Source organism: Mitsuaria chitosanitabida ATCC BAA-476 = NBRC 102408, from assembly GCF_001598255.1.
In the GTDB taxonomy this organism is placed as follows: domain Bacteria; phylum Pseudomonadota; class Gammaproteobacteria; order Burkholderiales; family Burkholderiaceae_C; genus Roseateles; species Roseateles chitosanitabidus.
The window spans coordinates 1-177,617 of record NZ_BCYP01000027.1 but is presented as its reverse complement, the minus strand read 5'-3'; the positions used below and the strand labels follow the sequence as shown (position 1 = coordinate 177,617).

Here is a 177,617-nt window from a genome sequence, read left to right as displayed (position 1 = left end):
TCTGCGGTGACCGCCAGGGAGGCACCCTCGCTCGCCGCCTTGCGAGTCACGCTGCAAGCCGCGACCCGTCGGCATCGCGCGCCGCCCCTGCCGCCCACGCTGGACGAGGCTCGGGAAGGCGATACGTGGACCGCGCTGGCCTGTGTGATCGAGCGGGCACGTCAGGCCGTGGAGTGCCGCACGCCCCCCGCCCCCGAGGAGGCGGCGCTCTTCACCGACGCCCTGCTCCATCTGATTCGCGCGGCCCTGCGACCTGAACGCGGCGATCCGTCCTTCCAGGCGATGGTGCTGCGCCATCATGAGCCGCGCGTGCGGGAGTACGCATCGCTGTCAGCGCATGCCGATCAGGACCGGCGGCGGGTGGTGTCGCTGGTGAACGCGATGGCGCATCCGGCCAAGCTGGAACGTCGTCCGCCAGGGCCTCTCCGCGCGAAGCTGAGCGCGTTGCGCGAGGCGGCGGCACGCGGCGCCTGGCTGGAAGTGAAGGCGATCATCGGCCCGATCTCGACGACACCAGCCGCCACCAGTGACGACGCCTCGACGCTCGCCGGCTTGACCACGTTGCGCGACGAGCCGTCGTTGGCGAAGCTCATCCGATGGGACGAGCTGGGGAGCGATGCGCTCGTGCTGCGCTATCGCGCGCTGATCCAGCAGCAGGGCCCCACGGCAGGCAGCGAAGCGGCCGCCGATCGGGGCGCCCGGGCCCAATGGCGCGGTGCCACGGTGGAAGCGGCCGTCGCGGAGGCGATGTCCGGGCTGGCGGGGCGCCTCAACGAGGACGCTGCCTCCGCGGCGGAGGCCGAGGTGCCGCCTCGCGGGCGTGACGCAGCGGCACCATGGCCTAGCGCAGCGGCACCATGGCCTAGCGCAGCGGCACCGCGGCCTAGCGCGGCGACACGGTGGTGTAGCGCAGCCTCGCTGCGTGTTCCCGGCACCTTGGTCGGCGACATGCAAGGCGCCAAGGTCGAATGGGACGTGGCCCTGCTGCGGCGAGCCTCGGACACCGCCTGGGATCTGGTGCTTCTCATCGAGGCGAAGGCGTCGGCCGAAGCGGCCTCGACCGACCTGCCCCGCCTCGTGCGCGGCCTGCGACTGTTGCGCGCCGCGGATGCCGCGACGGTCTACCCGTTCCAGACCCACGACGGCGAGCTGCGCCTGACCGGCGCATCGCTCGCGGCACTCGACGTGGAGGCGCCGGACTTCGGCGGGCAGGTGCTCTACTGCTGCGATGGCGACGAGGATCAGCGCCCTCGCCTGCTCAGCGCCGCGAGCCGGATGCAGCTGCTCTCGGCAGCCGCGAGCCTCGATGTCGCGGCACGCCTCGAGCGCGGCGAGACCGTCGAGCCCTCGGCGCTCGAACCGGTGTGGCATCAGCTGCTCTCGGCGCCGCAGTTCGTGGGCGTGCTCCACCAGTACCCCTCCTTGCAGCGCGTGCGCGAGGTGATGCTCCACCCCGACGACCTCGCCTCGGCTGTCGACGCGCTCAGCTAGCCACCCACTCGCCCGCTCTGGCAGTCGCGGTCGCGGTCGTGGTCGCCCTGTCGCCGCCGAAAGCCCCCGCATCAACCCTGAGTTGACGACCTCATTTACAGCTGTAATCATTCAACGATTACAGACGTAAACGAATCATCGCCACCCCACATGAAGCCAGCGCTCCCCCCGATCACCGAGGCCGAAGCCGAGGTCATGGAAGTCCTGTGGCGGTCCTCGCCGCTGTCGGCCGAGGACATCGCCGCCGCGCTCGCCGAGCGTCAGGACTGGCAGCTCGCCACGGTGAAGACTCTGTTGAACCGGCTGCTGAAGAAGGACGCCCTGGTCGCTGAGCGCGACGGCCGCCGCTTCCTCTATGCGCCGCGCTTCCCGCGCGCCGAATGGGCCCACAACGAGAGCCTGTCCCTGCTCGACCGCCTCTTCGGCGGCAGCCTCGCGCCGCTGGTGTCGCACTTCTCCTCGCAGCGCAAGCTCAAGGCCAGCGACGTCAAGGCGCTCAAGCAGCTGATCGAGGACTACGAGACCCGCGGCGGCAAGGGAGATCGTCGCAATGACTGAGCTCCTGCTCCACACGCCGCTGCAGGACCTGCTCCACGCCCTGCTGCGGCAGACGGTGCTGCTGTCGCTGGTCGCCGTCGTGCTGCTCGTGCTGCGGCGGCCGATCGCGCGCGGCTTCGGGCCAGGTCTTGCCTATGCGAGCTGGGCGGCCCTGCCTCTGCTGCTGGTCGTCTCGCTGATGCCGACGAACCGCCCCGTCGCGCAGATCGCCACCGCGATCGTCCAGCAGATCGCTCCCGCGTTCACGCTGGCGCAGACGCCGGCACTCCCGGTGCCCCGGCTCCCGGCCGGATCGGTCGCGGCACTGGTCCTGACACTCTGGGCGCTCGGCGCGCTCGCCATCGGCGCCCGCATGGTCTGGCTGCAACGGCGCTTCGGCGCCTCGCTCGCGCGCGCCGATGGCGGCACGCATTGGGTCGGCGCGCAAGGGCCGGCGCTGGTGGGCCTGTGGCCCGCGCGCCTGGTGCTGCCGCCCGACTTCGAGCAGCGCTTCGACGCGCGACAGAGGCCGCTGGTCCTCGCCCACGAGGAGGTCCACCGCCGCCGCCTCGACAACCATTGGAGCGCGCTCGCCGCCGCGCTCTGCGCGCTGCACTGGTTCAACCCGCTGGCCTGGCTGGCGTTGCGCGCGATGCGGGCCGATCAGGAACTGTCCTGCGATCACGCCGTGATGCGCGCCCACCCCGGCCAGGAAGCCGACTACAGCCGCGCGCTGATGCGCGCCCAGGAATCCCCGTCCCCGCTCCAGCCGTGGTCCGGCTGGCGCTCCTCCCACCCATTGATCGAAAGAGTTGCCATGCTGGCTGTCCGCCCCCGCTCCCGTTCGCGCCGACTGATGGGCGCCCTCTCCCTCTGCGCCTTGGCGCTCGGTGCTGCCGGCGCGGTGCACGCGGTCAACGCGGCGGCGCCAGACGATGCCAAGGGCGAACTGATCGGCCTGGAGATGTCGATGCAGTTCAATCACCGCGTCGAAGGCGTGATTCGCGACCAGCGCATGATTCCGAAGCTCCGTGTCGCGATGCACGACGGCCGCGACGGGATGGTCTTCATGAGCGGAGGTCAGAAGCCGCAGGCCGGTGCAGGGGCAGCCTCGGCCCCGTCGTCGCCGCCTCCGCGTCCCTCCAACAACCCCGCGGACGATGCCCCGGACCAGGTCCGCATCGAATTCACCCCGACACGCGTCGACCCGACCCACGTGCGGATCGCCTACCGCGTCACCGAAGGCGGCAAGCCGCGGCTCAACAGTGCGGTGCTGGTCGAAGACGGGAAGGAGGCCGGCCTGAGCACGACGGCGGACGACGGAACCACCGAGGTGGTCTTGCGTGTACGCACGCTGCCCGCCGCCGAGTCCTCCGCGATCCTGGCGGAGATCATGGCGCGCAAGCCGGCAGCGAGCGACACCCGCCGAGTTCAATAACCCAGCGCCAATCCCGTGTTCCGGCGCGGATCGTTCGCGCCGTAGAAGCGGTTGTTGCCCACCGGCGTCCCGTTCAGCGACGGGGCGCCGATGATGATGGCGGCCAGGTGATTGGCCTCCTGCGGCTTGCCGAACCGGTGGCCCATCGCCTCCAGCATCCGGCGCGTGTCCGGCGACAGCGCGTGGCGCTCGACATTGGTCGCCTCCGGCTGCCATTGCTGATGGAAGCGCGGCGCGTCCACCGCTTCCTGCACGTTCATGTCGTAGTCGATCGCGTTGATCATGGTCAGCAGCACCGCCGTGATGATGCGGCTGCCGCCGGGCGTGCCCACCACCATCACCGGCTTGCCGTCCTTGGTCACGATGGTCGGGCTCATCGACGACAGCGGCCGCTTCCCGGGCGCGATCGCGTTGGCCTCGCCCTGCACCAGGCCGTACATGTTGGGCACGCCGACCTTGGACGTGAAGTCGTCCATCTCGTTGTTCAGCAGCACACCGGTCCTGGCCGCCGTGACCTTGGCACCGAACCAGTCGTTCAGCGTGTAGGTCACCGACACCGCGTTGCCCCACTTGTCCGCGATCGAGTAGTGCGTCGTGTTGCTGCCCTCATGCGGCGCGACGCCGGGCTTGAGCTCGGCCGACACGGCCGCCTTCCTCGGATCGATGGCGGCGCGGATCTTCTCCGCGTAGGCCGGGTCGAGCAGGCGCTGGATCGGGTTCTTCACGAAGTCCGGGTCGCCCAGCTGGCTGTTGCGATCCACGTAGGCATGGCGCATCGCCTCGATCTGGTAGTGCACGCCCTGCGCCGAGCCCCAGCCCAGCTCCCGCAGCGGATAGCCCGAGAGGATGTTCAGCATCTCGCAGATGACGACGCCGCCTGAACTGGGAGGGGGCGCGGACACCACGTGATAGCCGCGATAGTCGCATTCGACCGGGGCCAGCTCGCGCGTCTTGTACTGGTCCAGGTCGGCCTGCGTGATGATCCCTTTGCCGGCCTGGCTGGACGCCACGATGGCCTGCGCCACCCAGCCCTTGTAGAAGCCGTCCGTGCCCTTGACGCTGATCTCGCGCAGCGTGCGCGCCAGGTCCTTCTGCACCAGCTTGTCGCCGGCCTCGAAGCGCTTGCCCTTGTTCAGGAAGATCGCGCCGGAGGCCGGGTCGGCCTCGAAGTCCTTGGTGGCGGTGTGGAACATGTCCACGTCGCCCTGCTGCAGCGCGAAGCCGCGATCCGCCAGCGCGATCGCCGGCGCGATCAGCGCGGTGCGCTTCATGGTCCCGTACTTCTCGCGCGCGTACTCGAGGCCCGAGACCGTGCCGGGCACGCCCACCGCCAGGTGGCCGTGGGTGCTCGCGCCCTTGACGACGTTGCCGTCCTTGTCGAGGTACATGTCGGCCTTGGCGGCCAGCGGGGCCTTCTCGCGGAAGTCGAGGAAGGTCTTGCGGCCGTCGGCGAGCTGAATCGTCATGAAGCCGCCGCCGCCCAGGTTGCCGGCCGCCGGATAGACGACCGCCAGCGCGTAGCCGACCGCGACCGCGGCGTCGACCGCGTTGCCGCCGTCCTTCAGGACGTCCACGCCCACGCGCGTGGCCAGGTGCTGCGCGGTGACCACCATGCCGTTGGGCGCCATCACGGGGGCGACGGACGCCGCGAGGACCGACTCCGCGGGCGCGAACGCCAGTGACGCGCCGGCCGCGGCCGCGCAGACGAGCAAACGGAATGCCTTCATGAACCTGTTCTCCTTGCGATGTGAGACCGCCCGATTCGACACCTTGCGGCGCCTCCACGGCAATCCCATCAAGGGGTCAGGTTGTTACTGGAGCGGGTCCTTCAGCGCGTCGGGCACCGGCAGCGCCACGACGTCGATGCCTTCATCGGCCAGTTCTCGCGCCTCGTCGGGCGTGGCGCGGCCGCGGATGCCGCGTTGCTCGGTCTCGCCGTAATGGATGCGGCGGGCCTCGGTGGCGAAGCGGTCGCCGACGTCCTCGGTGTTGGCGATCATCGTGCGCACGGCCTGCAGGACCTGGCGTTGAAGCTCGATCGCCAGCGGCGGCAACTCGCCGTTCGCGTCGACCGGCGCGGTCGCGGGCAGTGGCGCGGGAGACGTCCGCGGCGTGTCGCCGCGCGGCGATTGGGAGGTGGCGCCGGCACGGGACTCACCCGACGGGCCCGCCGGACTCGCCGGGCCGGACTGGCCGGACCGGGCCGCGCCCTGCGTCGCGCGCAGGTTCAGACGCGGCGCGCTCGGCATGCGCCGCACCTGCGCGCTGTTGCACAGCGGGCAGCTCAGCAGGCCGCGCTGCTGCTGGGAATCGAAATCGGACGAGGACCCGAACCAGCCCTCGAAGCTGTGTCCGGCCTCGCAGGCGAGGTTGAGCACCAACATGATCGGTCGATGCTAGCGGGTCGCGGCCTCGTCCGCCGTCATCCACTGCAAAGGCCATGCGCCGGCCCGCCAGCGCTGCAGCCACTGCAGGCAGACCAGGGACTTGGCGTCGCTGAGCTCGCCGTGCAAGGCCATGCGGTCGAGCTCTGCCTCGGACAGCTCGACCAGGTCGAGGAACTCGCCCTCGTCCAGCCGGCGCTCGCCGGCCCGCAGGCCGCGGGCGAAGAAGATCTCGATGCGCTCGTCGGAGTAGGCGATCGCGTTGTGCATCACGCCGGCATAGGCCCACTCGCGCGCGGTGTAGCCGGTCTCCTCGAGCAGCTCCCGCATCGCGCAGCGCAGCGGCGGCTCCTGCGGATCCAGCTTGCCGGCGGGGAACTCGGTCACCACGCGGCCCAGCGGGTAGCGGTACTGGCGCTCCAGCAGCACGCGGCCGTCGTCCAGCAGCGGGACGATCACGGCGGCGCCGGGATGCCGGATGTACTCGCGCGACGCCTCCCGGCCGTCGGGCAGCGCGACGCGGTCGCGCTTCACCTGAAGAAAATTACCCCGCAGGATCCAGTCGGATGCAAGCGGGGTCTCGCGCAGATGCTCGTCGGAGCCGGCTGCCGGCGGGATGCCGATCACGCCGTCGTCGTTCAGGGGGCTGGCGTCAGGCAGTCTCTTCGTCATCGAACTCGCGTACCTTGGATCGGGAGCGGCGCAGGTAGCGCCACACGAAGCCGGGGAAGCCCAGCGTCACGAACAAGGCCAGCGATGCGGCGTAGAACTCCCAGCCCTGCGCCGATCGCTGGCTCAGCCGGGACTCGAGTCCAAAGCCGATGGCCAGCGTGATCAGGGCCAGGAGCACCACCTCCAGCACGCGCCAGCCGGCGGCCTTGGGATCGCGGCGCGGCCCGACCAGCAGGATGCGGGGGCTCAGATACGGGAGGTTGGCCGCGACCAGCGCGACCACCAGCACCGTCCAGATCGACGCGCCTTGATCCATGTTGCCTGCGGCTCCGGAAGAACCGGATCAGTGCGCCAGCGCGCGCGTCACGGCCTGGCTGCACAGGGCCAGCAGGCCACCGGGCAGCAGACCGAAGACCAGCACGGCGATGCCGTTCAGCGACATCACGACGCGGGCGTCGGCCGGCGCGCTCAGCGGGCTGCGATCGGTCGGCTCGTCGAAGAACATGACCTTCACCACGCGCAGGTAGTAGAAGGCGCCGATCAGCGACAGGATCACCGCGACCACGGCCAGACCGATGTACAGCGACTGGCCGGTCGTGACCATGGCCTGCAGCACGGCCAGCTTGCCGTAGAAGCCCACCGTCGGCGGGATGCCGGTCAGCGAGAACATGTAGATGGCCATCACGAACGCATACCAGGGGCTGCGCTTGAACAGGCCGGCCAGGTCGCTGATCTGCTCGGACTCGAAGCCCTGGCGCGCCAGCAGCATCACCAGGCCGAAGCTGCCCAGCGTGGTCAGCACGTAGGTGATCGCGTAGAACATGGCCGAGCTGTAGGCGTTCAGCGCATGGTTGTCCGGCTGACCGTTGACCACGCCCGAGGCCAGGCCCAGCACGACGAAGCCCATCTGCGAGATCGTCGAGTAGGCCAGCATGCGCTTCAGGTTGGTCTGCGCGATCGCGGCCAGGTTGCCCACGACCAGCGAGGCCACGGCCATCACCAGCATCATCTGCTGCCAGTCGTTGGCCAGTCCCAGCATGCCTTCCACCAGCAGACGCAGGGTGATGCCCAGCGCGGCCAGCTTGGGAGCGGCGCCGATCAGCAGCGTCGCGGCGGTCGGAGCGCCCTGGTAGACGTCGGGCACCCACATGTGGAACGGGGCGGCACCGAGCTTGAAGCCCAGGCCGGCGACCACGAAGACGACGCCCAGGATCATGACGGCCTTGTTGGGCACGCCGGTGGAGATCACCTCGAACACGCGCGGGATCGACAGCGAACCCGTGGCGCCGTACATCATCGACAGGCCGTAGAGCAGGAAGCCCGAGGCCAGCGCGCCCAGCACGAAGTACTTCATCGCGGCCTCGGTCGAGACCGTGTGGTCACGACGCAGCGCCGTCAGCGCGTACAGCGACAGGCTCATCAACTCCAGGCCCAGGTAGACCATCAGGAAGTTGTTGGAGGCCACCATCACCGACACGCCCAGCAGCGACAGCAGGCTCAGCGTGAACAGCTCGCCCTTGAGCATGTCGCGGGACTCGGCGTACGGACGCGCGTAAACCAGCGTGACGATCAGGGCGATGCAGCTGACGCCGCTCAGCAGGTGGCTCAGCGGGTCGACGACCAGCATGCCCTGCATCGCGTCGACGGACGCGTTGCCCATCGCGCAGAAGTGCATCGCACCGACGACGACCAGGCTCAACTGCGTGAGCCAGTACGTCGGCGTGCGACGCGGGTCGGTGACGAACAGGTCCACCAGCGCGACCACGCAGGCCAGCACCAGCAACAGGATTTCGGGATAGACCGCGACCCAGTTCATGTCGTTCATTGTGTTGGGTCCTTATTGGAGCTTGGAGACCGCGACGTGCTTGAGCAGCGCGTCGACGGACTGGTGCATCACGTCGGTGAACGGCTTCGGATACACGCCCATGTACAGCGTGGCCGCGGCCAGCACGCCCAGCATCAGGAACTCGCGACCGTTGATGTCGGTCAGGTTGCGGACGTTGTCGTTGGTCACCGGACCGAAGTACACGCGCTTGATCATCCACAGCGTGTAGGCCGCGCCGAAGATCAGCGCCGTGGCCGCCAGCAGGCCGATCCAGAAGTTGTGCGCCACCGAGCCCAGGATCACCATCCACTCGCCCACGAAGCCCGCCGTCGCCGGCAGACCGCAGTTGGCCATGCCGAAGAAGACCGCCAGCGCCGCGAACTTGGGCATGGTGTTCACCACGCCGCCGTAGTCGGCGATCTCACGCGAGTGCACGCGGTCGTACAGCACGCCGATGCACAGGAACATCGCGCCCGACACGAAGCCGTGCGAGATCATCTGCACCAGGCCGCCGGAGATGCCCAGCTCGTTGAAGATGAAGAAGCCCAGGGTCACGAAGCCCATGTGGGCGACCGACGAGTAGGCCACCAGCTTCTTCATGTCGCGCTGGACCATGGCCACCAGGCCGATGTAGATCACCGCGATCAGCGACAGGCCGATGATGAACCAGTCGTAGTGACGGGCCGCGTCAGGGGCGATGGGCAGCGAGAAGCGCAGGAAGCCGTACGCGCCCAGCTTCAGCATGATGGCCGCCAGGACCACCGAGCCGCCCGTCGGGGCTTCCACGTGGGCGTCCGGCAACCACGTGTGCACCGGCCACATCGGCACCTTGACCGCGAAGGCCGCGAAGAAGGCGAAGAACAGCAAGGTCTGCGCCGGCATGGCCAGCGGCAGCTTGTGCCACTCGAGGATCTCGAAGCTGCCCGACTGGCTGTACAGGTACAGCAGCGCGATCAGCATCAGCAGCGAGCCGGCCAGCGTGTACAGGAAGAACTTGAAGGCCGCGTACACGCGACGAGGACCGCCCCACACGCCGATGATGATGTACATCGGGATCAGCGTGGCCTCGAAGAACACGTAGAACAGCATGCCGTCGAGCGCGCAGAACACGCCGATCATCAAGCCGCTCAGGATCAGGAAGGCGCCCAGGTACTGGTGCACGCGCGTCTCGATGACTTCCCACGCCGCGATCACCACGATGATCGAGATGAAGGCCGTCAGCGGGACGAACCACATCGAGATGCCATCCACGCCCAGGTGGTAGTGGATGTTGAAGCGCTCGATCCACGACGCGTTCTCGACGAACTGCATCGCCGCGGTCGAGGTGTCGAAGCCGCCGATCAGCGGCAGCGTGACCAGGAAGGACACGATGGAGCCGACCAGCGCGAACCAGCGCACCGCGCCGGCGTTGTTGTCGCGACCGATCGCGAGCAGCAGACCACCGAGGACGATGGGCAGCCAGATGGACAGACTTAGCAACATTCTTATTCTCCGCCCGCGTCAGAGGCCGAACAGGGCCTTGAATTGGGGCCCCATGTAAGGCCACAGCTGCCAGGTCATCAGACCCACGACACCCAGGATCATCACCAGCGCGTACCAGTACAGGTGGCCGGTCTGGATCAGGCGCACCAGGCCGGCGATGCCGCCCACCGTGCGCGCCGAGCCGTTGATCAGCACGCCGTCGATGACGCCCTGATCGCCGCCCTTCCACAGGCCGGTACCGATCATGCGGGCGCCACGCGCCAGCACGTTCTCGTTGAACCAGTCCATGTAGTACTTGTTCTCCAGGATCGTCACGATCGGACGGAAGGTCCGGGCGATCGCGGCCGGGATGGCCGGGCTGATCATGTAGAACCAGTAGGACACCGCGACACCGGCGATCGCCAGCCACAGCGGCAGCGTCTTCAGGCTGTGGATCGCCATCGCCACCGGACCGTGGAACTCCTCGGCCAGCTCGCTCATCGCGTGGTGGATCGCGTGGTTGATGAAGATCGAATCCTTGAAGAACTCGCCATGCAGCATCGGCTGGATGGTGAAGTAGCCGATGACGACCGACGGGATGGCCAGCAGGATCAGGGGGACCGTCACCACCCACGGGGATTCATGCGGGGTGTGGTCATGGCCGTGGCCATGATCGTCGTGATGGTCGTGCTCGCCCGGGAACGGCTTGTGGTGGAAGTGTTCCTTGCCGTGGAAGACCAGGAAATACATCCGGAAGCTGTAGAAGGCCGTCACGAAGACGCCGGCCACCACCGCGAAGTACGCGAAGCCCGCGCCCGGCAGGTGCGACGCGGCCACCGCCTCGATGATCGAGTCCTTCGAGTAGAAGCCCGAGAAGAACGGGGTGCCGATCAGCGCCAGCGAACCCAGCAGCGAGGTGATCCAGGTGATGGGCATGTACTTGCGCAGGCCGCCCATGTTGCGGATGTCCTGGTCATGGTGCATGCCGATGATCACCGAGCCCGCGCCCAGGAACAGCAGCGCCTTGAAGAACGCGTGCGTCATCAGGTGGAACACGGCGACCGAGTAGGCCGAGGCGCCCAGCGCCACCGTCATGTAGCCCAGCTGCGACAGCGTGGAGTACGCGACCACGCGCTTGATGTCGTTCTGGATGATGCCCAGGAAGCCCATGAACAGCGCGGTGATGGCGCCGATGATCATGACGAAGTTCAGCGCGGTGTCCGACAGCTCGAACAGCGGGCTGAAGCGCGACACCATGAAGATGCCGGCGGTCACCATGGTGGCCGCGTGGATCAGCGCCGAGATCGGGGTCGGGCCTTCCATCGAGTCCGGCAGCCAGACGTGCAGCGGGAACTGCGCCGACTTGCCCATCGCGCCGATGAACAGGCAGATGCAGGCCACGCTCAGCATCATCCAGTTGTCGCCGCCGAAGGGGTTGGCGAAGCCGATCTTGGCCAGCTCGGCGGACTTCGCGAAAGTCTCGGTGTAGTTCAGCGAACCACCGTAGGCGACCAGCAGGCCGATGCCCAGGATGAAGCCGAAGTCGCCGACCCGGTTCACCAGGAAGGCCTTCATGTTGGCGAAGATCGCCGTCGGCTTGGTGTACCAGAAGCCGATCAGCAGGTACGACACCAGGCCCACCGCTTCCCAGCCGAAGAACAGCTGCAGCATGTTGTTGGACATCACCAGCATCAGCATGCTGAAGGTGAACAACGAGATGTAGCTGAAGAAGCGCTGGTAGCCGGGGTCCTCTTCCATGTAGCCGATGGTGTAGATATGCACCATCAGCGACACGAAGGTCACCACGCACATCATCATCGCGGACAGGCCGTCGATCATGAAGCCGACTTCCATCTTCAGGCCGCCCAGCACCATCCATTCGTAGACGGTCTGGTTGAAGCGCGCGCCGTCGAGCACGGCGCTGAGCGTCATGGCCGACAGGATGAACGCGATCAGGACGCCCAGGATGGTCACCGTGTGGGCGCCGCGGCGCCCCACCTGCTTGCCGAACAGGCCCGCCACGATGGCGCCCACCAGCGGCGCCATCGGCACCGCCAGCAGCATGTTCTGAGAGAGTGTTGCAGACATTGTTTTTCTCGCTTCCTGACGCTCGTCAGCCCTTCAGGGTGTCCAGCTCTTCCACGTTGATGCTGCTGCGGTTGCGGAACAGCACGACGAGGATCGCCAGGCCGATCGCCGATTCGGCGGCCGCCACGGTGAGGATGAAGAACACGAAGACCTGCCCCGCCATGTCGCCCAGGTAGTGGGAGAACGCGACGAAGTTGAGGTTGACCGCCAGCAGCATCAGCTCGATGGCCATCAGCAGCACGATCAGGTTCTTGCGGTTCAGGAAGATGCCGATCACCGACAGCGCGAACAGGATCGCGCCCAGCGTCAGGAAGTGCCCCAGCGTGAGGCTCGTAGCGACTGCGCCCATCATGCGGCCCCTTCGTTCTTCTCGACCGGAGCGGCCGTTTGTTCCACCGTCGCGGCGACCTTCACGATCTTCAGGCGCTGGGCCTTGGTGACCTTGACCTGTTGCGACGGGTCCTGGTGACGCGAGTCCTTGCGACCGCGCAGCGTCAGCGCGATGGCGGCGATGATGGCCACCAGCAGCAGCACGGCGGCGATCTGCAGCGGGAACAGGTAGTTCGTGTAGATCTGCACGCCCAGCAGCTTGGCGTTGCCCATCTCGGCCATGCCCGGGATCGCGGGGGCGTCGCTCACGCGGAAGCCGCCCATCAGGATCGCGGCCATCTCCAGCGCGATCAGCGCGCCGACCAGGCCGGCCAGCGGCATGTGCTTCCAGATGCTCTCACGCACCTGGGTGGACTCGAAGTCCAGCATCATGACCACGAACAGGAACAGCACCATGACGGCGCCGATGTAGACCAGCACCAGGGTGATGGCCAGGAATTCCGCCTTCAGCAGCATCCACACGCAGGACGCGTTGAAGAAGGCCAGGATCAGGAACAGGGCCGAGTGCACCGTGCTCTTCGCCGTGATGACACGGAACGAGGAGCCCAGCAGCACGGCCGAGAAAACGTAGAACAGCGCGGTAGTGATATCCATGCGGGTTCCTGCAAGCAGGCCGCCGGTCGCGGCGCCCTCCCCTCGCCTGCGCGAGGGGGTGGACGCCGGTGGACCGGTCAGCGGTACTTGGCGTCGGCCTCCTTGGTGGCTGCGATTTGCGTCTCATAGCGATCACCCACCGCCAGGAGCATGTCCTTGGTGAAGTAGAGGTCGCCACGCTTCTCGCCGTGGTACTCGAAGATGTCGGTCTCGACGATCGAGTCCACCGGGCAGCTTTCCTCGCAGAAGCCGCAGAAGATGCACTTGGTCAGGTCGATGTCGTAGCGGGTCGTGCGGCGCGAGCCGTCGGCGCGCACGTCCGATTCGATCGTGATCGCCATGGCGGGGCAGACGGCCTCGCACAGCTTGCAGGCGATGCAGCGCTCTTCGCCGTTCTCATAGCGTCGCAGCGCATGCAGACCGCGGAAGCGAGGAGACAGCGGGGTCTTCTCTTCCGGGAACTGCACCGTGATGTTCTTCGACAGGAAATGCCGGCCGGTCAGGGCCATGCCCTTGAACAGCTCGGTGAGCATGAAGCTCTTGATTAGGTCCTTGATGGAGCTCACAGCGGACACCTCGGATTACTTCCAGATATTGAACGGGGACTGGATCCACAGACCCACGATCACCAGCCAGATCAGCGTGATCGGGATGAAGATCTTCCAGCCCAGACGCATGATCTGGTCATAGCGGTAGCGCGGGAACGTGGCGCGCACCCACAGGAAGCAGGTCACGACCAGGAAGGTCTTGAAGAACAGCCAGAACCAGTTCCAGAACGCCATCGTGTGCTGGATGAGGGACGGGGTGTCCATGCCCAGCGCGGACCAGGTGATCGGTGCCGACCAGCCGCCCAGGAACATGACCACGGCCAGGGCCGACACGAGGATCATGTTGGCGTACTCGGCCAGGAAGAACATCGCGAACGACATGCCCGAGTACTCGATCATGTGACCGGCCACGATTTCCGATTCGCCTTCGACGACGTCGAACGGGTGGCGGTTCGTCTCGGCCAGGCCGGAGATGAAGTACACGACGAAGATCGGGAGCAGCGGCAGCCAGTTCCAGGACAGGAAGTTCACGCCGTGCGACGCGAAGGTGCCCCGCTCCTGGCTCAGCACGATCTCGCTCATGTTCATCGAGCCGGTGACCATCAGCACGATGACCAGGCAGAAGCCCATGGCGATCTCGTACGAGACCATCTGCGCCGAGGCGCGCAGCGCGCCCAGGAAGGCGTACTTCGAGTTCGACGCCCAGCCGGCGATGATCACGCCGTAGACCTCGAGCGAGGTGATCGCCATCAGGAACAGCAGACCGGCGTTGACGTCCGCGATCGCTGCGCCAGGACCGAACGGGACCACCGCCCAGGCCGCCAGCGCCGGCATGATCGTCATGATCGGGCCGAGGAAGAACAGGCTCTTGTTCGCGGCGGCGGGGACGATGATCTCCTTGAAGATCAGCTTCACCGCGTCGGCGATGGGGGTCAGCAGGCCGAAGGGACCGACACGGTTCGGGCCCGGACGGATCTGCGACCAGCCGATGGCCTTGCGCTCCCAGAGCGTCAGATAGGCGACGCAGCCCAGCAGGGGCAGCATCACGGCGATGATCTTGAGCAGGCTCCAGACCACCGGCCACAGCATGCCCAGCGCCGAGGCGCCGGCGTTGTAGAAGTTATCCATCGTCGTCTCGTCCTCAGGCCTTGGTCACGGCGATCGCGCCGCTCAGAGCGCCCAGCGACGCGGTCTCGACCACGCCGGCGGGAATGCGCACCACGGTCGCGGGCAGCGACGCGTCCAGCACCGCGGCCAGCACGGCCTCGCCGCCATCCTGCGTCACGCGCACCTGCGCGCCCTTCTCGGCCAGGCCGAGCGAGTCCCACAGCGCCTGCGGCAGCGCGGCGGCCGCGGCGTCGCGACCGTCGCGGGTCAGCTGCAGCGAGGTCGAGCGGCGCACCAGCGCGTCGGTCGCGTAGATCGGGACCGAGCTCAGGCGCTCCAGGCCTTGCACCGGAGCGGCGGCGGCGGATTGAGCGCCGATCGCGTTGCCCAGATGCGCGCCCAGATCCAGCGAGGAGCCCAGCGCCGCGGCGCGGACCTGCTCGGAGCTGTCGAACTCGAAGCCCTGCAGGCCCAGCATCGTGCCCAGCACGCGCAGCACCTTCCAGGCCGGACGCGACTCGCCGCGGGCCTTGGCCACGCCGACGAAGCTCTGCAGACGGCCTTCCGCGTTGACGAAGCTGCCCGAGGTTTCCGTGAACGGAGCGATCGGCAGCAGCACGTCGGCGAACTCGACCACCGGGCCGGTCTTGAACGGGCTCATCACCACGACCATCTCGGCCGCGTTGATCGCCTTCTTGGCGGCGGCGGCGTTGGCGCCGTCCAGCACCGGGTCGGTGTTCAGCAGCACCAGGGCCTTGGCCGGCTGGTCGTTCAGCAGCTGAGCTGCGCTGCGACCGCCCTGCCCCGGCTGGGCCTTGACCAGTTGGGCGCCGACGGTGTTCGCGGCGGCCGACAGCACGCCGACGCTGGCGCCGGTCTGCTCGGCGATCCAGGTGGCCAGCGACAGCAGCGTCGCGGCTTGCGGGTGCTGCACGGCGGCGTTGCCCAGCAGCACGGCCTTGCGTTCGCCCGACAGCAGCGCGTCGGCGATGGCCTTGGCAGCGTCGGTGGCCTGGCCTTGCGCCGGGGCGCTCACGCCCTTGGACGCGGCGATCGCGGTGGCGACATTGGCCAGCTCGGCGACCCAGGTCGAGGGCGCCGCGGTGATGCGCGCGGCGACGGGCATCAGCCAGTCGTCGGCGGCACCGCCCAGGGCCACGACTTGCGCGCCACGACGGGCGGCTTGACGCAGGCGTTGCGCGAACAACGGGTGGTCCTTGCGCAGGAACGAGCCCACGACGAAGGCGCGGTCGAGCTGCGACAGCGACGCGATCGGGGTGCCCAGCCAGAAGGCCTTGCCGTCGGCGGTGCGCAGCGCGGGGTCGGTCACACGCAGACGCGTGTCGATGTTCTCGCTGCCCAGGCCGCGGACCAGTTGGGCCAGCAGGTGCAGTTCCTCGACGGTGCTGTGCTCGGAGCCCAGCGCGGCGATCGATGCGGCGCCCTTCTCCGCCTTGACCTGCTTCAGGCCGTTGGCGACGTACTCCAGCGCGGTGGTCCAGTCGACGGACTTCCACTCGCCGCCCTGCTTCAGCATGGGCGTGGTCAGACGCTCGTCGCCGTTCAGCGCTTCATACGAGAAGCGGTCGCGGTCGGCGATCCAGCATTCGTTGACGGCTTCGTTCTCCAGCGGGACGACGCGCAGCACTTCGTTGTTCTTGACCTGGACGATCAGGTTCGCGCCGGTCGAGTCATGCGGGCTGACGCTCTTGCGACGCGACAGCTCCCAGGTGCGGGCGCTGTAGCGGAAGGGCTTGCTGGTCAGCGCGCCGACCGGGCAGATGTCGATCATGTTGCCCGACAGCTCCGAGTCCACGGTGCGGCCGACGAAGGTCTGGATCTCGCTGTGCTCGCCGCGATGCGCCATGCCCAGCTCCATCTGGCCAGCGATCTCCTGGCCGAAGCGGACGCAGCGCGTGCAGTGGATGCAGCGGCTCATCTCTTCCATCGAGATCAGCGGGCCGACGTTCTTGTGGAACACCACGCGCTTCTCTTCCGAGTAGCGCGAGGAGCCGGCGCCGTAACCGACGGCCAGATCCTGCAGCTGGCATTCGCCGCCCTGGTCGCAGATGGGGCAGTCCAGCGGGTGATTGATCAGCAGGAACTCCATCACGCCCTGCTGGGCCTTGATGGCTTTCTCGCTCTTGGTGCGGACGATCATGCCTTGCGTGACCGGGGTCGCGCAGGCGGGCAGCGGCTTGGGCGCCTTCTCCACCTCGACCAGGCACATGCGGCAGTTGGCCGCGATGCTCAGCTTCTTGTGGTAGCAGAAGTGGGGGATGTACGTCCCGGCCTTCTCGGCGGCATGCATCACCATGCTGCCTTCGGGCACTTCGACCTTCTGGCCGTCGAGTTCGATTTCAACCATAGTTCTTCTCAGCGGCTCCGATCAGGCGTGCGCCGGCGACTTCGCCGTCGACGAGGAGGAGTTGCTCTTCTGGGCCTGCTCGATCATCGCGATGAACTCGCCCTTGAAGTGCTTGAGCATCGCGCGCACCGGCATCGCCGCGGCGTCGCCCAGGGCGCAGATGGTGCGGCCCTGGATGTTGTCGGCCACGGAGTTGAGCAGGTCGATGTCCTCGACGCGGCCCTTGCCGTGGGCGATGCGCTCGATCACACGGTGCATCCAGCCCGTGCCTTCGCGGCAGGGCGTGCACTGGCCGCAGGACTCGTGCGCGTAGAAATAGGACAGGCGCAGCAGGCTCGTGACCATGCAGCGCGTCTCGTCCATCACGATGACGGCGCCCGAGCCCAGCATGGAGCCGGCCTTGGCGATGGAGTCATAGTCCATCGTGCACTGCATCATGACGTCGGCCGGCAGCACTGGCGCCGACGAGCCGCCGGGGATGACGGCCTTGAGCTTGCGGCCGCCGCGCACGCCGCCGGCGAGCTCGAGCAGCTTCTCGAACGAGGTGCCCAGCGGGATCTCGTAGTTGCCCGGACGCTCGACGTCGCCGGAGATCGAGAAGATCTTGGTGCCGCCGTTGTTGGGCTTGCCGACCTCGAGATAGGCCTGGCCGCCGTTGCGGATGATCCAGGGCACCGCCGCGAAGGTCTCGGTGTTGTTGATGGTCGTGGGCTTGCCGTACAGGCCGAACGAGGCCGGGAACGGGGGCTTGAAGCGGGGCTGGCCCTTCTTGCCTTCCAGCGATTCCAGCAGCGCGGTTTCCTCGCCGCAGATGTAGGCGCCGAAGCCATGGTGGCCATGCAGCTGGAAGCTGAAGTTGCTGCCCAGGATGTTGTCACCCAGCAGGCCGGCCGCGCGGGCCTCTTCCAGGGCCGCCTCGAAGCGCTCGTAGACCTCGAAGATCTCGCCGTGGATGTAGTTGTAGCCGACCTTGATGCCCATGGCATACGCCGCGATCGCCATCCCTTCGATGACGATGTGCGGGTTGTACATGAGGATGTCGCGGTCCTTGCAGGTGCCCGGCTCGCCCTCGTCGCTGTTGCAGACAAGGTACTTCGCGCCCGGGAACTGGCGCGGCATGAAGCTCCACTTCAGTCCGGTCGGGAAGCCGGCGCCGCCGCGGCCGCGCAGGCCCGAGGCCTTCACCTCGGCGATGACCTGGTCCGAGGTCATGCCCTGACCCTCGCCCTGGGCGAGGATCTTGCGCAGCGCCTGGTAGCCGCCGCGCGCTTCATAGTCCTTCAGCGACCAGTTCTTGCCATCGAGGCCCGCGTAGATCTGCGGGGTGATGTTGCGGTCGTGGAAGCAGGTCTCGACGCCGGTCGCCTGCCACTTGGAGAGATCGATGTGCTGCATCGTCGCGTTCCCTCAGTTCTTGTTGGCGGCATGGTGGGCGCGCAGGGCCTCCACCAGCTCGTCCAGACGCTCGGCGCTCATGAAGCTCAGCATCTGGCGATCGTTGACCAGCATCACCGGCGAGTCGGCGCAGGCGCCCAGGCACTCGCTCTGCTGCACGGTGAAGAGACCGTCGCTCGTCGTGCCACCGGCCTCGACGCCCAGCTTCGTGCACAGGTGGTCCAGCGCCTTCTGGCCGTCCCGCAGCTGGCAAGGGAGGTTGGTGCAGACGTTCAGCTTGAACACGCCCAGCTTGCGCTGGTTGTACATGTTGTAGAAGGTCGTGACCTCGTAGACGGCGATCGCCGGCATGCCCAGGTAGTCCGCGATCGCGTCCTCGGCCTCGCGGGACACGAAGCCCTGCTCCTGCTGGACGATCGACAGACAGGCCATCACGGCCGATTGCGCCTGCTCCGCCGGGTACTTGGCGACCTCGCGGGCGAAGCGGGCCGCGGTGGCCTCGCTCAAGACAAATTCAGTGCTGCTCATCGCTTCACCACTCAACGGTCAATCTCACCGAACACGATGTCCATCGTGCCGATCACGGCCACGGCGTCGGCGATCATGTGACCGCGCGCCATCTCGTCCAGCGCCGCCAGGTGCGAATAGCCCGGGGCGCGGATCTTCAGCCGGTACGGCTTGTTGGCGCCGTCGCTGATCATGTAGATGCCGAACTCGCCCTTCGGGTGCTCGACCGACGCGTAGGCCTCGCCCTCGGGGACGCGGAAGCCTTCGGTGAACAGCTTGAAGTGGTGGATCAGCTCTTCCATGCTGGTCTTCATCGCCACGCGGCTGGGAGGGGCCACCTTGTGGTTGTCGGTGATGACCGGACCCGGATTGGCCTTGAGCCACTTCACGCACTGCTCGACGATGCGGCAGGACTGGCGCATCTCTTCGACGCGCACGACGTAGCGGTCATACGTATCGCCGTTGGTGCCGACCGGGATGTCGAAGTCCATGCGGCCGTACACGTCGTAGGGCTGGGTCTTGCGGGTGTCCCAGGCGATGCCCGAGCCGCGCAGCATCGGGCCGGTCAGACCCAGGTTCAGCGCGCGCTCCGGCGTCACGACGCCGATGCCCACGGTGCGCTGCTTCCAGATGCGGTTGTCGGTCAGCAGCGTCTCGTAGTCGTCGACGTTGGCCGGGAAGCGCTTGCAGAAGTCCTCGATGAAATCGAGCAGCGAGCCCTGACGGTTCTCGTTGAGCTTGTCGATCGCCTTCTGGTTCTTGATCTTGCTGACCTTGTACTGCGGCATCGTGTCCGGCAGGTCGCGATAGACGCCGCCCGGACGGAAGTAGGCCGCATGCATGCGCGCGCCCGAGACCGCCTCGTACATGTCGAAGATGTCCTCACGCTCGCGGAAGCAGTAGATGAGGATGTTCATCGCGCCGCAGTCGATGCCGTGCGCGCCCAGCCAGAGCAGGTGGTTCAGGATGCGGGTCAGCTCGCCGAACATCACGCGGATGTACTGCGCGCGCTCGGGGACCTCGATGCCCAGCATCTTCTCGATGGCCAGGCAGTACGCGTGCTCGTTAGACATCATCGACACGTAGTCGAGGCGGTCCATGTACGGGAGCGACTGGATGAAGGTCTTGGTCTCGGCGAGCTTCTCGGTCGCGCGGTGCAGCAGGCCGATGTGCGGGTCGGCGCGCTGGATGACTTCGCCGTCCAGCTCGAGCACCAGGCGCAGCACGCCGTGGGCGGCCGGATGCTGCGGGCCGAAGTTCAGGGTGTAGTTCTTGATTTCGGCCATGGTTTACAGCCCGCCGTAGTTGTCTTCGCGGATGACGCGCGGGGTGATCTCGCGCGGCTCGATGGTCACCGGCTGGTAGATGACGCGCTTCTGCTCGGGGTCGTAGCGCATCTCGACATGGCCCGACACCGGGAAGTCCTTGCGCATCGGATGGCCGATGAAGCCGTAATCGGTCAGGATGCGACGCAGGTCCTCGTGACCTTCGAAGATGATCCCGTACATGTCGAACGCTTCGCGCTCGAACCAGTTGGCGGCGTTCCAGATCGGCGTCACCGCGGCCACGGCCGGGAAGTCGTCATCCGGCGCGAACACCTTCAGGCGCAGACGCCAGTTCTTGTTGATCGACAGCAGGTGCGACACCACGCAGAATCGCGCGCCTTCGTAGGCACCGTCCTTGTAGGCCGAGTAGTCCACGCCGCACAGGTCGATCAGCTGCTCGAAGCGCAGCTCCGAATGGTCGCGCAGCAGCTTGGCGACGCTCAGGTAGTCCTTGGCCGCGACGGTGATGGTGATTTCGCCCAGCTCGCGCTTGAGCGCGACGATCTGGCCGCCCAGGACGGATTCCAGCGCCGCCTGCAGGGTGTCGAGTTTGATGGTCATGAGCTTCCTGCCTGACTCGGCTTAGCGCGCGATGGTGTTTTCGCGGCGGATCTTGGCCTGCAGCTGCAGGATGCCGTAGAGCAGCGCCTCGGCGGTCGGCGGACAGCCCGGGACATAGACGTCGACCGGGACGATGCGGTCACAGCCGCGCACGACCGAATAGCTGTAGTGGTAGTAGCCGCCGCCGTTGGCGCAGCTGCCCATCGAGAGCACCCAGCGCGGCTCGGCCATCTGGTCGTAGACCTTGCGCAGGGCCGGCGCCATCTTGTTGCACAGCGTGCCGGCCACGATCATGAGGTCGGACTGGCGCGGGCTGGGACGGAACAGCATGCCGAAGCGGTCGATGTCGTAGCGGGCGGCGCCCGCGTGCATCATCTCGACCGCGCAGCAGGCGAGACCGAAGGTCATCGGCCACAACGAACCGGTCTTGGACCAGTTCACCAGCTTGTCCAGCTGGGTGGTCATGAAGCCTTCCTTCAAAACGCCTTCGTTACCCATATCGATTCCAATCTTTCGAGATCCGGGGGTCAGGTCTTCACGCGGTGTTGACGCGAGCGCCCTTCCCTAACGGACACGCGCCCGAAACGGGCGCCGTGTCCTGAAGCATTCACAGGCCGCCGGGCCTGTCATTCCCAGTCCAGCGCGCCCTTCTTCCACTCGTAGGCGAAGCCCACGACGAGGATGCCCAGGAAGATCATCATCGCCCAGAAGCCCGCCGGACCGATCTCGCGCAGCGAGACAGCCCAGGGGAACAGGAAGGCGATTTCCAGGTCGAAGAGGATGAAGAGGATGGCGACGAGGTAGTACCGCACGTCGAATTTCATGCGGGCGTCCTCGAAGGCCTCGAAGCCGCACTCGTAGGGGCTGTTCTTCGCCGCGTCAGGGCGACGCGGGCCGGCCAGGAAGCCCAGCACTTGCGGGGCGATACCCACTCCGCAACCGACAAGGATGAAAAGGATGACGGGCAGGTATTGTTCCAGGCTCACGACTTGCTTTCGTTGGATGCCAGGAATCCGAGTTTGCCGCTTTCGAGTGACAAATTCGATTCCCAGTGTGTCGCCGAACTTTGGCCGAGCCGACCAACGATTCGGCAAAAGCAACGGGCGCGCCGCCAGCGATTATCAAACCGCTCACGGACCGCGCCCGCCTAGTTCTCCGGAAGATCGCACACGTGTTGCGCATGCGGTTTCCAGAGCACTTCGTCCTGCTTGATCTCGATCGATCCGGCTTTCCGGCTAGATCGCGAAGACCATGGCAGGCCGATTTATTCTGGTGCCGACGGCGAGACTCGAACTCGCACAGCTTTCGCCACTACCCCCTCAAGATAGCGTGTCTACCAATTTCACCACGTCGGCTTGTCGCCACCTTTCAGTGACCTTGTCTTGACGGCTCGCGTTTCAGACAGCCTCGAATTCTATACTGGTTTTTTTGACTCAATAGAGATCCGAGACGATTTTGTCGAGGAGCTTACGCCAGCCGCCCACACCTGTCAGTTCGAAGCAGCGGATGCGGGAGCAGCCGGAGCAATCGAGGCACCCGGCAGCGCGGCCGCGGAGGCCGGCGCCGAGGCGGCTTCGGCCGCGCGCTGCAGCAACTGCTCGCCGGCGGACGCGCCACCACCGATGCCGCCATCACGATGGCTGCCCATGTAGGCCAGCGCCAGCGTGGCGACGAAGAAGATCGTCGCCGCGACCGCGGTCGAGCGCGACAGGAAGTTGGCGCTGCCGGTGGCACCGAACAGCGAGCCCGAGGCGCCGCTGCCGAAGGACGCGCCCATGTCGGCGCCCTTGCCGTGCTGCACCAGCACCAGGCCGATCATCGCCAGCGCCGCCACCAGTTGCAGCACCAGCACCAGATTCATCATCACTTGCATTGCTTGTTTCTCCAGGAACCCCAAACGCCGGCGATCAGCCGGCGGCGCGGCAGATCGCCGCGAAATCTGCCGCCTTCAGCGCGGCGCCTCCGATGAGGCCGCCATCGATGTCAGGCTGCGTGAACAGTTGCGTGGCGTTGTCGGGCTTGACGCTGCCGCCATAGAGGATCTGCATCTGATCCGCCTTCTGCGTGGCCGCGCGCAGTTGCTGGCGCAGCAGCGCGTGCACATGCTGCGCCTGCTCTGGCGTGGCAGTCAGGCCGGTGCCGATCGCCCACACCGGCTCGTAGGCCACCACGATCTCGCCGATGCAATGCGTCAGCGTGTGGATGACCGCGGCCAGCTGACGCTTGACCACCTCTTCCGTGCGACCCGCCTCGCGCTCCACCAGCGTCTCGCCGACGCAGACGATGGGCGTGACGCCATGGGCCAGCGCGGCCTTGGCCTTGTCGGCGACCAGTTGGTCGCTTTCGGCGTGGTAGGCGCGGCGCTCCGAGTGACCCACGATCACAAAGCGGCAGCCGAGATCGGCCAGCATCGCCGACGAGACCTCGCCGGTGAAGGCGCCCTGCTCATGCGCCGAGCAATCCTGCGCGCCGTACGCGACCTGCATGCCGGTGAGCGCGAGCGCCGTCTCGGTGATGTAGGGGAACGGCACGCAGACCGCCACCTGGGCATTCCACGGTCCGGCTTCCTTCAGGCCCGCCAGCAGCACGGCATTGGCCGCACGGCTGCCGTGCATCTTCCAGTTGCCGACCACCAGTTTCTTGCGCATCAGATCAACTCCCTTGAATCCGAATATTCCGAGCTCCGACGACCCCGAAGGATCACCAGCTCAGCACGATCTTGCCGACGTGCTCGCCCGATTCCATCAGCGCATGCGCCGCGGCGGCTTCCGACGCGGGCAGCTGCTTGTAGACCACCGGCACGATCGCGCGCGAGGCCAGCAGCGGCCACACACGCTCACGCAGCGCGCGGGCAATGCCCGCCTTGAACTCGATCGGCCGAGGACGCAGCGTGGATCCCGTGATCGTCAGCCGGCGGCGCAAGACCTGACCCGCGTCGAACTCGGCCTTCACACCGCCCTGCACCGCGATGATCACGGCGCGACCGTCATCGGCCAGACACTGCACGTTGCGCGCGACGTAACTGCCGGCGACCATGTCCAGGATCACGTCGACGCCGCGGCCATCCGTCGCGGCCTTCGCCTCCTCGACGAAGTCCTGTTCGCGATAGTTGATCGCGACATCGGCGCCGAGCGCCAGACAGGCCTTGGCCTTGTCGGCGTTGCCGACGGTCACCAGCACCTTCGAGCCCAGCGCCTTGGCGATCTGGATCGCCGTGACGCCGATGCCGCTGCTCCCGCCGTGCACCAGCAGCGTCTCGCCCGGTTGCAGGCGAGCGCGCTCGAACACATTGCTCCAGACGGTGAAGAAGGTCTCGGGCAGGCTCGCCGCCTCGACCATGCTCCAGCCGTCCGGCACCGGCAGGCACTGGGCCACCGGCGCGACACAGCGCTCCGCATAACCGCCACCAGCCACCAGCGCGCACACCGCGTCGCCGACCTTCAGGCCGACGGCCGCGAGCGCCTGGGCGTCACCCGCCTCGACGATGCCGGCGACTTCCAGACCCGGAAGATCGCTGGCACCCGCCGGGGCCGGATAGGCGCCCTTGCGCTGCAGCACGTCCGGCCGGTTGATGCCGTAGGCCTGCACGCGGATCAGACATTCCCCGACCCCGGCGACGGGATCGGGACGCTCGATCAGCTGCAGGACCTCCGGTCCGCCGGGCTGGGTGATGGCGATCGCCTTCATGACGCGCTCGGTGACCTGGGGCCGATTACTCGGCCGAGCCTTCGTCGTGGCGAGGCGCTTGAGCCGGGGCCGCGTCGCGGTCCAGCAGCGCCTTCATCGACAGCTTGATGCGGCCCTTCTCGTCGGTCTCGAGCACCTTGACCTTGACGATCTGACCTTCGCTCAGGAAGTCGGTGACCTTCTCCACGCGCTGGTGGGCGATCTGGCTGATGTGCAGCAGACCGTCCTTGCCCGGCAGGATGTTGATCAGCGCGCCGAAGTCCAGGATCTTGGTGACCGGGCCCTCGTAGACCTTGCCGATCTCGGCCTCGGCCGTGATCTGCTCGATGCGCTTCTTGGCCAGCTCGGCCTTGTCGCCGTCGGTCGACGCGATGGTGATCGTGCCGTCCTCGGCGATGTCGATCTGCGTGCCGGTCTCTTCGGTCAGCGCGCGGATGGTGGCGCCGCCCTTGCCGATCACGTCACGGATCTTCTCCGGATTGATCTTCATCGTGTACAGGCGCGGCGCGAACTGCGAGATCTCTGCATTGGCCGAACCCATCGCCTCGACCATCTTCTCCAGGATGTGCAGACGCGCTTCCTTGGCCTGGGCCAGCGCGACCTGCATGATTTCCTTGGTGATGCCCTGGATCTTGATGTCCATCTGCAGGGCGGTGATGCCAGCGGTCGTGCCGGCCACCTTGAAGTCCATGTCACCCAGGTGATCTTCATCGCCCAGGATGTCGGTCAGCACGGCGAAGCGGTTGGCGTCCTTGATCAGACCCATGGCGATGCCGGCGACGTGCGCCTTCAGGGGCACGCCAGCGTCCAGCAGCGACAGGCAGCCACCGCAGACCGACGCCATCGACGAGGAGCCGTTGGACTCGGTGATCTCCGAGACCACGCGGATCGAGTACGGGAAGTCTTCCTTGGTCGGCAGCACGGCGACCAGCGCGCGCTTGGCCAGGCGACCGTGGCCGATTTCGCGGCGCTTGGGGCTGCCCACGCGACCGGTTTCGCCGGTGGCGAACGGGGGCATGTTGTAGTGCAGCATGAAGCGCTCGGAGTACTCGCCGGCCAGCGCGTCGATGACTTGCGCGTCGCGGTCGGTACCCAGGGTCGCGGCGACCAGGGCCTGCGTCTCACCACGGGTGAACAGGGCCGAGCCGTGAGCGCGCGGCAGCACGCTGTTGCGGATCTCGATGGCGCGCACGGTGCGCGTGTCGCGGCCGTCGATGCGGGGCTCGCCGGCCAGGATCTGGCCGCGCACGATGCGGGCTTCGATCTCGAACAGCAGACCGTCGACTTCCACGCCGTCGAACGCGACGCCTTCGGCGGTCAGGGCTTCCTTGACCTTCGAGTAGGCGGTGCGGCAGGCCTCGGTACGGGCTTGCTTCGAACGGATCTGGTAAGCGGCGCGCAGGCTCTCTTCAGCCAGGGCGGTGACCTTGGCGATGAAGGCCTCGTCCTTGGCGGGGGCGGTCCAGTTCCAGGACGGCTTGCCGGCTTCGCGGACCAGGTCGTTGATCGCGGCGATCGCGATCTTGCCCTGGTCGTGACCGTAGGTCACGGCGCCCAGCATGATGTCTTCGCTCAGCTGATCGGCTTCCGACTCGACCATCAGCACGGCGGCTTCGGTGCCGGCGACGACCAGGTCCAGCTTGGAGTCCAGCAGCGCGGTCTTGCCCGGGTTCAGCACGTACTCGCCGTTGACGTAGCCCACGCGGGCGGCGCCGATCGGGCCGTTGAACGGGATGCCGGAGATGGCCAGCGCGGCGCTGGTGGCGATCAGGGCGGCGATGTCGGCCTGGACTTCAGGATTCAGCGACACCGTGTGCACCACGACCTGGACTTCGTTGAAGAAGCCTTCGGGGAACAGCGGGCGGATCGGGCGGTCGATCAGGCGCGAGGTCAGGGTCTCGAGTTCGCTCGGACGGCCTTCACGCTTGAAGAAGCTGCCGGGGATCTTGCCGGCGGCGTAGGTCTTCTCGATGTAGTCGACGGTCAGGGGGAAGAAGTCCTGGCCGGCCTTGGGGGCGGACTTGGCGACGACGGTGGCCAGCACCACGGTGTCCTCGATGTTCACCAGCACGGCGCCGGACGATTGACGGGCGATCTCGCCGGTCTCCATCACGACCTGATGCTCGCCCCATTGGAACGTCTTGACGACCTTGTTGAACATGCTCATTCGTGTTCTCCACAGTTGAACGGCCGCTTGCGGCGCGGCTCGGGACCGGGAGTGAAGCTGGGTTTGGCGGGATGCCATTCCAGAGCGCCTGCCCTGCCGGGACACCCGGCAAGCGCGTTGGAATGACACAGCAGCGCCACGTCAGCCCGACTCCGTTTGTTTTGAGAACCGGCGAGTCGACCGGTTCAAGCCTGTTTCCTGGCCGCCCCGCTCAGCAAAAAGCGGGGCCGCGCAGAAACGACAAAGAGCCTGTTGGAATCAGACCAATCAGGCTCTTTGCATTCATGCGCCGATTACTTGCGCAGACCCAGCTTCTGGATCAGGGCGGTGTAGCGGTCAGCGTCCTTGTTCTTCAGGTAGGCCAGCAGGCTCTTGCGCTGGTTGACCATCTTCAGCAGACCGCGACGGCCGTGGTGGTCCTTGGCGTGCAGCTTGAAGTGGGGGGTCAGCTCGTTGATGCGGGCGGTCAGCAGGGCGACCTGGACTTCCGGAGAGCCGGTGTCGTTGGCGCTGCGGGCGTTGGCCTTGACGATCTCTGCCTTGGCTTGGTCGAAATTGGTGGACATGTGCGTTCCTTGTTCCGGAATGATTCGGAAGGTCCGCCGGCATGGCCCAAGGGGCGTCAAGTGCGCAGACGGTTTCCGAGGTTGGACTTGCGGTCACAGGTGAAACCGACCCGTGCCGTGCTCGTTGTTCCTTGCCTGCCCCGGGGAGGTGCGGGCGAAAAACTCTCGGAGTATATCCGATGGGAACAGGTCGACCAAATGAACCACCCTCGGGAGATCCATGCGAGCAAGCGCCCGCCCGCCCCACCTCACTGGGGACGGACCATGCGGCATGTCGACGGCAGCTCCGCCTGCGACGGCTCCAGGTAGCGCAGCGTGCGGAAGCCGTAACCGGAGCCCTCGTTGTCGTGCGGCGTCCCGGCATCGCCCGCGCGGCGCATGACGCTGACGTACAGCGGCTGCTGGACCTGATGGTCCGACGGGCGCATCCAACCCTGATGGGCGATGCCCAGCGCTCGACCGTCGAGCCTGAGCCCCTCCAGCGCCTTGGCCACCGCCGCCGGATCGTCGCCACCGGCCTTCTCCATCGCGGCGACCAGCATCTCGACCATCAGCTGCATGCGCGCATGCAGGTAGTCATCCTGCGGCCGCGGGAAGCGCTGGCGGAAGGCGGCATAGAAGCGCTCCGAGTCGGCCGTGCCGACATTCGGATGCCATTCCGCGACGGCGAGCACCCGATCGACGCCCGCCTCGCCCAGCACCCCAGGCACGCCCAGGGCATTGCCATAGAAGGTGTAGAAGCGCGTCGGCAGGCCCAGGTCCTTCGCCGCCTTGATCAGCAGCGTCAGGTCATTGCCCCAGTTGCCCGTGAGCACCGCCTGCGCCCCGCTGGCGCGGATCTTGGTGGCGTAGGGCATGAAGTCCTTCACCCGCCCCAGCGGGTGCAGCTCGTCGCCGACGATCTCCAGGTCCGGTCGCCGCTTGGCGAGCATCGCCCTCGCCTGCTCGCGCAGATGCTGGCCGAAGCTGTAATCCTGGCCGATCAGATAGAGCCGCTTGAGCTCGCGGTCCTGCGCGATCACCTCCACGAGGGCGGCCAGCCGCATGTCGGTGTTGGCGTCGAAGCGGAAATGCCAGTAGCTGCACTGCGCGCCGGTCAACACGGGATCGACAGCCGCGTAGTTCAGGAAGATCGCGCGGCGCGAGGGCTCGCGCGCATTGTGCTTGTCGAGCGCCGACACCAGCGCGCCCGCCACCGCCGAGCTGTTGCCCTGCAGGACGACATGGATGCCTTGATCCGTCGCGGCGCGCAGCAGGGACAGCGACTCCTCGACGGAGCCCTTGCTGTCGAAGCGGACCAGCTCCAGGCGGCGCGCGCCGCCTGGCAGCTTCACGCCACCGCGCGCATTGACGCGCTCGGTCGCCCAGACGAGGTTGCGGAACACCGCCTCACCGCCATTGCCAAGCGGGCCGGAGAGCCCCTCGATCAGCGCGAGCCGGATCGGCGCCTTCGCGCCGGTGGCGCCGACGGCAACGGAGGTCATCCGGGCGCCCGTCGCCGCCGCGGCGGGATCGACCGCAGCAGCAGCAGCAGCAGCAGAGGCGGCGGTCGATGCGATCGCACCCGATGGCGTCACGACGGACAGGGCAGCCAAGGCCATGGCCATCGCGGCGGCCCGCATCGCCGCCCTCCTCGCCTCGCGCATCACAGCTGAGACGGGCCGGCGATCTGCGACAGATCCCATCGCGGCTTCACCTCGAAGCCGCCGCCACGGGTGAGGTTCGCCATGTCGCGCTGCAGGCGCAACGCGGCCGCGAGCGCGATCATCGCGCCGTTGTCGGTGCACAGATGCAGCTCGGGATAGTGCACGCGCACACGGCGCTTCTCGCAGGCCGCGTTGAGCTGCTCGCGCAGATGCCTGTTGGCGCCGACGCCCCCGGCCACGACCAGGCGCTTGAGACCGGTCTCCTTGAGCGCCAGCAGCGCCTTCTTGACCAGCACCTCGACGATCGCCGCCTGCGTCGACGCGGCCAGGTCGGCGCGCTGCGGCTCGGTGATCCCGCCGGGCTGCGCCTCCAGCTTGCGAACCTGCGTCAGCACGGCCGTCTTCAGACCGGCGAAGCTGAAATCCGGCTTGCCACTGTGCAACAGCGGGCGCGGCAGCGCGAACGCCTCGGCACTGCCCTGCTCCGCGAGCTTCGACAGATGCGGCCCGCCGGGATACGGCAATCCCAGCAGCTTGGCCGACTTGTCGAAGGCCTCGCCGGCGGCGTCGTCGATGGTCTCGCCGAGCAGCTCGTAGCTGCCGACGTCATCGACCCGCATCAGTTGCGTATGACCGCCCGAGACCAGCAGCGCGACGAAAGGAAACTCCGGCGGATCCGCCGAGAGGAAGGGCGAGAGCAGATGGCCCTCGAGGTGATGGACACCCATCACCGGCCGATCCAGCGCCGCGCCCAGCGAGGCCGCGACGCCCGCGCCGACCAGCAGCGCGCCCGCCAGGCCCGGCCCCTGCGTGTAGGCGACGACGTCGACGTCGGCCAGCGAAAGGCCGGCGCTGTCGAGCACCTCGCGCGTCAGCGGCAGCACGCGGCGGATGTGGTCGCGCGAGGCCAGTTCGGGCACCACGCCGCCATAGGCCTGGTGCATCGAGATCTGGCTGTGCAGCGCATGCGCGAGCAGCGCCGGCACGCCGTCGCCGGAGGCGTCGACCAGCGCCACGCCGGTTTCGTCGCAGGAGGATTCGATGCCGAGAACGCGCATGGGGGATCAGTGATTCCGCTTCTTCGGGTCCGCCGGCTCACGCGCCGGAGACGCCACCGCGACCACCCGCCGGAGGACCGGCGAGCAGGCCGTCCAGTTCAATGATTCTCCTTGGCGTGATTGATCGAGTACTTCGGGATCTCGACGGTCACGTCCTTGTTGGAGAGGATGGCCTGGCAGGACAGGCGCGAGTTGGGCTCCAGACCCCAGGCACGGTCCAGCATGTCTTCCTCGTTCTCCTCCATCTCGGACAAGGACGCGAAGCCCTCGCGCACGATCACATGGCAGGTCGTGCAGGCGCAGACCTGGTCGCAGGCGTGCTCGATGTCCACGTGGTTGTCGAGCAGCGCCTCGCAGATCGTCGTGCCGGACGGGGCTTCGATGGTCTTGCCTTCGGGGGCGTATTCGGGATGGGGAAGGATCTTGATGACGGGCATGGGATGTCCTTGATGCTGGCGGCGAGGCGTGCGCGTCGGCTGGCGCTCAGACCTGATCGATGCTGCGGCCGGTCAGGGCCTGCTGGATGCCGCGGTTCATGCGCGCGGCGGCGAATGCCTCGGTGCCCTTGGCCAGAGCCTCCACGGCGGCGTCGATGGCGTCGGCGTTCGCGACCGCATCCTCGGCTTGCGCCTTGGCCAGCAGGTCCGACTGCAACGCGGCGATCTCGGCACGCTCGGCGTCGCTGAGCAGGTCGCCGTCGGCGCGCAGCGCGGACTGCGTCGCCAGGATCATGCGCTCGGCCTCGACGCGGGCTTCGCGCAGCTTGCGCGCGGCCATGTCGGATTCAGCGCTGGCGAAGCCCTCGCGCAGCATCGTGGCGATCTGCTCGTCGGCCAGGCCGTAGCTCGGCTTGACCTGCACCGAGGCCTCGACGCCCGAGCCCAGCTCGCGCGCGGACACGCTGAGCAGGCCGTCGGCGTCCACCTGGAAGCTCACACGGATGCGCGCGGCGCCCGCGGCCATCGGCGGAATGCCGCGCAGCTCGAAGCGCGCCAGCGAGCGGCATTCGCTCACCAGCTCGCGCTCGCCCTGCAGCACGTGGACCGCCAGCGCGGTCTGGCCGTCCTTGAAGGTGGTGAAGTCCTGGGCCTTCGCGACGGGGATGGTGGCGTTGCGCTCGATGATGCGCTCGACCAGGCCACCCATGGTCTCCAGACCGAGGGACAGCGGAATCACGTCCAGCAGCAGGATCTCGCCGTCGGCGCTGTTGCCGGCGAGCTGATTGGCCTGCACGGCGGCGCCCAGCGCCACGACCTCGTCGGGATTCAGATTGGTCAGCACCTCGCGGCCGAAGAGCTCGCCGACGACGCGGCGCACGATGGGCATGCGGGTGGAGCCGCCGACCATCACCGTGCCCTGCACCTCGTCCGCGGCGACCTTGGCGTCGCGCAGCACGCGGCGCACCGCCGTCAGCGTCTTGTTGACCAGCGGCAGCGCCAGCTCGTCGAACTGCGTGCGCGAGACCTCGACGCTCAGCGCGCCGGCATCGAGCGCGGCGCCCAGCGTCACTCGCTCGTGGTCGGTCAGACCTTCCTTGGCCTGGCGGGCGGCTACCAGCACGCGACGCTTGTCCGCGGCGGTCGTGATGCTCAGCCCCGCTTGCGCGAGCGCCCAGTCGGCCAGCAGGCGATCGAAGTCGTCGCCGCCCAGCTGCGCATCGCCGCCAGTCGCCACGACCTCGAACACCCCCCGGGTCAGGCGCAGCAGCGAGATGTCGAAGGTGCCACCACCCAGGTCGTAGACGGCGTAGAGGCCTTCGCTGCCGTTGTCCAGCCCGTAGGCGATCGCGGCGGCGGTCGGCTCGTTGATCAGGCGCAGCACGTTCAGGCCCGCGAGCTGCGCGGCGTCCTTCGTGGCCTGCCGCTGCGCGTCGTCGAAGTAGGCGGGCACCGTGATGACGGCACCGAACAGGTCGTCGTTGAAGGTGTCCTCGGCGCGCTGGCGCAGCGTCGCCAGGATCTCGGCGGAGATCTCCACGGGCGACTTCAGACCCTCGCGCGTGGCCAGGCTCAGCATGCCCGGCGTGTCCTCGAAGCGGTACGGCAGCTTCTCGCGGTTGGCGATGTCCTCGACGCGGCGGCCCATGAAGCGCTTGACCGAGACGATGGTGTTCTCGGGGTCCTCGGCCTGCGCGGCCAGCGCGTCGAAGCCGAACTGACGGCGCCCCTCGGGCATCACGCGCACGGCCGACGGCAGGACCACGCGCCCCTGATCGTCGGGCAGGCACTCGGAGACGCCATGTCGCATCGCGGCGACCAGCGAATGGGTCGTGCCCAGGTCGATGCCCACGGCGATGCGACGCTGATGCGGATCGGGCGACGCGCCGGGCTCGGAGATTTGCAGCAGGGCCATGGTGTCTTGTCTTGTTCTTCGAATGTCGGGATCAGGAGATCGGGAGCTCGAGGGATCAGGTCATGCGAGGGCCGGGCAGGACCCCGATCAGGAGGTCTCGGCCGCCTCCAGGCGTCGATCGATGTCGGCACGGAATCGGGTCAGGAACATCAGCGCGCGCACGGATTCCGCAGCGCCGGGCGCGTTGTTCTCGTCGTCGAGCTGACGTCCCGCCTTCGCGAGCAAGGCGCGCTCTCGGTCGGCGACCTGCTGGTCGATGGCCAGGATGGCCTCAGGCGTCTTCGCCTCGTCGAGCGATTCGCGCCATTCCATCTGCTCCATCAGGAACGCCGCCGGCATGCGGGTGTTCTCGTTGGCCTGGATGGGCGCTCCGCGCAGTTCGCAGAGATACGAGGCGCGCTTGAGCGGGTCGCGCAGGCGCTGATGCGCCTCGTTGACACGCAGCGCCCATTGCATGGCCAGGCGCTGCGAGGCCGCCCCCTCCGCGGCGAAACGGTCCGGATGCACCTTGGCCGCCAGCGCCTTCCAGCGCTGCGCGATCTCGGCGCCGTCCTGCGCGAAGCGCTGCGGCAAGCCGAACAAACTGAAATCGTCGTCGTCGAGTTTCATGAACCCAGTCGCTCCAACGGCGTCAGACGGCGCCCCTCGAAAAAGGCGCGATCCCAGCGCGCCAATGAAAAGGCGCGGCACCCGGCCGCGCCCTCGTTCGCCGCCGACCTCAGATGCGGAACGATTCGCCGCAGCCGCAGCGGTCCTTCTCGCGAGGATTACGGAACTTGAAGCCCTCGTTCAGGCCCTCGCGGACGAAGTCCAGCTCGGTGCCGTCCAGGTACGGGAGGCTCTTGGGGTCGATCAGCACCTTCACGCCATGCCCCTCGAAGATCACGTCCTCGGGCGCCACTTCATCGGCGTACTCCAGCTTGTAGGCCAGGCCCGAGCAGCCGGTGGTCTTCACGCCCAGGCGCACGCCGACACCCCGGCCACGCTTGGCGATGTATCGCGTGACGTGACGGGCGGCGGCTTCGGTCAGGGTGACGGACATCGGGCGGACCTCAGGCGGTGGCGACGTCGGCGGTCTGACCGTGCTTGGCGCGGTAGTCGTCGACGGCGGCCTTGATGGCGTCCTCGGCCAGGATCGAGCAGTGGATCTTCACCGGCGGCAGGGCCAGCTCTTCCGCGATCTGGTTGTTCTTGATCGACAGCGCCTGGTCCAGGGTCTTGCCCTTGACCCACTCGGTGACCAGCGAGCTCGACGCGATCGCCGAGCCGCAGCCGTAGGTCTTGAACTTGGCGTCCTCGATCAGACCCGTGGCCGGGTTGACCTTGATCTGCAGCTTCATCACGTCGCCGCAGGCCGGGGCGCCGACCATGCCGGTGCCGACCGACTCGTCGCCCTTGTCGAAGCCGCCCACGTTGCGGGGGTTCTCGTAATGGTCGATGACCTTGTCGCTGTATGCCATGTCAGTTCTCCAACGTCTCTTGTTCGGGGGGCAGCGGGCGCGTCAGTGCGCGGCCCACTGGATGGTGCTGATGTCCACGCCGTCCTTGTACATGTCCCACAGCGGGGACAGTTCGCGCAGCTTGGCCACGCGGTCCTTCAGCAGGGAGACGGCGTAATCGATCTCTTCCTCGGTCGTGAAACGGCCGATCGTCATGCGCAGGGACGAATGCGCCAGCTCGTCGCTGCGACCCAGGGCGCGCAGCACGTAGCTGGGCTCCAGGCTGGCGGACGTGCAGGCCGAGCCCGAGGACACGGCGATGCCCTTGATGCCCATGATCAGCGACTCGCCCTCGACGTAGTTGAACGAGGCGTTGACGTTGTGGGGCACGCGGCGCCCAAGGTCGCCGTTGATGAAGACCTGCTCGATGTCCTTCAGGCCGTCCAACAGACGCTGCTGCAGCGCCTTGATGCGGGGCAGCTCGGTGGCCATCTCCTCGCGGGCGATGCGGAAGGCCTCGCCCATGCCGACGATCTGGTGCGTGGGCAGCGTGCCCGAGCGCAGACCGCGCTCATGGCCGCCACCGTGCATCTGGGCTTCCAGGCGCACGCGCGGCTTGCGGCGCACGTACAGCGCGCCGATGCCCTTGGGGCCGTAGCTCTTGTGCGAGGCCAGGCTCATCAGGTCGACGGGCAGCGTGTTCAGGTCGATCTCGACCTTGCCCGTGGCCTGCGCGGCGTCGACGTGGAAGATGATGCCCTTCTCGCGGCACAGCGCGCCGATGGCCGGGATGTCCTGGATCACGCCGATCTCGTTGTTCACGAACATGACCGAGATCAGGATGGTGTCCGGGCGGATCGCCGCCTTGAGCACGTCCAGGTCGAGCAGACCATCTTCCTTGACGTCGAGGTAGGTCACCTCGAAGCCCTGGCGCTCCAGCTCGCGGGTCGTGTCCAGCACGGCCTTGTGCTCGGTCTTGACGGTGATCAGGTGCTTGCCGCGGGACTGGTAGAAGTTGGCCGCGCCCTTGATGGCCAGGTTGTTGGACTCGGTCGCGCCGGAGGTCCAGACGATCTCGCGCGGATCGGCGTTGATCAGCTTGGCGACCTCGCCCCGGGCCTTCTCCACGGCCTCTTCCGCCTCCCAGCCCCAGGCATGGCTGCGCGAGGCCGGGTTGCCGAAGTGCTCGCGCAACCACGGGATCATCGCGTCGACGACGCGCGGATCCACCGGCGTCGTCGCGCCGTAGTCCATGTAGATGGGGAAGTGCGGGGTCATGTCCATGGGAACGTTCTTCTTGTCGACTACTGATTCAATCGGGATGCCGGGCGGGGTTCGGGACCAGGGCCGGCTTACTTGCTCATCGCATTGCCGAGCGCGAACACGGAGTTCGGCGCGGTGATGCGGATGGGCTTGACGACCGGGGCGCTGGAGATGGCGCGCTTGACGGGCGCCTCCTCGACGGTCACGCCCTTGGCGAGCTGGTCGTCGACCAGCTTGCGCAGCGTCACCGAGTCCAGGAACTCGATCATCTTGTTGTTCAGGGCGGTCCACAGGTCGTGCGTGATGCAGCGGCCGTTGTCGTCGCCCATGCAGTTTTCCTTGCCGCCGCAGCCGGTGGCGTCGATGGGCTCGTCGACGGCGACGATGATGTCGGCGACGGTGATCTCATCGGAGCGACGGCCCAGCGAATAGCCGCCGCCAGGGCCGCGGGTGCTCTCGACCAGCTGATGCCGGCGCAGCTTGCCGAACAGCTGTTCCAGATAGGACAGCGATATCTGCTGGCGTTGGCTGATCGCCGCCAGCGCGACGGGGCCGCTGTTTTCGCGCAGGGCCAGATCAATCATCGCGGTGACGGCAAAACGACCTTTGGTGGTGAGACGCATCGAACTTCTCCTTGGTGCCCAATGGGCTTCAGGACATGGAGGCGGCGGCTCGGCGGGTGCCGGGTCGACTCACGGAGCAGGGTTTCCCCCTGCAATGTCCGAGCATTTTACTCAATTAAGACAGAGCCTGCTCGGGTTACCCCCGACCGGGTCGCGGAGGTCGGCTCAACACAGGCGCGCGGCGACGATTTGCGCTAGGCCCCGGCAGCCCTGCTCGATCAGATCGAGCACCCGCTCGAAGCCTTCCGGTCCCCCGTAATAGGGATCCGGGATCTCCACCTCCCCCGGGAGGAGCGAGATCTTGTGCTGCAGCGCAGCAGGACAGCGGCGGCGCAGCTCCCGCAGGTGACCGGCGTCCATCGCGACGAGCAGATCGAAGCGCTCGACATCGTCGGGGCGCAGGGCGCGCGCCCGTTGATCGCAGAGCTCATAACCCCTGCGCCGGGCGTGGTCTTGGGAGCGCTCGTCGGGCGCCTCGCCCGCATGCCAGCCCTGGATGCCCGCCGAATCGATCCGCACCCGGTCACTCAGGCCCATGGCCTCCAGCTGATGCCGCAATACACCCTCGGCGGTGGGAGAGCGGCAAATATTCCCTGAACAGATGAAGAGGATCGAGAGATCGGACATGGGCCAGGATTGTCGCTGTCCGAGGAAACACCCACCCGGCGCGCGGGCGATGCCAGAAGCGGCGCGCTCACGGGCACGAGGCGATGCGCCACTTCTAAGGATCCTCGCTTTGCTTCGTTTCGACTGGGGGCGCGGAGCCCTAGCCTGAGGCCCTCCCCCCAATCCCGCTCGCGCCCGAGACCGAAGCCATGTCCGTCCTGAACACCGACTCCCCGACCACGACGCCGGAGCTCGCGCGCCCGACCGCGCCGAGCCACCCCGCGCCGCTACCCACCCGCACCGTCGCCGATGTCCGCGCCGCGCTGCTCGCCCGGGTGGAGATCGCCTTGCTGGACGTCCGCGGCGAAGCGGCCTACGCCACTGGCCATCCCCTCTGGGCGGCGAACCTCGCCGCCTCCCGGCTGGAACTCGACGCCTGGGGCCGCCTGCCGCGCCGCGACGTACCCATCGTGGTCTACGACGACGGCGAGGGCGTGGCGGCACCTTCCGCGCGCAAGCTGCAAGCGCTGGGCTACACCGACGTGGCGCTGCTCGCCGGCGGCCTGGATGCCTGGCGCGAAGCGGGGCTGGAGCTGTTCCGCGACGTCAACGTGCCGAGCAAGGCCTTCGGCGAGCTGGTCGAGGCGCGCCGGCACACGCCCGCCCTGTCCGCGGACGAGGTCCGCGCGCTGGTCGTGAAGCGCGCCGACGTCGTCCTCCTCGACGCCCGCCGCTTCGACGAGTACCGGACCATGAGCCTGCCCGGCTCGATCAGCGTGCCCGGTGGCGAGCTGGTGCGCCGCGCGCGCGACCTCGCGCCGGATCCCCGGACGACCATCGTCGTCCACTGCGCTGGCCGCACGCGCAGCCTGATCGGCGCCCAGTCGCTGATCGACGCGGGCCTGCCGAATCCCGTCTACGCGCTGCGCAACGGCACGATCGGCTGGACCTTGGCGGGGCTCGCGTTGGCGCATGGCCAGGGCCGCTCGCACGAGGACACGCCCGTCGGCGATCTGGGAGCGGCACGCGAAGGCGCGACCGCCCTCGCCCGCCGCGCCCGGGTGCGCCGGATCGACGACGCGACGCTGGCCGAATGGCTCGCCGACAGCCGCCGCACGACCTATCGCTTCGACGTCCGCGGCGCCACCGAGTACGCCCGCGGGCACCGTCCGGGCTTCCGCCACGCACCGGGCGGCCAGCTCGTCCAGGAGACCGACCTCCACGCGCCGGTGCGCGGCGCTCGCCTGGTGCTGAGCGACGACGACGGCATCCGCGCGCCGCTGGCGGCCGCCTGGCTGGCGCAAATGGGGTGGGAGGTGGCGATCCTGCCTCCCGATGCCGCGACGCACACGGCGACCGGCCCCGACCTGCCGCCGCAGCCCGAATCGCCTCCCGTCGCCACCGTCACCCCCGCGCGACTTGCCGAATGGCGCGCCGCCGATGCGGATCGGGAGCGCCCGGAGACCGTCGTCATCGACGTCGCGCCGAGCATCACTTACCTGGTGCGCCACATTCCCGGCGCCTGGTGGAGCCCGCGGGCCCGCCTCGCCGAGGCGCTGCGGACCGTGATCCCGCCCTCGCGGCGCGTGGTGCTGACAGGCAACCTCGGCGTGCTGCCGCGCTTCGTGGCCGCCGACCTCGCCGCGGAGCTGGCCGCCGAGGGGCGGGAGCTGCTGGTCCTCGAAGGCGGCACGACGGCCTGGTTCGACGCCGGCCACCCGATCGAGTCCGCCAACCCGCGCCTCGCCTTCCCGCGCGACGATCGCTATCGCCGCCCCTACGAGGGCACCGACCACCCGCATGCCGCGATGCAGGCCTACATCGATTGGGAGTTCGGCCTGCTCGCCCAACTGGACCGCGACGGCACCCACTTCTTCCGGGTCATCGAGGAAGACTGACGGGCGCCGAGGCCTCCCGGCACAGGGAAACATCGCATGGCGATCCGCGGCGAATCCAAGCACGCTCGACGCCTTCGATCACGAACCCTGAACTCGCGTTGCCGATCCCCTCGCTCCGTCGCGGCCTCCGACTGGCAGCCCTGCCGCTCACCCTGATCTGCACCGGCTGCGGCAGCGTCCAACCCTGGGTCGCGGATGCCCTGATCCCCAGCGGCCTGGGTGGCGGTCCGGCGGTCAACAGCTACCACTTCGTCAGGCTCCCGTTCGAGCGGGTCATGACGGTCTCCGCCTGGCGCGTGGCGGAGAAGCACCCCGCACAGCCGACCCAGCCCCTCGGCATATCCGCATCACTGGGCGGCGCGACGATCGACCTCGTGGCGACGACCGAGAACCGAGGTCGCGTCCTCCAGCGCCTGCAGACCAGCGACGGCGCTTGCAAGCCCCTCGGCGAGTCGCTGCGGACAGCCCTGGACCAGTTGGCGCCGTTGATGCACCGGTGGTACCGAGATGCCCCGATGCCCACGGTCGAGCTGGAGCTGATTCCTCCGACGGAATCCTCGGCCGGCTACCAGGTGTCCTTCTCGAGCCCGGCCCGGGCCCGCATGCACCTGGCCTATCCGCTCTACGAGAACGCCGGCTGCGACTGGAACAGGTACTGGACCTTCGAGGTCGTCAGCACCCTGGCCCACGAGCTGCTGCACTTCCACATGAAGGTCAACCTGGGCGGTCCGCTCGAGATCGTCCACGAGGAGTTCCTGGCCTACGCCACGGCGGAGTGCGTGTTCCGGCAGGTGGTCAGCCTCACCGAACCGCGCGTGATCCAGTTCCCGGGCGCGGAGCGGCTCACGCCGGCACGCATCCTGGAACTCGGCGAATCGGGCAAGCTGCCGGCGACCGTGGCCGGCAACTACCTCGCCTATCAGGCCTGGGAGGCGCCGAACGGGGCGCGCTCGCGATGGCACACGCACTGCGAGGAGCTGCTCGAGAAACGTCCCGCTCCGTTGGCCGGCTTCGCCGACGCCACGATGCCGGAGGCCGGCACCGCGACGGGCACGGCCACCGACAACGCCCGCTGAAACGCCGACGGCACGCCGCTCAGCGACCGCCCTTGCCCGCCGCGATGGCCACGATGTTGTCGTGCGCCGATCCGCCGAAGGCCTGTTCCTTGAGCTGGGCCAACTGGTCGCGCAGCCGCGCCGCCTTCTCGAACTCGAGATTGCGCGCGTGCTCCAGCATCTGTTTCTCCAGCTGCGTGATGCGCTTGCTCAGGTCCTTCTCGCTCATCGCCTCGACCTCGGCGGTGTCCGCGATCACCTTCGCGTCGTCGCGGCCCGGCTTGTCGCTGTAGACGCCGTCGATCAGATCGCGGATGCGCTTGACCACGCCGCGCGGCGTGATGCCGTTCTCTTCGTTGAACAGGATCTGCTTGGCGCGGCGGCGCTCGGTCTCGCCGATCGCCTTCTTCATCGACTCGGTGATCCGGTCCGCATACAGGATGGCCTTGCCGTTCACGTTCCGCGCCGCCCGCCCGATCGTCTGGATCAGGCTGCGCTCCGCGCGCAGGAAGCCTTCCTTGTCCGCGTCCAGGATCGCCACCAGCGACACCTCGGGAATGTCCAGGCCCTCGCGCAGCAGGTTGATGCCCACCAGCACGTCGAAGGTGCCCAAGCGGAGGTCGCGCAGGATCTCGACCCGCTCCACCGTGTCCACGTCCGAATGCAGGTAGCGGACCTTCACGCCGTTGTCGCTCAGGTACTCGGTGAGCTGCTCCGCCATGCGCTTGGTCAGGGTCGTGATCAGCACCCGCTCGTTGATCTGCACGCGGTCGCGGATCTCCTGCAGCACGTCGTCGACCTGATGCGCCGCCGGCCGCACCTCCACCACCGGATCCACCAGACCCGTCGGCCGCACCAGCTGCTCGACCACCGCGCCCGCCTGGCGCTTCTCGTAATCGCCCGGCGTCGCGCTCACGAAGATGGCCTGGCGCATCTTGCGCTCGTACTCCTCGAACTTCAGCGGCCGGTTGTCCATCGCCGAGGGCAGCCGGAAACCGAACTCCACCAGCGTGCTCTTGCGCGCCTTGTCGCCGTTGTACATGGCGCTGAACTGGCCGATCAGCACGTGACTCTCGTCCAGGAACATCAGCGCGTCCGGCGGCAGGTAGTCGACCAGCGTGGGCGGCGGATCGCCCGGCTGCGCGCCCGACAGATGGCGCGTGTAGTTCTCGATGCCCTTGCAGTGACCGACCTCCTGGAGCATCTCCAGATCAAAGCGGGTGCGCTGCTCCAGCCGCTGCGCCTCGACCAGCTTGCCCTCCTTGATGAAGAAGGCGACGCGTTCGCGCAACTCCACCTTGATCGTCTCGATCGCGGCCACCACGCGGTCGCGCGGCGTCACGTAATGACTGGACGGATAGACCGTGAAGCGCGGGATCTTCTGGCGGATCTGCCCGGTCAGCGGATCGAAGAGCGTCAGCCCCTCCACCTCGTCATCGAAGAGCTCGATCCGCAGTGCCAGCTCCGAGTGCTCCGCCGGGAAGACGTCGATGGTGTCGCCGCGCACGCGGAAGTGGCCGCGGGTGAATTCCATCTCGTTGCGCGTGTACTGCATGCGCGCGAGCTGCTGGATCACGTCGCGCTGGCCGACCTTGTCGCCCACCCGCAGCGTCATCACCATCTGGTGATAGTCGCTCGGGTTGCCGATGCCGTAGATCGCCGACACCGAGGCCACGATCACCACGTCCCGCCGCTCCAGCAGGCTCTTGGTGCAGGACAGCCGCAACTGCTCGATCTGCTCGTTGATCGCGCTGTCCTTCTCGATGAACAGGTCGCGCTGGGGGACGTAGGCCTCGGGCTGGTAGTAGTCGTAGTAGCTGACGAAGTACTCGACCGCATTCTTGGGGAAGAACTCGCGGAACTCGCTGTACAGCTGCGCCGCCAGCGTCTTGTTGGGCGCGAACACGATGGCCGGACGGCCCAGCCGCGCGATGGTGTTGGCCATCGTGAAGGTCTTGCCCGAACCCGTCACGCCCAGCAGGGTCTGGAAGCTCTCCCCGTCGTTGACGCCCTCGACCAGCTGCTGGATGGCCGCCGGCTGGTCGCCCGCGGGCGGGTAAGGCTGGAACAGCTGGAAGGGAGAGCCTTCGAAAGCAACGAATTCGCCCTTCGGCGCTTCGGCCGCGACAGGGCTGTCCGCCGCCGCGTCAGAGGCGGCTTTCCCTTTGGCGGCGGGGGTTTCGGACTTGGCGGCGGAGGATCGGCTCATCAGGGTTTCCCAGGGGCAACGCGTGTTCCCTGCCTACAATCGGCGGGCTTCGCTGGGCGCTCAGGAGGCGCCTCGGGCGTCAGGACGCGACAGCGTAGCGCAGCCGGACGGGTTTCTCCGGATCCGGCCCTCTCCGCTCTTGCCAACGCACTGTCAGGAAAGCCTCTCATGTCCCTGTTCGCCGCCGTCGCCATGGCCCCCCGCGACCCCATCCTGGGTCTGAACGAGCAATTCAACGCCGACTCGAATCCCAACAAGGTCAACCTGGGCGTGGGCGTCTATTACGACGACAACGGCAAGCTGCCGCTGCTGGCCTGCGTCGCCGCCGCGGAAGCGCAGATGCAAGCCGCCCCCAAGCCGCGCGGCTACCTGCCCATCGACGGCATCGCCGCCTATGACGCGGCCGTGCAAGGCCTGGTCTTCGGCGCCGACAGCGACGTGCTCAAGAGCAAGCGCGTGGCGACGGTCCAAGCCCTGGGCGGCACCGGCGGCCTGAAGATCGGCGCCGACTTCCTCAAGCGCCTGAACCCGGATGCCAAGGTGCTGATCTCCGACCCGTCCTGGGAAAACCACCGCGCGCTGTTCACCAACGCCGGCTTCCCGGTCGAGACCTACCCCTACTACGACGCCGCCAACCGCGGCATCGACTTCGCCGCGATGCTGGGCGCGCTGAACGCCGCCCCGGCCGGCACGGTCATCGTGCTGCACGCCTGCTGCCACAACCCGACCGGCTACGACCTGACGCCCGAGCAGTGGACGCAGGTGGTCGCCGCGGTCAAGGCCAAGAACCTGGTCCCCTTCCTGGACATGGCCTATCAAGGCTTCGGCGAGGGCATCGCCGAGGACGGCGCGGTGATCCAGCAGTTCCTGGCCGCCGGCCTGGACTTCTTCGTCTCGACCAGCTTCTCCAAGAGCTTCTCGCTCTATGGGGAGCGCGTCGGCGCGCTGAGCGTGGTCTGCGCCTCGGCCGACGAGGCGACCAAGGTCCTGAGCCAGCTCAAGATCGTCATCCGGACCAATTACTCCAACCCGCCGACGCACGGCGCCCAGGTCGTGGCCACCGTGCTGTCCACGCCCGCGCTGCGCGCCCAGTGGGAAGAGGAACTGGCCGGCATGCGCGTGCGCATCAAGCAGATGCGCGAGGCGCTGGTCGCCGAGCTGAAGGCCGCCGGCATCGCCGACGACCTGAGCTACGTCACCCGCCAGAAGGGCATGTTCAGCTACAGCGGCCTGTCCGCCGAGCAGATGCAGCGCCTGCGCGCGGAGTTCGGCGTCTACGGCGTGGACTCGGGCCGCATCTGCGTCGCCGCGCTGAACAGCAAGAACCTGAAGCCGGTCGCCGCCGCGATCGCCGCCGTCAAGAAGGCATGAGCCCTGACGCCTCGATGCGCTGATCGCACGATCGGCGCGAGGAGGCGTCACGGTCTCCGGATCTCTCTCAGGGCCGACCCGCCGCAAGCGGGCCGGCCCTGCGCATTTATGGCGGAATAGTCGGGTTCGAAGTCCCTGTTCGGGCCTTGCGCGCCACGTGGGCGACACACACTTCCAGGAACCGGGACCTAGAATTGCTGCATTGCACAACGTGCATGCCGACCGGCGGTCCCGCAGTCTCTTCCGGTTCCTTCGCCAGCCTCCCTCCCCTCACGAGGTCGCCAGATGCTCTATCAGCTTTATGAAACGCAGCGCGCGCTGCTGAGCCCGTTCGCCGAATTCGCCAGCGCCTCGGCCAAGCTGTACAGCCACCCGCTCTCCCCCTTCGCCCACACGCCGCTGTCCCACCGCGTGTCGGCCGGCCTGGACCTGATGCACCGTCTGGCCAAGGAATACGAGAAGCCGGCATTCGAGATCACCAGCGTCGAGGTCGACGGCGTCGACGTCGCGGTCCAGGAACTGGTCGCGCTGGAGCAGCCCTTCTGCCGCCTGCTGCGCTTCAAGCGCTACACCGACGACTCCAAGGTCCTCGAGAAGATGAAGGCGCAGCCGACCGTGCTGGTCGTGGCGCCGCTGTCGGGCCACCACAGCACGCTGCTGCGCGACACCGTCAAGCAGTTGCTCAAGGACCACAAGGTCTACATCACCGACTGGACCGACGCCCGCATGGTCCCGCTCGAGGCCGGCCCCTTCCACCTCGACGACTACATCTACTACGTGCAGGACTTCATCCGCCATGTCGGCGAGGACTGCCACGTGATCTCGGTCTGCCAGCCGACGGTGCCGGTGCTGGCGGCCATCTCGCTGATGGCCTCCAACGGCGAGACCACGCCGCGCTCGATGACCATGATGGGCGGCCCGATCGACGCTCGCAAGAGCCCGACCGCGGTCAACAACCTGGCGATGAACAAGAGCTACAGCTGGTTCGAGAACAACGTCATCTACCGCGTCCCGACGACCTACCCCGGCGCTGGCCGCGAGGTCTATCCCGGCTTCCTGCAGCACACCGGCTTCGTGGCGATGAACCCCGATCGCCACCTGAGCTCGCACTACGACTACTTCCTCGACCTGATCCGCGGCGACGACGACAACGTCGAGTCCCACCGCCGCTTCTACGACGAGTACAACGCCGTGCTGGACATGCCGGCCGAGTACTACCTGGACACCATCAAGACCGTCTTCCAGGACTTCGCGCTGGTGAACGGCACCTGGGACGTGGGCGGCCAGCTGGTGCGTCCGCAGGACATCACCGGCACCGCGCTGCTGACCGTCGAGGGCGAGCTGGACGACATCTCCGGCGCCGGCCAGACCAAGGCCGCGCATGAGCTGTGCAGCGGCATCGCGGCCAAGGACCAGGTCCACTACGACGCCATCGGCGCGGGCCACTACGGCATCTTCTCGGGCCGGCGCTGGCGCGAGAAGGTCTATCCGGTGATCCGGGACTTCATTGCCAGGTACGATGCGGCCCCGTTGCACAAGCCCGCCGCGGCCAAGCGCGCCTCTGGTTCCCGTCCGGCGGCGCGTCGCACGCCCAAGCCGACCGAGTGAATCCCGCCCCCGTCGTCCCCACCGACCCGACCGCCAGCGCCCCGTCCCAGGCCTTCGACGATCTCGTCGAGCGCCTGAACCTGGCGCTGCCGCAGACGCAGTGCACGCGCTGCGGCTACCCGGACTGCCACTCCTACGCCCACGCCATCGCGCGGGGCGAGGCGGCGATCAACCAGTGCCCGCCCGGCGGCGCCGAAGGCATCGCCCGGCTCGCCGCGATCACCGCGCGCGCGCCGCTGCCGCTCAATCCCGAGAACGGCGTCGAGGGCCCGCGCCGTCTGGCCGTCATCGACGAGGACTGGTGCATCGGCTGCACGCTCTGCATCAAGGCCTGCCCGGTCGACGCGATCGTCGGCAGCAACAAGCAGATGCACGTGATCATCGATGCCGACTGCACCGGCTGTGAACTCTGCATCCCCGTCTGCCCGGTGGACTGCATCTCCCTGACCGACGTCACCCCTGGCCGCAGCGGCTGGGCGGCGTGGAGCGAGCCCCAGGCCGAGCGCGCCCGCGCGCGCTACCGCTGGCACGAGATCCGCGTCGCGCGCGACCAGCGCGAGAACGACGAGCGCCTCGAGGCCAAGGCCGAGCACAAGCTGGCCCACCTCGAGCAGGAATCCCGGCTCACCGAGCCCGCGCAGCTCGACCGCAAGCGCGCCGTCATCGAGGCCGCGCTGGCCCGCGCTCGCGCCAAGCGCGGCGCCTGATCGTCCGCGATCCCTTCCGAGATCCGCTCCCGCCCACCGCCATGAACAAGACCCAGATCCGCGAGTTCTTCGAGATCCTGCGCGCCGCGAATCCCTCGCCGCAGACGGAGCTCGAGTACGCCAGCGTGTTCGAACTGCTGGCCGCGGTGCTGCTGTCGGCCCAGGCGACCGACGTCGGCGTCAACAAGGCGACGCGACGGCTCTTCGTCGTCGCCAACACGCCGCAGAAGATCCTGGACCTGGGCGAGGAGAAGCTGGCCGACGCCATCAAGACGATCGGCCTGTACAAGACCAAGGCCAAGAACCTCTACGCCACCTGCCGCATCCTGGTCGAGCAGTACGACAGCCAGGTGCCGCGCAGCCGCGAGGCGCTGGAGTCGCTGCCGGGCGTCGGCCGCAAGACGGCCAACGTGGTGCTCAACGTCGCCTTCGGCGAAGCCACGATGGCGGTCGACACGCACATCTTCCGCGTCGGCAACCGGACCGGACTGGCGCCGGGAAAGAACGTGCTCGAGGTCGAGCAGCAGTTGCTCCGGCGCGTGCCGGAGGAATTCCTCGTCGACGCGCATCACTGGCTCATCCTGCACGGCCGCTACGTGTGTCAGGCACGCCGTCCGCTGTGCGAGCGCTGCGCCGTGGTCGCGCAGTGCGACAGCGCGCCGATGGCGGCCGCGCGCTGACAACTTTCCGCTACCGACCGACCGAAGGTCGGGGGGACGCCCGCCTACAATCCCGGCGTTCCGTCCGTCAGGGAAGTCATGTCCAGCATCAACGACCTCGTCGACCGCGTGGAGCGCCTGCTGGTGCGCCACGAGGAGCAGAAGCGCACGAATACGCTGCTCGAGCAGCAAGTCCAGGCGCTCACGCTCGAGCGCGACAGCCTGCGCTCTCGCCTCTCGGCCGCGCGTTCGCGTATCGACGCGCTGCTGGACCGCCTGCCGATGGAAGTCACCGACCTGCTCGACAGCGCCGAATCCCCGGCCGCCACGTCCGCTCAAGACGCCGCGAGCCCCTCCTCCCCCGAATCCCGAAAGACAGGCGCATGAAGCAAATGGAAGTCACGATCATGGGCCAGAGCTATCTGCTCGGCTGCCCGGAAGGCGGCGAAGCCGCGCTGACCAAGGCCGTGGCCCGCGTCGACAAGGAGATGTGCGCGATCCGCGACGCCGGCCGCATCAAGGCTCGCGAGCGCATCGCGGTGCTGGCCGCGCTGAACCTGGCCTTCTCGCTGAGCGATTCGGCTGCCGGCGCCGACGGCGATGCAACGAATGCAACGCCTGGTGAAACCCGCGCGGCGGGCACGCCGAATGAAGCGCTACCCGATCTTGAAACGCTGATGAAGCGGCTCGACGAAGCCCTTGTCCAAGACGGGCAACTGCTGTGAAGCCTCTCGCGCGGCGCTTAGAATCCACCCCGTCCACTGCGTTCGCGTGAGTTCTATATTTCCTTGAACCGATGCTCTCGCGAGCAAGGGCTTGGAACATTACCTGGCTGGTGTGAGCGTCTCGCGTCAGATGAACCCGAAGCCATGTTGACCTCGCCCACCTGTACCCCTTGGGTTCAGGAATGCGGCTCACGGCTCGCCGTGGACACCTCTTCCCGAAACCGCGCCCAGGCGCGGTTTTTTCATGCGCGATCGCCCATCGGGCGCCTTGTCGGACCGACACGAAGGAGCAGCCTTGAGCACGACCCCATCGAAGGACGCCCGCCAGTACTGGCTGATGAAGTCCGAACCGGACGAGGCCTCGATCGATCACCTGCAGGCCGCGGGCGAACTGCCCTGGACCGGCGTGCGCAACTACCAGGCACGCAACTTCATGCGTGACGCGATGCGGGTCGGCGACGGCGTGCTCTTCTATCACTCGTCCTGCCCCGAGCCCGGCATCGCGGGCCTGGCCGAGGTCAGCAGCACCGCCTATCCCGACGAGACCCAGTTCGATCCGAAGAGCCCCTACTTCGATCCCAAGTCCAAGCGCGAGGAGCCGCGCTGGCTGCATGTCGATGTGCGCTTCGTCCGCAAGACGCCGCTGCTGAGCCTGGCGGCGATGAAGCGCGATCCGGTGCTCGCCCACATGCGCACCCTTCAGCCGGGCAATCGGCTGTCGATCACGCCGGTCACGCCGGAGGAATGGGCGCATCTGCACGCGCTGCTGACCTGAGCTCGCGGCCCGCCGCGACCCGCTCGCCAGAACGACGAAGGGGCCCGAGGGCCCCTTCTGCTTGCGCCGGTGACAACGCGGTCGCGCGACCGCGTCGATCGGCGCTCAGCCGCCGAGTCCGAAGGGGATCGACGCCAGCACCACCTGATTGCCGCCGCGGCGCTGCGCTTCCTTGACGGCCATCTCGGCCGCGCCGAGCAGCTCTTCCTGGCGCGATGCGGTGTGCGGGAAGCTGGCCACGCCCATGGACAGCGACAGGCCCAGGTCCTGCCCCTGCAGCACCACGATCTGCGCATGGCATTGGCGGCGCAGCTGCTCCATCCGCGCATGGGCGGTGGCCAGGCCCACGCCAGACAACAGCACGGCGAACAGGTCCTCGCCGATGCGGCAGGCCGCGTCCATCGCCCGGGTGTTGGCGCGCAGCATGCGCCCCAGGCCTTCCAGCAGGCTCTGACGCGCCTCCGCGCCCAGCTCCGCCTCGGCCGACGAGGGATCCAGCGCGATCAGCACCAGCGTGAACTCACGATGCTCTCGCGTGGAGAGATCGATCTCACGCAGCAGCTGGTCATCGAACTGCGCGCGCATGTAGAGGCCGGAAGTCTCGTCGCGCCCGCTGCCCTGCTGGAGCTCGCGGCGCATCTGCTCGAGCGACTTCTGCTGCTGCTCCAGCTGCTGGAGCGCGCGCTGCAGATGCGTCTCGCGGTGGCGCTCCTCGGTCTTGTCGCTCCACAGGGCCATCACGTAGTCCTGCCCCAGCGGGAAGCGCGTGACCATGAACTCGCGGCGGCGGCCGTTGAACTCGAGCCGGTGTTCCGAGCTCACCACCCCGCGCTGGGCCAGCGCGGCCTGCTCCGAGCGGCGCATGGCCTGGACCTCGTCGCTGCGCAGCAGGTCGGCGTCGGCATGGCCGACGATGCCGGTCTCGGCATGTCCGAAGAGCTCGCCCATGCCCGGGCTGGCGAAGACGTAGCGGCCGGTGGCCATGGACTTCACCGCCAGGCAGGCGCCGGTGGGCTCCAGCAGGCTGAGCAGGCCGGCCGCGACGGCCGCCTGCTGCGATCCCACCGATGCCAGCCAGGCATCGAAACTGGCGGGCGCCGGGGGCGCGACGGCTTGAAATTCCATGGGGCGGGCCGGGCCAGGGATGCCCCTGGCGATCGAATGGTGGATGAGGGAATGTAGAAGCGGACCCCTGCCCGGGCAAGTGCCGACAGAGAGGTTCCGGCGTCACTCCCCCTAAGCTTGGGGCTGGTCATCCTAGCGTGGCCCCGACCGGCACGCCGGCTGCCCCGCGCCCGCCGGAGGCCGGGAAAAGCCCCTTCGCCGCCAACGCGTGAAAATGTCACGTCCCGTTACCTCGCGGCGGACCGTGACGCGCGTCGGCCAATGTTGTGGCGGAGGGTGGAAATTGAGGCTAGAATGCGCGTTTTGCTGGCAAACCCTGCGCGTCGATTCGGAAGTGGAATCCGGATATCCGCTTCGAAGTCCATGGAGACATGGACATCCCCAGCGAACACCGACCGCTATTTGAAGGAACTTCATGACCACCATTCGCGTCAAAGAAAACGAGCCGTTCGACGTCGCCCTGCGCCGCTTCAAGCGCACGATCGAGAAGCTGGGCCTGCTCACCGAGCTGCGCGCCCGCGAGTTCTACGAGAAGCCGACTGCCGAGCGCAAGCGCAAGAAGGCCGCCGCCGTGAAGCGTCACTACAAGCGCGTGCGCAGCATGCAGCTGCCCAAGAAGCTGTACTGATCGACTGATCGGACTGCTTCGGCACCGGGGTCGATTGCACAATCCACCCCACCGCCCGAACGGCACGAAAGCCCGCGCAGGACGCTGCCGCGGGCTTTTTTGTTTTCCGATGCACCCGCGAGCGTCGTTCCGTCGTATCGATCCACCGAATTCCCAGGAGTCCCCATGAGCCTGAAAGCCCAGATCACCGAAGACATGAAGACCGCGATGCGCGCCAAGGACAGCGAGAAGCTGGGCACCATCCGCATGCTGCTGGCCGCGGTCAAGCAGAAGGAAGTCGACGAGCGCGTCGAGGTCGACGACGTGATGCTGGTCGCAATCGTCGACAAGCTGATCAAGCAGCGCAAGGATTCGATCAGCCAGTTCAGCGCCGCCGGCCGCCAGGATCTGGCCGACAAGGAAAGCGCCGAGCTGAAGGTGCTCGAGGCCTACCTGCCGCAGCGCCTGAGCGAAGCCGAGATCCAGGCCGAGGTCGCCGCGATCGTGGCCGAGCTGGGCGCCAAGGGCCCGGGCGACATGGGCAAGGTCATGGGCGCCGTCAAGGGCAAGCTGGCCGGCAAGGCCGACATGGGCCTGGTGTCCGCCGCGGTGAAGGCCGCGCTGGCGGGCTGACCCCCGCCCCGCCCGCAACCTCCGGAGCTCCCATCATGGAACTGACCGTCTCTCAACTGACGCCCGAGTTCTGCGTCGCGCCGCAGCTGACGCCGGACACGATGGCCTCGCTGGCCGCGGCCGGCTTCAAGACCGTGATCAACAACCGCCCGGACTTCGAAGGCGGTCCGGACCAGCCGACCAGCGAGCAGGTCCGCGCAGCCGCCGAAGCGGCCGGCCTGGTCTACCGCCACCTGCCGGTGCAGGGCGGCTACCAGTCGCCGGAAGAGATCGCCGCGATGCGCGCGATCCTGGACGAGGTGCCCACGCCGGTGCTGGCCTTCTGCCGCTCCGGCGCGCGCTCGACCAAGCTCTTCGCCGCCGCCTCGCAGCTCTGATCGCGGGCATCCACCGCGGCGCGCGGCTTCACGCCGCACCGACGCGGCGCACCGCCTCCCACCACGCCCCGACACCCCGTGTGCCGGGGCGTTTTCATTTGCGCCACAGTCGCGCCGCATCGGCGTCGGTGCTTTCCCGCAGCGACGCCGCGAATCAGCCTGCCGTCAGCGGCCGCTGGCTACAGTGCGGGTCTACACAAGACAAGGGCCTCGCCGTCAGGGGCTCGGATGGAGACTCGGACTCGTCGATGAACGCCCTGCTTGCACTCGCCAAGGGCATCGACTGGCTGACGGACCGGTTCGGCAGCGCTGCCGCCTGGGCTGTCCTGCTGTCGTGCTTCATCAGCGCCGCCAACGCGCTGATCCGTTATGCGCTGGACATCAGCTCCAACGCCTTCCTCGAGATCCAGTGGTACCTGTTCGCCGCCTGCGTGATGCTGGGCGCGGCGCAGGTCCTGCGCCTGAACGAGCATGTGCGCGTGGACATCGTCTACACGCGGCTGCGCGGCCACGGCAAGGTCTTCGTCGACCTGTTCGGCCTGATCGTCTTCCTGCTACCCGTGATGGCCTACGCGGGCTGGCTGTCCTGGGACCTCTTCCTGGTCAAGCTCACGACCGGCATGCGACCCGGAGACAGCGTGGCGACGCTGGGCCTGGCCGGCTACCTGTGGAAACTGATCAGCAGCGGCGAGTACTCCGGCAACGCCGGCGGCCTGATCCTGTGGCCCGCGGCGGCGACGCTGCCGCTGGGCTTCGCCCTGATGACCCTGCAGGGCCTCTCCGAGGTGATCAAGCGCATCGGCTACCTGACCGGGCGCATCGAGATGGACACCCACTACGAGAGGCCGCTGCAATGACGATGGAACAGTTTCCCCCGCTGATGTTCGCGGGGCTGATCTTCGTCATGCTGATCGGCTTCCCCGTCGCCTTCTCGCTGGCCGCGCTGGGCCTGGCCTGCGGCGTCTTCGCGGTGAGCCAAGGCTGGATGCCGCTGGCCTTCATGCAAGCCCTGCCCTCCAACGTGCTGGGCATCCTGTCCAACGAGCTGCTGCTGGCGATCCCCTTCTTCACGCTGATGGGCGCGCTGCTGGAGAAATGCGGGCTGGCCGAGGACATGCTCGATTCGATGGGCCAGCTCTTCGGGCCGGTGCGCGGCGGGCTGGGCTACTCGGTCATCATCGTGGGCTTCATCCTGGGCGCGATCACCGGCACGGTGGCGGGCCAGGTGATCGCGATGGCGATGATCTCGTTGCCGGTCATGATGCGCTACGGCTACAACATGCGCTACGCGACCGGGGTGCTGGCGGCCTCGGGCACGATCACGCAGCTGGTGCCACCGTCACTGGTGCTGGTGGTGCTGGCCAACCAGCTGGGGCCCTCGGTCGGCGACATGTACAAGGGCGCCTGGGGGCCATCCATCCTGCAGGCGCTGATCTTCGCGGCCTACACCTTCCTGCTCAGCCGCTTCAAGCCGGAGCACGTGCCCGGCGTGCCCAGGTCGGCGCGCACGCTGAACGGCTGGGCGCTGTGGGCCAAGTGCCTGCGCGGCATCATCCCGTCGGCGGTGCTGATCTTCGCGGTGCTGGGGTCGATGGGCGGGCTGCCCTTCATGGACTCGGCCATCTGCACGCCCACCGAGGCCGGCGCCATGGGGGCCGTCGGCGCCTTCATCCTGGCCGCGCTGCACCGTCGCCTGAGCTGGCCGCTGGTCAAGGACACCATGATCAGCACCATGCGCATCACCGCGATGGTGGTGTTCATCCTGATCGGGTCGCGGACCTTCTCGCTGGTCTTCCAGGGCGTCGAGGGCGGCAGGTGGATCGAGCACATGCTGACCGGCCTGCCCGGCGGTCAGGTGGGCTTCCTGATCGTCGTCAACCTGTTCATCTTCTTCCTGGCCTTCTTCCTCGACTTCTTCGAGATCGCCTTCATCATCCTGCCGCTGCTCGGGCCGGTGGCGCAGAAGATGGGCATCGACCTGGTGTGGTTCGGCGTGATGCTCTGCGTGAACATGCAGACCAGCTTCATGCATCCGCCCTTCGGCTTCGCGCTGTTCTACCTGCGCGGCATCGCGGACTCGCTCTACAAGAAGGGCTCGCTCCCCCGCCCGGTGTCGTCGACCGACATCTACATGGGCTCGATCCCCTGGGTGTTCATGCAGCTGCTGCTGGTGGCCATCGTCATCTTCTTCCCGCAGACGGTGACCGTGTTCCTCGACAAGCAGGGCGCGATCGACACCGACAAGGCGACCCAGCAACTGCTGGAGATGGACGCCGGCCAGAAGGACCGCGGCCAGGACCCGAACGCGGACCTCAACGCCCTGTTCGGCTTGCCCGGCGCGGCATCGGCCGCGTCCGGCAGCGCGCCCGCGCAGGCCGCCTCCTCCCCCGCGGCGGCGCCCGAGGATCCGATGGAAGCCGTGCGACGCTCGCTCGAAGAGAAGAAGTAGCGTGACCATCGACGGGCGCGCCCACGGCGGGCGGACGCTACAGTCGCCCGCATGCGTGCCCCGACCTCCCTCCTGCCCGTCACCCTCCTCAGCCTGATCGCCGCGATGGCGCTGCCGGTCACGGCCCGTGCCGCGGGCTGCGGCCAGGGCACCTGGGCCGGCACCCTCGGCGGCACGCCGGTGTCCATCGACCTGGACCCCGCGCAGGACGACCGCCCCGCCGCGGGCCGCTACTACTACCGCGCCTCGCTGTCCGACCTGACGCTGGTCCCGGACGGCGCGGCCGGCCGCTGGCGCGAGCTCGACACCAAGGAGAAGCTCACCGGCCGCCTGCAGCTGAGCTGCGACGCGACCACGCTCAGCGGCGAGTGGCGCTCGCCGGACGGCACGAAGAAGCTGCCGGTCAGCGCGCGAGCGATCAAGGACGACCAGTACAACGTCGCACGCAAGGCTGGACTGAAGGCGACCGTGGCCAAGACCGAGAAGATCGGCGCCTTCCGCTACGAGGTGCTGAACTTCCCGGAGGCCGGCGGCGCGGGCAACCTCGGCGTGCGACTGGTCGGCTCGACGCCGGGTATCGCGGCGCTCAACGCCACGTTGTGGACGCAGTCGGTGGACGCTGTCCTCGAGCACGTGGAATGCGTCGCGCAGGGGCGCCGCGATCGCGGCCCGGAGGCGGGCTACGAGTCCTCGCAGAGCCTGAGCGTCGCCGCGTGGAACGCCAGCTTCGTGGTCATCGATACGCACGCCGAGGGCTATTGCGGCGGTGCCCATCCCTGGCACGGCGACGGCTACAGGACCTACCGCGCCGACACGGGCGCCGCGGTCGATGTCCAGCAATGGATCCTGCCCACGCTGCGTGACGAGATCCCGTCGGACTCGCGGCTCGGGCGACTGCTGATGAAGACCTACAAGGGCGAGGGCAACGGCGCCGTCGACGCCGAATGCCTGACCGAAGTCCGCTGGCGCGGCGACTCGATCCATCCCGAGGTCGGCCACCTGGTCTTCCACACCCAGGCGTCCTACGCGATGACGCCCTGCGCCGAGGACGTGTCGCTGCCGCTGAGCGCGGTACAGCCCTTCCTGACGCCGGCGGGTCGTGACGCACTGAAGGCCTTCCGCTGATCGCGCCGCGTCGCCGCGACGCGTCATGTCTCCCCCAAGATCCCCCCAGGAACTCAGGATTTTCCGAGGAATACGTCAGTCCTATGCTGCTTTCCCGCGCGCGCGGCCCGAGCCGCCCCCGAGAGGCTGATAGGGTGCGCGCCTGATCCGAGCGGACGATCCACGTCCGCCACACCGACCACGAGGGAGAGAACCGACATGCTGATCTGGGGATCCAAGGGCGCCGTCGCCGACCTGGGCGTGCAAGCCCACCACCACTGCCAGACCTGCGAGCGCGAGCGACCGTTCAAGCTGGCGCTCCAGTACAAGATCCATCACCTGTACCACGTGTTCCAGTGGGTCTCCAGCAAGAAGTACCTGCTGGTCTGCGACGTCTGCCAGCGCGGCGCCGAGCTGCCCGCCAAGGAGGTCGAGCCCAAGCTGACCAAGAACCCCATCCCGGCGACCCAGCGCTTCGGCTGGCTGGGCCTGGTCCTCGTGATCGGCGCGCTGGGGGTGTACGGGAAGATCGCCTCCGACGGCCGCAGCCATCACGTCACCGACTACACCGCCGCGCCGGCCGTGGGCGACCTCTACGTCATCGACCTGAACAAGCTGACCGGCGAGGCGGGCTCGACCTACGGCGTGATCCGCGTGAAGCAGGTCGCCGACGACAAGCTGGAGCTGGAGATGCCGCACGTCGGCTACAACAAGGTCCGCGGCGCGGAGCGCGACATCGGGGACGCGAGCAAGTTGAATGGCGCCGGTTACTTCGAGGACAAGACCGTCTCGGTTCCGCTCACGACCGTCCAGGTCTGGGCCCAGCAAGGCGCGATCCACGACATCGAGCGTCATTGATCGTCATCGATCGCCGCCGAGCCTCCAGGCGCGCGCCGTGAGGCGCGCCATGCCGTCCTGGAGCGCCCGCCCGGACGCCCGGTGGCGGCGCGCCCGGAACGCCGGACCGCTCACTGCGGCGTCACCAGCTTCAGGCCGATGATGCCGGTGGCAATCAGGCCGATGCAGGCGAGTCGCGCCAGGGAGGCGGACTCGCCCAGCAGCACCATGCCCGCGATCGCGGTGCCGACCGCGCCGATGCCGGTCCAGATCGCGTAGGCGGTCCCCACGGGCAGGTGCTTGAGCGCCAGCCCCAGCAGCACCACGCTGACCGTCATCGCCGTCACCGTGCCCACCGTCGGCCACAGCCGGGTGAAGCCCTCGGTGTACTTCAGGCCCACGGCCCAGCAGATCTCGAACAGTCCGGCAAGGAACAGGATTCCCCACACCATCGCTCACTCCTTCATCGGGTTGTCGTCGCGGACGCGTCGCGCCGCCCATGCGGTCGTCGCGCCATCGCCGCGACGTCTCGAAGGCCCGGACTGTATGTTTCCTGAACTGATGGATAAAGTCAGAACCCTTCAGGACTTCTGACAGGTCGCTTCCCGCGCCCTCCCCGGCCATGGCCTTCGATCTCGACAACCTGCGCGTCTTCCTGGCCGCCATCGATCACGGCTCGTTCTCCGCAGCGGCACGGGCGCTGGGACGAGTGCCCTCGGCGGTCAGCATGACCATCGCCAACCTCGAGGCGCAACTCGACCTGAGCTTGTTCGACCGTACCGGCCGCGAGCCGGTGGCCACGCCGCAAGGGCTCGCGCTGGTGCCCCAGGCGCGGCGCATCGCCGAGCAGCTCGGCCAGCTCAACCGCCATGCGCTGTCGATGACGCAAGGCCTGGAACCCACGCTGGTCATCGCCGTCGTGCCGGAGCTCGTGGCCGCCACCCCCTGGAGCGACGCGCTCGGGACCTTGTCGGCCGAGTTCCCGCTGCTGGAGGTCGAGGTGCTGACCGCGCCGCAGGCCGACGCGCTGGCCATGCTGAAATCCGGCCGCGCGCATCTGGCGCTGGTCTTCGAGCGCCAGGGCCTGGATCCCGCCGAACGCTTCCAGGAGGTCGCCCGCGAGACCCTGCTCGCGGTGGTCGCCGCCTCCCACCCGATGCTCGCTCGCGCGACCACGAGCGCGCTGCGCGACGAGGACCTCATCGGCGAGCGCCAGATCCTGGTCGCCGGCCGCGACGCCTGCGACGTGGACAAGCGGATCTCGGTCTCGCGCACGCAGTGGCGGACCGACAGCCCGGTGGCGGCGCTGCGTCTGGTGTCGGCGGGACTGGGTTGGGCCTGGCTGCCGTCGGGCTTCGTGCGCGGGGCGCTGGCCTCGGGCGAGCTCGTGCAGATCCCGGCCGGCAACTTCACGACGGCCTTGCAGCTCTACGTCGACGTGGCCTGGACACAGAACCGCCCGCTGGGCCTGGCGGCGCGGCGCTTCGTCGAGCTGATGGGCGCCAGCGCCACGCTCAGCGGTAGCGCTCCGGATCCGGCGAATCCGTCGGCTGCGCGATCACGCGCCGGAAAGCGGCGCTCATCGGCAACTTCAGGTTGATGCCGGTCGGCGGCAACGGGGACTCGAACCAGCGGCGGTAGATCGCGTGGATCTCGCCGCTGCGGTACAGCGACACCAGCACCTCGTCCACCATGGACTTGAACAGCGGATCGTCGCGGTTCAGGCCGATCGCGTAAGGCTCGACCGTCAACGCGCGCTCGGACAGCACGTAATCGCCGGGCGACACGCCGTTGCCCTGCTGCGCCAGCAGGCTGCGGATGATGACGTCGTCCATCATGAAGGCGTCGGCGCGGCCGCTGCGCAGCAGCTGGAACGCGTCCGGATCATCCAGCCCCGCGACGATGCGGATGCCCAGCCCCTGCTGCTCGTTGATCTTGGCCAGGTACTGGATGCTGGTCGTGCCGATGGTGCTCACCACCGGACGGCCGCGCAGGTCGGCCAGGCTCTCGGCCCGCTCGCCCTGGCGCGTCATCAACCGGGTCTCCGCCACGAAGATCGTCAGCGAGAAGGCCTGGTTGCGGGCCCGCTCGGCGGTGTTGGTGGTGATGCCGCACTCCATGTCCAGGGTGCCGTTGGTGACCATGGGCATGCGGGTCGCCGAGCCCACCGCCACGCGGCGCACCTCCAGGTCCGGCAGCTTCAGGCGTGTGCGCAGCGAGGCGATGACGCGCTCGCAGAGCTCCACCGAGTAACCCGTGGGCCGCAGCTGCGCGTCCAGATAGGAGAACGGGGCCGATGCGGGCCGGTAGCCGATGACGATGACGCCGGTCTCGCGGATGCGCGTCAGCGTCGGCCCCTCCGCGGGCTGGGCGGTGCGCAGCGGCGCGGAGGCCGAGGCGGGCGCCGCCTGCGCGGGCGCGGCGCCCAGGAACGTCGTCAGCACGAGGGCCGACGCGAGGATCCGTGAGCGCAGCGCGGTCATCGATCAGCCCTCGCCGCCGGGTTCGCCGCCGTCGCGCGCCTCGGCATCCAGGCGCCGCAGCTCGTCGAGCCGCGCGCCGATCTTGATCTCCAGTCCGCGCGGCACCGGCTCGTAGAAGCGCTGGTCCTCGAGGCCGTCCGGCAGGTACTGCTCGCCCGCCACGTAGGCGCCGGGGAAGTCATGCGCGTAGCGGTAGGCCTTGCCGTAGCCGAGCTCCTTCATGAGCCGGGTCGGCGCGTTGCGCAGATGGACCGGCACTGGTCGCGACGCGTCCTGCTTGATGAGCGCCCGCACATTGTTGTAGGCGTTGTAGACGGCGTTCGACTTCGGGGCGATCGCCAGATAGACCACCGCCTGCGCCAGCGTCAGCTCGCCCTCGGGCGAGCCCAGTCGCTCGTAGGTCTCGGCCGCGTCCAGGCACAGACGCAGCGCGCGCGGGTCGGCGTTGCCGATGTCCTCGCTGGCCATGCGGATCAGGCGTCGCGTGATGTAGCGCGCATCGACGCCGCCATCGAGCATCCGCACCAGCCAGTACAGCGCCGCGTCCGGATTGGAGCCGCGCACCGACTTGTGCAGCGCCGAGATCACGTCGTAGAACTGGTCTCCGCCCTTGTCGTAGCGACGCAGCTGCTCGCCCAAGGTGCGCTCGAGCAGCGCCTCGTCGATCTCGGCCGTGCCGGCCGGCGTCAGCTGCGCGACCGTCTCCAGCGTGTTGAGCACCCGGCGCGCGTCGCCGTCGGCATAGCCGATCAGGCGCAGCGTGGCGGCCTCGGTGATGGGAGGCGCGCCGAGCGCCGCGCGACCGCGCGCGAGCAGCTCCCGCATGTCCTGCTCGTCGAGCGACTTCAGCACGTGCACCGTCGCCCGCGACAGCAGCGCCGAGTTGACCTCGAAGGACGGGTTCTCCGTCGTCGCGCCGATGAAGCTGAACAGCCCCGATTCGACGTGCGGCAGGAAGGCGTCCTGCTGCGCCTTGTTGAAGCGATGCACCTCATCGACGAAGACGATGGTGCGGCGCCCCTGCCCGGCCGCGACCTCGGCGCGCTCGACCGCCTCGCGGATGTCCTTGACGCCGCCCAGCACGGCCGAGATCGCGATGAACTGCGCGTCGAAGAACTGCGCCATCAGGCGCGCCAGCGTGGTCTTGCCGACACCCGGCGGCCCCCACAGGATCATCGAGTGCGGCCGGCCGCTCTCGAGCGCGACGCGCAGCGGCATGCCGTCACCCAGCAGATGGCGCTGGCCGACGACCTCGTCGAGTTTGCGGGGCCGCAGCCGCTCGGGCAGCGGCGCATGCGCGCCGGGCGCGGCGGCGGAACCGGGGACCGGCACGGGGGCGAACTCGTCCGGGAACAGGGAAGCGTTGCTCATCGACGTGAGGCCAGGACGATCAGGCGTGCCAGAGCCGGGAAGAGACGATCAGAAGGGACGAAGATCAGCGGGGCGACGCGAGAAGTGGTGGCGGGGTCGCCGCGGGTTCAGGGCTGCTGGGGCGCCTGCTGGCGCACGACGTCGACACCGGTCGGCGGCGTGAAGCGGAAGCGCTCGGCGGGAACCTTGGCGTTGACCTCGACCGCGCTGAACTGCATCACCGAATGTTGGCCGAAGCCGTCGATGATCTCCAGCGCCGACAGCTCGCGGCCCTTGAAGCCCAGGCGCAGGCTCTGCAGCCCGGCGCCCTCGCGCTTGGGCGTGGCCTGCACCCACTCGACACCGCCGACCGCCGGCTGCGCCTTCAAGGTGAAATCCTTGGACAGGTCGCCACCGGCGAGCAGCGCGACCGGGGTCGCGCCCAGCGCCTGGTCCATGTTGCGGACACTGGCCTGCATGAGATCCGGGTCGTAGACCCAGACTTCCTTGCCGTCGCCGACGATGACCTGGTCCGAGGGCTTGCCGTAGGTGAAGCGGAACTGGTTCGGGCGCTGAAACTCGAAGCTGCCGGTGCTCGTCTTCTTGCGCTTGCCGTCCGGCGAGGTGACCGTCTGGGTGAAGCTGGCGCGGCCGCTCTTGACCTCGCTGACGAAGCTCTGCAGCGCGGAAACGCCGTCGGCATGGGCCATCGCGGCCGTGCCGGCCAGCACCAGGGCGGCCAGGGCGCGCACGGCCCGGGACCGGGTCGATGGGATCGGATGGGTCATGGGGAAGTTCACTCCTCGCTCCGGGGCGGGATGATGTCGCGGTTGCCGTTGGTGGCCATGGAGGACACCAGGCCGGATTTCTCCATCTGCTCCAGCAAACGGGCGGCCCGGTTGTAGCCGATGCGCAGATGGCGCTGCACCAGCGAGATCGACGCCCGCTTGTGCTGCAGGACCACCGCCACCGCCTGGTCGTACATCGGGTCGGACTCGCCGTCGCCGCCGGCGGTCAGGCCGGGCAGCCCGTCGCCACCACCGTCGCCATCGAGCACGCCGCCCTCGAGGATGCCCTCGATGTAGTTGGGCTCGCCGCCCTGTTCCTTCAGGTACTCGACCACGCGGTGCACCTCGTCGTCGCTGACGAAGGCGCCGTGCACGCGCACCGGCAGCCCGGTGCCCGAGGCCATGTAGAGCATGTCGCCCATGCCCAGCAGCGCCTCGGCGCCCATCTGGTCCAGGATGGTCCGCGAGTCGATCTTGCTCGAGACCTGGAACGACAGACGCGTCGGGATGTTGGCCTTGATCAGACCGGTGATGACGTCGACCGAGGGGCGCTGCGTCGCCAGGATCAGGTGGATGCCGGCCGCGCGGGCCTTCTGCGCCAGACGCGCGATCAGCTCCTCGATCTTCTTGCCGACCACCATCATCAGGTCGGCCAGCTCGTCGATGACGACGACGATGTGGGGCAGCCGATCCAGCGGCTCCGGCTCCTCGGGTGTGAGGCTGAACGGGTTGGGGATCTTCTCCTCGCGCTCGGCGGCGTCGTTGATCTTCTTGTTGTAGCCGGCCAGGTTGCGCACGCCCATCTTGGACATGAGCTTGTAGCGCCGCTCCATCTCGTTGACGCACCAGTTCAGCGCGTTGCCCGCCTGCTTCATGTCGGTGACCACGGGCGCCAGCAGGTGCGGGATGCCCTCGTAGACGCTCATTTCCAGCATCTTCGGGTCGATCAGGATCAGGCGGACGTCACGGGCCTCGGCCTTGTAGAGCAGCGACAGGATCATCGCGTTGATGCCCACCGACTTGCCCGAACCGGTCGTGCCGGCCACCAGGCAGTGCGGCATCTTGGCCAGGTCGGCCACCACCGGCAGACCGACGATGTCCTTGCCCAGGCCCATGGTCAGCGAGGACGACGCGTCCGCGTAGACCTGCGAGCCCAGGATCTCGGACAGGCGGATGGTCTGGCGGCGCGCATTGGGCAGCTCCAGCGCCATGTAGTTCTTTCCCGGGATGGTCTCGACGACACGGATGGACGTGAGGCTCAGCGAGCGCGCCAGGTCCTTGGCCAGACCCAGGATCTGCGAGCCCTTCACGCCGGTCGCCGGCTCGATCTCGTAGCGCGTGATCACCGGGCCGGGCGAGGCCGCCACCACCCGCACCTCGACGCCGAAGTCCTTCAACTTCTTCTCGATCATGCGGCTGGTCATTTCCAGCGACTCGGGCGTGACCGTCTCGATGCGGGGAGGAGGCGCGTCCAGCAGGTCGACCTGCGGCAACTTGGCGTCGCTCGGGTCGGTGAACAGCGTCTGCTGGCGTTCCTTGATGACGCGCGTGGACTTGGGGACCTCGACCACCGGCGGCTCGATGACGATGGGGATGTGGTGCTCTTCCTCGATGTGGCGCTCGACCTCGACGACGGCCTCGCGCTCGCGCTTGGCCTCCTTGCCGACGCGCTTGTCCTCGGCGATCTCGCGACGCGATTCGCGCTTCTCGCGCAGGCCCTCGATGCCGGTGCCGATCAGCTCGGCCAGACGCAGCCACGAGAACTTCAGCGCCAGCGACACGCCCGCGACCAGCACGGCGATCCACACCACGCCGGAACCGGCGAAGCCCAGCAGCTTCATGCTGGCCGGGCCCAGCAAATAGCCCAGCACGCCGCCGGCGTGACCGGGCAGATGCGCCTCCCAGCGATAGAGGCGGGTCCATTCGAGCGCGCAGCTCGCGGCCAGCAGCAGCAACAGGCCGGCCAGCGTGGGCAGACGGTCCTTGACCGACGGGACGATGCTGTCGTCGGCGCGAAGCAGCCGAGCCAGCCCGCTGAGCCACGAGCGCAGCGACACCAGCATCAGCCACCAGCAGGAATAGCCGAAGCCGAACAGCAGCAGGTCGGAGATCCAGGCGCCGAGCGCGCCGACGCGGTTGTGCGTCAGCGCCTGGCTGCCGGCGGTGCTGAAGGCGGCGTCCGCGCGGTCATGGCTGACCAGCGCGAGCAAGACCAGGCACCACACGAGACCGCTGGCCAGCAGCCACAGGGGCGTGCGCAGCGGACTGGCCGGAGTCGGCGCGGCCGCCGGCGGCTTGGCCGCCTTCTTGGGTTTGCGCGCCGGCGCGGGGCGCTCGGTGGCGGCGTCGTCGCCGCCCAGCAGGGAACCGGGAAAACTCATCCCGCGATTGTGACGCACAAGCCCCGCGCTTCAGGCGCGGGGTCGGGTCGCATGGTGAAGATTCGTTGGTCGCCGCGCCAGGGAGCGGCGGGCGACCGCGGGGCCGCGCTCAATCGTGCTGCAGCCGTTCCTTGATGACCACGGAGCCGTTCTCGAGCGTCTCGATGACGCCCTTGTCCTCGAGGTCCTTCATGACGCGGCTGACCATCTCGCGCGACGCGCCGACGACCTTGGCCATGTCCTGGCGCGACACCTTGCCACGGATGATCTTCACGCCCTTCTCTTCCTCGGCCATGTCGAGCAGCGTGCGCGCCACGCGGCCGTACACGTCGAGCAGCGCGAGCGACTCGATCTGGCGGTCGGCGTTGCGCAGACGCGCGACGAGGCCACGCAGGATGCCGTAGGCGAGCGACGAGGGTTCGGGGAGGCCGCGCGCGAAATCGGCGCGGCCGAGCACCAGCATGTCGGTCTGCACTTCCGCGCGGACCGTGGCCGAGTGCGGCTCGTTGTCGATGAGGCTCATCTCGCCGACGTAGTCGCCGGGCTGCAGCACCGCGAGGATCACCTCGCGGCCGCGGCTGTCGGCGGTCAGCACGCGGGCACGGCCGTTCAGCAGGATGAACAGAGCGTTGGACTTGGTGCCCTGCTCGACGATCAGCTCGCCACGTTTGAAGCGCCGCTTGACGACGCTGTCGGCGATGGACTGGGCCTGGTCGGCGGTCAGCAGGGAAAACAACGGGACCCTGCGGATCAGATCCAAGTTGGACAACATGGCCATGAAGCGGTCACTCCTGTCGGGGGTTAGGGTCAATCGAGGTCGAGAGGATGGCAGAGGGACCCGCCACCTAGAATGGATGCATTGTGCCAATTTGTTCACGGTTGTTCATAGGGTTTAGGCCGTAGCCTTCCGACCCTTGCGTTCGACCCCGAACTCCCCATCTCCGAGCCATGAGCCCCACCACCCGCCACGCCCAACTCCTGATCCTCGGCTCCGGCCCCGCCGGCTACACCGCCGCCATCTACGCGGCCCGCGCCAACCTCAAGCCGCTGCTGGTCACCGGCATGGCGCAAGGCGGCCAGTTGATGACGACCACCGAGGTCGACAACTGGCCGGCCGACGTGATGGGCGTGCAGGGTCCCGAGCTGATGCAGCGCTTCCAGGAACATGCCGAGCGCTTCCAGACCGAGATCGTCTTCGACCACATCAACACGGTCGACTTCTCCAAGCGCCCCTTCACGCTGACCGGTGACAGCGCCGTGTACACGGCGGACGCGGTGATCCTGGCGACCGGTGCCTCGGCGCAATACCTGGGCCTCCCGTCCGAGGAGTCCTTCATGGGCCGCGGCGTCAGCGCCTGCGCGACCTGCGACGGCTTCTTCTATCGCGAGCAGGAAGTCTGTGTCGTCGGCGGCGGCAACACCGCGGTCGAGGAGGCGCTGTACCTGTCCAACATCGCCAGCAAGGTCCACCTGATCCACCGCCGCGACAAGTTCCGCGCCGAGCCCATCCTGGTCGACAAGCTGATGGACAAGGTCAAGGCCGGCAAGATCGAGCTGCACGTCTTCCAAACGCTCGACGAGGTGCTGGGCGACGCCAGCGGCGTCACCGGCGTGCGCATCAAGAGCACGCAGGACGGCACGACGCGCGACATCAAGCTGCAGGGCTGCTTCATCGCCATCGGCCACAAGCCCAACACCGACATCTTCGCGGGCCAGATCGAGATGAAGGACGGCTACATCCGCACGAAGAGCGGCCTGGAAGGCTTCGCCACGATGACCAGCGTGCCCGGCGTGTTCGCCGCCGGCGACGTGCAGGACCACGTCTACCGCCAGGCCATCACCAGCGCCGGCACCGGCTGCATGGCCGCCCTGGACGCACAGCGCTTCCTCGAGCAGGAAAGCGCCTGATCGGCGCGGCGCGGAACCGCCGCGCCCCGCGACCGGCCCGCCTTTGCGCGGGCCGCTTGTTTCCTGCTACACTCGCGGTCTTTCTTGCGCCGACATCCTGTGAAGGAATTCGACGCGGGGAAAATGGGATACCGCCACCCTATGGCGAGGTGAGGCCGCCACCCGCGGCTCGGCATTGAGGCCGGGGCGAATGGGTTGGTCGCCGGATGACAAGTATCGGAGTGTCCTCATGGCACGCGTCTGCGAAGTCACGGGCAAGAAGCCCATGGTCGGAAACAACGTTTCCCACGCCAACAACAAAACCAAGCGCCGGTTCCTCCCGAACCTGCAATATCGTCGTTTCTGGGTCGAGAGCGAAAACCGCTGGGTCCGTCTGCGCATCAGCAATGCCGCGCTGCGACTGATCGACAAGAACGGCATTGACGCCGTGCTGGCCGACCTGCGTGCCCGCGGTCAAGCCTAATCACTGAACCAGGAGCGACACCATGGCATCCAAAGGCGGACGCGAAAAGATCAAGCTGGAATCCACTGCCGGCACCGGTCATTTCTACACCACCAACAAGAACAAGAAGACCACGCCCGAAAAGCTGGAATTCATGAAGTTCGACCCCAAGGCACGCAAGCACGTGCTGTACAAGGAAACCAAGCTGAAGTAATTCAGCCGGTCGGCGGATCCCGCATCCGCCCCCTTGAAAGACAAAACCCGCCTCTCGGCGGGTTTTTCTTTTGGCGGATCGCCTCGCATGCAGACATCCGCCGAGCGGTGCCTGCACGGACCACCCAGGGCTCAACGCGAGGCGCGCTCGATGCCCTGTTTGCCTAGCAGATCCTTGGCGAACCAGTCGTCCAGCATCTTCTTCTCGTAGCGCAGCGGCTCACTCTCGAAGTAGCGGTTGGCCGACGAGAGCTGGTAGTTCATGTCCTTGATGCTGGCCTTGCCAGACTTCAACACCTGGCCGTTCTCGCTCAAGGTATAGCTGAACTCCATGCGCGGAATGGTCACCGTGCGCAGCACACGCAGACGCTGCGCCGTCACGCCACGCGGCTCGAGCTCACCCGCCAGGTCCACATCCGTGACCTCGATGGCCAGCTGCTTGCCCGGCAACTCGCGAGCCGCCACCGTCTTGATGTGCTCGGCAAGCTGATTCATCGCGGTCTCGCGATCGCGCGCGTTGTCTCCGATGTCGCTGAAGTTCTCAGGCTTGATGAACTTGACTTCGGCCTGCGCGTGCGCGGCAGCAGCCACCGCCCCCAGCGACAACACCATCAGCCCAGCCCTCAGGCCGCGAACCCACTTCGAGGCAGTCATGGCAATCTCCTTGTGTGACAGTCCCGACAAATTATGGGCGCGCCAATGAAAAAGGGCGCCCGAAGTGGGCGCCCTTTGCATTCGTTCAAACATCAGAGTGATGAGCATCACTCTGTGAGGATGAGACCTCCGCCGATCAGGCGCGAACGGCGCGCAGACCCTGCGCGAAAGCCTTCAGCTCGGCGATGCCGCTTTCCTCGGCCTTGCGGCACCAGGCTTGCAGGTCATGGACCAGCTGCTCAGCCGACACGTTCGTGCGGGTCCACAGCTGACGCAGCTCTTCACGCATCGTGACCAGCTTGTCCAGCACCGGGCTGGCGGCGCGGGCGCCATCCAGCTGCGCCTGATAGGCCGCCGGGATCTTCTCCGCGTCACGGTGCAGCCAGCGCTTGGCGGCCTTGAACTGGTTGAACTTGTCGCTGTGCTGCTCGCCGGCATCCTTCAGCTTGGCCAGCTCGGCCGCGCAGGCGCCACGCAGCTCGCGCGCGTAACGCGCCATCACCTCGTAGCGGTTGGCGATGATCGCCTCCAGCGTGTCCTTGTCGGCCACGGCCTTCAGCTCGCCCGTCTTCATCTGCGGCGCGGTCTTGCGAACCTTGGCCCAGCCGATCATCTCCATCGCGCGGATGTAGCCCCAGCCGATGTCGAACTCGAAAGGCTTGACCGAGAACTTGGCCGACGTCGGATAGGTGTGGTGGTTGTTGTGCAGCTCTTCGCCGCCAATGATCAGGCCCCACGGGGACACATTGGTCGACGCGTCGGTCGCCTCGAAGTTGCGGTAACCCCAGTAGTGGCCCGCACCATTGATCACGCCAGCGGCCCAGATCGGAATCCAGGCCATCTGCACGGCCCAGACGCTCAGACCGACCACGCCGAACAGCGCGACGTCGATGATCAGCATCAGCGACACCCCCCAGACCGAGCGGCCCGAGTACACGTGACGCTCGATCCAGTCGTCCGGCACGCCGTGGCTGAACTTCTTGATGGTCTCTTCGTTCTTGGCCTCGGCGCGATACAGCTCGGCGCCGCGGGTCATGACGGTCTTGATGCCGCGGGTGACCGGGCTGTGCGGGTCATCCTCGGTCTCGCACTTGGCGTGGTGCTTGCGGTGGATGGCGACCCACTCGCGCGTGACCATGCCGGTGGTCAGCCACAGCCAGAAGCGGAAGAAGTGCGAAGGGATCGGACCCAGGTCCAGCGCCCGGTGCGCTTGGGCGCGGTGCAGGAAGATCGTCACGGCGGCGATGGTGATATGCGTCACCACCAGCGTGAACACCACGATCTGCCACCAGCTGGCGCCGGTCAGGCCATCGCTCAGCCAATTCAGGAGAGCGTCGTGCACGGACATCAAAACGTTCATTAGGTCCTAACCCTGCTCGCGAGGAGCCAGTTGTCGACAAGAAGCCACGATTGTAGGCGAGTCACTCTAGATTTCGCCCACGATCAATGCCCGGAAGGCAGCGGTCTTTTGACGCTTCCGAGCCGGAAGCGCCTTCGGCGTGATCGAGTGGACAACGCGTATTCCCCCGATGTCATCGGGGTTTCCGCGTGTTCGCCATAGGAATTACTTCTTCCGTTCCCAGACGGCGGCGAAGAAGCCGTCGCTCTGATGACGGTGCGGCCACAGGCGCAGATAGCCGTTGTCCGAGAGCGCCGCCGCCTGCGAGGCCTCGACCTGCGCATGCGCCAGCACGTCCTGGGCGGGCAGCAGCGTGAAGTCGGGATGGGCCTCGGCGAAGGCCTGGGCGACGGCCTCGTTCTCCGCGTCCAGCAGGCTGCAGGTCGCGTAGACCAGGCGCCCGCCCGGCTTCAGCATGCGCGAGGCGCTGTTCAGGATCGCGATCTGCTTGTCGTGCAGTTCCTGCACCGAGGTCGGCGACTGGCGCCACTTCAGGTCGGGATTGCGGCGCAGCGTGCCCAGGCCCGAGCACGGCGCGTCGACCAGCACCCGGTCGATCTTGCCCACCAGGCGCTTGACGCGGTCATCGCGCTCGCTGGAGATCTGCACCGGATAGACGTTGGACAGCCCGCTGCGCGCCAGGCGCGGCTTGAGCTTGTCCAGCCGATGCCCCGACACGTCGAAGGCGTACAGCCGACCGGTGTTGCGCATCGCCGCGCCCAGGGCCAGGGTCTTGCCGCCCGCGCCGGCGCAGAAGTCCACCACCATCTCGCCGCGCTTGGCCTCGGTCAGCAGCGACAGCAGCTGGCTGCCCTCGTCCTGCACCTCGACCTGACCGCTGGTGAAGACGTCCAGCTTCTGCAGCGCCGGCTTGCCTTCCAGGCGCAGACCCCAGGGGGAAAACGGCGTCGGCGTCGACTTGAAGCCCTTGGCCTCGAGGGCGGCCTGCACCTCCTCGCGCTTGGCCTTCAGCAGGTTCACGCGCAGGTCCAGAGGAGCCGCCTCGTTCACGGCGTCGGCAAGCTTCCAGAACTCCTCGTCGCCCAGGCGCTGGCGCAGCGGGTCGACCAGCCAGTCCGGCAGGTTGTGGCGCAGCTTCTCGGGCAGCTTGTTGCGGTCGATCTTGGCGACCTGCTTGAGCCATTGCTGCTCCTGGTCGCTCAGGGCGCCACGCAGGAAGGCCTCGTTGCCGGCCCAGGCGAGGATCGCCAGCCGGCGGGCCATCGGACCGTGCCCGGACTGGGCCAGGTGCTGCCACAGCGGGCGCTTGCGCAGCACGGCATAGGCGGTTTCGGCGAGCGTGTGGCGCTCGCGCTGACCGAGCGCCTTGTTGGCGCGGAAGAAGTCGGAGACCAGGGCGTCGGCCGGCTTGTCGAACAGCAGCAGGCTGTCCACGAGTTCGGCGCAGAGTTCGAGAAGGGCATTAGGATGCATCCCCGGATTATCCCAGGGCTGCCCGCATTCCGGTCCACCCTTGCCCCACACTGCCCCGCTGCCCATGAGCGACGCCTCCTCCCGCCCCACCGTTTCCACTGCCGCGCCCGACGCGAACGCCCATGGCGCCGGCGATCCGCTCGCCCCGCTGCCCGATACTCGCCCCGGCCGCTACCGGCACTACAAGGGCGGCGAGTACGAGGTCCGCGGCGTCGTGCGGCACAGCGAGACCCTGGAGGCGCTGGTGCTCTACGCCCCGCTCTACAACGACAGCGGCCTGTGGGTGCGCCCTTACGACATGTTCTTCGGCGACGTCGTCATCGACGGCGTGCGCCAGCCCCGCTTCGCCCGCCTGCCCGACTGACCACCCCGCCCCGGAAGCCCCCCGCCCATGCCGCTGTTCCACCAGATCAAGCGCCGCCCTCGCCTGCTGATCGGCGCCGCGGTCGGCGCACTGTTGGCGGCGGCCTGGCCCGAGGGACTGGCCTGGCACACCCGGGCGCTGATGGGCTGGAGCGCCGGCGTCTGGACCTACCTGCTCCTGCTGGGCTGGATGATGTTCCGGACCGATGCCGAGGATGTCGAGGACCAGGCCCGCGCGCTCGCCGACGGCGTGTTCACCGTCCTGGTGCTGGCGATGATCGGCGGCGCCGCGAGCATGGCGGCGATCGTGCTGGAGCTGGCGCAGGTCAAGACCGCCGGGATCATCGGTGGCTGGCCGCATCTGCTGATCGCGTCGGCGACGCTGACCGGATCGTGGCTGCTGCTGCCGGTGGAATTCGCGCTCGCCTACGCGGCGCTGTTCCACAGCGGCAAGCAATCCGCGCATGGCCTGGAATTTCCCGGCGACGACGGCGACACGCCCGACTACCTGGACTTCTTCTACTTCGCCGGCACGGTGGCGGCGACCTCCCAGACCTCGGACGTGGCGGTGAGCTCCCGCCCGATCCGCCGCCTGGTGCTGGTGCAGACCATCCAGGCCTTCGTGTTCAACACGGTGGTGCTGGCGCTGACGATCAACTTCCTGGCCGGCATGCTGGGCTGAGCCCGGCCCCGGAACGCCTCGCGAGGCGCCCGGCTGGTGGCGCGGCCGCCCGGCGCGTTCAACGCGTCCGATGCGCCCGGACGGCGTTCAGACGAAGAGCTGCGTCTCGCCGGCGCGATGCAGGACGCGGGTGCCTTCGATGACCAGCCGGTCCTCCACGAACCAGCGCACCGCGCTCGGATACATGCGGTGCTCCAGCTTGAGCACACGGCCGGCCAGCGCCGATTCGTCGTCCCCGTCCAGCACCGGCACCACCGCCTGCGCGACGATGGGCCCGTGGTCCAGTTCCGCGGTGACGAAGTGCACCGTCGCGCCCGCGGCGCGGCAGCCCGATTCGATCGCCCGCTGATGCGTGTGCAGGCCGGGGAAGGCCGGCAGCAGCGAGGGGTGGATATTGAGCATGCGACCCGCGTAGTGACCGGTGAAGCCCGGCGTCAGGATGCGCATGAACCCGGCAAGCACGACCAGATCGGGGCTGAAGCCGTCGATGACGCGCTGCAGCTCGGCGTCGAAGGCGGCGCGCGCCGCGTCGCCCTTGCCGAAGGCCTTGTGATCGACGACCGCGGTGTCGATGCCGTGGGCCTGGGCGAACGCCAGGCCACCGGCGTCCGGCCGGTTGCTGATCACCGCGGCGATGCGCGCGGGCCATCCCTCGCCGGCGCAGGCCTTCACGATGGCCTCCATGTTGGAGCCGCGGCCGGAGATCAGGATCACGATGTTCTTCATGGGCCGGCAGTGTAGCCAAGGGCAAGGACGCGGCTCGCCCGGCGCGGGGCCGTCGCTCCCTACAATCGCCCTCCCGCCTCGCGTCGCCCTCGCGCGCCTTCCGCCCGCGCGACGAGCGCATCGGGCGCGCCGCAGCCCTTCGCCATGACCGACCAAACGCCCACTCTTTCGCGCCAGCGCGTGCTCTCCGGCATGCGCCCCACCGGTGCGCTGCACCTCGGCCACTACCACGGCGCGCTCAAGAACTGGGTGCGCCTGCAGTCGGCCTACGACTGCTTCTTCTTCGTCGCCGACTGGCATGCGCTGACCACGCATTACCAGCATCGCGAAGGCCTGGAGCAGAGCGTCTACGACATGGTCGTGGACTGGCTGGCCGCCGGCGTCGATCCCGAGCAGGCCACGCTCTTCATCCAGAGCCGCATGCCCGAGCACGCCGAGCTGTTCACGCTGCTGGCGATGAGCACCCCTTCGAGCTGGCTGGAGCGCATGCCCAGCTACAAGGACATGGTCGCGGAGAACCGCGAGCTGGCGACCTACGGCTTCCTCGGCTACCCGCTGCTGCAGGCGGCCGACATCCTGATCTACAAGGCCGCCTTCGTGCCGGTGGGCGAGGATCAGGCGCCGCACGTCGAGGTCACCCGCGAGGTGGCGCGGCGCTTCAACCATCTGTACCGCCCGCACCAGGCGCCCCTGCTGCCCGAGCCGCAGGCGCTGATGACCGAGACCTCGCGCCTGCCCGGTCTGGACGGCCGCAAGATGAGCAAGACCTACGGCAACGCGATCGCGATGCGCGACGCGCCGGAAGTCGTGGCCGAGAAGGTGCGCCGCATGCCCACCGATCCGCAGCGGGTACGCCGCGGCGATCCGGGCGAGCCCGAGCGCTGCCCGGTGTGGTCGCTGCACAAGGTCTACACCGACGGCGACACGCGCGCCTGGGTCGAGGCCGGCTGTCGCGGCGCGGGCATCGGCTGCCTGGACTGCAAGCAGCCGCTGATCGACGCGATCCATGACGAGCAGGCCCCGTGGCGCGAGCGCGCCGAGGCGCTGCTGGCCGATCCGAAGAAGGTCCACTGGATCGTCGAGGTCGGCACGGAACGTGCCCGTGCGGTGGCGCGCAAGACGCTGCGCGAGGTGCGCGGCGCGATGGGACTGGACTACTGATCGATGGCTGGCATCCATATCACCGACATCGAGTCCGCGATCAACTGGTGGCGGCAGCGCGAGCCCGGCGACGGCGTCACGCTGGTGCCGCAGCTGCGCGCGCTGGCCGAGGTCTACGCGCTGATGGTCTTCCATCACGAGACCGAGTGCGACGAGGACTCCATGCCCGAGCGGGCGCGCGACGCCTGGCTGGCCTGGTACGACACCACGCCGGACGCCCCCTGCATCGCGATCTGCTCGACCAGCCAGGGCGACGAGCTGTGCAAGGGCTGCGGCCGCAGCTTCGACGAGGTGCAGAACTGGCCGGTCTTCACGCCCGGCGAGAAACGCGCCACCTGGCGCCGCATCACGATCGAGGCCACCGCCTGGCGCTTCAACCGCTACGCGGAGCGGGCGATCGAGAAGGACCGCGCTTGAATCCTCGTCTGCAAAGCCTGCGCCAGATCCTGCCGCTCGCGTGGCCTGTGTTCATCGGGCAACTGGCCGTTCTGGCCTACTCGACCATCGACACCCTGCTGGTGGCGCGCCACTCGGCGACCGACCTGGCGGCGCTGGCGGTGGGCTCGGCCGTCTACACCTCGGTCTTCGTCGGCCTGATGGGCGTGGTGCTGGCGATCTCGCCCTTGGCGGGCCAGCTCTTCGGGGCCAAGCGCATCACCGAGGCTGGCGACAGCCTGCACCAGGCCGCCTGGCTGGCGATCTTCCTGACGGTGATCGGCGAGATCATCCTGTGGTTCCCGCAGCCCTTCCTGGCGTTGTCGCACGCCGAGGGCGAGATCGCCGCCAAGGTGCGCGACTACCTGCGCATGCTGGGCATCGCGCTGCCGGCGGCCCTGCTGTTCACCGCGTATCGCGGCTTCAACACGGCGGTGTCGCGCCCCAAGGCGGTGATGGCGCTGCAGATCGGCGGGCTGGCGCTGAAGTTCCCGGCCAGCGCGCTGCTGATCGGCGGCTTCACCCTGGGCCCGCTGCACGTGCCCCCGCTGGGCGCCGTCGGCTGCGCGATCGCCACCGCGATCGTGATGTGGAGCCAGCTGCTCATCGCGCTGCAGGTGCTGCGACGCGATCCGTTCTACGCGGGCTTCGGATTCGGGACGGGCGGCCTGCATCGGCCGCGCAAGGAGACGTTGACGCGGCTGCTGAAGCTGGGCATCCCGATGGGCGCGTCCGTGCTGATCGAGGTCACCGGCTTCACCTTCATGGCGATCTTCATCGCGCGACTGGGGACGACGCCGGTGGCGGGTCATCAGCTCTGCGCCAACCTGGTGGCGATGATGTTCATGCTGCCGCTCGCGCAGGCCAACGCCTGCAGCACGCTGGTGGCGCAGGCGCTGGGCGCGCGCGACTACGCGGCGGCGCGGCGACTGGGCTGGCATGGACTGGAGATCGCGCTGGCGATCGCCTTCGTGCTGGGCGCGCTGATCTTCTCGCTGCGCGGGCAGGTGCTGGGGCTCTACACGAACGACGCCGCCATCATCGCGGCCGCCCTGCCCTTGCTCGGCTGGGTATGGCTGTTCCACGTCGCGGACGCGGGGCAGACGGTGTCCGCCTTCGTGCTGCGCGCGCATCACATCGCGACCATGCCGATGGTGATCTACGCCTTCGCGATCTGGGGATTGGGCTTGGGCGGGGGCTACTGGCTGGCCTTCGGCGAGCACGACATCGCACTGCCCAGGCTCATGCAAGGCGCAATGGGATTCTGGAGCGCCGCCTCGGTCGGACTCGCGGCCGCGGCGACCGGGCTGGGCCTCCTGCTGGCGCTGGTGCATCGGCGGGAAGTGCCTCGCCATCGGGACTGAGTCACTGCCACGCTCCCACCCTCACCCCTGCCCTCTCCCGCCCCGCGGGAGAGGGGGAAGGCAGCCTCGCTCGCCGGCTTGCGGGAGAGGGGGAAGGCAGACTCGCTCGCCGGCTTGCGGGAGAGGGGGAAGGCAGACTCCCTCGCCCGCTTGCGAGAGAGGGGGAAGACAGGCTCCCTCGCCCGCTTGCGGGAGACGGGGAAGGCAGACTCCCTCGCCCGCTTGCGGGAGAGGGCTGGGGTGAGGGTCTTCGGGCTCGCGTCAGTCCAACGGCAGCGTGATGACGAAGCTGCTGCCCCCGCCCTCACGGGGATCACACCGCACCGACCCCTGATGCGCCAAGGCGATCTGCCGGACCAGGCTCAGACCCAGCCCCACCCCCCCCGACACCTCCGCATGCCCCGGCATCCGGAAGAACGCCTCGAAGATCCGCTCGCGCATCGGCTCGGGCACGCCCGGGCCGCGATCGCAGACCTGGATCTCGACCTGCGACTGCCCCGCGCGCCGCAACTTCACCTCGACGTCCGGTCCGCCGTAGCGGCGCGCGTTCTCCAGCAGATTGCGCAGCGCGCGGCGGATCAGGCGCTCGTCGCCTTGGATGATCACGTGCTCCAGCCCAGGCTCGACCTCGAGCTCGGCGCTCGCCCGCGCGGCTGATTCCGCCGCCACGGCGACCAGGTCCACCCGCTCGGGCCGCAGCGACTGCGCGCCGCCTTCGAGCCGGCTGGCCAGCAGCACTTCCTCGACCAGCGCATCCAGCTCGGCGATGTTGGTGTTGATCTCCAGCCCCAGCCGCGCGCGTTGCGCCGGCGAGGCATCCTCCAGCATCGCGAACGCCATCTTCAGCCGCGCCAGCGGCGAGCGCAGCTCGTGGCTCGCGTTGGCCAGCAGGCTCTTGTGCGAGCGCAGCAAGGTCTCGATCTGCTCGGCGGCACGGTTGAAGCTGCCCGCCAGCGCGGCCACCTCGTCCTTGCCGTTGTCCTGCACGCGGAAGCCCAGGTCGCCGGAGCCGAACTGCTCCATGCCGGACTTGAGCGATTCGAGCCGGCGCGTCAGCCGACGCACCACCGGGTAAGCCCCGCCGGCCACGGCCAGGAAGAGCACGGCCAGCAGCACGGCCAGCGCCTCGCCGCTCGGGCGAGGAATCCAGCCCGGGAACCACGACGCGTTGGTCGCGTCCTCGCGGCGCTGCTGCTCCAGCCGCTCCAGCATGCGCTGGCGGATGGATTCGGTTTCAGGACGGGTATCGGGCTTGGCCGCGCGCGGGCGCTCGCCCGCCTCGGGCGGCGGACCACCCGGGCCGCCGAACAGCGGATCACGCCCCTCGAAGCGGCGAGCGCCGCTCGCGCGGCCGTCGGGACCGAAGGCGGGCTGCCCCGCGGGCGCGGATGCGCCCGGCGGGCGCGCGAGTCTCAGGAACAGCAGGTGGCGACCGTCATCCAGCGGAATGCGCTGGATGCGCGAACCGGGCAGATCCTCGCGGCGCTCGAACATCGGCGAGGCGCCGATGCGCTTGCCCCGCGCGTCCTCGAGCGCCAGGGCCATGCGCAGACGCTGGCCCCAGTCCTCGATCGCGTCGGACTGCTCGTCCACCGAGGCGGTCGGCGGCGGCAGCGCGCGCTGCACCAGCACGGCCATCGCCACCAGCCGCTCGGAGGCGGCCTGCTCGAAGGTACCGCGCTCCTGCTCGATGCGGCCCTGGAAGAGCCACGCCGAGCCGAGCGCGAACGCCAGCAACACCACCACGACGGTGATGTAGATCCGCAGATACAGCGCCTTCACTGACTCTTCACTTGATTCGCTGACTTCGATCGATGGGGATGGGCGCTCACTCGAGCCCTTCGGCGTCCTGCTTGCGGGCGAAGACATAGCCCGCGCCACGCACCGTCAGCACGCGTCGCGGGTTCTTCGCGTCGTCCTCGATGACCGAGCGGATGCGCGAGATGTGCACGTCGATCGACCGGTCGAAGGCTTCCAGCGGATGGCCCTTGAGCGCGTCCATGATCTGGTCGCGCGACAGCACCCGGCCCGGGCTCTGCGCCAGCACGACCAGCAGGTCGAACTGGTGGCTGGTCAGGTCGCAGGCGTTGCCGTCCAGGCGCACCTGGCGCGCGGCCAGGTCGATCTCCAGACGGCCGAAGCGCAGCACCTCGTCGCCCATGGCCTGCGGCTCGGTGCGACGCAGCAGCGCCTTCACGCGGGCCTGCAGCTCACGGGGCTCGAAAGGCTTGGGCAGGTAGTCGTCCGCGCCCAGTTCCAGACCGAGGATGCGGTCCATCGGCTCGCCACGCGCCGAGAGCATCAGCACCGGCAGGCGGCGCCAGCGCTTGTCGCCACGCAGTTGTCGGCAGAACTCCAGGCCGTCGCCGTCGGGCAGCATCAGGTCCAGCACCAGCAGCTCGAACTGGCCGTTCTCCAGCTCGGTGCGGCCCTGCGCCAGCGAACCGGCGAAGCTCACCTCGAAACCGGCGCTGCTGAGGTAGTCGCCCAGCATCGCGGTGAGGCGGGCATCGTCGTCGATCAGGAGCAGTCGTGGATTCATCGGGCGTTGCGAGGCGGCCACCGTCCGGGCCAGATCGCCCGGACCGCGCGCCGCGGACTCATCGAAAGTCTGAAGCATAGCCGTCCTCTCGTCGCTCAGCGATCAGTGAAAGGCTTGGGAACGGGATTGTCCGGATTCGCCTGCTGGTTCTGCTTGCGGTCCTTCCAGTGCTCCATGCGGTCCTTCATGTGGGCCTTCATCTGCTCGCGGCGTTGCTTCATCAGCTCGGCGATCTTGGCGCGCTGCTCCGGCGACAGCACGCGGGAGGCATCGATCATGGCCAGGCTCAGGCGCTTGGAGGCCACCTCGCGCTGGGCCGACATCTGCTGGCGCAGCTTCTCGACCGCGTTGGCGTCGACGGTCGGCGCGACGAACAGGGCCTGCATCTGCTCATGCAGCTGGCGCTCGGTGTCGTGCTGGCTCTTCAGGTCGTTGCGGGCCGCGTCGAAGATCTGCTTGATCTGGGCGCGCTGCGCATCGGTCACGCCGGCGTCCTTGAGCAGACGGCCGTCCAGCATGCCCATGGGGTGATGACCCGGGCCGCCACGCATCTCGTGCGGCGGCGGCGGCATGCCGGGACCCGGGGCCGGTTGAGCCTGCGCGGACAGGGCGGCCAGGCTCACCATCGCGGCCAGGCCCATCAACTTCAGGGGGCGGGAGAAGCTCTTGACCATCTCGATCTCCAATTCGTTCGGGGGTGAGGAGATGGTCGCGGGAGGACGTTAGGAGGCCGTGGGTGCGCTGTAAAGATTCTTGAAATGAATCGAAGTCTCTTGACGGCGCCCCCTGCCGAGGACACGAACATTAGCGTGCCCCACCCGCGGGCCGCATGGCCCACAGCGCGTTGAAGGCGAAGTTGGAGAGCAGCACCAGCGCGGTGACGACGGGTTGCGCGAGGTAGGGATGCCATCCCAGGCGCAGCAGCCCCCACAGGCCGATCGCGTTCAGGCCCCAGCCCAGCGCGGCCACGAGCAGATAGCGGGCGAGGTGATGCCCATGCCGCTCCCGCACCTCGAAGGTGAAGCGCGCGTTGAGCGCGTAGCCGACGAGCGCGCCGGCGAAGGCGCCCGCGGTCGAGGCCGGCACCGGGCCCCACTGCGCCGCATGGAGCAGCACCAGCGCGGTGAGGTAGTGCACGGCGGTGGCGACGCCACCGACCAGCACGAAGCGGCCGAAGCGGCCGAGACGACCGAAGCGCCCCGGCGGGCCGAGGTGCTCCGGCCCGTCCGAGCGCCCCAATGACGCGGGGCCCGCGTGGGGCCCCGTGGAGTCGGCGCCCACCCGGGGCTCCGTGTCGCGCGCGTTGCCGCCCACGTGTCGTCGTCGATCAGGTGATCGGCTTGAAGCGCACGCGCTTAGGACGCGCGCCTTCCTCGCCCAGGCGCTTCTTCTTGTCGGCTTCGTACTCGTGGAAGTTGCCGTCGAAGAAGAACCACTGCGAGTCGCCCTCGCACGCCAGGATGTGGGTGCAGATGCGGTCCAGGAACCAGCGGTCATGGGAGATGACCATCGCCGAGCCCGCGAACTCCAGCAGCGCCTCTTCCAGCGCGCGCAGGGTTTCGACGTCCAGGTCGTTGGACGGTTCGTCCAGCATCAGCACGTTGCCGCCCTGGGCCAGGGTCTTGGCCAGGTGCAGACGGCCGCGCTCACCGCCCGACAGCGAGCCCACCAGCTTCTGCTGGTCGTTGCCCTTGAAGTTGAAGCGGCCGATGTAGGCGCGCGAGGGCATCACGAACTTGCCCACGATGATGTTGTCCAGACCGCCGGAGACGTCTTCCCACACGGTCTTGCTGGCATCCAGGCTCTGGCGGCTCTGGTCGACGAAGGCCAGCTTGGCCGTCTTGCCGATCTTGACCGTGCCGCTGTCCGGCTGCTCGACGCCCTGGATCATGCGGAACAGCGTCGATTTACCCGCGCCGTTCGGGCCGATGATGCCGACGATCGCGCCGGCCGGGACCTTGAAGGACAGGTTGTCGATCAGCACGCGGTCGCCGAAGGACTTGGTCACGCCCTCGAACTCGATGACCTCATTGCCCAGGCGCTCGGCGACCGGGATGAAGATCTCGTTGGTCTCGTTGCGCTTCTGGTACTCGACGTCGCTCAGTTCCTCGAAGCGGGCCAGACGCGCCTTGCTCTTGGCCTGACGGCCCTTGGCGTTCGAGCGCACCCACTTCAGTTCTTCCTTCATCGCCTTGGCGCGGGCGTCCTCGGACTTCTGCTCCTGCTCCAGGCGGCGTTCCTTCTGGTCCAGCCAGTCGGAGTAGTTGCCCTTCCAGGGGATGCCGTGGCCGCGGTCCAGTTCCAGGATCCATTCGGCGGCGTTGTCCAGGAAGTAGCGATCGTGGGTGATGGCCACCACGGTGCCGGGGAAGCGCTGCAGGAACTGCTCCAGCCACTCGACCGATTCGGCGTCCAAGTGGTTGGTCGGTTCGTCGAGCAGCAGCATGTCCGGCTTGGACAGCAGCAGGCGGCACAGCGCCACGCGGCGCTTCTCGCCACCGGACAGCACGCCGATGTTGGCGTCCCACGGGGGCAGGTTGAGCGCGTCGGCGGCCAGTTCCAGCTGCAGGTCGGTGTTCTCGGAACCCGCGGCGGCGATGATGGCTTCCAGCTCGCCCTGCTCGGCGGCCAGCGCGTCGAAGTCCGCGCCCTCTTCCGCGTAGGCCGCGTAGACCTCGTCCAGGCGCTTCTTCGCGGCCAGCACGCCGCCGATGCCTTCCTCGACCGCCTCGCGCACGGTCTGGTCCGGGTTCAGCTTGGGCTCCTGCTCGAGGTAGCCGATCTTGATGCCGGGCATCGGGATGGCTTCGCCCTCGATCTCCTTGTCGACGCCGGCCATGATCTTCAGCAGCGTGGACTTGCCCGAACCGTTCAGGCCCAGCACGCCGATCTTGGCGCCGGGGAAGAACGACAGCGAGATGTTCTTGAGGATGTGGCGTTTGGGAGGAACCGTCTTGTTGACGCGGTTCATCGAGAAAACGTATTGAGCCATGGCGTTGGTTGTGCAGCGTTTCGTGGGTGACCGGGGCCGCCCTGGCCCTGCGGACGAGGGCTGGCGGCGTGCATGGGCGCAGAGCCGCCCGGGCAATAGTCACGCATTGTCGCAGCTTCCGCCCATCCCCCTAAACTCGACCGCCCTGCCCACGTTCCCGAGATGACCACCATGCCGCAGCCCTCCCTTTCCGTGCGCTCCGCGCGCCGCTCCGCACCGGGCGTCCTCCGGCGCGCCGGGCTCGCGCCGCTGGCCTTCGGGCTGCTGGCGCTGCTCGCCGCCGGCGCGCAGGCGCAGACCCTGCGCTGGTCCAGCCAGGGCGACATGCAGACCGCCGACCCCCACGCCCAGAACGAGATCATCACCAATGCGATGAACGGGCAGGTCTACGAGCGTCTGGTCTCGCGCGACCGCAACCTGGTCATCGTGCCGGGTCTTGCCACCGAGTGGACGCAGGTCAGTCCCAGGCTGTGGCGCTTCAAGCTGCGCCAGGGCGTGAAGTTCCACGACGGCACGCCCTTCACCGCCGACGACGTGGTGTTCTCGGTCAACCGGGCCAAGGACCCGGCCTCGCAGATCAGCGTCTACGCGGAGGCGGTCGGCACCCCCAGGAAGATCGACGACTACACGGTCGAGTTCCAGCTCGCACAGATCAACCCGATCTTCCTGCAGCACATCGACCTGCTGTTCATCATGAGCCGCAAGTGGAGCGAGACCCACGGCGTGGCCAGGCCGCAGAACTTCAAGGACAAGCAGGAAACCTACGCCGCGACCCATTCGAACGGCACCGGCCCCTACGTCATGACCAGCCGCGAGCCCGGCATCCGCACCACCTTCAAGCGCAACCCGAATTGGTGGGGCAAGTTCGACGGCAACGTGCAGGACGCGGTCTACACGCCCATCGCCAACGACGCGACGCGCCTGGCCGCGCTGGTCTCGGGCGAGATCGACTTCGTGCAGGACCCGTCGCCGCGGGACATCCCGCGCCTGAAGCAGACCGCGGGCGTCAAGGTGCAGGAAGGCGTGGAGAACCGGCTGGTGTTCGTCGGCATGGACCAGGCTCGGGACAAGCTGCTCTACGCCAAGGTGCCGGGCGACAGGAACCCGTTCAAGGACCTGCGCGTGCGCCAGGCGCTGTACCAGGCCATCGACATCAACACGCTGCGCACCAAGCTGATGAACGGGCTGAGCCTGCCTACCGGCGGCGTGACGCCCTCCCCGCTGGGCGCCTACGACGACCCGCAGCTGGAGACCCGGCTTCCGTTCGATCTCGCGGCCGCGCGCAAGCTGATGGCCGACGCGGGCTACGCGAACGGCTTCGAGGTCACGCTCGACTGCACGAACAACCGCTACGTCAACGACGAGCGCATCTGCCTGGCGCTGGCCTCGATGTGGGCGCAGATCAAGGTGAAGGTGAACGTGAACGCGCAGCCGCGCGTGCTGATGTTCCCCAAGCTGGAGAAGCTGGACACCAGCCTCTACCTCTACGGCTGGGGCGGCACCATCACCGATGCCGAGACCGCGATCACGCCGCTGATGCGCAACCGGGGCGAGAAGTCGGTCGGGCAGTACAACTTCGGCAACTGGAAGGACGACAAGTTCGACCAGCTGGCCGCCGCCTCCAGCGGCGAGGCCGATCCGAAGAAGCGCGAGGAACTGGTCAAGGCCGCGCTGCGGGAGTTCCGCGCGCAGACCCATCTCATTCCGCTGCACCGCCAGATGATCCCGTGGGCGACCCGCGCCAACGTGACCGTGCAACACCGCCCGGACAACTGGTTCGAGCTGCGCTGGGCCAGCGTGGCGGCGAAGTGACCCGGGCGACCGCCCCGGCCGCGTCCGGCGGGGCCTGAGCGCGCACCGGGCGCCCGTCGGCGCCCCGTGCGGCTCGCCGCGCGGGCTCAGCCCGTGACGCCGGTGGTCGCGGTCGAGGTCTCGTCGCTGCTGGACGAGCTGGACGTCGTCGTGCTGCCGGTCGACGTGGTGCTCGACGAGGAAGAGGACGAGGACGAACCGCCGTGATGGTGGTGGTGATGGCCGTGGCGACCCCGCGCGCCGCCGGGGCCTTCCTGCCCTTGCTGGCCCTGCTGGCCCTGGACCGCCTGGCCCGACTGACCCGCGCCATCCTTGGCCGCCTCGAGCGCCTGCTTGAAGGCATCGACCTCGGAGTCGCTCAGGCTGCCGTCGCCGTCGGTGTCGATGGCGTCGAAGAGCTTCTTCGCGGCTTCCTGCAGGGAGATTGAGTCGGAGGATGTCGCGGTGGAGGTGCTGCTGGAGCCCGTGGCGCTCGTCGTGCCCGAGGTGCCCGACGCATCCGACGACGCGCTGGACGAGTTCGACGAATCGGAGCTGGACGAGCCACCGGACGCGAACTGCTGCGTGCTCATGAACATCAGGAATTCCGGCGGCGGCCCCGGGGGCGGTCCGGGCGGCGGCCCGCCCTGCTGGTCGTCGGCATCGCCGTCGGACGACGCGCCGCCCGTTTTCGAGGTGGTGGCGGAGGTCGAGGTCGCGGCGCTGCTGCCGCCGACGTTCAACCATTGGCCGACGTTCTGCCAGCCGCCGCCCGTGGATGAGTTGACGTTCATCAGGGGACTCCTACGCGGTGAATGGTCATGGGCGCCGGCCCGCACCGCGACGGACGCGACCTCCTCTCGGCCTGTGTTTCGGCCGATCGGGAAACCCGTTGATGGCGAAGATGTAGCGGCCTCATGTCGGCGTCGACACAAAGCCCGACGGGAAGCCCCGGCCACAGGCCCGGGACCCGGACGCCGGCCGCCGCGAACGGCCCGCGTCCGACGCGATCAGCGCAGCGGCGGATCGAAGAGATACCCGATGCCGCGCACCGTCCGGATCAGCGGCGCGCTCGGGTCGTCGTTCAGCTTCTGACGCAGCCGCGAGACCATCAGGTCCACGCTGCGCTCCAGCGCGGTGACCCCGTCGCCGCGCGCCAGGTGCAGCAGTTCCTGCCGCTGCAGCACGCTGTGCGGGCGCTCCAGGAAGGCGCGCAGCAGCTTGTATTCGCTCTGCGAGAGCACCACGCAGAAGCCGCCCGGCCCGGTCAGCCGGCGCGTCATGGGCTCCAGCCGGAAGCGGCCGAACATCAGCACCTCGGCCGCATCGCCCTCACGCGGGCGCAACAGCGCCTTGATGCGGGCCTGCAGCTCGCGTGGCTCGCCGTCCTTGGCCACGACCGCGTCGGCGCCGCGCTCCAGCGCGAGCACCCGCTCCAGCGTGCTGTCGTGCTGCAGCAGCACGACCACCGGGAGGCGCGATCGCTGGCGCAGCCGCGTCAGCGCGCCCCAGCCCGCCTCGCGGGCATCGCTGGGATCGAGCAGCGCCAGGTCCACCGGCAGCAGCGGTACGCGGTCGAGCAAGGCGGCCTCGCTGCTGTCGGTGACGCGGAATCCCCAGGCCCGCAGCAGCGCCGAAAAACGCAGCCGCGCATGGCTGTCGGGGTCCAGCAGCAGCAGGTGGGTGCCTGCGGCGGGATCGGGGAACGGGGCGCTCATGGCTACGTGATTCGAGTGGGAACTGGCGCAAGACTATGCCGCCCGAAACCTCTCGGAAGCCTGATCTGGCCGGGCCTTCCCGCGCTTTTTACCCACGGTTAACCGGCCTGAAACACGGCTGCGGACGCCGACACGCCGCGCCCCGCGCGAGGGCGTTTTCCGCCCGATGAACACTGTGATCGGCCTGTCGCGGAGCTTGCGGAAAGCTGTCGGATTCCCCGATGACGAACGCTCGGGCGACGCACGTGCCACACGGGCCGAGCCGGACCTTCCTCACGGAGGGCGTCGGACCCGGTCGGCTACAATCCCGGCCATCGCCGCGGCTCAGTCTTGCCGCGGCTTTCATGTTTTTGAGCTCACGCTCTCCCACGGCAGCCGAAGACTGGCGCCAGGCCCTCCCCGGGCCGGCGCGCTGCACACAAAGCTCTCTCGAGCAAGAACAAAGCGGCCTATGAGTTTTGATGCACTGGGACTGTCCCAGCCCCTGCTCCGCGCGATCGCCGACGCCGGCTACACCAACCCCACCCCGATCCAGAGCCAGGCGATCCCCGCCGTCCTCACCGGCGGCGACCTGATGGCCGGCGCCCAGACCGGCACCGGCAAGACCGCCGGCTTCACCCTCCCCGTGCTGGAGCGCCTGTCCGCCGGCAAGCCCGTGCGTGACGCCAAGGGTCGCCCCGCGATCCGCGCGCTGGTCCTGACGCCCACCCGCGAACTCGCCGCGCAGGTCGAGGAAAGCGTGCGCACCTACGGCAAGTACCTCCCGCTGACCAGCATGGTCATGTTCGGCGGCGTCGGCATGAACCCGCAGATCAGCCAGCTGCGCAAGGGCGTGGACATCCTGGTGGCGACGCCGGGCCGTCTGCTGGACCACGCGCAGCAAGGCACGCTGGACCTGTCCAAGGTCGAGATCCTCGTGCTGGACGAAGCCGACCGCATGCTGGACATGGGCTTCATCCACGACATCAAGAAGGTGCTGGCCCTGCTGCCCGCGAAGAAGCAGAGCCTGCTGTTCTCCGCGACCTTCAGCGACGAGATCAAGGCCCTGGCCGACCGCCTGCTGGACAACCCCGGCCTGATCGAGGTCGCGCGCCGCAACGCCACGGCCGACACGATCGCGCAGAAGATCCACCCGGTCGACCGCGACAAGAAGAAGGAACTGCTGGCCCACCTGATCACCAAGCACGACTGGCATCAGGTGCTGGTGTTCACGCGGATGAAGCACGGCGCCAACCGCCTGGCCGAGTTCCTGGACAAGCAGGGCATCACCGCGATGGCGATCCACGGCAACAAGAGCCAGGGCGCCCGCACGAAGGCGCTGTCCGAGTTCAAGAGCGGCGACCTGAAGGTGCTGGTGGCGACCGACATCGCCGCGCGCGGCATCGACATCGACCAGCTCCCGCACGTCATCAACTACGAGCTGCCCAACGTGGCCGAGGACTACGTGCACCGCATCGGCCGCACGGGTCGCGCCGGCGCGCAGGGCGAGGCCCTGTCGCTGGTGTGCGTCGACGAGGAAGGCTTCCTGCGCGACATCCAGAAGCTGATCAAGCGCGAGATCCCGCGCGAGGTCGTCCCCGGCTTCGAACCCGATCCCAACGCCAAGGCCGAGCCCATCGTGATGGGCCGCATGGTGCTGAACGGCGGCCTGGGCAAGTCTTCCGGCGCCCCGCGTCCGGCCGGTGGCGGTGGCGGTGGTCGCCGCGGTGGCGGCGGCGGTGGCCGTCCGCAAGGCCAGGGTCGTCCGCAGGGCGGCGGCCAGGGTCAGCCTCGCCAGGCACAGGGCGGCGGCCGTCCGGGCGGCCAACCCCAGGGACAGCGTCAAGGCCAGGGCCAGGGCCAGGGCCAAGGTCAAGGCGGACAACGCCAAGGCCAGGGGCAAGGCCAAGGCGGTCAGCGCCAGGGTCAGGGCCAGGGCGACCGCCGTCATGGCGGCGGCCACGGCAGCCAGGGCAACCGCCCGTCCGGCTCGGCGCTGACGCGCCCGAAGTCGTCCTGATCGACGACCACCCATGAAGACGGCGCCTCCTCGGCGCCGTTTTTCATGGCGCGTCCGAGGGTGGCATCGACCGCCCCTCGCGCTTGACCGGATCGAGTTCGCGCCGCGCCGACGGCGCGCACACAGCGACCCGCCTTGGGCATACTCGCCGCCTCCACGACCCTCCCCCATGAAGACCGCGCCCATCCTCCCGGCCCGCGTCGATTTCACCGACGCCGCCCTCCCCCGCGCGCCGGAGTTCGACGACCCGTACCACTCGCCCGCCGGCGCCTTCGCGCAGGCGCGGCACGTCTTCCTGAGCGGCAACGGACTGCCCGGGCGCTGGCGCGGCCGCGCGCGCTTCGTCGTGCTGGAGACCGGCTTCGGCCTGGGCAACAACTTCCTCGCGACCTGGGCCGCCTGGCGCGCCGATCCGCAGCGCTGCGAGCGGCTCGTCTTCCTCAGCCTCGAGAAGCACCCGCTGACGCGGGAGGATCTCGCCCGCGCCCACGCGACCTCGCCGGAGCCCGCGCTCGCTCGTCAGCTGCTGGACGCCTGGCCCTCGCTGACCCCCAACCTGCACGCGCTGGACTTCGAGGAGGGCCGCGTGCGGCTGTTGCTGGCCTTCGGCGACGCCCGCGATTGGCTGCCGGAGCTGGTCGCGCAGGTCGACGCCTTCTACCTCGACGGTTTCGCGCCGGCGAAGAACCCGACGCTGTGGGAGGTCGGCGTGTTCAAGCAGGTCGGCCGCCTGGCCGCCGACGGCGCGACGGCCGCGACCTGGAGCGTGGCCCGCGGCGTGCGGGACGGTCTGAGCGCGGCGGGCTTCACGGTGGAGAAGCTCCCCGGTCTCGCCGGCAAGTGGTCGATGAGCGCGGCTCGCTTCACACCGCGCCATCGCGTGCCGACGCCACCCGGACGCGCCGCGATCGCGCCCGAGGCGCAGCACGTGCTGATCATCGGCGCCGGCCTGGCGGGCGCCGCCTGCGCTCGCGTGCTCACCCGCGAGGGCCTGCGCTGCACGGTGCTCGAGGCCGGACCGTCGTGCGCCGCGCAGGCCTCGGGCAACCCGGGCGGCCTCTTCCACGGCACGCTGCACGCGGAGGACGGCCCGCATGCCCGCTTCAACCGGGCGGCGGCGCTCGCGACGCAGCGCGAGCTGCGCCGCATGTCGGATCGCCTCCCCTGGCTGCAATGGGGTCTGTTGCGCGTCGAGCGGCAACCCCAGGCGCTCGACGAGATGCGCGCGCTGCTGGCGCGCTGCGGCCTGCCGGACGATTACGTCCAGGCCCTGGAGGCCGAGGCGGCCGATGCCCGGGCAGGCATCACGCTCGGGCAGCCGGCCTGGTTCTTCCCCGGGGGCGGCGCGGTATCGCCGCCGGCCCTCGTCCAGGCCTGGCTGGCCGACGAGCGCATCGAACTGCGCGTGAACGCACCGGTCGCCGCCTTGCGCCGCGACGAGGCCAGCTCGCGCTGGTCGGCGGTGGACATGCGCGGCGAGGTCATCGCCTCGGCCGACGCGGTCGTGCTGTGCGGCGGCATCGGCAGCGGATCGCTGGCCGCGGCATGGTCCGCCGGCCCCGAGTGGCCATGGGTCTCGCAACGCGGCCAGCTGAGCCTGATGGCCGCGGCCGCCTCGCCGCCTCGGCTCGCGATGCCGGTCGCCGGTCTGGGCTATGCGCTGAGCCTGCCAGATGGTCGCTTGTGCTTCGGCGCCAGCGCCGACCCGGGCGACCTGGACCCCGCGCTGCGCGAGACCGATCAGGCACAGAACCTTCAGCGATTGGGGCAGTTGCTCCCGTCCTCGGACATCCCCGATCAGTTGCCGCTGGCCGGCCGCGTCGGCTGGCGCAGCCTGGTGCCGGATCGCCTGCCCATCGTCGGCGCGCTGCCGATGGCCGCGCCCGATCAACGCGCCGAGCAGGTGCGCTTCTGGCCGCGACAGCCGGGGCTGATGGTGATGGGGGCCTTGGCCTCGCGCGGGCTGACCTGGGCCACGCTGTGCGCCGAGTTGCTGGCGGCCCAGCTCACGGGAGCGCCGTGGCCGATCGAGGCGAGCCTCGCGGAGGCGCTGGATCCCGCTCGGTTCGGCGCGAAACAACGTCGGAGCGCTGGCTGATCGAACTTGCCGCCAGACGCTTCATCGCGGACACCTGCGCGGTCGTGTAGCCGGCCAGACCGATCCTCGGTGCCGATCAGGTCGCGCTCGCCCCGCCGGGCTGGCCGTCCTGTCCGACCCGGACCACATAGCTCGTCACTTCGCGCGACACCAGCATCGGGATGATGGTGCCGAAGCCCAGACGCTGGAAATGCGCGGAGGCACGGTGCTCGTCGAGGCCGCTCGCGTCGGTGTACTGCTCCAGGATCACGTAGCGATCCGGATCGCGCGGCGACCGGTAGAAGTCGTAGGCCAGATTCTTGGGCTCGCCCCGCGTCGCGGCGGTGAGCTCGGCCAGCAGCGCGCCGACCTGATCGCCCAGCCCCGGCTTGACGTGGTAATGCGCGATGACCTGCAGGTAGCTCGACGGGCACTCGGATGACATCGATCAATCTCCGGATGTGAAGGATGGCGCATTGTCCGCATCCCTTCGCGCCGACCGTTTAAGTTTTCCCCCTGCCGGTCGATAGGCAACGGAAGCGCCCTGAAAGCGGGCGCATTCTCATCATTCGGGGACATTTCATGATTCATCTCGTGGCGGGTCGCACCATCGGCCAACGTCTGGGCCTGGTACTGGGGCTGGTGCTGTTGATCTCCTTCGTCGGCTCCGGCCTGAGCTACCTGGCCCTGGGCCGCGTCGCCGCCGAGACCGACACGATGTTCAACCAGGACCTGGCCGCCGAGCGCGTGGCCTCCGACTGGTTCCGCAACATCACCAACGGCGTGAACCGCACCAGCGCGATCGCCGTCAGCGCGGACGCCAGCCTGGCCCAGTTCTTCGCCACGATCTCGGCCGACTCGACCAAGCAATCCGGCGAGCTGCAGAAGAAGCTCGAGACCTACATGGTCACGGACGAGGAACGCAAGATGTTCGAGACGCTCAGCGAGGCCCGCAAGGGTTACCTGAGCACGCGCGACGCCGTGTCCGCGGCCAAGAAGGCGGGCGAGGCCGAGAAGTCGCGCGAGATCTTCGACCGCGAGTTCCAGCCCGCCGCCGCGAAGTTCCAGGACGCGATCCAGGCCATCGTGCAGCACAAGCGCACGCAGCTGGACCAGGCCGCTCAGCACGTCGAATCGACCAACGCCAGCGCCCGCACGGCGCTGCTGGTGTTCTCGCTGATCGCGCTGGGCCTGGGCGTGTGGTTCGCCGTCACGCTGACGCGCTCGATCACCCGTCCGCTGCAGGGCGCCGCCGACGTGGCCGACGCCATCGCCAACTTCGACCTGACGCAGCGCGTGCCCCAGGGCGGTCGCGACGAGACCGGCCAGCTGCTGGGCTCGCTCAGCGGCATGCAGGACCAGCTGCTGAAGCTGATCGGCGACGTGCGCGGCTCGGCCGAGAGCATCGGGACCGCCAGCGCCGAGATCGCCACCGGCAACCACGACCTGAGCGCCCGCACCGAGCAGACGGCGTCCAACCTGCAGGAGGTCGCGGCCTCGATGACGCAGCTGACGGGCACCGTGCGCCAGACCGCCGACTCGGCGATGACGGCCAACCAGCTGTCGAGCTCCGCGGCCGAGACCGCGCAGCGCGGCGGCTCGGTGATGGGTCAGGTGGTGAGCACCATGGGCGAGATCAGCGACAGCTCGCGCCGCATCGCCGACATCATCGGCACCATCGACGGCATCGCCTTCCAGACCAACATCCTCGCGCTGAACGCGGCGGTGGAAGCGGCCCGCGCGGGCGAGCAGGGTCGCGGCTTCGCGGTCGTGGCCGGTGAGGTCCGCTCGCTGGCGCAGCGCAGCGCGGAAGCGGCCAAGGAGATCAAGACCCTGATCGGCGCCAGCGTCGAGCGCGTGGAGTCGGGTTCGCGCCTGGTCGAGGATGCGGGCGGCGCGATGACGGAGATCGTCGCCAGCGTGCAGCGCGTGGCCGACATCATCGGCGAGATCAGCGCCGCGGCCCGCGAGCAGAGCGACGGCATCAACCAGGTCAACGCCGCCGTGGGTCAGCTGGACCAGATGACGCAGCAGAACGCCGCGCTGGTCGAGGAATCCGCCGCCGCCGCGGAGAGCCTCAAGGAGCAGTCGCAGCGCCTGGCGACGGCGATCTCGGTGTTCCGCCTGCGCTGAGCGCGGGGACGCGCCATGCAGATCGGGGCCCGCGGGCCCCGATTTGCTTTGAGAACGTCGACGCTCAGAACGTCATCGTCCTCACACCCTGCGCCGTGCCGAGCAGGCACACGCCGGCCTTGTTGCGGGCGAACACGCCCACGGTGACCACGCCCGGCCACTGGTTGACGTCGGCCTCGAATGCCGCCGGATCGGTGATCTTCAGGCCCTTGACGTCCAGGATGTGGCAGCCGTTGTCGGTCACGCAGTCCTTGCGCAGCACCGCCTCGCCACCCATCGCGCGGAAGCGGCGCGCGATCTGCGCCGCCGCCATCGGGATCACCTCGACCGGCAGCGGGAAGGCGCCCAGCGCCTGCACCAGCTTGCTCTCGTCGGCGATGCAGACGAAGGTCTTGGCCAGGTCGGCCACGATCTTCTCGCGCGTCAGCGCGGCGCCGCCGCCCTTGATCATGTGTCCGCCGTGATCGATCTCGTCGGCGCCGTCGATGTAGACCTGCAGCGACTCGACCTCGGCCGCGTCCAGGACCGGGATGCCCAGCGCCTTCATCCGCTCCGTGCTGCGCACCGAGCTCGACACCGCGCCCGCGATGCGGATGCCGCTGGCGGCCAGCGCGTCGATGAACTTGTCGACCGTCGAGCCGGTCCCCACCCCGACCACCGTATCCGGCGTCACGTACTGCAATGCGGCCTGGCCGACCAGGGTCTTCAATTCGTCTTGGGTCATGGGGAGCTCGAAGGAGGAGGAACGGAAGCCGCGATTATCGCGGCCCCGCGTCTCCGCCCACGCCTCGCCTGACCGGCAGTGCGGGTGTGGTGCCGCCCAGGCAGCCTCGGCGGAAGCCGAAGGGATCAAGCGGGATAGAAGCGTCCGTGGAAGCCCAGCGGCGCCCAGTACGGGAGCCAGGCCCGCGCCACCGGACCGTCCTCGATCCGCTCGGCGTTGAACACCGTGGCGAAGCTGCGCTGGCGCTTCACGTCGTAGCCGGTGCCCAGCAGCCAGCCCTCGCCCTCGCGGGTCGATCCCGGCTTGGGCACCAGCAGCTGCTCCTCCAGCATCACCGGCTCGCTGAAGCCGAAGCGCTGGCGGGCGCCGGTCTCCATGTCCAGCCGCATCACCCCGTCGAAGCCCCAGCGGCGCGGATCCTCCACCCGCACCGGGTAGTAGACGTATCGGTGGCGCCGGCCGACCACGCGCGGATCGACGACCGGGAACTCGACCGACTCATCCCGCGCCGCCAGGCGCGGCTCGCCGCCCTGGAGCGGCAGACGCAGCAGCCGCGGCTGCGAAGGCACCGACTCGCTGCGGTGGCCCGACATCAGTTGCGCGATGCGGGCGTTGAACGCCGGCAGCGCCGGCGCCTCAACGTAGTCGACCACCAGCTCGTCCGCCGTCTCCCAGGCATTGCCGAAGTGGAAGACCATGCTCGCCGGCAGCTGGTACCAGCGCGGCGTCAGCGTCTCCTTGTCCAGGACCAGGACGCGGGTGCCCTGCTCCGCCCGCCATTGCATGGACGCGATCATGCTCGCGCCCTGCTGCACGCGCGCCATGTCCAGCGTGATCGGCGCCAGCAGGAAGACCAGGTGCCGCTCCGACACCGCGAAGTCATGGACCATCGCCGACATCGGCAGCGACAGCACCTGATGGCGATTCAGCGCGCCGTCCCGGCCGATGCGGTACACGGCCAGATGGCGCGCGGTGGCGCCGAAGTTCCAGACCGTGCCGTCCGGCTCGACCTTGGGATGCGCCGAGAACGGCATCCCGCGCAGCTCCGGCGCCCAGGTCTTCACGCCGGTGGTCGCGAGCGAGCCCGCGTCGAGCTCGTAGGCGCTGCCGCCTTCCCACAGCGCATACAGCCGGTCCTGCAGACGCAACACGCTGGTGTTGGCGACGTTGAGGCTGTCCGGCCCTGTCAGCGGCCGCTGCGGCGGGATCGCCGTGCCCAGCGTCGGCATCAGGAACTGGCCGGCCTTCTGCTCGGCCTCGAACTTCGACGTGCGGACGAAGCGCGCCTGATGGCTCGCCTGGCCGCCCTCGAAGCGCCAGGCCTGCACCAGGCCGTCGCCGTCGAACCAGTGGCGGTAGCGCTCGCCGCCGCGGCTCATCAGGCCAGGGCCGTTGCGGTACAGCGTGCCGTTGAGCTCGCGGGGCCAGCGGCCTTCGATGCGCAGCCGGGCGGCGGCGCGGTCCTCGCCGGACCAGCCGCGCAGCGGCAGCAGCTCGGGCGCCTCGGCCACGGCCCGCTCGAAGTCCTCGGCGCTCAGGGCGGCGGCGCCGTTGGCCAGGTGGGCGGCGCTGGCCAGCGCCTCGCCGGCGCGAGCCAGCGCCAGGCGGGGCACGGTCGCCGCGGCGGTCGTCAGCGCGGCGGCGGCACCGGCGCGCAGCGCGCCTCGGCGGCCCATGAGCGCGCGATCCTGGGCGGCGAGGTCGGTGGCGGCGGGGACCGTGACAGCGGGCGCGATCACGGTGGGATCGAGCCTGTCGGGGTCGATGACGGCGGAAGCCATGAGGGCGGCGTCGATGCGGGCGCGGTCCATGTCGTGCTCCTCGTGGCTCAGTTCTGGGCGGGCAGCTGGATGGCGTGGCGGGCGGTGCCGGCGGGCAGCGCGGCCTGCTCGAAGCTCGGCGGACCGAAGTTGCCCTGCGCCTGGCGCGAGAAGGCATAGGGCTCGATCGGCATGCCCATCGCGTTGCGATCCAGCTTGCCGTTGCCGTTCTGGTCCTGGAAGACCGAGAGGCCGACCGGCGCGTCCGGCAGACCGGTCAGGCGCACCGTGACGACGCCCGCCTTGGCGCTGCTCAGCGCGGCGCGGCCCACGGCGACCGGCTGACGCAGCCAGCCCTCGCCACCGGTGAAGGCGGCGACCAGCACCTGCGCGCCCGTGCCGGCGCCGCTGGTGGTGACGCCGCTGATCTCGACCTCCATGTCGGCGGCCCGCGCGGCGGATGCGCCCACCATCAGGATCAGGCCGGCCATCGCGGCAGTGGCCAAGGGGGCCAGGAAGAACGGGCGGGCGGCGCGGAAGAGACGGATCGTCATGGTGGGCTCCTGAGGCCGACCCGGGTGTCGGGTCGATGGAGCGCACTCTAGGAAGCCGTCCCGCGACGTCGAAGCGGCTTGGGACGAAACGTCGGCGGACGGCGTGAAGCGTCGGGCGGGGTCGCGAAATGCGGGCGGCGCTCAGGCCACCCCGATCCATCGCCCGCAGGCGATGACGGCGATCCACAGCATCAGGGAGAACACGCTCTGCCAGCCCGCCAGACCGTCCTGACGGCGCAGCGCGCCGCGACGGTGGAACCACAGGGCATTCAAGCCCGCCAGGACGATGAGGCCCAGCTTCACCCGGAAGGCCCAACTGGCCCAGACCTCGTCCGCGTGGGCCGCGAACATCAGCACGCCCGTCAGCAGGCACAGCGTGAAACCGGCCAGTGCCGCCGGGACCGCCAGCCGCGCCAGCGCCGAGGGATCGAGCACGGCCGCACGGCCCAGCATCCGCAGGTCCAGCAGCAGCAGTCCGCCGAAGAGCGCGCCCAGCCCGATCAGGTGCAGCACCGCCAGGGCCGGATAGACCCAGGGATGCCAGCTGACCAGTCCGGACAGACCACTCAGCATGTCGTCAGAAGGCGCGGCTCATGAACGCGGGGCCCGGGCGATCGTGGTCGACCGCGGGGGTCAGGCCTTGCGGTGCTCGCGGCGCTGACGCACGGCGGCGGCCAGATCGCGCAGCAGCGGCTCGGTCTGACTCCAGCCCAGGCAGGCGTCGGTGATGGACACGCCCGGCAGCAGGTCGGCCTTGGTCTGGCCCTCGCCCAGGTCCTGGCGGCCCGGCTGCAGGTGGGACTCCACCATCACGCCGGTGATGCGCGTGTCGCCACCGGCGATCTGCGCGCCGACGTCGTGGCCGACGTCGATCTGGCGCTCGTACTTCTTGGACGAGTTGGCGTGGGAGAAGTCGATCATCAGCTGCTCGCGCAGGCCGGCCGCCTTCAGCACCTCCGCCGCCGCCTGCACCGAGGCCGCGTCGTAGTTGGGGGCCTTGCCGCCGCGCAGGATCAGGTGGCAGTCGTCGTTGCCGCGGGTCTCGAAGATCGCGGCCAGGCCCATCTTGGTCATGCCCATGAAGGCGTGGCTGGCGCGCGCCGCCAGCACCGCGTCCGAGGCGACCTTCACCGAGCCGTCGGTGCCGTTCTTGAAGCCCACCGGGCAGGACAGGCCGGACGCCAGCTGGCGGTGGCTCTGGCTCTCGGTCGTGCGGGCGCCGATGGCGCCCCAGGCGATCAGGTCGGAGATGTACTGCGGGGACAGCAGGTCCAGGAACTCGGTGCCCGCGGGCAGGCCCAGCGCGGTCACGTCCAGCAGCAGCTGGCGCGCCAGCCGCAGGCCTTCGTTCATGTGGAAGCTGCCGTCCAGGAAGGGGTCGTTGATGTAGCCCTTCCAGCCCACCGTCGTGCGCGGCTTCTCGAAGTAGACGCGCATCACGATCAGCAGGTCGTCCTTGAGCTCGTCGCGCAGGTCCTTGAGCAGGCGGGCGTAGTCCATCGCCTGGCCGTGATCGTGGATGGAGCACGGCCCCACCACGCACAGCAGCCGGTCGTCCGCGCCGTGCAGCACCGCGCTGATCTCCTGTCGGGCGGTCTCCACGACCTGCTGCGAGCCCTCCGGGAGCGGCAGCTGGTCGAGCAGCAGCGCGGGAGAGATGAGCGGGCGGACCGCGTCGATGCGCGTGTCGTCGGTACGGGTGGCGTCGCGGGTGCCGTCGGCGGTGCCGACTTCCCGGTCTTGCTGCGGATGGTCGAGGTTCTTCATGGCCGGCGGATTATCCGCCCGCGCGCGTCCGTGAAGCCAGTCCCACGGCCACCGCCGAGACGACGAAACCCAACACCGCCATCGCGCCCAGCCGCTCGCCCAGCAACGCGGCGCCCATCAGCGCCGAGACGCCGGGGATCAGGAAGAACAGCCGCGCCACGGCGCCAGCCTGGCCGCGCCGGATCATCACGAACATCAGGCTGAAGGCGCCGATCGAGTTCACCAGCGCCAGCCACAGCGTCGAGCCGATGAGCTCCAGGCTCCAGTCCGGCGCGGCGGGCTCGCGCCACAGCGCCAGGGCCAGCACCGCCAACGCGGAGATCGACATCTGCACGCCGCTGCCGGTGCGCAGGTCCATGCCGGCGCAGAAGCGCTTCTGGTACAGCGTGCCGGCGACCAGCCCGCCCAGGCCCAGCAGGCCCGCGCCGTAGGCGGCCCAGGCGCCCTCGCCGCCCGCGATCACGGGACGTCCGGCGACCACCAGACCCACGCCCGCCGCGCCGCCCAGCAGCCCCAGCCACTGGCGCGTGGACAGGCGTTCCGCCAGCCAGAGATGGGCGCCCAGCGCGGTGGCCAGCGGCATCATCCCGATCAGCAGCGCGGCGATGCCGGCCGGCAGGCCCTGCTGGATCGCCCAGTAGACGCCGGAGAAATGCAGCACCTGCATCAGCAGCCCGACGACGGCCAGGTGGATCCACTCGCGCGCGGTGCGCGGCCACGGGGCGCGCGTCACCAGCGACACCACGATCAGCACCAGCGCCGCCAGCCCGAAGCGCAACGCCAGCAGCGTGAACGGGCCGGCGTGGGGCAGCGCCAGCTTGCCGGCGACATAGCCGGTGCTCCACAGCAGGATGAACAGCAGCGGCATGCTCAGCGCGACCAGCGCCGAGAGGCGATCCGGTCGAGCGGCGGCCGGCATGGCCGCGGGCGTCGCCAGGGGTGCGGCGGCGGGCCGTGGCCGGGAGCGAAGCAGCGCGTTCAGGTGCGAGACGGAGGTCGACATGGCGGACTCCCAAGGCGTGTGGTCGATGGCGAGACTCTAGAAATCAACACTCACGGACACAATCCACTGTCGATTCATTTCAGTGTTTCCAAATGGATGACAATCGAGCGAACCGCGGAACCACCTGGGGCGCATCGGGCGCATCAACCACCTGGACCGCAAGCACCGCGAGGAGCACGCCATGGGTCGTCTGGAAGATCTGCAAGCCTTCGCCCGCGTCGTCGACGCGCGCAGTTTCTCGGGCGCGGCCAAGCTGCTGGGGACGACCAAGTCCGCGGTGAGCAAGCAGGTGGCGCGGCTGGAGCAGCAGCTCGGCACGCGCCTGCTGCATCGGACGACCCGCAGCATCAGCGCCACCGCCGAGGGCCGCGGTGTCTACGAGCGCGCCCAGCGCCTGCTCGAGGAGGCGCAGGCGCTGGACGCCGAGCTCGCCGGCCAGCGCGAGCAGCCGCGGGGCGTGCTGCGGCTCAGCACCTCCACCGCCTTCGGCAACCTGCAGTTCACCGCGCTGATGGCGGACTTCTGCGCGCGGTATCCGCAGCTGCAGGTGGTGCTGGGCCTGAACGACCGCTACGTCGACCTGGCCGAGGAAGGCTTCGACGTCGTGCTGCGACTGACGGGCCGCCCCAGTCCCGGCCTCGTCGCGCGCAAGCTGGCCGACGTGCGCTTCGTGCTGTGCGCCTCGCCGGCCTACCTGGCGGCGCACGGGACGCCCACCTCGGTGACCGACCTGGCCGGCCACCGCTGCCTGCGCTTCGGCTACCTGCACGCGCCCGAGCGCTGGCGCTTCCGGCACGAGACCGAGGGCGAGCGGGAGGCGGAGATCTCCGGCGCCCTGCGCTTCGAGAGCGGCCTGACCGCCAACAGCAGCGAGTCGCTGCGCGTGGCCGCGCTGGCCGGCATGGGGCTGGCGGTGCTGCCGACCTACGCCATCGGTCGCGACCTGCGCGAGGGCCGCCTGATCGCCCTGCTCCCGGACTGGACGCCCTTGGGCGGGCCGGCCGAGGCCAACGTGCTCTACGCGGTCTATCTGCCGAGCCGCTTCCCGAGCCCGAAGGTCCGGGCGCTGATCGACTTCCTGGTGGAGCGCTTCGGCGAGCTGCCCCCCTGGGACCGGCCGGACGAGGCCTGAGCGCTACGCCGCCCCCGTCCCCGATCACGGCGACGGGAATGTCCCGAGCGAGCGCCAGCCTCACAGCGGCGGCGGGCGTCAAGCCCTCCCGGGCCCGAACGAGCTAGGGCGAGTTCCCCATCACCGTTCGCACGCCGGGAGTACGCGGCGCCGGGCCCGTGCGAGGGGCGATGCGACAATCCGGCCCCATCATGTCCCTGATTCCCTACGGCCTCACCCGTCCCTTCCTGTTCGGCATGGACCCCGAACATGCCCACGAACTGACGCTGGGCAGCATCGCCCGCTTCCAGAACACCCCGCTGCAATGCGCCTGGGCGCAGACGCGCGTCCAGGACCCGGTCACCGTCGCCGGCCTGCGCTTCCCCAACCGGATCGGCCTGGCCGCCGGGCTGGACAAGAACGGCCGCTGCATCGACGGCCTGGGCGCGATGGGCTTCGGCTTCATCGAGGTCGGCACCGTCACCCCCAAGGCGCAGCCGGGCAACGACAAGCCCCGCATGTTCCGCCTGCCCGCCAAGCAGGCCCTGATCAACCGCCTGGGCTTCAACAACGAGGGCCTGGCCTCGTTCATCGCCAACGTCAAGCGCTCGCACAGCTTCCGTCACCACGGCGGCCTGCTGGGCCTGAACATCGGCAAGAACGCCGCGACCCCGATCGAGAACGCGGTCGACGACTACCTGATCGGCCTGGAAGGCGTGTTCCCCCACGCCGACTACATCACCGTCAACATCTCCAGCCCCAACACCAAGAACCTGCGCCAGCTGCAGAGCGACGAGGCGCTGGATGCGCTGCTCGGTCCGCTGCAGGCCAGACGGCTGGCCCTGCAGGACGACAGCGGCCGCACCGTGCCGCTGTTCGTGAAGATCGCGCCCGATCTGGACGAGGACCAGGTGGCGGTGATCGCCGCCAGCCTGCAGCGTCACGGCATCGACGGCGTGATCGCCACCAACACGACCATCGCGCGCGACGCGGTGCAGGGCCTGCCCCATGCGAACGAGACCGGCGGCCTGTCCGGCGCCCCGGTCTTCGAGGCCAGCAACCGCGTGATCCGCCTGCTGCGCGCCGCGCTGGGCAGCGGCTTCCCCATCATCGGCGTGGGCGGCGTGCTCAGCGGCGAGGACGCGCGTGCCAAGCTGCAGGCCGGCGCCGATCTGGTCCAGCTCTACACCGGCCTGATCTACAAGGGCCCCGCCCTGGTGCCGGAATGCGCGAAGGCGATGGCGCGACTCTGATCGCCCCTGCTGCCTCTCCCACCCGCAACGAAAGAGCGCTCCATCGGAGCGCTCTTTTGGATGACAGGGTCAGGCCTTGCGTCGCCGGGCCACGAAGCCCAGGCCCGCGATCCCCGCGAGCATCAGCGCGTAGCTCGCCGGCTCCGGGACCGCGGAGGCGGCGACCGCCGTGGCCGTCGTGCGCAGCACCGCGAAGTTGGGAATGCCCGCGCCGCTGAGCGAGCCGCTGGCCACCAGCTGATACGTGCCGGCCGCCAGATTGGCGAAGCTGAAACCGGTCGCGCTCGGATCCAGGTCGGTGTGGCCGTTCAGGCCGACGAACGAGAAGGACACCGACTGCAACGGCAGCGTGCTGCTGCCCTCGAAGCCGAGGGTGGTCGCCGCCAGCACCGAGCCGGTGACGTTCGAGGCCTGCGTCAACGTGAAGCTGCCCAGCACGACGTCGGAGAAGCTGCCCGTGGACGGGGTCAGCACCTGCGGCTCGAAGCTGAAGGTTTCCGCCGAGGCGGCGGCGCCGATCAGCGCCAGGGTCGCCCCCAGGGCGAGGGTCTTGAACTGCATAAAGAACTCCGTTCCGCATGACGAACTCATGCGTGACGGAGTTTGCATGTCGACCCTTCACCACGTCTTGCCGGAAAACGGCGAGAGTTGTTGCAGAGGGTCACAGCGGTAAGAACGGGCGGACGCTCCGCCCGCCGCGATCAAACCGCCGTGCTCAACCCGCCGCGATCACCCGGCCGTGATGCGCATCGGCTTGGTCATCAGGTCGCAGGCCTTGCCCTTCTTGGCGCGCTTGCCGGCGTAGGACGCCAGCGCCACGCCCTTGAGCGGCTCCTCCTTGGGCTTCTGCCCGCGAGCAAGACCCGCCACCAGCAGCTGCGTCGTGAAGGCCGCGACGCTGACCAGCGCATCCTTGGCCTCCAGGTCGATCAGCGTCAGGCCGCGACCGCCCTTGGGCTGGTGCTTGAGCTCGTCGATGGCAAACGTGAGCAGCCGGCCGTTCATGGACAGACAGCCCACCTGCACGCCGGCGGCGGCCGCCGGCACGACCGACGGCGGCAGCGGACGCTCCTCGCCTTCCAGCGACAGGAAGCTCTTGCCCGCCTTCTGACGGCCTACCAGATCGCCGACCTCGGCCACCAGGCCGAAGCCGCCGGTACCCGCGAGCAGCAGTTTCTGCGTCGCCGCGCCGGCGAAGTAATGCGCGATCTGCGTGCCCGACTCCAGCTCGATCAGCGTGGTGATGGGCTGGCCGTCGCCGCGGCCGCCCGGCAGCGCCGACACCGGCACCGAGTAGGCCCGGCCATTGCTGCCCAGCACCACCAGCGGATCGACGCTGCGGCACGGGAACACGCCGTACAGCGCGTCGCCCGACTTGAAGCCCAGCGCGCCCGGATCGACCTCGTGACCCTTGAGCGCCCGCACCCAGCCCTTCAGGCTGACGACCACCGTCACCGGCTCGTCGACGATGCGGACCTCGGCCACCGCGCGCTTGTCCTCCTGGATCAGCGTGCGGCGCTCGTCGCCGTACTGCTTGGCGTCGGCCTCGATCTCCTTGATCACGGTGCGACGCAGCACCGACGGGTTGGAGAGGATTTCCTCGAGCTTGTCCGCCTCCTCGCGCAGGTTCTTCAGCTCCTGCTCGATCTTGATGAACTCCAGCCGCGCCAGTTGGCGCAGCCGGATCTCCAGGATGTCCTCGGCCTGACGGTCGCTCAGCTTGAAGCGCTCGATCAGCGCGGGCTTGGGCTCATCCGAGTTGCGGATCAGCGCGATGACCTCGTCGATGTGCAGCAGGATCTGGTGACGGCCTTCCAGGATGTGGATGCGGTCGCGGACCTTGTCCAGACGATGCTGCGTGCGGCGCGTGACCGTGTTCAGACGGAAGCCGTTCCACTCGGTCAGGATCTTGCGCAGCGACTTCTGCACCGGCCGGCCGTCGTCGCCGACCATGGTCAGGTTCAGCGAGGCCGAGGTCTCCAGGCTGGTGTGCGCCAGCAGCGTGTTGATCAGGTCCTGCTGCTCCACCGAGCGGCTCTTGGGCTCCAGCACCAGGCGCACCGGCGCGTCCTTGTTGGACTCGTCGCGCGCCTTGTCCAGCACGGCCAGCACCGACGCCTTGAGCTGCAGCTGCTCCGCGGTCACCGTCTTCTTGCCGGTCTTGACCTTGGGGTTGGTGATCTCCTCGATCTCCTCCAGCACCTTGGCGGTGCTGACGCCTTGAGGAAGCTCGGTCACGACCAGTTGCCACTGGCCGCGGGCCAGGTCCTCGATCTTCCAGCGCGCGCGCAGCTTCAGGCTGCCGCGGCCGCTGTTGTAGGCCGCGCGGATGTCCTCGGGGGAGCTGATCAGCTGCGCGCCGCCCGGATAGTCCGGGCCCTTGATCGCGCCGAACAGCTCGTCGTCGCTGGCGTCCGGGCGCTTGAGCAGCAGCACCGCCGCCTCCGCGACCTCGCGCAGGTTGTGGCTGGGGACTTCCGTCGCCATGCCCACCGCGATGCCGGAGGCGCCGTTCAGCAGCACGAACGGGAGCCGCGCCGGCAGTTCCTTGGGTTCGTCGTACGAGCCGTCGTAGTTGGGCTGGAAGTCGACCGTGCCCATGTCGAGCTCGTCCAGCAGCAGACGCGAGTAGATCGAGAGCCGCGCTTCCGTGTATCGCATCGCGGCGGCGTTGTCGCCGTCGCGGCTGCCGAAGTTGCCCTGGCCGTCGACCAGCGGATAGCGCTGGCTGAACTCCTGCGCCATGCGGACCATGGCGTCGTAGGCGGCCTGGTCGCCGTGCGGGTGGTATTTGCCCAGCACTTCGCCGACCACGCGCGCGCTCTTGACCGCCTTCGCGCCGGTGGCGCCGGTGAAGCCCAGCCCCAGCCGTTCCATCGTGAACAGGATGCGGCGCTGCACCGGCTTCTGGCCGTCGCTGTAGGACGGGAGCGCCCGGCCCTTCACCACCGACAACGCGTACTCCAGATAGGCCTGTTGCGCGTACTGCGCCAGCTGCAGCGCGTCGCCCGACGGGGCCTGCCCGCCCGGGCCGCCCGGTCCGTTGGGCGTCTCGAAATCAAAGGTCTCTTGTGTCATCTCGGTTCATGCCGGCCCGGGGCCGGTGGGAATTCTTTCGTGGGATCTCGTGTCGGTCGCGGCGATGCGGGGCTCAGCGCTCCGGACCCGCCACCATGGTCATCTGCCGCGCCTGGGCGCCCAGGCTGCGCTGCAGCAGCGCCCAGTACAGCTCCAGCACCAGGTGCACGTGAGCTTGCGTCTCGTCGATGTCAGGCATCTGACCGCCAGCCCGGCGCACCGCGCCCTCGCCGGCGTTCCAGGCCGCCAGGGCCGCGTCGATGCGGCCGAAGCGGCGGGTCAGGTCGGCCAGCATGCGCGCGCCGATCAGCACGTTGGTGCGGGCCTCCGTCAGCACGGCCGGACGGCGCAGCTCCTCCGCCGTCGCGTAGCGCTGCGCGGTCACCGGCGTGATCTGCATCAGTCCGGTCGCGCCGCGCGGCGACACCGCGTCCGCCTTGAAGCCGGATTCGACCGCGATGATGGCCTTCAGCAGCTCGACATCGACGCCGGTGGCCGCCGCCGCCTCGCGCAGATAAGGCTGGACGGCCTTCACCTCGGGCGCGATGTCCAGCCAGGTCAGCATGCGCTGGCCGTGGTCGGTCTTGCCCGGCACTCGCTGGATGCCGCTGAGCGAGGACAGCACCGGCTGGAAGCGGCTGTCCACCTGGCTGGGCGCGAAATGCGCCATGCCCTGCGCGTCGACATAGCCCCACAGCTCCGCATGCGCGGGCGTGAGCTTGGCGACGAACGCGGCGGCGATGGCCATCGCCAGGCGACTGCGCACGCGCGGGCGAGGTGTGCCGATGGGGCGACCATGACTCATGTCGGCTCCTCCGCGCGCGCGACGCGCGCCTCGTACTCGCGCCGCAGCAGCGACATGACGATCAGGTCGTCGTAGGCCTCGCGGTCGCCGGCGCCATCGATGCCGTCGGGCGTGATCGAGCCCGGCTCGATCCGCACGCATTCGCGCAGCCGGCCTTCCTCGACATAGCCCTCGCTGCGGTACAGCGCCTGCGCCCGGGTGTTGCGGCCCTTCACGTCGAGCCAGAAGCGGTGCGCGCCGAGTTGCTCGAACGCCATCCTCTTGAGCAGCCGCACGCACTGGCGCCCCACGCCCTGCCCCTTCGGGCCGAGCACGATGCGCTTGAGCTCCACCGAGCGATTCGGGTTGCGGCAGCCCTGCAGGATCACGAAGCCGGCGCGCTCGGCGTCCAGCTCCACGATGAAATGGCGCGCGTCCGGGAAGCGGATCGCGCCCTCGTGCTGCGTGCGCTCCCAGGGTGTGATGAAGGGCCGGTTGGCCGCGTCCTGCTCCACGCCGACCACGAAGTCCAGGTCGGACAGCATGGTCGGGCGAAGGGTGACGCGGTGCTCCAGCATGGCGGTCGTCCAGGGTCGGGCTTGCGGTCAGCGGGTCGTCGCGGACGGGCCGCTCAGACGTCCACCTCGATGGCGTCGCCGTGCAGCTCCATCAGCTCGCGGCGCGCGGCCGCCTCGCCCTTGCCCATCAGCTTGTTCATCGCGCCCTCGGTGTCGCCGATCTCCAGCTCGCCATACTGCACCTGCAGCAGGCGGCGGGTCTCGGGATTGAGCGTCGTGTCCCAGAGCTGCTCGGCATTCATCTCGCCCAGGCCCTTGAAGCGGCTGATGCTCCAGCTGCCCTCGCGGGCGCCTTCCTTGCGCAGCTTGTCCAGGATGGCGGTCTGCTCGCCCTCGTCCAGCGCGTAGAGCTTGGCGGCCGGCTTCTTGCCGCGAGCGGGGGCGTCCACGCGGAACAGCGGCGGCCGCGCCACGTAGACGTGGCCGGTCTCGATCAGCTTGGGGAAGTGCCGGAAGAACAGCGTCAGCAGCAGCACCTGGATGTGGGCGCCGTCCACGTCCGCGTCCGACAGGATGCAGATCTTGCCGTAGCGAAGACCGCTCAGGTCCGGCGAGTCGTTCTTGCCGTGCGGGTCCACGCCGATGGCCACCGAGATGTCGTGGATCTCGTTGTTGGCGAACAGCCGGTCGCGCTCGATCTCCCAGGAGTTCAGCACCTTGCCGCGCAGGGGCAGGATGGCCTGGGTCTCCTTGTCGCGCCCCAGCTTGGCGGAGCCGCCGGCCGAGTCGCCCTCGACCAGGAAGAGCTCGTTGTGCAGCAGGTCGGTGCTCTCGCAGTCGGTCAGCTTGCCCGGGAGCACGGCCACGCCGGAGCTCTTGCGCTTCTCGACCTTCTGCGCCGCGCGCTGACGGGTCTGCGCCTGCTTGATGACCAGCTCGGCCAGCTTCTTCCCATGCTCGACGTGCTGGTTGAGCCACAGCTCCAGCGCCGGCTTCACGAAAGCCGACACCAGGCGCAGCGCGTCGCGCGAGTTCAGCCGCTCCTTGGTCTGGCCCTGGAACTGCGGGTCCAGCACCTTGGCCGACAGCACGAAGCTGGCGCGCGAGAACACGTCCTCGGCCATCAGCTTCACGCCCTTGGGCGCGAGCGCGTGCATCTCGATGAAGCCCTTGACCGCGCCGAACAGGCCGTCCTTGAGGCCCGATTCATGCGTGCCGCCGGCCACCGTCGGGATCAGGTTGACGTAGCTCTCGCGCATGATCTGGCCTTCCTCGGTGAAGGCCACGCACCAGCTGGCGCCCTCGCCCTCGGCGAAGTTCTCGCTCTCGGACGCCGTCGCGAACTGCTCGCCCTCGAAGAGCGGGATCAGCGGGTCGGCGGGGAGCGACTGCATCAGGTAGTCGCGCAGGCCGCCCTTGTAGGTCCAGGTCTGGGTCTCGCCGGTCTTCTCCTGCGTCAGCGTCACGGTGACGCCGGGCATCAGCACGGCCTTGGAGCGCAGCAGATGGATCAGCTCGTTCTTGGGCAGGTCCGAGGCCTCGAAGTACTTGGCGTCCGGCCAGACACGCACCGTCGTGCCCTGCTTGCGGTCGCCGGCCTTGAGCTCGGCCTTGCGGGCGGCCACCGGCTCGACCACGTCGCCGCCGGAGAAGGCCAGCGTCGCGACCTGGCCTTCACGGTAGACCGTCACCTGCAGGCGCTTGGCCAGCGCGTTCGTGACGGACACGCCCACGCCGTGCAGGCCGCCGGAGAAGCTGTACGCGCCGCCGCTGCCCTTGTCGAACTTGCCGCCGGCGTGCAGCCGGGTGAAGACGATCTCCACGACGGGGACGCCTTCCTCGGGGTGCAGGCCGAAGGGGATGCCGCGGCCGTCGTCCTCGATCGTGACCGAGCCGTCGGTGTGCTGGATGACCGCGATGCGCTTGCCGTGTCCGGCCAGCGCCTCGTCGGCCGCGTTGTCGATCACCTCCTGGATGATGTGCAGGGGGTTGTCGGTCCGGGTGTACATGCCCGGGCGCTGCTTGACCGGCTCCAGGCCCTTGAGGACGCGGATCGAGCCTTCGCCGTAGCTGCCCGGCGGGGTGACTGCTTTGGTTGCCATGGGGCGGGATTCTATGCAGCGTCCGCGGCGCTCCCGACCGCTCTCCCTCCCGTGTCATTCCCATGGGGGAAATCGAGGGGGTGAGGCCCCGGACGCGCGCAGGGCGCACGCGCCGCCCGGCCCGGCACGTCCGGTTACCGATCGGAGAAAAACCGGGCCCGGTCGCTGACGTAGCATCCGCGGCTTGTCCGCCGCCCCTCGCCCTGGTCGAGGCGCCGCGAGGACCCCAATCAATCCCAGGTGAGATGTCCCGTTTGATGCAATCCGTGCGGCCGGCGCTGGCCGCGGCCGTGGCCGCCCTGCTGGCGGTGCTGTCCGGCCCCGCCGCCGCCGACGACTACAAGGCCAGCCCGCAGATGGCGATGGAGCTGCGCCACGCCCGCTGGTTCGACGGCGAGAAGCTGCAGAGCGGCTCGCTCTACGTCGAGGACGGCCGCTTCGTCGCCCAGCGTCCGCGCAAGGTCAACCGGCTGCTGGAGCTGCGCGGCCAGGTGCTGGTGCCGCCGCTGGCCGACGCCCACAACCACAACCTGCAGAGCGCCTGGGGCCTGGCCAAGTTCGGCCAAGACTACCTGCGCGACGGCGTGTTCTACGCCGCCATGCTCTGCGCCGACCCGGAGTCCGTCGGCCCCATCCGCGACCGCATCGCCCAGCCGGAGACGCCGGATGTGCTGTTCGCCACCGCCTGCATCACCTCGTCCGACGGCCAGCCGCTGGCGATGCTGCAGTCGGGCAACCCGCCGATGTCGCTGGACCAGATCGTCGACAAGGCGGTGCTGATCATGGACACGCCGGACGACGTGGGCCGCAAGTGGCCGCTGATCGCCGGCCGCCGCAGCGACCTGGTCAAGGTCATCATGAGCTACCACGACCGCCCCGAGCTGCGCGGCGTCGCCGAGGAGCGCGGCAAGCTGGGCGTGACGCCGGCCGTGGTGGCCGAGGTCGTGCGCCGCGCCCATGCCGAGAACCGCCGGGTGGTGGTCCACATCGAGAGCGCCGCCGACTTCGAGGCCGCCGTGCGCGCCGGCGCCGACTTCATCGCCGAGCTGCCCGGCTACTTCCCGCAGCACGGCGAGGAACCCGAGTCGCACCTGCTCTCGCCCGAGGTCGCCGCCCTGGCGGCCGAGAAGAAGGTCGGCATCGTCACCGCCACGGTCGCGACGCGGCTGTTCAATCCGCCCCCCGAGCTGCTGGCCCGCATCGAGGCTGTCCAGAAGCGCAACGTCGAGCTGCTGCGCAACGCCGGCGCCCGGCTGCTGGTGGGCTCGGACCTGTTCACCGGCAATGCGCTGAACGAGGTGCACCACCTCGACCAGTTGGGCGTGCTGGACAAGCCCGCGCTGCTGAGGATGGCGACCATCGACACCCCGCAGGCGCTCTTCCCCAAGCGCAAGCTGGGCTGCTTCCAGCCCGGCTGCGAAGCCAGCTTCCTGGTGCTGATCGGCAACCCGCTGGAGGACCTGGACGCGCTGGACAAGCCGCTGCTGCGCATCAAGCAGGGGCGCGTGCTGACGCAGCTCGACGACGTGGCCGCGACGGCCGGCGAGGAAGACAACGCGCTCAACGCCAAGCCCTCGTCCGGGAAAAAGGCGACAGGCAAGAAGTCGACCGCGAAGTCGGGCGCCAAGTCCGGCGCGAAGTCCGGCGCGAAAGCCACGCCCAAGGCCGGCACGAAGGGCAAGACCAGCAGCGCCGCGGCCAGGACCAGGAGCGCCGCCGCGGGTAAACCCTCGACCACGGCCAAGGCCTCGAACCGCAAGTCCACGACGGCGAGCGCGGCAGTCAAACAGGCGTCAGCCACCGCCTGACGGAGCCACTACATTCGCGACATGAGCGCGACCTCCCCCTCCCTTCCCGCGGCGCGGACCCTGAGCCTGCGACAGGTGCTGATCTGCGGCGCGGCCATCGTGACGCTGTCGATGGGCATCCGGCACGGCTTCGGCCTGTGGCTGACCCCGATCACCGTCGACCGGGGCTGGACGCGGGAGGCCTTCTCGCTGGCACTGGCGGTCCAGAACCTGGCCTGGGGCGCCGCCGGCCCCTTCGCCGGCATGCTGGCCGACCGCTTCGGCGCGCTGCGCGTGCTGGTCGTCGGGGCGCTGCTGTACGCGGCGGGCCTGGCGCTGATGGCGGTCTCCTCGACCTCGGCCGGCTTCCTCGGCAGCGCCGGGGTGCTGATCGGCCTGGCGCAGTCGGGCACCACCTACGCGGTCGTCTACGGGGTGATCGGTCGCAACGTCCCGCCCGAGAAGCGCTCCTGGGCCATGGGCGTGGCCGCGGCGGCGGGCTCCTTCGGCCAGTTCCTGATGGTGCCGGTGGAGAACTGGCTGATCGGCTACGGCGGCTGGCAGAACGCGCTGTTCGTGCTGTCCCTCGCCGCCTGCCTGATCATTCCGCTGGCCTTCGGCCTGCGCGAGCCGGCCCGCGACGCGGCCCACGGCGCCCATCACCAGAGCATCGGCCAGGCCCTGCGCGAGGCCTTCGGCTACCGCAGCTTCCAGCTGCTGATGCTGGGCTACTTCGTCTGCGGCTTCCAGGTGGTCTTCATCGGCGTGCACATGCCCAGCTACCTGAAGGACCACGGTCTGTCGCCGCAGGTCGCGACCAATGCGCTGGCGCTGATCGGGCTGTTCAACGTCTTCGGCACCTACGCCGCCGGCACGCTGGGCCAGCGCCTGCCCAAGCGCTACCTGCTCTCGGGCATCTACCTCCTGCGCTCGATCGCCATCGTGATCTTCCTGAGCGCGCCGCTGACCCCCGTCAGCGTCTATGTCTTCGCCGCCGTGATGGGCGTGCTGTGGCTGTCGACCGTGCCGCCGACCAACGCCATCGTGGCGCAGATCTTCGGCGTGCAGCACATGTCGATGCTGGGCGGCTTCGTCTTCTTCAGCCACCAGATCGGGAGCTTCCTGGGCGTGTGGCTGGGCGGCAAGCTCTACGACGCGACCGGCTCCTACGACGTGGTCTGGTACCTGGCCATCGCCCTGGGCGTCATGGCGATGCTGGCCAACCTCCCGGTGCGCGAGTCGGCGATCGCGCGCCAGCCCGCGCCGGCCGCCGCCTGAGCCCCGATCGCAAGACCCGCCCCCCCATGAAGGCACGTCCGTTGCTCCTCAAGACCCTGGGCTGGCTGGCGGTCCTGGCGGTGCTGGGGGCGGTCTTCCTGGCCTATTCGCAGCCTTCGCTGATGCAGCAGCTGGCGGACCGGCTCTGGGCCTGCTTCTGAGCCCGGCCGGATCGGTTTCGAGAGCAATCACAACAGGGATGGAGACAAGCACATGGTCGTGATCATCACCGGCGCCTCCGACGGCATCGGCGCGGAACTGGCCCGCCAATGGGCGCGGCGCGAGGGCGCCAAGCTCACGCTGGTCCTGGCGGCGCGCAGCGTCGACAAGCTCGAGCAGGTGGCCGCCGACTGCGAGGCGCTGGGCGCCCGCACCCTGGTGCAGCGCTGCGACGTCGAGTCCCAGGACGACTGCCAGGCGCTGATCCACGCGACGCTGGGCGCCTTCGGCGCGATCGACGTGCTGGTGAACAACGCCGGCATGTCCGCCCATGCGCTGTTCGACCAGGTCAAGGACCTGGCCTGGTACCAGCGCCTGATGCAGATCAACCTGTGGGGCTCGGCCTGGTGCACCCAGGCGGCGCTGCCGGCGCTCAAGTCCTCCAAGGGCCGCATCGTCGCGGTGTCCAGCCTGGCGGGGCTGCTCGGCATCCCCGGCCGCACGGCCTACAGCGCCAGCAAGTTCGCCATGACCGGCTTCTTCGAGGCGCTGCGCACCGAGCTGGCCGGAGACGGCGTCAGCGTGACCATCGCCTATCCCGGCGTGGTCGACACCCAGATCCGCTATCGGGGCTTCAACGCGCAAGGCAAGGCCGCGGGCCTGAGCAGCCTGGACGAGCGCGGCGCGATGACGGTCCAGGAATGCGCCAAGCTGATCCTGGACGGCACCCTCGCCCGCGAGCGCGACATCGTCATGACCGCCAAGGGCAAGCTGGGCCGCTGGCTCAAGCTGCTGGCGCCGGCCATGGTCGACCGCATGGCCATGAAGGCGCTCAAGAAGGAGCAGCGGCCCGCATGAGCCTGGTGAATCCATCAACGCCGTCGCCCCTCGCCGCGCCCAGCGACTGGGTGCTGCGCTGGGCGCGCGACTGGCGCGCGGGCGCGTCCGTGCTGGACCTGGCCTGCGGCTCGGGGCGCCACCTGCGGCCGCTCGCGCAGGCCGGCCTGCGGCTGTGCGGGGTGGATCGCGACGGCGAAGCGCTCGCCGGACTGGCGGCCTGGTCGGCGACGGCCGCCCTGCCCGCCGGCGTGGAGCTTCTGGAGGCCGACATCGAGCAAGGCCCCTGGCCGCTCCAGGACCGCGGGTTCGACGCGGTCGTGGTCACGAACTACCTGTGGCGGCCGCTGCTGCCGCGCGTGGTCTCGGCCGTCGCCCCGGGCGGCTGGCTGATTTACGAAACCTTTACCGATGGACAGCAGTCCATCGGCCGGCCCTCGCGACCGGACTTCCTCTTGCGGCCCGGGGAACTGCTCGAGGTCGTCCGCGGCCTGCGCGTGGTCGCCTACGAGGACGGATTCATCGAGACGCCCGGGCCGTCGGCCCCGGACGGCGGCGTCAACGGGCGTTACGTCCAGCGCGTTGCTGCCGTTCGCGAAAATCCGTCGCCCGGGAGCGCGCCGGACGGCCCGCCGGGCGGGGTCTTCCCCAGGTATCGGCTGCGCTGAGCGCGAGCCGCCGGGAGCGGCCCGCCGCTTCAGTAGAATCCGCCGATCACGAGGAATCCTCAATGAACGCAATTGTTGGCAGCATCGTCGCGCTGGTCACGCCGATGCACGAAGACGGCCGCATCGATTTCGATGGGCTCCGCAGTCTGATCGACTGGCACATCGACCAGGGCACCGACGTCATCGGTGTCGTCGGCACGACGGGCGAGTCCCCGACGGTGACGATGGAAGAGAACCGCGAGGTCATCCGCGTCGCGGTGGAACACGTCAAGGGCCGCAAGCCCGTGCTGGCCGGTACCGGCGCCAACGCCACGGCCGAGGCCATCGAGCTCAGCCGCTTCGCCAAGCAGGTCGGCGCCGACGCCACGCTGTCGGTCGTCCCCTACTACAACAAGCCCTCGCAGGAAGGCATCTACCAGCACTTCAAGGCGATCGCCGAGGCGGTCGACATTCCGATGATGCTGTACAACGTGCCCGGCCGGACCGTTGCGGACATGCTCCCCGAGACCGCCATCCGCTGCGCCGCCCTGCCCGGCGTGTTCGGCATCAAGGAAGCCACCGGCAACATCGAGCGCGCCGCCTGGCTGGTCAAGCACGCCCCCAAGGGCTTCTCCATCTACTCCGGGGACGACGGCACCGCCATCGCCATGATGCTGATGGGCGGCCGCGGCTCGGTCAGCGTCACCGCCAACGTCGCCCCCAAGGCCATGCACGAGATGTGCATGGCCGCGATCGAAGGCCGCGTGCGCGAGGCCACCGTGCTCCACTTCAAGCTGCTGGGCCTGCACAAGCAGCTGTTCTGCGAACCCAGCCCCGCCCCGACCAAGTGGGCCCTGAACAAGCTGGGCCGCAGCAGCAACCACCTGCGCCTGCCCCTGACGCCGCTGACGGCGTCGGGCGCCACCTTGGTGGAAGGCGCCATGCGCGAGGCCGGCCTGCTCTAATCGCGGACGCCGGTGCGAGCCGGCACGGCCCTCTCTCAGCCTTTACCCGCAGTTTTCACCCGATTTCCTGAAGCGGCACCGCGCCGCAGCGAACCCTTGGAGATGTCTAGCGTGACTCGTTCCCTTTCCGAAACCGGCGCCTCCACCCCGGTGCGCGTGGCCTGCTTGATGGCACTGGCCTCGCTGACGGCGTGCAGCACGTTCGACAGCATGACCTCGGGCGACAAGGTCGACTACCGTGGCCAGGCCCGCCAGACCACCGGTCTGGACGTGCCGCCCGATCTGACCCAACTGCCCCGCGAGAACCGTCCCACCGGCCCGATCAGCGCCGCCCAGCTGGCCGCGCAACCGGCCGGCCAGCGCACCGTCGCCGCCACCGCCGGCGGCCCTGGCAGCGTCGCCCTGGACAAGGCCGGCAGCGTCAGCTACGAGCGCCTGGGGAATGCCCGCTGGCTGCACAGCTCGCTGCCGCCGGAGCAACTCTGGCCGCAGATCAAGGGCTTCTGGCAAGACCGCGGTTTCTCGATCGAGACCGAGGACCAGAACGTCGGCATGATGGAAACCAGCTGGGCCGAGAACCGCGCCAAGCTGCCGATGGACTTCATCCGCAAGACGGTCGGCAGCCTGCTGGATTCGCTGTACTCGACGGGTGAGCGCGACCGCTTCCGCACTCGCCTGGAGCGCAACGAGCAAGGTGGCACGGACATCTACGTGACGCACCGCGGCATGGTGGAGGTCTACACCAACACCCAGAAGGACGACACCGCCTGGCAGCCCCGCCCCGCGGACCCGCAGCTCGAGGCCGAGATGATGTCGCGCCTGATGCTGAAGCTCGGCGGCAAGGAAGACGACGCCAAGGCCGTGGCCGAGGCCAAGCAGCCTCCCCAGCAGGGCTTCGGCGCCGTCGCGACCAGCGGCAACGTGCCCAAGTCGCTGGCCGACGTGCCGGATCAGCTCCAGATCAACGAGGACTTCGACCGCGCCTGGCGCCGGGTCGGACAATCGCTGGACCGCCACGGCTTCACCATCGAGGACCGCGACCGCAAGCAAGGCCTGTTCTTCCTGCGCTACGCCGACCCGAACCAGGCCGGCAAGGAAGAACCGAACTTCTTCCAGAAGCTGTTCGGCGCGACCGGCGCCTCGTCGGCAGTCCGCTACCGTGTGGCGGTCAAGTCCGAGGGCAACAAATCCACGGTCCTGGTCCTGGACGACAAGGGTCAGCAACAGACCAACGAGCTGGCCAAGCGCATCCTGCAGCTGCTGATGGAAGACGTCCGCTGATCAGGCGTACGCCATCAGTTTGCGCAAAACAAAACGCCACCCTCGGGTGGCGTTTTTCATTGGGGCGACGTCTATATCCACTCAAATACCAGCGGTGCGAGTACCCGACGGCGAGCGCCCCTCAGAAACATTCGAGCAAAGAAAAAGCCGCATGGGCGAACCCATGCGGCTTTCTCGAGACGAGTGATCGTCTTAGTTGCTGGCGGCCGAAGCGGGAGCCGAAGCGTCCGAGGCAGCAGCCGAAGCTTCAACGGCGGGGGCCGAAGCTTCAACGGCGGGAGCCGAAGCTTCCGGAGCGGGCGTCGCCACGGGAGCGGCTTCTTCCTTCTTGCCGCAAGCGGTCAGAGCAACAGCGGCCAGCAGGGAGGCCATCAGGATCGACTTTTTCATACTTGTCCTCAAGTAACTTTTAGACGAACAATCAATTACCGGTAATTAATGAAGTCGTACCAGAGTACGAGTACGAACTTCAGCAGACCAAGACGCGAGAAACCTCGAGCGCTTCCCTCGCCTAGCCAACGATTATAGCCACCAGTTTGTAATCTCCTTACAAGCCCAGGGTGCTGCTGGCGAACGAATCGGCAGACCGTTGCTCAATAGCGTCAAACCACTGGCGCGCCGAGGCCTCGTCCCGGGCGTCACGCAGGCTCAAGGAAGCCCTCACGGGTGACCACACCCTCATCGCGAGCAATCCAGGTGCCAGCACCAGTCCCTGTGGCGCGGGTTGGCTGCGGTCCAGCGCTTCGGCGGGATCGTAGGCACGGGCGGCGACCACATGGTCGTGCAACTGCCGCCATTGGACGAAGCGCGGATGGACGCGGCGCAGCGGTTCGTAGTCGGCGGCGAGCAGCCGCAGCCGCCGATGGGGCAAGGCCCACCGGTGCAGCGCATCGAGCAGGGCCGGATCGGAGAGCGGCCAGGCGCTGAAGTCCGGATCCATCCAGCACAGCTCGCGACCGCCCTGTTCCGCCGTCAGCAGCAGCGCTTGCTGCAGCATTTGCCGAACCTCGTCGGCGGATTCGACCAACCCGGTGCGGATCGCACCCGGATTCGGAGCCGGATGGGCGGATGCCTCAGACATGGCGTTCTCCTGCGGGAATGGGTCGGTCGGCCAGCGTCGGATCAGGCGGGCAGGACCCAGCCGTCCTCGGTCCACTGGTCCAGCAATTCGCGCGCGCCATCGCTGAGCCGGCGAACCTCGGCCGCGCTCATCGCGCGTTGGTCCGCGAAGCGCCGCATCAGGGTCGCGTCGCGGCCGCCGGCACGGAAGGACTGTCCATTGATGAAGATGTGCGCGGCGTCGTACATCATCCGCGTCCGCGCGCTCAGCTGCGCGCCCTGACCGACGGGCAGCGCTTCACCCGGTTCGAAGAAGACCCGCGGCTTGGGCTCGGTCAGCGCCTCGCCCAGCGCGCGCTCCAGCGCCAGCGGCTGGGACGCCGCCTTCATCACGGCCTCGCGCGCAAAGCTCAGCAACTGCTCGGGGATGCGCCCGGGCTCCGCCGTCGCAGTCTGGCGCGGATCCATGTACATCCGATCGCCGCGCGGCGCCTCCTCGTCATCGGTCAGGCGGACCAGCAACTCGTTCGCCAGTTCGCTGCGCCACGGCGAGCGGAAACCCACCGACGCCGTCATGCAGTCGCCGCCGACGGCCACGCCATCATGGGCCCAGCCCGGCGGCAGATAGAGCATGTCGCCCGCCTCGAGGGTGAACTCCTGCTCGGGCTCGAAGTCGGACAGCACCTTCAGCGGCACGTCCTCGCGCAGGGCACCGGTCGTCGACACGCCGAGCCGGCCGATGCGCCAGTGCCGCTTGCCGCTGACCTGGATCAGGAAGACGTCGTACGAGTCGAAATGGGGGCCGACGCCACCACCGTCGCTCGCATAGGACAGCATCAGGTCGTCCAGTCGGGCTTCGGGGACGAACCGGAAGCGGCTCAGCAGCGCATGCGCGGCCGGCACGTGCAGGTCCAGGCCCTGGACCAGCAGAGTCCACTGCGACTTGCTCCAGGCTGGGAGCTTGGCGATGGGGCCCTGACGCATCGTCCAGCGATCGCCGCTCTGCTGGGCGACGAGGCGAGACTCCACGTCCTCGCTCGCGGCCAGACGTGCCAGGCCGGCGCGGTCGATCGGCGGCTGCACGCCCGGCAGCGCCTGGCGAACCAGCAGCGGCTGCTTCTGCCAGTGCCGCTTCATGAACTGGGCCGGGCTGAGCCCGCCCAGCAGTGGCGTCTTGCCGTCGATCGGCGGGAGGGAGGAGGGAGAGGTCTTCGCGGTCATGGGGGCGCATTGTCCTTCGACGCGACAGGCCCGGGGGTCATGATGAGACAATCGCGCGATGCAAATCACTGCCCCCTGCGTCGTCTCCCTGACCTGGAGACTCGAGGACGCCCAAGGCCAATCCGTCGAGGTACTGGACCCGGCGATGGAATTCTTCTACGGCGGCGAGGACCTGTTCGCGAAGGTCGAGGAAGCGCTGGTCGACAAGGTCGTCGGCGACGAAGTCAGCGTCGCGCTGGAGCCCGAGGATGCCTTCGGCGAGTACGACAGCGACCTGGTCTGCTTCGAGCCCCGCGAGGTGTTCCCCGAGAACGTCGAGGTCGGCATGCAGTTCGAAGGACTGCCTGAAGGCGCGTCCACCCCGGACATGCCCGCCGACCGCATCTACACCGTGACCGAGGTCTATCCCGAGCACGTCGTGCTGGACGGCAACCATCCGCTGGCCGGCATCGGCCTGCGCATTCACGTCACCGTCTGCGACGTGCGTGAAGCGACGGAGGAGGAGATCGAGGCCGGCACGCTGGGCGACTCCGGCTTCTCCGTGGCGAACGGCCCCGGCCCGGACGACTCGCTTCACTGAGCCGCTGACCGATCCCGCGCGAGCCTTCACGGCTCGCGCGAGCACAGGCGTCGGTACAGATCGAACACCTTGGCTTCCAGTTCGACCGGGCTGCCGCAGGCCCGCGCGACGATCAGCCGTGCCCGGTAGTTGTAGATCTGCTCGCGGACCGCGACCGACCAGGTCTGCCCGCTGGGCGTGAGGTCGAAAGTGCAGGCGCGCAGGATGTGCAGCCAGCCCACCAGCACGTCGATCGGGAAGCCGGCCAGCACCTCCGTCAGCGTCGCCGGGCGCGGGTCCGCGCCCGCGTAGATCCGGTGCAGCATCAGCAGGCGCACCACCAGCGCCGGATCCGAGCCCGCGAGCATCGCCAGCGCGTCGTGCGGCACGCCTTGCCGCGCCAGCGCGTAGACCCGCCCCACCACGTCCATGTCGCAACTGGGAAGGGCCCGCGGCGACTCCTCCTGCGGCGGCGTGATCAAGTCCCCCTCGAAGAACCTCAGACCCCGTTCCCGCAGACGCAGGTAGTCGGTCGGATCCTCCACGCGCTCGGCGATCAGCGGCACACCGTGCCGGCGCGACAACGTCATCAGGTCCGACCACCCGCCCGGCGACGCCAGCGCGGCATCGAGCTTCAGGAAGGCCAGCATCGGCAGCCATTGCAGGCGTTCGTCCGTCGAGGACGTCAAGCCGGCGAGCGCGAACCGGTAGCCTCGCGCATGCAGTTGCGCGATGCGTCGCGTCACGGACGGATCGACGCGCAGCGAGGCCGGCAACTGGATGACGCCCAGGGACCCGCAGAGGACGTCGGCGATCGGACTGAGCAAGGTCGCCGCCTCCATCTCGACGAACAGCAGGCCGGGCCGCCGTTGCGCGAGTCCTCCATCGAGCAGTGCCTGGCTCAGCAGCACGCTGACCGCATAGGGCCCCGGGGGCGGCGGGTTGCGCCGGGTGCCGTCTCCCCAACGGAAGCTGAGCTCGTGCCCCAGGGGCTCGATCGATCCGTCGACGATGGGTTGACGCGCGAAGCGCACACGCGCCGGGTCCGGGTGGAGAAACGGCCGAGGCTGCGCGACGCCGCTGCGAGGGGATCGGGAGAATGGCATGACCGGGGAAACGCACCGCTGTGCCCGAGGGATCGGGCGGGCAGCCAGTATTTCCAGGAACGGCCTGGCGTTCGATGGCCTAGCTCAGTGGCAATGCGTGCGCATTCTCCCGAGAGCAGTCGGCGACCGACTCGTTTGTCGGGATCGCGTGCCCGACGAGGATCAGCGGCAGGCGCAGACAGGTCCTGGCGCCTTGCGCCGTGTGCTCGAAATGGAAGTCGCCGCCGATGCGCCCGGCGCGCCGCCGCAACCCGGCCAGGCCGCTGCCGCCGCCGAGCGAGCCCCCCTCTCCCGCCGTCGTCGACGAGGGCGCGATCGTGGCGACCGCCTCGCGCGGGCGTCCGTCGTCCTCGATGCACAGCGTCAGGACCTCGTCCGCGCCGACGCCCATGCGGATCGACAGCCGGCTCGCGCGGGCGTACTTGATGGTGTTGGCCACCGACTCCTCGACGATGCGCATCACCTGCTTCGCCAGGTCGTCCAGCAGGACGAACTCCGGCCCCTCGGGGATGTCGTACTCGACCTGGAACTCCGCGCGGCTCAAGGCCTCGTCGAGCCGGCTGCAGTAGGTGAAGAGCACGTCATGGAGGCTGCGTTGCTCGCGGACATCGGTCACCGAGATGATCTCGCGCAGATCATGCAGCGCCTCCAGCAGACGGTCCTCCAGCCTCGCATGGTCGATGTCCCGATCGCGCACGCTGAACAGCGTCGTCACCAGCTTCGACCCGATGCCGTCGTGCAGATCGCGGTAGATGCGATCCCGCTCCGCCTGGGCGGCGGCCTCGTTCTCCATGTCACGCTGCCGGTGGTAGCTGACGAGCAGCTCCCGCTCGCGCTGCCGCAGGGTCTCGGTGAGGACGACGTTGTTGTCCCGGATGCGCTTCACGTTGGCCTGGAACTTGGTCAGCAGGATCTGTGCGACGACGAACAGCAGCAGTGGCACGCTCAGGTGGCTCAGGAAGAGAGGGGTCGCGAGCAGGTGCGTCAGCGACCAGCCCGCGTCCGGCACCTGCACGCGGACCAGCTGCAGGGCCGCGTTGTGATCACGCAGCGCGAACACCTGCGCCAGCACCGACTGGAACAGCAGCGACATCGCCATGCGCGAGCGCGTGCGGGCCACATGCAGGGCCAGGCGCGAGCAGGCGTACAGATGGAACAGCAGCAGCACCGGCAGCCAGTAGGCGTCGAGCCATTCGCGCCCCCGCAGGCCCAGCCAGGGGTAGGTCAGCGCGGCGAACGAGGCCGCGCCGATCAGCACGACGCGCCCCCGGCGTCCCAGCGGCTGGTCCATGAAGGCGAAGATGAACATCGTCAGCACGCCCACCACCCCGCCGGTGCAGGCGTACTGCGCCCACAGGCGCAGCTCGATCAGCGACGACGGGACGCGCTGGAGCAGGATCAGCCAGAACAGCAGCGACCACAGCACCGTCGTCGCCCCGGCGTGCAGGAACACCGCGCCGTCCTTGCGACTGGCCAGCCAGGCACCCAGCATGAACATGCCCGCCAGCAGACAGAACACGTTGGAGGCGCTGGCCAGCGACGAGCCCACGAGGTAGGTCAGTTCGTAGATGTAGGAGATGGTGTCGATGTCGCCCACGTAGACCGGGGCGATCTGCACCTGGGGGTCCCAGGTCGTCAGCTCCAGGGTGAGGACGTTGCCCTCGGGCTTGAGCAGCCGCCGCGCCAGCGGCGCCTGCAGTGGCCGGTACCACTTGTAGCGGACCTGGTCGTTCGACTTGGGCAGCCCCGCGATCCAGACATCGTTCAGATAGACGTCCATGCCGTCCAGCGCCTGGCTGATCAGCAGGCTCGCGCCGGGGCTGCGCGAGGCGCCGCCGGCGGGATCGCCCTCGCGCGCGCCGCAGCAGATCGCCGGCCGCGCGAGGTAGCGGTCCAGGTCGACCCGTAGCCGGATCCGCTTGAGCCCGCCCACCTGACCGAGGTCCCGGAAATACGGGAGCGCGACGCGCGCCTGCTCGACGACGGGACGCCCGGGCAACCGCGACAGCTCCGGGCCGACGTCGCGGGCACCGGCCGGCGCCTGCACGATCTGCAGGTCCTGGCCGCCCTCGATCCGGTGGACCCGCGTGGCCAGGCTGCTCGTCGCCGCGACCAGCAACAGCAGCACGAAGACGGTGAGCCAGAAGCACACCGCCTTCAGCGAGCCCCGTCGTCGGACGCTATTCATCGATCAGCCCGTAGACCCGCGCCGCATTGGCCGCCATCGCGCGGGACTTCACGCCCAGCTTGCGGTACAGGCTGCGCAGATGCTGGTTGACGGTGTGATGGGAGATGCTCAGGCGGCGGGCGATCTCGGCGATGGGATAGCCCTCGGCCAGATGGCGCAGCACTTCCCATTCGCGCTCGCCCATGCCGAAGGCCTTGAGCACCTTCTCGCGGTCGAACTGGGGCCGCTCGTTGTTCTCGAGCGAGGCGTGGTGATCCAGCACCACCTTCGCGACCGCGGGGCTCAACGGCGCCTGTCCGTTGTGGGCGCTGACCAGCTTCTCGGCCAGGCCGGGTTGGATCTCCTCCTTCAGCAGGTAGCCGCTGGCCCCTGCCCGCAGGCTGCGCAGCACATGCTTGCTGTCCCCGAAGGTGCTCACCACGACGCAGCGCGCCTCGGAACACTTCTCCTTGACCAGCCGGATCAGGTCGACCCCGTCGACGTCCGGCAAACCCAGGTCGACGACATACAAGTCGGCGCGATTCGCGAGAATCGCCGCGACGGCTTCCCCACGATTTTTCGCCACGCCGATTACCTCGCAGAAACTGCTGTTCGAAATCACGTCCACCAACCGTTTCATGACGGTTTGATCGTCTTCGATGATCACCACGGCGATACTCATTCGATTGACTCCTTCTCACGCGTTGTCCCGGCACCCCGAGGGCCGGGACAGTTTCGCGAGATGGGGCCAACCGGCAATCACCGAATCAAGTAAACCCCGAATCGTCAGATTCGGGCACCCAAGGGCGCGGATCGCACGGATCTAGCGACGCCGCCAGAACGCGCCGAAGGGCGCGAAAGCCCGTCGCCGAGGGGATCTCAGGCATTCCTCGACGGTCGCGCCGAGGCAGATCAGCAGCAGCATCAGGCCCGCGGCGCCGAGCAGATAACCGATTGCAGTCAGTTCAAATGAGGGAGTTTCCAAGGCCCCGCGATCGATCCAGACGCAGGCAATCCCGGCCGCCGACAAACCCAGCGAAATGGCATACATGTTCTTCATGACAACGATCCATCGCAATTGATGGGCGGCAGTGTGTCGCGGGGGTCGGCGCTTGCGAATAACTCACATTCGGCAGTGACCTGCTCGAATTTGCTATTACCCCCAGAAGTTCGTGATCAATACCACTGGCCGCGCCAGGCGTCTCGATCGTTCGCGGATCCGGATTTGACGGATCCGAGGGGAAGCGGCCACCCGGGGTCAGGTCTCGCCCGGGCGGACAGGCACAGCCGACGCGCCGCCGCCAGAAGCACGCGTCTCATCCCCTGCGGCGCCGGGCTCTTCCGAACGGTCGATGACAACCGTCATCCCTTCTCGGTACATTCGTCGGCTTCCCCGGATCGCCGGCCGCTCGGACCGCCCGCGATCCTTCATTGCCACTGGAGACCACCATGTCCCGCAAGACCCCCATCGAGCACTACCGCAACATCGGCATCTCGGCGCACATCGACGCCGGCAAGACGACGACGACGGAGCGCATCCTGTTCTACACCGGGGTCAATCACAAGATCGGCGAAGTGCACGACGGCGCCGCGACCATGGACTGGATGGAGCAGGAGCAGGAACGCGGCATCACCATCACCTCCGCCGCCACGACCTGCTTCTGGAAGGGCATGGACCGCTCGTATGCGGAGCACCGCATCAACATCATCGACACCCCCGGGCACGTGGACTTCACCATCGAGGTGGAGCGCTCGATGCGCGTGCTGGACGGCGCGGTGATGGTCTACGACTCGGTCGGCGGCGTGCAGCCGCAATCCGAGACCGTCTGGCGCCAGGCCAACAAGTACAAGGTGCCGCGTCTGGCCTTCGTGAACAAGATGGACCGCGTCGGCGCCGACTTCTATCGCGTGCGCCAGATGATGGTCGACCGGCTCAAGGCCAACCCGGTGCCGGTGGTGCTGCCCATCGGCGCCGAGGACCAGTTCAAGGGCGTGATCGACCTGATCAAGATGAAGGCGATCATCTGGGACGAGGCCTCGCAGGGCATGCGCTTCGAGTACCAGGACATCCCCGCCGAGCTGCAGGCCCAGGCGCAGGAATGGCGCGAGAAGATGGTCGAGGCCGCCGCCGAGGCCGACGAGGAACTGATGAACAAGTACCTCGAGTCCGGCGAACTGACCGAGGCCGAGATCGTCCGCGCGATCCGCCAGCGCACCATCGCCGGCGAGATCCAGCCCATGCTGTGCGGCACCGCCTTCAAGAACAAGGGCGTGCAGCGCATGCTGGACGCCGTCATCGACTTCATGCCCTCCCCGATCGACATCCCGCCGGTGCACGGCACCGATGACGACGAGAAGGACACGACCCGCAAGGCCGACGACAACGAGAAGTTCAGCGCCCTCGCCTTCAAGCTGATGACCGACCCGTACGTGGGTCAGCTGACCTTCGTGCGGGTGTACTCGGGCATCCTGAAGTCGGGCGACTCGGTCTACAACCCGACGCGCGGCAAGAAGGAACGCATCGGCCGGATCCTGCAGATGCACGCCAACCAGCGCGAGGAGATCAAGGAGATCCTGGCCGGCGACATCGCCGCTTGCGTGGGCCTGAAGGACGTCACCACCGGCGAGACCCTGTGCGACCCGGACGCCATCATCACGCTGGAGAAGATGGTGTTCCCGGAGCCGGTGATCTCGCAGGCCGTGGAGCCCAAGACCAAGGCCGACCAGGAAAAGATGGGCCTGGCGCTGGGCCGGCTTGCGGCGGAAGACCCGTCCTTCCGCGTGCGCACGGACGAGGAGTCGGGCCAGACCATCATTTCCGGCATGGGCGAGCTGCACCTGGAAATCATCGTGGACCGCATGAAGCGCGAGTTCAGCGTCGAGGCCAACGTGGGCAAGCCGCAGGTCGCCTACCGCGAGACGGTGCGCAAGTCGGTGCAGGACGTGGAAGGCAAGTTCGTGCGCCAGTCCGGCGGCAAGGGCCAGTACGGCCACGTGGTGTTCTCGCTGGACCCGCAGGAACCTGGCAAGGGCTTCGAGTTCGTCGACGCGATCAAGGGCGGCGTGGTGCCGCGCGAGTACATCCCGGCCGTCGAGAAGGGCGTGATCGACTCGCTGCCCAACGGCGTGCTGGCGGGTTACCCGGTCGTGGACGTGAAGGTCACGCTGACCTTCGGCTCGTACCACGACGTGGACTCGAACGAGAACGCGTTCAAGATGGCCGCCTCGATGGGCTTCAAGGAAGCCTGCCGCCGCGCCAGCCCGGTGATCCTGGAGCCGATGATGGCCGTGGAGGTCGAGACGCCCGAGGACTACGCCGGCACGGTGATGGGCGACCTGTCCAGCCGCCGCGGCATGGTGCAGGGCATGGACGACATGGTCGGCGGCGGCAAGATCATCAAGGCCGAGGTGCCGCTGTCGGAGATGTTCGGCTACTCCACCGCGCTGCGGTCCGCGACGCAAGGTCGCGCGACCTACACGATGGAGTTCAAGCATTACTCCGAGGCGCCGAAGAACGTCGCCGACGCGATCGTGACGTCGCGCGCCAAGTGATGCGCGGCTGAGGCCGCATGAGGTGCAACGGGCCGCAGACGCGGCCCGTTCTTCATGGTGCGTTCCACCGCTCGGCGTCAGGCGACCGGCATCGGCCGGTCGTCGCCCCGCCGGATTCCGGTCAGGCGCTCACTTCGCCGACTCGGGGAACGGCGGCAGCTTGCCGATGTCGCGCGGGTCGTGCTGGATGATCAGCGTCGCCTTGAGGTTCTTCGCGATCTCCTTGATGCGCTGGATCGAGGCCAGCGTCTGCGCGCGATCGTCGTTGAAGCCGGGCACGCCGTCGTTGTCGTAGTTCTCGTGGAAGTGGACCGCGTCGCCGCTCAGGATGACCGGCCCCATGCCCTTCAGGCGCACCAGCAGCATGCTGTGGCCGGGCGTGTGGCCCGGCGCGCGCAGGATCATCACCGTGCCATCGCCGAAGACGTCCTTGTCCGCCGTCAGCAGCTCGACCTTGCGCTTCTCCGCGATCCAGGTCTCGAAGCCCTTGGCGTTCGCGCCGGCCATGGGCGGGGTCGCGGTGATGCCGTCCCAGTCCCGCTTGCCGATCATCAGCGTCGCGTTCCTGAGCGCGTCCAGCTGACCCGTGTGGTCGGCATGGAAGTGGCTGATGCCGACCACCTTCACCTCCGCCGGATCGACCTTCATCTGCCGCAGCAGGTCCGCCAGCGGCTTGTTGGTCGCGCTGGGCACCGAGCCCGGCTGGTAGCCGGTATCCCACACCATGACGTCCGCACCGTGCCGGATCACGTAGCAGCTGAAGGTGAAGGGCTTGGCCGGGTCCGTGTACGCGAAGGTATCGCTGAACCGTCGGGCGTCGTTGGTCCCGTTGCCGCATTCGAGCCGCGTCAGCGTGACCTCCTGGGCCGCCGCGGTCAGGGACAGAAGCGCGCCCGCCGCGAGCGCCATCCAGCTGCGTGTCTTCATCCGAGCCTCCTTGTGGTGGCGGGAATGATAGCCAGCGACGCCGCGCACGCCACGGCATCGGCCCGGCTCGTACCCGCGGAACGCGCATCGCACCGCCATTCGTCATGCCCTGGCAAACCCGGTCGGGATGACCCGTAGGCGGCCACTATGCTGCCGGCACTCTTCATCCCAGGGTGCCGCATGCCTGCCAAGACGCTCACGAAGCCGACGTTCTCGACCCTCTTCACCGTCACGCCCGCCCGCGCGGGCGTGATCGCTTTCGGTCTCGCGCTGCAGGCCGCGGCCTTCGCCGCCGATGCGCCCCCGGCGCCGGCGGCCGCCGCCTCGGCCCCCAAGTGGAACGTCAACCAGCCGCCCGGAGAGAAGCGCATCGCGAAGCTGGACGTGCGCACCGGCACCTGGATGTCGGTCGACGTGAGTCCCGACGGCAAGCAGGTCGTCTTCGACCTGCTGGGCGACCTGTACGTGATGCCCATCGAGGGCGGCGAGGCCAAGGCGCTGACGCACTCGATCGCGTGGGAGATGCAGCCGCGCTTCTCGCCCGACGGCAAGCAGATCGCCTTCGTCTCGGACGCCGGTGGCGGCGACAACATATGGGTCATGAACGCCGACGGCAGCAATGCCCGCGCGATCACCACCGAGGACTTCCGCCTGCTCAACAACCCGGTCTGGCACCCGAGCGGCAAGTACATCGCCGCGCGCAAGCACTTCACCGGCACGCGCTCGCTGGGCAGCGGCGAGATCTGGCTGTACCACGTCGATGGGGGGAAGGGCCAGCAGCTCAACGAGAAGCCGAACTGGCAGAAGGACCTGGGCGAGCCCGCCCTCTCCCCGGACGGCAAGTACCTGTACTACTCGCAGGACACGACGCCGGGCAACAGCTTCGAATACAACAAGGACAGCAACGGCGAGATCTTCCGCATCTTCCGCCAGGACCTGGCCGACGGCAGCAGCGAGGCCTTCGTCACCGGCCCCGGCGGCGCGATCCGCCCGACGCCCTCGCCCGACGGCAAGTACCTGGCCTTCATCCGCCGCCTGCGCGAGGCCGACGGCGCGCGCACCGCGCTGTTCCTGAAGGACCTCAAGACCGGTCGCGAGTTCCCGGTCTGGACCGGCCTGGAGCGCGATATGCAGGAATCCTGGTCGGTGCACGGCGTCTACCCGGGCATCGCCTGGATGCCGGACAGCAAGCAGGTCGTGGCCTGGGCGCAGGGCAAGCTGTGGCGCATCGATCCGTTCAAGTCCAGTGCCGCGGAGATCCCCTTCCACGTCCGGGACGAGCGCCAGATCACGCCCGCGCTGCGCGTCGCGCACGAGGTCGCGCCGCCGACCTTCGAATCCCACATGCTGCGCTGGGTGCGCGTCGCGCCGGACGGCAAGCGGGTGATCTTCTCCGCCGCCGGCTACCTCTACGCAAGCGAGCTGCGCGACGGCCAGCCCGTCGGCGAGGCCAAACGCCTGACCACGCAGACCGAGCGCTTCGAGTACTTCCCGGCCTTCTCGCGCGACGGCCGCCAGCTGGTCTACGTCAGCTGGAACGACGCCGACCAGGCCCGCGTGCGCGTGCTCGACCTGGCCAGCGGCCGCGACACCGTGGTCACGCCCGAGCCCGGCAAGTACCTGACGCCGACCTTCTCGCCCGATGGAAAGACCGTCGCCTACCGCAAGGCCAAGGGCGGCTACCTGACCTCGCCGTGGAACAGCCTGGAGCCCGGCATCTACCTGGCCGCGGTCGACGGCAAGAGCCAGCCGCGCCGCGTGACCAAGGACGGCGAGGCGCCGCAGTTCGGCGCCGATTCGGACACCCTGTACGTCACCCGCGGCAAGCGCACCAGCGAGGTCGACAGCTTCCATCAGCTGGTCCGCCTGAACCTGGTCGACCGCAGCGAGGTGGCCGTCGCCAAGAGCGAGTTCGCGACCGTCTTCACCGTCTCGCCGGACGGGCAGTGGCTGGGGTTCTCGGAGCGCTTCCACACCTACGTCACGCCGCTGGCGCCCAGCGGCAAGCTGCTGACCGTCGGCCCCAAGGCCGACGCGATGCCGGTCAAGAAGCTGGACGTCAACGCCGGCGACGACCTGCAATGGTCGGGCGACGGCAAGACCCGACCCTACGCGCTGCACTACGCCCTGGGCAACGAGCTGTTCACCGTCCCGCTGGACCAGGCGATGAAGCCCGGTTTCAAGCCCGCGGAACGTGGCGCGCCCATCCACCTGACGCTGACGGCGGACAAGCTGCGGGGCCGTATCGCCATCGTCGGCGCGCGCCTCGTCACGATGAACGCGAGCAAGCCCGACGAGGTGATCGAGGACGGCGCCATCCTGATCGACGGGGACCGCATCGCGGCCATCGGACCGCGCGCGTCGGTGGCGATTCCCGCGGGCACCGAGACCCTCCAGGCGGCCGGCAAGACGGTGATCCCGGGCCTGATCGACGCCCACTGGCACGGCACCATGGCCGAGAGCGAGATCATTCCGCAGCAGAGCTGGGTGAACTACGCCTCGCTGGCCTTCGGCCTGACGACGCTGCACGACCCGTCCAACCGCACCAGCGACATCTACACGCAGTCGGAGATGCAGCGCGCGGGGCGCGTCGTCGGTCCGCGGATCTACTCGACCGGCACGGTGCTGTACGGGGCGAAGGCGGACTTCTCGGCGGTGATCAACAGCCTGGAGGATGCCGAGACCCATCTGAAGCGCCTGAAGGCCGCCGGCGCGATCAGCGTCAAGAGCTACAACCAGCCGCGCCGCGACCAGCGCCAGCAGGTGCTGGAGGCCGCGCGCGAGACCGGGATGATGGTGGTGCCCGAGGGCGGCTCGCTGTTCCAGATGAACATGAACATGATCATCGACGGGCACACCGGCATCGAGCACGCGCTCCCCGTGGGCAAGGTCTACGAGGACGTCAAGCAGCTGTGGCCGCAGACGCAGGTGGGCTACACGCCGACGCTCAACGTCGCCTACGGCGGCCTGGACGGCGAGCACTACTGGTACGCGCGCACGGACGTGTGGCGCCACCCGATCCTGAGCAAGTACGTGCCCAAGTCGGTGCTGGAGCCGCGCAGCGTGCGTCGCGAGACCGCGCCGGAGGAGGACTTCAACGTCATCCAGGTCGCGAGGACCGCGACCGAACTGCAGCGGGCCGGCGTGTCGGTGAACATCGGCGCGCACGGCCAGCGCGAGGGTCTGGGCGCGCACTGGGAGATGTGGATGATGGGCCTGGGCGGCATGAGCTCGCTGGAGGCCATCCGCACCGCGACGCTGAACCCGGCCCGCTACCTGGGGCTGGACAAGGACATCGGCTCGCTGGAACCGGGCAAGCTGGCGGACCTGGTGATCCTGGACGGCGATGTGCTCAAGGACATCCGCCAGAGCGACAGGATCGCGCAGGTGATGCAGGGCGGCCGCGTCTTCGACATCCCGTCGATGAACGAGGTGTGGCCGAGGAAGCAGGCGCGCAAGCCCTTCTTCTTCGACGGTGCCAATGCCAGCGCGCCGGTGGACGCGGAAGCGGCTGGCGTCGAGCACGGCCACGGTCACGGCGACTGACGCAGCTCAGATCACCGGAGTGATCGGTGACGGGGTCCCGACGCTCGTCGAGAGGGCCACCAGGGTGAACCGGAACACGTCGAGTTCCGGTCCCTCGTTGCCGGCGGCGTCGATCTGGCGGAGGAAGGGGTAGAAGTTGTCTCCCAGGGCGCTCGGGAGACGGATTTCCGGCGCTCCGTCGACGACGTGGTAGGCGCGATCGGTGACGCCGAACCAGACCAGCAGCGCCCCGGCTTCCAATCCACCGATCCGCAAGGTGGGGTCGGTCGTGATGGCATCCGTGGCGCTGGGGCCGTCGTCGTGGCTCAACTGGACGGTGATGCGGCCCGCGTGCGTGTCCAGCCGCAGCGCGAGGGCCGCATGCTCGGAGATCTGCCCCGCGCCATCGATCTGGCGGACCCACACCTGCTTGTCGCCATCGGCGCCCAGTTGCCGTGAGCTGATCTCGGCACCGACGCCGGCTTGCCAGGTCCGCCCGCTGTCCAGGCTGAAGGCCCAGGTCGCGCCCGCCTGCAGCCCACTGACGACGATCGTGCCGTCGCGTGTGAGGCCATCGTGCGCGAAGCGCCGCAGGTCGCCGACGTCGCCGACGAGTCCGGTCAGATCGGGCCCCGTATCGTTCTTCAGTGCCAGGGTCGGCGTCGGGATCGAATTCGGGACCGGCGCCGGGACCGGGGCCGGATCAGTGGGAGACGGCAAGTCGGCCGAGGGATTCGGCGACTCCGGCTTCGGCTCCACGGGCGTGGGCAACTCGGACACCTCGAGGCTGGGACGCTCCTGCGTCGGCACGACGGGATCGAGGTCCTGCGCCTTCGGCTGGTCAGGCTTGGGTGCAGCAGGCGTCACCGGCTCCTGGAGGACCTGCGAGATCGCGGGGACGCTGGATCCGTGGCCACCGCCAGACGCGGCGGCCACCACACCCAGAACGCCCGCGGCGCCTGCCAGTACCCAGCCGGTGGCGTTCGCGGACATTACCCCCGAGGCGCCAACTGCCGCTCCGCCCTCGACCGTGGCCTCCGCCTCGTTCGTCGCGTCACCGATGGCGGGATGGGCGGTGTCGGAAGCCTCACCCTCCTCGACCGATCCACGCCCCTCGGGCGCTTCAGCGGGGCCGTCGAGCGAGGGCATCGCCTCGCCCGGCGGAGGAACCTGGGTGGTGTCATCGCGCTGGGAACGGGGGCGCTGGCGCTTGGCGTCGGACATCGGCTGAACCTCTGTGGAGACAAAAGCCAGCAGTCTCCAGACGTCGGTCACATCACGCACTAGCCTCGATTCGTCGCATTCTGCGCACGACTCCCTCCGATCGGTGGGCCGCCCACCTTCATGCGGAAGCGCACCCGTGCCGCACGCGCCAAGAGAAAAGGCCCGCCAGTGGCGGGCCTTCAGCCATGCATCGGGCGATGCCGGCGGGTCAGCCCTTGCCGGTCGACCCGAAACCGCCCTCGCCGCGCGACGAGGCGTCGAAGTCCTCGACCACGCGGAAGTTCGCCTGCACGACCGGCACGATCACCATCTGCGCGATGCGCTCCATCGGCTGGATGGTGAAGACCTCCTTGCCGCGGTTCCACACGCTGACCATCAGCTGGCCCTGGTAGTCCGAGTCGATCAGGCCGACCAGATTGCCCAGCACCACGCCGTGCTTGTGGCCCAGGCCCGAGCGCGGCAGGATCATCGCGGCCAGGCCGGGATCGCCGATGTGGATCGCCAGGCCCGTCGGGACCAGCACGGTGTCGCCGGGGGCCAGCGTGATCGGCGCGTCCAGGCAGGCGCGCAGGTCCAGGCCGGCGCTGCCGGTCGTCGCGTAGGCGGGGAGCTGCTCGGCCATGCGGCGGTCGAGCACCTTCAGATCGATGGTGGTCATGGAATCAGCGGAGGAAGAAATCTGCGGGAGAGGCCCGCCCGCCGCCGCGCCTCGCGGGCGCCGGTGACCGGACCTCGGAAAGTCGTCGTCTCAGGCGTTGTAGGTCGTGAGCCGCTGGGCGATCTCGCGCACCAGCTCGCGGGCCAGCGTCAGCTTGTCGGCGCGGGAGAGCTCGCGCTCCCCGCGGGCGTCGACCAGCGTCAGCGCGTTGTCGTCCTGGCCGAAGGTCGCCGGGCCCACGTTGGCCACGATCAGCGGCACGTTCTTGCGCTGGCGCTTCTCGCGCGCGTGCTTGATCAGGTCCTGGCTCTCGGCCGCGAAGCCCACGCACATCGGCGGATGCGGCAGCGCGGCGACGGTGGCCAGGATGTCGGGGTTCTCCGCCAGGTCCAGCGCGGGCGCGACCGCCTCGCCCGCCTTGGCGTTCTTCTTGATCTTGTGCTCGTGCGTGGTGGCCGGACGCCAGTCGGCCACGGCCGCCGTTGCCACGAAGGCCTGGTGCGTCGCCGCCAGCGGCAGCACCGCGTCCAGCATCTGACGCGCGCTCTGCACGTCGATGCGGGTCACGCCCAGCGGCGTCGGCAGATGCACCGGGCCGGCGACCAGCGTCACCTCGGCCCCCGCCTCCGCCGCCGCGCGCGCGATGGCGAAGCCCATCTTGCCGCTCGATCGGTTGGTGATGCCGCGCACCGGGTCGATGGCCTCGTAGGTCGGCCCCGCCGTGATCAGCAGCTTGCGGCCCGCCAGCACCTTGGGCTGGAAATGCGCGACCACGTGTTCCAGCAACTGCTGCGGCTCGAGCATGCGCCCGTCGCCGATCTCGCCGCAGGCCTGGTCGCCGCTGCCCACGCCCAGCACCACCGAGCCGTCCGCGGCGACCTGGCGCAGGTTGCGCTGCGTCGCCGGATGGGCCCACATCTCGCGGTTCATCGCGGGGGCCAGCAGCAGCCCGCAGCGCTGGGCCGGACGCGCCAACGCGGTCAGCGACATCAGATCGTCCGCCCGCCCCTGCGCCAGCTTGGCGATCATGTCGGCGCTCGCCGGCGCGATCAGCATGACGTCGGCCTCGCGGGTCAGGTTGATGTGCGCCATGTTGTTGTCCGGGCGCGCATCCCATTGGCTGGTGAACACGGGCCGGTTGGACAGCGCCTGCATCGTCACCGGCGTGATGAAGGCCTCGGCGGCCTCGGTCATCAGCACCTGCACCGTGGCGCCGGCCTTGACCAGCAGCCGCGTCAGCTCGGCGATCTTGTAGCAGGCGATGCCGCCGGACAGACCGAGCAGCACGTGCCGACCGGCGAGAGAGTTGGATTCGGACATGGGGAGGGACTCTACCAGCGCGCCCCGGACCGGTCGCCCGGTCAGGCCTTGCGCTTGAACACCAGGTCCCAGACGCCGTGGCCCAGCTTGAGGCCGCGGTGCTCGAACTTGGTCAGCGGCCGGTAGTCCGGCTTGTCCGCGTAGCCGTCGGCCCGGGTGGAGGTGTTCACCAGGTCCGGATCGGCGCTCAGCACCTCCAGCATCTGCTGGGCATAGGGCTCCCAGTCGGTGGCCAGATGCAGGTAGCCGCCCGGGGCCAGGTGCTTGACCAGCTTGGCGATGAAGGGCGACTGCACCAGGCGGCGCTTGTTGTGGCGCTTCTTGTGCCAGGGATCCGGGAAGTAGATGTGCACGCCGGCCAGCGAGCCGGGCGCGATCATCGCGTCCAGCACCTCGACGGCGTCGTGCTGGAAGATGCGGATGTTGGGGATGTCCTGCTCGCCGATCAGCTTGAGCAGCGCGCCCACGCCGGGCTCGTGCACCTCGCAGCCGATGAAGTCGTGGTCGGGCAGCGTGCGGGCGATCTGGGCGGTCGGGCCGCCCATGCCGAAACCGATCTCGAAGACCACCGGCGCCCGGCGGCCGAAGGTGCGCTCGTAGTCCAGCGGCTCGGGCTTGAACGGGATCACGAACTGCGGACCGAGCTCGGCCAGCGCCTTGATCTGCCCGGTGCCCATGCGGCCGGCGCGCACCACGAAGCTGCGGATGCGCGACTTCGGATGCGGGTGCTGGCCCTCGGCGCCCTCGCCGGGATCGGCCGCGTCGGCGGGCGCGGGAGCGCCGGACTCGTCGAGGGGCTCGTCGGGGGGAGTGGTGGGCAGGGACATGGCGCTCAGCCGCGGCGGGCTGCGATCGAAAACAAGGGGCGAGAGTTTACCGGGCCTCGCCCGCCGGATGCCGCGGCTCGCGCGCGCCGGCGGGACCGTGGCGTCCCGGGGCGGTCAGGCGACCAGCCGCGGCGGCCCGGGCGGATGCGGCGGGATCTGCAGCGCGAAGCCGCCGGCGCGCTTGCGCATGGTGGCCGGATCGACCTGCGGCGCCTGGGCCGGCCAGTCGAAGAACTGCTGGATCTCGGCGCGACGGGCCAGCGTGTCGGCCATGCCCAGGGTGATCAGCTCGTTGGTGTACTCCGGCTCGAAGAGCAGGTAGCTCACCAGCGCCGAGCCGCTGGCGGTCGCGCCCTCGCCTTGCACGCCGACACCGCGCAGCAGGCCGCGGATGGCGGGGGGAAGCGCGCCCTGGTGCTCGGCCGCGAGGCTGTCCAGCGGCCGGCTCGGCGCGATGACCAGGGCCTCCAGCGGCTTGAGCGGCGTGTTGGCGCGGGCTTCGCGCGGGAGCAGCGCCAGCGTGCTGTTGATGCGCTTGAGCCGCTCGATGTCCACCGCCAGGGAGTCCAGGAAGATGTTGGACATCGCGTGGCCGGCGATCTGGGCCAGGCTGGGGTGCCCGGTGTTGACGGGGCCGTGGTTGCCCTCCCCGCCGCTCTCGTGCATGCGGCCGGCGCCGATGATCAGCACCTTCTCCGCGCCCAGGTGCACGGCCGGCGAGATCGGCGCCGTCTGCCGCATCGAGCCATCGCCGAACCACTCGACCTCGCCGGCCAGCTCCAGCGGCTCGGCCGGGAAGATGAAGGGGATGGCGGAGGACGCGATCAGGTGCTCGATCGACAGCCGCGGCGCGCGCACGGCCAGACGCTGGGTGCGGATCCAGGGGTCGATCTGGTGGTGGGTCTGATAGAAGGTGACGTGGTGGCCGGAGCTGTAACTCGACCCCGTCACCGCGAGCGCGTCGAGGTGGCCCTGGGCGAGCATGTCGTCGAGCCGGTCCATGCGGATCCACTGCGAGAGCAGACCGCGCAGGGGCGTGTTGTCGAGCAGGCTGCGCGGCCTCGTCCGTCGCCAGCGGTTCAGCGCCCAGCCCAGGCTGATCATGGAGAGCCACTTGGCGCCGGTGCGGATGACGCCGAAGGAATCGGCGGCGTAGACCTGGTCGACGTGGATGTTCTGCCAGATGTACATCAGGCCGTCGACGGCGGAGCAGAAGTCGTCGGCCTGGCAGGCCAGCGTGGCCGCGTTGATGGAGCCCGCCGAGGTGCCGGCGATCACCTGGAAGGGGTTGTCGCCGGTGGTGCAGGCGTCGCGCCGGAGCTGCGCGATGGCCGCCAGCACGCCGACCTGATAGGCGGCGCGCGCCCCCCCTCCCGTGAGGATCAGGCCGGTCTTGGGCTTGGCGTCCAGCATGGGCGGGAGCTTACGCCGGACACGCCCGCCGCATGTCACCGGATCACCCGTCAAATGGGGGATGCCCGAGGGCATCCCGGGGTGGCTCAGCGGCGGCGCGGCGGCCGCCGGGGGGCGGCGTCGGGCGATGGCACGATGTCGAGCCAGTCCGGCGTCTGGAACGGGAGCTCCTCTTCGGCGTAGCCGGCGGCCGCCACCTGCTCGGCCCACAGGTCCGGCGCCCTGCGCCTCGCCATGGCGATGTACTCGCGGGCCTCCTCCTCGCCGTAGCCGTAATCCGGGCTTGCGTCGATCAGATTGAAGGTCGAGGCCAAGGCGGCATGCGTCTTCGAACGGGACAGATCCATCGCCTGATTGCCGTTGAAGCCGAGGCCGTACGGTGCGATGTCGAAGGCGGGGGAGAGCCGCCACGAGACACCGTCGAACAGGAGGCCCGTGTTGCGGGGATGGTCGTCACCGTTGGCCAGCACGGCATTGACCACCAGCCGTCGGAACAGTTCGCGCTGATCCTCGATGACCGTGTCCAGGCCCGGACGTCCGCCCCAGCGTCTCAGTTCCAGGGCCAGGGCGACGTAGGACCGCTCACGACTGCCGCGCGGCTGCTTGTCCAGCCCCAGCACCGTGTGCGCGCTGGCGTACAGCCGCCGCGTGACCGCGCCCGCCTCGTCCCGGTGCCGGTCGAAGCGGCGCACCAGGATCACCTCGCGCCGATCCACGCGCTTGAACTGGACCTGCGCGGCGTTGACGCCCAGGGCCGTCGCGACCTTCATCGCGACGAACTCTCGCAGGGGTGAATGCGGCCGATCGCCGCGATCCTGAAGCTTGGCGAGCCAGAGCTGTCCTTCATGGAGGACCGTCAGCTTGGGACGCCCCCCCCCGGCGCTGGTCCCGACGATGCCCTTGACCTCCCGCACGGCGTCGCTCGCGGGGCGGGTGTCGGGAACGTTTGCCAGGATCTGCAGCAAGTCATCGGACGGAGGGGCATGGACAAGCTGCTTGCGATCGATGTCGTCGCAGACCGCGATCGCGCCGACCGAATCGCCTTCCGATTCCTCGAGCACCGCCATGTGATCGTCGACCTCGACCCGCCGGATGTGCGAGAGCAGATCCAGCCCATAGCCTTCCGGCTTGGCGTCTCGAATGACGCCGAACAGCCCGTCCTGCCGAGTCTCCCGGATCGTCCGCACGCGGGAGGCCAAGGCCAGGTGCACGGGATCAAGCGCCAGCCCCCCAGCCGCATCCAGATAGGACTGCCGATACTCGAAGGTCCCCAGCCCCCCCTTGAGCGTGAACACACCGCACTCGGTCGGCGTGGACTCGCCCGGGAGCCAGATCCAGACGGGCTTCGCGTCGGCGCTCATGAGGCCTTGCGCCTCGCGGTACGCACTTTCAGCGGGACCGCATCCGCCATCAGCTCGGAGAGATCCTTGTCCGAGCCCAGTTCCGACAAGGTCCCGAAGGTCCCCTCCAAGCCCAGGGCCCAGAGCACCATCAGCACCGAGCCGATCTGCACGGTCGGGAGACCCTTCTCGATCGAGAGCAAGGTGCTGAGCCCGATGCCGGCCTTCGCGGCCAGGTCCGGCTGCGTCAACCGGCGCGCGCGACGGGCGAGCGAGATGCGCTCGCCCAGATCCGTGAGCGCGTCCTCGACAACGAACGGGAACGTCTTGAGACTCTTCATAGGGCAAGCGTTATACCGAACAACTCTTGCCAAAACAACATTCAAGGCGATTAACTGTTGCTGAGGCAACAGTTTCTACAACATCACCCGCCCGCGTCGTACACGATCTCCGCCGGCTTGAGCTTCTCCAGCGCCTCGTCGCTGGGCCAGAACTTGCCCGCCCCACCGAGGCCGAGCTCGGCCACCGCGCCGTCGCGCTTGATCGGGATGCGCAGCTCCAGGCCCTGGCTGAGCACGCCCTGCTCGGTCTCGACCCGCTTGGCGGGCCAGCTCTTGATCAGATCCAGCACCTGCGCCGCCGGCAGGTTCGGCGCCGTGCGCAGGTAGCGCCCGAAGCGCGCCCGCGCCGCCGCCAGCCCGAAGACCTGCTGCACGTTCATCCGCAGCCCGCCCGAGAACCGGTCGTTCTGCACCTTGCCGACCGCGATGATCAGCTCGTCCTCGGCCAGCAGCTCCTTGTTGGCGTTGAGCAGCTCCTCGTTGGCCACCGCCTCGATCGCATCGGTCTTGTCGTCAATCTTGAAGATCGCCACCCGGCCGCGCGAGCCGTTGATCACCCGCATGTCCGACACGATGCCCGCCACCGTCGTCGGCTCGCGGCTGTCCTGCAGGTCGACGATGCGGCGCTTGACCATCTTGCGCAGCTCCGTCTCCGCCTGATCGAACAGGTGGCCCGAGAGATAGAAGCCGATCGCGGTCTTCTCCAGGCTCAGCCGCTCCTTGATGCCCCAGGGCGGGACCTCGACGAAATCAGGCTCCGCGGTCGACGAGCCGTGCGTGTCGTCGAAGTCGAACAGGCCGCCCTGGTTGACGTTCTGCGCCAGGTTGTCCGCGTAGGTGTAGCCCAGCGCCACGCTGGCGAGCAGCCGCTCCCGCTCCGGATGCAGCGCGTCGAAGGCGCCGGCCTTGATCAGCGCTTCCACCACCCGCTTGTTGACCGCCTTGCGGTCCACGCGGGCGCAGAAGTCGAAGAAGCTGGTGAAGGGGCCGCCCTCGGTCCGCGCGCGCACGATGGCCTCGATCGCGCCGGCGCCCGTGCCCTTGATCGCGCCCAGGCTGTAGTTGATCTTGCGCGCGCGCGGCGTGACGCCCGGCTTGCCGGCGTCCTTGGGCACCGACTTCACCGTGCCCTCGTCCGCGCCCATGGGCTCGAAACGGCCCACGCCCAGGTTGATGTTGGGCGGCTCGAACTCGATGCCGAACAGCTTCGCGTCGTGCATCAGCACCTTGAGCTTGTCCGTGTCGTCCGATTCAATGGTCATGTTCGCGGCGAAGAACTCCGCCGTGAAATGCACCTTCAGCCAGCCCGTGTGATACGCCAGCAGCGAGTACGCGGCCGCATGCGACTTGTTGAAGCCGTAGCCGGCGAACTTCTCCATCAGGTCGAAGACCTCGTCGGCCTTGTCCTGATCGATGCCCTTCTCGGCCGCGCCCTTGCGGAACAGGTCGCGGTGCATGGCCATCTCTTCGGCCTTCTTCTTGCCCATCGCCCGGCGCAGCATGTCCGCGCCGCCCAGCGAGTAACCGCCCAGCACCTGGGCGGTCTGCATCACCTGTTCCTGGTAGACCATGATCCCGTAGGTCTCGGACAGCACCGGCTCCACCAGCGGATGCGGGTACTCGACCACTTCCTTGCCGTGCTTGCGCGCGACGAAGCTGGGGATCAGGTCCATCGGACCCGGGCGGTACAAGGCGTTCAGCGCGATCAGGTCCTCCAGCCGGGACGGCTTGGCGTCCTTGAGCATGCGCTGCATGCCGCTGGATTCGAACTGGAACACCGACTCCGTCAGCCCGTCCGAGAACAGCTTGTAGGTCCGCTTGTCGTCCAGCGGAATCGTCTCGAAGGCGAAGTCCTTCTGCTCCGGATAGCGGCCGACGATGAAGTCCTTGGCCAGCTCCAGGATCGTGAGCGTCGCCAGACCCAGGAAGTCGAACTTCACCAGGCCGATGGCCTCCACGTCGTCCTTGTCGTACTGGCTGACCGCCGAGGTCGAGCCCGGCTGCTGGTACTGCGGGCAGAAGTCGGTGATCTTGCCCGGGGCGATCAGCACGCCCCCGGCGTGCATGCCGATGGAGCGCACCGTGCCCTCCACCCGCGCCGCCATCTCCAGCAGGCCGGCGACTTCCTCGTCCTGGGCCTCGCGCTCCTCGATCTCGGGGGACTCGTGCCGCGCGTAGACCATCTTGGCCTTGTCGGGGTCGAAGTCGGGAGGGAGCTTGGCCAGCGTCACCGTCTTGCCGGGCGGGGCCGGGACCAGCTTGGCGATCGAGTCCACATGGCCGAAGCCCATGCCCAGCACGCGGCCGATGTCGCGCAGCGCGCCCTTGGCCGCCATCGTGCCGAAGGTCGCGATCTGGCTCACCGCCGGGCGGCCGTACTTGTCCTTGACGTAGTCGATGACCCGGTCGCGGTTGCCCTGGCAGAAGTCGATGTCGAAGTCGGGCATCGAGACCCGCTCGGGGTTCAGGAAGCGCTCGAACAGCAGGTTGTACTGCAGCGGGTCCAGGTCGGTGATCAGCAGCACGTAGGCCACCAGCGAGCCCGCGCCCGAGCCCCGGCCCGGTCCCACCGGGCAGCCGTTGTTCTTCGCCCAGCGGATGAAGTCACCCACGATGAGGAAGTAGCCGGGGAAGCCCATCTTGATGATGGTCGCGAGCTCGAACTCCAGCCGCTCCACGTAGCGCGGCCGCGCCGCGTCGCGCTTGGCCTCGTCCGGGAACAGCAGCTTCAGCCGGTCCTCCAGGCCCTCGTAGGAGAGCATCCGGAAGTACTGCTCCATCGGCATGGGGTTGCCGTCGGCCTGGATGGGCGTGGGGAAGTTGGGCAGTTGCGGCTTGCCCAGCACCAGCGACAGGCTGCAGCGCCGCGCGATCTCCACCGTGTTGGCGATCGCGCTGGGCAGGTCCGCGAAGAGCGTCTCCATCTCCGCCTGCGACTTGAAATGCTGGCTCGGGAGGAAGCGTTTGATCCGCTTGGGATTGGCCAGGGTCTCGCCGTCGGCCACGCACACGCGCGCCTCGTGCGCCTCGAAGTCGTCCTCTTCCAGGAACTGGACCGGATGCGTCGCCACCACCGGCAGCTTCGCCTTGGCCGCCAGCGGCACCAGCTGGCGCAGCAGCGCTTCCTGGCCCGGGAGGCCGGCGCGCTGCAGCTCGATGTAGAAGCGGTCCGGGTAGATCGCGGACAGGCGGCGCGCCCAGTCCAGCGCCTTGGCCTCGTCGCCGGCGACCAGCGCCTGGCCGACCGGGCCGAACTGGAAACCGCCCAGGCAGATCAGGCCCTCGTTGAGCTCCTGCATCCACTCGAGCTTGAGCAGCGCCTGGTTGCGCTGCACGTTCTGGATCCAGGCCCGCGACAGCAGCTCGCTGACGTTCAGGTAGCCCTGGAAGTTCTGCACCAGCAGCAGCACGCGGCTGGGCGGCTTGTCGGCGGCATCCGCCTCCAGCCAGGCCTCGACGCCGAGGATGGGCTTGACGCCCTTCTTGCGGCAGGCGTTGTAGAACTTCACCCCGCCGAACATGTTGGCCAGGTCGGTCAGGCCCAGGGCGACTTGCCCATCCTTGGCGGCCGCCTTGGCGGCGTCGTCGATGCGCAAGGTGCCGTCGACGACAGAGAACTCGGTGTGGAGACGAAGGTGAACGAAAGCCATCCCGGGATTGTAGGGAGGCTATGCTGCTCCCCCATCGAACACACCCGGAGCCGATGGATGAAGACCCTGCCGCTGATGGCCGCGCTGGCCCTTGCCGTCCCCCTGCTGGCGACCGCCGCCGATCCCGCGCCGGCCGCGGCCCCGGCGAGCGAGGGCAAGGCCACGCCCGCGATGACGCCGGGAGCCGCCGGCCGGTCCGCGGGCGAGGCGGGTCGCGCCGCCGGCAAGGCCGGAAAGGCGGCGGGAGAAGCGGGCCGTGCCGCCGCCAAGGCCGCCGGCGCGGGCAGGACCACCCGGACCAGCGCCGACATCATCGCCACCGCCCCGGTCGCCGACTGGCGCGACGTCGACCCCGACAACCTGCTGGTGATGACGCTGCCCAAGGGCCAGGTGCTCATCGAGCTGGCGCCGCGCTTCGCCCCGGCCCACGTCGACAACATCCGCGCGCTGGCCCGCGGCGGCTACTGGGATGGCCTGGCCGTCGTCCGCGTCCAGGACAACTTCGTCACCCAGTGGGGCGACCCGGACGCCGACGACGAGGACGCCGGCATCAAGGGCAAGGCCCGGCCCTTCCCCGCCGGCGCCAAGGACCACCTGCCGGCCGAGTTCTCGATTCCGCTCAAGGGCGTGCCGCTGACCGCCCTGCCCGACGTCGACGGCTGGGCGCCGCGCGCCGGTCACGTGGACGGCTTCCCGGTCGCCGCCGACCCCAAGGCCGGCAAGGCCTGGCTGGCGCACTGCTACGGCACCGTCGGCGCGGGCCGCGGCAACGCGGTCGACTCCAGCACCGGCGCCGAGCTCTACACCGTCATCGGCCACGCCCCGCGCGGCCTGGACCTGAACATCACCGTCGTGGGCCGGGTGCTCAAGGGCATGGAGTTCCTGTCCTCGCTGCCGCGCGGCGGCGGCGCGATGGGCTTCTACGACAAGCCCGAACAGCGCCAGGGCATCGAGAGGATCGCCCTGGCCTCGGCCCTGCCCGAGGACCAGCGTCCCGCGATGCAGGTGCTGCGCACCGACACCGCCACCTGGAAGGAGCTGCTGGAGGCGCGCCGCCACCGCGGCGGCTGGTTCGTGCACAGCCCCGAGCACACCGAGATCTGCAGCGCCGCCGCGCCGGTGCGCGCCAAGCCCATGGACCGCGACGTGAAGCTCAACGAGCCCAAGTCGCCCGAGCTCAAGCGCTGAGCCCTCGCGCCCCCAGAGCCGCCGGCACCGGAAAGCCGGCGTGCGACACCCGCCCCGCGCCTACAATCGCGGGTTTTTGCTGATTCCCGGCGGGCCGCGGTCCGTCGCTCCGGCATGACCCAGCCCGACATGTCGTCCTCCGTCCGTCCTTCCGAGCCCCCCGAGTCGACCGCCTCCGCGGCCGATCCGGCCGACGCCGCCGCGTCCGTCCTGAACATCTCCTGCTACCTCTTCGTCGGCATCGACGATCCGCACGCGCTGCGCGAGCGGCTGCACGAGCACGCGTCGGCGCTGGGACTCAAGGGCACGGTGCTGATCGCCGAGGAGGGGATCAATCTCTTCCTGGCCGGCCCCGCGGCCGCGGTGAACGCCTGGGTCGGCGCGCTGCGCGCCGACGCGCGCTTCGCCGCGCTGGCGCCCAAGGAGAGCTGGAGCGAGGCCACGCCCTTCCGCAAGCTGCTGGTCAAGGTCAAGCCGGAGATCATCCGCATGAACCACCCGACCATCCGTCCGGACCAGGCGCCACGCGCGCCCGCCCTGCCCGCCGCCACGCTCAAGCGCTGGCTGGACCAGGGCCACGACGACGACGGCCGGCCGGTGGTGACGCTGGACACGCGCAACGCGTTCGAGGTCGACGTGGGCGCCTTCGACCACGCCATCGACTGGCGCATCACCAAGTTCAGCGAGTTCCCCGACGCCGTGCGCGCGCACCGCGAGGAACTGGCCGGCAAGACCGTCGTCAGCTACTGCACCGGCGGCATCCGCTGCGAGAAGGCCGCGCTCTTCCTGGACCAGCAGGACCTGGGCGCCACCGTCTACCAGCTCGAGGGCGGCATCCTGAAGTACTTCGAGGAAGTCGGCGGCGCCCACTATCACGGCAACTGCTTCGTCTTCGACGAGCGCCGCGCGCTGGACCCGGCGCTGGCGCCCTCGCCCATCGTCGAGCCGCACGAGGCCGCCGCGGCGGCCGCGCTGGCCGCCGCGGGCGAGACCCCGGCCGAGGCGCCGGCCCCGGCACGTCCCACGACCCCGGCCTGAACGCCCACCGCCCCGCCATGAGCGACCGCCCCACCCTCGGCGCCCGGCTGATGAAGCTGCTGGGCTTCATCGTGCTGGTCACGGCCATCCTGGCCATGGCCTTCCGCGCGCCGGACCGGCCGCTGGAGAGCCTGATCGCGCGCTGGGGCGCCCCGCCCTCGGACTTCATGGAGCTGAAGCTGCCCGGCGGCCAGACCCAGTTGGTCCATTACCGCGACGAGGGCCCCCGCTCCGACACCACGCCCATCGTGCTGATGCATGCGACGCTGTCCAGCCTGCACACCTGGGAGGGTTGGGTGAAGTCGCTGAGCGCCACCCGCCGCGTCATCACGCTCGACCTGCCCGGCTTCGGCCTGACCGGCCCCTCCCCCCTGAACGACTACAGCGACGAGGCCTACGAGCAGTTCCTCCAGCAGTTCCTGGCCAAGCTCGAGATCAACCGCCTGGTGCTGGGCGGCAACTCGCTGGGCGGCGAGATCGCCTGGATCTACACCGCACGGCATCCGCAGCAGGTGGCGGCCCTGATCCTGGTCGATGCCGACGGCCTGGACGTGCCCAGCCCCACCGTCCCGCGCGGCGCGCGCATGCCCGACTGGGCACCGCTGCATCAACTGGTCGGCGTGTTCCTGCCCCGACCGCTGGTGGACCGCGGGATCCGCGGGATGTACGGCGATCCGTCCAAGGTCTCGGCCGCGTTGGTCGACCGCTACTTCGAACTCACCCTGCGCGAGGGCAACCGCGTCGCGCTGGCCAAGCGGCTGGCGCAACGCGATCCGGGCAGCCACGACGACCTGCTCACGAAGATCAAGGTCCCGACGCTGATCCTGTGGGGCGGCAAGGACCCGATCATCCCGGTCGAGGCCGGCGAGCGCTTCCACCGCGCCATCCCCGGCAGCCAGATGCAGGTCTTCCCCGAGCTCGGCCACCTGGCCCAGGAGGAGGACCCCGTGTCCACCGTCCAGGCCGCTGACAAGTTTTTGCACTCTCTTTAACCCTGATGGCCGCCATGCGTGCGGCATGGCAACAATCGGACGCTTTACCGCACGACGGTCCGCGCGACGCGACGGATCGGCGGTTCGATCCCCACGACCGACACTCACAAGGAGTCTTCATGCAACGACGACCACTGCTCGCCCGCGTCATCCTCTCGGCCATCGCCGTGCTCGCCACCGCCGGTGCCGCCCAGGCCCAGGCCCCCGACTGGAAGAAGATCCGCATCGGCGTCGAGGGCGCCTACCCCCCGTTCTCCGAAGTCGGCGCCGACGGCAAGCTCAAGGGCTTCGAGATCGATCTGGCGATGGCGCTGTGCGCCGAGATGAAGGCCGAGTGCACGCTGGTGCAGCAGGACTTCGACGGCCTGATCCCGGCGCTGCAGTCGCGCAAGATCGACGCGGTGATCGCCTCGATGTCGATCACGGACGAGCGCAAGAAGGTCATCGCCTTCTCCAACCCCTACTACAACACCCCGGCCCGCTTCACCGCCAAGGCCGACGCCAAGTTCGACTTCTCGCCCGCCGGCCTCAAGGGCAAGAAGATCGCGGTGCAGCGCGCGACCATCCATGAGAAGTTCGCGACCGACACCTTCAAGCAGAGCGAGATCGTCCGCTACGCCACGCAGGACCAGGCCTTCCTGGACCTGAAGTCCGGCCGCGCCGACCTCACGCTGGCCGACCTGGTCGCGGCGGATGTCGGCTTCCTGAAGACGCCGGGCGGCAAGGGCTTCGCCTTCGTGGGCCCGAGCTACAACGACGTCAAGTACTTCGGCGTGGGCAGCGGCGTGGGCCTGCGCAAGGCCGACGAGAAGTCGCTGGGCAAGAAGTTCAACGACGCCATCGCGGCGGTGAAGGCCAACGGCACCTTCAAGAAGCTCAACGACAAGTACTTCGAGTACGACATCTCGGCCAAGTGATCCGGTCCTGACCCCACGAGGCCCGGCCGACGCTGTCCGGCCGGGCCTCTCTCCCGATTGAATGAACGAGGACCGCTGAATGATCCTGCACGGCTTCCTGCCCAGCCTGCTCGAAGGCGCCGTACTGACCCTGGGCGTGGCCGTCGGCTCGATGGCGCTGGCCATGGTGCTGGGCTTCCTGGGCGCGCTGGCCAAGCTGTCGAGATCGCGCGCGCTGCGCGGTGTCGCGACGGTCTACACCACCCTGATCCGCGGCGTGCCCGACCTGGTGCTGATGCTGCTGATCTTCTTCGGCGGCCAGGTCGCGGTGAACGCGATCGCGGCCTCGCTGGGGCACGACGAGTACATCGACATCAACCCCTTCGTCGCCGGCGTGGCGACCATCGCCTTCATCTTCGGCGCGTATCTGACCGAGGCCTTCCGCGGCGCGTTTCTCGCGGTCCCGCCGGGGCAGCGCGAGGCCGGCCTGGCCTTCGGCATGAGCCCGCGCCAGGTGGTGTGGCGCATCACGCTGCCGCAGATGATCCGGCATGCGCTGCCGGGGTTGTCCAACAACTGGCTGGTGCTGATCAAGAGCACCGCCATCGTGTCGGTGATCGGTCTGCACGACCTGATGATGCGCGGCTCGCAGGCCGCGGCCGCCACGCGCGAGCCCTTCGCCTTCTATCTGGCGGTGGCGCTGATCTACCTGGCCTTCACCTCGGTGTCGGAGCTGCTCTTCGACCAGCTCCAGAAGCGCCTGTCCGTCGGCGTGCGCCGTCAGTCGCTGTGAGCCCGGCACGCTCCGCCGCCGCGCCTCACCGCGACATCGAACGCCTCCGCGAACGCCGAATCGAACGAGACCTCTCATGAATCTGGACGCCATCGTCGAGAACCTCCCGCGCTACCTCGACGGCGCGCTGACCACCGCCGAACTGCTGATCCTGTCCCTGCTGATCGGCCTGGCGCTGGCGGTGCCGCTGGCCGTGCTGCGCACCCTGCCCATCAATTGGCTGTCGCGCGCCGTGTGGGTCTACACCTACGTCTTCCGCGGCACGCCCATGCTGGTGCAGCTCTTCCTGATCTATTACGGACTGGGCCAGTTCGAGTGGATGCAGCAGAGCGCGCTGTGGCCGCTGTTCAGCTCGGCCTGGTTCTGCGCCTGCCTGACCTTCGTGCTGAACACGGCGGCCTACACGACCGAGATCATCGCGGGCTCGATCCGATCGCTGCCGCACGGGGAGATCGAGGCCGCGAAATCGCTGGGCATGAGCCGCGGCGTGATGCTGCGCCGCATCGTGCTGCCGCATGCGCTGCGCCGCGCGTTGCCGGCCTACAGCAACGAGGCCATCTTCATGCTGCACGGCACGGCGCTGGCCAGCGTCGTGACCATCATGGACATCACCGGCGTGGCGCGCGACGTCAACGCCACCTACTACATCCCCTTCGAGGCCTTCATCACCGCGGCGGTCCTGTACTTCGCGATGACGCTGGTGCTGGTGGGTCTGTTCCACAAGGCGGAGGCCCGCTGGCTCAAGCCGCTGATGCCGCGCTGACGCCGCGTCGACCCGAGGTCGCTTCATGCAAGTCAAACAACATCTCCTGCCCAGCCCCGCGCCGGGCACCCGGCGCGAGCTGGTCTCGCTGCACTACGGTCAAGCCGGCCAGGGCGAGAAGGTCTACATCCAGGCCTCGCTGCACGCCGACGAACTGCCCGGCATGCTGACCGCCTGGCACCTGCGCCGCCAGTTCGACGCGCTGGAGACCGCCGGCCGCCTGCGCGGCGAGATCGTGCTGGTCCCCATGGCCAACCCGATCGGCCTGTCGCAGTGGTGGCTGCAATCGCACCTGGGCCGCTTCGAGGGCCTCTCGGGCGAGAACTTCAACCGCCACTACCCCGAGTACATCGAGGCCGCCGCCCGCGCCGCCGAACCGCGCCTGGGCCAGGACGAGCGGCAGAACGTCGCGGTGCTGCGCGCCGCGCTGCGCACCGAGGTGCAGGCCGCCCCCGCCGACACCGAGCTCAAGGCGCTGCGCAAGACCCTGATGCTGCTGGCCTGCGACGCCGACGTCGTGCTGGACCTGCACTGCGACGCGCAGGCCATGATGCATCTCTACACCGAGACCCCGTGCTGGTCGCAGTGCGAGCCGCTGGCGGCCTTCCTGGGCGCGGGCGTGACGCTGCTGGCGACCGACTCGGGCGACAACCCTTTCGACGAGGCCTGCTCGCAGAGCTGGTGGAAGTGGAAGCGTCATTTCGGCGACCGTTTCCCGATCCCGCAGGCGACGCTGTCGGTGACGGTGGAGCTGCGCGGCCAGCAGGACGTGCACCACGACCTGGCGTCCCAGGACGCGCAGGCCATCGTGGACTTCCTGACCTGGCGCGGCGTGATCGCGCCCGACGGGGCGGTCCCGGCGGTGCCGGCGCCGGTCGGCGACGCGCGTCCGCTGGCGGGTTCGATGCCGATCGCCTCGCCGGTGGCGGGCGTGCTGACCTTCCTGCGCGAGGTCGGCGAGACGGTGAAGGCCGGCGACGTCATCGCGCACGTCATCGATCCGATCACCGCGTCGGTCACCGAATTGAAGAGCCCGGTCGACGGGCTGCTGTTTGCCCGCGACACGCTGCGCCTGGTCACCACCGGGGCGCGGATCGCGAAGGTCGCCGGTCGCGAGGCGACCCGCACTGGAAAACTGTTGGGAGCCCGTTGATGTCCGCCGCCAGTCTTGTTGTCGACAACCTGCACAAGCGCTATGGAGAGCGCGAGGTGCTCAAGGGGGTGTCGCTGTCCGCCAAGCCAGGGGATGTGATCACGCTGATCGGGTCCAGCGGCTCGGGCAAGAGCACCTTCCTGCGCTGCCTGAACCTGCTGGAGCAGCCGCACGAGGGCTCGCTGAAGCTGGGTGCCGAGGAGCTCAAGCTGGTCCGCGACCGCGACGGCAGCTTCAAGGCCGCCGATGCCGCGCAGCTGCAGCGCTGGCGCGCGCGCCTGGCGATGGTGTTCCAGAACTTCAACCTGTGGGGCCACCGCACGGTGCTGGAAAACGTCATCGAGGCGCCCATCCACGTGCTGAAGCAGCCGCGCGCGCAGGCCATCGAGAAGGCCGAGGCGCTGTTGGCCCGGGTCGGTGTGTCGCACCGCAAGGACGTGTACCCGGCGCAGCTGTCGGGCGGCGAGCAGCAGCGCGTGGCGATCGCCCGCGCGCTGGCGGTGGAGCCTGAGGTCATGCTCTTCGACGAGCCGACCTCGGCGCTGGATCCGGAGCTGGTGGGCGAGGTGCTCAAGGTGATGCGCGACCTGGCGGCGGAAGGCCGCACGATGATCGTCGTCACGCACGAGATGGGCTTCGCGCGGGAGGTGTCCTCGCACACGATGTTCCTGCATCAGGGCCGTGTGGAGGAGCAGGGCGACCCGCGCGAGGTGCTGATCAAGCCGCAGAGCGAGCGGCTGAAGGCGTTCCTGAGTGGCGGGCTGAAGTAGGCATTTTCTGCGGGTGCTGCGCTGCCTCGGACACCGGCGCTCAGAGCAACGGCGCAGGTAGAAATACGGCTTGCACCCCTCGATCTCGCACCAGTTGCAGCAGACGCAGCGCAGCACCTTGGGGGCGACTCAAGCCCTGCTCCCATCGGCGCAGCTCACGCGCCGAGGTGTTGATCAGCTCCGCGAAATGCTCGATGCCCAGGCTGTCGCGCTCACGGATCGCACGAAGCACCTGCGGAGGCAGTTGCTCAGGCGCCTGCATGCAATCGATCTCGAAGCCGCGCCGTTGCCCATCATCGATCAGGCCAAGGCTATGCCACAGCCGCCCCTCGCGCAGGATTCGCTTGACCAGCGCTGACTTCCGTTTCCTCATCACAGTTCACCTCTTTCAGTTTCCCTTGCCCGACTGCGGCCAGCAGTTCGGGCGAACTCATGGTCATCAGCGCCAGCCCATAGCGCTGGAAGGCGCGCAGCTCAGCCCCTTCGACGTTCCCTTGCTGATTCTTCGCATAGCCTTCGACGAAGAACCAAGGGCCTTCGTTTCGTCTTGCGACCAGCACCCGATACCCGCTTCGCTTACCCGCACCGGATCTTCCGATCCGCTTCTTCACGAGACCACTACCCAGATCTGCATCCACGAGCCCGCGCGTCATTTCCGCGACAGCGCGACACAGATCAAGCTCGCGCAGCGGCTGCTTGCGCATCCAGCGCCTGAAGCCCTCCACCACATACACCGGTGCCGCCACGCTGACCTCCTCGCATCGCTGCGATGCCAGTCAGTGCCAGGTGTTGCCGGCTGCAATCTCGTGCTGAAGGCGGCCCACCGATGGGGGCCGGCGAGTCATCCACCCCCGCCCGTTCGGGGGTGCGACGCGCAAAGAAGAAAGCCACGCGTCAGCGTGGCTTTCGGTATGCGCAATAGGCCCGGGGAGCGGGCGCCGCGCCGAACGCGCGAGGGCGTCAGACCCTCGATGTGTGGCGCTCAGTCGTAGACCGACACCTCCGGCCGGCGCGCCAGCACCGCGATCGGCGGGGCCCAGCGCTCGCCGCGCGGCTTCTTGCTCGTGACCAGCGTGATCTCCGAGGGCTCGAAGACCTCGACGTTGTGCGTGATCGGCGTGGTCAGCAGGTACTGCGCGCGCGTGCTCTTCAGGAAGTGGCCCACCAGCTGGATGTTGCGCACGTCCAGGTGGGCGAAGGGCTCGTCGATGAAGACGAAACCGCCCGGCGCGTCGTCGTCCTTCATCAGCCCCACCAGCAGGATCAGGCTCTTGAGCACCTGCTGCCCGCCGGAGGCCTCGCCGTCGTTCAGACCGACTTCACCCTTGCCGTCGAAGTTGAACTTCACGTGCAGGCCGGCCTGCGCCAGCACCGTGTCGTCGTTGTCCAGGTGCGGCAGCTCGGCCTGCGCATGCACACCGGCGAGTTCGCCCAGCTCCTGGACATTCTTCTTGTAGCGGCGCACCGTCGCGCGCAGCACGTCGATGTAGCGCTCGCGCGCGTTGAACGCGGCGATCCGCGCCATCTCGTTGCTCGCGCGGCGGTCGTCCAGCTGCGTGGTCTGCTCCAGCACCGCCAGCTGCATGCGCGCGTGACGCTCCTGCACGCCGGCATCGGTCTCCCACACGCCGGTGTCCAGCTCCTGCTGGACGTGACGCGAGGCGATCTCCGCCTGCTTGGCGTTCTCGAACTCGTCCCGCAGCGACTGCAGCCGCATCGGATGCACCCACGCGACCGGGAACTTGTCCTTGGCCTCGCGCGAGTGCTTCGCCAGGCCCAGCAGATCGTCGCGCTTGGAGGCCCAGTCGCGCTCGGCGCGCAGCACGTTCTCCTCGCTGGCCTTCAGGCCGGCCTGCGCGGCCTCGTAGTCGCGCTCGGCCCGCGTCGACGCGGCCACCGAGCGGTCGTGCTCCTGGTCCAGCGCGCCCATGCGCGTCGCCGCCTCGATCCGCGCCTGACGCAGACCCGGCAGGCGGGCGCGCGCCTGGGCGAACTCCTCGGCCCGCTCGACCAGCTCCTGCGCCGCCTTGTGACCCTGCGCCGCGCGCTGCGCGTCCTTGAGCTGGCGCTCGATCTCCAGCTGCTCCTTGGCGAGCTTGGACAGCTCCAGGTCGTAGCGGGCGAGCTCCTTCTCGAGCGACGCGCGACGCGCATCCAGCGCGGAGTCCCCGAACTGGTACTCGCGCGGCTCGACCCACAGGCTGCGACCGCCGCGGCCGTCGCGGTAGTAGGCCTCGGGCGTGATCCACTCGCCGCCGGCCTGCGCGCCCTTGTCGGTGTCGCCCACGCAGCGGATCGACGCCAGCTGCCGCAGCAGCCAGCCCGGCGCCTTCGCGTTGAAGCGCAGCACCGACATCAGGCTGTCCTTGGGACTCACCGTCGGCGCGTGCTCGCCATCGGCGACGACGTAATGGCGATAGCGCTCGCGCGAGGCCAGGCGATAGGCCTGCCCCTCGTCGCTGGCACGCGCCAGCACCACGACCCAGCGCGACGGGCGCAGGAAGCCTTCGGCGGCGGCGCGCCACTGCTCGTCGGCGATGTCGATCGCGTCGGCCAGCACGTGGTGGGCGATGCCCGCCTCGTCCAGCGCCTTGCGGAAGCGCGTCACCTCCACGGGCGGCGGCGGCAGGCGGTGGCCGGTCAGCTCGTCCATCGCGGCCTGCGCCTTGCGCTGCTGGTCGTTCTGGCGCGTGAAGCTCTCGCGCAGCTGATGCTGGCGCGTGCCAAGCTCCTCGAGCTTGGCGGTCAGCGCCGCGCCATCGGTCTCCACCGCGGCCAGCGCCTTCAGATCCTCCTCGCGCTTGGCGAGCTGCTCCATCGGGCGCTCGCCGTCACGCGCGGCCTCAAAGGCCTGGCGCGCGTCCTTGCGCTGCTGCTCCAGGTCCGCCAGCTTGTCCTTGGCCGCTTCCTGAGCCTTGAACAGCGCCAGCAGATGGGCGCGCTTGTCGCTGATGCCGCGCTCGTCCGAGCGGGCGAAGAGCCGCTGCCGATGCAGCTCGCGCAGCTGCTGCGCGGTGCGCTGGCGCTGCTCGCTCCACTGCAGCACCGGCACGACCTCGGTGGCCAGGCGCTCGCGCTCCTTGAGCCGCAGCTGGTACTGCTGGTAGCTGGTCACCCGATTGGACAGGTCCGACAGCTGCGCCTGCGCATGCGAGAGCTCATGCGCCGCCTGCTCGACTTCCTTGACCAGCTGCTGCTGGTGGTTGCGGGCGAGCTCGTAGCGGTCCAGCACCTCCTGGTCGCCGAAGACCTCGAAGACCAGGCGCAGCAGCTCCTTGGAGGAGAGCTCGCACAGGCGGTCGGTCTGGCCCTGCTCCAGCGCCAGCACGCGGCCGATGGCGCGTGTCAGGCCGGCGGCCTCCAGGCGCTTCTTCCAGGCTTCTATGCCCAGCCAGTCCTTCTCGGCCTTGGTGTCGAGCTCTTCGATCTCGTGGACGCCGTCGACCAGGATGTAGCGGCGCACCCAGTCGCCGCCCTGGCGCGAGATGCGGCAGGCCAGGGTCACCTGGTCCGCGTACAACAGCGAGCTCGCGAACGGGCGGCTGCTGTTCTGGCGGCTGCGGGGCCGGTTGTCGACGAGCGCCCGCAACCAAGCATGCTCGGCGTTGGCGTGACGGGCGTAGGTCTTGTAGGTCCGGCCGCCGGAGCACTCCAGGCCCAGCAGCGTCCGCATCGCGTCCAGCAGCGTCGTCTTGCCCGAGCCGTTGGGCCCGGCGATGGTGATGATGTTGCCGTCCAGCGGCATCGAGACACGGCGGCAGTAGTCCCAGTGCAGCAGTTCCAGGGATTGCAGGTGAAACATCAGGCGTCGCTCAGGTCGGATTCTTCGTTGTGGCGGGCGGCCAGGATGGCGGTCAGCATCGGGCCGGCCTCGCCGTCGGTGCTGCGGGCGAGCACGTCGGCCAGCGCCCCGTCGAGGATGCGCGGAGCCAGCGTGTCGTAGTCCAGCAGCAGGTCCAGCAGCGGGCCCTCGCAGATGTCCTCGCCCTTGCGGGTGATGAAGCCCTGGCGCTCGAGCAGCTTGAGGTTGGAGTCCAGCCGCATCTTCTTGCCCAGCTGATTGCCGAAGTCGGCCAGCAGGCTGCGGTAGGACAGCGTGGGGGCGCTGCTCGCGGCGCTGGGCAACGGCTTGTCCTTGGCGAACATCTCGCCCTGCCCTTCCGCGGCTTCCTCGGCGCGGGCGAGCTGGCGCTGGCGCTTGGGCAGCACGATCAGCGCCCACAGCACCACCAGCAGCGCCACGCCGTCGCGGGGCAAGTCCAGGTTGTTGTTGGAGGCCAGGCCGGTCTCGCCGAAGACGGCGACCTCGGCCGGGCGCAGCATCGCCAGCGTGATGTGGTCGGCGTAGACGTTGTCCACGACGCGCAGGCCGACGGCGGCCACCCGCTCGTTGACCGCGCGCCAGAGCTCCTGGTCGATCAGCGCGCGGCGCACCAGGGGCTGATTGCGCGGCAGCCAGCGTCGCGCCAGCAGTTGAGCCGCGAGTTGCGCGGCGTCGTCGAGTTGATTGCTCATGACTGGGAAGGCGTGTCGTCCTCGACCGGCCGCGCGCCCGCGGGCGCGTCGATCGAGGCGGGAGTGTCGGGGGAATCGGCGGCCTGGGCCGTCGTCTCGAAGGTGGCCGCGGCGGCGGCGGGCGCCATCTCGGCGGCGGTGTCGGCGCTGACGTCCAGGGCACTGGCGTCGACCGTGGCGTCGGGATCGGCGCTCGCCGGCGCGGCGTCGGCGGGCGCCTCGACGGCGGCCTTGCGACGGCCACGCTTCGGCGCGGGCGGCTCGGCCGGTTTCCACTTGGGCTGGAACTCGGGCTCGACCGGCGGCTCGACGTCGGTGGTGTGCAGCACGCCCTGACTCATCCAGCGGACGAACTCGTCGTCGACCGCGCCCTGTTGCGCGGACCAGCGCACCCGCCAGGGCTGGCGCGCCATGTCGCCGGTCGCGCCGGCCAGATGCTGCGCCTGCGGGTCGCCCAGCAGCGGCAGCAGCTGCGCGCGATACGCGGCGCGCGCGTAGCTGCCCCCCAGCACCGCCGGCCGCAGGTCGTTCATCGGCACGCTGTCGCCGCTCCAGCGGCCCAGCAGCGCCTGCAGCTGGCCCATCTCGGGCGGCAGGCTCATCACCGCGAGCTCGCCCGGGGGCGCGGCCAGGCCGGTGGGCAGCGGTTCCGGCGTGGGCGGAGCCGGGCGATCGCGCTCGAACTCGGCCTCGCAGCCGTCGAGCAGCTCATGCTGCGCGACGAAGATCGGATGCACCGGGCGCGACAGCGCGCCCAGCGCCAGGTTCTCGAGGAAGGGGACGTCCTGCAGCCAGCGCCGCACGTCGGTGGTCGTGATGCCGGTGGAGCCCAGCGTCACGCGCTGGCGATCGGCCTGCTGCAGCGCGCGGTTGAACTGGCTGGCCATCGCGAGCAGCCGGGCCTGCGCGAGGCCCAGCTCGCGCGCCAGGCGCTCCAGCCGCGCGTTGCCGTCGGTCTGGGCCTGCTGGATGATCGCGGACAGCGCCTCGCTGGCGCGCTCGACCAGCTTGAGCGCCCGCTCGAAACGCGTGCGCGCGCGGCGCAGGTGGAATTCGGAGCCGGACGCGATCGCGTCGGCGAACTCGTTGTACAGCCGCGAGAGCTGCGCCAGCAGATGCTGCAGCTGCGCCGGCTCCAACGTGCCCAGCTGCTGCGCGCCGGCCACGTTGGCCAGCAGGCCGGCCAGATCGCTGTCCTCGTCCAGCCCCTGCCCTTGCGTCAGCGGCGAGACCATGGCCATCAGCTGCTGCGCCAGCGGCGTCACGCCGTATTGCTGGTTGGACGCGTCCCAGGCCAGCAGCTGCGCGTCGCGCAGGCGCTTGAGCACGAGCTCCAGCGCGTCGTCGCGCAGCACGTGGAAGTGGCGGTTCAGGTCGTCGCGCGACAGCCGGGACTGCGGGAGGCTCATCAGCTCGATGAACACCCAGACGCGCAGACGCACCAGGGAGGCCGGGCCGTGGAACAGCGCGCGCTGCGCGCTCAGCAGGGCCTCGTTGCGTTCGAGCTGCCACCACAGGAGCGAGTCCTGCGGCAGCTGGCCATCGCGGAAATAGTCTTCGAAGGAGGGTTCGGGGAGATCGTCGCGCAGAGCGTCGTCCGCGCGTCCCGGGATCACTGTCATGGGGCGGGATTATCGCGCCCCGTCACACCGGTCCGAGCGCCCTTCGCATCAGGGTCGCCCCCGAGCCGAAACTGGCCAGTTTCCCGGCCGTCGCGGAGCCCTCGGCCACCTCGGCGACGGCGAAGCCGTGGCGCTCCCAGTAGCCCTGCGAGCCCTGCACCGCGATCAGCGCGACCTGTGCCAGACCCATGTCCTGCGCGCGCTGCACGACCTGCCGCACCAGCTTCTGTCCGAGCTGCCGGGCGCGGCCCGCCGGCGACACCGCCAGGTCGTGCAGGTACAGGGTGCGCGGCGCGCGCGCCGGCGCCACGGTCGGGGCGTCCAGGGCGGGGAGCTGGTCGTCGTCGACCGGCAGGCTCACCACGTAGGCCAGCGGCTGGTCGCCGTCCACCGCCAGGTAGCTGCAATGCAGATGACGAGCGGCGCTCAGCTTGGCTTCGAACGCGGCGGCGCTCTCGAGGAAATCAGGCCCGTAGCACTGGGCCTGCAGGGCGAGCACGGCGGGAACGTCCGCCGTGGCGATCACTTTCAACTGCAGCATCAAACCGGATCAAACGGAGACGCCGCCACCCCGCGCGTTCCAGGGACCGGGGAGACCGGACAGGAACGGCGCCAGCAACGGCGTGAAGAGAACAACGAAACCGAGGATGTTGAGCATCACGCTCAACCAGAACACGCGCCGGAAGCGGGGCTTGGCGCTCTTGTGACGCAGCAAGTGCTGTGCCAGCAGCGCGCCCGGCCAGCCGCAGAGCAGCGCCAGGCCGTGCAGCGTCGCCTCCTTCACCCGCCACTGCCCCAGGCGCGCGGCGCGCTTGTCCATGAAGTAGACGATGAAGGTGGCCAGACTCATGGCCATGTACACGCCCCACAAGCCGCGCGGCAGCGGCCACGCCAGGTCGGTGAGCAGCACCAGCAGCGCAAAGCCCGGCACCAGCCAGAGCGCCCCGCCGGTGTCGGCCGACGGACCGCCCGCCGAGGACGTGGAGGATCTGGAGGAGGAAGACGATGCGCCCGATCGGGGCGCCGGCGCGGCCCGCGCGGGGCGGCCGGATCCCGCTTTCGGTGCGGGGCCGGCGGGCGCCGGCTTGGGCTCGAGGCTGCGGATCTTCAGCGCGCGGGGCTTGCCCTGCGCATCGGATCCGGCCTCGAAGCTGACGCGCTCGCCGACGAAGGGTCGGCGAGGCCGCAGGCCGAAGGCGCTCAGGTGCGCGAAGCGTTTCGGGCCGCCGTCGGACGGCGCGATGAAGCCGTAGCCCTTCGCGTCGTCCCACTGCACGATCCGACCTTCGACGCGCATCCCTCAGCGATCCCCTTCAGCCTGTCGCGCGAGGGCTCAGTAGCCCTTGCGCGGACCCTTCTTGACGAAGCCGCCGCGGTCGTCGCCGCCTTCGCTGCGCGGACCCTTGCCGAAGGCCGGCTTGGCCGGACGCTCGAAGCGGTTGTCGTTGCCCTTGAAGGCCGGACGGTCGGTGCGCGGACCGTAGCGGTCGTTGCCTTCGGCCGAGCGGTCGAAGCGGGCGTCGAAGCCGCCACGGCGCTGCTCGAAGCCGCCGCCGTTGCGGTCCTGGCCGCCACGCGGGCCGCCGAAGTCACGCTGCGGACGGTCCTGGAAGTTGCCGCCCTCGCGACGCTCGAAGTTGCCGCGCGGCTGGCCGCCGAAGCCCTGGCCGTCACGCTGCGGACGATCGCCGAAACGCGGACGGTCGAACGGGCCGCCTTGCGGGCGGTCGTTGCGCTCGAAACGGTTGCCGCCACCGAAGCCGCCTTCGCGACGCTCGCCGAAGGCCGGACGGCCTTCCGGACGCTCGAAGCGGGCGGAGTTGTCGAAGCGGTTGTCGCCGCCACCGAAACCGCCACGATCACCGCCGCCGAAGCCGCCACGGTCGTTGCCACGGAAGCCGCCGCCCTGGCGATTGCCGTAACCGCCGCGGTTGCCACCGAAGCCGCCACGGTTGCCGCCGAAGCCACCGCGGTCACCACGGTCGAAACCGGGGCGCGACGGGTAGATGCGCGGCTCTTCGTTCTTGGGCTCCAGGCCTTCGATGCGCGAGACCGGGATCTGCTGCGTCGTGAACTGCTGGATGCGCTTGATCATCGAGATGTCGCCGCGCTCGGCCAGCGTCACCGCGATGCCGGAGCGACCGGCGCGACCCGTGCGGCCGATGCGGTGCACGTAGTCCTCGGCCTTCATGGGCAGGCCGAAGTTGATGACGTGGGAGATGGTCGGGACGTCGATGCCGCGGGCCGCGACGTCGGTGGCGACCAGCACGCGCAGGTCGCGACGGCGCAGGGCCATCAGCGTGCGGTTGCGCTTGCCTTGCGGCATGCCGCCGTGCAGCGCGGCGACGCGGTGGCCGATGGCCTCCAGCTGCTCGGCCAGCCACTCGGTGTCCTGCTGGGTGCTGGTGAAGACCACGGCCTGGTCCACGTCGCGCTCGCCCAGGATGTGCTCCAGCAGCTTGCGCTTGTGCATGCCGTTATCGGCCCAGTGCAGGCGCTGCTCGATGTTCTCGTGGGTCTCGGTGTGGCCCGACACGTCGATGCGCTGCGGGTCCTTCATCAGCTGCTCGGCCAGGCGGCCGGTGTTGCCGGCGAAGGTGGCCGAGTACATCAGCGTCTGGCGGGTGGCCGGGATCTGCTGGGCGACGAAGTTGATGTCGTCGATGAAGCCCATGTCCAGCATGCGGTCGGCCTCGTCGAGCACGAACATCGTCACGTTCTCGAGCTTGCAGCGGCCGCTGTTGATGTGGTCCAGCAGGCGGCCCGGGGTGGCGATCAGGATGTCCAGGTGGCCGCTCAGGGCGCGCAGCTGGTGGGCGTAGGGCATGCCGCCCAGCACGGTGGCCACGCGCAGGCCCTGGATGTGGCGGCCGTAGGTCATGGCGGACTTGGCGACCTGCATCGCCAGTTCACGCGTGGGGGCCAGCACCAGCACGCGCGGGCCGACGGTCTTGGTCTTGTTGCCGGCGGCACGGTCGGCGCGGGCGGTCAGGACCTGCTGCAGCGCGGGCAGGATGAACGAGGCCGTCTTGCCCGAACCGGTGCGCGACGAGACCATCAGGTCCGCGCCGGTCAGCGCCGGGGGGATGGCTTGTGCCTGGACTTCGGTGGCGTTCTCGTAGCCGGAATCCTTGACGGCGCGCAGCAGCGCGTCGTGCAGGCCCAGGGCCGAGAACGGAGTGCCCGAGGTCACGGCCTCGTTGCCCAGCTCGCCGGCTTCCACGACCTGGTCCAGCTCTTCGCCGAGGGTCTCGTTCTGGTTCTTGGCGTCGGCGTTCATGTCTTTGTCGAAACTCATCTTGCAATCCAAATGGGGCACGCCGAAGCCGACGCCGTCAGGACGGACGTCGCGCCGGAGCGCCTGCCCGCCGCGCGATAACGAATGAATCGCGGCGGGACCGTGATGTCGCTGGGAGAAAGCTCGCGTCGATCACCAGGAATGCAGAGAAAACGACATGGCGACGCAATGCCCAGGGGCATTGTGGAAACGCGATGCGAGGGGCCTGGTGAGGCGCCGGGGAACAGTCAAAGCGACGGCATCGCCGCCGACCGAACCCGAGGGCATGCAAATGCGCGTGTTCCCGTCGAGGGAATCAGCTTCGGCTGAGCGCCGAAGCCTGCGTGGAACCCGTTTTCAGGACTCCGGCGCAGCGGACTGCAAGAGGTCAGAGGAGACGTACGAAGCACCGTCGGAAACGGTGAAGCCCGCAAGTATAAACAGTTTTCGGGTTTCCACCTAGCCCCTTCTGCGGCCCATCTCCCGAAATCTGCACCCCAAGCCGACGCCCGAGCGGGTGCTCGCCCCTGACCTCCTTCACACCGGGTTCGTACCGAGGCGAATCGGCTTTTCATCGGTATTTCTTCGGTCCTACACTGGTATTTGACTGGACTCACCACAGCAGTCCATCACCGCTCAGGGAGACATGAGATGGACCGACGGAGATTCCTGGCGGCGGGCATGGGTGTGCTCGCCGGAAGCTGGACAGCCGGATGTGGTGGCGGGGGCGGCAGCCCCGGCGCGCCGGTCACGCCGGTGCCACCGACGCAGGGAGTCAGCGACGCGGAACTCGCGACGCTGGCCGCGCAGATGCAGGGACGGTTGATCCTGCCCGCAGATGCCGACTTCGGCACCCTGCGCCCCGGCGCCAACGCGCGCTACGACGGCGCCGTGCCACGCGCGCTGGCGCGCTGCGCCGGCGGCGCGGACGTCGCGGCGGCCTTCGCCTTCGCCCGAAGCAAAGGCATGAGCTTCGCGCTGCGCAGCGGCTCCCACAGCTATGTGGGCGCGTCCACGAGCGACGGCGGCCTGCTGATCGACACCGGCACCATGGACAGCGTCCGCATGGACGGCACGGTGGCGGTGGTCGGCGCGGGCGCCAAGCTGGCCGACGTCTATCGCGCGGTGCTCGGCGCCGGGCGCATCCTGCCCTCGGGCAGTTGCGTGACGGTCGGCGTCACCGGCATCACGCTGGGGGGCGGAGTCGGCTACTTCGACCGGTCCATGGGGCTGGCCTGCGACGCGCTGATCGGCGCGACCGTCATCACCGCCGACGGCCAGACCCGCGTCTGCGATGCGACACAGAACACGGAGCTCTTCTGGGGCCTGCGCGGCGGCGGTGGCGGCCAGTTCGGCATCGTGACCGAGCTGCGCTTCCAGACGCAGCCGATGGGCGCGCTCAGCGGCTCCATCGCCTACTTCACCGCGGCCGACCTGCCGGCCCTGCTGGCGGCCTGGCAGTCCTGGCCGGCGACGCTGCCCGAGTGGGCCTGGTCCCAGCTCGCGATCGCCAGCGACACCAAGGGGGATCTGGCGATCACGCTGATCGGCATCGCGCTGGCGACCAACGCCCAGTTCAAGCCCTGGTGGGACGGCCTGCTCGCGGCGAGCGGCCGCACGCCGCAGAACCAGTTCTCCGCCGACATGACCGGCGAGTCGCTGCTGCTGGCCAACTGCGGGACCTTGTCGAACGCCGCCTGCCACCTGCCCACGCAGGTCGTCGGCGGCGTCCTGCCGCGGGTGGCGATGGTGGCGAGCTCCGACTTCTACCACCAGACCCTGCCGGCGGCCGGCATCCAGGCGCTGACCGACGCGATGGTGGCGCGGTCCAAGGCGGGCCGGCCGGGCGCGGCACTGCTGGACCTGATGGGCGGCGCGATCGCGCGCGTGGCGCCGGACGCGACGGCCTTCCCGCACCGCAACGCGTTGTTCGGCGCGCAGTACGTGGTGGAGAACCGTCTCGGCACCGCCGACGAGGCGACGCTGCACGCCGACGGCCTGTGGGCGCAGTCCATGCGCGACACGATGAAGCCCTGGACCAGCGGCGGCGCCTACGTCAACTACGCGAACGCCGACGCGGCGCTGCCGGCGTCGGCCTACTTCGGCGGCAACGTGACGAGGCTGCGGGCGCTCAAGGCCAGCATCGATCCCGCCGGCGTGTTCAAGTCGCCGCGCGGGCCGGTGTCATTGGGCTGAGCGACGCGGGCGCCAAGGCGCGCCCCTCTGAAGGAGCGATGCCGCATGCCCCTCTCCCGCTTGCGGGAGAGGGGTCGGGGTGAGGGCCGTCGCATGTCAGAGCCCGGGTCAAAGCCCCTCGAGCAGCTTCGGCAGCACGCCCATCAACTCGGCGAGCTGATCGGCGTCCAGCCAGACCGGCGCGGCATCCAGCCACGCCGGGAAGGCCACGCCGTCGCGCTGCGCCCGCAGCACCGCCGCGTCGAGCGAGTCCTCGATCAGCAGCAGCGCGGCCGGCACGCCACGCGCGTCCTCGCCGACGGCGGACAGCACGCGCTGGTCCAGCGTCCCGGCCTGCCACGGCAGGTCCGCATGGACGAGGGCCACGCGATCGTCGGCCAACGCGTCCAGATCGAGGCTGGCGAGCGCGTCGTCGCTGGCCAGCAGCACGCCGGCCTCCGCCGAGCGCCAGGCCGCCAGCGCGGCGTCGCGGACCTCGGCGCTGTCGTCGGCGCGCAGGCGCTGCGGCGGCAGGCGGCGCAGCTGCGGCGACATCGACAAGCTGTCCAGCAGCGTCTCCGAGCGCGCGCAGATCAGCAGTCGCGCGGCGGCCGGCACGGCGCCCTGGATCCATTCGCGGCGCAGGGCGAGCACCGCCTCGGCCTTCGCGGCCAGCGCCTGGCGCGAGGCGGGCGGCAGCAGTGCCAGCGCTTCCAGCAGCTGCTGCTGCTCGGCGCTGCCGAGGAAGCGCAGCGCGGTCCAGCGCTCGATCAGCTGACGGATCTGCTTCAGCGGCGCGGACGGCAGGCTGGCGCCGGCGGCCTCCAGCCACAGCGGCGACAGCAGCGCCTCGGGCAGTTGATCGACCAGCTCGCGCTTGCGGCGCGACAGCACGACGGCCTCCAGCGCCTCGCGCTTGTGCTTCTTGCCGGCGTCGGCGGGCAGCGCCTGCAGCGCGGCCAGCGGGCCGCGGCGGGCCTGGTCCAGCCAGTCGATCCAGTCGTTCAGACGGGCATCGCCCAGCGGCTCCTGATGCGCGATCAGCAGCAGCTGCGCGGCGGGCATGGCGCGCAGCTCGGCCAGGGCCTCGGGCGCCACGGCCTCGATGCCATCGACGACCAGCAGCGCGGCGATGGGCTTGGCCGGCGGCGTCACGGCGACCATCACCGTGGCGGCCTCGTCGCCCAGCCAGCGGCGCAGATCGCGGCGCCAGGCGGCGTGCGCGGCCTCCGGGGCGATGACCACGGCCGGCTTGACGCCGAACAGCTCGCCCCACAGGCGGATCGCGGCGATCGCGGCGCCGCGCTGGCCCAGGCCCAGGTCATCGGCAATCAGGGCGCGGCCGGCGCAGACGGCGAACAACGCCGCTTCCCAGGCGTGCACCGGCAACTCGTCGCGCAGCAGCGCGCGCATCGCGGCGCCATCGGCCATCGCCGACTCCAGACGCTCCACGCGTGCCTGCGCATCGCGGCCCCAGCACAGTTGCGGCCACACCGGCGCATCCACGCGCAGGACCACGCCCAGCGCGCGCGCCTCGGCCAGCACCTGCTGCAGCCAGGCCTGCGCGCCCTCGGCGCCACGGCGCCGCTGTTCGTCCAGACCCGGCTGGTGGCGCAGATGCTCCGGCACGTCGCGGCCACAGACCCACTGCACACGGCGCTCGGCGCCGGGAACCAGCCAGACCTCGGCCTCGCGCGCCGGCCAGCCGGCGTCGAGCGCCGCCTGCTGCGCCTCGTCGAGCGTCGCCAGCAGGTGAGCGCCGTGCTCGCACTCGCCCTGCGCCAGATAGCCGGCGCAGTCGCAGCGCCAGGTCTGGCGGCCGAGCAGGCGCAGGCGGAAGGTGCCGCCGGTCTCGCCGTCCCGAAGCTCGTAGTCGCCGAACACGCCATCGTCCTCGCGAGCGCCCAGCGTGAAGCGCGGCGGCTCGGCCGGCACTTCCTCGACGACCGGCTCGGCCTTCGGCTGGCGACGGCCCTTGCGGCCGGCGGGCGCGTCGGCCGCGGCCGCGGCTGCGGCTGCGGCTGAGGCCTCGGCATCGACGTCGGCCTCGGCGCCTTCCGACGATGCGGCCAGCGCGTCACCGGCGATCGCGGCGGGGGCGTCAGCGTCCACCGACGCTTCGCCGGAGGCGATCGGCGCGACGGTCTGGGCCGAGCCCGATGCTGTCTGGAGCTCGCTGACGGCCACGACCGGCGCGGCGGCTTCCGCGGCGACATCGGCGATCAACCCGGCCACGACCTCGGCGATCGCGGCGCGCTTGCGCGCGGGGCGCTTTTTCGGCGCGGGCGCCGGCACGGGCGCTTCGACGGCGCCGGCGGCCTCGTTGGCGGCGTCCTCGGCGAGGATGTCGGCAAAGACAGCATCGGCCTCGGCGGCCGTGCTGGCGGCGTCGGTCACCGAGGCGGCGACGTCGTCGGCAGACGCAGCATCAGCACCAGCATCAGCATCAGCATCAGCGGCAGCGGCAGCGTCGTTGGCAGCTGCGACCTCGGCGGCATCGGCAGCGCGGGCGACCTCGGCGTCGGCCACCGCGGCTGCGGCGGCGCGAGGCGCCTTGGCGCGGCTGGCGCGCTTGCGCGGGGGCTTGCCCGCCGGTTCGGCCGGCGCGTCGACGGGCGCCACGTCGATCGCGACGGCACGTTCGGCAGCGACTGCCGGATCGGCCTCGGCGGTGGGCGCGATGGCCAGATCGGCGACGTCGGTGGCGGGCGACTCGATCGCCTCAGCCTCGCGGGTCTTGCGCGCCGTCGGACGGCGCCGTGTGGTGGTGGTCGTCATGAAGATCCTCGTGCCGCAGCCGCGCCTCGCGCCAGCCCCGGACACTGTTGAAGATGGCGAGCGCATGCGCGCGCCGCAAGTCGTCCAGGGTCAGCCGCGCCTCGCGCAGCCGGCCCTGTTCCAGCAGTTCCTCGCGCAGCGTGCCCGGCAGCAGGCCGGCGTCGGCGCGCGGCGTCAGCCACGGCCCGTCGGCCTCGAGCCGCAGCGCGAGGTTGGTCAGGCAGCCCTCGGTGAGCTCCCCGTCCCGGTTGAACAGCAGCACGTCGAAGCAGTCCGCCGGCTTGCCGTCCAGGAAGGCCTGGTACAGCGCGCGGCGCGTCGTCTTGTGCTGGATGAATTCGGCGTCGGGGCCGCGCGTGTCGATGGGCACCAGGGCCAGCGCCACGTTCAGCGGCGTGTCGGCGTCCGCATCGCCGGCCGGCGGCAGCGCGGCCACCGTGTGGGCCGGCGTGCCGTCGCGCGCCAGCGTCAGCCGCACCCGCCACGATCCCAGCGGATGCGCCTGCGCGATGCCGGCCAGGTGCGCCTTCACCGCGTCCGCCGACCACGCCAGCCCGAAATGCCGCGCGCAGCGCTGCAGCCGGGCCAGGTGGCGCGCCAGACGCGTGAACACGCCGTCGTCCAGGCGCAGCGTCTCCAGCGCCTCGATGGGCGCGGCGGCGCGCGACAGGAAGCGCGCCTTGGCGCGCCACTCGTCGATCTCGTCCCGCGGCGAGGAGTCCAGCGTGATGCCGCTGCCCACGCCGCAGCGCAGCGCGTCGCCGCGCTGCTCGACGGTGCGGATCGGCACGTTGAAGGTCACCGCCCCGCCCGGCTGCATCAGGCCCAGCGCGCCGCAGTACCAGCCACGCGGCCCGGACTCCAGCTCGACGATGACCTCCATGGCGCGCTTCTTCGGCGCGCCGGTGATGGAACCGCAGGGGAACAGCGCGGTCATCACCTCGTCCAGCGCCAACCCGGCCCGTGTGACCGCGGAGATGGTGGAGGTCATCTGCCAGACCGTGGGCAGCGCGTGCAGCTCGAACAGCCGCGGCACGCGCACCGAGCCCGGCACCGCCACGCGCGACAGGTCGTTGCGCAGCAGGTCCACGATCATGAGGTTCTCGGCGCGCTCCTTGGCGCTGGTGCGCAGGTAGGCCTGGGCGGCCTCGTCGCCGGCGCGGTCGCGGCCGCGCGGCGCGGTGCCCTTCATCGGCTGCGCCGACACCAGCCAGGTGTGGCTGGCCTGCGGCGCCTCGGGCAGCGGGCGCCAGTCGAAGAACAGCTCCGGCGACACGCTCGCCACCGTGCCCTCCCCCGTGCGCAGGAACAGCGCGAAACCGCCCGGCTGCGCCGCGTGCAGCGCGAAGAAATGGGCCTCGGGATCGAAACCGTCGCCCGCGGTGGCGGTCAGGCGGGTGGTCAGATTGACCTGATAGCAGTCGCCCGCGCGGATGTACTCGCGGATGCGCTCGACGTCGGCCATGCCATCGGCATCGGGACGCGCATCCGTCCAGCCGGACATCGGATGCGCGCGCGCCGCGCCGGCCGCGGCGAGATCCTCGGGCCAGGGTGCGGGCGCCTGATCCCAGACGAGGAACTCCGCCAGCGGAGGACCTGGATCGCCCCCCGGGCCCTGATCGCCGACGACGCCACCGACGCCGAGCGCACCCGGCGTGGCGGAGACCGCGCGGGCGCCGCCGCTCGCGGTGGCCGCGGCCGGCGCGCCCCAGGTGGCGAGCACCGGATCCAGCGCGCCCGCCGCCTCGTAGCGCAGGCCGCCCAGCACCCAGGCGCCGGCCCGCGCCGCCGCATGCGCCAGGCGCAGCACGGTGCGCAGCCGTTCCGGATCGCGCGCGATCAGGTGCTCCACGGGCGGCGCGAAGAAGGCGCCGCGCACGCGTTCGCCGTCCTCGCGCGCCAGCGGATGGCGCGGAAAGTCGAATGCCGCCCACAGCGGATGCGGGCGACGCGGGGTGTCCATGGGCGGCTCAGGCGCGCGGGGGCGCGTTGCTCATCGGGGTCGTGGAGATCGCGGGGATCGCGGCGTCGCGAGGGGCCGGATCAGTCCAGCTTGAGGAACTGCTCGCGGTAGTGGATCAGCTCGTCAATGGACTCGTGGATGTCGGCCAGCGCGGTGTGCTTCTGGGCCTTCTTGAAACCGTCCATCGCGGCCGGCTTCCAGCGGCGCGCCAGCTCCTTGAGCGTGGACACGTCCAGGTTGCGGTAGTGGAAGAAGTCTTCCAGCTTGGGCATGTAGTTGGCCAGGAAGCGGCGGTCCTGGCAGATCGAATTGCCGCACATGGGCGACTTGCCGGCCGGCACGTAGGCCTTCAGGAAGTCGATCACCTGCTGCTCGGCCGAGGCCTCGTCCACCGTCGACGCCTTGACGCGGTCGATCAGGCCGCTCTTGCCGTGCGTGCCCTTGTTCCAGGCGTCCATGGCGTCCAGCGCCGCGTCGCTCTGATGCACCGCGAAGACCGGGCCCTCGACGCGCACCTTCAGGAAGGGGTCGGTCACGACCACGGCGATCTCGATGATGCGGTCCTTGTCCGGGTACAGGCCGGTCATTTCCAGGTCGATCCAGATCAGGTTCTGGTCGTTCAGCGGCAGCTCGGGGTTGTCGCTCATGGCGGGAATCCTCGTGTCTTGTCTGGGGTGCGCGGACCGTGTCCCCGAGAGGGACGGCGGCCGTCGAATCGGCGGATTGTCGCAGCCTTGCCGGGGCTTCCGGCAACACCCTGCGACCGACCCGGTCCGGGGGACGTCGACGCGGGTTTCCGTCCGATGTCCACGGGGTTCCCGGCACGTGTCGACGCGGCCGCCGTCCCCGCGATCGGCCGCGCATGCGCCTCCCGCGAGCGGCTGGCAAGCGTGAAAACTCCCGCGCCGGCGGCGATTTCGCGACAGGCCGTCACCTGTTCCCGGGGGTGACGCCAGCCCTGGCGGTGTCAGACTTGGCGCAAGCGAGTCGAGCCCATCGGCGACGCCAGAAGGTCACAAGAATGTTTCGCCAGTCGTTGGACGCGGCTCCCTCGGGAGCCGGGCCAGGCGGACTTGCCCCGCCGGCCGCGATCGCCGAGGCGCCAGCCCCGGCGCGCGGTCGCGCGGCGACCGCCCTGCCCACCGGATCGGCCGCCCCCGCCGGCCCCTCCGCGGAAATGCGCCGCTTCTCGGCCGGCCTGCGCGTCGTCACGGCCTTGCTGGTCAGCGTGCTGCTCATCTCGATCAAGCCGACCCTGGACCTGGGCGCGGGGCTGACCATGCTCGCCTACATCGCCTGGTCCGGCGCCTTCATGTGGGCCGACGTGCACGACCGCCCGCTGGTCTCCGGCCTGGCCGCCTACTGGCTGGACGTGGCCTGGGCCAGCGCCATGATGTGGCACTTCAACATCGGCAACATGATGCTGATGCTGGCCCTGGTCCATCCCATCGTGCTGGCGAGCATCGGCTACGGCGTCGGCCACGGCCTGATGATGGCGGCGCTGGGCGTGGTGGCCATCGCCTTCGACCCCGACGCGGGCCGCGCGCCGCTCCCGACCGCCGAGCGCCTCGGCGGCTTCGCCCAGTACCTGGTGCTGGCCCTGGTGCCCGCCGCCGCGCTGCTGGCCCGGCCCATGCGCGCGCTGCACCGGCGCATCGCGCTGATCGACGAGATCGAGGCCGGCCTGGATCCGCGCCGCGGCCTGGAGCCCATCTGCACCGAGCTCGTCGAGCGCCTGCGCCAGGGCACGCAGTCCGACGTGCTGGCGCTGGTGCTGCCCAGCCGCTTCGGCGCCCCGGCCATGGTGGCCAGCCGCGAGGACGGCGGCTTTCGCGCGAGCGCCTCGGCGCATCAGGCGATGGAGCAGCTCCTGGCGCAGACCGGCACGGTCGCACTGAGCTACACCGCGCGCCAGTGGTGGGACCCCCGGCCGCGCCTGCAGGGCGATGGCAGCCAGCGCCCCTCGCGCGCGCTGCTCGGACCGATGGAGGCCCTGGCCCGCCTGCTGGACGTGGGTCACCTGCACATCGCGCCGCTGACCCGCTACGACCGCCAGCACGGCCATTTCCTGATCGGCTACCGCGGCCTGCGCGGCCACCGCCACGACCTGCACGCGGTGATCGACGCCACGCCCGAGCTGCTGCGCGTCATCGAGCAGGCCGCCCTGGTCGACCAGCTCCAGGACGAGAGCGCCTCGCACGAGCGCGCCCGCATCGGCCGGGACCTGCACGACAGCGCGATCCAGCCCTACCTGGGCCTGAAGTACGCGGTCGAGTGCGTGGCCCTGCGCATCCCGGCGGACAACCCGGCGCGCGCCGAGGTCGACGCGCTGGCCGACCTGGTCAACGCCGAGGTCGCCTCGCTGCGGGAATTGATCTCGGGCCTGCGCACCGGCACGCAGGGCGGCGACAACGCGCTGGTGCCGGCGGTGCGCCGCCAGGCGCGGCGCTTCGCGCTGCTGTTCGGCATCGAGGTCGACGTCGACTGCCCGGAGTCGCTGCCCAGCTCGCGCGCCCTGGCCGGCGCGATGTTCCACCTGGTCAACGAGGCGCTGAACAACATCCGCAAGCACACCCAGGCGCGTCACGTGCGCATCGTGCTGCGCGGCGACGACGGCGATCTCACCCTGTGCATCGGCGACGACAGCGGCAGCGTCAGCGGCCGTCCGGCGCCGGACTTCCACCCCCATTCCCTGCATGAACGCGTGGCCGAGCTTGGCGGCACCCTGACCATCGCGCGCATCGCGGGGCTCGACACGGAGCTCCAGTTCCGTATTCCGATCCACCCTTGACCCCGCTGGATTCCCGATCGATCCTGGGCGCCGCCCATGGATCGACCCCTGATCCCGACCTGATTTCGAGCCGACACATCACACGAGCGCCCGGGAGGATGGCGCCACGGACTCGAAGGAGACAGCCATGACCGTGAGCTTGAGCACCCCCGCCCTGGCGGCCCGCCCCATCCGCGTCTTCGTCGCGGAGGACCACCACATCACGCTGTGGGGACTGCAGCAGCTGATCGACGCCTCCCGTCCGCGCATGGCGATGGCGGGTTGCGCGTCGACGCTGGACGAGCTGTTGCGCCATGACGAGCTGCCCGGCGCGGATGTCCTGCTGCTGGACCTGGACCTGGGCGGCGAGGATGCCGGCGCGGCGCTGGGCGCGCTGCGCCAGCGCGGCGACGCGCGCGTGCTGGTGCTGACGGGTGCCGACGACGCCGAGCTGCATCGCGACGCGGTGATGCGCGGCGCGCGCGGCGTGGTGCACAAGTCGGCGCCCGCGGCGACCATCCTGCGCGCCATCGAGTGCGTGAGCAGCGGCGAGGTCTGGCTGCACCGCGCGCTGCTGGGCGAGGTGATGAGCCGCTTGACCGATGGCGGCGCGGCGCCCAAGCCGCGCGACCCCGACGCCGAGCGCATTGCCACCCTCACCCCGCGCGAGCGCGAGATCATCGAGGTGCTGCTGCGCAACGCCGGCGCCAAGCTGCTGTCGGCCGCCGACACGCTGCACATGAGCGAACACACCCTGCGCAACCACCTGACGACGATCTATTCCAAGCTGGGCGTGCGCGGCCGGCTGGAACTGCACGTCTATGCCGCGGCGCACGGGCTGGACCGCCCCGCGCCGTGCCGCGCGGCGGGGGGAGCAATGTCCTAGGCCGGTGGCGCGGCGCCTCCCTGGCGCCTGGCGGGGTCGGAGATCACGATGAACTCCCGATCTCCGCGAGGTCCCCATGCCGCAGCTCCGCCTCCATGCGCCCTTCTGGCCCCCGCGCCCCCCCGCGGCCGCGGTCCCGGGCCCGGCCGCGACGCTCCGGCCGTCCCGCCCCGCCGAGCGCGGCCACCTCCGCGACACCCCCGACGCCCCTGACGCCCTGCGCGCCGAACGCCTCGAGCGCGACGAGCCCGCGTACGCGGACAGCGGCCTTGAGACGGACGACGACACCGTCTACTGCGCCCGCTCGCGGCGCGACGCCTTCGCCGAGCTGCTCGACGCGGCCGTGCCCGCCGGCGCGGCCGCGACCGATCCGCTGGCCTGGGTCTGGCTGCTGACCTTCGCCCTCGCCGCGGTCGACCTGGCCTGGATGCTGCTGGAGGGTTGGCAGGTGGTGCCGCGCGATCTCGCCGTGGTCGGGCTGGCGATGCTCGGGCTGGGGGCGCCGCTGGCCCTGCGCCGCTATCGCCAGGATCCGCGCCTGTCCGTCACGCTGGAGAGCGCGGTCGTGCTGCTGCTCTTCCAGGCCGTCGCGGCCTGCCTGAGCTATCTGCTGGTCTCGCTGGCCCCGCCGCTGGTCGACGCGGCGCTGGCGGACTGGGACGCGGTGCTGGGCTTCGACTGGCCCACGCTGCGCGTGCTGACGGAGCAGGCGCCGGACGCGGTGCGCGCGGCGCTGCGCCTGGGCTACAACAGCGGCCTGCCGCAGATCCTGGTGGTGGTGCTCTACCTGGGCTTCAGCCTCCGCGGCGACCCGCTGCGCGACTTCATGCTGCGCTACACGGTGGTGACCGTGGCGGTGATCCTGCTGTCCGCGCCGATGCCGGCGGCGGGTGCCTGGAAGTTCTTCGTCGGACCGGACTCGGCCGGCGCGGCCAACCTCGGGCATTTCGAGGCGCTGCGCGACGGCACGCTGCGCACGCTGGCACTGAGCCAGATGCAGGGACTGATCTCCATGCCCTCGCTGCACGCGGCCATGGCGGTGCTGCTGGCTCACGCGCTGTGGGCGACGCCGTTGCGCTGGCCCGCGCTGCTGCTCAACCTGCTGATGCTGGCGGCCACGCCGGTGTGCGGCGGTCACTACCTGGTGGACGTGCTGGCCGGCATCGCGCTGGCCCTGATCGCCATCGCCTGGCGTCCGGGGCGGCCGACGCCCGCGCGCCCCGTCCCCTCCGATCCGAGGAGCTCGTGATGTCCCTGTCCCTCACGCCTCCGGGCGGCACGCCCCGCCCGCGGTCCGGCCGCCGCGCGCCCGCCTTGCGCCTGGTCAAGCCCGCGCCGGGCGGCACGAACGGCGCGACCGCCCTCGACGCTCCGACCGACATGACCGACCCGGTCGGCGCACCCGGGATGGCCGGGTCGACCAAGACACCGACGGACATCGATCGCCCCGCGCCCCGCGATGCGAAGACGGCCGCGGCTTCCCCGCGCCGGACGCCCGCCGCGCCGCGCCGCGAGGGCCGCCTGACCGAATGGCTGCTGCGCAGCTTCGCGCTGCTGGCCCTGGCGCTCGTCGTGTCGCGCTGGGGCTACGCCTGGTGGCAGCAGCCGACGCGCGGCACCTTGCTGCTGCTGGTCATCGCCGAGGGCTACACCCTGATGCTGGTGCTGGTCGCGCGGCGGGCCTCGCAGCGCGACCTGTCGATCCCCGCCCTGGCGGCCACGCTCTACGCGACCAGCTTCGTCGCGCTGCTCTCGCCGAACGGCACGCGGGCCTTCGCGCCGGAATGGATCGGCGCCGCGCTGCAGCTGGCGGGCCTGTGCTGGCAGTTCGCCTCCAAGATCACGCTGGGCCGCTCCTTCGGCCTGCTGCCGGCCCAGCGCGGCCTGGTCATGCGCGGCCCCTATCGCGTGGTGCGCCATCCCATCTATCTGGGCTACCTCATTGGCCACGTCGGCTTCCTGCTGGTCAACGCCTCGCCACGCAACGCGCTGGTGCTGGCCGTGCTCTACGTCGCGCAGGTCGTGCGCATCCGGCGCGAGGAGGCGGTGCTGAGCCAGACGCCGCTCGACCCCGGCGCCACCGGCACCGCGGGCACCGAGGCCGACACGGCCTCGGGCGACTACGCCGCGTACCGCCGCCGCGTCCCCTGGCGCCTGCTGCCCTTCGTCTATTGAGGCGGACCACCATGAGTCCGACCCCGCTCTCCCTGCCGATGGCCGCGGCTCCGCCTTTCGGCGTGCTGCTGGTCGACGACCAGCAGACCGTGCGCGACGGTCTGTCGCGGCTGATCGCCTGCACGCCGGAATCGCTGCACTGCGTCGGCACCGCCGCCACCGGCGCGCAGGCGCTGAGCGCCGCGCGCGCGCTGCGACCCGACATCGTCATCCTGGACGTGGATCTCAACGGGGAGGACGGCCTGAGCCTGCTGCCCGAGCTGCTGATCCGCGCCCGCGTGCTGGTGCTGACCTGCCATGGCGACGGCCCCACCCGCGACCGCGCGCTGCGCCTGGGCGCCGGCGCCTTCCTCGAGAAGCACCGTCCCGCCGCGGAGCTGCTGGGCGCGCTGCTGCGTCTGGGCGCGCTCGGCCGGCCGGCGGGGCAGGACAAAACTCCCCCCCTGCAAGGGTCAAGCTCCCCCCTGCCGATGGCGCCATCCTCCGGCGCGCAGGGCAAGCGCGATGCCTAGAGTCAGGGCCATGGACAAGCCACACGGGCCCGGCCCGAGGTCCCCGACTCCCGAATGACGCGTTTCGCCGGCCGGCGTCCCAGAACAGGCCGACGGGGTCCGGTTCCAGCCCCGATGGAACCAGCCAACGCGCCCAGGTGCGCTTTCCCTCACTCCCCCTTTGAAGGAAACGTCATGCAGCTCTTCTCCCTCTCCAAGATCGTCCGCGCCGTCAAGACCTTCGGTCAGGACGAAGAAGGCGTGACCGCCATCGAGTACGGCCTGATCGCCGCGCTGATCGCGGTGTTCATCATCGCCTCGGTCACCCTGGTCGGCTCCAAGCTGTCGGCCCTGTTCACCTACGTCGCCAGCCAGCTGGCCGCGGCGACCTGAGCGGCCTGGCGCGGTCGCGAGGTCCATCGCCACCGCGCCATCGCCGGCTCGCCCGCCCAGCGACGCCCACCGCCGACCACCACCACCCTCACCGTGTCATCAGGAGCTCCCCATGAACCTGATCCATCGCTTACAGGCGCTCGTCCATGACGACGAGGCCGTCACCGCGATCGAGTACGGCCTGATCGCCGCGCTCATCGCGGTCTTCATCATCGCGTCGGTCGCCCTCGTGGGCTCCAAGCTCGACGCGATCTTCTCGGCCGTCGCCAGCGCGGTCGCCGCGGCGATCTCCGTCTGATCCCCCGGCCCACGCCGCCCGACGGAACGCCGCCATGCAGGCCTCGCTCTTCACCGCCGTCGCCCTCGCGACCCTGGCCGCGCTGCTTGCCGGCGCGGCGGCCAGCGACCTGCGCCGGCGGCGCGTCGCCAACCGCTGGCTCGCCGCCGGCGCCGTGGGCGCGCTCGCGCTGCACGCCGGCGCGATGGCCGCGGGGCAACCCGCCCTGTCGGGTCCGCACTGGTGGTCGCCGCTGCCCGGCGCCGTGCTGGGCCTGACGCTGATGCTGCCGCTGTACCTGATGCGCGCGATGGGCGCCGCCGACGTCAAGCTGATGGCCGTCGTCGGGCTGTTCCTCGGCGTGCCGACCGTGGCCCTCGCCGTCATCTACACCATGCTCGCCGGCGGTCTGCTGACGCTGGCCAGCCTGCGCGAGGCCGGCGTCGCCACCCGCCTCGTCGCGAACCTGCTCGGCAAGCCCGTGACGCTCACGGGCGCCAACCCGGAGGCCGCGCCCGCTGCCGTCGACACCCCGCTCACCCGCACGGCCGCGCGCCTGCCCTATGCCGTCGCGATCGCGATGGGCACGGGCGCGGCGCTGCTGCTGCCCCGGCTGGCCTAGGAGCGCGCCATGGGACTGGTCCACTTCCCCCACGCGCTGGCGCCCCGCACGAGCTCGATCGCCTCGCTGCTGCCGCGCGCGCCGCAGACCCTCGAGGAGACCGGCCTGCCCGGCCCCTTCCTGGCCGACCTCGTCGCCAAGACCCTGCTGCAGGCCGCGGGCGCCAAGCTGGTCGAGCTCGCCACCCGGCTGTGCCTGGGCGGCGCGCTGGTCGGCGCGGTCTGCCAGGCGATGCGGCGCGACGGCCTGCTCGAGGTCTCGCGCCGCGGCGAGCAGGAATCCGACGTTGTCTTCGAGCTGACGCTGGCCGGCCGCGCCCGCGCGCTGGACGCGTTCTCCCGCAGCGCCTACGTCGGCCCGGCCCCGGTCACGCTGGAGGACTACGCCGCCCGCGTACGCGCGCAGACCCCGTCCGAGCCCGTCACCCTGCGGCTGGCGCGCGCCGTCTTCGCCGACCTGATCCTGGCCGACGAGCTGGTCGACAAGCTGGGCACCGCGATGAACTCGGCCCGGCCCCTGCTGCTGCACGGCCCGGCGGGGTCGGGCAAGACCTTCATCGCGCGCAGCCTGCAACGCCTGCTGCCCGGTCCGATCGCGATCCCGCACGCGGTGCTGGCGCAGGACGAGGTCATCCGCCTCTACGACGTGCAATGCCACCGACCTCTCGATGCCGACGACGCCGCGCTGGCCGCGCGCGCGCCGCTGGACAACCGCGCCCGGCCCGACGCCCGCTGGGTCGCCTGCGAGCGGCCGGTGGTCTCCTGCGGCGGCGAGCTGACGCTGGAGATGCTGGACCTGGGCTTCGATCCGCGCGCCGGCTACTACGAGGCGCCGCCCCACCTGAAGGCCAGCAACGGCCTGTTCATCGTCGACGACCTGGGCCGCCAGCGCGTCACCCCGCGCGAGCTGATGAACCGCTGGATCGTCCCGATGGAGCGCCGCCACGATCACCTGACCCTGCGCGGCGGCGCCCGCGTCGAGGTGCCTTTCGAGATGCAGCTGGTGTTCTCGTCCAACCTCGCGCCGGGCGCGCTGGACGACGCCTTCCTGCGCCGCATCGGCCACAAGATCGAGGTCGGTCCGGTCGACAGCCACGCCTACGCGCGCATCTTCGCCAGCGCCTGCGAGGACGAGGGCCTGCCGCTCGACGACGAGGCCCTGGAACACCTGATCGAGACCCTGCACGGCGGCCGCGGCCGCGCGCTGCTGGCCTGCCATCCGCGCGACCTGCTGCGCCTGGTCGCCAGCCGGGCCCGCTACCTGGAGGTCCCGCCCTCGCTCGATCCCGGGCTGATGGACTGGGCCTGGCACACCCTGTTCGGCGACGACGGCGATGCCCGCCGCGACGCCGCCGCCAGTGACTCCCCGAGGAGGTCGTCATGAGATCCCGTGGTCTGCTCATGCTCTTCATCGCCGCGATCGCCGGTCTGGCCGCGGTCATCATGGCCGCCCGCTGGATGCAGGGCCAGAACGGCAACCAGGGCCGCATCGCGGTGGCGAACGCCGACATCGAGCTCGGCGGCCGCATCTCCCGCGAGATGGTCCGCATGACCGACTGGCCGCAAGGCAGCGTGCCGGCCGGCGCCTTCGAGGATCCGGCCGCGCTGGAGGGCCGCGTGGTGCTGGTCTCCATGCAGCGCGGCGAGCCGCTGACCGAGGCGCGCCTGGCGCCCGTCGGCACCAAGGGCGGCCTGTCCGCCGTGGTGCCCAGCGGCAAGCGCGCGATGGCGGTGCGGGTCAACGACGTGGTCGGCGTCGCCGGCTTCGCGCTGCCCGGCACCTATGTCGACGTGATGGTCAACACGCAGGACGAGAACGCCGCCCGCGGCGACCGCGACCACTCCATCTCCAAGATCGTGCTCGAACGCATCCTGGTCCTGGCGGTGGCGCAGGAGGCCGACCGCGACACGACGCGGCCCAAGGTCGTCAACGCGGTGACGCTGGAGGTCTCCCCCGACGAGGCCGAGCTGCTGGACCTGGCGCGCAGCGTGGGCACCCTGTCCCTGGTGCTGCGCAACCAGACCGATCCCAAGACCATCACCGCCGGCACCGGCGCCACCAAGGCCGCGCTGCTGGGCCTGAAGGCGCAGGCGGTCCCGGCCTCCGCTCCGGCGCCCGCGCCGGCCCCCCACCCCGTCGCGGTCCGCCGCGCCGCGCCCGTGGCCTCGCCGGTGGCCGCCGTCTCGCGCGGCAGCTGCGTCGAGCTGATCCGCGGCCTCGACAAGGTCACGGAGTGCTTCTGAGCACGCCGCCCCAGGGAGAACGTCATGACCACGACCCAGCCCGCCTCGCCCTCGGTCCGCCGCTCGCGCCAGGGCGCGCGGCGTGACGCGACGACCACGCCGCGCGTCCCCTCCGCCTCGCCGCTGGCGATGGCGCCGATCGCCCTGGCCGCGCTGACCTTGGCCCTCGCGTCGGCGGCCGCCCTGGCCGCGCCCCCCGCCGCCGGCACCTCCGCCGCGATCGCCGCGACGCGTCCGGCCGCCGCGCCCGGTCCGGTGTGCTCGCGGGTCGACGTGGCGCCGCTGGTGACGGTCCCGGTCGGCAAGTCCACGCTGGTCAAGCCCACCCAGCCCATCGCCCGCATCCTGCTGGGCAATCCCGACAACGCCCGCGCCGCGCGCCCCGCCGAGACCGCGCCCAAGAAGGACGAGGCCGCCGCCAAGGCCCCGACTGCCGCGCCCGAGACCCGCCCCGGCGTGGCCGAGGTCGACGTGGTGCTGCTGGCCCCGACCGAGATCTACCTGCTGGGCAAGAGCATCGGCTCGACCAACGTCGTGATGCTGGACCGCACCGGCGCCTGCACCTCCTTCGACGTGGTCGTGGGCATGGACACCGCCGCGCTGCAGGACACGCTGCGCCAGTTGCTGCCGGGCGAGCCCGGCATCCGCGTGTCCGCCGCCTTCGATTCCATCGTGCTCGCCGGCGAGGTCTCGGACAGCGAGGCCCTGAACCGCGCCATCGACCTGGCCACCGCCTACGTGCGCGGCGACGGCAAGGCCGGCTCGGCGCGCGTGGTCAACATGCTGCAGGTCGGCGCGCCTCAGCAGGTGATGCTGGAGGTCAAGGTGGCCGAGGTCTCCAAGTCGCTGCTGGACGCCTTCGGCATCGACTTCTCGCGCGCCTACGCGCCGGGCGACGGCTCGATGGTGCGCTTCCTGGGCGGCATCTTCGGCGGCGCCACCGGGCTGCTGGGCCAGATCAGCGGCACCGGCCCGACCGGCGTCCCCTTCAGCTCGGTGGACGCGGTGGTCGGCGGCACGGTGCCGCTGGGCGGCATCAGCGGCGGCAACGTGACCGTCACCTACGACACCCAGGGACGGCCGACCTACACCACCACCTACGGCACGGTCCCCGGCCGCAACGCGACCAACGCGCAGCTCAACATGCAGAAGACCGACGGCCTGGTGAAGGTGCTCGCCGAGCCGACCGTCATGGCCATCAGCGGCCAGACCGGCAGCTTCCTGGCCGGCGGCAAGATCCTGATCCCCGTCGTGCAGAACAACGGCGGCAACGGCGGCAGCACGGTCACGCTGGAGGAGAAGGAATTCGGCGTCTCGGTGAAGTTCACGCCCACCGTGCTGGGCGGCAGCCGCATCCACCTGCGCGTGCGGCCCGAGGTGTCGGAACTCAACGCCACCGGCGTGCAGATCAGCGCGGGTTCGCTCAACTCGGTGCTGCCCTCCTTCACCTCGCGCAAGGCCGAGACCACGGTGCAGCTGATGGACGGCCAGAGCTTCGCCATCGGCGGGCTGATCAAGAACAACACCACGACCAACATCAAGGCCTTCCCCTTCCTGGGCGAGCTCCCGGTGGTGGGCGCGCTGTTCCGCAGCACGCAGTTCCAGACCGACCGCTCGGAGCTGGTCTTCGTGATCACGCCGCGCCTGGTCAAGCCGCTGCCGCCCGACTACCGCCTGCCCACCGACAACTACACACCGCCCACGCGCGGCGAGCTGATCCTGCAAGGCCGGCTCGAAGGCAAGCCCCCGGCCAAGGACGACAAGGCCGCGGCCGACGGCGCCGCGCCCGCCCTGCCGGCGACGAAGACCCAGTCCCCCGCCAAGGGCGGCTTCGACAAGGAGTGACCATGATCCGCGACGACCTCCCCGGCGCCCTGACGCCGAGCCTGATCGCCCTGGCCGCCGCGCTGCTGTGCGGCTGCGCGGCCACGACGACACCCAAGACCGACCGTCAGTTCAGCGACGCCACGCGCGCGCTCTTCGCGCAGCAGGTGCTGGATCCCAACGCGCCCGCGCGCAACGCCGCGCTGACAACCCGCACCGACGGGCGCCTGATGCGCGAGGCCGGCGTGCGAGCTGTCGACTCGTACAAGGCGCCGCCGCCCAGCAACATCATCAACATCGGCGTGGGCGCCGGCGGCACGGACCGCTGAGCCCGCGCCCGCAGGGAGACCGCCATGTCCGCCCGCCCGCATCGTCGTGTCCACCGCGCCTCGCGCGAGCGCTCGCGCGGCGCGGTCGCGATCGTGGTGGGCCTGCTGCTGGCGGTGATGGTGGGGTTCCTCGGCCTGGCGGTGGACGGGGGCCGGCTCTACCTGGCCAAGACCGAGCTGCAGAACGCCGCCGACGCCTGCGCCCTGGCGGCCAGCTACGAGCTGACCGGCGCGCCGACCATCCCGGCCGCGGCCTTCCCGCGCGCCGAGGCGGCCGGCCGCACCATCGCCAAGCAGAACCGCGTCGCCTTCCAGGGCTCCGCGATCACGGACGCGGACATCACCGTCGGCTTCGGCAGCTCGTTGGCCGCCGGCAGCCTGTGGAGCTCGGCCGGCGCGGCCTCCGCGTCCTCCAAGTACGTGCGGTGCACGCTGACGCGCGGCGGCTTCGCGCCCTACTTCATGCGGGTGCTGGGCCTCGGGGCCAGCAGCGTCCAGGCCCTGGCCACCGCCACGCTCACCCCGGCGCAGAGCAACTGCGCCGTGCCGCTGGGCGTGTGCAAGGCGGCGGGCTCCAGCGCCAGCTCCTCGCCCCCCTTCGGCCTGACGGCGGGCGCCTGGGTCAGCGGCCGCTTCAAGGACGGCGGCGGCAACTGGAACTGGATCGACTTCAGCCCGCCCAGCGGCGGCGAGAGCGAGCTCGCGGCCCTGCTCACCGGCAACGGCATGTGCTCGCTGAACGTGACCACGCCGGTGGGACAGCCCGGCAACATGGGCAACGCCGCGGCCAAGGCCTGGAACTCGCGCTTCGGCCTGTACCAGACCGGGTCGACCAATGTGACCAATGCGCCGCCGGACTTCACCGGCTACGCCTACACGACGACCGACTGGCCCTCGGGCAAGAACGCGATCGGGGACTTCATCACCCGGCGCGCCTCGCACACGCCCTACGGCAGCACGGTCGCGGCCGGCAACACCATCACCGGGCTGTCGATCAGCAACGCCTACAACCCGACGACGACGGTGGCGCAGCACACGCAGTACGGCGCGGACCGCCGGCTGGTGATCGCGCCCATCATCGATTGCAGCGCGCTCTCCAGCGGCTCGCACACCACGACCGTGCAGGGCTGGGCCTGCGTGCTGATGCTGCAGCCCATCGACAGCCCCAACGACACGCTGAACATGGAGTACATCGGCCTGTCCAGCGCCATCGGCAGCCCCTGCGCGTCCTCGGGCGTGGCGGGCGATTCCACCAGCGTGGGACCCATGGTCCCGGCGCTCGTCCAGTGAGGCCGGCATGCGACTCGAATCGACCATGCGCCCCACCGTCGAGGCGGACACTCGTCCGGCCCTCGAGGCGACCGGCATCGACGCGGCGCCCGCCCGCGTCGGCCGGCGGGCGCGCAGCCGCGGCGTGGCGGCGGTGGAGCTGGGCCTGCTGATGACGCCGCTGCTGCTGCTGGTCTTCGGCGCGAGCGAGCTGGGCCGCGCGGTCTTCAGCTACAACATGCTGGACAAGTCGGTGCGCGACGCCGCGCGCCACCTCTCGCAGCACGGCCCCGGCGACGCCACCATCGCCGCGCAGGCCCGCTGCCTGGCGGTCTACGCCACCACCGACTGCAGCGGCACAGCGCTGCTGCCCGGCCTGACCACCGCCATGGTGAGCATCTGCGACGCCTCGCTGTGCCCGGCGACCAACGCCAACCAGCTCACCGGCAGCGGCACCGTCAACCTGGTCACCGCCAGCATCAACAGCTACCCCTACACGTCGGTGGTCGGCTTCGTGATCCCGAGCATGAACTTCAACACCATCACGGTGACCATGAGGGCGCAGCTGTGAACCCCCGTCGCCTCACCCGCCAGGATCGTTCGCCGCGCGGCGCGCAGCGCGGCGCGGCCGCGGTCGAGTTCGCGCTGGTGAGCGTGCTGCTCTGCATGCTGGTGATGGGCGCGGTGGAGATGGGCCGGCTGCTGTGGACCTGGAACGCCGCGGTCGAGGCCACGCGCTACGGCGCGCGGCTGGCCGTGGTGTGCGACATGAACGACAGCCACATCAAGTCCCGCATGATCGGCCGCCTGCCCACGCTGGGCACGGCCAACATCACGGTGTCCTATCTGAACCCGCCCAACGCGGTCAACACCTGCACGTCGGTGGACTGCAAGGCGGTGATGGTCTCGCTGACCGGCTACACCTACAAGGCCATCATCCCCTTCACGCCGCTGACGCTGACGCTGCCGGCCTTCGCCACCACGCTGCGCAAGGAGTACATGAGCAGCGCTTCCAACGAGGTGTGCCAGTGAGAGTCAAGATCGTCACCCCCGACGCCGCCCACGCCCGCGCGTGGCTGGAGGCCCTGCGCGCCGATCCCGCCTTCGCGGTGGGATCCCTGGAGAAGCCGCTGCGCGAGGTCAACGCCATCGTCAACGGCAGCCGGCCCGACCTGCTGCTGGCGGAGACGGCCTCCACCGAGGACTTCCTCGCGCTGGAGCGCCTGGCCACGCAGCACCCGGAGGTCGACGTGGTGCTGGTGGCGCCGGAGCTCTCGCCCGACCTGCTGATGCGCGCGATGCGGGCCGGCGTGCGCGAGGTGCTGCCCGCCGCCGCGCCCGGCGACGCGGTGCTCGCCGCCCTGCAGCGCCTGCGTCGCAAGCGCGGCGCGGCCGGCGCGGCGGCCGCGCCCGAGCCGGTGCGCAATGGCGAGCTGCTGGCGCTGGTGTCCTGCAAGGGCGGCAGCGGCGCGACCTTCGTCGCGGCCAACCTGGCGCATCTGCTGGCGGCCGGCGGCCGGCGCCGGGTCGCGCTGATCGACATGAACCTGCAGTTCGGCGACGCCGCGCTGTTCCTGGGCACGCAGACGCCGCCCAGCCACGTGGCCGACGTCGCGCGCAACATCGCGCGGCTGGACGCCGACCTGCTGCAGTCCGCGATGGCCGAGGCCGGCCCGGGCCTGTGGGTGCTGGCCGCGCCGGAGGATCCGGCCCACGCGGCCGACGTCACGCCCGCGCAGGTGCAGGCCATCCTGCGCCAGGCGCGCGAGAGCTTCGATTACGTGGTGGTGGACGTGGGACGCTCGCTGAGCGCCGTGACGCTGGCGGCGCTGGACCAGGCCGACAAGCTGTTCGCGGTGCTGCAGCTGACGCTGCCCTTCATCCGCGACGGCAAGCGGCTGCGGGACGTGTTCCGCTCCTTGGACTATCCGGCCGACAAGGTCCGCTGGATCGTCAACCGCCATCACAAGGACAGCCAGTTCAGCCTCGAGGACCTGCGGCGCACGCTGGGCATCGTCGAGCCCATCGTGCTGCCCAACCACTACGAGGCCGTCGCCGGGGCGGTCAACCAGGGCGTGCCGGTCGAGACCATCGCGCCGGGCAGCAGCATCGCCAAGGCCCTGCGCGAGCTGGCGCAGCAGATCGCGCCCGAGGCGCCCGCACCGCAGCGCGGCTGGCTGTCGGGCCTGTTCCGGGGAGCATCCGCATGAAGGAATCCATGACCCTGCGCGAGCGCCTGGGCGCCGCGGCCGCCGGCTTCCTGCCAGGTGGCATGAACGGCGCCGACGGTCCGCCCGAGGAGGCCGCCGGCGCGCCGACGCAGGCCTACCAGGCCACCAAGACGCGCATCCACCAGCTGCTGCTCGGGCGCCTGGACCTGGAGGCGATGGACGGCCTGGGCGCGGACACGCTCAAGGAAGAGCTGCGGCAGATGGTGGAGCGGCTGCTGTTCGAGGAGAACCTGGTCCTGAACGCCGCCGAGCGGCGCGCGCTGGTGCGCGACATCCAGTACGAGATGCTGGGCTTCGGCCCGATCGAGCCGCTGCTGGCGGATCCGACGGTGTCGGACATCCTGGTCAACACGCATGCGCAGGTCTACGTGGAGCGGCGCGGCCGGCTGGAGCTCACCGACGTGCGCTTCGCCGACGACGACCACCTGCTCAAGATCATCGACAAGATCGTCTCGCGCATCGGCCGCCGCGTGGACGAGGCCAGCCCCATGGTGGACGCGCGGCTGCCGGACGGCTCGCGCGTGAACGCGATCATTCCGCCGCTGGCCATCGACGGGCCCATCCTCTCGATCCGGCGCTTCGCGGCGGTTCCGCTGAAGGCGGACAACCTGATCGAGCTGCGCTCGATGTCGGCGGAGATGGCGCGCTTCCTGGCGGCGCTGTCGCAGTCGCGGACCAACATCCTGATCTCGGGCGGCACGGGCTCGGGCAAGACGACGCTGCTGAACATCCTGAGCGGCGCGATCCCGCACAGCGAGCGCATCGTCACCATCGAGGACGCGGCCGAGCTGCAGCTGCAGCAGCCGCACGTGGTGCGGCTGGAGACGCGGCCGCCCAACATCGAGGGGCGCGGCGAGGTGGCCCAGCGCGCGCTGGTGCGCAACGCGCTGCGGATGCGGCCGGACCGCATCATCCTGGGCGAGACCCGCGGCGCCGAGGCGCTGGACATGCTGCAGGCGATGAACACGGGCCACGAAGGCTCGATGACCACGGTGCACGCCAACACGCCGCGCGACGCGCTGGCGCGGCTGGAAAGCATGATCGCGATGGCGGGCGTGGACCTGCCGGCCAAGGCGGCGCGGGCGCAGATCGCCTCGGCCATCGGCGTGATCGTGCAGGCCAACCGGCTGTCCGACGGCACCCGCAAGCTCACCAGCATCCAGGAGGTCACCGGCATGGAAGGCGACACGGTGACGCTGCAGGAGATCTTCTCCTTCAAGCAGACGGGCGTGGGCCCCAATGGCGCGGTGCAGGGCTTCTTCAGCGCCACCGGGGTGCGGCCGCGCTGCTGGGACCGGCTGTCGGCGCGCGGCATCGACCTGCCGCAGACGCTGTTCACGCCGATGCGGGTCGAGGTCTGAGTCCGAGTCCGACGCACGGGAGCCCATCATGGACCTGAGCCTGATCCTGTTTTCCGGCGTCGCCTTCCTGGCGGTGCTGCTGGCCATCGAGGGGCTGTACATCCTCTGGGCCTCGCGCCACAGCGCGGAGGCCAAGCGCATCGCCGCGCGGCTGTCGGCGCTCTCGGGCGAGAACCCCGCCGGCGCCAGCAGCAGCATCGAGCGCGCCCAGGCGCAGGAGCGGCTGCCGCGCCTGAACGCGCTGCTGGCCCGCACCGGGCCGGGCCGCAAGATGCGGCGCCTGACGGCGGCCGCGGCGGTGACGGCGTCGGTGGCGGAGCTGATGCTGCTGTCGCTGACGCTGGGGGCCTGCGGGCTGCTGCTGCCGATGCTGCTGGGCAAGCCCATGGTGGTGGGCCTGGGGCTGGCGCTGGGGCTGGCGGTGCTGCCGTGGTGGCGCGTGGCCTCGCGCGCCACCGAGCGCACCGCCCGCATGGAGCGCCAGTTCCCCGAGGCGCTGGACCTGATGGGGCGGGCCATGCGCGCCGGTCACGCCTTCCCGTCGGCGATCCGCATGGTGGCCGAGGAGATGCCCGCGCCGCTGGGCCGCGACTTCCGCATCCTCTTCGACGAGATCAACTACGGCGTGCCCGCCAACGACGCGCTGACGCGGCTGGCGGAGCGGGTGCCGATTCCCGACGTCAGCTACTTCGTGGTGGCGGTGATGATCCAGCGCGAGTCGGGCGGCAATCTGGCGGAGCTGCTGGACAAGATCTCGGCGCTGGTGCGGGACCGGCTGCGCCTGCTCGGCGAGGTCCGCACGCTGTCGGCGGAGGGGCGGCTGTCGGCCATGATCCTGACCGCCCTGCCCTTCGGCGTGGCCATGGTGGTGAACCTGCTCAATCCGGACTTCATGGCGGTGCTGTGGAGCGACCCGCTGGGCCTGCGCATGGTGGGCGTGGCGCTGTTCATGATGGCCGTGGGCATCCTGTGGATGCGCCGCATCATCCGCATCCGCGTCTGAGCGGGCGCGGACACCGGAACCCCGGGACACGAGGAGACGCACGATGACCGCGATGCAGATGGGCGTGCTGGCGATGGTGTTCGTGGTGGCCGTGGCCGCGGTGCTGGGACTGGGCGCGCTGGTGCGGCCCGACCCGGCCCGGCAGCGGCTGCGCGCGCTGACGGGCGACGCGCGGCGGCGTGGCGGCGGCGGCGAGCGCGCGATGCAGGTGGTGGCCGAGCTGACCAAGCCCATCGGCAAGCTGTCCATGCCGGAGGAAGGCTTCGAGCAGTCCAGCCTGAAGCTGCGCTTCTCCCACGCGGGCATCCGCAATCCGGCGGCGCCGGCGGCCTTCTTCGGGCTGAAGACGCTGCTGACGCTGGGGCTGCCGCTGGCGGGATTCGTCCTGATGTCCATGAGCGGCGAGGCGCCGCGCGGCGCCTCGCTGGCGATGCTGCTGCTGGTGCTGGCCTCGGTCGGCTACTACGGGCCCAACATCGTGCTGAACAAGCTGGTGAGCACGCGCCAGCGCGACATCTTCGAGGCCTTCCCGGACGCGCTCGACCTGATGACCGTCTGCATGGAGGCGGGCCTGGGCACCGAGGCCGCGATGCTGCGGGTGGCGGACGACCTGCAGCTCAAGAGTCCGGCCCTGGCCGACGAGCTGAGGCTGGTGAACCTGGAGCTGCGCGCCGGCGCCGATCGCGAGCGGGCCCTGCGCAACCTGGCGATCCGCACTGGCGTCGAGGAGGTGGACGGTTTCGTCACGATGATCAGCCAGGCGGAGCGCTTCGGCACCAGCATCGCGGCGTCCCTGCGGATCCATGCGGAGATGCTGCGAACGCGCCGTCGGCAGCGGGCCGAGGAGGCCGCGTCCAAGATCGCGCTGAAGCTGCTGTTCCCGTTGATCTTCTGCATCTTCCCCGCGTTGATGGTCGTGCTGATGGGGCCGGCCATGATCCAGATCTATCGCGTGCTGCTGCCCACCATGGGCGGCAACTGAGCCCCGACCAGGAGACCGTCATGCGCGTGCAATCCCGCTTCCCGCCCCCGCTGCCGCTGGACGAGGTGGACATCGAGATCGGCCTGGATCCGGTGGAGGCGGCCGGCCTGCGCGGCGTCCCGTCGGCCGCCCGCGATGCGGGGCGCGGGATCGTCGCCGAGTCCGCGTCGGACTTCGCGCCCATGGCGCCGGTGGCGCTCGCGGCGAGCCTTGGGCGGCGGACCTCGCCGGCCTCGCGGATGCCGGCCTTGCGGACGGTGGCCTGCGCCTCGGCCTGCGGGCTGACGCTGGTGGGCTGCGCGATGTGGCAGGACGAGCCGGCCTCCGGCAAGCCGCGTCCGTTGACGATCGAGCCGGTCTTCCATGTCGACGACGCGCCGCTGCCGCTGGAGGCCTACCTGGCGACGGCGCGCTACTTCGAGGGTTCGCGCGACTGGCCGCGCGCGGCCGAGGCCTATGCGAAGGCGTCGGCGCGGGATCCGTCCAGCGTCGAGGCCCTGGACGGACTGGGCCGCATGCTGGCCGCCGCCGGCCGGCTCGACGCCGCCGAGATGGCGCTGCGTCGGGCGGTCGAGCTCTCGCCCGGTCGCGCGCGGCCGCGCAACAACCTGGCCTATGTGCTGCTGCTCAAGGACCAGCCGCAACCGGCGCTCGCGCTGCTGGACGAGGCGCTGAAGATCGATCCGGGGTCGGCCCGGGCGCGGGAGAACCGGAACGAGGCGCTGGTGAGGCTCGCCGCGATGCCCGCGAAGGCGGTCGCCTCGAATCCACCGATGGAGCCCTCGCCCGGCGTGGTCGTCGAGACGCCGCCAGCGCAGTCGCAGTCGCAGTCGCAGTCGCAGTCGCAGTCGCCGACAGTCTCTCCGGTCGAGCTTGACGTCGAGGCGCAGGGCGCCGGAAGACCCTCACCCCAGCCCTCTCCCGCCCTGCGGGAGAGGGAGCAAGACGCCTCGCCGCGACAGGGAGTGGAGGAACGGACATTGCGGGAGAAGGAGCCACTCCCACTTTCACTCCCACTCCCACTCTCACTTTCACTCTCACGTCCACTCCCACCAGCACTCTCGCGTCC

The 177,617-nt window shown here is 69.5% G+C and carries 164 protein-coding genes, 1 tRNA gene and 1 other RNA gene; 74 read left to right on the top strand and 92 right to left on the bottom strand.

Annotated elements, in window-relative coordinates:
- The 3 genes from MCHT01_RS26340 to MCHT01_RS18325 form a co-directional block, all read left to right on the top strand.
- The coding region (locus MCHT01_RS26340; protein ID WP_218017912.1) for a hypothetical protein at window positions 1-1,491 on the top strand (1,491 nt) is incomplete at its 5' end.
- A 150-nt stretch (window positions 1,492-1,641) separates the two neighbouring features.
- Window positions 1,642-2,049 (top strand): BlaI/MecI/CopY family transcriptional regulator, encoded by a 408-nt coding sequence (locus MCHT01_RS18330; RefSeq protein ID WP_067067130.1) that lies wholly within the window; start codon window positions 1,642-1,644, stop codon window positions 2,047-2,049.
- On the top strand, window positions 2,042-3,466 hold the full coding sequence (locus MCHT01_RS18325) for a M56 family metallopeptidase (protein ID WP_067067128.1): 1,425 nt from the start codon (window positions 2,042-2,044) through the stop codon (window positions 3,464-3,466). Before MCHT01_RS18330 ends, MCHT01_RS18325 begins: the two co-directional genes overlap by 8 nt.
- Here the strand turns inward: MCHT01_RS18325 and ggt are convergent.
- The 34 genes from ggt to MCHT01_RS18155 all read right to left on the bottom strand — a co-directional run bounded on the left by ggt (window position 3,460) and on the right by MCHT01_RS18155 (window position 36,119).
- Window positions 3,460-5,193 carry a gamma-glutamyltransferase gene (ggt, locus tag MCHT01_RS18320; protein ID WP_067067126.1) on the bottom strand — a complete coding sequence of 578 codons (1,734 nt, stop codon included), beginning with the start codon at window positions 5,191-5,193 and terminating at the stop codon, window positions 3,460-3,462. The two genes, MCHT01_RS18325 and ggt, sit on opposite strands and share 7 nt — an antisense overlap.
- Window positions 5,194-5,277: 84 nt before the next feature.
- Window positions 5,278-5,850, bottom strand: a complete 573-nt coding sequence (locus MCHT01_RS18315) for a DUF1178 family protein (protein WP_067067124.1) — start codon at window positions 5,848-5,850, stop codon at window positions 5,278-5,280.
- Window positions 5,851-5,862: 12 nt separating this feature from the next.
- Window positions 5,863-6,522, bottom strand: a complete 660-nt coding sequence (locus tag MCHT01_RS18310; RefSeq protein WP_084452916.1) for an NUDIX domain-containing protein — start codon at window positions 6,520-6,522, stop codon at window positions 5,863-5,865.
- Entirely contained in the window at window positions 6,503-6,838 is a 336-nt protein-coding gene (locus MCHT01_RS18305) for a DUF2818 family protein (protein WP_067067123.1), read from the bottom strand. Before MCHT01_RS18305 ends, MCHT01_RS18310 begins: the two co-directional genes overlap by 20 nt.
- Before the next feature lie 27 nt (window positions 6,839-6,865).
- A complete protein-coding gene (gene nuoN / locus MCHT01_RS18300) occupies window positions 6,866-8,347 on the bottom strand; it encodes an NADH-quinone oxidoreductase subunit NuoN (protein WP_067067121.1) in 1,482 nt (493 codons plus the stop codon).
- Window positions 8,348-8,359: 12 nt separating this feature from the next.
- Window positions 8,360-9,829: an NADH-quinone oxidoreductase subunit M gene (locus MCHT01_RS18295; RefSeq protein ID WP_067067120.1), complete on the bottom strand. Its 1,470-nt coding sequence runs from the start codon at window positions 9,827-9,829 to the stop codon at window positions 8,360-8,362.
- 18 nt (window positions 9,830-9,847) lie between these two features.
- On the bottom strand, window positions 9,848-11,896 hold the full coding sequence (gene nuoL, locus MCHT01_RS18290) for an NADH-quinone oxidoreductase subunit L (RefSeq protein ID WP_084452914.1): 2,049 nt from the start codon (window positions 11,894-11,896) through the stop codon (window positions 9,848-9,850).
- A 25-nt stretch (window positions 11,897-11,921) separates the two neighbouring features.
- Complete coding sequence (nuoK, locus tag MCHT01_RS18285) at window positions 11,922-12,245, bottom strand: NADH-quinone oxidoreductase subunit NuoK (protein WP_067067116.1); 324 nt, start codon at window positions 12,243-12,245, stop codon at window positions 11,922-11,924.
- Complete coding sequence (locus MCHT01_RS18280) at window positions 12,245-12,880, bottom strand: NADH-quinone oxidoreductase subunit J (protein WP_067067114.1); 636 nt, start codon at window positions 12,878-12,880, stop codon at window positions 12,245-12,247. Before MCHT01_RS18280 ends, nuoK begins: the two co-directional genes overlap by 1 nt.
- A gap of 77 nt (window positions 12,881-12,957) precedes the next feature.
- Window positions 12,958-13,413: an NADH-quinone oxidoreductase subunit NuoI gene (gene nuoI / locus MCHT01_RS18275; protein WP_245643411.1), complete on the bottom strand. Its 456-nt coding sequence runs from the start codon at window positions 13,411-13,413 to the stop codon at window positions 12,958-12,960.
- A 48-nt stretch (window positions 13,414-13,461) separates the two neighbouring features.
- Window positions 13,462-14,556: an NADH-quinone oxidoreductase subunit NuoH gene (gene nuoH, locus MCHT01_RS18270; protein WP_067067111.1), complete on the bottom strand. Its 1,095-nt coding sequence runs from the start codon at window positions 14,554-14,556 to the stop codon at window positions 13,462-13,464.
- A 13-nt stretch (window positions 14,557-14,569) separates the two neighbouring features.
- Window positions 14,570-16,903, bottom strand: coding sequence for an NADH-quinone oxidoreductase subunit NuoG (gene nuoG / locus MCHT01_RS18265; RefSeq protein ID WP_067067109.1), 2,334 nt, complete (start codon window positions 16,901-16,903; stop codon window positions 14,570-14,572).
- Between the two features lie 21 nt (window positions 16,904-16,924).
- Window positions 16,925-18,298, bottom strand: a complete 1,374-nt coding sequence (gene nuoF, locus MCHT01_RS18260; protein WP_067067108.1) for an NADH-quinone oxidoreductase subunit NuoF — start codon at window positions 18,296-18,298, stop codon at window positions 16,925-16,927.
- A gap of 12 nt (window positions 18,299-18,310) precedes the next feature.
- Complete coding sequence (locus MCHT01_RS18255; protein ID WP_067067106.1) at window positions 18,311-18,826, bottom strand: NADH-quinone oxidoreductase subunit NuoE family protein; 516 nt, start codon at window positions 18,824-18,826, stop codon at window positions 18,311-18,313.
- An 11-nt stretch (window positions 18,827-18,837) separates the two neighbouring features.
- Window positions 18,838-20,091, bottom strand: coding sequence for an NADH-quinone oxidoreductase subunit D (locus MCHT01_RS18250; RefSeq protein WP_067067105.1), 1,254 nt, complete (start codon window positions 20,089-20,091; stop codon window positions 18,838-18,840).
- Between the two features lie 3 nt (window positions 20,092-20,094).
- Window positions 20,095-20,691 (bottom strand): NADH-quinone oxidoreductase subunit C, encoded by a 597-nt coding sequence (locus MCHT01_RS18245; protein ID WP_067067103.1) that lies wholly within the window; start codon window positions 20,689-20,691, stop codon window positions 20,095-20,097.
- 21 nt (window positions 20,692-20,712) lie between these two features.
- Window positions 20,713-21,189 (bottom strand): NuoB/complex I 20 kDa subunit family protein, encoded by a 477-nt coding sequence (locus tag MCHT01_RS18240; protein ID WP_067067101.1) that lies wholly within the window; start codon window positions 21,187-21,189, stop codon window positions 20,713-20,715.
- Window positions 21,190-21,317: 128 nt separating this feature from the next.
- On the bottom strand, window positions 21,318-21,677 hold the full coding sequence (locus tag MCHT01_RS18235) for an NADH-quinone oxidoreductase subunit A (RefSeq protein ID WP_067067100.1): 360 nt from the start codon (window positions 21,675-21,677) through the stop codon (window positions 21,318-21,320).
- A gap of 284 nt (window positions 21,678-21,961) precedes the next feature.
- Window positions 21,962-22,046: transfer RNA gene (locus MCHT01_RS18230), tRNA-Leu, on the bottom strand.
- Between the two features lie 134 nt (window positions 22,047-22,180).
- Window positions 22,181-22,564, bottom strand: a complete 384-nt coding sequence (gene secG / locus MCHT01_RS18225) for a preprotein translocase subunit SecG (protein WP_067067098.1) — start codon at window positions 22,562-22,564, stop codon at window positions 22,181-22,183.
- 34 nt (window positions 22,565-22,598) lie between these two features.
- A complete protein-coding gene (tpiA, locus tag MCHT01_RS18220) occupies window positions 22,599-23,339 on the bottom strand; it encodes a triose-phosphate isomerase (RefSeq protein WP_067067097.1) in 741 nt (246 codons plus the stop codon).
- 52 nt (window positions 23,340-23,391) lie between these two features.
- Entirely contained in the window at window positions 23,392-24,378 is a 987-nt protein-coding gene (locus MCHT01_RS18215) for an NAD(P)H-quinone oxidoreductase (protein ID WP_067067095.1), read from the bottom strand.
- A gap of 25 nt (window positions 24,379-24,403) precedes the next feature.
- Window positions 24,404-26,545, bottom strand: coding sequence for a polyribonucleotide nucleotidyltransferase (gene pnp / locus MCHT01_RS18210; RefSeq protein WP_067067093.1), 2,142 nt, complete (start codon window positions 26,543-26,545; stop codon window positions 24,404-24,406).
- 293 nt (window positions 26,546-26,838) lie between these two features.
- On the bottom strand, window positions 26,839-27,111 hold the full coding sequence (rpsO, locus tag MCHT01_RS18205) for a 30S ribosomal protein S15 (RefSeq protein ID WP_067067092.1): 273 nt from the start codon (window positions 27,109-27,111) through the stop codon (window positions 26,839-26,841).
- A gap of 248 nt (window positions 27,112-27,359) precedes the next feature.
- Window positions 27,360-28,733, bottom strand: a complete 1,374-nt coding sequence (locus tag MCHT01_RS18200; protein ID WP_148661595.1) for a branched-chain amino acid ABC transporter substrate-binding protein — start codon at window positions 28,731-28,733, stop codon at window positions 27,360-27,362.
- Between the two features lie 23 nt (window positions 28,734-28,756).
- Window positions 28,757-29,815 carry a tRNA (adenosine(37)-N6)-threonylcarbamoyltransferase complex transferase subunit TsaD gene (tsaD, locus tag MCHT01_RS18195; RefSeq protein ID WP_067067090.1) on the bottom strand — a complete coding sequence of 353 codons (1,059 nt, stop codon included), beginning with the start codon at window positions 29,813-29,815 and terminating at the stop codon, window positions 28,757-28,759.
- 98 nt (window positions 29,816-29,913) lie between these two features.
- On the bottom strand, window positions 29,914-30,252 hold the full coding sequence (gene fdx / locus MCHT01_RS18190; RefSeq protein ID WP_067067089.1) for an ISC system 2Fe-2S type ferredoxin: 339 nt from the start codon (window positions 30,250-30,252) through the stop codon (window positions 29,914-29,916).
- 46 nt (window positions 30,253-30,298) lie between these two features.
- A complete protein-coding gene (gene hscA, locus MCHT01_RS18185; protein WP_067067087.1) occupies window positions 30,299-32,167 on the bottom strand; it encodes a Fe-S protein assembly chaperone HscA in 1,869 nt (622 codons plus the stop codon).
- A gap of 87 nt (window positions 32,168-32,254) precedes the next feature.
- On the bottom strand, window positions 32,255-32,776 hold the full coding sequence (gene hscB, locus MCHT01_RS18180) for a Fe-S protein assembly co-chaperone HscB (RefSeq protein ID WP_067067085.1): 522 nt from the start codon (window positions 32,774-32,776) through the stop codon (window positions 32,255-32,257).
- A 109-nt stretch (window positions 32,777-32,885) separates the two neighbouring features.
- Window positions 32,886-33,209 (bottom strand): iron-sulfur cluster assembly protein IscA, encoded by a 324-nt coding sequence (gene iscA, locus MCHT01_RS18175; protein ID WP_067067084.1) that lies wholly within the window; start codon window positions 33,207-33,209, stop codon window positions 32,886-32,888.
- Between the two features lie 10 nt (window positions 33,210-33,219).
- Window positions 33,220-33,627: a Fe-S cluster assembly scaffold IscU gene (gene iscU / locus MCHT01_RS18170; protein WP_067067082.1), complete on the bottom strand. Its 408-nt coding sequence runs from the start codon at window positions 33,625-33,627 to the stop codon at window positions 33,220-33,222.
- A gap of 42 nt (window positions 33,628-33,669) precedes the next feature.
- Window positions 33,670-34,890 carry an IscS subfamily cysteine desulfurase gene (locus tag MCHT01_RS18165; RefSeq protein WP_067067080.1) on the bottom strand — a complete coding sequence of 407 codons (1,221 nt, stop codon included), beginning with the start codon at window positions 34,888-34,890 and terminating at the stop codon, window positions 33,670-33,672.
- Between the two features lie 68 nt (window positions 34,891-34,958).
- Complete coding sequence (locus MCHT01_RS18160; RefSeq protein ID WP_067067078.1) at window positions 34,959-35,492, bottom strand: Fe-S cluster assembly transcription factor; 534 nt, start codon at window positions 35,490-35,492, stop codon at window positions 34,959-34,961.
- A gap of 165 nt (window positions 35,493-35,657) precedes the next feature.
- A complete protein-coding gene (locus MCHT01_RS18155) occupies window positions 35,658-36,119 on the bottom strand; it encodes a low molecular weight protein-tyrosine-phosphatase (RefSeq protein ID WP_067067076.1) in 462 nt (153 codons plus the stop codon).
- A gap of 188 nt (window positions 36,120-36,307) precedes the next feature.
- On the opposite strand from MCHT01_RS18155, the gene MCHT01_RS18150 reads away from it, so the two are divergent.
- Together MCHT01_RS18150 and MCHT01_RS18145 are read left to right on the top strand one after the other, a co-directional pair.
- Window positions 36,308-37,996 (top strand): rhodanese-like domain-containing protein, encoded by a 1,689-nt coding sequence (locus MCHT01_RS18150; protein WP_084452912.1) that lies wholly within the window; start codon window positions 36,308-36,310, stop codon window positions 37,994-37,996.
- A gap of 98 nt (window positions 37,997-38,094) precedes the next feature.
- Entirely contained in the window at window positions 38,095-39,072 is a 978-nt protein-coding gene (locus MCHT01_RS18145) for a hypothetical protein (protein WP_067067075.1), read from the top strand.
- A 19-nt stretch (window positions 39,073-39,091) separates the two neighbouring features.
- Here the strand turns inward: MCHT01_RS18145 and uvrB are convergent, their stop codons facing one another.
- Complete coding sequence (gene uvrB / locus MCHT01_RS18140; RefSeq protein WP_067067073.1) at window positions 39,092-41,260, bottom strand: excinuclease ABC subunit UvrB; 2,169 nt, start codon at window positions 41,258-41,260, stop codon at window positions 39,092-39,094.
- A 168-nt stretch (window positions 41,261-41,428) separates the two neighbouring features.
- On the opposite strand from uvrB, the gene MCHT01_RS18135 reads away from it, so the two are divergent.
- The 8 genes from MCHT01_RS18135 (at window position 41,429) to MCHT01_RS18105 (ending at window position 47,105) form a co-directional block, all read left to right on the top strand.
- The gene (locus tag MCHT01_RS18135) at window positions 41,429-42,631 is read left to right on the top strand and encodes an amino acid aminotransferase (protein WP_067067071.1); all 1,203 of its coding nucleotides are present in this window, start codon (window positions 41,429-41,431) and stop codon (window positions 42,629-42,631) included.
- A 285-nt stretch (window positions 42,632-42,916) separates the two neighbouring features.
- The gene (locus MCHT01_RS18130) at window positions 42,917-44,239 is read left to right on the top strand and encodes a polyhydroxyalkanoate depolymerase (RefSeq protein WP_067067069.1); all 1,323 of its coding nucleotides are present in this window, start codon (window positions 42,917-42,919) and stop codon (window positions 44,237-44,239) included.
- Window positions 44,240-44,313: 74 nt separating this feature from the next.
- Window positions 44,314-44,946 (top strand): electron transport complex subunit RsxB, encoded by a 633-nt coding sequence (rsxB, locus tag MCHT01_RS18125; protein ID WP_067067162.1) that lies wholly within the window; start codon window positions 44,314-44,316, stop codon window positions 44,944-44,946.
- A 41-nt stretch (window positions 44,947-44,987) separates the two neighbouring features.
- Window positions 44,988-45,626, top strand: coding sequence for an endonuclease III (nth, locus tag MCHT01_RS18120; protein ID WP_067067067.1), 639 nt, complete (start codon window positions 44,988-44,990; stop codon window positions 45,624-45,626).
- Window positions 45,627-45,704: 78 nt separating this feature from the next.
- Window positions 45,705-45,992 carry a cell division protein ZapB gene (locus tag MCHT01_RS27470; RefSeq protein WP_067067065.1) on the top strand — a complete coding sequence of 96 codons (288 nt, stop codon included), beginning with the start codon at window positions 45,705-45,707 and terminating at the stop codon, window positions 45,990-45,992.
- Entirely contained in the window at window positions 45,989-46,330 is a 342-nt protein-coding gene (locus MCHT01_RS18110) for a cell division protein ZapA (RefSeq protein WP_067067063.1), read from the top strand. Before MCHT01_RS27470 ends, MCHT01_RS18110 begins: the two co-directional genes overlap by 4 nt.
- Before the next feature lie 30 nt (window positions 46,331-46,360).
- Window positions 46,361-46,539: non-coding RNA, 6S RNA (gene ssrS, locus MCHT01_RS27990), on the top strand.
- Window positions 46,540-46,667: 128 nt separating this feature from the next.
- Window positions 46,668-47,105: an EVE domain-containing protein gene (locus tag MCHT01_RS18105; RefSeq protein WP_067067160.1), complete on the top strand. Its 438-nt coding sequence runs from the start codon at window positions 46,668-46,670 to the stop codon at window positions 47,103-47,105.
- A gap of 105 nt (window positions 47,106-47,210) precedes the next feature.
- On the opposite strand, the gene MCHT01_RS18100 is transcribed toward MCHT01_RS18105, so the two are convergent.
- Window positions 47,211-48,230 carry a GGDEF domain-containing protein gene (locus MCHT01_RS18100; RefSeq protein WP_084452906.1) on the bottom strand — a complete coding sequence of 340 codons (1,020 nt, stop codon included), beginning with the start codon at window positions 48,228-48,230 and terminating at the stop codon, window positions 47,211-47,213.
- Window positions 48,231-48,645: 415 nt separating this feature from the next.
- On the opposite strand from MCHT01_RS18100, the gene rpsU reads away from it, so the two are divergent.
- The 7 genes from rpsU to MCHT01_RS18065 all read left to right on the top strand — a co-directional run bounded on the left by rpsU (window position 48,646) and on the right by MCHT01_RS18065 (window position 54,258).
- A complete protein-coding gene (gene rpsU, locus MCHT01_RS18095; protein WP_012346814.1) occupies window positions 48,646-48,858 on the top strand; it encodes a 30S ribosomal protein S21 in 213 nt (70 codons plus the stop codon).
- A 165-nt stretch (window positions 48,859-49,023) separates the two neighbouring features.
- Window positions 49,024-49,470 (top strand): GatB/YqeY domain-containing protein, encoded by a 447-nt coding sequence (locus MCHT01_RS18090; protein WP_067067061.1) that lies wholly within the window; start codon window positions 49,024-49,026, stop codon window positions 49,468-49,470.
- Window positions 49,471-49,505: 35 nt separating this feature from the next.
- Complete coding sequence (locus MCHT01_RS18085) at window positions 49,506-49,847, top strand: protein tyrosine phosphatase family protein (RefSeq protein ID WP_067067059.1); 342 nt, start codon at window positions 49,506-49,508, stop codon at window positions 49,845-49,847.
- A 248-nt stretch (window positions 49,848-50,095) separates the two neighbouring features.
- On the top strand, window positions 50,096-50,704 hold the full coding sequence (locus MCHT01_RS18080; RefSeq protein WP_067067058.1) for a TRAP transporter small permease subunit: 609 nt from the start codon (window positions 50,096-50,098) through the stop codon (window positions 50,702-50,704).
- Window positions 50,701-52,296, top strand: a complete 1,596-nt coding sequence (locus MCHT01_RS18075; RefSeq protein ID WP_067067056.1) for a TRAP transporter large permease — start codon at window positions 50,701-50,703, stop codon at window positions 52,294-52,296. The genes MCHT01_RS18080 and MCHT01_RS18075 overlap by 4 nt, the downstream gene beginning before the upstream one ends.
- 51 nt (window positions 52,297-52,347) lie before the next feature.
- Window positions 52,348-53,421, top strand: a complete 1,074-nt coding sequence (locus MCHT01_RS18070; protein ID WP_067067054.1) for a hypothetical protein — start codon at window positions 52,348-52,350, stop codon at window positions 53,419-53,421.
- Window positions 53,422-53,619: 198 nt separating this feature from the next.
- A complete protein-coding gene (locus MCHT01_RS18065) occupies window positions 53,620-54,258 on the top strand; it encodes a hypothetical protein (protein WP_067067052.1) in 639 nt (212 codons plus the stop codon).
- 110 nt (window positions 54,259-54,368) lie between these two features.
- Here the strand turns inward: MCHT01_RS18065 and sugE are convergent, their stop codons facing one another.
- The gene (gene sugE, locus MCHT01_RS18060) at window positions 54,369-54,689 is read right to left on the bottom strand and encodes a quaternary ammonium compound efflux SMR transporter SugE (protein ID WP_067067050.1); all 321 of its coding nucleotides are present in this window, start codon (window positions 54,687-54,689) and stop codon (window positions 54,369-54,371) included.
- Between the two features lie 170 nt (window positions 54,690-54,859).
- Between sugE and MCHT01_RS18055 the strand changes: the two genes are divergently transcribed.
- Window positions 54,860-55,837: a LysR family transcriptional regulator gene (locus tag MCHT01_RS18055; protein WP_084452904.1), complete on the top strand. Its 978-nt coding sequence runs from the start codon at window positions 54,860-54,862 to the stop codon at window positions 55,835-55,837.
- Here the strand turns inward: MCHT01_RS18055 and MCHT01_RS18050 are convergent.
- The 5 genes from MCHT01_RS18050 to MCHT01_RS18030 all read right to left on the bottom strand — a co-directional run bounded on the left by MCHT01_RS18050 (window position 55,752) and on the right by MCHT01_RS18030 (window position 62,017).
- A complete protein-coding gene (locus MCHT01_RS18050; RefSeq protein WP_067067049.1) occupies window positions 55,752-56,720 on the bottom strand; it encodes an amino acid ABC transporter substrate-binding protein in 969 nt (322 codons plus the stop codon). The two genes, MCHT01_RS18055 and MCHT01_RS18050, sit on opposite strands and share 86 nt — an antisense overlap.
- 3 nt (window positions 56,721-56,723) lie before the next feature.
- Complete coding sequence (locus MCHT01_RS18045; protein ID WP_067067047.1) at window positions 56,724-58,091, bottom strand: replication-associated recombination protein A; 1,368 nt, start codon at window positions 58,089-58,091, stop codon at window positions 56,724-56,726.
- 107 nt (window positions 58,092-58,198) lie between these two features.
- On the bottom strand, window positions 58,199-58,858 hold the full coding sequence (gene lolA / locus MCHT01_RS18040) for an outer membrane lipoprotein periplasmic chaperone LolA (protein ID WP_067067045.1): 660 nt from the start codon (window positions 58,856-58,858) through the stop codon (window positions 58,199-58,201).
- An 8-nt stretch (window positions 58,859-58,866) separates the two neighbouring features.
- Window positions 58,867-61,239: a DNA translocase FtsK gene (locus MCHT01_RS18035; RefSeq protein WP_084452902.1), complete on the bottom strand. Its 2,373-nt coding sequence runs from the start codon at window positions 61,237-61,239 to the stop codon at window positions 58,867-58,869.
- Window positions 61,240-61,348: 109 nt separating this feature from the next.
- Complete coding sequence (locus MCHT01_RS18030; RefSeq protein WP_067067043.1) at window positions 61,349-62,017, bottom strand: Crp/Fnr family transcriptional regulator; 669 nt, start codon at window positions 62,015-62,017, stop codon at window positions 61,349-61,351.
- Window positions 62,018-62,187: 170 nt separating this feature from the next.
- Between MCHT01_RS18030 and trxB the strand changes: the two genes are divergently transcribed.
- From trxB to rpmG, 3 genes are all read left to right on the top strand, one after another.
- Window positions 62,188-63,147 (top strand): thioredoxin-disulfide reductase, encoded by a 960-nt coding sequence (gene trxB / locus MCHT01_RS18025; protein ID WP_067067041.1) that lies wholly within the window; start codon window positions 62,188-62,190, stop codon window positions 63,145-63,147.
- Between the two features lie 229 nt (window positions 63,148-63,376).
- Window positions 63,377-63,610, top strand: a complete 234-nt coding sequence (rpmB, locus tag MCHT01_RS18020) for a 50S ribosomal protein L28 (RefSeq protein WP_067067039.1) — start codon at window positions 63,377-63,379, stop codon at window positions 63,608-63,610.
- Window positions 63,611-63,632: 22 nt separating this feature from the next.
- Window positions 63,633-63,803: a 50S ribosomal protein L33 gene (gene rpmG, locus MCHT01_RS18015; RefSeq protein WP_058934741.1), complete on the top strand. Its 171-nt coding sequence runs from the start codon at window positions 63,633-63,635 to the stop codon at window positions 63,801-63,803.
- Window positions 63,804-63,934: 131 nt separating this feature from the next.
- Here rpmG and MCHT01_RS18010 read toward each other — a convergent pair whose 3' ends face one another.
- The 3 genes from MCHT01_RS18010 to MCHT01_RS18000 form a co-directional block, all read right to left on the bottom strand.
- Window positions 63,935-64,456: a DUF3016 domain-containing protein gene (locus tag MCHT01_RS18010; protein WP_169806156.1), complete on the bottom strand. Its 522-nt coding sequence runs from the start codon at window positions 64,454-64,456 to the stop codon at window positions 63,935-63,937.
- A 136-nt stretch (window positions 64,457-64,592) separates the two neighbouring features.
- Window positions 64,593-65,816: a DesA family fatty acid desaturase gene (locus tag MCHT01_RS18005; RefSeq protein WP_067067036.1), complete on the bottom strand. Its 1,224-nt coding sequence runs from the start codon at window positions 65,814-65,816 to the stop codon at window positions 64,593-64,595.
- Between the two features lie 204 nt (window positions 65,817-66,020).
- Window positions 66,021-67,289, bottom strand: coding sequence for an RsmB/NOP family class I SAM-dependent RNA methyltransferase (locus tag MCHT01_RS18000; RefSeq protein WP_067067034.1), 1,269 nt, complete (start codon window positions 67,287-67,289; stop codon window positions 66,021-66,023).
- 148 nt (window positions 67,290-67,437) lie between these two features.
- Here MCHT01_RS18000 and MCHT01_RS17995 point away from each other — a divergent pair, with 148 nt between their 5' ends.
- Together MCHT01_RS17995 and MCHT01_RS17990 are read left to right on the top strand one after the other, a co-directional pair.
- Window positions 67,438-67,653 carry a DUF1653 domain-containing protein gene (locus MCHT01_RS17995; RefSeq protein ID WP_067067156.1) on the top strand — a complete coding sequence of 72 codons (216 nt, stop codon included), beginning with the start codon at window positions 67,438-67,440 and terminating at the stop codon, window positions 67,651-67,653.
- A gap of 27 nt (window positions 67,654-67,680) precedes the next feature.
- Window positions 67,681-68,334, top strand: coding sequence for a DUF1345 domain-containing protein (locus MCHT01_RS17990; RefSeq protein ID WP_067067032.1), 654 nt, complete (start codon window positions 67,681-67,683; stop codon window positions 68,332-68,334).
- An 87-nt stretch (window positions 68,335-68,421) separates the two neighbouring features.
- Here MCHT01_RS17990 and purN read toward each other — a convergent pair whose 3' ends face one another.
- Entirely contained in the window at window positions 68,422-69,060 is a 639-nt protein-coding gene (purN, locus tag MCHT01_RS17985) for a phosphoribosylglycinamide formyltransferase (RefSeq protein ID WP_067067030.1), read from the bottom strand.
- A gap of 144 nt (window positions 69,061-69,204) precedes the next feature.
- Here purN and trpS point away from each other — a divergent pair, with 144 nt between their 5' ends.
- From trpS to MCHT01_RS17970, 3 genes are read left to right on the top strand one after another with little or no spacing between them, the layout of a single operon-like run.
- Window positions 69,205-70,221, top strand: coding sequence for a tryptophan--tRNA ligase (gene trpS / locus MCHT01_RS17980; protein ID WP_067067028.1), 1,017 nt, complete (start codon window positions 69,205-69,207; stop codon window positions 70,219-70,221).
- A 3-nt stretch (window positions 70,222-70,224) separates the two neighbouring features.
- Window positions 70,225-70,638: a DUF3717 domain-containing protein gene (locus MCHT01_RS17975; protein ID WP_067067026.1), complete on the top strand. Its 414-nt coding sequence runs from the start codon at window positions 70,225-70,227 to the stop codon at window positions 70,636-70,638.
- The gene (locus tag MCHT01_RS17970) at window positions 70,635-72,020 is read left to right on the top strand and encodes an MATE family efflux transporter (RefSeq protein WP_067067025.1); all 1,386 of its coding nucleotides are present in this window, start codon (window positions 70,635-70,637) and stop codon (window positions 72,018-72,020) included. Before MCHT01_RS17975 ends, MCHT01_RS17970 begins: the two co-directional genes overlap by 4 nt.
- A gap of 261 nt (window positions 72,021-72,281) precedes the next feature.
- Here the strand turns inward: MCHT01_RS17970 and MCHT01_RS17965 are convergent, their stop codons facing one another.
- The 5 genes from MCHT01_RS17965 to ettA all read right to left on the bottom strand — a co-directional run bounded on the left by MCHT01_RS17965 (window position 72,282) and on the right by ettA (window position 77,554).
- Window positions 72,282-73,802 (bottom strand): sensor histidine kinase, encoded by a 1,521-nt coding sequence (locus MCHT01_RS17965; protein WP_067067023.1) that lies wholly within the window; start codon window positions 73,800-73,802, stop codon window positions 72,282-72,284.
- A 46-nt stretch (window positions 73,803-73,848) separates the two neighbouring features.
- Window positions 73,849-74,562 (bottom strand): response regulator, encoded by a 714-nt coding sequence (locus tag MCHT01_RS17960; protein ID WP_067067154.1) that lies wholly within the window; start codon window positions 74,560-74,562, stop codon window positions 73,849-73,851.
- A 95-nt stretch (window positions 74,563-74,657) separates the two neighbouring features.
- Window positions 74,658-75,236, bottom strand: coding sequence for a Spy/CpxP family protein refolding chaperone (locus MCHT01_RS17955; protein WP_067067022.1), 579 nt, complete (start codon window positions 75,234-75,236; stop codon window positions 74,658-74,660).
- A 130-nt stretch (window positions 75,237-75,366) separates the two neighbouring features.
- Window positions 75,367-75,843, bottom strand: a complete 477-nt coding sequence (locus MCHT01_RS17950) for a GtrA family protein (RefSeq protein WP_169806155.1) — start codon at window positions 75,841-75,843, stop codon at window positions 75,367-75,369.
- Window positions 75,844-75,889: 46 nt separating this feature from the next.
- Window positions 75,890-77,554, bottom strand: coding sequence for an energy-dependent translational throttle protein EttA (ettA, locus tag MCHT01_RS17945; RefSeq protein WP_067067018.1), 1,665 nt, complete (start codon window positions 77,552-77,554; stop codon window positions 75,890-75,892).
- Between the two features lie 162 nt (window positions 77,555-77,716).
- On the opposite strand from ettA, the gene MCHT01_RS17940 reads away from it, so the two are divergent.
- Window positions 77,717-79,366, top strand: coding sequence for an ABC transporter substrate-binding protein (locus tag MCHT01_RS17940; protein ID WP_245643406.1), 1,650 nt, complete (start codon window positions 77,717-77,719; stop codon window positions 79,364-79,366).
- Window positions 79,367-79,452: 86 nt separating this feature from the next.
- Here the strand turns inward: MCHT01_RS17940 and MCHT01_RS17935 are convergent, their stop codons facing one another.
- The gene (locus MCHT01_RS17935; RefSeq protein ID WP_067067016.1) at window positions 79,453-80,139 is read right to left on the bottom strand and encodes a hypothetical protein; all 687 of its coding nucleotides are present in this window, start codon (window positions 80,137-80,139) and stop codon (window positions 79,453-79,455) included.
- 216 nt (window positions 80,140-80,355) lie between these two features.
- A complete protein-coding gene (locus MCHT01_RS17930; protein WP_067067014.1) occupies window positions 80,356-81,063 on the bottom strand; it encodes a winged helix-turn-helix domain-containing protein in 708 nt (235 codons plus the stop codon).
- Between the two features lie 451 nt (window positions 81,064-81,514).
- Between MCHT01_RS17930 and MCHT01_RS17925 the strand changes: the two genes are divergently transcribed.
- Together MCHT01_RS17925 and mnmC are read left to right on the top strand one after the other, a co-directional pair.
- Complete coding sequence (locus MCHT01_RS17925) at window positions 81,515-83,062, top strand: DEAD/DEAH box helicase (protein WP_067067012.1); 1,548 nt, start codon at window positions 81,515-81,517, stop codon at window positions 83,060-83,062.
- A gap of 169 nt (window positions 83,063-83,231) precedes the next feature.
- On the top strand, window positions 83,232-85,160 hold the full coding sequence (gene mnmC, locus MCHT01_RS17920; RefSeq protein WP_067067010.1) for a bifunctional tRNA (5-methylaminomethyl-2-thiouridine)(34)-methyltransferase MnmC2/FAD-dependent 5-carboxymethylaminomethyl-2-thiouridine(34) oxidoreductase MnmC1: 1,929 nt from the start codon (window positions 83,232-83,234) through the stop codon (window positions 85,158-85,160).
- Window positions 85,161-85,236: 76 nt separating this feature from the next.
- Here mnmC and MCHT01_RS17915 read toward each other — a convergent pair whose 3' ends face one another.
- A complete protein-coding gene (locus tag MCHT01_RS17915; RefSeq protein ID WP_067067009.1) occupies window positions 85,237-85,584 on the bottom strand; it encodes a putative quinol monooxygenase in 348 nt (115 codons plus the stop codon).
- A gap of 137 nt (window positions 85,585-85,721) precedes the next feature.
- Here MCHT01_RS17915 and MCHT01_RS17910 point away from each other — a divergent pair, with 137 nt between their 5' ends.
- Complete coding sequence (locus tag MCHT01_RS17910) at window positions 85,722-87,272, top strand: methyl-accepting chemotaxis protein (protein WP_067067006.1); 1,551 nt, start codon at window positions 85,722-85,724, stop codon at window positions 87,270-87,272.
- A gap of 64 nt (window positions 87,273-87,336) precedes the next feature.
- Here MCHT01_RS17910 and rpiA read toward each other — a convergent pair whose 3' ends face one another.
- From rpiA to MCHT01_RS17880, 6 genes are all read right to left on the bottom strand, one after another.
- Window positions 87,337-87,996 carry a ribose-5-phosphate isomerase RpiA gene (gene rpiA, locus MCHT01_RS17905; RefSeq protein ID WP_067067004.1) on the bottom strand — a complete coding sequence of 220 codons (660 nt, stop codon included), beginning with the start codon at window positions 87,994-87,996 and terminating at the stop codon, window positions 87,337-87,339.
- A 125-nt stretch (window positions 87,997-88,121) separates the two neighbouring features.
- Entirely contained in the window at window positions 88,122-89,807 is a 1,686-nt protein-coding gene (locus MCHT01_RS17900; RefSeq protein WP_067067002.1) for a carotenoid oxygenase family protein, read from the bottom strand.
- A gap of 17 nt (window positions 89,808-89,824) precedes the next feature.
- Entirely contained in the window at window positions 89,825-90,310 is a 486-nt protein-coding gene (locus tag MCHT01_RS17895; protein WP_067067001.1) for a DUF2141 domain-containing protein, read from the bottom strand.
- A 141-nt stretch (window positions 90,311-90,451) separates the two neighbouring features.
- Window positions 90,452-90,883, bottom strand: a complete 432-nt coding sequence (locus MCHT01_RS17890) for a DUF6644 family protein (RefSeq protein ID WP_067066999.1) — start codon at window positions 90,881-90,883, stop codon at window positions 90,452-90,454.
- A 60-nt stretch (window positions 90,884-90,943) separates the two neighbouring features.
- Window positions 90,944-92,077, bottom strand: coding sequence for a 3-deoxy-7-phosphoheptulonate synthase (locus tag MCHT01_RS17885; RefSeq protein ID WP_067066997.1), 1,134 nt, complete (start codon window positions 92,075-92,077; stop codon window positions 90,944-90,946).
- A gap of 10 nt (window positions 92,078-92,087) precedes the next feature.
- Window positions 92,088-93,080, bottom strand: a complete 993-nt coding sequence (locus MCHT01_RS17880; protein ID WP_245643404.1) for a DMT family transporter — start codon at window positions 93,078-93,080, stop codon at window positions 92,088-92,090.
- 181 nt (window positions 93,081-93,261) lie between these two features.
- Between MCHT01_RS17880 and MCHT01_RS17875 the strand changes: the two genes are divergently transcribed.
- Both MCHT01_RS17875 and MCHT01_RS17870 read left to right on the top strand, forming a co-directional pair.
- On the top strand, window positions 93,262-94,212 hold the full coding sequence (locus tag MCHT01_RS17875) for a LysR family transcriptional regulator (protein WP_067066995.1): 951 nt from the start codon (window positions 93,262-93,264) through the stop codon (window positions 94,210-94,212).
- A 191-nt stretch (window positions 94,213-94,403) separates the two neighbouring features.
- Entirely contained in the window at window positions 94,404-95,444 is a 1,041-nt protein-coding gene (locus MCHT01_RS17870; protein ID WP_067066993.1) for a quinone-dependent dihydroorotate dehydrogenase, read from the top strand.
- A 69-nt stretch (window positions 95,445-95,513) separates the two neighbouring features.
- Here MCHT01_RS17870 and MCHT01_RS17865 read toward each other — a convergent pair whose 3' ends face one another.
- From MCHT01_RS17865 to MCHT01_RS17845, 5 genes are all read right to left on the bottom strand, one after another.
- Window positions 95,514-96,005, bottom strand: a complete 492-nt coding sequence (locus MCHT01_RS17865) for an FxDxF family PEP-CTERM protein (protein WP_067066991.1) — start codon at window positions 96,003-96,005, stop codon at window positions 95,514-95,516.
- Window positions 96,006-96,173: 168 nt separating this feature from the next.
- Window positions 96,174-98,522: a DNA topoisomerase IV subunit A gene (gene parC, locus MCHT01_RS17860; RefSeq protein ID WP_084452891.1), complete on the bottom strand. Its 2,349-nt coding sequence runs from the start codon at window positions 98,520-98,522 to the stop codon at window positions 96,174-96,176.
- A gap of 73 nt (window positions 98,523-98,595) precedes the next feature.
- Window positions 98,596-99,327 carry a lytic transglycosylase domain-containing protein gene (locus tag MCHT01_RS17855; protein WP_245643402.1) on the bottom strand — a complete coding sequence of 244 codons (732 nt, stop codon included), beginning with the start codon at window positions 99,325-99,327 and terminating at the stop codon, window positions 98,596-98,598.
- Entirely contained in the window at window positions 99,324-99,884 is a 561-nt protein-coding gene (locus MCHT01_RS17850) for a GNAT family N-acetyltransferase (protein ID WP_067066989.1), read from the bottom strand. The genes MCHT01_RS17855 and MCHT01_RS17850 overlap by 4 nt, the downstream gene beginning before the upstream one ends.
- 53 nt (window positions 99,885-99,937) lie before the next feature.
- Window positions 99,938-101,926: a DNA topoisomerase IV subunit B gene (locus MCHT01_RS17845; RefSeq protein WP_067066986.1), complete on the bottom strand. Its 1,989-nt coding sequence runs from the start codon at window positions 101,924-101,926 to the stop codon at window positions 99,938-99,940.
- 245 nt (window positions 101,927-102,171) lie between these two features.
- On the opposite strand from MCHT01_RS17845, the gene MCHT01_RS17840 reads away from it, so the two are divergent.
- The 7 genes from MCHT01_RS17840 to bamC all read left to right on the top strand — a co-directional run bounded on the left by MCHT01_RS17840 (window position 102,172) and on the right by bamC (window position 108,880).
- Entirely contained in the window at window positions 102,172-103,734 is a 1,563-nt protein-coding gene (locus tag MCHT01_RS17840; protein ID WP_169806154.1) for an amidohydrolase family protein, read from the top strand.
- Window positions 103,735-103,755: 21 nt separating this feature from the next.
- Window positions 103,756-104,991, top strand: a complete 1,236-nt coding sequence (locus MCHT01_RS17835; protein WP_067066982.1) for an MFS transporter — start codon at window positions 103,756-103,758, stop codon at window positions 104,989-104,991.
- Window positions 104,992-105,017: 26 nt separating this feature from the next.
- Window positions 105,018-105,152, top strand: coding sequence for a hypothetical protein (locus MCHT01_RS27755; protein ID WP_259375169.1), 135 nt, complete (start codon window positions 105,018-105,020; stop codon window positions 105,150-105,152).
- A gap of 52 nt (window positions 105,153-105,204) precedes the next feature.
- The gene (locus MCHT01_RS17830; RefSeq protein WP_067066980.1) at window positions 105,205-106,008 is read left to right on the top strand and encodes an SDR family oxidoreductase; all 804 of its coding nucleotides are present in this window, start codon (window positions 105,205-105,207) and stop codon (window positions 106,006-106,008) included.
- Window positions 106,005-106,655 carry a class I SAM-dependent methyltransferase gene (locus MCHT01_RS17825; RefSeq protein ID WP_067066978.1) on the top strand — a complete coding sequence of 217 codons (651 nt, stop codon included), beginning with the start codon at window positions 106,005-106,007 and terminating at the stop codon, window positions 106,653-106,655. Before MCHT01_RS17830 ends, MCHT01_RS17825 begins: the two co-directional genes overlap by 4 nt.
- A 62-nt stretch (window positions 106,656-106,717) precedes the next feature.
- Window positions 106,718-107,599, top strand: a complete 882-nt coding sequence (dapA, locus tag MCHT01_RS17820; protein WP_067066976.1) for a 4-hydroxy-tetrahydrodipicolinate synthase — start codon at window positions 106,718-106,720, stop codon at window positions 107,597-107,599.
- Window positions 107,600-107,710: 111 nt separating this feature from the next.
- Window positions 107,711-108,880 (top strand): NlpB/DapX family lipoprotein, encoded by a 1,170-nt coding sequence (gene bamC, locus MCHT01_RS17815; protein ID WP_337958205.1) that lies wholly within the window; start codon window positions 107,711-107,713, stop codon window positions 108,878-108,880.
- A gap of 192 nt (window positions 108,881-109,072) precedes the next feature.
- Here the strand turns inward: bamC and MCHT01_RS25720 are convergent, their stop codons facing one another.
- The 3 genes from MCHT01_RS25720 to MCHT01_RS17805 all read right to left on the bottom strand — a co-directional run bounded on the left by MCHT01_RS25720 (window position 109,073) and on the right by MCHT01_RS17805 (window position 111,160).
- Complete coding sequence (locus tag MCHT01_RS25720; protein ID WP_084452888.1) at window positions 109,073-109,270, bottom strand: hypothetical protein; 198 nt, start codon at window positions 109,268-109,270, stop codon at window positions 109,073-109,075.
- 157 nt (window positions 109,271-109,427) lie between these two features.
- Window positions 109,428-109,961, bottom strand: a complete 534-nt coding sequence (locus MCHT01_RS17810; RefSeq protein ID WP_067066972.1) for a hypothetical protein — start codon at window positions 109,959-109,961, stop codon at window positions 109,428-109,430.
- 41 nt (window positions 109,962-110,002) lie between these two features.
- On the bottom strand, window positions 110,003-111,160 hold the full coding sequence (locus MCHT01_RS17805) for a JmjC domain-containing protein (protein WP_174549067.1): 1,158 nt from the start codon (window positions 111,158-111,160) through the stop codon (window positions 110,003-110,005).
- A gap of 58 nt (window positions 111,161-111,218) precedes the next feature.
- On the opposite strand from MCHT01_RS17805, the gene MCHT01_RS17800 reads away from it, so the two are divergent.
- Window positions 111,219-111,740, top strand: coding sequence for an FKBP-type peptidyl-prolyl cis-trans isomerase (locus MCHT01_RS17800; protein WP_067066970.1), 522 nt, complete (start codon window positions 111,219-111,221; stop codon window positions 111,738-111,740).
- Between the two features lie 26 nt (window positions 111,741-111,766).
- On the opposite strand, the gene MCHT01_RS17795 is transcribed toward MCHT01_RS17800, so the two are convergent.
- From MCHT01_RS17795 to MCHT01_RS17780, 4 genes are all read right to left on the bottom strand, one after another.
- The gene (locus MCHT01_RS17795; protein ID WP_067066968.1) at window positions 111,767-112,753 is read right to left on the bottom strand and encodes a YuxH family protein; all 987 of its coding nucleotides are present in this window, start codon (window positions 112,751-112,753) and stop codon (window positions 111,767-111,769) included.
- Window positions 112,754-112,904: 151 nt separating this feature from the next.
- Window positions 112,905-115,013, bottom strand: a complete 2,109-nt coding sequence (locus tag MCHT01_RS17790) for a sensor histidine kinase (protein ID WP_148661593.1) — start codon at window positions 115,011-115,013, stop codon at window positions 112,905-112,907.
- A complete protein-coding gene (locus MCHT01_RS17785; protein WP_067066964.1) occupies window positions 115,006-115,674 on the bottom strand; it encodes a response regulator in 669 nt (222 codons plus the stop codon). Before MCHT01_RS17785 ends, MCHT01_RS17790 begins: the two co-directional genes overlap by 8 nt.
- A gap of 141 nt (window positions 115,675-115,815) precedes the next feature.
- Window positions 115,816-116,052 (bottom strand): hypothetical protein, encoded by a 237-nt coding sequence (locus MCHT01_RS17780; RefSeq protein ID WP_067066961.1) that lies wholly within the window; start codon window positions 116,050-116,052, stop codon window positions 115,816-115,818.
- A gap of 389 nt (window positions 116,053-116,441) precedes the next feature.
- Here MCHT01_RS17780 and fusA point away from each other — a divergent pair, with 389 nt between their 5' ends.
- On the top strand, window positions 116,442-118,544 hold the full coding sequence (gene fusA / locus MCHT01_RS17775; protein ID WP_067066959.1) for an elongation factor G: 2,103 nt from the start codon (window positions 116,442-116,444) through the stop codon (window positions 118,542-118,544).
- 129 nt (window positions 118,545-118,673) lie between these two features.
- Here fusA and MCHT01_RS17770 read toward each other — a convergent pair whose 3' ends face one another.
- On the bottom strand, window positions 118,674-119,471 hold the full coding sequence (locus MCHT01_RS17770; RefSeq protein WP_067066957.1) for an N-acyl homoserine lactonase family protein: 798 nt from the start codon (window positions 119,469-119,471) through the stop codon (window positions 118,674-118,676).
- Window positions 119,472-119,651: 180 nt separating this feature from the next.
- On the opposite strand from MCHT01_RS17770, the gene MCHT01_RS17765 reads away from it, so the two are divergent.
- Window positions 119,652-123,017 (top strand): amidohydrolase family protein, encoded by a 3,366-nt coding sequence (locus MCHT01_RS17765; RefSeq protein WP_084452884.1) that lies wholly within the window; start codon window positions 119,652-119,654, stop codon window positions 123,015-123,017.
- Window positions 123,018-123,023: 6 nt separating this feature from the next.
- On the opposite strand, the gene MCHT01_RS17760 is transcribed toward MCHT01_RS17765, so the two are convergent.
- The 8 genes from MCHT01_RS17760 to dnaE all read right to left on the bottom strand — a co-directional run bounded on the left by MCHT01_RS17760 (window position 123,024) and on the right by dnaE (window position 133,769).
- The gene (locus MCHT01_RS17760; protein WP_067066955.1) at window positions 123,024-124,220 is read right to left on the bottom strand and encodes a hypothetical protein; all 1,197 of its coding nucleotides are present in this window, start codon (window positions 124,218-124,220) and stop codon (window positions 123,024-123,026) included.
- A 208-nt stretch (window positions 124,221-124,428) separates the two neighbouring features.
- Window positions 124,429-124,878 (bottom strand): dUTP diphosphatase, encoded by a 450-nt coding sequence (gene dut / locus MCHT01_RS17755; protein ID WP_067066953.1) that lies wholly within the window; start codon window positions 124,876-124,878, stop codon window positions 124,429-124,431.
- Between the two features lie 90 nt (window positions 124,879-124,968).
- Complete coding sequence (coaBC, locus tag MCHT01_RS17750; protein ID WP_067066952.1) at window positions 124,969-126,198, bottom strand: bifunctional phosphopantothenoylcysteine decarboxylase/phosphopantothenate--cysteine ligase CoaBC; 1,230 nt, start codon at window positions 126,196-126,198, stop codon at window positions 124,969-124,971.
- A 41-nt stretch (window positions 126,199-126,239) separates the two neighbouring features.
- Entirely contained in the window at window positions 126,240-127,025 is a 786-nt protein-coding gene (gene trmB, locus MCHT01_RS17745; protein WP_067066950.1) for a tRNA (guanosine(46)-N7)-methyltransferase TrmB, read from the bottom strand.
- A gap of 114 nt (window positions 127,026-127,139) precedes the next feature.
- Window positions 127,140-128,438: a patatin-like phospholipase family protein gene (locus tag MCHT01_RS17740; RefSeq protein ID WP_084452882.1), complete on the bottom strand. Its 1,299-nt coding sequence runs from the start codon at window positions 128,436-128,438 to the stop codon at window positions 127,140-127,142.
- An 86-nt stretch (window positions 128,439-128,524) separates the two neighbouring features.
- Window positions 128,525-129,799 carry a type II toxin-antitoxin system HipA family toxin gene (locus MCHT01_RS17735; protein ID WP_067066949.1) on the bottom strand — a complete coding sequence of 425 codons (1,275 nt, stop codon included), beginning with the start codon at window positions 129,797-129,799 and terminating at the stop codon, window positions 128,525-128,527.
- Window positions 129,796-130,119, bottom strand: a complete 324-nt coding sequence (locus MCHT01_RS17730; protein WP_067066947.1) for a helix-turn-helix domain-containing protein — start codon at window positions 130,117-130,119, stop codon at window positions 129,796-129,798. The genes MCHT01_RS17735 and MCHT01_RS17730 overlap by 4 nt, the downstream gene beginning before the upstream one ends.
- An 83-nt stretch (window positions 130,120-130,202) precedes the next feature.
- The gene (dnaE, locus tag MCHT01_RS17725) at window positions 130,203-133,769 is read right to left on the bottom strand and encodes a DNA polymerase III subunit alpha (RefSeq protein WP_067066946.1); all 3,567 of its coding nucleotides are present in this window, start codon (window positions 133,767-133,769) and stop codon (window positions 130,203-130,205) included.
- 57 nt (window positions 133,770-133,826) lie between these two features.
- On the opposite strand from dnaE, the gene MCHT01_RS17720 reads away from it, so the two are divergent.
- The 8 genes from MCHT01_RS17720 to MCHT01_RS17685 all read left to right on the top strand — a co-directional run bounded on the left by MCHT01_RS17720 (window position 133,827) and on the right by MCHT01_RS17685 (window position 141,362).
- A complete protein-coding gene (locus tag MCHT01_RS17720; protein ID WP_218017911.1) occupies window positions 133,827-134,957 on the top strand; it encodes a peptidylprolyl isomerase in 1,131 nt (376 codons plus the stop codon).
- 129 nt (window positions 134,958-135,086) lie between these two features.
- Complete coding sequence (locus MCHT01_RS17715) at window positions 135,087-135,995, top strand: sulfurtransferase (protein WP_084452923.1); 909 nt, start codon at window positions 135,087-135,089, stop codon at window positions 135,993-135,995.
- A gap of 17 nt (window positions 135,996-136,012) precedes the next feature.
- Window positions 136,013-136,987 carry an alpha/beta fold hydrolase gene (locus MCHT01_RS17710; protein ID WP_067066944.1) on the top strand — a complete coding sequence of 325 codons (975 nt, stop codon included), beginning with the start codon at window positions 136,013-136,015 and terminating at the stop codon, window positions 136,985-136,987.
- A gap of 119 nt (window positions 136,988-137,106) precedes the next feature.
- A complete protein-coding gene (locus MCHT01_RS17705) occupies window positions 137,107-137,904 on the top strand; it encodes an ABC transporter substrate-binding protein (protein WP_067066942.1) in 798 nt (265 codons plus the stop codon).
- Between the two features lie 79 nt (window positions 137,905-137,983).
- Window positions 137,984-138,676 (top strand): ABC transporter permease, encoded by a 693-nt coding sequence (locus tag MCHT01_RS17700; RefSeq protein WP_273488459.1) that lies wholly within the window; start codon window positions 137,984-137,986, stop codon window positions 138,674-138,676.
- Window positions 138,677-138,752: 76 nt separating this feature from the next.
- Window positions 138,753-139,439 carry an ABC transporter permease gene (locus MCHT01_RS17695; protein ID WP_067066940.1) on the top strand — a complete coding sequence of 229 codons (687 nt, stop codon included), beginning with the start codon at window positions 138,753-138,755 and terminating at the stop codon, window positions 139,437-139,439.
- A 25-nt stretch (window positions 139,440-139,464) separates the two neighbouring features.
- Window positions 139,465-140,592, top strand: coding sequence for a M14 family metallopeptidase (locus MCHT01_RS17690; protein ID WP_067066938.1), 1,128 nt, complete (start codon window positions 139,465-139,467; stop codon window positions 140,590-140,592).
- Complete coding sequence (locus tag MCHT01_RS17685; RefSeq protein WP_067066935.1) at window positions 140,592-141,362, top strand: ABC transporter ATP-binding protein; 771 nt, start codon at window positions 140,592-140,594, stop codon at window positions 141,360-141,362. The genes MCHT01_RS17690 and MCHT01_RS17685 overlap by 1 nt, the downstream gene beginning before the upstream one ends.
- Window positions 141,363-141,402: 40 nt before the next feature.
- On the opposite strand, the gene MCHT01_RS26330 is transcribed toward MCHT01_RS17685, so the two are convergent.
- The 8 genes from MCHT01_RS26330 to MCHT01_RS17650 all read right to left on the bottom strand — a co-directional run bounded on the left by MCHT01_RS26330 (window position 141,403) and on the right by MCHT01_RS17650 (window position 150,797).
- Window positions 141,403-141,735: a helix-turn-helix domain-containing protein gene (locus tag MCHT01_RS26330; RefSeq protein ID WP_148661591.1), complete on the bottom strand. Its 333-nt coding sequence runs from the start codon at window positions 141,733-141,735 to the stop codon at window positions 141,403-141,405.
- Window positions 141,674-142,108, bottom strand: a complete 435-nt coding sequence (locus tag MCHT01_RS25715; protein ID WP_148661590.1) for a type II toxin-antitoxin system RelE/ParE family toxin — start codon at window positions 142,106-142,108, stop codon at window positions 141,674-141,676. Before MCHT01_RS25715 ends, MCHT01_RS26330 begins: the two co-directional genes overlap by 62 nt.
- 236 nt (window positions 142,109-142,344) lie before the next feature.
- Window positions 142,345-145,164 carry an ATP-binding protein gene (locus MCHT01_RS17675; protein ID WP_067066933.1) on the bottom strand — a complete coding sequence of 940 codons (2,820 nt, stop codon included), beginning with the start codon at window positions 145,162-145,164 and terminating at the stop codon, window positions 142,345-142,347.
- A complete protein-coding gene (locus MCHT01_RS17670; RefSeq protein ID WP_067066931.1) occupies window positions 145,164-145,877 on the bottom strand; it encodes a hypothetical protein in 714 nt (237 codons plus the stop codon). The genes MCHT01_RS17675 and MCHT01_RS17670 overlap by 1 nt, the downstream gene beginning before the upstream one ends.
- Complete coding sequence (locus MCHT01_RS17665) at window positions 145,874-147,499, bottom strand: hypothetical protein (protein ID WP_148661589.1); 1,626 nt, start codon at window positions 147,497-147,499, stop codon at window positions 145,874-145,876. Before MCHT01_RS17665 ends, MCHT01_RS17670 begins: the two co-directional genes overlap by 4 nt.
- A gap of 22 nt (window positions 147,500-147,521) precedes the next feature.
- Entirely contained in the window at window positions 147,522-148,040 is a 519-nt protein-coding gene (locus MCHT01_RS17660) for a GNAT family N-acetyltransferase (protein WP_067066929.1), read from the bottom strand.
- 9 nt (window positions 148,041-148,049) lie between these two features.
- Window positions 148,050-148,796, bottom strand: coding sequence for a DUF1294 domain-containing protein (locus MCHT01_RS17655; protein ID WP_067066927.1), 747 nt, complete (start codon window positions 148,794-148,796; stop codon window positions 148,050-148,052).
- A 36-nt stretch (window positions 148,797-148,832) separates the two neighbouring features.
- Entirely contained in the window at window positions 148,833-150,797 is a 1,965-nt protein-coding gene (locus MCHT01_RS17650; RefSeq protein WP_084452879.1) for a DEAD/DEAH box helicase, read from the bottom strand.
- 630 nt (window positions 150,798-151,427) lie between these two features.
- On the opposite strand from MCHT01_RS17650, the gene MCHT01_RS17645 reads away from it, so the two are divergent.
- Window positions 151,428-152,972 carry an FAD-dependent oxidoreductase gene (locus tag MCHT01_RS17645; RefSeq protein ID WP_067066925.1) on the top strand — a complete coding sequence of 515 codons (1,545 nt, stop codon included), beginning with the start codon at window positions 151,428-151,430 and terminating at the stop codon, window positions 152,970-152,972.
- A 108-nt stretch (window positions 152,973-153,080) separates the two neighbouring features.
- Here the strand turns inward: MCHT01_RS17645 and MCHT01_RS17640 are convergent, their stop codons facing one another.
- The 3 genes from MCHT01_RS17640 to orn all read right to left on the bottom strand — a co-directional run bounded on the left by MCHT01_RS17640 (window position 153,081) and on the right by orn (window position 158,339).
- Window positions 153,081-155,729 carry a DEAD/DEAH box helicase gene (locus MCHT01_RS17640; RefSeq protein WP_067066923.1) on the bottom strand — a complete coding sequence of 883 codons (2,649 nt, stop codon included), beginning with the start codon at window positions 155,727-155,729 and terminating at the stop codon, window positions 153,081-153,083.
- Window positions 155,674-157,692: a bifunctional chorismate-binding protein/class IV aminotransferase gene (locus tag MCHT01_RS17635; RefSeq protein WP_067066921.1), complete on the bottom strand. Its 2,019-nt coding sequence runs from the start codon at window positions 157,690-157,692 to the stop codon at window positions 155,674-155,676. The genes MCHT01_RS17640 and MCHT01_RS17635 overlap by 56 nt, the downstream gene beginning before the upstream one ends.
- Before the next feature lie 80 nt (window positions 157,693-157,772).
- Window positions 157,773-158,339 carry an oligoribonuclease gene (gene orn / locus MCHT01_RS17630; RefSeq protein ID WP_067066919.1) on the bottom strand — a complete coding sequence of 189 codons (567 nt, stop codon included), beginning with the start codon at window positions 158,337-158,339 and terminating at the stop codon, window positions 157,773-157,775.
- Between the two features lie 530 nt (window positions 158,340-158,869).
- Here orn and MCHT01_RS17625 point away from each other — a divergent pair.
- From MCHT01_RS17625 to MCHT01_RS26325, 20 genes are all read left to right on the top strand, one after another.
- Window positions 158,870-160,483 (top strand): sensor histidine kinase, encoded by a 1,614-nt coding sequence (locus tag MCHT01_RS17625; protein ID WP_067066917.1) that lies wholly within the window; start codon window positions 158,870-158,872, stop codon window positions 160,481-160,483.
- A gap of 127 nt (window positions 160,484-160,610) precedes the next feature.
- Window positions 160,611-161,348 carry a response regulator transcription factor gene (locus MCHT01_RS17620; protein ID WP_067066915.1) on the top strand — a complete coding sequence of 246 codons (738 nt, stop codon included), beginning with the start codon at window positions 160,611-160,613 and terminating at the stop codon, window positions 161,346-161,348.
- A 76-nt stretch (window positions 161,349-161,424) separates the two neighbouring features.
- Window positions 161,425-162,597: a phosphatase PAP2 family protein gene (locus MCHT01_RS17615; protein WP_067066913.1), complete on the top strand. Its 1,173-nt coding sequence runs from the start codon at window positions 161,425-161,427 to the stop codon at window positions 162,595-162,597.
- Window positions 162,597-163,523 (top strand): methyltransferase family protein, encoded by a 927-nt coding sequence (locus MCHT01_RS17610; RefSeq protein WP_067066911.1) that lies wholly within the window; start codon window positions 162,597-162,599, stop codon window positions 163,521-163,523. Before MCHT01_RS17615 ends, MCHT01_RS17610 begins: the two co-directional genes overlap by 1 nt.
- Window positions 163,524-163,534: 11 nt before the next feature.
- The gene (locus MCHT01_RS17605; protein ID WP_084452874.1) at window positions 163,535-164,035 is read left to right on the top strand and encodes a response regulator transcription factor; all 501 of its coding nucleotides are present in this window, start codon (window positions 163,535-163,537) and stop codon (window positions 164,033-164,035) included.
- A gap of 174 nt (window positions 164,036-164,209) precedes the next feature.
- Window positions 164,210-164,407: a Flp family type IVb pilin gene (locus MCHT01_RS17600; RefSeq protein ID WP_067066907.1), complete on the top strand. Its 198-nt coding sequence runs from the start codon at window positions 164,210-164,212 to the stop codon at window positions 164,405-164,407.
- A 112-nt stretch (window positions 164,408-164,519) separates the two neighbouring features.
- On the top strand, window positions 164,520-164,705 hold the full coding sequence (locus MCHT01_RS17595) for a Flp family type IVb pilin (protein ID WP_067066905.1): 186 nt from the start codon (window positions 164,520-164,522) through the stop codon (window positions 164,703-164,705).
- A 34-nt stretch (window positions 164,706-164,739) separates the two neighbouring features.
- A complete protein-coding gene (locus MCHT01_RS17590; RefSeq protein WP_067066903.1) occupies window positions 164,740-165,306 on the top strand; it encodes an A24 family peptidase in 567 nt (188 codons plus the stop codon).
- A gap of 9 nt (window positions 165,307-165,315) precedes the next feature.
- Window positions 165,316-166,689, top strand: a complete 1,374-nt coding sequence (locus tag MCHT01_RS17585) for a DUF8689 domain-containing protein (protein ID WP_067066901.1) — start codon at window positions 165,316-165,318, stop codon at window positions 166,687-166,689.
- The gene (gene cpaB / locus MCHT01_RS17580; RefSeq protein ID WP_067066899.1) at window positions 166,686-167,549 is read left to right on the top strand and encodes a Flp pilus assembly protein CpaB; all 864 of its coding nucleotides are present in this window, start codon (window positions 166,686-166,688) and stop codon (window positions 167,547-167,549) included. The genes MCHT01_RS17585 and cpaB overlap by 4 nt, the downstream gene beginning before the upstream one ends.
- A 24-nt stretch (window positions 167,550-167,573) precedes the next feature.
- Window positions 167,574-169,394: a type II and III secretion system protein family protein gene (locus MCHT01_RS17575; RefSeq protein ID WP_245643400.1), complete on the top strand. Its 1,821-nt coding sequence runs from the start codon at window positions 167,574-167,576 to the stop codon at window positions 169,392-169,394.
- 2 nt (window positions 169,395-169,396) lie between these two features.
- The gene (locus MCHT01_RS17570) at window positions 169,397-169,702 is read left to right on the top strand and encodes a hypothetical protein (RefSeq protein WP_067066897.1); all 306 of its coding nucleotides are present in this window, start codon (window positions 169,397-169,399) and stop codon (window positions 169,700-169,702) included.
- A gap of 24 nt (window positions 169,703-169,726) precedes the next feature.
- Window positions 169,727-170,992, top strand: coding sequence for a pilus assembly protein TadG-related protein (locus MCHT01_RS17565; protein ID WP_067066895.1), 1,266 nt, complete (start codon window positions 169,727-169,729; stop codon window positions 170,990-170,992).
- A 7-nt stretch (window positions 170,993-170,999) separates the two neighbouring features.
- Window positions 171,000-171,542 carry a TadE/TadG family type IV pilus assembly protein gene (locus MCHT01_RS17560; protein WP_245643398.1) on the top strand — a complete coding sequence of 181 codons (543 nt, stop codon included), beginning with the start codon at window positions 171,000-171,002 and terminating at the stop codon, window positions 171,540-171,542.
- Complete coding sequence (locus tag MCHT01_RS17555; RefSeq protein WP_067066893.1) at window positions 171,539-172,003, top strand: TadE/TadG family type IV pilus assembly protein; 465 nt, start codon at window positions 171,539-171,541, stop codon at window positions 172,001-172,003. Before MCHT01_RS17560 ends, MCHT01_RS17555 begins: the two co-directional genes overlap by 4 nt.
- Entirely contained in the window at window positions 172,000-173,181 is a 1,182-nt protein-coding gene (locus MCHT01_RS17550; protein ID WP_067066891.1) for a CpaE/TadZ family protein, read from the top strand. Before MCHT01_RS17555 ends, MCHT01_RS17550 begins: the two co-directional genes overlap by 4 nt.
- Window positions 173,178-174,563: a TadA family conjugal transfer-associated ATPase gene (locus MCHT01_RS17545; protein WP_420541769.1), complete on the top strand. Its 1,386-nt coding sequence runs from the start codon at window positions 173,178-173,180 to the stop codon at window positions 174,561-174,563. Before MCHT01_RS17550 ends, MCHT01_RS17545 begins: the two co-directional genes overlap by 4 nt.
- Before the next feature lie 28 nt (window positions 174,564-174,591).
- Entirely contained in the window at window positions 174,592-175,566 is a 975-nt protein-coding gene (locus MCHT01_RS17540; RefSeq protein ID WP_067066889.1) for a type II secretion system F family protein, read from the top strand.
- 43 nt (window positions 175,567-175,609) lie between these two features.
- The gene (locus tag MCHT01_RS17535; RefSeq protein WP_067066887.1) at window positions 175,610-176,548 is read left to right on the top strand and encodes a type II secretion system F family protein; all 939 of its coding nucleotides are present in this window, start codon (window positions 175,610-175,612) and stop codon (window positions 176,546-176,548) included.
- Between the two features lie 20 nt (window positions 176,549-176,568).
- Window positions 176,569-177,617, top strand: a 1,049-nt coding sequence (locus MCHT01_RS26325; RefSeq protein ID WP_148661588.1) for a tetratricopeptide repeat protein, incomplete at its 3' end; no start/stop codon positions are given.

Bases quoted from the DNA above. Each gene is read 5' to 3' on its own strand.
- MCHT01_RS18330 (WP_067067130.1), top strand. From the start codon at position 1,642: ATGAAGCCAGCGCTCCCCCCGATCACCGAGGCCGAAGCCGAGGTCATG.
- MCHT01_RS18325 (WP_067067128.1), top strand. From the start codon at position 2,042: ATGACTGAGCTCCTGCTCCACACGCCGCTGCAGGACCTGCTCCACGCC.
- ggt (WP_067067126.1), bottom strand. From the start codon at position 5,193: ATGAAGGCATTCCGTTTGCTCGTCTGCGCGGCCGCGGCCGGCGCGTCA.
- MCHT01_RS18315 (WP_067067124.1), bottom strand. From the start codon at position 5,850: ATGTTGGTGCTCAACCTCGCCTGCGAGGCCGGACACAGCTTCGAGGGC.
- MCHT01_RS18310 (WP_084452916.1), bottom strand. From the start codon at position 6,522: ATGACGAAGAGACTGCCTGACGCCAGCCCCCTGAACGACGACGGCGTG.
- MCHT01_RS18305 (WP_067067123.1), bottom strand. From the start codon at position 6,838: ATGGATCAAGGCGCGTCGATCTGGACGGTGCTGGTGGTCGCGCTGGTC.
- nuoN (WP_067067121.1), bottom strand. From the start codon at position 8,347: ATGAACGACATGAACTGGGTCGCGGTCTATCCCGAAATCCTGTTGCTG.
- MCHT01_RS18295 (WP_067067120.1), bottom strand. From the start codon at position 9,829: ATGTTGCTAAGTCTGTCCATCTGGCTGCCCATCGTCCTCGGTGGTCTG.
- nuoL (WP_084452914.1), bottom strand. From the start codon at position 11,896: ATGTCTGCAACACTCTCTCAGAACATGCTGCTGGCGGTGCCGATGGCG.
- nuoK (WP_067067116.1), bottom strand. From the start codon at position 12,245: ATGGGCGCAGTCGCTACGAGCCTCACGCTGGGGCACTTCCTGACGCTG.
- MCHT01_RS18280 (WP_067067114.1), bottom strand. From the start codon at position 12,880: ATGGATATCACTACCGCGCTGTTCTACGTTTTCTCGGCCGTGCTGCTG.
- nuoI (WP_245643411.1), bottom strand. From the start codon at position 13,413: ATGCTCACCGAGCTGTTCAAGGGCATGGCCCTGACCGGCCGGCATTTC.
- nuoH (WP_067067111.1), bottom strand. From the start codon at position 14,556: ATGGATAACTTCTACAACGCCGGCGCCTCGGCGCTGGGCATGCTGTGG.
- nuoG (WP_067067109.1), bottom strand. From the start codon at position 16,903: ATGGTTGAAATCGAACTCGACGGCCAGAAGGTCGAAGTGCCCGAAGGC.
- nuoF (WP_067067108.1), bottom strand. From the start codon at position 18,298: ATGCAGCACATCGATCTCTCCAAGTGGCAGGCGACCGGCGTCGAGACC.
- MCHT01_RS18255 (WP_067067106.1), bottom strand. From the start codon at position 18,826: ATGAGCAGCACTGAATTTGTCTTGAGCGAGGCCACCGCGGCCCGCTTC.
- MCHT01_RS18250 (WP_067067105.1), bottom strand. From the start codon at position 20,091: ATGGCCGAAATCAAGAACTACACCCTGAACTTCGGCCCGCAGCATCCG.
- MCHT01_RS18245 (WP_067067103.1), bottom strand. From the start codon at position 20,691: ATGACCATCAAACTCGACACCCTGCAGGCGGCGCTGGAATCCGTCCTG.
- MCHT01_RS18240 (WP_067067101.1), bottom strand. From the start codon at position 21,189: ATGGGTAACGAAGGCGTTTTGAAGGAAGGCTTCATGACCACCCAGCTG.
- secG (WP_067067098.1), bottom strand. From the start codon at position 22,564: ATGCAAGTGATGATGAATCTGGTGCTGGTGCTGCAACTGGTGGCGGCG.
- tpiA (WP_067067097.1), bottom strand. From the start codon at position 23,339: ATGCGCAAGAAACTGGTGGTCGGCAACTGGAAGATGCACGGCAGCCGT.
- MCHT01_RS18215 (WP_067067095.1), bottom strand. From the start codon at position 24,378: ATGAAGGCGATCGCCATCACCCAGCCCGGCGGACCGGAGGTCCTGCAG.
- pnp (WP_067067093.1), bottom strand. From the start codon at position 26,545: ATGAGCATGTTCAACAAGGTCGTCAAGACGTTCCAATGGGGCGAGCAT.
- rpsO (WP_067067092.1), bottom strand. From the start codon at position 27,111: ATGTCCACCAATTTCGACCAAGCCAAGGCAGAGATCGTCAAGGCCAAC.
- MCHT01_RS18200 (WP_148661595.1), bottom strand. From the start codon at position 28,733: ATGCGGGCCGCCGCGATGGCCATGGCCTTGGCTGCCCTGTCCGTCGTG.
- tsaD (WP_067067090.1), bottom strand. From the start codon at position 29,815: ATGCGCGTTCTCGGCATCGAATCCTCCTGCGACGAAACCGGCGTGGCG.
- fdx (WP_067067089.1), bottom strand. From the start codon at position 30,252: ATGCCCGTCATCAAGATCCTTCCCCATCCCGAATACGCCCCCGAAGGC.
- hscA (WP_067067087.1), bottom strand. From the start codon at position 32,167: ATGGCCCTGCTGCAAATCTCCGAGCCCGGCGCGTCGCCCGATCCGCAT.
- hscB (WP_067067085.1), bottom strand. From the start codon at position 32,776: ATGAAACTCGACGACGACGATTTCAGTTTGTTCGGCTTGCCGCAGCGC.
- iscA (WP_067067084.1), bottom strand. From the start codon at position 33,209: ATGTCCGTCACCCTGACCGAAGCCGCCGCCCGTCACGTCACGCGATAC.
- iscU (WP_067067082.1), bottom strand. From the start codon at position 33,627: ATGGCATACAGCGACAAGGTCATCGACCATTACGAGAACCCCCGCAAC.
- MCHT01_RS18165 (WP_067067080.1), bottom strand. From the start codon at position 34,890: ATGGACATGACCCCGCACTTCCCCATCTACATGGACTACGGCGCGACG.
- MCHT01_RS18160 (WP_067067078.1), bottom strand. From the start codon at position 35,492: ATGCGTCTCACCACCAAAGGTCGTTTTGCCGTCACCGCGATGATTGAT.
- MCHT01_RS18155 (WP_067067076.1), bottom strand. From the start codon at position 36,119: ATGTCCGATCTCTCGATCCTCTTCATCTGTTCAGGGAATATTTGCCGC.
- MCHT01_RS18150 (WP_084452912.1), top strand. From the start codon at position 36,308: ATGTCCGTCCTGAACACCGACTCCCCGACCACGACGCCGGAGCTCGCG.
- uvrB (WP_067067073.1), bottom strand. From the start codon at position 41,260: ATGAGCCGATCCTCCGCCGCCAAGTCCGAAACCCCCGCCGCCAAAGGG.
- MCHT01_RS18135 (WP_067067071.1), top strand. From the start codon at position 41,429: ATGTCCCTGTTCGCCGCCGTCGCCATGGCCCCCCGCGACCCCATCCTG.
- MCHT01_RS18130 (WP_067067069.1), top strand. From the start codon at position 42,917: ATGCTCTATCAGCTTTATGAAACGCAGCGCGCGCTGCTGAGCCCGTTC.
- nth (WP_067067067.1), top strand. From the start codon at position 44,988: ATGAACAAGACCCAGATCCGCGAGTTCTTCGAGATCCTGCGCGCCGCG.
- MCHT01_RS27470 (WP_067067065.1), top strand. From the start codon at position 45,705: ATGTCCAGCATCAACGACCTCGTCGACCGCGTGGAGCGCCTGCTGGTG.
- MCHT01_RS18110 (WP_067067063.1), top strand. From the start codon at position 45,989: ATGAAGCAAATGGAAGTCACGATCATGGGCCAGAGCTATCTGCTCGGC.
- MCHT01_RS18105 (WP_067067160.1), top strand. From the start codon at position 46,668: ATGAAGTCCGAACCGGACGAGGCCTCGATCGATCACCTGCAGGCCGCG.
- MCHT01_RS18100 (WP_084452906.1), bottom strand. From the start codon at position 48,230: ATGGAATTTCAAGCCGTCGCGCCCCCGGCGCCCGCCAGTTTCGATGCC.
- rpsU (WP_012346814.1), top strand. From the start codon at position 48,646: ATGACCACCATTCGCGTCAAAGAAAACGAGCCGTTCGACGTCGCCCTG.
- MCHT01_RS18090 (WP_067067061.1), top strand. From the start codon at position 49,024: ATGAGCCTGAAAGCCCAGATCACCGAAGACATGAAGACCGCGATGCGC.
- MCHT01_RS18085 (WP_067067059.1), top strand. From the start codon at position 49,506: ATGGAACTGACCGTCTCTCAACTGACGCCCGAGTTCTGCGTCGCGCCG.
- MCHT01_RS18080 (WP_067067058.1), top strand. From the start codon at position 50,096: ATGAACGCCCTGCTTGCACTCGCCAAGGGCATCGACTGGCTGACGGAC.
- MCHT01_RS18075 (WP_067067056.1), top strand. From the start codon at position 50,701: ATGACGATGGAACAGTTTCCCCCGCTGATGTTCGCGGGGCTGATCTTC.
- MCHT01_RS18070 (WP_067067054.1), top strand. From the start codon at position 52,348: ATGCGTGCCCCGACCTCCCTCCTGCCCGTCACCCTCCTCAGCCTGATC.
- MCHT01_RS18065 (WP_067067052.1), top strand. From the start codon at position 53,620: ATGCTGATCTGGGGATCCAAGGGCGCCGTCGCCGACCTGGGCGTGCAA.
- sugE (WP_067067050.1), bottom strand. From the start codon at position 54,689: ATGGTGTGGGGAATCCTGTTCCTTGCCGGACTGTTCGAGATCTGCTGG.
- MCHT01_RS18055 (WP_084452904.1), top strand. From the start codon at position 54,860: ATGGCCTTCGATCTCGACAACCTGCGCGTCTTCCTGGCCGCCATCGAT.
- MCHT01_RS18050 (WP_067067049.1), bottom strand. From the start codon at position 56,720: ATGACCGCGCTGCGCTCACGGATCCTCGCGTCGGCCCTCGTGCTGACG.
- MCHT01_RS18045 (WP_067067047.1), bottom strand. From the start codon at position 58,091: ATGAGCAACGCTTCCCTGTTCCCGGACGAGTTCGCCCCCGTGCCGGTC.
- lolA (WP_067067045.1), bottom strand. From the start codon at position 58,858: ATGACCCATCCGATCCCATCGACCCGGTCCCGGGCCGTGCGCGCCCTG.
- MCHT01_RS18035 (WP_084452902.1), bottom strand. From the start codon at position 61,239: ATGAGTTTTCCCGGTTCCCTGCTGGGCGGCGACGACGCCGCCACCGAG.
- MCHT01_RS18030 (WP_067067043.1), bottom strand. From the start codon at position 62,017: ATGGCCATGTTGTCCAACTTGGATCTGATCCGCAGGGTCCCGTTGTTT.
- trxB (WP_067067041.1), top strand. From the start codon at position 62,188: ATGAGCCCCACCACCCGCCACGCCCAACTCCTGATCCTCGGCTCCGGC.
- rpmB (WP_067067039.1), top strand. From the start codon at position 63,377: ATGGCACGCGTCTGCGAAGTCACGGGCAAGAAGCCCATGGTCGGAAAC.
- rpmG (WP_058934741.1), top strand. From the start codon at position 63,633: ATGGCATCCAAAGGCGGACGCGAAAAGATCAAGCTGGAATCCACTGCC.
- MCHT01_RS18010 (WP_169806156.1), bottom strand. From the start codon at position 64,456: ATGACTGCCTCGAAGTGGGTTCGCGGCCTGAGGGCTGGGCTGATGGTG.
- MCHT01_RS18005 (WP_067067036.1), bottom strand. From the start codon at position 65,816: ATGAACGTTTTGATGTCCGTGCACGACGCTCTCCTGAATTGGCTGAGC.
- MCHT01_RS18000 (WP_067067034.1), bottom strand. From the start codon at position 67,289: ATGCATCCTAATGCCCTTCTCGAACTCTGCGCCGAACTCGTGGACAGC.
- MCHT01_RS17990 (WP_067067032.1), top strand. From the start codon at position 67,681: ATGCCGCTGTTCCACCAGATCAAGCGCCGCCCTCGCCTGCTGATCGGC.
- purN (WP_067067030.1), bottom strand. From the start codon at position 69,060: ATGAAGAACATCGTGATCCTGATCTCCGGCCGCGGCTCCAACATGGAG.
- trpS (WP_067067028.1), top strand. From the start codon at position 69,205: ATGACCGACCAAACGCCCACTCTTTCGCGCCAGCGCGTGCTCTCCGGC.
- MCHT01_RS17975 (WP_067067026.1), top strand. From the start codon at position 70,225: ATGGCTGGCATCCATATCACCGACATCGAGTCCGCGATCAACTGGTGG.
- MCHT01_RS17960 (WP_067067154.1), bottom strand. From the start codon at position 74,562: ATGAATCCACGACTGCTCCTGATCGACGACGATGCCCGCCTCACCGCG.
- MCHT01_RS17955 (WP_067067022.1), bottom strand. From the start codon at position 75,236: ATGGTCAAGAGCTTCTCCCGCCCCCTGAAGTTGATGGGCCTGGCCGCG.
- ettA (WP_067067018.1), bottom strand. From the start codon at position 77,554: ATGGCTCAATACGTTTTCTCGATGAACCGCGTCAACAAGACGGTTCCT.
- MCHT01_RS17940 (WP_245643406.1), top strand. From the start codon at position 77,717: ATGACCACCATGCCGCAGCCCTCCCTTTCCGTGCGCTCCGCGCGCCGC.
- MCHT01_RS17935 (WP_067067016.1), bottom strand. From the start codon at position 80,139: ATGAACGTCAACTCATCCACGGGCGGCGGCTGGCAGAACGTCGGCCAA.
- MCHT01_RS17930 (WP_067067014.1), bottom strand. From the start codon at position 81,063: ATGAGCGCCCCGTTCCCCGATCCCGCCGCAGGCACCCACCTGCTGCTG.
- MCHT01_RS17925 (WP_067067012.1), top strand. From the start codon at position 81,515: ATGAGTTTTGATGCACTGGGACTGTCCCAGCCCCTGCTCCGCGCGATC.
- mnmC (WP_067067010.1), top strand. From the start codon at position 83,232: ATGAAGACCGCGCCCATCCTCCCGGCCCGCGTCGATTTCACCGACGCC.
- MCHT01_RS17915 (WP_067067009.1), bottom strand. From the start codon at position 85,584: ATGTCATCCGAGTGCCCGTCGAGCTACCTGCAGGTCATCGCGCATTAC.
- MCHT01_RS17910 (WP_067067006.1), top strand. From the start codon at position 85,722: ATGATTCATCTCGTGGCGGGTCGCACCATCGGCCAACGTCTGGGCCTG.
- rpiA (WP_067067004.1), bottom strand. From the start codon at position 87,996: ATGACCCAAGACGAATTGAAGACCCTGGTCGGCCAGGCCGCATTGCAG.
- MCHT01_RS17900 (WP_067067002.1), bottom strand. From the start codon at position 89,807: ATGGACCGCGCCCGCATCGACGCCGCCCTCATGGCTTCCGCCGTCATC.
- MCHT01_RS17895 (WP_067067001.1), bottom strand. From the start codon at position 90,310: ATGACGATCCGTCTCTTCCGCGCCGCCCGCCCGTTCTTCCTGGCCCCC.
- MCHT01_RS17890 (WP_067066999.1), bottom strand. From the start codon at position 90,883: ATGCTGAGTGGTCTGTCCGGACTGGTCAGCTGGCATCCCTGGGTCTAT.
- MCHT01_RS17885 (WP_067066997.1), bottom strand. From the start codon at position 92,077: ATGAAGAACCTCGACCATCCGCAGCAAGACCGGGAAGTCGGCACCGCC.
- MCHT01_RS17880 (WP_245643404.1), bottom strand. From the start codon at position 93,080: ATGTCGACCTCCGTCTCGCACCTGAACGCGCTGCTTCGCTCCCGGCCA.
- MCHT01_RS17875 (WP_067066995.1), top strand. From the start codon at position 93,262: ATGGGTCGTCTGGAAGATCTGCAAGCCTTCGCCCGCGTCGTCGACGCG.
- MCHT01_RS17870 (WP_067066993.1), top strand. From the start codon at position 94,404: ATGTCCCTGATTCCCTACGGCCTCACCCGTCCCTTCCTGTTCGGCATG.
- MCHT01_RS17865 (WP_067066991.1), bottom strand. From the start codon at position 96,005: ATGCAGTTCAAGACCCTCGCCCTGGGGGCGACCCTGGCGCTGATCGGC.
- parC (WP_084452891.1), bottom strand. From the start codon at position 98,522: ATGACACAAGAGACCTTTGATTTCGAGACGCCCAACGGACCGGGCGGC.
- MCHT01_RS17855 (WP_245643402.1), bottom strand. From the start codon at position 99,327: ATGAGTCATGGTCGCCCCATCGGCACACCTCGCCCGCGCGTGCGCAGT.
- MCHT01_RS17850 (WP_067066989.1), bottom strand. From the start codon at position 99,884: ATGCTGGAGCACCGCGTCACCCTTCGCCCGACCATGCTGTCCGACCTG.
- MCHT01_RS17845 (WP_067066986.1), bottom strand. From the start codon at position 101,926: ATGGCAACCAAAGCAGTCACCCCGCCGGGCAGCTACGGCGAAGGCTCG.
- MCHT01_RS17840 (WP_169806154.1), top strand. From the start codon at position 102,172: ATGTCCCGTTTGATGCAATCCGTGCGGCCGGCGCTGGCCGCGGCCGTG.
- MCHT01_RS17835 (WP_067066982.1), top strand. From the start codon at position 103,756: ATGAGCGCGACCTCCCCCTCCCTTCCCGCGGCGCGGACCCTGAGCCTG.
- MCHT01_RS27755 (WP_259375169.1), top strand. From the start codon at position 105,018: ATGAAGGCACGTCCGTTGCTCCTCAAGACCCTGGGCTGGCTGGCGGTC.
- MCHT01_RS17830 (WP_067066980.1), top strand. From the start codon at position 105,205: ATGGTCGTGATCATCACCGGCGCCTCCGACGGCATCGGCGCGGAACTG.
- MCHT01_RS17825 (WP_067066978.1), top strand. From the start codon at position 106,005: ATGAGCCTGGTGAATCCATCAACGCCGTCGCCCCTCGCCGCGCCCAGC.
- dapA (WP_067066976.1), top strand. From the start codon at position 106,718: ATGAACGCAATTGTTGGCAGCATCGTCGCGCTGGTCACGCCGATGCAC.
- MCHT01_RS25720 (WP_084452888.1), bottom strand. From the start codon at position 109,270: ATGAAAAAGTCGATCCTGATGGCCTCCCTGCTGGCCGCTGTTGCTCTG.
- MCHT01_RS17810 (WP_067066972.1), bottom strand. From the start codon at position 109,961: ATGTCTGAGGCATCCGCCCATCCGGCTCCGAATCCGGGTGCGATCCGC.
- MCHT01_RS17805 (WP_174549067.1), bottom strand. From the start codon at position 111,160: ATGACCGCGAAGACCTCTCCCTCCTCCCTCCCGCCGATCGACGGCAAG.
- MCHT01_RS17800 (WP_067066970.1), top strand. From the start codon at position 111,219: ATGCAAATCACTGCCCCCTGCGTCGTCTCCCTGACCTGGAGACTCGAG.
- MCHT01_RS17790 (WP_148661593.1), bottom strand. From the start codon at position 115,013: ATGAATAGCGTCCGACGACGGGGCTCGCTGAAGGCGGTGTGCTTCTGG.
- MCHT01_RS17785 (WP_067066964.1), bottom strand. From the start codon at position 115,674: ATGAGTATCGCCGTGGTGATCATCGAAGACGATCAAACCGTCATGAAA.
- MCHT01_RS17780 (WP_067066961.1), bottom strand. From the start codon at position 116,052: ATGAAGAACATGTATGCCATTTCGCTGGGTTTGTCGGCGGCCGGGATT.
- fusA (WP_067066959.1), top strand. From the start codon at position 116,442: ATGTCCCGCAAGACCCCCATCGAGCACTACCGCAACATCGGCATCTCG.
- MCHT01_RS17770 (WP_067066957.1), bottom strand. From the start codon at position 119,471: ATGAAGACACGCAGCTGGATGGCGCTCGCGGCGGGCGCGCTTCTGTCC.
- MCHT01_RS17765 (WP_084452884.1), top strand. From the start codon at position 119,652: ATGCCTGCCAAGACGCTCACGAAGCCGACGTTCTCGACCCTCTTCACC.
- MCHT01_RS17760 (WP_067066955.1), bottom strand. From the start codon at position 124,220: ATGTCCGACGCCAAGCGCCAGCGCCCCCGTTCCCAGCGCGATGACACC.
- dut (WP_067066953.1), bottom strand. From the start codon at position 124,878: ATGACCACCATCGATCTGAAGGTGCTCGACCGCCGCATGGCCGAGCAG.
- coaBC (WP_067066952.1), bottom strand. From the start codon at position 126,198: ATGTCCGAATCCAACTCTCTCGCCGGTCGGCACGTGCTGCTCGGTCTG.
- trmB (WP_067066950.1), bottom strand. From the start codon at position 127,025: ATGTCCCTGCCCACCACTCCCCCCGACGAGCCCCTCGACGAGTCCGGC.
- MCHT01_RS17740 (WP_084452882.1), bottom strand. From the start codon at position 128,438: ATGCTGGACGCCAAGCCCAAGACCGGCCTGATCCTCACGGGAGGGGGG.
- MCHT01_RS17735 (WP_067066949.1), bottom strand. From the start codon at position 129,799: ATGAGCGCCGACGCGAAGCCCGTCTGGATCTGGCTCCCGGGCGAGTCC.
- MCHT01_RS17730 (WP_067066947.1), bottom strand. From the start codon at position 130,119: ATGAAGAGTCTCAAGACGTTCCCGTTCGTTGTCGAGGACGCGCTCACG.
- dnaE (WP_067066946.1), bottom strand. From the start codon at position 133,769: ATGGCTTTCGTTCACCTTCGTCTCCACACCGAGTTCTCTGTCGTCGAC.
- MCHT01_RS17720 (WP_218017911.1), top strand. From the start codon at position 133,827: ATGAAGACCCTGCCGCTGATGGCCGCGCTGGCCCTTGCCGTCCCCCTG.
- MCHT01_RS17715 (WP_084452923.1), top strand. From the start codon at position 135,087: ATGTCGTCCTCCGTCCGTCCTTCCGAGCCCCCCGAGTCGACCGCCTCC.
- MCHT01_RS17710 (WP_067066944.1), top strand. From the start codon at position 136,013: ATGAGCGACCGCCCCACCCTCGGCGCCCGGCTGATGAAGCTGCTGGGC.
- MCHT01_RS17705 (WP_067066942.1), top strand. From the start codon at position 137,107: ATGCAACGACGACCACTGCTCGCCCGCGTCATCCTCTCGGCCATCGCC.
- MCHT01_RS17700 (WP_273488459.1), top strand. From the start codon at position 137,984: ATGATCCTGCACGGCTTCCTGCCCAGCCTGCTCGAAGGCGCCGTACTG.
- MCHT01_RS17695 (WP_067066940.1), top strand. From the start codon at position 138,753: ATGAATCTGGACGCCATCGTCGAGAACCTCCCGCGCTACCTCGACGGC.
- MCHT01_RS17690 (WP_067066938.1), top strand. From the start codon at position 139,465: ATGCAAGTCAAACAACATCTCCTGCCCAGCCCCGCGCCGGGCACCCGG.
- MCHT01_RS17685 (WP_067066935.1), top strand. From the start codon at position 140,592: ATGTCCGCCGCCAGTCTTGTTGTCGACAACCTGCACAAGCGCTATGGA.
- MCHT01_RS26330 (WP_148661591.1), bottom strand. From the start codon at position 141,735: ATGAGGAAACGGAAGTCAGCGCTGGTCAAGCGAATCCTGCGCGAGGGG.
- MCHT01_RS17675 (WP_067066933.1), bottom strand. From the start codon at position 145,164: ATGTTTCACCTGCAATCCCTGGAACTGCTGCACTGGGACTACTGCCGC.
- MCHT01_RS17670 (WP_067066931.1), bottom strand. From the start codon at position 145,877: ATGAGCAATCAACTCGACGACGCCGCGCAACTCGCGGCTCAACTGCTG.
- MCHT01_RS17665 (WP_148661589.1), bottom strand. From the start codon at position 147,499: ATGACAGTGATCCCGGGACGCGCGGACGACGCTCTGCGCGACGATCTC.
- MCHT01_RS17660 (WP_067066929.1), bottom strand. From the start codon at position 148,040: ATGCTGCAGTTGAAAGTGATCGCCACGGCGGACGTTCCCGCCGTGCTC.
- MCHT01_RS17655 (WP_067066927.1), bottom strand. From the start codon at position 148,796: ATGCGCGTCGAAGGTCGGATCGTGCAGTGGGACGACGCGAAGGGCTAC.
- MCHT01_RS17650 (WP_084452879.1), bottom strand. From the start codon at position 150,797: ATGAGTTTCGACAAAGACATGAACGCCGACGCCAAGAACCAGAACGAG.
- MCHT01_RS17645 (WP_067066925.1), top strand. From the start codon at position 151,428: ATGGACCGACGGAGATTCCTGGCGGCGGGCATGGGTGTGCTCGCCGGA.
- MCHT01_RS17640 (WP_067066923.1), bottom strand. From the start codon at position 155,729: ATGACGACCACCACCACACGGCGCCGTCCGACGGCGCGCAAGACCCGC.
- MCHT01_RS17635 (WP_067066921.1), bottom strand. From the start codon at position 157,692: ATGGACACCCCGCGTCGCCCGCATCCGCTGTGGGCGGCATTCGACTTT.
- orn (WP_067066919.1), bottom strand. From the start codon at position 158,339: ATGAGCGACAACCCCGAGCTGCCGCTGAACGACCAGAACCTGATCTGG.
- MCHT01_RS17625 (WP_067066917.1), top strand. From the start codon at position 158,870: ATGCGCCGCTTCTCGGCCGGCCTGCGCGTCGTCACGGCCTTGCTGGTC.
- MCHT01_RS17620 (WP_067066915.1), top strand. From the start codon at position 160,611: ATGACCGTGAGCTTGAGCACCCCCGCCCTGGCGGCCCGCCCCATCCGC.
- MCHT01_RS17615 (WP_067066913.1), top strand. From the start codon at position 161,425: ATGCCGCAGCTCCGCCTCCATGCGCCCTTCTGGCCCCCGCGCCCCCCC.
- MCHT01_RS17610 (WP_067066911.1), top strand. From the start codon at position 162,597: ATGTCCCTGTCCCTCACGCCTCCGGGCGGCACGCCCCGCCCGCGGTCC.
- MCHT01_RS17605 (WP_084452874.1), top strand. From the start codon at position 163,535: ATGAGTCCGACCCCGCTCTCCCTGCCGATGGCCGCGGCTCCGCCTTTC.
- MCHT01_RS17600 (WP_067066907.1), top strand. From the start codon at position 164,210: ATGCAGCTCTTCTCCCTCTCCAAGATCGTCCGCGCCGTCAAGACCTTC.
- MCHT01_RS17595 (WP_067066905.1), top strand. From the start codon at position 164,520: ATGAACCTGATCCATCGCTTACAGGCGCTCGTCCATGACGACGAGGCC.
- MCHT01_RS17590 (WP_067066903.1), top strand. From the start codon at position 164,740: ATGCAGGCCTCGCTCTTCACCGCCGTCGCCCTCGCGACCCTGGCCGCG.
- MCHT01_RS17585 (WP_067066901.1), top strand. From the start codon at position 165,316: ATGGGACTGGTCCACTTCCCCCACGCGCTGGCGCCCCGCACGAGCTCG.
- cpaB (WP_067066899.1), top strand. From the start codon at position 166,686: ATGAGATCCCGTGGTCTGCTCATGCTCTTCATCGCCGCGATCGCCGGT.
- MCHT01_RS17575 (WP_245643400.1), top strand. From the start codon at position 167,574: ATGACCACGACCCAGCCCGCCTCGCCCTCGGTCCGCCGCTCGCGCCAG.
- MCHT01_RS17570 (WP_067066897.1), top strand. From the start codon at position 169,397: ATGATCCGCGACGACCTCCCCGGCGCCCTGACGCCGAGCCTGATCGCC.
- MCHT01_RS17565 (WP_067066895.1), top strand. From the start codon at position 169,727: ATGTCCGCCCGCCCGCATCGTCGTGTCCACCGCGCCTCGCGCGAGCGC.
- MCHT01_RS17560 (WP_245643398.1), top strand. From the start codon at position 171,000: ATGCGACTCGAATCGACCATGCGCCCCACCGTCGAGGCGGACACTCGT.
- MCHT01_RS17545 (WP_420541769.1), top strand. From the start codon at position 173,178: ATGAAGGAATCCATGACCCTGCGCGAGCGCCTGGGCGCCGCGGCCGCC.
- MCHT01_RS17540 (WP_067066889.1), top strand. From the start codon at position 174,592: ATGGACCTGAGCCTGATCCTGTTTTCCGGCGTCGCCTTCCTGGCGGTG.
- MCHT01_RS17535 (WP_067066887.1), top strand. From the start codon at position 175,610: ATGACCGCGATGCAGATGGGCGTGCTGGCGATGGTGTTCGTGGTGGCC.